The organism is Algorimicrobium algoritergicola (assembly GCF_008086165.1).
GTDB lineage: Bacteria > Bacteroidota > Bacteroidia > Flavobacteriales > Flavobacteriaceae > Algorimicrobium > Algorimicrobium algoritergicola.
Window position 1 is genome coordinate 749,164 of the sequence record NZ_VSKL01000001.1, and the last position, 230,686, is coordinate 979,849.

213 protein-coding genes, 1 tRNA gene and 1 pseudogene (1 of these 215 cut by a window edge) are annotated in these 230,686 nt (G+C 34.1%); 84 read left to right on the top strand and 131 right to left on the bottom strand.

The annotated features are described in order from the left end of the window. The 4 genes from fabF to pyk all read left to right on the top strand — a co-directional run. Positions 1 to 618, top strand: partial view of a beta-ketoacyl-ACP synthase II gene (fabF, locus tag ES675_RS03555; protein ID WP_066247200.1) — the end only. 633 nt of this gene lie to the left of the window's left edge; only the last 618 of its 1,251 coding nucleotides appear in the window; its start codon lies off the left edge, out of view; the stop codon is at positions 616 to 618. Between the two features lie 7 nt (positions 619 to 625). Beyond that, positions 626 to 1,366: a ribonuclease III gene (rnc, locus tag ES675_RS03560; RefSeq protein ID WP_066247644.1), complete on the top strand. Its 741-nt coding sequence runs from the start codon at positions 626 to 628 to the stop codon at positions 1,364 to 1,366. A 114-nt stretch (positions 1,367 to 1,480) separates the two neighbouring features. Further along, positions 1,481 to 1,963, top strand: a complete 483-nt coding sequence (locus ES675_RS03565) for an IPExxxVDY family protein (protein WP_170244067.1) — start codon at positions 1,481 to 1,483, stop codon at positions 1,961 to 1,963. Continuing rightward, positions 1,963 to 3,405: a pyruvate kinase gene (gene pyk / locus ES675_RS03570; RefSeq protein ID WP_148367257.1), complete on the top strand. Its 1,443-nt coding sequence runs from the start codon at positions 1,963 to 1,965 to the stop codon at positions 3,403 to 3,405. The genes ES675_RS03565 and pyk overlap by 1 nt, the downstream gene beginning before the upstream one ends. A gap of 93 nt (positions 3,406 to 3,498) precedes the next feature. Here the strand turns inward: pyk and ES675_RS03575 are convergent, their stop codons facing one another. After that, positions 3,499 to 5,133 carry an isocitrate lyase gene (locus ES675_RS03575; RefSeq protein WP_066247209.1) on the bottom strand — a complete coding sequence of 545 codons (1,635 nt, stop codon included), beginning with the start codon at positions 5,131 to 5,133 and terminating at the stop codon, positions 3,499 to 3,501. A gap of 85 nt (positions 5,134 to 5,218) precedes the next feature. Beyond that, positions 5,219 to 6,817, bottom strand: coding sequence for a malate synthase A (gene aceB, locus ES675_RS03580; protein WP_066247213.1), 1,599 nt, complete (start codon positions 6,815 to 6,817; stop codon positions 5,219 to 5,221). Between the two features lie 125 nt (positions 6,818 to 6,942). On the opposite strand from aceB, the gene ES675_RS03585 reads away from it, so the two are divergent. Further along, on the top strand, positions 6,943 to 8,418 hold the full coding sequence (locus ES675_RS03585) for a helix-turn-helix domain-containing protein (RefSeq protein WP_066247216.1): 1,476 nt from the start codon (positions 6,943 to 6,945) through the stop codon (positions 8,416 to 8,418). Between the two features lie 310 nt (positions 8,419 to 8,728). Here the strand turns inward: ES675_RS03585 and ES675_RS03590 are convergent, their stop codons facing one another. Both ES675_RS03590 and dinB read right to left on the bottom strand, forming a co-directional pair. Next, positions 8,729 to 9,286, bottom strand: a complete 558-nt coding sequence (locus tag ES675_RS03590) for a DUF2971 domain-containing protein (RefSeq protein WP_066247219.1) — start codon at positions 9,284 to 9,286, stop codon at positions 8,729 to 8,731. Positions 9,287 to 9,391: 105 nt separating this feature from the next. Then, the gene (dinB, locus tag ES675_RS03595; protein WP_066247222.1) at positions 9,392 to 10,495 is read right to left on the bottom strand and encodes a DNA polymerase IV; all 1,104 of its coding nucleotides are present in this window, start codon (positions 10,493 to 10,495) and stop codon (positions 9,392 to 9,394) included. 41 nt (positions 10,496 to 10,536) lie between these two features. On the opposite strand from dinB, the gene ES675_RS03600 reads away from it, so the two are divergent. The 3 genes from ES675_RS03600 (at position 10,537) to ES675_RS03610 (ending at position 12,641) form a co-directional block, all read left to right on the top strand. Then, positions 10,537 to 11,196, top strand: coding sequence for an NAD(P)H-binding protein (locus ES675_RS03600; protein ID WP_066247225.1), 660 nt, complete (start codon positions 10,537 to 10,539; stop codon positions 11,194 to 11,196). Positions 11,197 to 11,227: 31 nt separating this feature from the next. Continuing rightward, positions 11,228 to 11,701 (top strand): CYTH domain-containing protein, encoded by a 474-nt coding sequence (locus ES675_RS03605; protein WP_066247227.1) that lies wholly within the window; start codon positions 11,228 to 11,230, stop codon positions 11,699 to 11,701. A gap of 70 nt (positions 11,702 to 11,771) precedes the next feature. After that, complete coding sequence (locus ES675_RS03610; protein WP_066247230.1) at positions 11,772 to 12,641, top strand: endonuclease/exonuclease/phosphatase family protein; 870 nt, start codon at positions 11,772 to 11,774, stop codon at positions 12,639 to 12,641. Here ES675_RS03610 and pbpC read toward each other — a convergent pair. The 5 genes from pbpC to ES675_RS03635 form a co-directional block, all read right to left on the bottom strand. After that, complete coding sequence (pbpC, locus tag ES675_RS03615) at positions 12,628 to 14,979, bottom strand: penicillin-binding protein 1C (RefSeq protein WP_066247233.1); 2,352 nt, start codon at positions 14,977 to 14,979, stop codon at positions 12,628 to 12,630. The two genes, ES675_RS03610 and pbpC, sit on opposite strands and share 14 nt — an antisense overlap. 8 nt (positions 14,980 to 14,987) lie before the next feature. Then, entirely contained in the window at positions 14,988 to 15,302 is a 315-nt protein-coding gene (locus ES675_RS03620; protein ID WP_066247238.1) for an antibiotic biosynthesis monooxygenase family protein, read from the bottom strand. Then, positions 15,299 to 16,021 carry a YqjF family protein gene (locus ES675_RS03625; protein WP_066247241.1) on the bottom strand — a complete coding sequence of 241 codons (723 nt, stop codon included), beginning with the start codon at positions 16,019 to 16,021 and terminating at the stop codon, positions 15,299 to 15,301. The genes ES675_RS03620 and ES675_RS03625 overlap by 4 nt, the downstream gene beginning before the upstream one ends. Beyond that, positions 16,021 to 21,594, bottom strand: coding sequence for an alpha-2-macroglobulin family protein (locus tag ES675_RS03630; protein WP_066247244.1), 5,574 nt, complete (start codon positions 21,592 to 21,594; stop codon positions 16,021 to 16,023). Before ES675_RS03630 ends, ES675_RS03625 begins: the two co-directional genes overlap by 1 nt. 95 nt (positions 21,595 to 21,689) lie before the next feature. Beyond that, entirely contained in the window at positions 21,690 to 22,799 is a 1,110-nt protein-coding gene (locus ES675_RS03635; protein WP_066247249.1) for an isoaspartyl peptidase/L-asparaginase family protein, read from the bottom strand. Positions 22,800 to 22,920: 121 nt separating this feature from the next. On the opposite strand from ES675_RS03635, the gene amaB reads away from it, so the two are divergent. The 3 genes from amaB to ES675_RS03650 all read left to right on the top strand — a co-directional run bounded on the left by amaB (position 22,921) and on the right by ES675_RS03650 (position 27,332). Further along, the gene (amaB, locus tag ES675_RS03640) at positions 22,921 to 24,474 is read left to right on the top strand and encodes an L-piperidine-6-carboxylate dehydrogenase (protein WP_066247251.1); all 1,554 of its coding nucleotides are present in this window, start codon (positions 22,921 to 22,923) and stop codon (positions 24,472 to 24,474) included. A gap of 282 nt (positions 24,475 to 24,756) precedes the next feature. Further along, a complete protein-coding gene (locus tag ES675_RS03645; RefSeq protein ID WP_066247254.1) occupies positions 24,757 to 26,130 on the top strand; it encodes a DUF1800 domain-containing protein in 1,374 nt (457 codons plus the stop codon). Positions 26,131 to 26,141: 11 nt separating this feature from the next. After that, the gene (locus tag ES675_RS03650; RefSeq protein ID WP_066247259.1) at positions 26,142 to 27,332 is read left to right on the top strand and encodes a DUF1501 domain-containing protein; all 1,191 of its coding nucleotides are present in this window, start codon (positions 26,142 to 26,144) and stop codon (positions 27,330 to 27,332) included. Positions 27,333 to 27,386: 54 nt separating this feature from the next. On the opposite strand, the gene ES675_RS03655 is transcribed toward ES675_RS03650, so the two are convergent. The 5 genes from ES675_RS03655 to ES675_RS03675 all read right to left on the bottom strand — a co-directional run bounded on the left by ES675_RS03655 (position 27,387) and on the right by ES675_RS03675 (position 31,559). Next, positions 27,387 to 27,836: a lipocalin-like domain-containing protein gene (locus ES675_RS03655; RefSeq protein ID WP_066247261.1), complete on the bottom strand. Its 450-nt coding sequence runs from the start codon at positions 27,834 to 27,836 to the stop codon at positions 27,387 to 27,389. Between the two features lie 25 nt (positions 27,837 to 27,861). Next, positions 27,862 to 28,806: a cadherin repeat domain-containing protein gene (locus tag ES675_RS03660; protein ID WP_066247263.1), complete on the bottom strand. Its 945-nt coding sequence runs from the start codon at positions 28,804 to 28,806 to the stop codon at positions 27,862 to 27,864. A gap of 402 nt (positions 28,807 to 29,208) precedes the next feature. After that, positions 29,209 to 30,339, bottom strand: a complete 1,131-nt coding sequence (locus ES675_RS03665; RefSeq protein WP_066247267.1) for an ATP-binding protein — start codon at positions 30,337 to 30,339, stop codon at positions 29,209 to 29,211. Between the two features lie 41 nt (positions 30,340 to 30,380). Beyond that, the gene (locus ES675_RS03670) at positions 30,381 to 30,770 is read right to left on the bottom strand and encodes a four helix bundle protein (protein ID WP_066247271.1); all 390 of its coding nucleotides are present in this window, start codon (positions 30,768 to 30,770) and stop codon (positions 30,381 to 30,383) included. 36 nt (positions 30,771 to 30,806) lie between these two features. Next, positions 30,807 to 31,559, bottom strand: a complete 753-nt coding sequence (locus ES675_RS03675; protein WP_066247274.1) for an SDR family NAD(P)-dependent oxidoreductase — start codon at positions 31,557 to 31,559, stop codon at positions 30,807 to 30,809. A 332-nt stretch (positions 31,560 to 31,891) separates the two neighbouring features. Here ES675_RS03675 and ES675_RS03680 point away from each other — a divergent pair, with 332 nt between their 5' ends. The 15 genes from ES675_RS03680 to ES675_RS03750 all read left to right on the top strand — a co-directional run bounded on the left by ES675_RS03680 (position 31,892) and on the right by ES675_RS03750 (position 48,367). After that, on the top strand, positions 31,892 to 32,704 hold the full coding sequence (locus tag ES675_RS03680) for a DUF4382 domain-containing protein (RefSeq protein WP_066247277.1): 813 nt from the start codon (positions 31,892 to 31,894) through the stop codon (positions 32,702 to 32,704). A 154-nt stretch (positions 32,705 to 32,858) separates the two neighbouring features. Further along, positions 32,859 to 33,860 (top strand): AAA family ATPase, encoded by a 1,002-nt coding sequence (locus ES675_RS03685; RefSeq protein WP_066247281.1) that lies wholly within the window; start codon positions 32,859 to 32,861, stop codon positions 33,858 to 33,860. A 103-nt stretch (positions 33,861 to 33,963) separates the two neighbouring features. Then, positions 33,964 to 34,830 carry a DUF58 domain-containing protein gene (locus tag ES675_RS03690; protein ID WP_066247285.1) on the top strand — a complete coding sequence of 289 codons (867 nt, stop codon included), beginning with the start codon at positions 33,964 to 33,966 and terminating at the stop codon, positions 34,828 to 34,830. A gap of 15 nt (positions 34,831 to 34,845) precedes the next feature. Next, on the top strand, positions 34,846 to 36,510 hold the full coding sequence (locus ES675_RS03695; protein WP_066247288.1) for a BatD family protein: 1,665 nt from the start codon (positions 34,846 to 34,848) through the stop codon (positions 36,508 to 36,510). Next, the gene (locus ES675_RS03700; protein WP_394349078.1) at positions 36,507 to 37,517 is read left to right on the top strand and encodes a vWA domain-containing protein; all 1,011 of its coding nucleotides are present in this window, start codon (positions 36,507 to 36,509) and stop codon (positions 37,515 to 37,517) included. The genes ES675_RS03695 and ES675_RS03700 overlap by 4 nt, the downstream gene beginning before the upstream one ends. A gap of 56 nt (positions 37,518 to 37,573) precedes the next feature. Beyond that, the gene (locus ES675_RS03705; protein ID WP_066247290.1) at positions 37,574 to 38,611 is read left to right on the top strand and encodes a vWA domain-containing protein; all 1,038 of its coding nucleotides are present in this window, start codon (positions 37,574 to 37,576) and stop codon (positions 38,609 to 38,611) included. Between the two features lie 71 nt (positions 38,612 to 38,682). Next, positions 38,683 to 39,516, top strand: a complete 834-nt coding sequence (locus ES675_RS03710) for a tetratricopeptide repeat protein (protein ID WP_066247295.1) — start codon at positions 38,683 to 38,685, stop codon at positions 39,514 to 39,516. 48 nt (positions 39,517 to 39,564) lie between these two features. After that, the gene (locus ES675_RS03715; RefSeq protein ID WP_066247298.1) at positions 39,565 to 41,337 is read left to right on the top strand and encodes a BatD family protein; all 1,773 of its coding nucleotides are present in this window, start codon (positions 39,565 to 39,567) and stop codon (positions 41,335 to 41,337) included. A gap of 11 nt (positions 41,338 to 41,348) precedes the next feature. Next, positions 41,349 to 42,122, top strand: a complete 774-nt coding sequence (locus ES675_RS03720; protein ID WP_066247651.1) for an SH3 domain-containing protein — start codon at positions 41,349 to 41,351, stop codon at positions 42,120 to 42,122. A gap of 58 nt (positions 42,123 to 42,180) precedes the next feature. Continuing rightward, positions 42,181 to 42,462 carry a hypothetical protein gene (locus ES675_RS03725; RefSeq protein ID WP_082985826.1) on the top strand — a complete coding sequence of 94 codons (282 nt, stop codon included), beginning with the start codon at positions 42,181 to 42,183 and terminating at the stop codon, positions 42,460 to 42,462. 90 nt (positions 42,463 to 42,552) lie between these two features. Beyond that, positions 42,553 to 44,145: a SulP family inorganic anion transporter gene (locus ES675_RS03730; RefSeq protein WP_066247301.1), complete on the top strand. Its 1,593-nt coding sequence runs from the start codon at positions 42,553 to 42,555 to the stop codon at positions 44,143 to 44,145. A 5-nt stretch (positions 44,146 to 44,150) separates the two neighbouring features. Continuing rightward, complete coding sequence (locus ES675_RS03735; RefSeq protein ID WP_066247306.1) at positions 44,151 to 44,954, top strand: universal stress protein; 804 nt, start codon at positions 44,151 to 44,153, stop codon at positions 44,952 to 44,954. Between the two features lie 34 nt (positions 44,955 to 44,988). Further along, positions 44,989 to 45,618: a carbonic anhydrase family protein gene (locus ES675_RS03740; protein ID WP_066247310.1), complete on the top strand. Its 630-nt coding sequence runs from the start codon at positions 44,989 to 44,991 to the stop codon at positions 45,616 to 45,618. A gap of 239 nt (positions 45,619 to 45,857) precedes the next feature. Continuing rightward, entirely contained in the window at positions 45,858 to 47,729 is a 1,872-nt protein-coding gene (locus ES675_RS03745; RefSeq protein WP_066247313.1) for a SulP family inorganic anion transporter, read from the top strand. An 11-nt stretch (positions 47,730 to 47,740) separates the two neighbouring features. After that, positions 47,741 to 48,367: a carbonic anhydrase gene (locus tag ES675_RS03750; RefSeq protein WP_066247317.1), complete on the top strand. Its 627-nt coding sequence runs from the start codon at positions 47,741 to 47,743 to the stop codon at positions 48,365 to 48,367. Positions 48,368 to 48,434: 67 nt separating this feature from the next. Here the strand turns inward: ES675_RS03750 and ES675_RS03755 are convergent, their stop codons facing one another. Together ES675_RS03755 and ES675_RS03760 are read right to left on the bottom strand one after the other, a co-directional pair. Further along, complete coding sequence (locus ES675_RS03755) at positions 48,435 to 49,526, bottom strand: HmuY family protein (RefSeq protein ID WP_066247322.1); 1,092 nt, start codon at positions 49,524 to 49,526, stop codon at positions 48,435 to 48,437. Between the two features lie 14 nt (positions 49,527 to 49,540). Then, positions 49,541 to 51,679, bottom strand: a complete 2,139-nt coding sequence (locus tag ES675_RS03760) for a TonB-dependent receptor plug domain-containing protein (RefSeq protein ID WP_066247325.1) — start codon at positions 51,677 to 51,679, stop codon at positions 49,541 to 49,543. Positions 51,680 to 51,781: 102 nt separating this feature from the next. Here ES675_RS03760 and ES675_RS03765 point away from each other — a divergent pair, with 102 nt between their 5' ends. Genes ES675_RS03765 through ES675_RS03780 form a run of 4 tightly spaced genes read left to right on the top strand, consistent with a single transcriptional unit; the run spans position 51,782 to position 56,938 of the window. Next, positions 51,782 to 52,687 carry a DUF6607 family protein gene (locus ES675_RS03765; protein ID WP_066247327.1) on the top strand — a complete coding sequence of 302 codons (906 nt, stop codon included), beginning with the start codon at positions 51,782 to 51,784 and terminating at the stop codon, positions 52,685 to 52,687. Between the two features lie 7 nt (positions 52,688 to 52,694). Continuing rightward, a complete protein-coding gene (locus tag ES675_RS03770; RefSeq protein WP_066247330.1) occupies positions 52,695 to 54,170 on the top strand; it encodes an ankyrin repeat domain-containing protein in 1,476 nt (491 codons plus the stop codon). A 59-nt stretch (positions 54,171 to 54,229) separates the two neighbouring features. Then, positions 54,230 to 54,712, top strand: coding sequence for a DUF2271 domain-containing protein (locus ES675_RS03775; protein WP_066247333.1), 483 nt, complete (start codon positions 54,230 to 54,232; stop codon positions 54,710 to 54,712). A 33-nt stretch (positions 54,713 to 54,745) separates the two neighbouring features. Next, positions 54,746 to 56,938 carry a PepSY domain-containing protein gene (locus tag ES675_RS03780; RefSeq protein ID WP_066247336.1) on the top strand — a complete coding sequence of 731 codons (2,193 nt, stop codon included), beginning with the start codon at positions 54,746 to 54,748 and terminating at the stop codon, positions 56,936 to 56,938. On the opposite strand, the gene ES675_RS03785 is transcribed toward ES675_RS03780, so the two are convergent. Then, entirely contained in the window at positions 56,935 to 57,471 is a 537-nt protein-coding gene (locus ES675_RS03785; protein WP_066247339.1) for a CvpA family protein, read from the bottom strand. The two genes, ES675_RS03780 and ES675_RS03785, sit on opposite strands and share 4 nt — an antisense overlap. Positions 57,472 to 57,574: 103 nt before the next feature. Here ES675_RS03785 and ES675_RS03790 point away from each other — a divergent pair, with 103 nt between their 5' ends. The 12 genes from ES675_RS03790 to ES675_RS03845 all read left to right on the top strand — a co-directional run bounded on the left by ES675_RS03790 (position 57,575) and on the right by ES675_RS03845 (position 70,744). Further along, the gene (locus tag ES675_RS03790; protein ID WP_066247341.1) at positions 57,575 to 57,931 is read left to right on the top strand and encodes a hypothetical protein; all 357 of its coding nucleotides are present in this window, start codon (positions 57,575 to 57,577) and stop codon (positions 57,929 to 57,931) included. A 35-nt stretch (positions 57,932 to 57,966) separates the two neighbouring features. Continuing rightward, a complete protein-coding gene (gene pheS, locus ES675_RS03795) occupies positions 57,967 to 58,986 on the top strand; it encodes a phenylalanine--tRNA ligase subunit alpha (RefSeq protein ID WP_066247343.1) in 1,020 nt (339 codons plus the stop codon). A 131-nt stretch (positions 58,987 to 59,117) separates the two neighbouring features. After that, the gene (locus ES675_RS03800; RefSeq protein WP_066247347.1) at positions 59,118 to 59,618 is read left to right on the top strand and encodes a GbsR/MarR family transcriptional regulator; all 501 of its coding nucleotides are present in this window, start codon (positions 59,118 to 59,120) and stop codon (positions 59,616 to 59,618) included. A gap of 10 nt (positions 59,619 to 59,628) precedes the next feature. Further along, positions 59,629 to 60,756: an efflux RND transporter periplasmic adaptor subunit gene (locus ES675_RS03805; RefSeq protein WP_066247351.1), complete on the top strand. Its 1,128-nt coding sequence runs from the start codon at positions 59,629 to 59,631 to the stop codon at positions 60,754 to 60,756. Positions 60,757 to 60,763: 7 nt separating this feature from the next. Further along, on the top strand, positions 60,764 to 63,907 hold the full coding sequence (locus ES675_RS03810) for an efflux RND transporter permease subunit (protein WP_066247355.1): 3,144 nt from the start codon (positions 60,764 to 60,766) through the stop codon (positions 63,905 to 63,907). A gap of 5 nt (positions 63,908 to 63,912) precedes the next feature. Then, on the top strand, positions 63,913 to 65,331 hold the full coding sequence (locus ES675_RS03815) for an efflux transporter outer membrane subunit (protein WP_066247360.1): 1,419 nt from the start codon (positions 63,913 to 63,915) through the stop codon (positions 65,329 to 65,331). Between the two features lie 18 nt (positions 65,332 to 65,349). Continuing rightward, positions 65,350 to 65,943 carry a TetR/AcrR family transcriptional regulator gene (locus ES675_RS03820; RefSeq protein ID WP_066247363.1) on the top strand — a complete coding sequence of 198 codons (594 nt, stop codon included), beginning with the start codon at positions 65,350 to 65,352 and terminating at the stop codon, positions 65,941 to 65,943. Positions 65,944 to 66,022: 79 nt separating this feature from the next. After that, a complete protein-coding gene (locus ES675_RS03825; protein ID WP_066247367.1) occupies positions 66,023 to 66,418 on the top strand; it encodes a hypothetical protein in 396 nt (131 codons plus the stop codon). A 242-nt stretch (positions 66,419 to 66,660) separates the two neighbouring features. After that, positions 66,661 to 68,646, top strand: a complete 1,986-nt coding sequence (locus tag ES675_RS03830; RefSeq protein ID WP_066247370.1) for a monovalent cation:proton antiporter family protein — start codon at positions 66,661 to 66,663, stop codon at positions 68,644 to 68,646. 109 nt (positions 68,647 to 68,755) lie between these two features. After that, on the top strand, positions 68,756 to 69,475 hold the full coding sequence (locus ES675_RS03835) for a 3-ketoacyl-ACP reductase (protein ID WP_066247373.1): 720 nt from the start codon (positions 68,756 to 68,758) through the stop codon (positions 69,473 to 69,475). A 190-nt stretch (positions 69,476 to 69,665) separates the two neighbouring features. Beyond that, positions 69,666 to 70,430 (top strand): CDP-alcohol phosphatidyltransferase family protein, encoded by a 765-nt coding sequence (locus tag ES675_RS03840; RefSeq protein ID WP_066247381.1) that lies wholly within the window; start codon positions 69,666 to 69,668, stop codon positions 70,428 to 70,430. A gap of 29 nt (positions 70,431 to 70,459) precedes the next feature. Further along, on the top strand, positions 70,460 to 70,744 hold the full coding sequence (locus ES675_RS03845; protein WP_066247384.1) for a hypothetical protein: 285 nt from the start codon (positions 70,460 to 70,462) through the stop codon (positions 70,742 to 70,744). Between the two features lie 19 nt (positions 70,745 to 70,763). Here ES675_RS03845 and ES675_RS03850 read toward each other — a convergent pair whose 3' ends face one another. Further along, on the bottom strand, positions 70,764 to 71,765 hold the full coding sequence (locus ES675_RS03850) for an NAD(P)H-dependent glycerol-3-phosphate dehydrogenase (protein ID WP_066247390.1): 1,002 nt from the start codon (positions 71,763 to 71,765) through the stop codon (positions 70,764 to 70,766). Positions 71,766 to 71,988: 223 nt separating this feature from the next. Here ES675_RS03850 and ES675_RS03855 point away from each other — a divergent pair, with 223 nt between their 5' ends. Together ES675_RS03855 and lysM are read left to right on the top strand one after the other, a co-directional pair. Beyond that, positions 71,989 to 72,936 (top strand): nicotinic acid mononucleotide adenyltransferase, encoded by a 948-nt coding sequence (locus tag ES675_RS03855; RefSeq protein ID WP_066247392.1) that lies wholly within the window; start codon positions 71,989 to 71,991, stop codon positions 72,934 to 72,936. 166 nt (positions 72,937 to 73,102) lie between these two features. Then, on the top strand, positions 73,103 to 73,600 hold the full coding sequence (lysM, locus tag ES675_RS03860) for a peptidoglycan-binding protein LysM (RefSeq protein ID WP_066247656.1): 498 nt from the start codon (positions 73,103 to 73,105) through the stop codon (positions 73,598 to 73,600). 72 nt (positions 73,601 to 73,672) lie between these two features. On the opposite strand, the gene ES675_RS03865 is transcribed toward lysM, so the two are convergent. The 40 genes from ES675_RS03865 to ES675_RS04060 all read right to left on the bottom strand — a co-directional run bounded on the left by ES675_RS03865 (position 73,673) and on the right by ES675_RS04060 (position 111,640). After that, entirely contained in the window at positions 73,673 to 74,554 is an 882-nt protein-coding gene (locus tag ES675_RS03865) for a CPBP family intramembrane glutamic endopeptidase (RefSeq protein ID WP_148367260.1), read from the bottom strand. 47 nt (positions 74,555 to 74,601) lie between these two features. Then, the gene (locus ES675_RS03870) at positions 74,602 to 75,282 is read right to left on the bottom strand and encodes a hypothetical protein (protein WP_066247397.1); all 681 of its coding nucleotides are present in this window, start codon (positions 75,280 to 75,282) and stop codon (positions 74,602 to 74,604) included. A gap of 534 nt (positions 75,283 to 75,816) precedes the next feature. Continuing rightward, the gene (locus ES675_RS03875) at positions 75,817 to 76,812 is read right to left on the bottom strand and encodes a hypothetical protein (protein WP_066247399.1); all 996 of its coding nucleotides are present in this window, start codon (positions 76,810 to 76,812) and stop codon (positions 75,817 to 75,819) included. Between the two features lie 3 nt (positions 76,813 to 76,815). Next, positions 76,816 to 78,264: an MBOAT family O-acyltransferase gene (locus ES675_RS03880; protein WP_066247402.1), complete on the bottom strand. Its 1,449-nt coding sequence runs from the start codon at positions 78,262 to 78,264 to the stop codon at positions 76,816 to 76,818. A 153-nt stretch (positions 78,265 to 78,417) separates the two neighbouring features. Then, the gene (locus tag ES675_RS03885) at positions 78,418 to 78,828 is read right to left on the bottom strand and encodes a hypothetical protein (RefSeq protein WP_066247407.1); all 411 of its coding nucleotides are present in this window, start codon (positions 78,826 to 78,828) and stop codon (positions 78,418 to 78,420) included. A gap of 23 nt (positions 78,829 to 78,851) precedes the next feature. Further along, positions 78,852 to 79,271 (bottom strand): hypothetical protein, encoded by a 420-nt coding sequence (locus ES675_RS03890; RefSeq protein WP_066247414.1) that lies wholly within the window; start codon positions 79,269 to 79,271, stop codon positions 78,852 to 78,854. Between the two features lie 15 nt (positions 79,272 to 79,286). Continuing rightward, complete coding sequence (locus ES675_RS03895) at positions 79,287 to 80,582, bottom strand: phenylacetate--CoA ligase family protein (RefSeq protein ID WP_066247417.1); 1,296 nt, start codon at positions 80,580 to 80,582, stop codon at positions 79,287 to 79,289. Between the two features lie 104 nt (positions 80,583 to 80,686). Then, complete coding sequence (locus tag ES675_RS03900; RefSeq protein ID WP_066247419.1) at positions 80,687 to 82,351, bottom strand: C45 family peptidase; 1,665 nt, start codon at positions 82,349 to 82,351, stop codon at positions 80,687 to 80,689. Next, positions 82,351 to 83,883 (bottom strand): phytoene desaturase family protein, encoded by a 1,533-nt coding sequence (locus tag ES675_RS03905; protein WP_066247422.1) that lies wholly within the window; start codon positions 83,881 to 83,883, stop codon positions 82,351 to 82,353. Before ES675_RS03905 ends, ES675_RS03900 begins: the two co-directional genes overlap by 1 nt. A gap of 1 nt (position 83,884) precedes the next feature. After that, on the bottom strand, positions 83,885 to 87,568 hold the full coding sequence (locus ES675_RS03910; RefSeq protein WP_066247427.1) for a 1-acyl-sn-glycerol-3-phosphate acyltransferase: 3,684 nt from the start codon (positions 87,566 to 87,568) through the stop codon (positions 83,885 to 83,887). Continuing rightward, positions 87,561 to 88,757 carry a DUF2062 domain-containing protein gene (locus tag ES675_RS03915; RefSeq protein ID WP_148367262.1) on the bottom strand — a complete coding sequence of 399 codons (1,197 nt, stop codon included), beginning with the start codon at positions 88,755 to 88,757 and terminating at the stop codon, positions 87,561 to 87,563. The genes ES675_RS03910 and ES675_RS03915 overlap by 8 nt, the downstream gene beginning before the upstream one ends. Positions 88,758 to 88,833: 76 nt before the next feature. Then, a complete protein-coding gene (locus tag ES675_RS03920; RefSeq protein ID WP_148367263.1) occupies positions 88,834 to 89,487 on the bottom strand; it encodes a hypothetical protein in 654 nt (217 codons plus the stop codon). An 11-nt stretch (positions 89,488 to 89,498) separates the two neighbouring features. Further along, positions 89,499 to 89,996 carry a hypothetical protein gene (locus ES675_RS03925; protein WP_066247436.1) on the bottom strand — a complete coding sequence of 166 codons (498 nt, stop codon included), beginning with the start codon at positions 89,994 to 89,996 and terminating at the stop codon, positions 89,499 to 89,501. 6 nt (positions 89,997 to 90,002) lie between these two features. Then, a complete protein-coding gene (locus ES675_RS03930; protein ID WP_066247439.1) occupies positions 90,003 to 90,368 on the bottom strand; it encodes a 3-hydroxyacyl-ACP dehydratase in 366 nt (121 codons plus the stop codon). Positions 90,369 to 90,376: 8 nt separating this feature from the next. Beyond that, complete coding sequence (locus ES675_RS03935) at positions 90,377 to 91,021, bottom strand: outer membrane beta-barrel protein (RefSeq protein ID WP_066247443.1); 645 nt, start codon at positions 91,019 to 91,021, stop codon at positions 90,377 to 90,379. Positions 91,022 to 91,032: 11 nt separating this feature from the next. Continuing rightward, entirely contained in the window at positions 91,033 to 91,587 is a 555-nt protein-coding gene (locus ES675_RS03940; RefSeq protein WP_066247444.1) for an outer membrane beta-barrel protein, read from the bottom strand. Continuing rightward, positions 91,584 to 92,192, bottom strand: coding sequence for a hypothetical protein (locus ES675_RS03945; protein WP_066247447.1), 609 nt, complete (start codon positions 92,190 to 92,192; stop codon positions 91,584 to 91,586). The genes ES675_RS03940 and ES675_RS03945 overlap by 4 nt, the downstream gene beginning before the upstream one ends. Beyond that, positions 92,173 to 92,730: a LolA family protein gene (locus ES675_RS03950; RefSeq protein ID WP_082985828.1), complete on the bottom strand. Its 558-nt coding sequence runs from the start codon at positions 92,728 to 92,730 to the stop codon at positions 92,173 to 92,175. The genes ES675_RS03945 and ES675_RS03950 overlap by 20 nt, the downstream gene beginning before the upstream one ends. Positions 92,731 to 92,782: 52 nt before the next feature. Continuing rightward, positions 92,783 to 93,559 (bottom strand): polysaccharide deacetylase family protein, encoded by a 777-nt coding sequence (locus ES675_RS03955; protein ID WP_066247454.1) that lies wholly within the window; start codon positions 93,557 to 93,559, stop codon positions 92,783 to 92,785. Beyond that, the gene (locus tag ES675_RS03960) at positions 93,553 to 94,617 is read right to left on the bottom strand and encodes a beta-ketoacyl synthase chain length factor (RefSeq protein ID WP_066247457.1); all 1,065 of its coding nucleotides are present in this window, start codon (positions 94,615 to 94,617) and stop codon (positions 93,553 to 93,555) included. Before ES675_RS03960 ends, ES675_RS03955 begins: the two co-directional genes overlap by 7 nt. Beyond that, positions 94,617 to 95,819 (bottom strand): beta-ketoacyl-[acyl-carrier-protein] synthase family protein, encoded by a 1,203-nt coding sequence (locus ES675_RS03965; RefSeq protein ID WP_066247459.1) that lies wholly within the window; start codon positions 95,817 to 95,819, stop codon positions 94,617 to 94,619. Before ES675_RS03965 ends, ES675_RS03960 begins: the two co-directional genes overlap by 1 nt. 26 nt (positions 95,820 to 95,845) lie before the next feature. Further along, entirely contained in the window at positions 95,846 to 96,103 is a 258-nt protein-coding gene (locus ES675_RS03970) for a phosphopantetheine-binding protein (protein WP_066247462.1), read from the bottom strand. Position 96,104: 1 nt separating this feature from the next. Then, entirely contained in the window at positions 96,105 to 96,722 is a 618-nt protein-coding gene (locus ES675_RS03975) for a 3-oxoacyl-ACP synthase (RefSeq protein WP_066247465.1), read from the bottom strand. Between the two features lie 3 nt (positions 96,723 to 96,725). Then, positions 96,726 to 97,787, bottom strand: coding sequence for a methyltransferase (locus ES675_RS03980; protein WP_066247468.1), 1,062 nt, complete (start codon positions 97,785 to 97,787; stop codon positions 96,726 to 96,728). A gap of 3 nt (positions 97,788 to 97,790) precedes the next feature. After that, positions 97,791 to 98,942, bottom strand: a complete 1,152-nt coding sequence (locus tag ES675_RS03985; protein WP_066247473.1) for a beta-ketoacyl-[acyl-carrier-protein] synthase family protein — start codon at positions 98,940 to 98,942, stop codon at positions 97,791 to 97,793. Further along, positions 98,935 to 99,387 (bottom strand): acyl-CoA thioesterase, encoded by a 453-nt coding sequence (locus ES675_RS03990; protein ID WP_066247477.1) that lies wholly within the window; start codon positions 99,385 to 99,387, stop codon positions 98,935 to 98,937. Before ES675_RS03990 ends, ES675_RS03985 begins: the two co-directional genes overlap by 8 nt. Beyond that, positions 99,365 to 100,633, bottom strand: a complete 1,269-nt coding sequence (locus tag ES675_RS03995; RefSeq protein WP_066247482.1) for an ABC transporter permease — start codon at positions 100,631 to 100,633, stop codon at positions 99,365 to 99,367. Before ES675_RS03995 ends, ES675_RS03990 begins: the two co-directional genes overlap by 23 nt. After that, the gene (locus ES675_RS04000) at positions 100,626 to 101,369 is read right to left on the bottom strand and encodes an ABC transporter ATP-binding protein (RefSeq protein WP_066247485.1); all 744 of its coding nucleotides are present in this window, start codon (positions 101,367 to 101,369) and stop codon (positions 100,626 to 100,628) included. The genes ES675_RS03995 and ES675_RS04000 overlap by 8 nt, the downstream gene beginning before the upstream one ends. After that, positions 101,370 to 102,368 (bottom strand): BtrH N-terminal domain-containing protein, encoded by a 999-nt coding sequence (locus ES675_RS04005; protein ID WP_066247490.1) that lies wholly within the window; start codon positions 102,366 to 102,368, stop codon positions 101,370 to 101,372. It lies immediately after the preceding gene. Continuing rightward, positions 102,358 to 102,768, bottom strand: coding sequence for a hypothetical protein (locus tag ES675_RS04010; RefSeq protein WP_066247492.1), 411 nt, complete (start codon positions 102,766 to 102,768; stop codon positions 102,358 to 102,360). Before ES675_RS04010 ends, ES675_RS04005 begins: the two co-directional genes overlap by 11 nt. Positions 102,769 to 102,775: 7 nt before the next feature. Beyond that, complete coding sequence (locus tag ES675_RS04015) at positions 102,776 to 103,228, bottom strand: ABC transporter permease (protein ID WP_066247495.1); 453 nt, start codon at positions 103,226 to 103,228, stop codon at positions 102,776 to 102,778. Continuing rightward, positions 103,228 to 103,659, bottom strand: a complete 432-nt coding sequence (locus ES675_RS04020; protein ID WP_066247497.1) for a hypothetical protein — start codon at positions 103,657 to 103,659, stop codon at positions 103,228 to 103,230. Before ES675_RS04020 ends, ES675_RS04015 begins: the two co-directional genes overlap by 1 nt. 3 nt (positions 103,660 to 103,662) lie before the next feature. Next, the gene (locus tag ES675_RS04025; RefSeq protein ID WP_066247499.1) at positions 103,663 to 104,796 is read right to left on the bottom strand and encodes a beta-ketoacyl-ACP synthase III; all 1,134 of its coding nucleotides are present in this window, start codon (positions 104,794 to 104,796) and stop codon (positions 103,663 to 103,665) included. Between the two features lies 1 nt (position 104,797). After that, the gene (locus ES675_RS04030; protein ID WP_148367265.1) at positions 104,798 to 105,730 is read right to left on the bottom strand and encodes a dialkylrecorsinol condensing enzyme DarA; all 933 of its coding nucleotides are present in this window, start codon (positions 105,728 to 105,730) and stop codon (positions 104,798 to 104,800) included. Between the two features lies 1 nt (position 105,731). Continuing rightward, complete coding sequence (locus tag ES675_RS04035; RefSeq protein ID WP_066247501.1) at positions 105,732 to 106,616, bottom strand: LpxL/LpxP family acyltransferase; 885 nt, start codon at positions 106,614 to 106,616, stop codon at positions 105,732 to 105,734. 16 nt (positions 106,617 to 106,632) lie between these two features. Beyond that, complete coding sequence (locus tag ES675_RS04040; protein WP_066247504.1) at positions 106,633 to 106,875, bottom strand: acyl carrier protein; 243 nt, start codon at positions 106,873 to 106,875, stop codon at positions 106,633 to 106,635. 10 nt (positions 106,876 to 106,885) lie between these two features. After that, entirely contained in the window at positions 106,886 to 108,097 is a 1,212-nt protein-coding gene (locus ES675_RS04045) for a beta-ketoacyl-[acyl-carrier-protein] synthase family protein (protein WP_066247509.1), read from the bottom strand. Between the two features lie 12 nt (positions 108,098 to 108,109). Next, positions 108,110 to 108,841 carry a 3-oxoacyl-ACP reductase FabG gene (fabG, locus tag ES675_RS04050; RefSeq protein ID WP_066247511.1) on the bottom strand — a complete coding sequence of 244 codons (732 nt, stop codon included), beginning with the start codon at positions 108,839 to 108,841 and terminating at the stop codon, positions 108,110 to 108,112. 42 nt (positions 108,842 to 108,883) lie between these two features. Beyond that, complete coding sequence (locus ES675_RS04055) at positions 108,884 to 110,011, bottom strand: WG repeat-containing protein (RefSeq protein WP_066247513.1); 1,128 nt, start codon at positions 110,009 to 110,011, stop codon at positions 108,884 to 108,886. 102 nt (positions 110,012 to 110,113) lie between these two features. Continuing rightward, entirely contained in the window at positions 110,114 to 111,640 is a 1,527-nt protein-coding gene (locus ES675_RS04060; protein ID WP_066247516.1) for an HAL/PAL/TAL family ammonia-lyase, read from the bottom strand. 102 nt (positions 111,641 to 111,742) lie between these two features. On the opposite strand from ES675_RS04060, the gene ES675_RS04065 reads away from it, so the two are divergent. Beyond that, positions 111,743 to 112,999, top strand: a complete 1,257-nt coding sequence (locus ES675_RS04065; RefSeq protein WP_066247518.1) for an NAD(P)/FAD-dependent oxidoreductase — start codon at positions 111,743 to 111,745, stop codon at positions 112,997 to 112,999. Between the two features lie 88 nt (positions 113,000 to 113,087). On the opposite strand, the gene ES675_RS04070 is transcribed toward ES675_RS04065, so the two are convergent. The 3 genes from ES675_RS04070 to ES675_RS04080 form a co-directional block, all read right to left on the bottom strand. Further along, entirely contained in the window at positions 113,088 to 114,764 is a 1,677-nt protein-coding gene (locus ES675_RS04070) for a hypothetical protein (protein ID WP_066247520.1), read from the bottom strand. Positions 114,765 to 114,935: 171 nt separating this feature from the next. Then, positions 114,936 to 115,538 (bottom strand): hypothetical protein, encoded by a 603-nt coding sequence (locus ES675_RS04075; protein WP_066247522.1) that lies wholly within the window; start codon positions 115,536 to 115,538, stop codon positions 114,936 to 114,938. A 116-nt stretch (positions 115,539 to 115,654) separates the two neighbouring features. Beyond that, positions 115,655 to 116,608: an NAD-dependent epimerase/dehydratase family protein gene (locus tag ES675_RS04080; RefSeq protein ID WP_066247524.1), complete on the bottom strand. Its 954-nt coding sequence runs from the start codon at positions 116,606 to 116,608 to the stop codon at positions 115,655 to 115,657. A gap of 155 nt (positions 116,609 to 116,763) precedes the next feature. Between ES675_RS04080 and ES675_RS04085 the strand changes: the two genes are divergently transcribed. Beyond that, positions 116,764 to 117,276 (top strand): hypothetical protein, encoded by a 513-nt coding sequence (locus ES675_RS04085; RefSeq protein ID WP_066247526.1) that lies wholly within the window; start codon positions 116,764 to 116,766, stop codon positions 117,274 to 117,276. A 99-nt stretch (positions 117,277 to 117,375) separates the two neighbouring features. Beyond that, positions 117,376 to 119,475: a M13 family metallopeptidase gene (locus tag ES675_RS04090; RefSeq protein WP_066247528.1), complete on the top strand. Its 2,100-nt coding sequence runs from the start codon at positions 117,376 to 117,378 to the stop codon at positions 119,473 to 119,475. 278 nt (positions 119,476 to 119,753) lie between these two features. Here ES675_RS04090 and ES675_RS04095 read toward each other — a convergent pair whose 3' ends face one another. After that, the gene (locus ES675_RS04095; protein ID WP_066247530.1) at positions 119,754 to 120,458 is read right to left on the bottom strand and encodes a tetratricopeptide repeat protein; all 705 of its coding nucleotides are present in this window, start codon (positions 120,456 to 120,458) and stop codon (positions 119,754 to 119,756) included. 69 nt (positions 120,459 to 120,527) lie between these two features. After that, positions 120,528 to 122,828, bottom strand: coding sequence for a M28 family peptidase (locus ES675_RS04100; protein ID WP_066247532.1), 2,301 nt, complete (start codon positions 122,826 to 122,828; stop codon positions 120,528 to 120,530). Between the two features lie 112 nt (positions 122,829 to 122,940). Here ES675_RS04100 and ES675_RS04105 point away from each other — a divergent pair, with 112 nt between their 5' ends. Further along, a complete protein-coding gene (locus ES675_RS04105; protein ID WP_066247534.1) occupies positions 122,941 to 123,408 on the top strand; it encodes a CBS domain-containing protein in 468 nt (155 codons plus the stop codon). Here the strand turns inward: ES675_RS04105 and nadB are convergent, their stop codons facing one another. Then, positions 123,409 to 124,956 carry an L-aspartate oxidase gene (nadB, locus tag ES675_RS04110; protein WP_066247537.1) on the bottom strand — a complete coding sequence of 516 codons (1,548 nt, stop codon included), beginning with the start codon at positions 124,954 to 124,956 and terminating at the stop codon, positions 123,409 to 123,411. A gap of 4 nt (positions 124,957 to 124,960) precedes the next feature. Continuing rightward, positions 124,961 to 125,887: a quinolinate synthase NadA gene (gene nadA / locus ES675_RS04115; protein WP_066247539.1), complete on the bottom strand. Its 927-nt coding sequence runs from the start codon at positions 125,885 to 125,887 to the stop codon at positions 124,961 to 124,963. A gap of 141 nt (positions 125,888 to 126,028) precedes the next feature. On the opposite strand from nadA, the gene ES675_RS04120 reads away from it, so the two are divergent. Then, the gene (locus ES675_RS04120; RefSeq protein ID WP_066247541.1) at positions 126,029 to 126,490 is read left to right on the top strand and encodes an RrF2 family transcriptional regulator; all 462 of its coding nucleotides are present in this window, start codon (positions 126,029 to 126,031) and stop codon (positions 126,488 to 126,490) included. On the opposite strand, the gene ES675_RS04125 is transcribed toward ES675_RS04120, so the two are convergent. The 16 genes from ES675_RS04125 to ES675_RS04200 form a co-directional block, all read right to left on the bottom strand. After that, entirely contained in the window at positions 126,487 to 126,723 is a 237-nt protein-coding gene (locus ES675_RS04125) for a cytochrome C oxidase subunit IV family protein (protein WP_066247543.1), read from the bottom strand. The genes ES675_RS04120 and ES675_RS04125 overlap by 4 nt on opposite strands. A gap of 1 nt (position 126,724) precedes the next feature. Then, positions 126,725 to 127,312 (bottom strand): cytochrome c oxidase subunit 3, encoded by a 588-nt coding sequence (locus ES675_RS04130; protein ID WP_066247545.1) that lies wholly within the window; start codon positions 127,310 to 127,312, stop codon positions 126,725 to 126,727. Further along, entirely contained in the window at positions 127,312 to 129,081 is a 1,770-nt protein-coding gene (locus ES675_RS04135) for a nitric oxide reductase activation protein NorD (RefSeq protein ID WP_066247549.1), read from the bottom strand. Before ES675_RS04135 ends, ES675_RS04130 begins: the two co-directional genes overlap by 1 nt. A gap of 11 nt (positions 129,082 to 129,092) precedes the next feature. After that, a complete protein-coding gene (locus ES675_RS04140) occupies positions 129,093 to 129,893 on the bottom strand; it encodes a CbbQ/NirQ/NorQ/GpvN family protein (protein WP_066247659.1) in 801 nt (266 codons plus the stop codon). Between the two features lie 167 nt (positions 129,894 to 130,060). After that, positions 130,061 to 131,404: a cbb3-type cytochrome c oxidase subunit I gene (locus tag ES675_RS04145; RefSeq protein WP_066247552.1), complete on the bottom strand. Its 1,344-nt coding sequence runs from the start codon at positions 131,402 to 131,404 to the stop codon at positions 130,061 to 130,063. Positions 131,405 to 131,492: 88 nt separating this feature from the next. Next, positions 131,493 to 131,948 carry a c-type cytochrome gene (locus ES675_RS04150; RefSeq protein WP_066247554.1) on the bottom strand — a complete coding sequence of 152 codons (456 nt, stop codon included), beginning with the start codon at positions 131,946 to 131,948 and terminating at the stop codon, positions 131,493 to 131,495. Positions 131,949 to 132,100: 152 nt separating this feature from the next. Beyond that, complete coding sequence (locus tag ES675_RS04155; protein ID WP_066247556.1) at positions 132,101 to 132,451, bottom strand: hypothetical protein; 351 nt, start codon at positions 132,449 to 132,451, stop codon at positions 132,101 to 132,103. 113 nt (positions 132,452 to 132,564) lie between these two features. Then, positions 132,565 to 133,209: a spermidine synthase gene (locus ES675_RS04160; protein WP_066247559.1), complete on the bottom strand. Its 645-nt coding sequence runs from the start codon at positions 133,207 to 133,209 to the stop codon at positions 132,565 to 132,567. Positions 133,210 to 133,299: 90 nt separating this feature from the next. Next, entirely contained in the window at positions 133,300 to 133,872 is a 573-nt protein-coding gene (locus ES675_RS04165; RefSeq protein ID WP_066247562.1) for a 4'-phosphopantetheinyl transferase family protein, read from the bottom strand. Beyond that, complete coding sequence (locus tag ES675_RS04170) at positions 133,872 to 134,129, bottom strand: acyl carrier protein (protein WP_066247565.1); 258 nt, start codon at positions 134,127 to 134,129, stop codon at positions 133,872 to 133,874. Before ES675_RS04170 ends, ES675_RS04165 begins: the two co-directional genes overlap by 1 nt. Next, positions 134,129 to 135,397, bottom strand: coding sequence for a beta-ketoacyl-[acyl-carrier-protein] synthase family protein (locus tag ES675_RS04175; RefSeq protein ID WP_148367269.1), 1,269 nt, complete (start codon positions 135,395 to 135,397; stop codon positions 134,129 to 134,131). The genes ES675_RS04170 and ES675_RS04175 overlap by 1 nt, the downstream gene beginning before the upstream one ends. A 24-nt stretch (positions 135,398 to 135,421) precedes the next feature. Beyond that, positions 135,422 to 135,868 carry a 3-hydroxyacyl-ACP dehydratase FabZ family protein gene (locus tag ES675_RS04180; RefSeq protein WP_066247570.1) on the bottom strand — a complete coding sequence of 149 codons (447 nt, stop codon included), beginning with the start codon at positions 135,866 to 135,868 and terminating at the stop codon, positions 135,422 to 135,424. Between the two features lie 10 nt (positions 135,869 to 135,878). Beyond that, on the bottom strand, positions 135,879 to 136,679 hold the full coding sequence (locus tag ES675_RS04185; protein WP_066247572.1) for an SDR family oxidoreductase: 801 nt from the start codon (positions 136,677 to 136,679) through the stop codon (positions 135,879 to 135,881). Further along, positions 136,673 to 137,725 carry a type III polyketide synthase gene (locus tag ES675_RS04190; RefSeq protein ID WP_066247664.1) on the bottom strand — a complete coding sequence of 351 codons (1,053 nt, stop codon included), beginning with the start codon at positions 137,723 to 137,725 and terminating at the stop codon, positions 136,673 to 136,675. Before ES675_RS04190 ends, ES675_RS04185 begins: the two co-directional genes overlap by 7 nt. Further along, positions 137,722 to 138,429: a methyltransferase domain-containing protein gene (locus ES675_RS04195; RefSeq protein WP_066247577.1), complete on the bottom strand. Its 708-nt coding sequence runs from the start codon at positions 138,427 to 138,429 to the stop codon at positions 137,722 to 137,724. Before ES675_RS04195 ends, ES675_RS04190 begins: the two co-directional genes overlap by 4 nt. After that, positions 138,429 to 139,556 carry an NAD(P)/FAD-dependent oxidoreductase gene (locus tag ES675_RS04200; protein WP_066247579.1) on the bottom strand — a complete coding sequence of 376 codons (1,128 nt, stop codon included), beginning with the start codon at positions 139,554 to 139,556 and terminating at the stop codon, positions 138,429 to 138,431. The genes ES675_RS04195 and ES675_RS04200 overlap by 1 nt, the downstream gene beginning before the upstream one ends. A 341-nt stretch (positions 139,557 to 139,897) precedes the next feature. Here ES675_RS04200 and ES675_RS04205 point away from each other — a divergent pair, with 341 nt between their 5' ends. Further along, on the top strand, positions 139,898 to 140,794 hold the full coding sequence (locus tag ES675_RS04205) for an Abi family protein (protein WP_066247580.1): 897 nt from the start codon (positions 139,898 to 139,900) through the stop codon (positions 140,792 to 140,794). Between the two features lie 63 nt (positions 140,795 to 140,857). Here ES675_RS04205 and ES675_RS04210 read toward each other — a convergent pair whose 3' ends face one another. Then, positions 140,858 to 141,856 (bottom strand): lipoate--protein ligase, encoded by a 999-nt coding sequence (locus ES675_RS04210; protein ID WP_066247581.1) that lies wholly within the window; start codon positions 141,854 to 141,856, stop codon positions 140,858 to 140,860. Positions 141,857 to 141,891: 35 nt separating this feature from the next. Here ES675_RS04210 and ES675_RS16585 point away from each other — a divergent pair. Further along, positions 141,892 to 142,007: pseudogene (locus ES675_RS16585) on the top strand (IS110 family transposase); the annotation flags it as partial. Positions 142,008 to 142,086: 79 nt separating this feature from the next. Here the strand turns inward: ES675_RS16585 and ES675_RS04220 are convergent. Then, positions 142,087 to 143,121: a DUF4365 domain-containing protein gene (locus ES675_RS04220; RefSeq protein WP_170244069.1), complete on the bottom strand. Its 1,035-nt coding sequence runs from the start codon at positions 143,119 to 143,121 to the stop codon at positions 142,087 to 142,089. Between the two features lie 511 nt (positions 143,122 to 143,632). Next, entirely contained in the window at positions 143,633 to 144,208 is a 576-nt protein-coding gene (locus tag ES675_RS04225) for a hypothetical protein (RefSeq protein ID WP_066247585.1), read from the bottom strand. A 191-nt stretch (positions 144,209 to 144,399) separates the two neighbouring features. Here ES675_RS04225 and ES675_RS04230 point away from each other — a divergent pair, with 191 nt between their 5' ends. Further along, the gene (locus ES675_RS04230; protein WP_066247588.1) at positions 144,400 to 144,732 is read left to right on the top strand and encodes a single-stranded DNA-binding protein; all 333 of its coding nucleotides are present in this window, start codon (positions 144,400 to 144,402) and stop codon (positions 144,730 to 144,732) included. A gap of 48 nt (positions 144,733 to 144,780) precedes the next feature. Here the strand turns inward: ES675_RS04230 and ES675_RS16380 are convergent, their stop codons facing one another. The 5 genes from ES675_RS16380 to ES675_RS04250 form a co-directional block, all read right to left on the bottom strand. Then, the gene (locus ES675_RS16380) at positions 144,781 to 144,957 is read right to left on the bottom strand and encodes a hypothetical protein (protein WP_170244070.1); all 177 of its coding nucleotides are present in this window, start codon (positions 144,955 to 144,957) and stop codon (positions 144,781 to 144,783) included. Between the two features lie 73 nt (positions 144,958 to 145,030). Next, on the bottom strand, positions 145,031 to 145,549 hold the full coding sequence (locus ES675_RS04235; protein WP_066247589.1) for a ferritin: 519 nt from the start codon (positions 145,547 to 145,549) through the stop codon (positions 145,031 to 145,033). An 84-nt stretch (positions 145,550 to 145,633) separates the two neighbouring features. Beyond that, positions 145,634 to 145,960, bottom strand: coding sequence for a DMT family transporter (locus ES675_RS04240; protein ID WP_066247592.1), 327 nt, complete (start codon positions 145,958 to 145,960; stop codon positions 145,634 to 145,636). Positions 145,961 to 146,014: 54 nt separating this feature from the next. Continuing rightward, positions 146,015 to 146,911, bottom strand: coding sequence for a DMT family transporter (locus ES675_RS04245; protein WP_066247593.1), 897 nt, complete (start codon positions 146,909 to 146,911; stop codon positions 146,015 to 146,017). 134 nt (positions 146,912 to 147,045) lie between these two features. Next, entirely contained in the window at positions 147,046 to 147,948 is a 903-nt protein-coding gene (locus tag ES675_RS04250) for a histone deacetylase family protein (protein WP_066247595.1), read from the bottom strand. Positions 147,949 to 148,120: 172 nt separating this feature from the next. Here ES675_RS04250 and ES675_RS16385 point away from each other — a divergent pair, with 172 nt between their 5' ends. Further along, positions 148,121 to 148,792, top strand: a complete 672-nt coding sequence (locus ES675_RS16385) for a C40 family peptidase (RefSeq protein WP_066247597.1) — start codon at positions 148,121 to 148,123, stop codon at positions 148,790 to 148,792. Between the two features lies 1 nt (position 148,793). On the opposite strand, the gene ES675_RS04260 is transcribed toward ES675_RS16385, so the two are convergent. From ES675_RS04260 to metG, 7 genes are all read right to left on the bottom strand, one after another. Next, a complete protein-coding gene (locus tag ES675_RS04260; protein WP_066247599.1) occupies positions 148,794 to 150,917 on the bottom strand; it encodes a Tex family protein in 2,124 nt (707 codons plus the stop codon). Then, entirely contained in the window at positions 150,908 to 151,543 is a 636-nt protein-coding gene (locus tag ES675_RS04265) for a class I SAM-dependent methyltransferase (RefSeq protein WP_066247601.1), read from the bottom strand. Before ES675_RS04265 ends, ES675_RS04260 begins: the two co-directional genes overlap by 10 nt. A 125-nt stretch (positions 151,544 to 151,668) precedes the next feature. Next, the gene (locus tag ES675_RS04270) at positions 151,669 to 152,475 is read right to left on the bottom strand and encodes a copper resistance protein NlpE N-terminal domain-containing protein (RefSeq protein ID WP_066247603.1); all 807 of its coding nucleotides are present in this window, start codon (positions 152,473 to 152,475) and stop codon (positions 151,669 to 151,671) included. 11 nt (positions 152,476 to 152,486) lie between these two features. Then, complete coding sequence (locus ES675_RS04275; protein ID WP_066247607.1) at positions 152,487 to 153,191, bottom strand: OmpA family protein; 705 nt, start codon at positions 153,189 to 153,191, stop codon at positions 152,487 to 152,489. 4 nt (positions 153,192 to 153,195) lie between these two features. Beyond that, positions 153,196 to 153,666, bottom strand: a complete 471-nt coding sequence (locus tag ES675_RS04280) for a lipocalin family protein (protein ID WP_066247609.1) — start codon at positions 153,664 to 153,666, stop codon at positions 153,196 to 153,198. 135 nt (positions 153,667 to 153,801) lie between these two features. Continuing rightward, the gene (locus tag ES675_RS04285) at positions 153,802 to 155,286 is read right to left on the bottom strand and encodes a hypothetical protein (protein WP_066247611.1); all 1,485 of its coding nucleotides are present in this window, start codon (positions 155,284 to 155,286) and stop codon (positions 153,802 to 153,804) included. A gap of 24 nt (positions 155,287 to 155,310) precedes the next feature. After that, entirely contained in the window at positions 155,311 to 157,395 is a 2,085-nt protein-coding gene (gene metG / locus ES675_RS04290; RefSeq protein ID WP_066247666.1) for a methionine--tRNA ligase, read from the bottom strand. A 203-nt stretch (positions 157,396 to 157,598) separates the two neighbouring features. Here metG and ES675_RS04295 point away from each other — a divergent pair, with 203 nt between their 5' ends. Then, entirely contained in the window at positions 157,599 to 158,615 is a 1,017-nt protein-coding gene (locus ES675_RS04295) for a S66 peptidase family protein (RefSeq protein WP_170244071.1), read from the top strand. Here ES675_RS04295 and ES675_RS04300 read toward each other — a convergent pair. From ES675_RS04300 to ES675_RS04310, 3 genes are all read right to left on the bottom strand, one after another. Next, a complete protein-coding gene (locus tag ES675_RS04300; protein ID WP_066247614.1) occupies positions 158,607 to 158,960 on the bottom strand; it encodes a hypothetical protein in 354 nt (117 codons plus the stop codon). The genes ES675_RS04295 and ES675_RS04300 overlap by 9 nt on opposite strands. Continuing rightward, positions 158,957 to 159,259, bottom strand: coding sequence for a TFIIB-type zinc ribbon-containing protein (locus ES675_RS04305; RefSeq protein ID WP_066247616.1), 303 nt, complete (start codon positions 159,257 to 159,259; stop codon positions 158,957 to 158,959). The genes ES675_RS04300 and ES675_RS04305 overlap by 4 nt, the downstream gene beginning before the upstream one ends. Positions 159,260 to 159,339: 80 nt before the next feature. Beyond that, entirely contained in the window at positions 159,340 to 159,930 is a 591-nt protein-coding gene (locus ES675_RS04310; protein ID WP_066247617.1) for a hypothetical protein, read from the bottom strand. Positions 159,931 to 160,053: 123 nt separating this feature from the next. On the opposite strand from ES675_RS04310, the gene ES675_RS04315 reads away from it, so the two are divergent. From ES675_RS04315 to ES675_RS04325, 3 genes are read left to right on the top strand one after another with little or no spacing between them, the layout of a single operon-like run. Further along, positions 160,054 to 160,917 (top strand): winged helix-turn-helix domain-containing protein, encoded by an 864-nt coding sequence (locus tag ES675_RS04315; RefSeq protein ID WP_066247619.1) that lies wholly within the window; start codon positions 160,054 to 160,056, stop codon positions 160,915 to 160,917. 59 nt (positions 160,918 to 160,976) lie between these two features. After that, entirely contained in the window at positions 160,977 to 161,336 is a 360-nt protein-coding gene (locus tag ES675_RS04320) for a YraN family protein (protein WP_066247621.1), read from the top strand. A 20-nt stretch (positions 161,337 to 161,356) separates the two neighbouring features. Next, positions 161,357 to 161,896 carry a hypothetical protein gene (locus tag ES675_RS04325; RefSeq protein WP_066247624.1) on the top strand — a complete coding sequence of 180 codons (540 nt, stop codon included), beginning with the start codon at positions 161,357 to 161,359 and terminating at the stop codon, positions 161,894 to 161,896. A gap of 32 nt (positions 161,897 to 161,928) precedes the next feature. On the opposite strand, the gene ES675_RS04330 is transcribed toward ES675_RS04325, so the two are convergent. The 3 genes from ES675_RS04330 to ES675_RS04340 all read right to left on the bottom strand — a co-directional run bounded on the left by ES675_RS04330 (position 161,929) and on the right by ES675_RS04340 (position 167,273). Further along, the gene (locus ES675_RS04330; RefSeq protein WP_066247626.1) at positions 161,929 to 163,236 is read right to left on the bottom strand and encodes a TlpA family protein disulfide reductase; all 1,308 of its coding nucleotides are present in this window, start codon (positions 163,234 to 163,236) and stop codon (positions 161,929 to 161,931) included. A gap of 30 nt (positions 163,237 to 163,266) precedes the next feature. Beyond that, positions 163,267 to 166,608, bottom strand: coding sequence for a transcription-repair coupling factor (gene mfd, locus ES675_RS04335; protein ID WP_066247628.1), 3,342 nt, complete (start codon positions 166,606 to 166,608; stop codon positions 163,267 to 163,269). Between the two features lie 68 nt (positions 166,609 to 166,676). Beyond that, complete coding sequence (locus ES675_RS04340; RefSeq protein ID WP_066247630.1) at positions 166,677 to 167,273, bottom strand: hypothetical protein; 597 nt, start codon at positions 167,271 to 167,273, stop codon at positions 166,677 to 166,679. A gap of 190 nt (positions 167,274 to 167,463) precedes the next feature. On the opposite strand from ES675_RS04340, the gene ES675_RS04345 reads away from it, so the two are divergent. After that, positions 167,464 to 167,895 carry a fructose 1,6-bisphosphatase gene (locus ES675_RS04345; protein ID WP_066247633.1) on the top strand — a complete coding sequence of 144 codons (432 nt, stop codon included), beginning with the start codon at positions 167,464 to 167,466 and terminating at the stop codon, positions 167,893 to 167,895. A 114-nt stretch (positions 167,896 to 168,009) separates the two neighbouring features. Here ES675_RS04345 and fbp read toward each other — a convergent pair whose 3' ends face one another. Then, positions 168,010 to 169,017, bottom strand: a complete 1,008-nt coding sequence (gene fbp / locus ES675_RS04350; protein ID WP_066248623.1) for a class 1 fructose-bisphosphatase — start codon at positions 169,015 to 169,017, stop codon at positions 168,010 to 168,012. A gap of 119 nt (positions 169,018 to 169,136) precedes the next feature. On the opposite strand from fbp, the gene ES675_RS04355 reads away from it, so the two are divergent. From ES675_RS04355 to ES675_RS04365, 3 genes are read left to right on the top strand one after another with little or no spacing between them, the layout of a single operon-like run. Next, on the top strand, positions 169,137 to 169,616 hold the full coding sequence (locus tag ES675_RS04355) for a GNAT family N-acetyltransferase (RefSeq protein WP_066249066.1): 480 nt from the start codon (positions 169,137 to 169,139) through the stop codon (positions 169,614 to 169,616). A gap of 1 nt (position 169,617) precedes the next feature. Beyond that, positions 169,618 to 170,868, top strand: a complete 1,251-nt coding sequence (locus ES675_RS04360; RefSeq protein WP_066248626.1) for an aspartate kinase — start codon at positions 169,618 to 169,620, stop codon at positions 170,866 to 170,868. Between the two features lie 22 nt (positions 170,869 to 170,890). Then, positions 170,891 to 172,720 carry a GNAT family N-acyltransferase gene (locus ES675_RS04365; protein WP_066248631.1) on the top strand — a complete coding sequence of 610 codons (1,830 nt, stop codon included), beginning with the start codon at positions 170,891 to 170,893 and terminating at the stop codon, positions 172,718 to 172,720. Between the two features lie 36 nt (positions 172,721 to 172,756). Here ES675_RS04365 and ES675_RS04370 read toward each other — a convergent pair whose 3' ends face one another. The 14 genes from ES675_RS04370 to ES675_RS04430 all read right to left on the bottom strand — a co-directional run bounded on the left by ES675_RS04370 (position 172,757) and on the right by ES675_RS04430 (position 187,551). Continuing rightward, positions 172,757 to 173,140 carry a VOC family protein gene (locus ES675_RS04370; protein WP_066248634.1) on the bottom strand — a complete coding sequence of 128 codons (384 nt, stop codon included), beginning with the start codon at positions 173,138 to 173,140 and terminating at the stop codon, positions 172,757 to 172,759. 2 nt (positions 173,141 to 173,142) lie between these two features. Then, positions 173,143 to 173,601: a DUF1801 domain-containing protein gene (locus tag ES675_RS04375; RefSeq protein ID WP_066248640.1), complete on the bottom strand. Its 459-nt coding sequence runs from the start codon at positions 173,599 to 173,601 to the stop codon at positions 173,143 to 173,145. A gap of 6 nt (positions 173,602 to 173,607) precedes the next feature. Beyond that, positions 173,608 to 174,117, bottom strand: coding sequence for a DUF4199 domain-containing protein (locus ES675_RS04380; RefSeq protein WP_066248646.1), 510 nt, complete (start codon positions 174,115 to 174,117; stop codon positions 173,608 to 173,610). A 9-nt stretch (positions 174,118 to 174,126) separates the two neighbouring features. Continuing rightward, complete coding sequence (locus tag ES675_RS04385) at positions 174,127 to 175,083, bottom strand: 2-hydroxyacid dehydrogenase (RefSeq protein WP_066248650.1); 957 nt, start codon at positions 175,081 to 175,083, stop codon at positions 174,127 to 174,129. Between the two features lie 236 nt (positions 175,084 to 175,319). Beyond that, positions 175,320 to 176,693, bottom strand: a complete 1,374-nt coding sequence (gene mgtE / locus ES675_RS04390) for a magnesium transporter (RefSeq protein ID WP_066248653.1) — start codon at positions 176,691 to 176,693, stop codon at positions 175,320 to 175,322. A gap of 38 nt (positions 176,694 to 176,731) precedes the next feature. Continuing rightward, positions 176,732 to 177,511 (bottom strand): 16S rRNA (adenine(1518)-N(6)/adenine(1519)-N(6))-dimethyltransferase RsmA, encoded by a 780-nt coding sequence (gene rsmA, locus ES675_RS04395; RefSeq protein WP_066248659.1) that lies wholly within the window; start codon positions 177,509 to 177,511, stop codon positions 176,732 to 176,734. Positions 177,512 to 177,548: 37 nt separating this feature from the next. Beyond that, positions 177,549 to 177,875 carry a DUF4286 family protein gene (locus ES675_RS04400; RefSeq protein WP_066248663.1) on the bottom strand — a complete coding sequence of 109 codons (327 nt, stop codon included), beginning with the start codon at positions 177,873 to 177,875 and terminating at the stop codon, positions 177,549 to 177,551. 104 nt (positions 177,876 to 177,979) lie between these two features. Continuing rightward, complete coding sequence (locus tag ES675_RS04405) at positions 177,980 to 179,749, bottom strand: tetratricopeptide repeat protein (protein WP_066248666.1); 1,770 nt, start codon at positions 179,747 to 179,749, stop codon at positions 177,980 to 177,982. Positions 179,750 to 179,919: 170 nt separating this feature from the next. After that, positions 179,920 to 180,048: a hypothetical protein gene (locus ES675_RS16675; RefSeq protein ID WP_255365485.1), complete on the bottom strand. Its 129-nt coding sequence runs from the start codon at positions 180,046 to 180,048 to the stop codon at positions 179,920 to 179,922. A 159-nt stretch (positions 180,049 to 180,207) separates the two neighbouring features. Beyond that, the gene (gene serS / locus ES675_RS04410; RefSeq protein WP_066248669.1) at positions 180,208 to 181,479 is read right to left on the bottom strand and encodes a serine--tRNA ligase; all 1,272 of its coding nucleotides are present in this window, start codon (positions 181,477 to 181,479) and stop codon (positions 180,208 to 180,210) included. A 33-nt stretch (positions 181,480 to 181,512) separates the two neighbouring features. Beyond that, on the bottom strand, positions 181,513 to 182,844 hold the full coding sequence (locus ES675_RS04415; protein ID WP_066248673.1) for an HTTM domain-containing protein: 1,332 nt from the start codon (positions 182,842 to 182,844) through the stop codon (positions 181,513 to 181,515). Continuing rightward, positions 182,831 to 183,769 (bottom strand): bifunctional riboflavin kinase/FAD synthetase, encoded by a 939-nt coding sequence (locus ES675_RS04420; RefSeq protein ID WP_066248676.1) that lies wholly within the window; start codon positions 183,767 to 183,769, stop codon positions 182,831 to 182,833. The genes ES675_RS04415 and ES675_RS04420 overlap by 14 nt, the downstream gene beginning before the upstream one ends. Positions 183,770 to 183,849: 80 nt before the next feature. Further along, the gene (locus tag ES675_RS04425) at positions 183,850 to 186,651 is read right to left on the bottom strand and encodes a T9SS-dependent choice-of-anchor J family protein (RefSeq protein WP_066248681.1); all 2,802 of its coding nucleotides are present in this window, start codon (positions 186,649 to 186,651) and stop codon (positions 183,850 to 183,852) included. Positions 186,652 to 186,828: 177 nt separating this feature from the next. Then, the gene (locus tag ES675_RS04430) at positions 186,829 to 187,551 is read right to left on the bottom strand and encodes a hypothetical protein (RefSeq protein ID WP_066248683.1); all 723 of its coding nucleotides are present in this window, start codon (positions 187,549 to 187,551) and stop codon (positions 186,829 to 186,831) included. A gap of 253 nt (positions 187,552 to 187,804) precedes the next feature. On the opposite strand from ES675_RS04430, the gene ES675_RS04435 reads away from it, so the two are divergent. Beyond that, positions 187,805 to 190,543 carry a T9SS type A sorting domain-containing protein gene (locus ES675_RS04435; protein ID WP_066248685.1) on the top strand — a complete coding sequence of 913 codons (2,739 nt, stop codon included), beginning with the start codon at positions 187,805 to 187,807 and terminating at the stop codon, positions 190,541 to 190,543. Between the two features lie 49 nt (positions 190,544 to 190,592). Here the strand turns inward: ES675_RS04435 and pth are convergent, their stop codons facing one another. The 3 genes from pth to ES675_RS04450 all read right to left on the bottom strand — a co-directional run bounded on the left by pth (position 190,593) and on the right by ES675_RS04450 (position 192,932). Next, positions 190,593 to 191,159 carry an aminoacyl-tRNA hydrolase gene (pth, locus tag ES675_RS04440; protein ID WP_148367307.1) on the bottom strand — a complete coding sequence of 189 codons (567 nt, stop codon included), beginning with the start codon at positions 191,157 to 191,159 and terminating at the stop codon, positions 190,593 to 190,595. Positions 191,160 to 191,300: 141 nt separating this feature from the next. Beyond that, positions 191,301 to 191,936: a 50S ribosomal protein L25/general stress protein Ctc gene (locus tag ES675_RS04445; protein WP_066248693.1), complete on the bottom strand. Its 636-nt coding sequence runs from the start codon at positions 191,934 to 191,936 to the stop codon at positions 191,301 to 191,303. Between the two features lie 54 nt (positions 191,937 to 191,990). Then, positions 191,991 to 192,932, bottom strand: a complete 942-nt coding sequence (locus tag ES675_RS04450) for a ribose-phosphate pyrophosphokinase (RefSeq protein ID WP_066248696.1) — start codon at positions 192,930 to 192,932, stop codon at positions 191,991 to 191,993. Positions 192,933 to 193,089: 157 nt separating this feature from the next. Between ES675_RS04450 and ES675_RS04455 the strand changes: the two genes are divergently transcribed. After that, positions 193,090 to 193,169 (top strand) — tRNA-Leu (locus ES675_RS04455). Positions 193,170 to 193,306: 137 nt separating this feature from the next. Here ES675_RS04455 and ES675_RS16390 read toward each other — a convergent pair. Genes ES675_RS16390 through ES675_RS04465 form a run of 3 tightly spaced genes read right to left on the bottom strand, consistent with a single transcriptional unit; the run spans position 193,307 to position 194,218 of the window. Then, positions 193,307 to 193,453, bottom strand: coding sequence for a hypothetical protein (locus tag ES675_RS16390; protein WP_157448672.1), 147 nt, complete (start codon positions 193,451 to 193,453; stop codon positions 193,307 to 193,309). Positions 193,454 to 193,479: 26 nt separating this feature from the next. Next, positions 193,480 to 193,782 (bottom strand): ribosome hibernation-promoting factor, HPF/YfiA family, encoded by a 303-nt coding sequence (hpf, locus tag ES675_RS04460; RefSeq protein ID WP_066248700.1) that lies wholly within the window; start codon positions 193,780 to 193,782, stop codon positions 193,480 to 193,482. A 37-nt stretch (positions 193,783 to 193,819) separates the two neighbouring features. Beyond that, positions 193,820 to 194,218 carry a VOC family protein gene (locus tag ES675_RS04465; protein WP_066248705.1) on the bottom strand — a complete coding sequence of 133 codons (399 nt, stop codon included), beginning with the start codon at positions 194,216 to 194,218 and terminating at the stop codon, positions 193,820 to 193,822. Between the two features lie 315 nt (positions 194,219 to 194,533). On the opposite strand from ES675_RS04465, the gene ES675_RS04470 reads away from it, so the two are divergent. The 7 genes from ES675_RS04470 to ES675_RS16395 all read left to right on the top strand — a co-directional run bounded on the left by ES675_RS04470 (position 194,534) and on the right by ES675_RS16395 (position 201,408). Further along, the gene (locus tag ES675_RS04470) at positions 194,534 to 197,866 is read left to right on the top strand and encodes a GEVED domain-containing protein (protein WP_066248709.1); all 3,333 of its coding nucleotides are present in this window, start codon (positions 194,534 to 194,536) and stop codon (positions 197,864 to 197,866) included. 231 nt (positions 197,867 to 198,097) lie between these two features. Further along, positions 198,098 to 199,105 carry an NAD-dependent epimerase/dehydratase family protein gene (locus ES675_RS04475; RefSeq protein ID WP_066248711.1) on the top strand — a complete coding sequence of 336 codons (1,008 nt, stop codon included), beginning with the start codon at positions 198,098 to 198,100 and terminating at the stop codon, positions 199,103 to 199,105. A gap of 11 nt (positions 199,106 to 199,116) precedes the next feature. Beyond that, complete coding sequence (locus ES675_RS04480) at positions 199,117 to 199,533, top strand: DUF2141 domain-containing protein (protein WP_066248714.1); 417 nt, start codon at positions 199,117 to 199,119, stop codon at positions 199,531 to 199,533. 48 nt (positions 199,534 to 199,581) lie between these two features. Continuing rightward, the gene (locus ES675_RS04485; protein ID WP_066248716.1) at positions 199,582 to 200,220 is read left to right on the top strand and encodes an HdeD family acid-resistance protein; all 639 of its coding nucleotides are present in this window, start codon (positions 199,582 to 199,584) and stop codon (positions 200,218 to 200,220) included. A gap of 203 nt (positions 200,221 to 200,423) precedes the next feature. Beyond that, on the top strand, positions 200,424 to 200,870 hold the full coding sequence (locus ES675_RS04490; RefSeq protein ID WP_066248720.1) for a GNAT family N-acetyltransferase: 447 nt from the start codon (positions 200,424 to 200,426) through the stop codon (positions 200,868 to 200,870). A gap of 156 nt (positions 200,871 to 201,026) precedes the next feature. Then, positions 201,027 to 201,251: a hypothetical protein gene (locus tag ES675_RS04495; protein WP_066248724.1), complete on the top strand. Its 225-nt coding sequence runs from the start codon at positions 201,027 to 201,029 to the stop codon at positions 201,249 to 201,251. A 1-nt stretch (position 201,252) separates the two neighbouring features. Next, entirely contained in the window at positions 201,253 to 201,408 is a 156-nt protein-coding gene (locus ES675_RS16395) for a hypothetical protein (RefSeq protein WP_157448673.1), read from the top strand. A gap of 66 nt (positions 201,409 to 201,474) precedes the next feature. On the opposite strand, the gene ES675_RS04500 is transcribed toward ES675_RS16395, so the two are convergent. After that, on the bottom strand, positions 201,475 to 203,562 hold the full coding sequence (locus tag ES675_RS04500) for an amino acid carrier protein (RefSeq protein WP_066248727.1): 2,088 nt from the start codon (positions 203,560 to 203,562) through the stop codon (positions 201,475 to 201,477). A gap of 581 nt (positions 203,563 to 204,143) precedes the next feature. On the opposite strand from ES675_RS04500, the gene ES675_RS04510 reads away from it, so the two are divergent. The 7 genes from ES675_RS04510 to ES675_RS04540 all read left to right on the top strand — a co-directional run bounded on the left by ES675_RS04510 (position 204,144) and on the right by ES675_RS04540 (position 212,198). Then, the gene (locus ES675_RS04510; RefSeq protein ID WP_066248731.1) at positions 204,144 to 205,046 is read left to right on the top strand and encodes a DMT family transporter; all 903 of its coding nucleotides are present in this window, start codon (positions 204,144 to 204,146) and stop codon (positions 205,044 to 205,046) included. 319 nt (positions 205,047 to 205,365) lie between these two features. Beyond that, on the top strand, positions 205,366 to 206,757 hold the full coding sequence (locus ES675_RS04515; protein WP_066248735.1) for a flavin-containing monooxygenase: 1,392 nt from the start codon (positions 205,366 to 205,368) through the stop codon (positions 206,755 to 206,757). A gap of 139 nt (positions 206,758 to 206,896) precedes the next feature. Continuing rightward, a complete protein-coding gene (gene cls / locus ES675_RS04520; RefSeq protein WP_066248739.1) occupies positions 206,897 to 208,351 on the top strand; it encodes a cardiolipin synthase in 1,455 nt (484 codons plus the stop codon). Positions 208,352 to 208,480: 129 nt separating this feature from the next. Further along, positions 208,481 to 209,389, top strand: a complete 909-nt coding sequence (locus ES675_RS04525; protein ID WP_066248742.1) for a mechanosensitive ion channel family protein — start codon at positions 208,481 to 208,483, stop codon at positions 209,387 to 209,389. Positions 209,390 to 209,493: 104 nt separating this feature from the next. Further along, the gene (locus ES675_RS04530; protein ID WP_066248745.1) at positions 209,494 to 210,084 is read left to right on the top strand and encodes a HupE/UreJ family protein; all 591 of its coding nucleotides are present in this window, start codon (positions 209,494 to 209,496) and stop codon (positions 210,082 to 210,084) included. Positions 210,085 to 210,177: 93 nt separating this feature from the next. Further along, positions 210,178 to 210,609: a deoxycytidylate deaminase gene (locus ES675_RS04535; protein ID WP_066249070.1), complete on the top strand. Its 432-nt coding sequence runs from the start codon at positions 210,178 to 210,180 to the stop codon at positions 210,607 to 210,609. Next, positions 210,609 to 212,198, top strand: a complete 1,590-nt coding sequence (locus tag ES675_RS04540; protein WP_066248748.1) for a S41 family peptidase — start codon at positions 210,609 to 210,611, stop codon at positions 212,196 to 212,198. Before ES675_RS04535 ends, ES675_RS04540 begins: the two co-directional genes overlap by 1 nt. A gap of 68 nt (positions 212,199 to 212,266) precedes the next feature. Here the strand turns inward: ES675_RS04540 and ES675_RS04545 are convergent, their stop codons facing one another. Together ES675_RS04545 and ES675_RS04550 are read right to left on the bottom strand one after the other, a co-directional pair. Beyond that, entirely contained in the window at positions 212,267 to 212,869 is a 603-nt protein-coding gene (locus ES675_RS04545; protein ID WP_197503463.1) for an NAD(P)/FAD-dependent oxidoreductase, read from the bottom strand. Beyond that, the gene (locus ES675_RS04550) at positions 212,869 to 213,072 is read right to left on the bottom strand and encodes a hypothetical protein (RefSeq protein ID WP_066248754.1); all 204 of its coding nucleotides are present in this window, start codon (positions 213,070 to 213,072) and stop codon (positions 212,869 to 212,871) included. The genes ES675_RS04545 and ES675_RS04550 overlap by 1 nt, the downstream gene beginning before the upstream one ends. A 158-nt stretch (positions 213,073 to 213,230) precedes the next feature. Between ES675_RS04550 and ES675_RS04555 the strand changes: the two genes are divergently transcribed. Both ES675_RS04555 and ES675_RS04560 read left to right on the top strand, forming a co-directional pair. Next, positions 213,231 to 213,797 carry a DUF3109 family protein gene (locus ES675_RS04555; protein WP_066248757.1) on the top strand — a complete coding sequence of 189 codons (567 nt, stop codon included), beginning with the start codon at positions 213,231 to 213,233 and terminating at the stop codon, positions 213,795 to 213,797. A 105-nt stretch (positions 213,798 to 213,902) separates the two neighbouring features. Beyond that, positions 213,903 to 216,938, top strand: coding sequence for a CHAT domain-containing protein (locus ES675_RS04560; protein ID WP_066248763.1), 3,036 nt, complete (start codon positions 213,903 to 213,905; stop codon positions 216,936 to 216,938). Positions 216,939 to 216,941: 3 nt separating this feature from the next. Here the strand turns inward: ES675_RS04560 and ES675_RS04565 are convergent, their stop codons facing one another. Both ES675_RS04565 and ES675_RS04570 read right to left on the bottom strand, forming a co-directional pair. Continuing rightward, a complete protein-coding gene (locus tag ES675_RS04565) occupies positions 216,942 to 217,670 on the bottom strand; it encodes a tetratricopeptide repeat protein (protein ID WP_066248767.1) in 729 nt (242 codons plus the stop codon). Positions 217,671 to 217,674: 4 nt separating this feature from the next. Next, entirely contained in the window at positions 217,675 to 218,223 is a 549-nt protein-coding gene (locus tag ES675_RS04570; RefSeq protein ID WP_066248772.1) for a sigma-70 family RNA polymerase sigma factor, read from the bottom strand. 194 nt (positions 218,224 to 218,417) lie between these two features. Here ES675_RS04570 and ES675_RS04575 point away from each other — a divergent pair, with 194 nt between their 5' ends. The 3 genes from ES675_RS04575 (at position 218,418) to ES675_RS04585 (ending at position 220,610) form a co-directional block, all read left to right on the top strand. After that, a complete protein-coding gene (locus ES675_RS04575) occupies positions 218,418 to 218,900 on the top strand; it encodes a T9SS type A sorting domain-containing protein (RefSeq protein ID WP_148367275.1) in 483 nt (160 codons plus the stop codon). Positions 218,901 to 218,994: 94 nt separating this feature from the next. Next, positions 218,995 to 220,083, top strand: coding sequence for a DUF1566 domain-containing protein (locus ES675_RS04580; RefSeq protein ID WP_066248780.1), 1,089 nt, complete (start codon positions 218,995 to 218,997; stop codon positions 220,081 to 220,083). A 260-nt stretch (positions 220,084 to 220,343) separates the two neighbouring features. Continuing rightward, positions 220,344 to 220,610 carry a hypothetical protein gene (locus ES675_RS04585; RefSeq protein WP_066248783.1) on the top strand — a complete coding sequence of 89 codons (267 nt, stop codon included), beginning with the start codon at positions 220,344 to 220,346 and terminating at the stop codon, positions 220,608 to 220,610. 222 nt (positions 220,611 to 220,832) lie between these two features. On the opposite strand, the gene ES675_RS04590 is transcribed toward ES675_RS04585, so the two are convergent. Then, the gene (locus tag ES675_RS04590; protein WP_246126205.1) at positions 220,833 to 222,728 is read right to left on the bottom strand and encodes a tetratricopeptide repeat-containing sensor histidine kinase; all 1,896 of its coding nucleotides are present in this window, start codon (positions 222,726 to 222,728) and stop codon (positions 220,833 to 220,835) included. Positions 222,729 to 222,791: 63 nt separating this feature from the next. Continuing rightward, positions 222,792 to 223,526 carry a LytR/AlgR family response regulator transcription factor gene (locus ES675_RS04595; protein WP_066249074.1) on the bottom strand — a complete coding sequence of 245 codons (735 nt, stop codon included), beginning with the start codon at positions 223,524 to 223,526 and terminating at the stop codon, positions 222,792 to 222,794. A gap of 633 nt (positions 223,527 to 224,159) precedes the next feature. Here ES675_RS04595 and ES675_RS04600 point away from each other — a divergent pair. Beyond that, positions 224,160 to 225,140 carry a ribonucleotide-diphosphate reductase subunit beta gene (locus ES675_RS04600; protein WP_066248791.1) on the top strand — a complete coding sequence of 327 codons (981 nt, stop codon included), beginning with the start codon at positions 224,160 to 224,162 and terminating at the stop codon, positions 225,138 to 225,140. A gap of 180 nt (positions 225,141 to 225,320) precedes the next feature. Next, entirely contained in the window at positions 225,321 to 227,807 is a 2,487-nt protein-coding gene (locus ES675_RS04605) for a ribonucleoside-diphosphate reductase subunit alpha (protein WP_066248794.1), read from the top strand. A gap of 290 nt (positions 227,808 to 228,097) precedes the next feature. On the opposite strand, the gene ES675_RS04610 is transcribed toward ES675_RS04605, so the two are convergent. Beyond that, on the bottom strand, positions 228,098 to 230,398 hold the full coding sequence (locus ES675_RS04610) for an inorganic phosphate transporter (RefSeq protein ID WP_066248798.1): 2,301 nt from the start codon (positions 230,396 to 230,398) through the stop codon (positions 228,098 to 228,100). Positions 230,399 to 230,686 lie beyond the last annotated feature (288 nt).

The window sequence follows — 230,686 nt, forward strand, 5'->3', positions numbered from 1 at the left end:
ACTAGAAATGAAAGCCCAGAAACGGCCTCAAGACCTTTTGATGCAACCAGAGATGGTTTTGTATTAGGCGAAGGTGCTGGAGCTATTGTTCTAGAAGATTACGAACATGCCAAAGCGCGTGGTGCTAAAATTTATGCGGAAGTATTAGGAGGCGGAATGTCTTCAGATGCCTACCACATGACAGCACCTCACCCTGAAGGTATTGGTGTGATTGCAGTAATGAGAAATTGTTTAGAAAACGCAGGCTTAAAACCAGAAGAAGTTGATCATATCAACACGCATGGAACGTCAACACCTCTAGGAGATGTTGCCGAACTGAAAGCAATTTCTGAAGTGTTTGGAGCGCATGCGAAAAATATTAATATCAATTCAACAAAATCTATGACAGGTCACCTGTTAGGAGCTGCTGGTGCTATTGAGTCTATTGCGTCTATTTTAGCAATGGAACATGGAATAGTACCACCAACTATAAACCATGAGGTTGCTGATGAAAATATTGATCCTGAATTAAATTTAACATTAAATAAAGCACAAAAACGCGATGTTAAGGTAGCCATGAGTAATACGTTTGGTTTTGGTGGCCATAATGCATGCGTATTATTTAAAAAAATTGATTAAACAACGAATGAAAAACATTCGAAACATATTAAATTCCCGTTCAAAAACTGACGGGAATTTTTTTGTATTTATCCATAATATTCTTGGGTTCAAACCCAAAAATATAGCATATTACAGAAAAGCATTCACCCATCGCTCCATGAATATCAAGGATGCGGAAGGTCAGCCTATTAATTATGAGCGTCTTGAATTTTTAGGTGATGCCATGTTAGGATCCGTTATTGCATCACATTTGTATTCTGAAGTGCCAAGTGGTGATGAAGGCTATTTAACAAAAATGCGTTCTAAAATTGTGAGTCGTGAGCATCTTAACGAGCTTGGTAAAGATTTACATTTAATTGATTTAGTTGAAAGTAAAATACCTAAAGGTCATTTTGGCGATAATATTTATGGTAATTTATTTGAAGCATTAGTTGGAGCCATATTTTTAGATCGTGGGTATAAGTATTGCGAAAAGTTTATCTTCAAAAAAGTCATTATTCCGTATGTGGATATCTCTCAATTGGAAGGTAAAGTTATTAGCTACAAAAGCTTACTGATTGAATGGTGCCAGAAGGAGAAAAAAGTTTTCGATTATAACGTTTATGAAGATACTGGCAATGATGACATTCGCCATTTTGCTGTAAAATTATCTATCGATAATAAAGTAATAGCAAAAGCACGAGCTACCTCCAAGAAAAAGGCGGAAGAAAAAGCGTCTAAACGTGCCTTTTTTGTTTTTCAAAATCAGATGTCTAAAGATAACTAGCGTATAAAGTCACGATAATGTTTTCATAACATATTCCTGTTAAGTTTAATATAAACAGCATCCAATTATAGCTATTATACACTATCTTTACAAATAGTTTTGATGATTATGCTAATGCAAAAACTAGACTTAAACGATTTTTTAGATACCATAGATTATGCACTAATTGGTATTCATAGCCCTTTAGAAAGTTACCGTTTAGCCTATTTTTTAAATAAAGAATTACAACTTCTTTTATCAAGACAAAAAGAGGATTTAGACTTCGGAAACAACACACAATACGAAATTTTTGAATGGGTAGATGCGCATAAATTTGCCACATGGCATTTAGTATCAAATAGCTGCCTAGTTGAAGTAATTACAGCGGAAAATGATAATTCTCTATTTGGTTCGCAAGATCAGCGAACTACAGAAACCTATCATTTAATTCCCGAATACAAAACCGTGAATTATTTTTTAAAAATTTCTGATGATGCTATTACAGATGATCAAGTTCAGGAGTTTACAAAAAAAATTCAATCAATTCCGAATGTTGTTGCCGCTTATAGTGTCAATCCTTCGGAACTAAAATCTAAAAACAACTTAATATTTTATTAATGTTAAAAAGAAAAAAAACAAAAATAGTAGCCACATTAGGACCAGCAACAAGTACGAAAGCCGTTTTAAAGGCCATGCTAGATGAAGGTGTAAATGTGTTTAGAATCAACTTTTCACATGCCGATTATAAAGATGTAGAAGAGCGTATTGGAATGATTCGTGAATTAAACGAAGAGTTTGGATACAACGCAGCCATTTTAGGCGATTTACAAGGCCCGAAATTGCGTGTTGGAACCATGAAAGGTGAGGTGATTGTAAATGAAGGAGACGAAATTATTTTTGCAACAGGAAAACGTTTTGAAGGAACTAAAGAACGGGTTTACATGACCTATGATAAGTTTCCGGAAGACGCCAAACCAGGCGAGCGCATTCTGTTAGATGACGGGAAACTTATTTTTGAAGTCGTATCAACCGATAAAAAATCGGAAGTTAAAGCACGCGTTATTCAAGGTGGACCTTTACGTTCTAAAAAAGGCGTTAATTTACCAAATACGAATATCTCACAACCTGCTTTAACAGAAAAAGATATTGAAGATGCTATTTTCGCCATTAAAATGGAAGTGGATTGGATGGCTTTATCGTTTGTACGTCATGCAGAAGATTTAATGCAATTGGAAGAATTAATCAGCAAGCATAGTGAGCATAAAATTCCAATTATTGCTAAAATTGAAAAACCAGAAGCGGTAGAAAATATTGATAAAATTGTTGCCTATTGCGATGGTTTAATGGTGGCTCGTGGCGATTTAGGCGTAGAAATTCCAGCGGAAGAAGTGCCTCTTATTCAAAAACAATTGGTGTTACGTGCTAAACAAGCACGAATTCCGGTAATTATTGCTACTCAAATGATGGAAACTATGATTTCCAGTTTAACACCAACACGAGCGGAAGTTAATGATGTGGCCAATTCGGTTATGGATGGTGCTGATGCCGTGATGCTTTCGGGTGAAACATCTGTGGGGCAATATCCTGTTCAGGTAATTAGGCAAATGTCTAATATTATCAAAAGTGTGGAAGATTCCAACTTGATAAAAGTACCACAAATGCCACCTCATATTCGTACCAAACGTTTTATAACAAAATCTATCTGTTATCACGCAGCCAATATGGCAAACGAAATTGATGCAAAAGCTATTTCAACATTAACAAATAGTGGTTATACGGCTTTCCAAATTTCAGCATGGCGACCAAAAGCACATATTTTAGTGTTTACGTCTAACCGCAGAATTTTAACCCAACTGAATTTGCTTTGGGGCGTAAAAGCATTTTTCTATGACAAGTTTGTAAGTACAGACGAAACCATTGAAGATGTCAATACCATTGCATGTCAAAAAGGATATTTGGAAGAAGGTGATATGCTGGTGAGTTTGGCTGCTATGCCAATCCAAGAAAAAGGAATGGTAAATACGCTTCGCGTTACGGAAATTTCGAGTTGTAATTTTTAAGATTCTAAAAGTAATATTAGTTAAAACATAATATATAAATGCGTTAGCTTTAAAAAACTAACGCATTTTTTATATTATAAACTCCGTATAATCTTAAGAGGCTAGAGTAATTACTTTTTCTTCTTTGGTGTTATTTGTTAGTTTAGCTTCAAACTGATTAGATGTATTATTTTCTCCTCCCGCTTTTAAAGCTTTATCACCGGCAAAAAAGGTTTTATGATCATCACCAAGATCAGATCCTGCCATTCTTTGATGTTTAACACAAGAAACAGTTTTACGAATTTCTTGTCTCTGAACGCCTTTTACATAAGCTAACATGCCTTCTTCTGCAAAATAACCTTCCGTTAAATCATTCATATGAAGTGCTGTTGTGTGATAGGTTGGTAAGGTAATTAAATGATGAAAAATGCCTGCCTCTCTTGCTGAATCTGCTTGGAATGTTCTTATTTTTTCATCGGCACGTTGACATAATTTTGAATTATCATACTGTGCATCCATTAAATTATTTTTATCATAAGCAGTCAGATCCGCTCCTTCCAATAGCATTTCTTCAAACACTTGATTGCGGAAATTTAAGGTCCAATTAAAAGAAGGTGAGTTATTGTAAACCAATTTAGCATTTGGTACAACATCCTTAATTCTATTTACCATATGTGCAATTTGCTTCACATTGGGCGTTGGTGTTTCTATCCATAAAAGGTCGGCTCCGTTTTGTAGACTGGTAATACAATCTAACACGACCCGATCTATATTTGATCCATCTTTGAATTTATATAAACCATTTGCAAGTCGTATGGGGCGGACTAATTTACCATCTCTTTTAAGAAGGACATCATCTTCTTTTGCGTCGTTGATGTTAATTTCTTCAGCATCTACAAATGCTAAATATTGTGATGCTAAATCTCCTGGCTCTTGACTTACTGGAAGCTTTTGTGTTAATCCAGCACCTTCAGAATCTGTTCTAGCAACAATAATTCCGTCATCTACTCCTAACTCTAAAAAAGCATATCTGATAGCATTTAGTTTGGCAACAAAATCTTCATGCGGAACCGTCACTTTTCCATCTTGATGACCACATTGCTTGGCATCAGATACTTGATTTTCAATTTGAATAGCACAAGCTCCAGCTTCAATCATTTTTTTAGTCAGCAAATAAGTAGCTTCTTCATTCCCAAAACCGGCGTCAATATCTGCAATAATAGGAACAATATGTGTTTCAAAATTATCGATTTCATCTTGTACATCTTCGCCATTTTCTAATCGTTTGAATAAATCATTCAACGCAATGGCATCTGCTTGACGTAAAAAATCATAAATCTCTTTTATTAATGATGGTACAGCCGTTTTTTCGTGCATAGACTGATCTGGTAATGGGCCAAATTCTGAACGTAATGCAGCTACCATCCAACCAGAAAGATATAAGTATTTTTTAGCGGTTGTTTTATGATGTTTTTTAACAGCAATCATTTTTTGTTGAGCCACAAATCCATGCCAGCAACCTAATGATTGCGTGTAATTGGACGAATCTAAATCGTAGTCCGCCATATCTTTTCTCATAATGGCTGCCGTGTATTTGGCAATGTCTATTCCGGTTTTAAAACGATTTTGCGTCACCATTCTGGCGGCACTTTCTGGCTTTATAGCATTCCAAGTAGCGCCATACTTTGTCTTTAAGTTTCTAACAGTTTCTAAAGCTGAACTATAATTACTTTGTGCTAAATTTTTCATAATTTTGTGTTTGATTATTAAGATTTTTTCTAGATTTTGATAATTAAGTCTCGTACACTATTCCCGTAGTTGCGAGACATTTTTTTTAAATGTATTGATAGGCAGATAAGGTTAAAAATTCTTCGAATTCCGTATTAGTAACTAACCTATTAAACAATTCTATAGCCAAATTAAATTTTGTGTTTTTAATGGTTTCCTCGCCGTATTCTTTCAATAATTTTTCAACTTCATCTTCAAAAATAGTATCGTAAAGTTCTCTTGAAAACTTCCGGCCATCTTCCAATTCAATCTCATTTTTCAGCCAGTGCCAAACTTGAGTTCTTGAAATTTCGGCTGTTGCCGCATCTTCCATTAAATTATAAAGTGCTACAGCACCATGACCTCGTAACCAAGCTTCCGTATAAAGAATGCCAACATTAATATTTTTTCTAATGCCGGCTTCGGTTACTGTTCCTTTTGGAAGCGCAACTAAATCAGCTTCCGTTATGGTTATATCGTTTCGCGTAACATGTAGTTGGTTGGGTGTTGGCATATGTTTATTAAACTCATTCATGGCAATTTCCACAAGTGCCGGATGCGCTACCCAAGTGCCATCGTGACCATTTTTTACCTCACGTTCTTTATCTTGACGTACTTTTTCTAATGCAGCCTTATTGGCGTTTTCATCATTTTTAATGGGAATTTGTGCTGCCATTCCGCCAATGGCTAGAATACCGCGTTTATGACAACGTTGGATGACTAGTTTTGAATACGCGTCCATAAAAGGCGTTGTCATAGTAACCTGATCGCGATTTGGAACTACAAAATTAGGATGGTTTCTAAATTTCTTGATGTATGAAAAGATGTAATCCCATCGGCCACAATTTAAACCAACAATGTGATCTTGTAACTCATAAATAATTTCATCCAACTGAAAACTAGCGGTTATAGTTTCTACTAAAACAGTCGCTTTAAAGGTGCCTTTTGGAACTTCTAAATAGTTTTGTGCAAATTCAAAAACGGCATTCCACCAACGTGCTTCTGTATAATGTTCTAATTTTGGAAGGTAGAAATACGGTGCAGTGCCTGATTTCATCATGGTTTTCGTATTGTGAAAAACGTATAATCCAAAATCTACTAGACTTCCAGAAACTTCCTCATCATTAATTTTTAGGTGTCTTTCGTTGAGGTGCAAACCACGAGGTCTTACTAAAAGAACGGCTGTTTCTTCATTTAATGTGTATGACTTATTGCGCTTCGGATTAAAGAGTGAAATGGTCTTTTTATTAGCATCAATTAAATTCTGTTGACCTTCCATAGCGTTTTTCCAGGTTGGAGAATTGCTGTCTTCTAAATCCGCCATAAAGGTTTTAGTCCCTGAATTTAGTGCGTTGATAATCATTTTCCTATCTACTGGTCCCGTAATTTCTACGCGTCTATCTTGCAAGTCTTTCGGGATGCTTCCTGCGGTCCAATTACCTTCTCGAATAGATTTTGTTTCCGGTGGAAATACAGGAAATTGACCACTATCAAAAATCTTTTGTTGTGCGATCCGATTTTCAAGTAGCTCTAAACGTTTCGAATTAAAATTTTTGTGAAGTGCCGTTAGAAATTCTAAAGCAGCATCGGTTAAAATTTCAGGGTAATAGTTTTTAACCGTTTTAGCAAATTGAATTTCAGATTGTTTTAAGAGATTGTGTTCCATGATGTTTTTATTTTCATGACAATATTAAAACAAAGTTTTTTAAAAAACAAGCGAACGTTCGCTAAAAATGTATTTTTCGCTTTTTGGATTAAATTCGCAGAAATGGTTATATTTGTTTTATAACTATGGAAAAAGAATATATAAAACTCATATTTGGCTTAAAACTTAAGCAAATACGTACGGATAGGAATTTATCTTTATTTGGATTATCAAAAATTTCAGGTTTATCAAAATCCTATTTAAACGAAATTGAAAAAGGCAAAAAATATCCAAAACCTGACAAAATCGCTATTCTTTCTGAAAAGTTGGAGGTGCCTTATGATCAGATGGTTTCTTTAAAACTAGATAAAAATTTAGCACCTATTGGGGAGCTCTTGCAATCTAAAATTTTAAAAGAAATTCCGTTGGATCTGTTTGGAATTAAGGAAAGTAACTTAATAGATATTGTTGCAAATGCGCCTGCTAAAGTGAATGCTTTTATTAGTACCATTATTGAAATTGCACAGCATTATAATTTTAGTCGTGAAAGCTTTTTTCTTGCTTCGGTACGGTCGTTTCAAGAAGCTAACAATAATTATTTTGATGATTTAGAAAAGAACGTTATAAAATTTTCAAAAGCCTATCAAATCGATTTATCGAAACCCATTTCATCACAAGATTTGGAAGATATTCTAGTTGAAGAATATGGTTATGTAATTAAAGAAAGTGAATTAAATAACTATGAAGCTTTAGAAAACTTACGCTCGGTTTTTGTACCCAAAACGAAAACTTTATTGCTAGCTGATGGTATTGATGAAGCACAGCGAACCTTTATTTATGCGAAAGAAATTGCGTATAATTTTTTAGAGATTACGAATCGGTTATATACTTTTCCATGGATTAAATTTGAAACTTTTGACCAAGTGCTTCATAATTTTTACGCCTCCTATTTTGCAGGCGCATTAATTATTCCGAAAGCCGAATTAACGTTACAACTACAGAGTGTTTTTGAAAAAGAAACCTTTGACGAAGCCTTGTTTCTTAAAACACTAAAAGCATTCAATGCATCACCCGAATCTTTTTATCAGCGTTTAACCAATATTTTACCGAAAGAATTTAATATTCAAAATTTATTCTTTTTAAGATTCACACATAAGACGGGTAGCGAGAAATTTCACCTAAAAAAGGAGCTTCATTTATCACACCAACATTCGCCGCGTGCTAATGAAGCCAATGAGCATTATTGCAGACGTTGGGTGTCCTTAAATGTTTTAAAAGATATTAGTAAAAGTGAAAAAACGCACGAATTTGATCTGCAGATTTCTAATTATGATCATAATAATACGTCCTATTTAGTATTGTCTTCTGCTACAAAAGATCCGTTTCGAGAACATCAATACAGAAGTATTAGTATTGGGTTATTGATTGATAAACAATTAGAACGCAAATTGAAATTTTTAGGCGATAAAAAAATTAAAAATCAACATGTTGGCGTAACCTGTGAGCGTTGTTCCATACAAAATTGTGACGTTCGGAAAGCGCCAGCTTCAGCTTTGGAAAAGGCTGCTAAAAACAAAACAATAGAGAATATAGTTCAAGATTTAAATGAGAAATTCGCCTAAAAAGCAAATGGTAATTGTACACTCATAGATTTTTTATGATAAGCTTGCTAGTACAGACGAAACTATTAAAAACGTCAATACGTTTTGCCTTACGGAAATTACGAATTGTAATATTTAATTGTTTCGCTTACGATTTTGCTTATGATTGGTTGGGTGATTAAGTAACTAATTTACCAAATATAAACCGAACAGACCCGAGCGTAGCGAACTGGCGAAGCAAAATCCGCAAGGATTTACGTAAGTAGGCTAGAACTAACAATAAAGTGTATCTAGAACTAGCAATAATTTGTATATGGTTTTACTAATAGTATTAATCGTTATAAGTTTCTATAATTATTCTATTATCGACTAATTCAACTAGTTTACTTATAACCTCTTTATCATAATTTTGAGTTTCCGCTCCAAAAATCACTTTTTTAATTTTAATACTTATATAATCTTGTTTTTCAGTAATAATTCGATACTCTTCTTCGTATTTCCATTCACTAAGTTTATTTAAAAATACTGATTTTATTTCATCAGCTTTTAGAGGAAGATTTTTAAAAGAAGCTAATCCATTATATTCAACTTTGTCAATTATATATTCCGATTTATCTATTTCAAATCCTATGGCTATTCCTCTATGACCATTTGCATAATGTGACCACATTAAATGACTTTTATAATCCTCTGAAAATGAACAGACACTTAAATGTTTTTCTTTATTAGGATTTAAACGGACTCTTTTTGATTCCTCAAAATTATCACTAAAGAATTGTCCTTCGAAATTGTCATTCAAATTTCTAAAACTTGATGAATATAAACGTTGATTTAAAAAAATGTCCAGAATATATTTATAATTTTTTAAATCTCTGAATTTATAGTACATACTGGATGTTTTTTGCCAACGCTATAATATGAAATCGTTTTAATGGTTTATAACAGTTATAAACGAAATTCGGGTTTTTATGTGAGCAAATAAGCTCCCAAAAAACTAAAAAGCAAATTTCAATTGCACACTAACCGCCTTTTTTTCTTCTGGTTTTTTCGTTTTTTTATCAGTGTTGAGGTTGGATAATGAAATCCCTAAAAGCCGTACCGAATTTTGCATGCCTTCCTGATATAACAAGTCTTTAGCTGTTTCTAAAATCACGCAGGCATCACTTACAAAATACGGCAAAGTTTTACTGCGCGTTTGCATCGTGAAATCGCTATATTTTATTTTTAAAGTGATGGTTTTTCCAGCCACATCGCTTTTTATTAAACGGCGAGATACTTCGTCTGCAATATGTTCTAACTTTTCCAACATGAAAATTTCGGATGATAAATTTTCATTAAAAGTCCGTTCAGCAGCCAAGGATTTCCGAATGCGATTTGGTTTCACTTCACTGGTATGAATCCCACGAACCACATGGTAATAAAAGCGGCCCGATTTTCCGAAATGTGAATCTAAATACTCTATGGTTTTCGACTTTAAATCGGTTCCCGTAAAAATACCAAGCTGATACATTTTTTCGGCAGTTACTTTCCCAACGCCATAAAATTTCCGAATATCCAACGCTTCTAAAAAGGGTAAAACATCTTCAGGATTTACCGTTTTCTGGCCATTTGGTTTGTTGTAATCACTGGCAATTTTTGCAATAAATTTATTGATGGAAATTCCGGCGGAAGCTGTTAATCCGACTTCATTAAAAATACGCGTTCGGATTTCTTGGGCTATTAAGCTCGCACTGGGATTCCCTTTTTTATTTTCGGTAACGTCCAGATACGCTTCATCTAAAGACAAAGGTTCCACCAAATCTGTATAATCGTAAAATATGTTCCGAACCTGTTTAGAAATTTCATGATACCGATCAAAACGTGTTTTAGCAAAAATGAGTTCAGGGCAAAGGCGCCTAGCTTGAACACCGCTCATAGCACTGCGAACACCAAATTTACGAGCTTCGTAACTGGCTGCACTAACCACACCACGATTACCAGAACCACCAACAGCCAATGGTTTTCCTTTTAATTCAGGATTATCCATTTGCTCAACAGACGCATAAAAGGCGTCCATATCCACATGAATAATTTTTCTAATGGGAAATGTGTCTGGCATGATGTAAATTTATAATATCTTTAGCATATAAACAGGTCATTATGGGTAAAACAGCTATCATTTTAGGTGCAACAGGATTAACTGGCGGTTTGCTATTACAGCAACTTCTGGACGATAACAGATATGATAAAATTAAGTTGTTTTCACGATCGGCTTGTGGTATTGATAATCCCAAAATAGAAGAACATTTGGTGGATTTATTCGAATTAAAATTATATCAAGAACATTTTACTGGCAACGTGGTATTTTGTTGTATAGGAACCACAAAAGCAAAAACGCCTGACCAAGAAACCTATTTGAAAATTGATTATGGCATTCCTGTTTCTGCTGCTGAAATGGCCAAAGAAAACGGGATTAAAACCTACATCGTTATTTCCGCATTAGGTGCTGATAAAAACAGTAAGGTGTTTTACAATCGAACGAAAGGTAGGATGGAAGAAGCCGTTATGGCACAACAAATCTCAAATACCTATGTACTCCAACCATCTTTAATTGGTGGTAGTCGTGATGAAAAACGCTTGGGTGAAAAACTGGCCAAAATTGCCATGACTATAGTCAATCCATTTTTAATGGGTTCTCTAGCTAAATACAAATCTATCCAACCAGAAACCATTGCTAAATGCATGGTGTTTTTAGATAATAACAACTATCCAGATAGTCGGATTTTGTCGGATGATATTAAACAAATTGTAAATCAATAATGCATTTTTCGTTTCAACGGAACACATAAATATGATTGAAATAGAACGCAAGTTTTTAGTCACCTCACAACAATTTAAAACAGAAGCTATTCGAAAAACACGGATTAAGCAAGGGTTTTTAAACACGGATAAAGCGCGAACTGTTCGTGTGCGACTCAAAGGAGAAATTGGTTTTATTACCGTTAAAGGCGCATCTACCGATGATGGATTATCACGTTTTGAATGGGAAAAAGAGATTTCAAAAACCGATGCTGAAGCCTTATTAAAATTATGTGAAATAGGTATTATTGATAAAATACGTTATGATATTGAAGTTGGTAAACATGTATTTGAAGTCGATGAGTTTTTTGGAGATAACACAGGTTTGATTGTTGCCGAAGTAGAACTTTCAAGCACCACCGAAGCATTTGAAAAACCCAATTGGCTTGGCAAAGAAGTGACTGGTGAGGCTAGATATTACAATTCGCAATTGAGTAAGAAACCTTTTAAAAATTGGAATTCATGAGGAATTTTGTAAGTTTCAATGGTAATATATCTGTTTCATTAGCAGGTAAAATTGAAATACTACAGCCTTAATGAAACAATTAAAAATAGGTGTTCAAGTTATAATTATTGTTGCTGTACTAATTCATTTTGCGGTTAAAGATTACTTCTATGCGTCTGCTATAATCTTCTATGCATTTCCGCTTCCAATTATCATGCTGTTATCTTCTTTTTCAATTATAGTTAATAAGAAATGGCGCAAAATTTCCATGTTATTTCTGCTCGTTTTAAGTGTCATTTGGTATTTTAAAAGCTATACTTCAAATCATGAAAATGCCGTTAATGAAGGTTTGGAAGTCGTTGTTTGGAATGCTGGACACAATCAAAGTTTTGAAGAGGCTTTTATTGAAAACAAACAGATTCCAGATGTCTTGGTTTTAATAGAATGCAATTTAAAATCGATTCAAGAAACCCGAAATAAATATCCAAATTATTACTTTCATTTATCTGAAGAGGAGATTGGAATTTTCTCCAAAACCCCTTTAAAAATTATAAGTGAAGTAACGTCTGAAACAAATTCTACCGTTTTAAAATTTACAACGAATAACATTATTTTTTATGCGGTCGATTTAACGGCTGAAGTATTTAATTCCAGAGAAGAGGAATTGCAATTTGTTTATTCCAACATAGCATATCGTAGTAATTCGGTTGTTTTAGGCGATTTTAATACACCTCTAGAATCCATTTATTTCGAAGACTTTAAAAACAATTACAATCATGCGTTTTCTGTTAAAGGAAAAGGCTTTAAAGAAACTTGGTTTTGGAATTTACCACTTTTGTCACTGGATCATATTTGGGTGTCTCATAATTTGAGAATAAATAAAACGGATAAAATACATACATGGAAATCAGATCATAGTTTGATACGAACGTATATCAGTCGACCAACTATTCCGAAATAGTCATCCATCGTTTGGCTTCATTACCAAAGGTATCTACAACCGTTAGCAAATGTTTTCCTTTTTTAGGAAGGATTCCAAATTCATGAATATTTTGCGTGCTTCCTAAAAACTGCTCATTTAGATACCAAAATACGGTTGTTTCAGGTTTGGAATGTGCTATTTTTAAAATGAGTTCATTGGTTTTTCCACCAAAATCCTTCGGAAGAAAAATGGTGTTGTTATCATTCGGATAAATGAATTGCATAGAAATGGCATTTTCTCCCAAACAATCCACTCTAAAAGGTGGTAAGGGTTTGTAAAAGGGATTTTTGGTTTTATAATAATAAGCCATTAATGGTGGTAATACAAACCATGATTTATGCGAAATATCTGCAATCGCTTCACAAGACGAATTCACTTGAAACTGTTCTAATGTATCTAAATGAACCAATACATGATACGGACAAGGCTTGGTTTTTAATCCCGAAACTTGAATAAATTTTTGTTCTACCTCATCACAATTTGGTGATGCACGATGACCACTTTGTTTGCAAATACTTACTTCCTGCATTTCATCAAAGGGTTTTGAAAACCAATCGCTATTCGGTAATAGGTTAAACACATCAAATAAAATGGGTGCAGCTGTTTGGACACCTACCAAACCAGGTCTGCCTTCACCATCTGCATTACCAACCCAAATACCAACCACATAATCTTTAGTTGTTCCAATAGCCCAAGCATCACGGAAACCAAAACTAGTACCTGTTTTCCAGGCTATTTGTTTAGAGCCATCATAAAACTCCCAATTATCATCGCCTTCTGGTCTGTTTACGGTTTTTAAACTTTCGTAGGTTAAATAGATGGAAGCGGCATCAAAAAGCGTTTTTTCAGCTGTTTTTTTTCCGAAATCAACTGTTTCGGAGTTGATGAAAATGGGTTCAGAAAATTCGTTACTAAAATACTCGCTAGATGTTTCCGAAAAATGATTTAGTGTTGAAGACAGCGCAGCATAACTTTTACATAAATCCCATAAATTACTTTCAGCACCTCCAAGAATAAGCGATAATCCATAATAATTGGCAGATTCTGAAAGGTCTTTAAGTTCTAGTTTTTTTAAATATTGATAGAATCTGTCTAATCCAAATTCCTGCAACATTCTAACAGAAGGCACATTTAAGGAACGTGATAAGGCACGACTAGCTGGAACAGCACCATCGTATGTTTTGTTATAATTTTCGGGATTATAACTACCATACTGCGTGGGAATATCAGCTACTAATGTGTTGGGTAATAAATCGCCAGCATCCAACATGGCTGCATATAAAAAAGGTTTTAAAATACTACCCGTACTTCGTGGTTTATCAATGATATCCACATCTTTTTGGTGTAATTTGTCTGCTGGTGTATTTCCAACATAAGCCAAAACCTTTCTGGTTTTAACATCTAAAACTAAAACAGCCGCATTGTGAATCCCGTTTTGCTTTAGTTGATTATAATGTGTTTTTACAAGTTGATTCACGCGCTCTTGTAAATGATTATCAACCGTTGTTTGAACGCGTTTTCCCGAATGTGTTGTCGCTACTTTTTGTAATAAATGTGGAGCCGTTTGTGGCAATGCATACGGTTTTTGCGGTAAACCTTCGGCAATAGATAGTTGATAGGTTAAAGAATCAATAACAGCGTTGTCTCGTAATTTTTTGAGTAAACGATTGCGTTTATTACGTAATTGTTCTTGATTTTTCCCAGGATAAATTAAACTTGGTGCATTGGGTAAAACAGCCAAGGTTGCATGTTCTGCCCACGATAATTGATTGGCATCGCGATTAAAATACCGCCAAGATGCGGCATCCAGTCCAACCACGTTTCCACCAAATGGTGCATTGCTGGCATAATAGGCTAAAATTTGATCTTTGCTTTCGCGAAGTTCTAAACGGGTTGCTAAAATAATTTCAATAACTTTTTCAAAGTAGGTTCTATTTTGTCCTTTTCGGGATAAACGAATGACTTGTTGTGTGAGCGTGCTCCCACCACGTTTGATACCATCAGATTTTAAATTATCTCTAAAGGCTTTAAAAATAGAAATAGGATTAAAACCAGGATGTTTGTAGAAATAGGCATCTTCAAAAGCAATAATACAGGTTTTAAATTTTTCTGGAATAGAATCGTTTTGTGGAAATCGCCATTGACCATCACGTGCAATTTGTGCGCCTAAAAGACGATTGTTTTGGCTGGTAATGACAGTCGCTGTTGGATCTGTAAATAATTGATTGGGTAAACAGAAATAATAGGCAATGAGTAATAGGAATACTATTGCCGATTTTATTCTATTTGCTTTTATGTAAGATATAACCTTCTTCATTTAGACTCCTACTTTCGTAGGAATTCGTATTCCCGCTCCACTTTACAAATCCGAACATGATACCAATTGTACCAGTGTTCACGACCTTTCTGTTGCGCAATTATATGTTCACTTTCCTGTTTCCAATTTTTAATGGCATCTAAACTTTCCCAATAGCTAACGGTTATTCCCAAACCATCTCTGGCGGATTCTATGCCAATAAATCCTGGTTGTTGTTTGGCAAGTGTCTCCATTTTTTCTGCCATTTCAGAATAACCTTCAATACGGTCTGTTTGTGTTGAGGTGAAAATAACAGCGTAATAGGGTTTAAAATCTTTACTCATAATTGTAGTTTCTTTTTATCCCAAGTTAACACTTGAACACCTTTAGAATAGTGAATTTTATCAGGCTTATTATTTATTAATTGATTGAATTTAGGATACTCTATTTCTAATTTTTTGATAGTAATAGCTTGCATTGGCCATTCTTGATGATGTACATCGTATTCAATTATTTTATTTTTATGTTCTTGATGAACAGCATAACGTTCAGTTAACCAGATATCAGTTTCATCTTTAATAATAGGATCACTGCCTATTCTGTATTCCATATAAAATGAATCGCTATTTTTTTTGTTGTTGGATTCATAGCTATAGGCTGTTCGTTTCATTTTAGAATACTGATAAGGGAATTTGGATATGGTTTTTAAAAGTTTGCACGATGACCGTTTGCTCCCTTCCATATTTAAAAAATAAACACTTGGTTTTTCGTTACAAATGGTATAAACCCTAATATTTATCTCGTGAAAATCGGAAATGTGAGGTAGTTTTGGCAAACTTCTAATGCCAATATGATTCATGTTGAAAGCGACTAAACTAATCCATGTTTCTCCATTTATAGTGTCTAATTGAATGCCTTTGGGAAGAAAGGGTTTTATGGATTTCGAAGACACTTTCCAATGTAAAAAAATAGCATCGTTCCATTCTTGATAAAATTTCCAAGAACGTGAAGGAACTTCAAAAGTTCGATGTCTAGTATGTTTTAATATGCTTTTAGCTTTCATTATTTTTCAACAGTAATCCATTGTCCTTTATTTCGCACTAAATAATCATTGTCATACATGGCTTCAGCTTGAATGCCAGGTAAATAATAGGTTCCTAAAAAGGAAGCATTCAGCATAATATGAAAAGTTTTACTGCCTTGCTTTCCTTTTTGTGGCAAATCGAAGTAGTAATTCACTTCATTATCTCGAATATCGGTATAACGTGCTTGACTAGTTGTTGCCGGACCAAAATCGGTAAATCGTGTATTAATGATCTCCCAACCAGATGGAAATAATTGGGTGAGTGCCACATCGTTTATATTTTCATTTTTAAGATTGCTAACCGTAATGGTTGCCACAAAATCCTGACCTTGTTTTAAATTAGAAATAGTAATTTTAGTGCCAGTCAAATCTTTATAGACGACGGAAACACTCAAGCCACGTTGTTCCGTGAGCTCTTGACCAAGTGGAAGTTTTCCAGAATTAAGCACACGTACATACACCAAATTGGCTTTTTTATTTGTGAATGTTAGTTGATTTGCGCCATCATTTATCGGTAAATCACGTTGCGCAATTGCCGATTTCGATTTGATGGTTTCAGATTTTCCGTTGATGGTGTAAGCAAGATCTAAATCTTTGCCACCATTGGCTTCCACCATTTTTGCCATAGCCAATAAGCTATAAGCTGTTGTTTGGGTACTCATCCAACGGTTGCTCGATAAATCATTCGCTAGATATTCTGCTAACTCACGTTGCTGTGGGTTTTTAGTCAGCACCATAGTTTCCAAAGCCATGGCACGATTTCTATCCACCGATCCGTAGGTGTAGTAATTATATTTTGGTGGTTGGAAATTAATATTAGCTGTTTTTGAAATAGCTAGACTCGCCTCATTTTGTCCTGCTAAAGCATAAGCTGCTGCCAAACGCCATTTAGCTTCGTTGGATATTTCAGAAAACTCACGTAAACGGTTCATAGCCGCTAAATCTGCTTTTCCAGCTAAAGCCAATGTGTAAAGTCTGTAGGCTTGTGCTAAATCTGAATTATAGGTTCTGTAACTTGGTCGCCAATCACGAGCAGCTTGTTTTTGATAGGATATCCAATTATTTTTAAATGTTAATGGTAACACATACCCTTTCTTTTCTGCTTCTAGCATAAAGTGACCAGCATAACTGGTAGACCAATCGTTAGCTGTGTTTTCGCCCATCCAATAACTCATACCGCCATTAGGCATTTGAAATTGCGCCAAACGTTTGATTCCACTTTCAATGTTTTTCTGAATGTCTTGTTTTTTATCTAGTGTTAAATCGAAAATATCGTTTAAATATAATTGAGGAAAAACACCTGATGTGGTTTGTTCTAAACAGCCATGTGGATATCTTATTAAGAATTGTAAACGTCTTGTGAAATCCATAGGCGGTAAGGTTGAAAATTCTACCGTAGCCGAATTGGTTCCCATTTCACCAAAGGTTGTAAAGTTGAGCGTTTCTTCGGCATTTGCAGCAACCGATTTATCAATAGATTTTGATGACATAGGATTTGGATTCATCACATCTATCTCTACTTTATAGGTCGATTTTTCACCGTTACCTTTTGCAATAACTTCAATAGTATTAAAGCCTTTTGCTTGACTAACATCCAATTCAAAATAGCGCATTTTTTCGTCTGGCTTATCGAAGGTGATATTTTGCGTTTTTTCACCAACTACAGAAATCCCATTGCTTAATTTCAAGCTAATTTCTACATTTTTCACTTTGTTTTCCATAGCAAAAACGGTCACAGGAAGCGTTACTTTTTCACCTGGACTTAATTTTCTTGGTAAAGAAGCTAAAACCATAAGCGGTTTTTTAACCTGAACCGATTTATCTACACTACCATAGGCTTCGTTGTTAGCATTTCCAGCGACAACCATAGTCCGAACAGCTCCAATATAATTTGGTAATTTTAAGCTATGCGATTTGTTTTCGCCTTCCTTCAAACTAAAAGGTCCTAAATAGGTAACAACTGGTTTAAAACGGTTGGCTTTTTTATTTTTTCCTGCAGCAGCATTTCCGTCACCACCAATTGCGAAAACTTGATCTATACTGCCAGAATAAGCACCAATTACAGCATCAAAAAGATCCCAAGTTTTGACTCCTAGCGCTTCTCGCGCATAAAAATCATCCCAAGCATTTGGTGTTTTAAAACGCGTTAAATCTAGCAAACCTTCCTCTACCATTGCAATGGTGTAGGTCATGGCTTTGTTGTTTTTTTCGGAAACCGTTACCTTAAATTCCTGCTCTGGTTGTAACACGTCAGGCATTTTAAGTTGTGGCTCCAATTTGGTGTTTGGATCTTCAACCATTAGCGGAATAACACCAAATAAACGAATTGGCAAATCGTTTGCTGTCATGGCATGCGGCTGTAAAAGTGAAATATTAATAAACACGTTTGGTGCCATTTCGGGCGTGATTGGAATGGTTACTTTGGTTTCGCCTGGAAGCGTTTTTGCCCATTTGGTTTCTAACACTTCCGTACCATTTTCTACGCTTACTAACGCGCGACCTTCACTGCCAGAATTAAATGTAATGGTAGCCGTTTCGCCAACATTATAGGTTTCTTTATCTGCGGAAAATACTAACATTTTTGCGGCTTCTTTATCGCTAGTCGGTGCTTTTTGCCACCAGTTTTTGTAAAAGTAAGCTGTACGTCCTGTAGCATGACCACTTACGGGATCAATGACACGAATAAGATAACGACCACCTTCTTCGTCTGGAATTTTTATATTGAAACTCCCTTTACCTTGTGCATTGGTGTTTACTTTACTATCTAAATACGGTCTGTGATAATTACTGGATACGTAACTGGACAGATTATCATCAGAAGAATTCCACCACCAACGCCATTCAATTTTATATATTTTTACTTCTAGATTATTGCGTTGCATGGGCTTTCCATCTTTATCTACAACCACCACATCAAAGGTTTGATTTTCATCTGTAAAAAAGGAACCATAAGCTTTTGGCTCTGGCGATTGTAAACCGACAAAGGATTCATAAGGTGCAAACGGCATGGTGAATGCATCCATGGAAAAATCGCCGCCATTTTCAAAAGCACGCACTAAAAACTGGACGTTTAACATGCCAGGCGCATTTTTGCCAACTTCTAATTGATTATTTATTTTTGCGATTCCTTCGGCATTCACATTCCCTTCAAAAACGGTTAATTCTTCGGTTTCAAATTCGCGTGTTGGATCAGAAAATATGTAGTTTTTGTAATTTTTGAATCCGGAGTTGGAACTGCTAATTTTCGCTTTAATTTCAGCTTTTAAATTTTTTCCAACTGCGCCATGAAGCCATTTTACATCTAGAGTTCCTGCTAGTGGTTTGTTGTTGGTTAAGATCTCGTTTTCAAAATCGACTTTAATTTTAAGACGATTTGGTTTAACGGTTTCAATCTTTAATGTTTTATAAAATGTAGCACCACCAACGGAAACTTTAGCACTATAATTTCCGGTTTTATCTTCCGTATTAGTTGCCACTGTGAATTTGTAAAAATTATTAAGGTTTTCGGTTGTGATATTTTTGAATGTCAGTTTTCCATTAGGATCTGTGATTTCTAGTTTCACAGGATGTTCTTTCGGTAATTTATTCGCTTTATCATTCAACATAAAGGTTAAATGAAGCGTGTCTCCAGGACGCCAAACACCACGCTCGCCATACAAATAGCCTTTAAGTCCGCGTTGCATTTTATTACCAGAAACATCAAATTTACTTAAGGAAAGTGAGTTACCATCCGCTAGTTTTAAATACGCAGTATTATCGCCTTTTTTTACAATGGCAAAAGCTGCATGCTTGTCCGAATCAATGGTTAATAAGCCTTCCGAATCTGTAAAAAGCGTTACCATTTCCTGTTGCTGAAAATTGTAAAGCGTTACGGATGCATTGGCTTCAGGATTGGTTGTTAAAATATTGGTTACAGCAAAATAATAGGAATTGTTCTCGCCACGTTTGGCAATCACGCCCAAATTGGAGGCGACTATATTTTGCGAAACAACCCGATCTTGATTAAAATAGGCTTCATGACATGGATTTTCACGTTCGCGCCAATTGTATGAATAGTTTTTGTAGTTGTAAATTAAATTATCCCAATAGGCTTCTTCACGTAGATCGTCATCTTCGGTGTACGATTCTTCGTTATAATCAGTACCATAATAATCATCCTCATAGTAGTAATCGTCATAATCATCATGGCTTACTTCGGCTGTTTCGTTAGCACTACAATCGTATAACGAATAATCTTTATTGAAGCTCAATTCTACCCGGTAAATGGCTCCAGGATCAGCATTAAAGAATTTGGATAAATCAATACTATAAGCGCGCCATTTTCCCGTGTTTTCAGCTGCCGATTGGAGTTCAATAGTTTGTTTCGCAATCCTGCGGCCTACTTGTCGGATGCTATTTTGGTTATTGCCGTCTAAATTATTTTCCTGCAAAAACTGTAATATATTATCTTGATATATTTTAATAATCCGGACTTCGACCGCTTTTAGGTTTACCGCTTCAAAATTAAATTTAAGTTGCTTTGAGTTTGGCAGAATACTTCCGTTGCTAATTAAGCGGACTTGTGGTTTTAAGTTTTCAAAGGTAATTTTTTCTGAAAAGGGGTTCTTCAATTTAAAGCCATCTGAATTGGCTATACCTTGAAAAATATCCACTTGAATATCGCCAACTAATTTGCTTTCTGGATAGACTTTTAAAATATTTCCTTCAACTATAAATTTGGGGTTTTTGCTTTTCTCAATCGTCACTAAACCATCAAAGTTTTGCTGTTTTTTAAGTGGATCCGAGAAGTTAATGGATACGTATTGTTCGGGTAACTGAATCACTTCCACATCCACAATGGTAAAATTATTGATGCCTGGAATTTTCAAGGTATTTTCACCTGTATTGTCTGCATTAATGGCTTTGCCTTGCCATTTGACTAAAATTTCAGAATCCTCTATTTTTCTATGAATACTGTCAATTTTGAATTCAAAAACGCGTGATTTTTCGTTATATTCATTAAAAACTATCTGTAATTTTTTGCCATTTTGTGAGGCTTCCACTAATTGTTTGGCTTGCTTTAATGAGATTACATCTGAAGCACGAATAACCGCTTCAACATACTGCCATTCCTTACTGTAAGATTGTAAATTAGTGGTATTAATCGTGAAATTTGGCGTGATGGTTTTAAACTGAAAGGTGTAATTGCCAAAATCATTTGGCATGTCATTGTAAATTTTCTTCAGTTTTACAGTAACGGTATATTCGGTAGAAGGTTCTAGCGGTTCATCTGGCGTAAATAAAAGAGATTGCTGATTAACAACAACCAATTTACCAGAAACATGTGGTGAAATACTTACAATATCATCAATTATTTCCTGTCCCATTTCCCATCTTTCAAAAGGTTTAGTTAGATTAATTTGAATAGGATCTGCAATAGAGTTTAAACCCGATGTGGTATAACTTATGTATTCGCGAAATTTAAAAAGATTGTCGGTTTCGGTATCTTCCTTTTTACAAGACGCCAAAACTGAAAAGATGACAACGACGGTTAAGATTTTTTTAAATAACATATACGATTAATTTTTATTGAATAAATATAACTGATGTTCTTCCTAACGTTTTTAGGCTAGGAAATTTTGAGTGTTATGGTAAGTTAGGAAAACGATTAATTTTCATTGTCTTTATAAATACCGATGGTTAATTCACCTTTGTCATTCATGGAAGCACGGTACATGCCAGCAGTATTAAATTCCATAACCAAATTTCCAAATTTGTCCACAGCAATAATCCCGCCATCTCCACCAAGTTCTGGAACTTTTTTCTGGATAACCTCGCGCGCAGCCTCTTGAAGCGTGAGGCCTTTGTAGTCCATTAAAGCTGAAATATCATGTGCTACCATAGCACGAATAAAAAATTCGCCCCAACCAGTGCTGGAAACTGCACAGGTATTATTATTGGCATAGGTTCCTGCTCCAATAATTGGTGCATCGCCAATACGTCCCCAACGTTTGTTGGTCATACCACCTGTTGAGGTTCCCGCTGCTAAATTGCCATTTTTATCTAAAGCCACACAGCCCACGGTTCCAAATTTAGAATCTTTAATGGCTGTATCATAAAAAGCGGATTTATTATCTGTTTCTTCTTTACTAGCTCTGTCCGAAGGTGCTTTCTCTTCGCGTTCCTTCACCCGTTTTAAACCATTAAATCTATTCTCCGTAAAAAAGTAACTAGAGTCCACAATAGTTATACCTTGTTCTTGGGCAAATTTCTCGGCACCTAAACCAGATAGCATTACGTGTGGTGAGTTTTCCATAATAGCTCGTGCTAAATTTATCGGGTTTTTAACTGTTTTTGTTCCAGCTGACGCACCAGCATTTAAGGTTTTCCCATCCATAATGGACGCATCCAATTCATTGGTTTCAGCATTGGTGAAAACAGCTCCTTTTCCTGCGTTGAATAACGGCGAATCTTCTAAAATATTAATCGTTTTTTCAACAGCATCCAAACTGCTTCCACCGTCACTTAATATTTTATGTCCTACGCGAATGGCTTCTTCTAGCTTAGCTTCGTAAGCAGCTTCATCTTCGGCAGTCATGTTTTTTTTCAAAATTGTTCCAGCACCTCCATGAATAACAATGGCAAATTCGTTTACCTGTAGTTTGGTGCTATCTATAACTTCTGGATTATTCAGATTGGAGATGGCTTCAAGCTCCTCCTTACTTTTGCAGTTGAAAAATAAAATTAAAAGGATTAAAACATATAAGGGGTTTTTCATAGGTAATGACTTTTAAATGAGAACTGAAAGTTAACAATTTTTAAAACGTTTCACTTTAGTAAGGCGACATTTATTAGTATATTTGCGAATAGTAAGAATAATAATTAAAAAAAATAGATTTATGCAAGAAGTTGCAACAGATTTCGGAATTGAAAAAGCCCTAAAAGCATTAGGTGTTAAAGATATAAACGAAGGAACATCAACAGGTTCCAATAATTTTTCAAGTGGTGATGTTATTGAGAGTATTTCGCCAGTAAATGGAAAATTAATTGCCAAAGTTAAGACAACTACTAAAGCAGATTATGAAAAAGTGATGGATGCTGCAACAGCTGCTTTTCCAGTTTGGAGAGCTATGCCAGCACCTCAACGTGGTGAAATAGTGCGTCAATTTGGAAATAAATTACGTGAGTTAAAAGAACCTCTAGGACGATTAGTATCTTTTGAAATGGGTAAATCCCTTCAAGAAGGTTACGGAGAAGTTCAAGAAATGATTGATATCTGCGATTTTGCAGTTGGATTATCTAGACAATTAAACGGACAAACAATTCCATCGGAACGTCCAGGTCATGTTATGCGTGAGCAATGGCACTCTTTAGGTGTTGTTGGTATTATTTCAGCATTTAACTTTCCAGTGGCAGTTTGGGCTTGGAACACAGCTTTAGCTTGGGTTTGTGGTGATGTTTGTATATGGAAAGCTTCAGAAAAAACACCATTATGTTCTATAGCTTGTCAGAATATTATTACTGAAATTTTAAAAGATAATAATTTACCAGAAGGTATTTCAAGTATTATAAATGGTGATTATAAGGTTGGTGAAATGATGACAACTGATACGCGTATTCCTTTAATTTCTGCTACAGGTTCTACACGAATGGGTAGAATTGTTGGTGTAACCGTTGCAGAACGTTTTGGAAAATCTTTATTAGAATTAGGTGGAAATAACGCGATTATTATTACACCAACAGCTGATTTAAAAGTAGTCGTTCCAGGTGCTGTATTTGGTGCAGTAGGAACAGCTGGACAGCGTTGTACATCTACGCGTCGTTTAATTATTCATGAATCGGTTTATGATAAAGTAAGAGACGCAATTGTTGGCGCTTACGGACAATTAACTATTGGAAATCCATTGGATGAAAAAAATCATATTGGACCATTAATTGATGAAGATGCTGTAAACGCATACTTGTCTGCTATTGAAAGAGCCAAAGCAGAAGGCGGAACCGTTTTAGTTGAAGGTGGTGTCGTAGAAGGTGAAGGTTACGAAAGTGGCTGTTACGTAAAACCAGCTATTATTGAAGCCGAAAATCATTATGAAATTGTACAGCACGAAACATTTGCACCAGTTTTATATATAATGAAATATTCAGGTGAGGTTGAAAATGCAATTGACAAACAAAATGGTGTTGCACAAGGATTATCTTCAGCTATTATGACCAATGAATTGAAAGAAGCCGAAAAATTCTTATCATTCGCAGGTTCAGATTGTGGTATTGCCAATGTAAATATTGGAACTTCAGGTGCTGAAATTGGTGGTGCTTTTGGTGGTGAAAAAGAAACAGGTGGTGGACGTGAATCTGGGTCTGATGCTTGGAAAGTATATATGCGTCGTCAAACAAATACCGTAAACTATTCTGATGAGTTACCATTAGCTCAAGGAATTAAGTTCGATTTATAATCGACTCAAAATATAGTAACTTAAAAAGTCGTTTTTATTCCTGTCTTGGAATTTAAGCGACTTTTTTTAGTGCATACATATTGGATTATCAGTAATTAAATAAATTGTAATTATACCTAGCACATGATTAAATCCGTTGTTATTACACAACGGATTTTTCGTTTTCAGAAAATAACGGGTTTGTTAATAGTTTGATAAAGTAACGTGATTTTGAAAATTTTGGCGTCTTTTTTGTGTTTGAAGTCGTATATTTTAAATAGAAATGATTCCTAATGGGTAATGATGACAGATAAACATATTCAACATTTATATTGGCGTGCAGGTTTTGGAATTGGTCCAAAGCAATTAAAGCGTCTTTCTAGTAAAAATCGCCAGGAAATAGTTGATGGCTTATTTTATGATGTTAAAAACACGTCACCTTTAACCATAGAAACAACTCAATTTGATAATTTAACGAGAGAAAAATACAATAAGGATGAAAAAACGAAACGCTATTATGGAAAGCAATCACGTTTAAAAACTAAAGAATTCAATATCGCTTGGATTGATAGAATGACGTCTGATTCTAATGTGCTTCATGAGAAAATGACACTTTTTTGGGTTAATCATTTTGTATGTCAAGATACGAATATATTGCATGTTCAAAAGTATCATAATACGATACGTGAACATGCATTAGGGAATTTTACAGATTTTGTAAAAGCCATTTCCCGAGAAGCTTCCATGATTAAGTATTTGGATTTAAATCAAAACAGAAAAGAAAAACCAAATGAGAATTTTTCTAGAGAACTCATGGAGTTATTTACATTAGGTGTTGGAAATTATACGGAACAGGATGTTCAGGAAGCAGCTAAAGCATTTACCGGTTACAACCATAAATTTCAGGGTGATTTCCAATTTAATGACAAACATCATAATGAGGATTTCAAATTCATTTTTGATAAATCTGGTCGTTATGATGGCGATGTGGTTATCGATATGATTTTAGAAAAAAAGCAATGTGCGCAGTTTATATGTGAAAAACTATATCGTTATTTTATAAGTGACACACTTAATACAAATCATATAGAAGAAATGATAGCTGTTTTTTATCCAAGCTATGATATAGAAACGGTTGTTCATTTTATGTTTATATCAGATTGGTTTTATGATGATATTCATATTGGGACAAAAATAAAATCACCAACTCAATTAATAATTGGTATAAAAAAAACAATACCATTTACGTTTGAAAATCCACAACACGCCATAACAATTCAACGCATGTTAGGACAGGTTTTATTGTATCCGCCTAATGTTGCTGGTTGGGAAGGCGGACAAGCTTGGATTAATAGTAACACTATTTTAATGCGCTTAAAATTGGCATCTTTATTATTGAATAATGGTGTTATTTCCGTTCAGGAACAAGGTGGTTTTTCAGATGCTTTTGAAGGTTATTATCGTCGGTTATCGAAAAATAAGATAACAAATACAAAAGTTGATTGGAAGGTTTTTAATAACAGCTTTAACAACGTTGCATTTGAAGAAATGAAGTCCATAATACTAGTGCCTTTTTTAGGGAAGGGAACCCTTGCTTATTTCAAAAAATTACAAAAAACATCAACTAAAGATCAATGCATTCAATTAATGTCTTTACCTGAATATCAAATGTGCTAAAATATGCCAATATGGACAGACGTCATTTTTTAAAAAATACAACATTAGCGAGTAGCTTATTCTTTGTGCCCAGTTTTATTAGGGCTTTTGAGGATACGCTGTCTAGTAATTTAGGGTATAAACGTTTGGTAATTATTCAACTTTCTGGTGGCAACGATGGTCTAAATACAGTGGTGCCTTTTAATAATGATGTGTATTATAGGTCTCGTCCAAAATTGGCATTAAAACGTCCCGATTTGATTTCTATAACGGATGATTTAGGGTTTCATGGTGCTTTAAAACCTTTAAAGCGTTTGTATGATCAAGGTCATTTATCCATAATTAATAATGTTGGTTACCCAAACCCAAACAGATCCCATTTTAGAGCTACAGATATTTGGCAAACCGCTAGTCCATCCAATAAGTATTATAAAAATGGTTGGATAGGTCGGTTTTTAGATCAGCATGGAAATGAGCCTTATAATGCTATTGAATTAAATGAAAGTTTGTCCCTGGCCTTACAAGGAAAAAAATTAAGTGGAATGGCTTTTAGAAATCCGCATACATTTTATCAACTATCTCAAGATCCATTTATTAAACAAGTCACGAAACAAAATGAAGATACGCATTTAAGCGAGCATAATTTGGGGTATTTGTATAAAACCATGATAGCAGCAGAGTCATCGGCTAAATATATCCATGAGAAAAATACCATTAAAAATAGTACTATAGATTATCCGAAAAACGGTTTTGCTCACCAATTGAAAACGACGGCATCCTTTATTAATTCACGATTAAAAACAAAAGTTTTTTATGCGTCGCTAGATGGATTTGATACACATGTAAACCAAGCAAATACGCATAGTAAATTATTGGAAACGTATGCCGAAAGTGTGGAAGCTTTTGTCAAAGATTTGAAAAAACACGACACCTTTAATGATACCTTAATTTTAACTTTTTCGGAGTTTGGAAGACGTGTTAAGCAAAATGCTGGTAATGGAACTGATCATGGTACTGCGAATAATGTGTTTATTATAGGGAATAAATTGAAAAAACCTGGCGTTTATAATCCGTTGGCTAGTTTGTCGGATTTAGATGATCAAGGTGATGTGAAATTTGAAATCGACTTCAGAGCTATTTACGCAACAATTTTAAATAAATGGCTGGATGTTGATGCTGTTCCTATTTTAAATCAACAGTTCAATCAATTAGATTTTATATAAAAAGGCCTAATAATAATTAAATTTTAGGCCTTTTTTGCTTTACTAAATTAACGCTTATGATCGTGTAAAGATTAAATGTCTTATACCAAATCCAATTTGTTCTAGGATGAGCTCTGTTGAAGTTAAAGATATAATGGTAGAAGTTTCAGTACCAGAATCAGTGATAATTTTAACACCATTTTTGCCATCAACTTGAAGAAGTTCATAAGTGCCATTAAGTACACCATCTGAAATACAATTGTCATCATCACCTTCATTGAAAAATTCAACTTGAGCTTCGCCATTTAAAGAAAATTGATAGTAGGTTCTTTTGATGCATGTAGTAAGTGGAATTTGCACACCTGTTTCAGGATCCTCTACTGTTACTATATTCCATCTGTGTGATATTTTTTCATGAATTGTAAGTTCTGGTGGAATGGCTACAGCATCATTGTCATCATCTTTACTGCAGTTGAATACAGTTAAAAAACTGATAGTTAAAATTATAATTTTTAAATGTTTCATAATTTATTTATTAGTTGAACACTTTCTAATTTCCCCATTGTTTCTGTGAGGTATATAATCCTTGATAGAGATAAATTATTCCAGTAGTAACATTTCCAGAAGGGAAAGAGGTGGAATCATCATTTGCTCCATAAGATGTTTTATCAGGTGAAGAAGCAATGTATCCAACTTCACCAGGCGTGAACATGGCAATATAAGCCTCATTTGTTACAGCAACTGCATCATTATTTTTAAGTACAAAATAATTATCACCCATATCGTGTTCCGGTAATGGTCTGCCCCAACCTATAAATCCAAAAAGTGGATCTGTACCTGAAATTTTTACACGCGCACCGACTACATTGTTGGAGTTTGAATGGTACTTAAATGCAAAAAAGTAATTGCCTTGAGGGTAATTTGGACTACCTTCAACATTAGTTACAGTAACATTGTCAATAAACGTAACACCTGTTGTTTGGTAATCACTATCTGTAGTTCCTAAAGTAGAAATTTGATTTAAGCGCTCTGCAAAAAGTTCATATTCAGCTTCAGTAATAAGTATCCAATCATTTTCATCTGCTGCCATATAATCAGTTTTAGAAGTACTTAAAAAGTGAACAATATCATCAATATTATTTAGGTTAATGGTGACATTGGTAATAGCATTTGTTGATAAATCTGTTACAACAGCTGTAATGATAGGATTGGTTTCGAAATCAAAAACAAGTGCGTTATTTACAATTAAATTTCCGGTGGCTGAATCAATTCGCAGAGCACCATTGATAGATTGTGATGTAATACTGTAATTACTAGCTGATGAGCTAGCTGTTGGAATTGTTCCAATTAATAAACCATCAATAGGGTTTTCATTAATGGTCCTATCAAAACTACTCGCAGGAGGCGTTGATGGTATGTTAACATCATCATCACTACTGCAATTGAAAAAACTTACTAGGATAAGTACTAATGACAGGTTTTTTAAAATATTCATATTGTCTGTTTTTATTGTTTAGTATTTAATAATGGAAATAGGTAATAGGTTAACAATATAACTTTTTTTTTCAAAAAAACACCTAATAAGTTGATTATGAGTTATGTGTGTAAGAATTATCTTATCCAATAAGTTGATTTAAACTAGAAAACAGGAAATTTTGAAATATAGAAAAGGAAATTAGGGGTAATTATTCAAAACTGAAGAAGATGAGATAGCTTTTAGATTGTCTATTAAAAAACGAAAAGCCTAATCAAAAGTAAAATAACTTCTGGTAAGACTTTTGTATGTTAGTTGATTAATAGCACAACAAATTTAAGCAAATTCTGACTTCAATAATTTATAAATACATAACTGGTGGTAAATAATTTATCCTTGGTATGTATTTATGTATAGTCAACATTAATCATATTGTACTTTTCTTAAAACGCGCATAGTTTGTTTATAGAGTAAATATATTTCAGGATAATTTTTCAATAGTAATTTTGCCTCTATGAGTTTGTTTATAGCGTCTTCAAAGTCATTTAAATAGCAAATTAAATACCTGGCTGGTAAATTTTTTAAATCGATGAGTTCATTTTCCGATAATACTTGATCACTGTTTACTTTTTCTAAAAGCGCATTATTGGCATTATAAATATGGTGCAATACTTTTTTATCGTATTGTGGTGGTTCAAAAACAAGCGTACTATTAATACTGTATTTCCCATGTTCCGAAAAATGAATACTGGTTTCTTCCAATGGATAATACCGAAAGGCTTTTTGCATTCCTAAATTAATGTATTCTATAATTTTAAAGGAATCTTCAGTAAAGGATATGGAAACTTCATCTAAAGCGGAATAAAATAATCGCACTTGTTCATTAATAAGTTCAATATCTACTCGCGAATAAAAGGTTTCATTTTTAACTATTTTTTTCTGCCCAGCCCAACAAACAACAAAATACTCTTTAAAAACTTTGTATTGTGGGCCATAATCTTTTCGAGATTTCATAAAATCGAAAACCCCATCCAAAGTATGCTCCATGTTGTTTTGAGAATGCGCTTCTATAGCTTGAACAAGTTCCGAATTGCTATCGGTAATTTCAATATCATAAACCTTGGGCATGCTTATGCTGCCATCTCTAAAAAAAACCGCGCCACCATAATATTTCCAGATGTTTTTTCGGAGTGAAGTTATCTTGCCAGTTCCCCTAATGGTTACAAGTCCTACAACCTTGTCTTCTGGCAAATGCGGAAATGAAATATTCTCATATTGAACTATTGGCGGATTGGTTAAATACGCATTGATGAGGTTTTGTATTTTGCTGTCATCAAAAAAATCGACACCTATAATCTGACTGTCTTCATCTTCAACACCAATTACAATATAGGAGTTGTTTTTAGGGTTGCTATTGGAAAGTGCGCAAATATGTTTTAGAAATTTAGCTTTTCCTTCTTTGAGACTAATATCTATTTGACGCTTTTTATCATAGAAACTGTTCTCATCATTATGAGCTAGTAAGTTTTTTATGAGTAGGCGTTTGTTAATCATACTGATTATTAACTATTTTTATTGATATTATTTATTAAAACCTACTCGAACTTACTTCCTTTCCTTCCAGAATTTTTTAAATAATTCATAAATTTTGAAAGTTGTTCTATCAAGTTATCGGCTTTCTTATTTAAATTTAGATAGGTTTCCTCGCTGATGTGTTTTCTTTTATAGATTCTTAATAATTGTGATTTACTTTCTGAACAGGAACCTCTAGAATAAGATAAAAACATGATAAATTCTTTATTACCTCCTCTTCCAAACCCTTCCGCTATATTATCCATCACGGAACCAGAAGAGCCGTTAATTTGTTCTCTTAATTTATAATCTTTATTAAGTGAGGTGTTGATGATTATGTTCCAAATTTCATCACAAAACAAAGTAGCTTCCTTAAATACCTCTAAATTTTCAAAAGAATTATAGTGTGCCATAATTATTTTAGATTTTAATCAATAAAAAATATAAAATTAATAATCCTTTTTAACAATCGTACTGCTGGCTTGAGCTGATGGAAACACCAATAAATCGGCAATGTTTACATGAGCTGGTCTGCTAATGGTGAAATAAATAATATCAGCAACATCTTCAGGCTGCAATGCTTTGTATCCTTTATAAACGGAATTTGCTTGTTCTCCGCCTTTAAAACGGACTTGTGAAAATTCAGTTTCTACCAATCCAGGATTAATGGCGCTAACCTTAATGCCATGCGGGTTTAAATCTATTCGCATACCTTCTGTAATTGCCAAAACCGCATGTTTACTTGCACAGTAAATATTTCCTTTTGGGTATACTTCCTTTCCAGCTGATGAACCAATATTAATAATATGACCAGATGTTCGTTCAATCATTTGAGGCATGATTAGCTTGCTTACATAGAGTAAACCTTTTACATTTATATCCATCATAGCATCCCAATCATCTGTATTTCCGTCTTGAATAGTATCCAAACCATGGGCATTTCCTGCGTTGTTAATTAGAATGTCAATCTGTTTGAATTCAGCTGGTAAACTTTCAAAAGCGGTTCGTGCAGCTTCTAGGTTACGCACATCAAAATTTAAAGTATGAACTTCCGTTTGTTTTTGGAGCGCACTTTTTATGGTATCCAAACGATCTTGTCGTCTGCCGCATAAAATAAGATGAATGCCGTGTTTAGCAAATTCGTGAGCTGTGGCACGACCAATTCCGCTTGTTGCTCCTGTTATTAAAGCTGTTTTTTTCATGTTATAAATATGCTAAAGTCTGAATTTATTAGGGTGTTATTATTTATACTTTATGTATAAAAATACTTATTCAAGCTTAAAATATATGGGTATATTAAATAATATTTCAATATTAGAATTGAAACTGTAATTTATATAATTGAAATTACTTTAACAAAACCTTAATATTTAGGTTTGGTTAATTTTAAAATTCTCAAGAACAAGGTTTTATGGAGTTTTTTTTGTTTGATTCAATGAATTCAAATTTATAATGTTAAGCTTTACATATAAGTAAAAATCTACTTGTCGTTATTCAACCGTATATATATTGAACCTAAAAAAATAAATCATTTATGAAAGCAGTAAAACAGTTTAAAATTTTGATGTTAAGCATTCTAGCGATAACCTTATTTAATTGTAGTGATAATGATGACACTACGGCGTTAACAGAAGGAAAATCCCAGATATCAGTTAAATTAATGGATAATCCGGGTGATTATGACCATGTTTTTGTTGAAGTTATTGATGTTAAAGTAAAAGTTAACGATGCTAGTGAAGGTGAGAATGGATGGATAAGCTTGAGTGCAATTAACACTGGCGTCTATGATTTACTGGAGCTTACAGGAGGAATAAATGTATTGCTTGTTGATGATTTTGAGATTCCCTCGGGAACATTAAATCAAATAAGATTAATTTTAGGAGATAATAATTCTGTAGTTATTGATGGTGAGACTTTTCCATTAAATACACCTAGTGCTCAACAATCTGGTTTAAAAATTAAGGTTAATGAAGCTTTAACTCCAAACATTCACTACACATTTTTATTAGATTTTGATGTAAGCCAATCCATAGTTGTAGCAGGAAATTCAGGAAATATAAATTTAAAACCGGTTATTCGAGCAAGTGTTGAAGCTAATTCAGGCGCTTTAAGTGGTAGTATATTACCAGCTGATGTTCAAACAGAAGTAACAGTTAGCAATGGTATTGTAAGCGCTTCTGCTTATACTGACGCAAATGGAAACTTTATGGTAGTCGGCTTGCCTCAAGGTGTTTATAATGTGACTATTACACCAGATCCAGACTCCGTGTATCAAGAAATAATTATCGAAGATGTCGAAATTACTATTGGTCAAACTTTAGATTTAGGACCAATTACTTTGGATTAATTAAATTTTTATTTAATAATTTGTTAAAGTGCAGCACCATTCGTGCTGCACTTTATTTTTTAACCAATTATTAACAGCCTGAGAGCAAAAATTTTAACAATTTAGCACTCTTAAAGAAACCCAGTATTTTCGGGTGTTTTAAATTGAAAAAAGAATGGAAGAAACGCGTACAATTGACATTGCGTCTATTAACGAGAAAATTGAAAAAGAAAGTGCTTTTATCGATTTGCTAATGTTTGAAATGAACAAAGTAATTGTTGGACAAAAACACATGCTCGAACGGTTACTAATTGGTCTTTTAGGACAAGGCCATATTTTATTAGAAGGTGTGCCTGGTTTAGCAAAAACATTAGCTATTAATACCTTATCACAAGCCGTTCATGGCTCTTTTAGTAGAATCCAGTTTACACCAGATTTGTTACCTGCAGATGTTGTTGGTACCCTAATTTACAACATGAAGGAAAACGATTTCAAGATAAAAAAGGGACCAATCTTCGCTAATTTTGTGTTAGCAGATGAGATTAACCGTGCACCTGCAAAAGTACAATCGGCTTTATTAGAAGCCATGCAGGAAAAGCAAGTTACCATTGGTGATGAAACCTTTATTTTAGATAAACCATTTTTAGTAATGGCAACTATGAACCCGGTTGAGCAAGAAGGAACCTATCCGTTACCTGAAGCGCAAGTGGACCGTTTTATGTTGAAAACAGTTATTGATTATCCGAAAATTGAAGATGAACAACTCATCATGAGAGCAAACCTTAAAGGTGCTTTCGATAAAGTAAATCCTGTTGTAACGGTAGATCAAATTTTACAAGCTCAAAAAGCGGTTCGTGAGGTTTACATGGATGAGAAAATTGAAAAATATATTCTCGATATTATTTTCGCAACGCGTTACCCTGAAAAATATAAGTTGGCAGAATTAAAACCACTTATTTCCTTTGGAGCTTCACCACGTGGAAGTATCAACTTGGCAACAGCTGCAAAATGCTATGCGTTTATCAAGCGTCGTGGTTATGTAATTCCGGAAGATGTACGTGCCGTAATTTACGATGTATTGCGCCACAGAATTGGAATTACTTACGAAGCGGAAGCGGAAAATATAACTTCAGAAGATATTATTAGCAAAATTGTAAATGAGATTGAAGTACCGTAAAATGAGTTTTTAGTATTCAGTTGCAGTAAACAGTTAAAAGGTTTGCTGGAATATGAATACAAGAAAAACTGAAAACTGCGACTGAACACTGTTTACTGAAGCGATGGATACAAAAGAATTACTAAAAAAAGTACGAAAAATAGAAATCAAGACACGCAGATTGTCTGATCATATTTTTGGAGGTGAATACCATTCCACCTTCAAAGGTCGTGGTATGACTTTTAGTGAAGTCCGTCAGTATCAATATGGTGATGATGTTCGGAATATAGACTGGAATGTTACCGCAAGAACCAACGAACCACATATTAAGGTTTTTGAAGAAGAACGTGAGCTAACCATGATGCTAATGGTGGATGTATCAGGTTCTGAATTTTTTGGAACAGACTCCCAATTTAAAAATGAAATCGTTACCGAAATTGCTGCAACTCTAGCCTTTTCTGCAACACAAAATAATGACAAAATCGGTCTGATTTTATTTTCAGATGCTATAGAACTTTACATTCCACCTAAAAAAGGACGCTCGCATGTTTTACGAATTATCCGTGAACTCATCGAGTTTAAACCACTAAGTCAGAAAACTGATATAGCAGAAGCATTGAAGTTTTTATCGAATGTAATGAAACGGAAAGCCATTGTTTTTCTGTTGTCAGATTTTATGGCAGACGATTTTCGTCACAATCTAAAAATTGCTGCTGGACGTCATGATATTTCGGGAATTCGTGTGTATGATAGACATGAAGAAAACATGCCAAATTTAGGAATGGTTCAAATGCAAGACCAAGAAACTGGCAAAAGTATGTTGGTTAATACCGCATCAAAACGTGTGCGTTTAGGTTATAGTAACTATTATAATGACCGTGTCACCTATTTTAAAGAAAGTTTTTCCAAATCAGGAGCAGGTGTTATTGATTGTCGTGTGGATGAAAGTTATGTTAAAAAATTATTAGGCTATTTTAAACAAAGAAGCTAATTGATATTACAATTTATGAATCAATATTTACACTATAAGAAACATACAACTTCCGTTTTTGGTTTACCATTAGCAGTTCTGTTTTCTTGTATGTTATGTCTTTTTTCAGCAGTTTCTGTAGCACAAGTGAAATCGGCTGCCGATGTTTCTGAAATCAAAATTGGCGAGCAAATCACCTTTCAAATAGAAGTAGAAACAGATAGTACAGATTTAGTTGTTTTTCCTGAAGGCGCAACATTTTTACCTTTAGAAATTATCGAATCCTACGGAATTGATACCACTAAAAACGCAGACAAATTCAATCTGATTAAAAAATACGGATTAACACAATTCGACTCTGGATCGTATACCATTCCGAGGCAAAAAATTATTATAAACGATAAAACGCTTTTTACCGATTCGCTTAAAGTTACAGTGAATCCTGTCATTGTAGATACGCTCAAGCAGGGCTTGTACAATATTAAGCCTATTATTTCAGTTGAAAAAAGCAGTAGCACTTGGTGGAAAACGCTACTGATTATTTTACTAGCCGTCGCTTTGGTTGCAGCTTTATTATATTGGTTTGTTTGGCGTAAAAAACCATTAACCGAAGAAGAAAAAATAGCCTTATTACCACCTTATGATCGTGCTAAATTAGCATTAAAACAATTAGATGAACATCGTTATTTGGAAGAAGATGCGTATAAAGAATACTATTCCGAATTAACCCTAGCCATCCGTCGTTATTTAGATGAGAAGGTTTATAACCATGCATTAGAAAGTACCACGGACGAACTTATTTCACGTTTACGCTTATTAAAAGATGGCAATCAAATTGATTTAAGTCTAGAAACGATTAAGAACCTAGAAAGTATATTTAAGCGAGCCGATTTAGTAAAATTCGCCAAATCTGCACCAGATAAGGAGTTAGCCAAATTTGATAGAAAAACGATTGATGAAGAAATTGATCACGTAAAAGAAGTTTTACCAGAGCCAAGTGAAGAAGAAAAACTATTAGACGAACAATATAAGGAAACACAAGCACGCAAAAAGAAACGTCGAAAAGTAATTATTTCAGCTTTAGTGGTTGTTGGATTATTAGTAGCCACATTTATTGGTTTTGGCTTAAAGTATGGTTTCAGTTATGTAAAGGATACTTTGCTAGGAAATAGTAGTTTGGAATTATTGGAAGGTAATTGGGTACGCAGTGATTATGGTTTTCCGCCTATTATTATTTCAACACCTGAAGTTTTAAAACGCATTCAATTAGATTCTACTCAAGGTGAAAATTCACAAGTAGATTTTACGACATTTAATTATGGCAATTTAGGGAGTAACTTAAATATCACGTTAAATACGGCTGTATTAAAGAATCAAAAACCTGAAGATTCTATCAATTTAGTTGCCGTTGCAGAAAAAGCCATTCAAGATTTGGAAAGTAAAGGCGTTACCAACATCATTGTTAAAGATGAAAAATTTGTAACACCTAATAATGCAGAAGGTTTAAAAACCTTTGGTTATGCAAAATTTCCAATTGGAAGTTCAGATTCTTTCGTGGAATGTGAATATATATTGTTGCATTTTACAACACAGAATATCATTCAACAAATTATTATTATTTGGCAAAAAGATGATGAATATGCAACTGAAATGGTCAAGCGTATTGAAAATTCCGTTGAACTAAAACCAACAGCAGAATGATGCTATTTGAAGGAGTCGATTTTTTAGATAAACAGTTTTTCTGGCTATTGTTGCTTATACCAATTGCCATAATTTGGTATGTCATAAAACATAACAAACAAACGGCTGAATTAAAAATATCCAGCATTAAAGGATTTCAAGCAACACCATCTATACTGCCAAAATTCAGACACATATTATTTGTACTGCGTATGTTGGCATTAGCAGCATTAATTACGGCATTAGCCAGACCACGTTCGGTAGATGTCAGTACAAAAACGAAAACCACACGAGGTATTGATATTGTTATGGCAATTGATGTGTCCGCAAGTATGTTGGCAAAAGATTTAAAACCGAATCGTTTAGAAGCTTTAAAAGAAGTGGCTTCAGAATTTATTCAGGGCAGACCAAATGACCGAATCGGGTTGGTAGAATATGCAGGTGAAAGTTATACCAAAACACCAATTACTAGTGATAAAGCTATTGTATTACGCTCCTTGAAAAGCATAGAATACAACACCATTATTGAAGGCGGAACAGCCATTGGTATGGGATTAGCAACAGCCGTAAACCGTTTAAAAGATAGTAAAGCTATTAGTAAAGTCATCATTTTATTAACAGATGGTGTCAATAATTCCGGATTTATAGATCCTAAAATTGCGAGCGAATTAGCAGTTGAATTTGGCATAAAAACCTATACTATTGGTTTAGGAACAAATGGTATGGCTTTATCTCCAGTTCGGATGTTATCAAATGGGCAATTCCAATATAGTCGTGTGCAAGTGGAAATTGATGAGGTATTACTTCAGCAAATAGCCGATGATACAGGAGGAAAGTATTTCCGTGCAACCGATAATGAGAAGTTAAGTGCCATTTATGACGAAATTAATAAGCTAGAAAAAACAGAAGTTGAAGAGTTTAAATTCTATAATTATCAAGAACTGTTTAGACCATTAGTGTTTTTAGCAGGAATATTATTGCTTTTAGAAATTCTGTTACGCGTAACTGTTTTTAGAAGTTTTGTCTAAATTAAAATGTAGTAAGAATAAAAATTAAAAGATTCCCATTTTCATGGGAAATGAATATGTATCAATTAGAAGAAAAAATATGGTTTTGGGTATTAGCAGTTATTCCGGTAATTATGCTCCTATATGTGGTGCTTCAATTTTGGAAAAAACGCGCTCAAAATAAGTTTGCCGATAAACGCTTATTAAAACGCTTAAGTCCAAACCAATCTGGATTCAAAACCGTTTTAAAAGTACTCGTTTTAAGTTTGGCATTTGCTTGTTTAGCCATAGCATTGGTAAACCCTAAAATTGGAACCAAATTAGAAACTGTAAAGCGTGAAGGCGTAGATATTGTTTTTGCAGTGGATGTTTCCAAAAGTATGTTAGCCGAAGATATTGCGCCTAACCGTTTAGAAAAATCAAAACAACTAGTCACGCAAATCATCAATAACTTGGCTGGAGATCGTGTGGGAATTATTGCTTATGCTGGAAAAGCCTTTCCGCAATTGCCTATTACAACGGATTATGCGTCTGCAAAAATGTTTTTGCAAGGTATGAATACGGATATGTTGTCATCTCAAGGAACCGCTATTAATGAAGCTATTGAACTTTCTAAAACCTATTATGATGATGAGCAACAAACCAATCGTGTTTTAATTATTATTTCAGATGGTGAAGATCATTCTGAATTATCACAAAATGTGGCAGCAGAAGCCAACGAAGAAGGAATCAGGATTTTTACTATTGGCGTTGGTGATGCAAAAGGTGGACCAATTCCTATTAAAAGAAATGGTGTTGTTCTTAATTATAAGAAGGACAATAAAGGTGAAACGGTTATTACAAAGTTGGATGAAAATAATTTGAAGAAGATTGCCGAAGAAGCCAACGGATCCTATATAAACGGACGAAATACAAACGACGTGATAGAACAGATTACCGATATTTTAAACGGTATGGATAAACAAGAATATGAAGCCAAGCAATTTGCAGATTTTAAAGATCAATTTCAATGGTTTTTAGGCTTTGCCATTTTCTTCTTATTTATAGATGTTTTCTTACTAGAACGTAAAACGGCTTGGTTAAAACGTCTCAATTTATTCAATGAAAACTTTTAAAATATTACAGAAGAATTTATAAAATATTTAACGCATTAACAGTCAGTAGTTTTATACTTTTAAAGGCACCAATGAGAAACCTATTTTTTTACATATTCGCCCTAATTTCGGTCGCTTCTTTTTCGCAAGAAGAAGATAAAGCTGCCCAATTAAAAGCCGCTAAAAATGCGAACGATCTCGTCTTTGAAGGAAATGACCTTTTAGGAAATGACGATTTCGTTTCTGCTGAAATGGCTTACCGTGAGGCTATCTCTGAATCTTCAACGGAAACTGTAGGAGTTTATAATTTAGGAACGTCGCAAATTCTAGAAGGTAATTTAGAAGAAGCCTTATACCAATTGCAAAAATCAGCTAAAGCAGCCACATCTAAATCTGAAAAACATCAAGCCTTTCATAATATTGGAAATATATTAATGACCAATAAAAAATGTAAAGAAGCTGTTGAAGCTTACAAAAATGCATTGCGAAACAATCCAACAGATGATGAATCGCGATACAATTTAGCATTAGCACAAGATTGTGCCAAGCAACAGGAAGACCAAAATCAGGACGATAAAAAGGACGAAGATCAAGATAAACAAGACGAAAATAAGGATCAGGACAAGGACAAAGATAAAGACGACCAGAAAGATAAAGGCGATCAAGATAAAAAGGAAGGCGACGACAAAGAGGATGAAGATGGCAAGCCTAAAGATGATGAACAAGACAAAGGCAAAGAAAATCAAGATCCTGGAAAAGATAAGGAGCAGCAACCACCACCACCACAGCCTCAACCTGGACAAATGTCACCACAGCAAATGAAAAACCTGTTAGAAGCTATGAACAATCAAGAATCTAAAGTGCAGGAAAAAATGAATGCTGAGAAACAGAAAGGCGTTAAAGTTCAAACTGAAAAAGATTGGTAATTCGGTTATAAAATAGTTAGAAGAAATAGAAGCGGATAGAACGATATCATGAAACTTATAAAACACATTACGGTTATTTTACTAGTGCTATCAAGTACGTTAGCTAGTGCTCAAATAACCTTTGAGTCAAAAGTCAGCAAAAAAAGACTTGGAATCAATGAGCGTTTACGCGTTGATTTTGAAATGAATAAAGATGGTGATAATTTTAATCCACCAGACTTTTCTAATTTCACAGTTGTTGGTGGTCCAAACCAAGCAGTAAGTTATGCGTATGCTAATGGAAAACGAACCTATTCCAAGACCTATAGTTATTTTTTAGCGCCAAAAGGCCAAGGAACGTTTACAATTAATCAGGCTGTGATAGAAATTGATGGTGAAATTTACAAAACAACACCAATTTCTGTTGTCGTTACAGGTGCCGTTGAAACGCCTAAAGATGGCAATAATGCCGATTATATTGCTTCAGAAAACATTCATTTGGTTGCTGAAATTTCAGATGACAAACCGTTTCTAAATGAAGCGATAACCGTTGTTTACAAATTATATGTATCACCAGATACAGGTGTAAGTAATTGGCGCGAAATTGACAATCCAAAATACAGTGATTTTTGGAGTCAGAATATAGATATCCGACAACTAAAAGTTCAAAACGGCACCTATAAAGGGGAAGATTATCGCTATGTGGTATTGCGCAAAACGGTTTTATATCCGCAAAAAACGGGTGAATTAGAAATTGAACCTTTAAGTTTAGATATCACGGTTGAGGTTCCAACAAACCGACGCGATATTTTTGGTGGTCGTCTCATGCAACAAGGGCACAAAACAGTGTCAGCAGGTAAGCGAACTATTAATGTAAAACCACTTCCGGAACAAGGAAAACCAGCAGATTTTACAGGTGCTGTAGGCGATTTCAATTTTAAAGTCACCACATCTAAATCGTCATTAAATGCTACGGAATCTTTACAAGCTAAAGTAGAAGTATCAGGTTCTGGGAATTTGAAATTATTTCAATTACCTAAATTAAATTTACCAAGCTCATTGGAAGTTTATGAACCAGAACATGCGGAAGATGTGCGAACCAATTTAAACGGCATGCAAGGTAGTATTTCTGATAGTTATACGGTTGTACCGCAGTTTAAAGGAAAATATCCAATTCCGAATATCTCCTTTTCTTATTTCGATTTAAAAACAGAATCCTATAAAACCATCAATTCCAACGAGATTGTTATTGATGTGTTGCAAGGTCCAACCAGCCAAACTGGTAATCAAGATATCACGGCAGTTGGAGGCGATAAGCAACGTGTGGTTTTAAATAGTAATCAGTTTGCATTTATAAAAACGAGTTCGGATTTTACAAGTACCAAACCAGATCACTTTTTTAAATCTACCGGATTTTGGGCAGCGCTTTTAATGCCGTTTTTAGCAATTCCGATGGTTATTGTGTTCAAGAAAAATAAGGATAAACGAGATGCCGATGTATTTGGAAATAAAATTCGGAAAGCGGATAAGCTTGCCAAGAAATATTTAAGCGAAGCTAAAAAAGCGTTAGGTCAAAAAGAAGCATTTTATGTAGCATTAGAAAAAGCCTTACACAACTATTTAAAAGCGACGGTTCATATTGAAACAAGCGATTTAAGTAAGGATAAGATTCAAGAGTTGTTACATAAAGGTAGCGTAAGCCAGGAAGCTATTACTGGTTTTGTTGCTATTTTGAAAAATTGTGAATTGGCACGATATACGCCTATTACCCAAGTGGAAATGGAACAGGATTATCAGCGTGCAGCTGATACTATTTTACAAATAGATAAAGAAATTAAATAAAGATGTTACAGATGATAAAACTTCAAAAAACATATTTTTTCTTTATAATTTTTGCTTTTTTAAGCCTGCTTTCCTTTGCGCAAAACACACAGTTATTTGAGCAAGGGAATGACTTGTACAATGATGCGAAGTATGAGGAAGCTATTGATAAATATCAACAGGTTTTAGATACTGACATGCATTCTGCAGAATTATATTTCAATTTAGCCAATGCACATTATAAGCTAAATCATATTGCACCTAGTATTTTTTATTATGAAAAAGCACTGCAATTAGCACCAAATGATGCGGATGTAAAACAGAATATGGCTTTTGCTAAAAACATGACCTTGGATGCCATTGATGTAGTTCCTGAAGTAGGTGTTGCCAAAGTAATCAATCAAGTTTCGCATGCAATTAGTTTTGATTTATGGGCTATTTTAGCTATCTGTTTTGTGTTTTTAGCTGTATTTGCGTTTATCAATTATTATTTGGCAAAAGGAACTAAAACAAAGCGTCTATCATTTACCATGGGATTTATTGGATTGTTTTTAATGTTAGGATCCGTAATATCTGCTTTTAATAAATATGATTTAGATAAAAGCAATAATCCTGCGATTGTGTTCGCTCAAGAAAGTCAAATTAAAAGTGAACCTAATTTACGAAGCACAGAAGCATTTGTGTTGCATGAAGGGACTAAAGTTCAAGTATTAGATACGGTTGATAATTGGAAAAAAATTAAACTTTCCGATGGTAAAGAAGGATGGATTCCATCTAGCGATATTAAATTACTGAATTTGTTTTAAAGATAATTTAACATTCCAACTAATGGAAAAGTTTATATTTGCACTTCAAAACTAGTAAATGACTAAAAAAGCTATTGCAATTTTGTTTTCAATTTTATTTTTGGCGTTTATTTCAGCGCCTTCAATAATCATTGCAATAGATGATAACGTTGATGTATCTATGTTTTATAGTATTGCTGAAGAAGAAAATGAAAACATTAAGTTCCCGTTAGCAGAAAATGATTTAAATGAAGTTAGTCATGTTTTCTTATTGGATTCTAAAGAGCATGTAGGATATATGTTTAAATATTATCCTAAACCACATCTTAATTTAATTTCTCCACCACCAGATTTTATTTAATATTTTAATCGTTGGACATTTATTGTCCCAAGAAAAAATATTAAAATAGCTATTGATATCTGTTCAATAGTATAAAATCAATTATTTAAAATGTTTAAAAATTTAAAAAGCGACTTGCCCGCAAGTGTCGTTGTATTTTTTGTTGCCTTACCTTTATGTTTAGGTATTGCTTTAGCCAGTGGAGCACCTCTTTTCTCTGGATTAATTGCCGGAATTATTGGAGGGATTGTAGTAGGAGCCTTAAGTGGATCTAAAATTGGAGTTAGTGGACCTGCAGCAGGTTTAGCTGCAATTGTGTTAACGGCAATTGGCACGTTGGGAGGTTATGAAAACTTTCTAGTTGCTGTTGTTTTAGGAGGTGTTATTCAATTAATTTTTGGTGTTTTAAAAGCCGGAATTATTGGGTATTATTTCCCGTCATCAGTTATTAAAGGCATGCTTACAGGTATTGGAATTATCATTATTTTAAAACAAATTCCTAACTTTTTTGGCTATGATGAAGCCTCTGCTTGGGATTTAGAATTTTTTGAAATAGATGGTGGAAATACTTTTTCTGAGTTGTTTACCATGTTGAGTAATATCCATCCTGGAGCAGCCTTAATTGGAATTATAAGTTTATTGCTTTTAATTCTTTGGGATAAAGTATTGAGTAAGAAATCTAAAGTGTTCGAAGTTATCCAAGGCCCTTTTGTAGTGGTTGTTTTAGGAATATTATTTTTTACTTTTACTCAAGGTAGTGGTGTATTATCTATTGGAGGTGCCCACATGGTAAGCGTTCCAATTCCTGAAGACTTAAATTCGTTTATAGGACAATTCAGTTTCCCTAATTTTTCTGCAATTGCAAATCCAGAAGTTTGGGTTGTTGCTTTTACTATTGCTTTAGTAGCGAGTTTAGAGACTTTACTGTGTGTTGAAGCATCTGATAAAATTGATCCAGACAAAAATGTTACACCTACAAACAGAGAGTTATTAGCCCAGGGAACTGGTAATATTATTTCTGGTTTAATTGGAGGATTACCAATCACGCAAGTTATTGTTAGAAGTTCGGCTAATATTCAATCTGGTGGTAAAACTAAAATGTCGGCAATTTTTCATGGGTTATTACTTTTAATATCAGTGATTTTAATTCCAACTTTACTTAACAAAATCCCTTTATCTGTTTTAGCTGCAATTTTATTGATTGTAGGCTACAAACTTGCAAAACCATCATTATTTAAGAAAATGTACGGTTTAGGATGGAAACAGTCTATCCCATTTTTTGCCACTGTAATAGGAATTGTTTTTACAGATTTACTAGTTGGTATTGGTTTAGGTTTGGCAGTTGGTATCGTTGTTATTTTACTAAAAAGCTACCAAAATTCTCATTTCCTTCATATTGAAGATAATAGTAATGGGAAACATAAAATTAAAATGGCACTTGCCGAAGAGGTTACTTTTTTTAATAAAGGTGCGATTTTAAAGGAATTAGATAGTTTACCAAGAGATACCTATTTGGAATTTGATGTGACTAAAACCAGATATCTCGATTATGATATTATTGAAATTCTTGAAGATTTTGCCTTTAAAGCGAGAGAGAGAAACATTGATATCAAATTAATTTCCAAACGAGGAATCGTTGAAAATCCAGAAAGTTTTATCGAGTTTTTTCAATTAAGACCTAAATCCAATATAAGTTTAAGCTAGAAGTTATGAAAAATTATAAATATAAAATATTGGTACTGTCAGATTTAAATAAAACGGCCAATACAACCTTAAAAAGTAGTGTGAGCTTAGCTCAAATGATTAATGCAGAAATTGATTTATTTCATGTTAAAAAACACATTGATATTGTAGATATAGACAATCAATTAACAGCCATTAGAACGTTAAATGATGAACAACTTACAACTAAAAAGAAAATTGAATCCTTAATTAACCCTATTTCAAAAGACTATAATGTTACCATCAATTATAGTTTTGCATTTGGAAAAATTAAAGAAGAGATCCGAAATTATATTGAGCTTTCTAAGCCAGATATCATTGTTTTAGGGCAGCGCGATTCAAACCCACTTCAAATAATTGGCGATAGTATAACACGTTTTATTTTGAAAAAATTTAAAGGAGTCATTATGATTTCGTCTAATGAAAACGCCTTAGAACCTAATAAGAAAATGTCTTTGGCCGTTTTTAATGATTCTAATAAAATCTTCAAAACCAAATTCTCAAAAGAGTTAATAACACATGCTAATACCCCTTTAAAATCTTTCAGAATTGTTAACAGTCAGAAAGAAACAATAAAAATAGCTAATCAAAATGAAGAAAATATGATAGAGTATGTCTTTGAACAAAATGCGGATGCAATGACTACGCTTTCTTCTTATTTATTGAAAAACAATATTAATTTATTGTGTGTCGATAGACTTGAAAATAAAACGAAAACGCCAGGTGAAGCTTCATTAAGAGAAGTTGTTACCAAGTTGAATGTTACATTATTAGTTTCTCAAACCATATAAATAACAATTTTAATTAAAAGTAAAAATAAACATTATGAAAGCACATACAAGAGAATCTCAAGCAACAATGACACCTCAAAAGTCATTGCAATATTTAAAAGAAGGCAACCAAAGATTTCAAAATAACTTAAAAGCGAATAGAAACCTTTTAGAACAAGTAAACGATACCAGTGATGGACAATTTCCGTTTGCAACTATTTTAAGTTGCATAGACTCTAGGGTCTCGTCTGAACTGGTATTTGACCAGGGATTAGGCGATATTTTTAGTGTGCGTATTGCAGGGAATATTGTAAATGAAGATATTTTAGGTAGTATGGAATTTGCATGTAAGTTAGCAGGAACAGAACTTATAGTTGTTTTAGGACACACAAGCTGTGGTGCCGTAAAAGGCGCATGTGACCATGCAGAAATGGGTAATTTAACCAAGTTAGTTCAAAAAATAACGCCAGCAGTTATTGCAGTTGAGGAACCTAAAGATGACAGCTTAAGAACCTCTAAAAATTTAGAATTTGTAGACAATGTATCACACATGAATGTGCAATTAATGATTGATAGAATCCATGCTGAAAGTCCAATACTTACTGAAATGGAAAAAAACGATGAGATTAAAATTATTGGAGCTATGTATGATATTAACACGGGTGAAGTCGTGTTTTATGAGTAAAAAATGTCTTAAATAAAGTAAAAAGGAGAATAAATAAAGTAACACTAACATTTTTTGTTAGTGTTACTTATCTTTACAAATGAAATTGAAAATTGCTTAATTATGAATTACTCTCATGTGAAAATGATTGTTTCTTGTCATTATTAAAGCAAATAGTAGCAATTATCTGTACTTAAGATTTTTTTTAATTTTCAAGAAAAACGAATATTACAATTATAATGTAATTGAATATATAATTTATGAAGAACTTTTTTTCCCATCTTAAAGGTGATGCTTTTGGAGGTATTACAGCGGGTATTGTAGCATTACCATTAGCGTTAGCATTTGGAGTGTCATCTGGTCTTGGTCCAAGTGCAGGACTTTATGGTGCTATATTTTTAGCTTTTTTTGCCGCTCTTTTCGGAGGTACAAATACGCAAATTTCTGGGCCAACAGCACCAATGACAGCTGTAAGTATGGTACTTATCGCAGGATTATTGGCTATTCATGAAGGTGATGTAAGTAAATCTCTACCCATTATTTTAGCAGTTTTTCTTTTAGCTGGATTAATGCAAGTCGGTTTAGGAATATTTGGCTTCGGAAAATATATAAAGTATATTCCATATCCTGTAGTGTCTGGTTTTATGACGGCTATTGGTCTGATTATTATAATAACACAAATTCTTCCAGCCGTTGGTTATTATCCTGGACAAGATGAAGAATTAATTGAAAAGCATATGCCACATGCAGAAGAAATGCTTTTAAATGATATTTTAAAGGATGAAGCTGGTGAGGGTATTTTAGTGCTTGAAAATTTTAAAGAAACCATAAATCGAGCTGAAAAAATTACACTAGCTGATATGAAAAGTGAGGCTTCTATATTAGCGGCAAACTCGGCTTCTGGTGCATTAGGCTCGTTAAAAGCAATCCCAAGGGCGTTACAAAACATAAAATGGTTAGAATTTTTATTAGCACTTGGAACCATTCTTATTATTTATGGATTTAAACGAATAACAACAGCCATACCAAGTACGTTAGTAGCATTAGTGATAGTCTCCGGAATTGCCATGGGGTTTAATTTGGGATATACCCCAATTCAAAATATACCTGATGGATTTCCAATGCCCAACTTTGGAATATTTACCGAATTTGATTTTGGAAACCTAATGCCTTATTTCTTCACAGCTTTTACATTAGCGCTATTAGGTTCTATTGATTCTTTATTAACTAGTGTTGTGGCGGATAATGTAACCAAAACAAAACACAAACCTAATAAAGAACTAATAGGCCAAGGTATTGGTAATAGTATTGCTGCTATATTTGGAGGCTTACCAGGTGCAGGTGCAACAATTAGAACGGTTGTAAATATTAATGCTGGAGGAAAAACAAGATTGTCCGGGATGATTGCAGGCGTATTTCTTTTAGGTATTCTTTTAATACCAGGATTACCTGGTTTAGCTTCACAAATACCAGCCGCAGTATTAGCAGGAATATTAATTACAGTTGGTTTTGGAGTTATGGATTATAAAGGGTTAAAAGCTATTCCAGCACTTCCTAAAGATATTAAAATTGGCCCTGTTAAATTAAGTTCAGAAGTATTAATTATGCTTGTAGTGTTATTACTGTCTACTTTCTGGAATTTAGTTTATGCTGTAGGAATCGGATTGATAATTGCATCGTTATTATTTATGAAAAAAATAGGTGATTTAACCGCACAAAGATCAGATGTTAAGTCATTAATGAAAGAAAAAGCATGGGATGACGAAATGAGTTTCCCAGAGAAGTTAAAAGAAGAAGTCTTTATCAAGCATTTAAAAGGTCCTTTATTTTTTGGATCTACAAGCGATTTCCAAGGTTTAGCCGATCAAATCCCATCAACGGCAAAAACAGTCATTATTCGCTTAGGCCGCATGCAGTACATGGATCAATCAGGATTGTACGCGATGGAGGATGTACTTCACGATTTAAATAAAAATAAAATTACCGTTTTATTTGTTGGTTTATTAAAACAACCGAGATACATGATGGAACGCATTGATATTATTCCAGATTTAATTCCCAAAGAACACATCTTTAAAACCTTCACAGAGTGTACGCAATGGATTAAAGAAAATGTAAAAGACGATTATTAAATAAGCAAATTATGGATTTAAAAACAGTTTTCGATAATAATAAAGAGTGGATAAAAAATAAACTGGACGTTGACTCCAACTATTTTGAAGAATTAGGTGATGGGCAAAATCCGGAACTTTTATACATAGGATGTTCAGATAGTCGTGTTACAGCTGAAGAATTAATGGGGGCAGCTCCTGGAGAGGTTTTTGTACATAGAAATATTGCAAACATGGTTATTAGTATAGATTTGAATGTGATGTCTGTTATAAACTATGCCGTAGATCATCTTAAAGTTAAGCACGTTATTGTTTGTGGTCATTTTGGTTGTGGTGGTGTAAAAGCAGCCATGCAATCGGCAGATTTAGGTATTTTAAATCCGTGGTTACGTAATATTCGTGATGTGTATAGAATTCACAGGAATGAATTAAATGCCATTGAAAATGAAGAAAAGCGCTACGATAGGCTTGTAGAACTCAACGTTCAAGAACAGTGTGTTAACTTAATTAAAACGGCAGCTGTACAAAAAGCGATTCGCGAACGTGGCTTGGAAGTACACGGTTGGGTATTTGATATTCATACCGGAAAATTGATTGATTTAAAAATTGACTTTGTCAAATATCTCGAGGACATTCGGGAGATTTATCATTTAGATTAAAGAGAAAAAGCCGCTTCAATTGAAGCGACTTTTTTTATGGTTTAACATTCCGAAGAATGATGATATCTTATTGCAATAAACTGTAAACAAATTCAGGATGACCACGTTCACCATCAGCATTAGTTAATGCTAAAAATTTCAATTTGTATAAATTACCTTCTGTATCGTTAACTATGTAAAAAACATTTTCTTTTAAGGAAGGTAAAGTTCCTGGTCCACCACCATTTCTCCAGCTACTTCCAATAGAACGTTTATCGTTACTAAAGTTTGTATCCACGACATTGGCTAACGTAAAGTTTTCATAACTTAATTCGGTTTCTACATCGGTATCAATCATATAAGCGGTAGCATTTACTTTACTATTATTTACTACAAAATCGGTATAACCATAAGCGCCATATCCCGTAATTTCATTAGTAAATACGGTAAAGTTTAAATCCCATTCCGTTTTTGCAGGCTCCACGCTAACTTCAGATTCTGTATCAAAACTAAAAAACGTAAAATTATAGTTTGTGTTTTTAGAAATAGTAACGGTGTTATGCGTTGTAGCATCTAAATTAGCATATTGTAAAACGTAATCGTTTCCACTTTTAGTAACACGAATTTTTTTCCAGCCTCTTGGATTGCCTGAAACTTCTACGCTACCATTGGCTGGTGTTCCTGTACTTACTTCATAACCTAAATTAATTAAATATACATGGTTTGAAATAGCATCATCAGAAATAGCCTTGATAGCAGTTCCGTCAATATTACCAAAAGGCGCATCTATAAAGCCAGCACTAACATCTTCAAATGTACCTACTGCCACTTGCGGTTGTAAGGTTTGAACTTCAATTGATGATGCGTTTACAGCATCAATATCTGAAGCTGAAAGTTCAGCTACTGCCATATAAATAGATCCATTAATGGCAACTCTAAAATCGGAACCTGAATAAAAACCTAAATCCCACGTGTCTCGTTGTACAGATGTTGTCGTGTTTGTGCTCAAATCAATATAAACTTGATTTGGCTCGTTTGGGCCTCCAATTTGAGGTGCAATTGAAGCGCCTTCAATTACGACGTTAATGGGTCCTGATGGTGCATTGTCGTCGTCACTACTGCAACTAAAAGTAGTAAATAATGCGACAGTAAATAGCGCAGATAAAAATTTGTTAATCATAATATATATAGTGTTTAAAGGTTTAATTTATATAATAGTTTTAAATAAAATGAACGTCCGTAACCCAAGGTTAAATTTGAAGTGTTTCCGCTATGAGTACCTCCATTTGAACCAGAATCACGAATATCAACAGACGTAATATCTAGTAAGTTTCTGGCACCAAGAGTTACCTGAAATGTGTTTTTAAAAAATTCTTTTTTTAGGGATGCATCAAGCCAGCTGTAGCCATCAACAGTTTGTTGAGTAAAAATGTTATTCCCTTCATTATCTACATCACCATTAGCGGCAAAATCCTTTTGTTCGCCATTATACTTATATAACATGGTAAAGTAGGTGTCCCATTTTTGGACATAATATGTAGCGCTTGAATTTATTTGATAGGAGAACAAAAAGTCATCATTGGCATTAACTTCATCATCTAAAACTCTAGAAACCCCTTGGAGTGTGGCTCCTAAATTAAAAGTCCAATTATCCGCTTTTATACTGTTATTAAGTGTCGCGCCTATTAACTTATAGCTGTTAATGTTTATATATTGATATTGTAATGGTATTGTATTTACAATAGCCAAATCAATCTTGTCTTGTAATGATATGTAGTTTATTTTGAATTCATTAACCAAAGATAGGTCGTTGAACCAGCTCCGTTTTTTCACATTAAAAAAGGCGGTATAACCGTTTTCAGGTTTTAGGTTTTCATTCCCACGAACATCATGATTAGAATCTACAAAGTAATAATACAATTCTTCAAAACTTGGTGTTCTATACGAGCTTCCCAGTTCAGCACGTAGTTCAAAGCCATGTTCAAACAAGTAACGCGCACTTAAAGACCCTAAAAAGTTGGATTTGAAAAGGGAGTTATGGTCGTATCGCATTCCAGGTCTAACGGAAAACTTTTCGTTAAATCGGTATTCTCCAGAAGCATAACCTGCTAAACTAGATACCGATTGTAGTTTATCCAACTGTGTTTCATTACCCGAAGCCTGCGTATCAAAACCTTCAATATAGCGCAATTCGTAACCTAATTGAAAGTTGAATTTATCCGTCTTTATTAAATTATTAACGGCACCATTGGAGAAAAAGACTTTCGTAGATTGGTAGGTTTCATCTATTTCATTATCTTTTTCTTCGGTAAGAATATAATACGTGAAATCGTTTAAATTCCGTTCTTGCTGTTGGTAAGAAAAGGATGCTTTATAATTCATACCCGATTTTAATCGGCCTGATAAATTTAAATTATTTACAAACCGATTCGTTTTGTAAATCCTATCGTTTGTTGTTGGATTAATGGTTTGTGAAGCAACATCCGGATTGGTTCTAACGGATCGATTGTAAAAGTTTAGTTCTTCATTAAAATAATCAAATCGGTAGTTCAAGTTAAAGGCTTCAGACTGATAATTAACTAAAGCATTGGTGTTTATTTGTGTTTTTGGTAGCCATTCATACCCACGTAAATTATCTGTTCCGTAGTAATCTTTACCTTGCCTTTCACCAAAATAACCAGCAAACTGATTACGGTTAAAACCCACTCTAGCAAACCATTTATCATTAATATTGTGAGACACATTTACCAGCTGTATATGGCGTCCTTCATCAAACCAAGTGTACTCATTACCTACGGTCTCTTCTTGAATTCCCGTTTGAATTTCCCATTTCCCATCAATTGCTTTTTTGGTGATAATATTAATAACACCAGAAACGGCATTGGCGCCATATTCAACACCCATTGCACCTTCTACAATTTCTATACGCTCAATATCATCTAAATTTATTTGGGTTAAATCAATATTATTTCCAACGCCATTATCACTAACTAAAGGAATATTATCAATTAGAATGGTGAAATACTGCTGATCTAATCCAAAAAACGAAATATTAGATTTCCCGGTTTGGGCGCTGGGAAGGATGGTTAAATTTAAATTGAAGTTTAATAAATCAGCTATGTTATTAGCCGCCTGACTTTCAATTTGCTGCCTCGTGATTACGGTAACATTATGAACCGATTTTTTAATGGACTGTGGATTATACTGGCCAGTAATAACCACCTCACTTAATTGTTCTGTATTGGTAGAATCTGTTTCTATTTCTTGAGCAAAAATATACGAACTCAAAAAAAGCAGAAAAAAAAGTGAAAAGTTATTTTTATTTAGACTCATTCTTTATAGATTTGCTGCAAATATAAAATCTTATTTTAATTCAATCTAAATAAGAATAAAAAAATTTTAATTAATTTCAAGTAAAAAAATAAAACTCTAAAAATGAAACAAGTAGCCTTAACCACACTTTTATTAGTAGCATTATCCACACAAATTTATGCGCAATCCAAACTGCAACAGGATCAAAAAGCCATCAAAGACATGTGTGGTTGTTATGAAGTAAACTTTAATTTTGCGGAAACTTTTGAGTATTCTGGTGATTCAACTTACATGCCATCGGCAACAAAACATGATAAAGGAATAGAGTGGGTAGAGCTGGTTCAAGATGATGCCGATAAAATTGTCATGCAGCATTTATTGATTGTTGGATCTAAAGAGCGTCCATATATTGTAAAGCATTGGCGACAAGATTGGGAGTTTGAAAACACCAATTTATATGTTTATGACCATGATAACAAGTGGAACTTTGTAACACTTCCAAAAGAAGACGTGGCTGGTCAATGGACACAGCGCGTTTTTCAAGTTGATGATAGTCCGCGTTATGAAGGATCTGCCACTTGGGTTCATGTCGATGGAAAAAGTTATTGGGAAAATACCACAACAGCACCTTTAGCAAGACGAGAATATACAACACGTAGTGATTATAATGTAATGAATAGAACCAACAGACATGAAATTGTTGCCAACGGTTGGATTCATGATCAGGATAACGATAAGGTTATTCGTGAAACTGGAAAGGAAGACGTGATTTTGGCTCAAGAAAAAGGACATAATACCTACGTGAAAATTGACGATAGCGAATGTAAAGCGGCTCAAGACTATTGGGCAGAGAACAAGGAGAAATGGGTAATTGTTAGGGCTAAATGGGATGCTGTTTTTGCACGAAACACAGATTTAATGTTGGAAGAAAAAGTAGATAACAAAACCATGTTTAAATATTTATTGGATGATGAGAATTATAAAACATCTGAAACTATCAACCCAATTATTGATGCATTTGTAAAATAAGAATACTATGAAAAGTAAAACAATAATATCCGCCTTAATCCTTTTTTTTAGCCTTCAAAGCTTTGGGCAAGATAATGTGTTTTTGAATCGCGATTTTTGGAGCAACAAACCATCTGTAGAAGATGTTGATGCCCAAATAAAAGCTGGAAATGATATAACGCAAGCCAATAGTAATAATTTTGATGCCGTTGTGTTTGCTATTTTGCAAGATGCACCCAACAAAACCATTCATTACATTCAATCCTACAATGGAAATGACGTCAATAAATTAACCCATGACGGACGAACCTATATTTTTTGGGCCGCTTACAAAGGTAATACCGAAATCATGCAATACCTTTTAAAGAAAGGTGCCAAAACGGATATAACCGATGATAAAGGAAATACTATTTTAAATTTTGCAGCTGGTTCAGGACAAACCAATACCAAAGTATATGATATGTGTTTGGCACATGGTGCCAATTTAAAATCGGACCTTACACCGTCAGGAGCCAATGCACTACTACTTGCTGCACCTTTTGATACGGATTTTAAACTCATCAATTATTTTACATCTAAAGGCCTCGATATTCAAAGTGTGGACTCCAATGGGAATGGCGTTTTTAATTATGTTGCTAAAACTGGTAACAAGGAATTATTAAATCAATTAGTAGAGAAAGGTGTTAAAGGAAATAACCAAGCCTTTATTTTTGCTGCCCAAGGAACCCGGAGCCACACCAATGATTTAGACTTTTACACCTATTTAGAAGAAGTAGGATTAAACCCCAATACGTCTTCAAAAGAAGGCGAAACACCTTTGCATATTTTAGCGGCTCGTAGTAAAGATCTAGACTTGATACGCTATTTTATAAAAAAAGGAGTTGATGTAAATCAAGCGGATGCTGATGGAAATACAGCCTTCTTAAACGCAGCTTACCAAAATAATTTGGAAGTCATTACCATTCTTAACAAACAGGTAAAAGATATTAATGCGGTGAACAAGAAAGGTGAATCTGCATTAGCCTTAGCTCTTAAAAACAATACCTTTCAGGTGGTTGATTTCCTAATAGAAAACAAAGCAGAAGTTTCGGTTATTGATGCCAATGGAAACAATATTATAGCGTATGTTATGGAATCCTTTACTGTTAATAATCAAAAGGAGTTTGAACAAAAAATAGCCTTAATTAAAGCTAATGGAATAGATATTACCAAACCTCAAAAAAATGGAAATACGTTATTTCATTTAGCCGTTTTACAAAATAACTTGGATTTAGTAAAATGGGTAAACACCTATCCTGTTAATGTAAATGCAAAAAATAGTGAAGGTAATACAGCTCTGCATTTGGCTGCTATGCGTGCTAAAAATTCAGACATATTAAAATATTTAGTTTCAATAGGCGCTAAAACGGATGCGGTAACAGAATTTGATGAAACCGCTTTCGATTTGGCATCTGAAAATGAGATTCTAAAATCCAGTAAAAGCAATTTAGATTTTTTGAAGTAGTTAATTGAAAACCTGTTAGTCTTTCATCAACCTAGCAGGTTTTAGTAAAATTAGAAACCATGAAAATAAAACATATAATACTTGTTAGTTTTTTAACCTTTGGATTATTATCCTTTACAACCATTGCAGATTCTACCAAATACAAATGCATGATTCAAATGACGAATTATTCAGGTGAAGCCGCGTATGTCGTTGTTTCCCTAATCAATCCAGATGGCGAATACGAAAAAACCCTATACGTACAAGGAGATGATAGCGAATGGTATCATGATATGACGGACTGGTGGAAATTCTATGGAAAAAAACGCAGCAATATAGATGCCATTACTGGAGCAACTATTGCTGGAGGCGCCAGAACTATTAGTGTTATTGATATTGAAGATTCTAAAATTGACGCTGGTTATAGCATCCGATTTGAAACCGCCGTTGAAGATCAGGAATATTACACCAAAGATGTGGAATTTCCATTGACTTCTGAAACTGTAAAAAGCAAGAAAGAAGGCAGCGGATTTATTCGTTATGTTCGGATGATGCCAAATTAATTTTTTTGAACTTATAATTAATACGTTTGGTTTATGACCATTTCAATTTGGAGATACAGTCACCTTGCCTTGGCCGTGTCTTCTTTTGTTTTTATTCTTTTAGCCTCCATAACAGGAATTATTTTGGCGTTTCAGCCTATTTCTGAACAAATTCAACCTTTTAAATCGGCTGATTTTGAAACCATAACGGTAGCCGAAACTATTTCCACATTAAAGCAAACCTATCCGGAAATTATAGATGTTCAAATTGATGCTAATGATTTTGTTTTAGCTTCTGTAATTACCCATGAAGGCGACAGTAAAACTGGTTATATCAATCCGAAAAACGCTGAATTTCTTGGCGATAAAATAGATGTTTCACCATTTTTTCAATGGGTTACTAACTTCCATAGATCCTTATTTTTAAAAAGCACAGGACGCTTTTTTGTTGGTTTTTGTTCGTTCCTTTTATTTTTAATTGCGGTTTCGGGTTCTATTCTAATTGTAAAAAGACAACGTAGTTTTAAAAAGTTCTTTTCAAAAATTATCAATGAGAACTTTAATCAATATTGGCATATTGTTTTAGGACGTTTGTCTTTAATTCCCATAATTATTATCACCATTACAGGTGTGTATTTGTCTTTAGAGAAATTTGATTTACTACCAACTTCCAATACCACACACAATATTGATTTTGATGCTATTTCAGCTACACCAGAATTACCGGTTGAAGATTTCGCTGTGTTTAAAAACACACAGCTCTCTGAAGTTCGCGCCATAGAATTTCCGTTTTCTGATGATGTGGAAGATTATTACACCCTAGCATTAACTAATCAAGAAGTAGTAATTAATCAATTTACAGGTGAAATTTTAAGTAGAATTAAGTATCCGCCTGTTACTTTTTATTCCGAGTTAAGCCTGAATTTACATACGGGAAAAGGCAGTATTTTATGGTCTGTTATTTTAGCGCTTGCTACGGCAAACATCCTGTTTTTCATTTATTCAGGATTTGCTATGACGGTAAAACGCCGAAAATCTAAACTAAAAAATAAGTATAAAAAGGATGCATGTGAGTTTGTTATTCTAGTAGGATCAGAAAACGGAAGTACCTTACCGTTTGCTAATGTTTTACATGAGCAACTTTTAGAAGCTGGTAAAAAATCTTACATTACAGAATTGAATAATTATACAACTTTTAATAAGGCAGAACATCTAATTATTCTAACCGCAACCTATGGTCAAGGAGATCCACCAACCAATGGGACTAAATTTTTAGAGCTTTTAAAAACAACCCAACAGCCACGTACCTTACAATATTCCGTCGTTGGTTTTGGTTCTTATGCCTATGCTGATTTTTGCAAATTTGCCTTGGATGTAGATAAAGCTATGCAAACCGAATTCAAGCAATTTTTACCTGTTTTTACTATTAATGATAAATCGGTTGATGCTTTTAAACAATGGGCAAATTCGTGGACGGAAAAAATACATGTTCCTGTTCAAATTGTTGAAGAAAAATTAGTTGCTAAACCAAAATTAACCAATTCACTGACGGTTGTTCACAAAACAGACGTAGCGGATAATCCAGATCAAACATTTATACTGACACTGAAAGCCAAACAAGCCAAACGGTTTGTTTCTGGTGATTTGCTTGCCGTTTATCCAGCTAATGATTATCGGGAACGTCTATATTCTATTGGAAAAGTAGATGGACATATTCAATTAAGTGTGAAATATTACGACAATGGATTAGGTTCTAATTTTCTAAACGGTTTTAGTTTGGGCAGTACCTTTAAAGCACGCATTATTAATAATGCGGCTTTTCATTTTCCTAAAAAAGCACCACATGTCGTGATGATTGCTAATGGAACTGGTATTGCTCCATTTTTAGGAATGTTAAATGCAAACACCAAACTAAAAACAGTGCATTTGTATTTCGGATTACGGACCAACGAATCTTACAAATTATACAAATCGCAAATAGAAGGCTATTTAAATACTCAAAAATTAGCCCGTTTGGAATTAGCACTATCACGCGAAACCAATAATAATTATGTTCAAAATTTACTTTTAAGAGATTCTGAATTTATGGCAGCTACGCTAAAAAACAAAGGTGTTTTAATGTTATGTGGCTCATTAGCTATGCAAAACGATGTGCTCAAAACCTTGGAGCTTATTTGTGAAAAACACCAATTAGAAGGGCTGCATATCTATCAACAAAACGGACAAATTCAATCGGATTGCTATTAAGATTCTGGTATTAATTCTGCCTCAGTTGTTTCTTCCACTTCTTGATTTTCAGCTGATTTTATTACAAATGGAAAAATCATGGGAGCAATGGATTTTACGGGCTTGTAAAGTATAGCGTTTTCCGTATTTTCGTCATCTACAAAAGTAATCGTGGTATTCATAGCATCAAAAATATTGAGTAACACACTTAAAATTAATGCCATTTTCACCACACCAAAAAGCGCACCTAATAACTTATTTAAAATTCCTAAAGCAGCAAAATCCGCTAGTTTAGTCAAGGCTTTTCCTGCCAAAGCAATAACTAAAACAATCACAATAAAGGTGATGGCAAATGCAGCTACATTAATGGTTTTTTCATCCCAATCCACATAATCCATAAGTAATTCTGCTGCGTAAAAACTAAAGTGAATGGCACCATAAATTCCAGCAATTAAAGCGACTAGTGAGGCAATTTCAACAAAGAAACCTTTTAGAAACCCACGCACAAGTCCTAAACCTAAAAATGCCACTAAAATGATATCAATTACGGTCATATTACATTAGAATTTCGTCAAATATAAGTTAACTTTGTCAAAATAAAACTGAATTTGAAATTGAAGTTCGACTTCAAATTCATTTTCAACTTCAATTTAAAACATGTCTAGAGACGAACAATTAAAAGAACGATGGGAACAAGTAGTGCAAAAATTGTCTGCACAATTTGCTGATGGTGATAAACTGGATTTAGATGCTATAATTTATTTAATTGGTGTGCAAGAGCTAGGTCAGTTGGATAGAAAATTTAAAAAAGATCATAAATTAGATTTGATGCATATTGCTATTTGTCGCCTTTTGGAACCTTATGGTTATTATGAATTTGATTATTATGATGATGACAAATGGCCACATTATAAGGTGAAAGAACAATTGCCAGCCTTAAAAGCAGGTGAACAAAGTGTACTGATGAAAGAAGCTATTGTAAGTTATTTTATTGAAGTGGAGTATATAAAATAAGAATTATTAAATTTGCACTCATTTTCAATGAAATCATGATAGATAAGATAAAAGAATTAATTGCCGAAGCAGAAGCATTTCAAGCAAAATCTAAAGAGGAAGTCGAAGCATTTCGAATTAAATTTTTAGGAAAAAAAGGCGTGCTTAATGATTATTTTAAGGAGTTTAAAAACGTAGCTAACGATCAGAAAAAGGAGTTTGGTCAGGTTATTAATGCGCTTAAAAAAACAGCAGAAGATAAAGTAGCAGCACTTAAGGAGGATCTGGAAAACAATGAGGAATCGGCCGGTTCGTTTGATGACTTATCTCGTCCAGGCGATCCAATTGAAATTGGTGCAAGGCACCCTATTTCATTAGTAAAAAATCAGATTATTGATATTTTTTCACGCATTGGTTTTAATGTTAGTGAGGGTCCAGAAATTGAAGATGATTGGCATAACTTTACCGCGTTAAATTTGCCAGAATACCATCCAGCACGAGATATGCAGGATACCTTTTTTATACAAACAGATCCAGACATTTTATTACGTACACATACCAGTTCGGTACAGGTGCGTTATATGGAAAACAATAAACCACCTATTCGGACAATTTCTCCAGGTCGTGTGTATAGAAATGAAGCAATTTCATCGCGATCGCATTGTTTTTTCCACCAAGTTGAAGGTTTATATATTGATAAAGACGTGAGTTTTTCCGATTTAAAACAAACCCTTCAATATTTTACAACTGAAATGTTTGGAAAAAGTAAAATTCGTTTACGTCCATCCTACTTTCCGTTTACAGAACCGAGTGCTGAAGTAGATGTGTATTGGGGATTGGAAACCGAAACCGATTACCGTATTACTAAAGGAACCGGCTGGTTGGAAATTATGGGTTGCGGTATGGTAGATCCTAATGTATTGGAAAACTGTGGTATAGACTCTAAAGAGTATTCCGGTTTTGCCTTTGGAATGGGGATTGATCGCATTGCGATGCTATTGCACCAAATTAGTGATATTAGATTATTAAGTGAGAACGATGTCCGCTTTTTAGAGCAGTTTAAAAGTGCGTTATAATCCATTAACATTACTTTATTATAGATTTGAAAACCGATAACACTATCGGTTTTTTTATTTAACTTTTTTTTAACTTCGATTAGTTCTGATTGTTCCGAACTAGTATTATTTTTGTGCCAAATTATTAAGCAATGACTAACGAAATTTGTAATCAAAAGCAGAGACTTGTAGAAAAGCTAGGTGTCGCTATTGAGCAAAAGGACCAATTAGCTCCTATAGCAGCTCGTATTTTGTCTTATATCATACTTACTGGAAAGGTGGGAAGCACATTTGAAGACCTAGTGTCTAATTTATGTGCTAGTAAAAGTACAATTTCTACACACCTCAATCATTTGGCAGATATGAAGAAACTGCTTTATTTTACCAAGCCAGGGGACAGGAAAAAATACTACACCATCAATCATGACAATATTATGATAAGTATAGAGGCTATGATTGAATCTTGGAATTCACAAAAAGAACTGCATTTAGAAATTCGAGACTATAAAAAAGAAGCAAACAGGTTAGGAAAGGACGAAACTTCAAAATTTGAACTCGATTTCCATGAGGATTATATCAAGTTTTTGGAAGAAGCCACACAATCCATTTCAAAATTAAAATCAAATATAATAGAAAAAAAACATAAATTTTAACGACATACTAATGAAACATAGATACCTCCCATTTATATTCTCTTTCGGATTTTTAGTCCTTTTTTCCAGTTGTGGAGATAAACAAGAGCAAGCGACACCGCAAACACAAGGCCCCTCGCCTTTTCAAGTGACTACAATTCCTCAAAAAACAGTAACAGGGTATACTACTTATCCAACGAGTATTGAAGGCGTTAATAACAGTGAAGTGCGTCCAAAAATTTCAGGTTATATTACAGATGTGTTAGTGGACGAAGGTCAGAAAGTAAGAAAGGGACAAATCCTTTTCAAACTAGAAACCCAGATGCTTAACCAAGATGCCGCCGCCGGTATGGCCAATGTGAATGCGGCTCAAGTGGAAGTTGATAAATTGATTCCCTTGGTTGAAAAAAACATTATCAGCAATGTGCAATTGGAAACCGCCAAGGCCAAGCTTGCGCAGGCAAAAGCGGGCTATAACAGTATCGCCGCCAGTATTGATTATGCAAACATCAAAAGCCCAGTGGACGGCCATGTGGGCGCCATTGCTTTCCGAACCGGGGCGTTGGTCAGTCCTAATGATCCCACGCCTTTGACAACGGTTTCAGAAACCAGAGAAGTATATGCTTTTTTTGCAATGAACGAACGCGATTATTTGAATTTTATCCAAATCGCAAAAGGGGAAACACTTTCCGAAAAAATCAAAAATTTTCCGCCCGTGGAACTGCAATTAGTCAACGATGAAATTTACGACGAAAAAGGAACCATTGAAACCGTAACGGGCCAGATAGACCCGTCAACGGGAACGGTGAGTTTTAGGGCCGTGTTTAAAAACCCAAATAGGTTTTTAGCCAACGGGAACAGTGGGAAAATAAGGATTCCAAAAACGTATACGGATGTTGTTGTCGTGCCCGAAGTTGCTTCATATGAACAACAGGGCAAGGTGTATGTTTACCGTGTTCAGGGCGATACACTGGCAGTTTCCACTATTGTTGGGGTAAAAGACCGCATAGATAATATGATCGTGGTAAGTTCCGGAATTGAAGCCGGTGATAAAATAGTAGCCGGTGGTGTGGGGAAACTCCGCAATAATACGCCTATAGTTCCCCAGCCCGTTGTTTTTGACAGTATTGTAAAATCCAATAAACCCGTTTTTAATTAAATAACCCATGTTAAAGAAATTTATAGACAGGCCTGTATTGGCTTCAGTTGTTTCCATTGTTATATTAATATTGGGGGTATTGGGAATTACCGCATTGCCCGTTACCCAATATCCGGACATTGCGCCGCCCACCGTTCAGGTTTCGGCTAATTATCCCGGGGCAAATGCCGAAACTGTTCTCGAAAGTGTCATAATCCCCATTGAAGAACAGATAAATGGGGTTGAAGGAATGACGTACATAACTTCAACGGCCAGCAATAATGGAAGCGCAAGTATCCAAGTGTTTTTTGAACAGGGCGTTGATCCAGATATTGCTTCTGTAAACGTGCAAAACCGCGTGGCACGAGCCACCCCATTGCTTCCAAGAGAAGTAACACAATCCGGGGTTACCACACAAAAACAACAAACCAGTGCGTTGATGTTTTTAACCGTGTTGTCGGAAAATGAAGATTATGACGCTACCTATATTCAGAATTATCTGAACATTAATGTTATCCCCGAAATAAAAAGAATCAATGGCGTGGGCGATGCCAGTGTGTTTGGATCAAAAAATTATGCCATGCGAATTTGGTTACAGCCGGAAAAACTGGCGGCATACAACCTTATTCCAACCGACGTAATTGCCTCCATTAATGAACAAAGTTTGGAAGCCGCAGCCGGTGCATTGGGTCAAAACAATGCCGAGTCTTTTGAATATGTCATAAAATATGGCGGACGCTATACCACCGAAGCAGAATATGGAGATATTATTATAACAGCATTGGACAACGGTCAGTTTTTACGCCTAAAAGATGTTGCTGACATTAAACTTGATGCAGAAGGATATACTGTTCAGTCCTATACCAATGGGTTTCCGGGGGTAAGTATGGCAATATATCAAACACCAGGTTCCAATGCCCAGGAAATTATTGAGAATATCCATGTAAAGATGGCTGAGCTTGAAGGTAATTTTCCTACGGGATTAAAAACGATGGTTAATTTTGATACCAATGAATTTTTGGAAGCTTCTATCAACAAAGTTTTGATAACTCTGTTGGAAGCGTTTATTCTGGTTTTTATCGTAGTATTTATTTTTCTTCAGGATTTTAGATCCACGTTGATCCCGGCTATTGCTGTTCCGGTTTCCATTATTGGTACTTTTTTCTTTCTTAATTTATTCGGATATTCTATAAACCTCCTTACGTTGTTTGCTTTGGTGCTAGCCATCGGGATTGTGGTGGACGACGCCATTGTAGTGGTCGAAGCCGTCCACGCCAAGCTGGAAGAGGGCGCCGAAAACGCCAACAAAGCCACGCACAATGCTATGGAAGAAATAACAGGGGCTATTATTTCGATTACTTTGGTAATGGCTGCAGTGTTTATTCCTGTAACTTTTATTGAAGGCCCTACGGGTGTTTTCTATGAACAATTTGGCGTTACCTTAATGGTTGCCATCGCCATTTCTGCTGTAAATGCACTAACGTTAAGTCCTGCACTTTGTGCTTTGCTTCTGAAACCTCATCATGAAAAAGCAGGTAAGAAAAAAGGATTTATAAAAAGGTTCTTCACCACCTTCAATGTCGCTTTTGATGTCACCACCAAAAAATATGTCCGGTCCCTCGGGTTTTTGTACAAACATAAATGGATAACCGGGGTTGTTATCCTGGTTTCCATAGTTGGGATACTTTGGGCTTCGTCCACCACCCCTACCGGGTTTGTGCCAAATGAGGACAGGGGAATTGTATTCGTGAACGTTGAACTTCCGCCCGGGGCTTCTTTAGAACGAACGATAGAAGTTACCAAAGGTCTTGCCAATAAGGTCAAGGATATTCCTGGCGTTAGCGATGTTTCCATGATTAACGGGTTTAGTTTCATTGGTGGCGCAGGAAGCAATTTCGCCCTAGGTTTTGTAAAATTAAGCCCATTCGATGAAAGAGGCGATGATGCCATGTCCGCCGACGCAATTACTGGGCAACTGTTTCAAACTGCCGCACAAATCCCAGATGCCAATATGTTGTTCTTTGCCCCACCCAGCGTTCCCGGATTTGGAATTTCTTCTGGCTTCGAAATGCAGGTATTGGATAGATTTGGCGGCGAGTTTACCGCCCTGGATGATGCCACCCAAAATTATTTAAGGGAACTTTCCGCCCGGCCCGAAATTTTATATGCACAGAGTTCTTTCAACACAAATTACCCGCAATATGAAATTGATTTAAACGTGCCCAAAGCCAAAGAAGCTGGCGTTTCCATCAGCAGTATCTTCTCAACTTTACAAGGTTATATAGGAAGTGTTTATGCTGCGGATTTTGCTCGTTTCGGAAAACAATACAGGGTATATGTTCAAGCGATGCCCGAAGACAGAGCTATTGCGGGAGATCTTAATTCGATGTTTGTAAGGAATGGCCAAGGAAAAATGGCACCCATTACTGAATTCGTTAGCCTAAAAAGGGTGTATGGACCTCAATCAGTGAATCGGTTTAACCTCTTTAATTCTGCAAGTATAAGCGGTGCTGCCGCTCCGGGATATTCTTCGGGAGATGCCATTAAAGCCGTGCAGGAAGTAGGCACCGGTTCGTTGCCAGCAAATTATGATATTGCTTTCTCGGGGCTTACCCGTGAGGAAATTTCGGCGGGAAACCAAACCCTTTTCATCTTTATGTTGTGCATCGTGTTTGTGTATTTCATTCTTGCTGGTCAGTATGAAAGCTTCCTTCTACCGCTTTCCGTACTCTTTTCGCTTCCCGTTGGGGTAATGGGGGCTTATGTTTCCACAAAATTAATGGGTCTTGAAAATAATGTGTATTTTCAAATTGCGCTCATTATGCTGCTGGGACTGCTCGCCAAAAACGCCATTCTTATTGTGGAATTCGCTATCCAGCGTCGAAAGGCCGGAATGAATTTGGTGGAGTCCGCTTTTGAAGCGGCAAAGGTCCGACTACGGCCTATTTTGATGACCTCATTTGCCTTTATTTTTGGGTTGATGCCGTTGGTCTTTGCCGGCGGGATTGGTGCATCGGGCAACAGGTCCATTGGTACCGGGGCTGTGGGTGGTTTGTTAATTGGAACCATTTTTGGAGTTTTTATTATTCCGATTTTATTTATTTTCTTCCAATGGTTGCAAGAAAAAATAACGGGTGCTCCAGTTGTTGTTAATGAAGAAATAAAAGAATAATAAGGATGAAAAGAAGTATAAATAAAAGATGGATTTCTAGAGTGGCGGTTATAGCTGTGGTAGCCGTAACCATGCAAAGCTGTTTGGTTTCTAAAGATTACGAACGTCCTGATTTAGAAGACGAAACGGAAAATTTATTCCGTACAGATGAACTACCAACAGACAGTATGTCCATGGCAGATGTATCTTGGAAAGAGGTATTTACAGACCCGTTTTTAACGCAATATATTGAAGAAGGTTTACAGAATAACATTGATATTCGTATTGCTATTCAACAAATTATTGCTGGTGAAGCTTATATGAAACAAGGAAACGCGGGTTACTTGCCAACCTTAAGTGCTGGCGCATCGGTGGCACATCAGAAATTGTCTGATAATAGTCAGTTTGGGGCATTTACTAATGGTTCTATTGATCAGTATGAAGCCGTAGCTAATTTATCTTGGGAAGCCGATATCTGGGGGAAAATCCGCAGTAATAAACGTGCGTTTCATGCTGGTTATTTAAAAAGTATTGCAGCGCATCAAGCTGTAAAAACAAGACTAATTGAAAGTATTGCTACTACGTATTATACATTAGTTGCTTTGGATGCCCAACTGGAAATTACCAAAGAAACCATTGAAACTCGTAGAAAAACGGTTACGGCAATTGAGTCTTTAAAAGAAGCTGGACAAGTAACCCAAGTGGCCGTAGACCAAAACGTGGCGCAATACAACAATGCGCGCGTACTTCAAATTGAGATTGAGCGTCAAATTTTTAGAACGGAAAATGCGTTAAGTATTTTGTTGGCAAAACAACCGCAAACGTACCAACGAAGCACCTTAAGCGAACAGGAAATTACAACCGAAATGAAACTTGGTGTGCCTTACATTTTATTGCGCAACAGGCCAGATGTAATTGCCGCTGAAAATGATTTCATTCAAGCTTTTGAAATGACTAATGTTGCCAAAGCTAACTTTTATCCGTCCTTAACCTTAAGTGCATCGGGTGGATTTCAAAGTTTGGAGTTTCAGAATTGGTTTGATACCAGTTCACTTTTCGCAAATTTAGTAGGTGGGTTAGCACAGCCTATTTTTAATCAGCGTAAAGTTAGAACGCAATTCGAAGTATCTCAAGCGCAACAAGAGCAAGCCTTATTAAACTTTAAGCAAACTCTGTTGGTGGCAGGACAAGAAGTATCCGATGCCTTGTATAGCTATAAGGCAGAAGAAGATAAGTTCGAATTCCGTGAAAATGAAGTGGAAGCCTTGCGTCGTGCAGAATCTAATTCAGAAACCTTATTAGATAATGGGTATGCTAACTATTTAGATTTATTAACGGCTAGACAAAGTGTGTTGGTAGCAGAATTGAATACCATTGATAATAAGTTAGAACAATTGCTATCGGTTGTTAGATTTTACAAAGCACTAGGTGGTGGTTGGAAATAACGGAAGGACCACCATGTTATGATAAATAAGCAAGACATACTTTTGTGCTCCATTACCAACTTCACCAAGTTTGGTAGCAAACGGTTTACATTAGATGATCTGGCTTTGGAATTAGGCATTTCAAAAAAAACAATTTACCAGTATTTTAATGGTAAAGAAGCCTTGGTAGCTGAAAGTTTAAGCTACTTATTAGATAACTACGTGGAGGAGATTGAGGCTATTCAAGAGCGTGAAGATTTAGATGCCATTGAAAAAATAATTACCATTTATAAACGTGGGTTTGAATATTTAAAACACTTCAAGCCCGCGTTTTTATTTGGTATTAAAAAATACTATCCCAAAGCCGATGGGGTTTTTACAGCATTTTCAGATCGGTTAGTCAATACCATTATATACACCCTATTAGTAAAGGCTCAACAACAGCAAATAATTAAACCACGGGTAGATGTAGCTTTGGTTGCCAAATTATACATGTTGCGCGTAGATAATGTGGCCTTTAAGGACGATAATTTATTTAAAACCTACAGTTTATCTACCGTTTTAAACCACCTGATTATTTATAATCTGCGTGGCATTACAGTTTCTGGTTATTCTAACGCTTTTTTTGAATAGTTTTTTATTTTTGCATACATAAAGGTTTAGTAATACAAACATCATTAATTTAATCGTTCCACAAGGGAATACGTAGCTTATGAAAAAAGATATTATAATTCCAAAAGTAGATGGTGTTTATGTGGCGATTGTAAATGAATATAACGACATCTATAAAACTCAAGATTGGAACGCGTATATTATAAACGATAAGGCGGTGGATTTGGAAATGGTAATTATTGTTACCAGTGGCTATTCTCAAGATAAAGCGACGTCAATATTCAGAAAAAAGCTGGATAAACTTCCAGCCAAAAGCTATGCGAAAATTGAACTCATGCAGGAAGACTTATTTGCATTGAACAATCAGTTTCAAGTCACGTTTTTTGAAGGTAATACCATGTTTGATAAAACCTATCTCTTCCGAAAAAATACCATTAATTTAAAAGCCTTGCAAACCATTCCATTAATGGAAGCTAAAGGTGTTTTGGTAAAATAGTAATTCGGATAAGAATTTTTTTATTAACAATAGCCGTTTAAAAACAGCCCTGTATTTATGTTGTGGGTTCTTCTTAAGAAGGTATAAACTGAAGTACTGTGAATAAATATTTACTTCCGGTAAAAAAAACGTATTGATTCACTACCTTTTTGTATTAGCTTTGACCATAGAAAATTCAGTTTTGTGACCAAGGAGAATAACTAAAACCTTGAAATAACCATCAAAAAAACCAAGTAAAACTCATGCATTTACCATTATTACAGGACATTTTAATTCTTTTAGTTTTTTCGGTAGCTATTGTTTTTGGTCTACAAAAACTCAAACTTCCTTCTATAATTGGTTTTCTGTTAACAGGAGTCGTTATTGGACCCTATGGATTAAGTCTTATTGAGGCCGTTGAACAAGTAGAAACACTTTCTGAAATTGGCGTTATTTTATTACTGTTTGTTATAGGAATGGAACTTTCCATCAAGCAATTAGTCTCCATCAAAAAAACGGTTTTTATAGGCGGATTTTTCCAAGTAGGAATTACCGTAGCCGTATCAGCCCTTATTTATTACCTATTAGGATTTTCTTGGAATGAAGCTGTATTTGTCGGTTTCCTGTTCTCTCTATCCAGTACAGCCATTGTTTTAAAAACCTTGCAAGATAGGCATGAAATATCAGCACCTCATGCCAGAAATGCCTTGGCCATTTTAATTTTTCAGGATATTATTGTCGTGCCTATGATGCTTGTTACACCAATGATAGCAGGAGAATCCTCCAACATAGGTGTAAGTATTTTATCGCTCTTGTTAAAATCGGGTATTGTAGTGGTTATTACCTATGTCAGCGCGCGCTATATTGTTCCTAGGTTAATGCATGCTGTGGCAAAAACCAATAGTAAGGAACTGTTTTTGTTAGTGACCATTACCATTTGCTTTGCGGTGGCATTCCTAACCTCGGAAGCCGGATTATCATTAGCACTAGGAGCCTTTTTAGCAGGTCTTATTGTTTCAGAGTCTGAATATAGCCATCAAGCTACCAGTATTATTTTACCGTTTCGTGAGCTTTTTACAAGTTTCTTTTTCGTGTCCGTGGGGATGCTATTGGATTTAAACTTTTTCTTAAATAATATACCTATTATTCTCCTGTTATTAGTGACGGTTTTGATTCTTAAATCAGCCATTACAGCAGGCGCCGTGGCCATTCTGAAATACCCTGCTAAAACGGTAATATTAACAGGTTTATCGCTTTTTCAAGTGGGTGAATTTGCTTTTATACTTTCCAAAGTAGGCATTGAATACGGGTTGTTAACAACGGAAACGAACCAATATTTTCTATCCGTTTCTATCCTCTCCATGATTTTAACGCCGTTTGTTATTATTTTTTCGGGCACAATTGCGGACAAGCTTATAGGTGTCAGCAAAAAATTAGGATTGAATGGCACGACAGATCCGGAAATTGATTACGAAGAATTGGACAATCAGGATTTAGAAAACCATTTGGTTATTATTGGTTATGGTGTTAATGGTAGCAACTTGGCAAAAGCCGCAGCAGCTAACAATATTCCGTATGTGGTTATTGAAATAGATGCCGAAAAAGTAAAGCGTGAAAAACAAAAGGGTGTTCCTATTATTTTTGCAGATGCCACGGAAGATCATATTCTGGAAACGGTCAGACTTTCTTATGCTAGAGTAGCCGTAATAGCCATTTCAAATCATGTGGCTACCCAAAACATTATTAAAAGTATTCGGTCCCATTCGGATTCATTGTATCTGGTGGTTAGAACGCGATATGTTAAGCAAACGTCTGAATTATTCGCATTAGGTGCCGATGAGGTTATTCCGGAAGAGTTTGAAACATCCGTGCAAATATTTACCCACGTACTTCAAAATTTCCTGGTACCAGAAGATGATATTGAGCATCTGGTTGAAAATATTAGAGCTGATAACTACCAACTATTCAAAGGCGAATTAAAACGCCCAAAAACCTATAGGCCGAACAAGGAATTAGCCGATTTTAATATTACCTGTTTACGGATGAGTTCTGATAGTAATAAATTTATCGGGAAACCATTAAGTGAATTGAATTTAAGAGCCAAATATGGTATTAATGTTTTGGGTATCAAACGCAAAAATAATATGCTAGAAAGCATTCAACCAGATGAAATTATGATCCAAGGCGATGTGTTGTACATTCAAGGAAATCAGAGTAAAATTGAGCAGTTTCATAAAATGATTAAATAAACGGGCTCCTGCGAAGTATTGATTTATAATGTTCTCGTTAATTTGCATGTGACTAACCGTATAACATTTTTGGTAATATTTAAATACATCACCAATTTTAAAAACTAATATGACAAAATTAAAAAATAAAAAAGCCATTATTACGGGTGGCGGAAGAGGGCTTGGAAAAGCAACGGCTCTGGCATTTGCCAATGAAGGAATTGATATTGCCATAACAGGTAGAAATGAAGCTGTTTTAAAAGAAACCGTTTTAGAACTAGAGGCATTGGGCGTAAAGGCTATTTATTCCGTATTTGATGTCAGTGATTATGAATCTGTTAAAAATGGGATTAAAACTATTATCAATGAATTAGGTTCGGTGGATATTTTAGTAAATAATGCTGGTATTGCAGCCTTTGGAACCTTGAATGACATGAAAGTTGATCAGTGGGCGCAAATAATTCAAACGAACGTCATGGGAATGTATTACGTAACGAAAGAAGTTTTACCGTATTTAATAAATCAAAATGAAGGTGATATTATTAATGTTTCATCTACAGCTGGATTGAGTGGAAATGCTAGCACTTCTGCCTATTCAGCATCCAAATTTGCCGTTATTGGCATGTCTGAATCCTTAATGAAAGAAGTGCGTAAAAACAACATTCGCGTTTGTACCGTTACGCCAAGCACCATAGTTTCTGATATGTCTATAGGATTAGGAATTGCAAACAAAGATTCTGAAGAACGTGTTTTACAGCCTGAAGATTTTGCAGAATTACTAGTTGCTGGTTTAAAACTACCCAGAAGAGCCATGCTTAAAAGTGCTGCTTTATGGTCCACAAATCCGTAAGTAATATACAAATCCGTCAGGTATAATCAAACATCAGCATTAAACGCATGAAGCATAATGTCAAGCACGAATAGAAAATAAGTAGAAACAACACGCTTTTTTAAAAGGACTGGTACGCATTTAGGTTTTAGTGGTATCTTTGCAGCATTCAATGGTATATTCCGCAGAAGAGTTTTTTCTATGTTATTAGATGTCCAAATTACCAAAAGCGCATAAATTTCTGGATCTTTCAGATTATGGAAGACCACTAGCACGCGTTATTGCAAACGCTTTACAACACACCGCATTTACGCCTATTCATGTTACAATTGGTTTCATTATATCTGGGCTTATTGGGATTTACTGTATTACCCAAGGGTATTATTGGTTGGCTGCATTCTTTTTAATTTTTAAGTCTATTCTAGATGCTGCTGATGGCGAATTGGCACGTGTAAAACAAAAACCTTCCTATACAGGTCGTTATTTAGATTCGGTTGCCGATATTTTTTTAAATGCCTTAATCTTTGTGGCGATTTGGTCGGTTAGTACCACCAATATTTGGATCTGTCTATTGGCATTTTTAGGCTTGCAATTACAAGGCACGTTGTACAATTACTACTATGTTATTTTAAGAAATAAATTTGATGGTGATACCACGAGTCGCGTGTTTGAAGATGAAACTCCCGTTGCATTGCATGGCGAAAAGCAGAAACATGTGGATATTCTTTTTGGCTTGTATAAACTGTTTTATGGTGTTTTTGATAAGACCATTTATGCATTAGATCGTCAAGCAGATCAAGGTAAAACCATGCCTAATTTTTTAATGACGAGTATTTCTACCTTTGGTTTAGGGTTTCAATTACTTGTTATTTCCATCATGTTGGTATTAGGCTTAAAAGCGTTTATTTTGCCTTTCTTTTTAGGATATACTGTTATGGTTTTTGTTTTTATTGGTATCCGGAAGTTTTTCTATTAATGATTATATTACCAGTTAAAATTTAAAAAATGGCTCACGGTAGTTTATCACATTTCAAAGCAGCGTTAGAACGTAAAAAGTCTCGTGACGCTAAACGGCGAAAAACCTTTGATGATGGTAGTCAGGCTTACAAAAGTTTAGATGCTAAAACGGAATATAGTTTTCCAGAATTATCAGATGCTGAAATGGAAACGGTTAAAGAGGATATTCGTAAAAAACTGGAAGCCGATAAGAGAAAGGAACGGCTTATAGGTGCTGTAATTATTGTAACTGTCGTTATTGCACTCGCGTATTTTATATATAAAAAAGCCTAACTTCTGTTAGGCCTTTCTTTTAATCTAGTTTATCTGTCAATTTTTTGAATACCGCTTTTGGTTCTTTTCCTTCATATAAAACGGCATAAACCGCATCTATAATAGGTGTTTTCGTTTTACTTTTATTTTTTTCGTTGAGTAAATGCGCGCTTTTTGTGGCATAATAGCCTTCAGCCACCATATTCATTTCCATTTGCGCTGATTTTACCGTGTAACCTTTCCCAATCATATTCCCAAACATCCGATTTCTAGAAAACACCGAATAACCGGTTACTAATAAATCGCCTAAATAAGCCGAGTTATTAATGTTTCGTTTCATCTTATGCATTTTCTTAATAAAACGCTTCATTTCCCGAATGGCATTACTCATTAGCACACTCTGAAAATTATCACCATAGCCCAAGCCATGGGCAATTCCGGCTGCAATGGCATAAATATTTTTCAGCATGACGGCATATTCCGTACCAATAATATCGTCACTAATTTTTGTTTTTATATAATCGCTAGCTAATGCATTGGCAATTTCTGTCGCTTTTTCTGGATCAGCACACGAAATGGTGAGGTATGATAAACGCTCTAAAGCCACTTCTTCCGCGTGACAAGGTCCTGCAATAACCGCTATGTTTTCAAAGGGTATTTTATAAATATCATGAAAATGCTCACCAACCAATAAACTGGATTCTGGAATGATACCTTTTACTGCAGAAACAATGGTTTTCTGTGAAACATCAGCCGTTAATTTTTCTAATTCGCTATACATAAAAGCAGAGGGAATGGCAAAGATTAAAACATCGGCATATTCAGCCATTTCATTAATGTCATTGCTTAATTTTAATTGCTCCACTTTAAACTCAACCGAACTTAAATAACTCGGATTGTGTTGTTCTTTTAGTAAATGCTCCTTGGTGTAAACACTACGCATATACCATCCCACTTCATCTAAATTTTCAGAAAGCATTTTTACAATAGCTGTGGCCCAACTTCCAGAACCGAAAACAGCGTATTTTAAAGGTTTACTCATAATTTGTATGGTCTTTAGTATTTCAAAAATACATAAAATATTACGCTTTATCGATATGTAAAGTCCATGCTTTTTTCATTTTGGCACGTGTTTTGAAATCCTAGTAATAATAACTTTAAAATGATGGACTTATAAAACGAGCATGCCAAACGCTTTTATTACTCAAACGAATGATTAATAGCGAACAGCATGTGTCAATAAAACATCAATAAAAAACGAACACATGAAAACGATAAAACTACTTTTCGCATTTGCAATTTCAGCAACGCTTTTTACCTCGTGTTATACCGATGAAATTATTGTGGATAATTACAATCCAGGACCAGAGCCTTCCATGTCTTTAAATCAGTTATTGAATCGTTATGAGCTATGGTATGTGGATATTAATGAAACTATTGGTTATAACGAAACGCCATTTTTACAAATTGCGTTTACCATATCCTTTAGAAATGGTAATTTATTTGCTAATAATAACTTGGTAGGATTTGGCGATCAAGGGAACGGATTTGGTATTCAAACAGGAACCTATGATGCATATACTAATATTTTGGATGTCTACCACGTCATTGATGGTTACCAAACCTTTGATGTGTACCAAATAGATAGTAATACGATTGAATTGTACAACCCGAATAACGATACATCCTACTTTTTAGATGGTTACCAACGTAGCAATTTTGATTATGACTACGTGTTTTATGATAATATTCATTATTTCTTACAGGAATATGAAGCTTGGAAAAAAACATATACCAGTCCTACAGGAGCACCAAACGAATTTGATTATGAAAACTATTTACAGTTTTTAGCTGGTGGAAATGACTCCGAATTTAGAAGCTCGCAAGATGTAAATGTGTACAATCCGAATAATATTTTTTGGGATTACACCGGACTTTATAATGTTGGAAACATATCGGGAAATAGATATTTAAAAACGCTGACATTGGATTATGATTATTTTGCTAATGAGTTTTTTGAACTCCGCGTTTTAAATGATGCGAAAATAGAATTGTATCAGCCAACATCCGGAACAGTTTATGAATTTACAGGTCGTGGGTATATTCAGTTTTTGAAAAATGCTGAAGGCAAACAAACGGATCAGCTTAAAAAGCGAAAGTTTAAAGCTGAAAAACAAGATAATCCACGTGAACCAATTCGTGAAAAAATATAAAATATTTAATTAGTCTATAAATTTGAGGGAACTGCCTGATGAGAAATCAAAAGGCGGTTCTTTTTTGTGTTAAAAAACTCAAAATAAGCAAGTGTAACAAGCATTATTTTTGTAAATTATGACGTCAAGAAATCAACTATTAACATTAAAAAACAAGAAAACAATTATGGGATTATTTTCATTTATTAAAAATGCAGGCGCTAAAGTATTTGGTATCGGAAAAACAGATGCAGAAGAAGCAGCCGAAGTAAAAGCAGATGCAGCAGCAGCTAAACTAGAACGTGAATCGGCAGCAGCAAGCCGAATGGAAGAAACGGTTTCCGATTTAAAACTGGAAGCTAAAAACTTAAAAGTAAAAATTGATGGTGATACAGCAACCATTAGCGGAATGGCTTATGATCAAGCTACACGCGAAAAAATTATATTAGTCGTAGGAAACTCTAACGGTATTGCAGTAGTAGATGACCAAATGACGGTTGAACACAAAGAACCAGAAGCACAATTTCATACGGTTGTAAGTGGAGATACTTTAGGGAAAATAGCGAAGAAATTCTACGGAAATGCTATGAAATACCCAGTTATTTTTGATGCCAATAAGCCCATGTTAACGGATCCTGATAAAATTTATCCAGGACAAGTATTACGTATTCCTGCTTTAGATTAAGTCAAGGAATTTATAAAATTAGAAAAGCCAACTTCATGAGTTGGCTTTTTTATTTTGTGAAATTAACAGTATTTAATTTGGTCTTAATTTAATTAAATCACTTTCTGATAAAAACTGTCTGACTAAAGAATAAAGATTTTGATTTGTGTTACTGGTGTCTTTTATTTTCATATCTATTTTATAATCCATGTAAGGTTCAGTAGGCACAAAATCTATTATACTGTCTTTAGAACTTAAACTCCATTCAGTAGATTTTAGTAAAAATATAATATCACAATCTTGAGCTTCCAAGGCATTTCCATTCGTGGTATTAAAATTTACAATAGAATTTGATGTTTTAGAAGCTCTTTGCCATGTAACTTTAATCATATCATTTTCATACTGATTTATTGTTTCATCTGGAAAAAATAAACCGATAGATAAAAGTGTCATTAATACAAAATTCCATGCGGCATGAAATATAATTGATTTCAATAAATTGAAGTTAATACAAATCCAAATAGAGAAGAAACCAAAAGCAAACCTGTAAAGAAAACCTTGAAGAGATGATATGGTAAAAAGTTGATCTAGGTCTAAATGAAAAAGAGAAAACAATAATGCATTTCCAACATACAAACTAATTACTAGTGTGTTTGGTCTTTTATAAAAACTTACTATTAATAATGCTATATATATCATCATTAATGTTTTGAGTAGTAAACTTTCAGAAATTAGTAGAAAAACAAATAAACCAATAATAGAAATTATTCTGATACTTTTAGATTTATTAAACCCTCCTCTAAAACTTAATTCTTCTGTAATAGGTGCAACAAATATGGCAATACACAAAAACAAAAAGTATGGAACTTTAAAGTATTCACTTCCAGTAAAGTAGTCATGAGATGAAGGGGACACTAATAGATATAAGGAGGTCATTAACCCTAGAGCAAGAATAACAACACCTAGGGTTAACAACCAGTTATATTTATATTTTAATATTAACTTATTCAGAAAATAAAATTTTAATTTTTAACACAGGTTAAGGAACAATCATCTCCGCCCCACCATGAAGAAGATGCCTGCATATTTGTCGGAGTTCCACCCGATGCCAAACATGCTTGCATTTGAGCGAGACAAACTTGGGTCATATCCATTGTTGGTCCAGAAGTAACTATATCAACAACAACTGCTACAACTTCAACTAAAACTGTAACACAAGGCCAACAAAATTTAGCATTTCCTTGCAAATTTGTGAAACCCATATCTGACTCAAAAAACATATCATCTACTGTAACTCCAAGATTCGTTTTGAAACTGAATTTAAGGAGACTATCATTAACAACTTCAATGTTGTAAAACTTTATAGTTTCATTCGAGTTTTGGCTATTTTTAATTGTGTACGATTCATTCGTGTTATTGATTTCCAATTCAGCACTCGTATGATTATTAGCAATATCGTATTGTAAAACTCCTTGACTGAAACGTGAAATTTTGTTATCAATACTATTAATACGATATTCTACTCCGTCATTTGTATATATAGAATTATTACTACCTTTATATAGGTTGTTGATTTCTGTAGGATTACTTATTGAATTATTAGAGGAATTTTCTGTAATTGGATTGTTATCACTTGAACAACTAATCAGGATTAAAGACATAAGAGCAATAGTAAAAGCGAATTTAATTTTTATTAATTTCATTTGTTTTTGATTTTAGGTTAAATATTAGACTTGGGTTTTTTGTTATAACAAAAACAAATAAAACAAATAAAACAAATAAAACAAAATGGGAAGTATGTAGTTAAACGAAATTAACATTTCATAATTATTTGTGTTTTATTTTGAAAGCAAAAAACATATGATACAAGTTTTAACTCAGATTAATAGTCATAATATCAACTGTTCCTGATAAAATTTATCCAGGACAAGTATTACGTATACCAGCAGTAGATAAAGCTTAAAAAATAGTAGGTATAGAATAAAAGAGGCTGTCTGAAAAGTAATTACCCATTGTCAAACTGAGCGCAGTCGAAGTTTAGTGTTTTGAAAATCAGAACATTTCCACTTCGCTCAATATGACATTTAGAGAGGAATTTTACTTTTCAGACCGCCTCTTTTTTGTTTTAAAGCAACCTAAAACCTTCTAAAAACAGGCACCATTAAATTGGCATTCCCAGTGAATGCCGTGAAGCGCGGAATCGCTATCCATTCCTCAAAAGCATTTGTTTAAAAGTCCTAATTATAAATCAATTTCATAATAGCATTCGCAACATGCGGTCTGTAATGCGATGTATCATAATAATTATAAGCCGGTTCCGTAAAATTATTTTTTCCTGAAAAATTATAAAGATGCGCGCTTCCAAAAACAGTTTCTAGTAATTCTACATGTTCCGTTTCCATGGGAATTTGATTGTAAATAGGTGATATAACAATTTTATATTGCGTGTTATGTTTATCGAAAATAGCTTTAATGCGATTTAATTGCGCAATTTCTTCAACGCTTACAATGGATTTTGGCGTATTAAGATCCTTCCGATTATAAAACACGTGCTTCTCGTTGAGATTCTCGTAGAATGCTAATGAATCCTTCTGGATTTCTTCATCCCAGCCATACCAGATATCGCAGGTTTTTGTGTTTACCACATCTTTATATTCCGAATGATTAATATAAGCTCTCATATAATCACGATAGGTATTGGTGAGTGAAAAATCTGTATAAGCCATCAGAAACTGCGGGTTTAAAGATGCTTTTAAAAACTTACCATAATAATCTAATTTTGAAGCTTTTGAAATCTGTGGATCGGGAACCGAAACATGACTAATACGAGGCGTTGTTAAATCTAAAATAGACCTATCAATAATTACAAGAGCATGTTTAATAGAGTCTCCAAGTTCATCAATATATTCAATCTTTTTTGAAATTCCCCAAAGCCCTTCGCCAAAGGCATCAAAGTGAAAAGGTTTTGCATCAGGATCTAAATAGGCTTTCCAGTTTTCACATTTAAAAGCGTGAGATCGGGAACTTCCGAATATAAAGGCGTTGTAATTTTCTACGTCTCTAAAATGTCTGTAGCTTTTAGCCGTAACCATTTCCCGATTAATTACGATTTTCTGTGTGACATAATAATCCTGAAAGCCTAAAACCTTAAAAAAGTCCATAGCAATAACAGCTACTAATACAATAATAGCTGGAATTAAAAAGAGTAAAGACGTTTTTAAAAACGATTTCATAATCTAAAATTGAAAATAAATAAATTCTTGTTCGGCACCACCAAACCAAATAATGGCCATAATAATCAGGTAATAAAAAGCAAATCGGATTGGTCGTTTCCAAGTGGCTCCAAATTTAGCAATAGCATACTGCTGTTCGCGTCCTTTCCATTCCATAATCATAAATATAGCAATCATGATTAATAGGAGTAATGCCGTTCGTCTTTCTTCAAATTCTGGCAGGCTAAAAACGGATGCTGATAGAATTTCCGAAATATATTGAATAGCATGAGTCATATTTTCAGCTCTAAAAAAGATCCATGCAAAAACGGTAAGTGCAAAAGTTCCCAGTATTAATAAAACCTCTTTTAGGGTTGGTAATGGTTTGCCTTGAGCAACAACGGTTATATAATTTCTATTGGAATTTGTTAGTAATAGTGGTAAAAAATAAGCAGCATGCAAGGCTCCCCAAACTATAAATGTCCAGTTTGCGCCATGCCAAAAACCGCTAACAAGAAATATGATAAAGACATTCCTAACTTTTTTAAATGTACCAACGCGACTTCCACCAAGCGGAATATATAAATAGTCTCTAAACCACGTGGATAAAGAAATGTGCCAGCGTCTCCAAAATTCTGCAATGTTTCTGGAAAAATAAGGAAAGGCAAAATTTTGTTTTAAATCGAAACCAAATAGGCGTGAGGTTCCAATAGCAATATCTGAATAGCCTGAAAAATCACCATAAATTTGAAAGGTGAAAAATAGAGCACCTAAAACTAATGTGCTTCCAGAGTAATCATCAGAATTATTGAAAATTAGATTGGCATAGGTTGCGCAATTATCTGCAATGACTATTTTTTTGAATAAACCCCAAAGAATTTGTCGTAAACCATCAACCGATTTGGAATAATTGAACTCCCGTTTATTTAAAAACTGCGGTAATAAATTGGTAGCACGTTCAATAGGTCCAGCTACTAATTGCGGAAAAAAGCTAACAAAAGCAGCAAATGCGACGAAGTTGGTTGTGGGTTGTAATTTTCGTTTGTATACATCAATACTATAACTTAATGTTTGAAAGGTATAGAAGCTGATTCCTACAGGTAAAATGATGTTTAAGGAGTTGGCTTGAATGTTGTTTCCGAAGAATGAGAACGTGGCTACAAAATTGTCTAAAAAGAAATTATAATATTTAAAAAATCCTAAAAAGCCAATATTCACCAGAATACTCGTCCATAAAAGTAGAAGTCGTTTTGTTTGGTGTTTTTCCTTATTCAAAGCTAGTCCAACCCCAAAATCTACCAGTGTGCTGAATAGAATTAATGATAAAAAGCGCCAATCCCATAAGCCATAAAAAAAGTAGCTGGCAACAACAATCAGTGCGTTTTGAAGCTTTAAGTTTTTATGAGTAACAAACCAATACAACCCAAAAATGATGGGTAGAAAAATGGCGAAATCAATGGAATTAAAAAGCATAGTATCTATCCTTTTTTTATGGGAAACTCTAAACTTGAATTTCCTGATTTCCTATTCATAATATGCAGCATGGTTTCCGTGTAAAATGGCAATTAATAGTTTAAAGATAATCGGAATCTTTAAACTAAATAAAATTTGATAGGAATTTCACTTTTAGTTTGAAGTGATTGTTTCTTCTTTCGGTAAATTTATGCTGTTAATAAAAGCATCTAATTCAGCTTTCGAGTCGGCATGAACCAAACTCATGTTAATAGAAAGCTCCTTCTGATCCGTTTTTATGATATAATCTCCAAATACTTTCTTCACATGAATAATATCTTTCAGCAGAATTTTTTTTCCAAAAAGCGAATTATTTTTAATGAAGTTATCAGTTATCGTTAAATATTGGTTTTTAAATTCCCAAAAGTATATACCCAAATAAATGACACCAAAAATAATGTAAAAGTAGTTTGACCAACGAAATTTACCTGCTTCCCAACTAGTAAAAATACCTAGTATAACCCAAATCGATCCGAAAAGCAAGTTGATGTAGAGTCTTTTATTCTTGTATTTAATAATTAACATATTTGGATTTACTGTGTAAATATCTATAATTTTAGTTCGTAGTATTCGTTTCCCAACACTTCAAAATGGTCTAAAAAGAACTCCAATTCAATCAAAGAATTTTTATCAATTAGATGCGATTTTATGGTCAATTCTTTCTGTTTGGTTTTTAGCATATAACCACCGACTAATTTTTCGATTTGAGAGATATCTTTTAGTAGTAACTTTTTAACGAAAAGGTTATTTTTTCTAATATACGTGTCGGTAATGTTTATATATTGATATGAAATATCCCAAATAAACTGTGCTAAATATAATGCTCCAGCAACAATAAAACCTAAATTATACCACCGAAACTCCGTATTCTCCCATATAATAAAAGTACCTAAAGTCAACCAAAAAACACCCAAGATCAAATGGATATAAAGCCTTTTTTTAGTATAATTTATGGTTAAATTTTTCATGAAGTCATACAACAATTAGTCCTTTTTACGATTATCAATAACCATAACCGGTTTTCTGCTCATGGCTGGAAACTGTAATTTTTGAATGACTTTCTTATCGTGAAATTCAATTTTAGGCGCCACACGTAATTTAGCTCTAAAGTGATCTTTAATATTCAAGAGAAGTTTCTCCGTTGGTGTATCTGTTGCTATTTTAATGCAGATTTCATCCGTACCAATGCTGTTGTGCGAAATTTCAATAACATAGCTCTGAACGGCATTAAAATCATTTAAAATATTATCCATAGCTGGTGGATATAAGGTGGTGCCTTTATACTTAATCATTTGCTTTTTACGTCCAACCACAGGACCTAATCGCATGGTTGTTCTGCCACAAGTACAAGCATCATGATGTGCTTGAACCATATCGCCCGTTTTAAAACGTAACAAGGGCATACCTTCAACGCCTAATGTGGAAATGGTTAACTCGCCCACTTGTCCAGCAGACACCGGGTTTTCAGCATCATCTAATATTTCAGCAATAATTAATTCCGGATGATGATGTCCACCTTGTTGCGCTTCACATTCGTTAAACGCCGTATTCATTTCGGTGGAAGCGTATGTGGAATACAGCTGAATATCCCATTCATCTGTTATTTTTTTTGATAATGCATTATGTGAAAAATCTAAATTCCGCAAAGGTTCACCAATACAAATGGCACCTTTTACGCCCGATTTGTTGATGTCAATATCATGCTGTTTGGCATATTCAATCAATTTTAATAAAAAGGAAGGGACTGCAATTAAATAGGTTGGTTTAAATTTGATAATCGAATCCCATTGTAATTCTGGGATTCCTGCACCAACACGAATAATGCCAGCTCCTAATTTTCTGGATCCTAAGAAGTAGGCCAATCCAGCCATAAAGCGTCTGTCCATAGTGGTCATGAGTTGCATAATGTCATTTTCCGTCACACCAGAACAGGCAAAAGATAAGGCTTCATTATAGGCTAAACGTTCTAAATCTTTTTCGGTTAAAGCAAAGGTTACAGGATCGCCTAAAGTTCCGGATGTGGTAACGTAATCAATAATTTGATTTTTAGGAACACACAAAAACTCATCATTATACGCTTGCAACTGGTCTTTGGAAGTGGTTGGTATTTTTGTTAAATCTTCCAAGGTTTTTATAGAAGAAATAGCAATGTTTTGCTTTTTAAAAACCTGCTGATAATAGCTTGAGTTATTTTGTAAATACCTCAAAAGTGTTTGAAGTTTTTCCTCTTGAAATAATTTTATGGCTTCAGCTGATGCTTTTTCTATATCTGGAATCATAAGTCAATTTGCCTCTTTTAGTTCTCAAATGTAATTAAAACGGGTAGTTTAATCTGTGTTTGCTTCAAGAATTTAATTAGAAATTTAAGCCTATTTCTAAAAGTCTAGTTTAATTTTCGGTGTATTTTCTTTATATAATCTGCAATAGCTTCTTGATCTGGAACAGTGGTAATTTCTTTTGTTTGTGCCTTTTCAAAAGCTTGTAAAGCTGCTGTGTAATATTGCTTTTCATAGTAATAGGTTCCAACTAAATAATAGGCTTCCCAAAAGTTTGGGTTCACAGCAATTAGTTCGTCCAGAACGTTTTGTTCTACATGATTGTCTGTTGAAATAGCTTTGGAAATCTCCCGACTCAAAACCCGATATTTTTCATAATCTAAATACGCTTGCGTGAATTGAAATGGATCCGCTTCAATAGATAAATTGCTATTATGAAATGATTTGGCAGCTGTTTCTGACGGCTGGTTCTTGAAAATAGTATTCAAATTATATGCTACAAATTCTCCTAATTGATATGGATTAGCCGATACCCAAACCAAGCCTTGTTCGGGTTTAAAAACCACACCATGATGGGCTAATAATTGGTTTAAGGCTTTTTCGTTTCCGTAGCCTATGGCTTTATTATCCAAACCAGCTGTATTTCTTAAAATAGACACCGCTTTTTCAACCGTTAGTTTAGACGTTTCTGAAAGTAATTCTTCCATACGTTCAAAACGATATTGCGAGTGACTTTCGGCAATTTGTTTCAAGTTGTTCTCATCGGTTGCATAGGCATCACTTTGAAAATGATTGGAACAAATTAATTGATTGGAATTTTCAACGTTATAAACGCCAAAATTGTTTGGCGACACCTCAATGGTAACCGCATGATTATCCTTGGCACTTCCTATAAATATAGATTCCGAAACAAATACTTGGCGTTTTTTAGCAATAGCAATGGCTTCATCTATCGTGCTGGCATATTGTAAAATTTCGCGCGTTAAAATAGAAATTGGTGTTTTGGCAATTAATGGTATATCTGATTTTCCAGCATTAATTGTCACGGTTAATCCTTGTTCGTTCATACCTGAAACCACACCCATCATGCCTGCCCAAGTAACTGACATAAAATTATAACCATTTGTAGGTTTTATGAAGGCAATGATTTTATTTTTTGCGAAATCGTCACCGGCATAAAAGTCGAAATTTCGACCTATAATAAGACTCCCATCTTCGGTTTTATCTCCCCAAGCGGCAAAAGATGAACAGCCAACAAGTGCCAAATCCTGTAAGGCGTGACCAATATCGTGGGCACTATGAAAATAGAGTAATCGCAGATAATCATCAGCCACATAATCATAGGTGTCACCTGCATATTTTGAAACCCCTAATATTTCACTTTTATACTCTTCAGGGACGTGCAAATACATTTTTCGGTTGTACCAAGCCAACACTTTACGTAATAGATATTGTTTGGTTTTGGATGGCACGAGCTCTTCTACTTTTCCTAAAAAGGCCGTTTCTTGTTTCGCCATTAATTCGCGACTTAAACTTCCTGTTTGCAAACCAATTTGATACGGATCTCCAGAAACATATAGTTCCCATTGCCCATATTTATTTTTGGTTAGCAGACCATTTTCTGTGGTAAATGTAGAATCGGAAATCTGGTTGCGTTCAGGAATGGTTTGGTTGTAGTTGGAAACATCTGGAATATCATGAAGCGACTTTTTTACACCACAAGAAGTGATAAGCAAAGTGAATACGAGTATGTTCCAATAGGTTTTCAGCATTAATTTTCTGTTTGATTTGCCGCAATAATTTTATCTAATAAATAGTCCTGACCTAATAATTCGGAGCAAGTAACAACACCGCTAATGGTAACGCCTAAGATGCCATGCATATTTAAACTTTGACCTGTAAATAGCAGATTATCTATTTTCGTTTTTGGTGAAATAAAAGACTGCATGGATTTGTCCACATCTTTGGTATAGCCATACATGGAACCACGATTTGATGCAATATAATCACGATACGAAAGTGGTGATGAGGTATAATATTCCGCAATACATTCGCGAATATTTGGAAATTTTTTCTCTATCTCGTCTATAATAATCTCCGCTTTTTCTTTTTTAAATGCTTCGTAAGTTTGGTCACGTTCATTTTTATGAGCAACCGTGTTAAATGTATCAGCCCAAGGTTCCACTTCCTCATAACGCATATAGGTCATAATGGTTATATTATCGCCATATATGTTGTTGTCTTTTTTGATTCCCATAGATAACATATAGCTTTCTGGCCACGTTTCTTGTGTGTAATGTTGGGCATTCCAAACGGCATCTTGTGTTTTAAAATGATAGTGATTCTTGTTGATATATTTAAAACTATCTGGTTTTAAAACAATATATAAACTGAAGGCTGAAATGGTACTTTCAATGCCTTCAATTCTGTTGGTGTATGATTTTCTAAAGTGTTCTTTGCCTACTAAATTTAGGGTTATTTTCGGTTCAATATTAGAAATAAACGTGCTGCCTTCTATCTTGTTTCCATTGACGCAAACGGCTGCTTTAATAAAACCATCCTCATAGACTAAATTTTCAACTTCATGATGTTTATAAACTTCACCACCATACTTTTTTAATTGTCTAATAAGCAATTTAGTTATTTGACTACCACCATTTATACAACGGTAAGCGCTTTGAATATAAGAATTCACAGATAATGAATGCACATAAAAGGGCGTTTTATAACCATCGCCTGCATACAAGAAATTTGAGCCAGCCAAAACAGCTTGTAAGCGTTTATTATTTGTTATGGATTCTAAAAATGATTTTACTTGAAGGTTGAATACACCATCAGCATACGGTCTTCCGGGTTTTAACCTGTAGAGTGGAAAGGCGTTGCAGGTTTCCTGAATTTGTTTGCAATAGGTATTTATAGCTTCTGATTCTTCTGGGAAGTAGGTAATTAATTGCGTTTTAAAATTGTCAAAACCTTGTGCATATGGATAGGCGTTTTCATCGTCATCAAAACTAATGATATCAAACCCATCTTCATCCATTTTTTTGAGAGATAAGCCATCCATAATTCCCAAATAATTGAAATACTGGTAGAGGTTTTCACCTTTCCCCAAACTACCAATATAATGGACACCTGTATCAAAAATAGATTTGTTTCTGGAGAAGGTTTGTAAGTTTCCACCAAACTGTTGATTTTTTTCCAAAACACATACGCTATAACCTTCTTTTGCCATAATAATAGCAGACACCAGACCGCCTAATCCGCTGCCTATAATAACAATGTCATAATGTGATTTTGGTTTCAAATTAGTGCTTAATTAAAAGAATTAAATTTTGTGTTTGATGGCTAATATGATAATTGTGTTTTTCAAATATAGCTAAATAGCGTTTTGTACTTTCAAAAAGAAGAACAACACATGCTGCATTTTGAGAACTTAATGATTCTAATTCCGTATTTGTTAACACTTCTGAATTAATAATGAGTGTATTGCTAGGCGTTTTAATGGCTTCTGAAATCGTTTCAGCACTATGAATTTTATAATGGTTATTAGGAATAAAACTATTTTTAACCAATTTACGGGATACAGAATTTTCTATAAAGCTGGTAATTTTTCTACTCGGACTATCCACAGCCAATAGAAAGTCTAATTGACCATGAGCATTTGAAATATGTGTAATACGTTCATCATCGTCCAAGGTATCCAATAAAAATTTGTAAATATCTTGATGTACACTCAAATCAGTTTTTATAGTTTGATACTGGTCGTGACCTTTATAGCGAAATTCCTCTAGTACCATATTATGAAAGTACGTTGCGTTTTCATGAGCGTTTCTAAAGGCTTTAAATTCCGATTTAAAATGGGCACTAATTTGTTTGGTACGTTCCCGATCTGTAATTCCGAAGCTGGTATCTTCAAAAGCAATACGCTTTACTATTTTTACGGATAAACGCCCACGTTTAATAACGAAATTCCCTTTTGGTAATATTTCCGAATTCCCATGAATAATAACAGGAACAATATCCAGTTTAAATTCATGGGCTAAATAAAATGCGCCTTTATGAAAACGTTTCATTTTATGCGAATAGGAACGCGTGCCTTCCGGAAAAGCCATAAGCGAATAGCCTTGATCCACTTTTTTCTGTAAATGAGATAGGCCATTTTCTATACCACTAGAAACTGGATAAAACCCAGCTAATTTAACGGCTTTACCAAAAAATGGTGAGTTGTAAACCCAATCATTTACTAAAAATATAATTTTTGGATTCAGCATGCCAATAGCCAAAATATCTAGGAAAGACGTATGGTTGGCAATAATGACGGCCTGCTTTTTAAAGGTTTCGTTGGTTGGGTTTATAACTTGGGTTTTAAAAAATGGATAGGAATCTAAAACCGATTTCATAAACTTGGACATCACGCGGTGAAACCAGCCCATTTTTTTCTTCATACTAACAGGAATCACTCTTAAAATTGTCATCCCGAAGATGGATAAAAATAAACCACCAAGACCATAATAGGTGAATGATATACTAGAAAAAATGAATAAAACAACAGGAGCAGGTCTGCTAGTTTTACTGCCAATAAAGAATTTAAAAAACAACGGTTGCAGCACAAACGAAATACATAAAGCGGAAATAATACCAATAATAGACACCATTGAAATACTAAAAAGTGCTGGATGTTTGGCGAAAACAAGCACGCCAACACCTAGAATAGTGGTAATTACAGACAAGATAATGGACGTTTTGTGGGTTGGTAAAACCCGTACGCCTGTTTTTAGCTCATGCAATAATCCGTTGGTGATAAAAATGCTGTAATCAATACCCAAGCCAAAAATAAATGTGGATATAATGATGTTGAAAATATTAAACTCAATACCTGTTAAACCCATAATACCAATGGTTGACAACCAGGTTAATGCAATTGGTAATGCAGTCACTAGTGTTAGCGACACGCTTCTGTAAAAAAGTAATAACAAGACTAAAACAACCAAAAGCGAATACCCAACTAACCGATTAAAATCATTTTTCAGTCCACCTAAAAAGGTTTCATTCATTTGCTTCCTATCAATCACCAAGGTTTGTGGTTGATCTTCAAAGGTTTTTTTTAAAGCTTCGGTTTGATTGTCTTCTAATTTAACTAATGATGTGACTGTCGAAAAACCATCAGTTTCGCCAATATAATCTTCAATAGAAACCGTTTTTAATGCCTTAAAATCGTCTAGATTTAAGGTGTTGAAATCAGCTTCCATCAAGTTGTAGAATTGCTGGAATGTGCTTGGTTTAAACCCAAGCGTTTCGCCACTAGAAATCAGTTCTTGTTTGGTGAAAGATACTGTTTCTGGCTGCCAGAAATTTCGCCAAGCTTCTACGTGATCCTGTTGCTGTTGTTGGCTTTGTACCAGGGCACCAATAGAACTAAAATTGATGATTTGATTGTCTTTTTTAAGCGCTTGCAGTTTTGAAAATACCGCATCATTGGCTGTAATAGCTTCTTCCGCATTAGAGCCGTAAGCCGCTAAATAAACTGATTTGGATTGAATATTGGTTAAGGCATCCAAGCGTTTTTGTGCTTGCAATAATTCCTCTGGTTCATAGTTTAATTGCGAAATATCATTGTTAAAACCTGCTTTGCTGTAGGTGAAAATACTCAACACAAATAGTGCGACTAATCCGCCAATAAGCCATTTGTTTTTATGAAATGGGTATTTGGCAGCTGTATCTAAAATTGTTTTCTTTTGAAGAGATTTTTCGTTAATTCGATACACTTGTGGAATAAAAATTAATGAAAATACCGAAGCACCTAAAACACTAATGGCGGCAAATATGCCTAAATCTTGAAGGGCTTGCGATTTTAAAAACAACAAACATAAAAACGCCATGGCAGTCGTTAAACTACTCATTAAAATAGGTTTTGTAATGTCTTGATACAATTCCTTAATATTGTTATTACTCCGAATATGGGTTAATATATGAAGGGCATAATCCAAAGTAATTCCTAATAAAACCGAGCCAATACCTAAAGAAATAGCAGATATATTCGTGCGGATTATAAACAGCATGGCTACCGCAAGCAAGGCACCAAAAGCGGTAGGTGTAAATAAAATAAGTGGAATGGATATTTTTTTATAAAACAGAATCAGTATTAAAAGTAAGACACTCATGGCAATACTCACCGTAATTTGAATGTCGCGTTTTATTTGTTGTGCATTAGCAACAGCAATTAAAGCACCTCCAAAATATTCACTGTTTACGGTGTTTTCGAAATCGTTGTTTAAATTATCGCGTAGCGTGTAGAGCTGTTCAGCAAAAAGGGCATTTTCAGATGTTTCACTGGATTTATGTTTGGGTGAAATAAACAATAATAAATGCTGCTTGTCCTTACTTAATAGAAAGCCATTTTCTAAAATAAACGCATCGCCAAAACTTAACTGCTGTAATTTTTTTAACGCAACAAAGGATAAACCTAAAGGATCGCGTAAAATAGTTTCTTTTGCAACAAAACCTGAAGGTGAAATTAATGTTTTGTAGTGTGCTTTGGTAATGGCTTGCAGACTGTCTGTATCCAATTTGCCTTGAATAGTTTGGTAATCTTCAGCTTCTAGAAAAAGTGGTAAATTTTCGTAAACAAAATCCAGTGTGGTTAAAACGGTTTCATCGGGAATTTGTCCTTGAATCTTCGTATAATATGGTTGTGAATGTTTTTCTAGACTGTCAATAAATTGGGAAGCATATTGGGTTAAATCTTGAACGGAAGCACCAGATTCACGCGTGATATTGACTATAATTTTATCAGCAAAATTAACTGTTTTTAAAACTTTTTGAGCATCTTCATTTTCGCTACTTGTAGGAATAAGTTTGGTTATATCTTCTTCAAAAGTAATGTTGCTAGCCAAGACTATGAGTCCAGAAACCACGATAAGTAATCCTAGAAAACTGATTAATTTTCTAGAAGCAATCCAGAGATGTATTTGATAAAAAAAGTTAGTCATGTTGTAAAACGCGTTTCTTCTTTTTAAATATGCTGAAGAAAAAATAGGCAGCAAAACCAAACAAAATGGCTCCAAGTGTTGCTAGAGCAAAACTTCCTACAATATACGTTTTAAGATGCTCTAAAACCTCAAAATTATCTAACAAATCTGTAAGAGAATAGGAAATGGGTTCTTGTAAAATAAATTGCCCTAATTCTAGGCTGGCAAAAATAATAAACGGAATAAATGGTGGCAAGCTGACATTGGAGAAAGCAAAAGCAATGGTTTTATTCAGTTTTAAAAACACAGCCAGTGCTAAAACAATAAGCGTATGAAATCCCCAAAGTGGCGAAAACCCAATAAAAACACCTAATGCAACTGAAAGTGCTTTCTTTTTTGGTGAATCATTACTGCCTAGAAAATCTTCAACAAAAAATCGTTTAAGGCCTTTTTTTTTAATATTTCGGAATAGTTGTCGTGGTTTGTAATAGATAAGTGTTAAAAAAACCAGCCATGTATTTAGGATGCTAATGCGTGTAAAATCTTGGAATGGCCTGAAATGTGAAACACGTTCGGTTTCGTCATAAAGCACTTGAATTGGCATGTTTTTAACCTCTGTATCTTTCCATGCTGATTTGACAATGACTTCAATTTCAAACTCAAATTTATTAGTGTAAAATTTTAGGTTTTTAATAACGTTCAAAGGATATAAACGAAATCCTGATTGGGTATCTTTCAGTTTAATGCCTGTTTCAAACCAAAACCAAAAGTTGGAAAACTTATTTCCAAAACTACTTTTTCCAGGCACACTTGCCTGTTTCATATTTCGAGAACCAATAATCAACACGTTCTTAGTGTCGTGTTGTTCCAGATCTGTTATGAAATGTGGAATATCACTCGGAAAATGCTGACCATCAGAATCAATTGTAATGGCAAACTCATAGCCTAAAGCAATAGCCGCTTTGAATGCGGTTCGTAATGCAATTCCTTTTCCCTTGTTTTTGGGGAAATGAATTTGTTGAATATTGGGATAGTCTTTTAGTATGTCTGCAGTGGAATCAGTTGACCCGTCGTTGACAATAATAATGTTGCTAGAGTAGGTCAAAACTCCGTCTACCACACGCTTTAAAGTATGCTGATTGTTATACGTTGGAATTAAAATACAAACGTTTAAATCGGTAATTTTTTGTGTGATACTTTGGTTTTGCACGTACTAAAAGCCTTTTGGAGTTAGTGACTGAAAAATACTGATTTTTAATGGACTATGATAATCTAGTCAGCAGGAACTAAAATTTTTGTCCAGGTTTTTTGCTTTGTTCTTTCAATAATTCTGTGTAATGTTTAAATGCATTTAAAATAGACTCTGCATGATCATGACCATCAACACTCATTACTAATTTTATTTTATCCCACTTATTTTTCTTTTCATACTTCAAAAATGGCACAAAAATATTTAGATATGCTTGATCCTTTTTTCTTTTATCAATGCTTTTATAAGCATAAACATTTTCAAAATCATAAAGCATGGAATTTATAGTTTTTGTACCCTTCTTATTCATGATAGATAATCTTAAATAGTCGCCTTCAAAAGATGCTTTAAAACTCTTTTTTAAATGACTGTTGTGTTCGTAACCGTATTTTTCAATGTTTTTAATTAAAAAAGCTTTTGTTTCTATCAGTGAAATATCACCAGAATTGCTGGGAGCAACTGAATGGAAGGTTTCTACTTTACCATTTTCAAAAGTAATTTTTGAAACATTAGATTTTTTTATATGGTAGGATGGTCCTGAAAGATTATCTGATTTTTTATAGGAGATTGTTTCAATGTGAATTTCCTCAACTTTAGAGGAAATCTCTTCGTTATTCGTTGTTAATATAATGTCTTGAGCAGACATGGAAATGGTAAAAAGGAAAAGTAGTAGGTAAGTAATTTTTTTCATATTTGGTTAAGTTAATTGGATGTTATGGTTTGTTTTTCTTCATCTGTAAAAACGGTAGATTGTAAAATAAAATCTTTAATATGGTTCTTTAAATTACTTGAAGAAATATAATGATATTGTTTCAATATAAACTGCTTATCGTCTTCTATAGCATCTTTATATTTTAAAATTTTAGGTGTATTTTCTTGAATGCCTAATCTTACAAATCGCGGCTCAATGTTATTGGGTTCGGTTTCAATGGCATATTCTAAATAACCAATTCCTTCTATAAAACCATCTTTTTTTTCTTTTAGCGTTTTTGCGCTTCTAGCTTTTAAAGCTATGGCAGCACCTTTATATGCTACTAAAGCCATGGCATCTGTTTTGGAAACTATTTGCATGGATTTATAAAAAGCATCTACAAGTTCCTGACTTTGAGCTGCTTCTTTATAAGATTGACGCACCTGATTAAGCTCCAACGTTTGTAGGTTAAAAAGGAGTAGGACAAAACTTATAAGTATGAATTTCATAGATGATTATATTACGTTGTATGACGTAGTCAATTTTAATGCCACAGTATCGTTAAACTTGGTAATGTTTTTAACGCGAAACCCTGTTTCGGTTTCATCAATATCCAGAGTAAGTTCTAAATCTGGTGTTTTATATGGATTAATAATCGCCATAAATTTCACATTACTGGCTGATTCCATAAAGAGTTTTTTTGAAAGGACTTCTTCCGAAAGCTCTTTAATAATCTGCATCATACAGACACCAGGCGTTACAGGATTCCCAGGAAAATGACCCTTAAAAACATCATGATCTTTATTGATAGTAATGTAAGCAATAGCCTTACCTTCAGTGGATTCTAGTGAGTTAACTTTATAAAAATCTTTTAGTAACATGGGTTTTATTAAAATTTAAATTTATAATAAACACTTAATTGAAAAACGGAATTCAGCTTATTATTGCCGTTATAATAAGATTCATTTGAATTCGTGTATTCTTGATTATAATAACTATCAGTATAGAAATGGTCTCTTACATCTACAAACCCCTGTTTGTAGCGAGCTTCCACACCTAAGCCCATTGGAAATTCATAACCAATACCTGCAAAAAAAGCAATATCTACTGGAATAATATCACCATTGGTGTTATCAGACACATTAATTTCTAAACTTGGTCCGACTAAAAAATGTAAACCAACATCTGGAATAAAAAAGAATTTATTTGAGATGGCTGCACCTATATAATGAATACTAACATTTTTTCCAGGAACTCGGTATGGTTGTCCAGCATAAATAATGTTTCTAGAAGTAAAATCATCTTGATTAAACCCTTGATTGGAATAGGATGCTTCTACTTGTAATTCGTAAATCTTTGGAAAATGGATGTTTAAAAACATAGCACCCTGAAAACCTACTTTTGTTGTAGAATATTCAATGTTAGTAACGGTTGCGGCATTAAGTCCAGCTTTAAAACCAGGACGAACTTTTACTTGTGAAAAGGCTATAAAACTAATAACTATGAATGTGATAGTAAGTAGATTTTTTTTCATGTTCGTTATTTTTAGTTGTTAAAGAACTTATAAGAAACACCAATTTGTATAACTGAATTTGTTCTTTTTTCAGGATTATTGGTATTCACAACATCAATAACACCTTTTTTGTATCTAGCTTCTACACCTAATCCAAAAGGGAAATCATATCCAATTCCTCCAGAAACACTGATATCTGATTCATAGGCTACGCTAGCGCCATAAGCACCACTGTAACTAGATGAATTACCACCTAATTCTACATCAAAACCAGGGGCTATAACCGCGTAAATTGGTAATCTATCTTTCAAAACATAAAACTTATTGGCAATTCTAATAGAAACATAGTCTAATTCGTAATCCTTCCCACCTTGTTGATTGTAGGTTATTTCAGGTTGCATAGCATAAACACCACCCAATTTTAATTCTCCAAAAATACCAGCATAAAAAGCTGTTCTTGAATCTAAATTAGTATTGGAAACGGAAGCCAAGTTTACACCAGCTCTAATACCAGGTTTGAATGTAACTTGAGAAAATGTAGATAAACTAATTGTAAGGAAGGCAAAAGCAAGTAATAGTTTTTTCATTGGTTAATTGATTTGAGGTTAATTTCTAGTTTAATATTATGGTGTTTAATAGTAATTTGGTTTGCAATATTATTACTTATATCTGTAAACAAAAAGTGAACTTTCTCTTTTCGATAGCCCGTTCGTATTATTTGATCTAAGTTCTCGGAAACGAAATAGAAGTGTTTTTTACCCAAAATAGCTGTTTGATAAATTTGAATCGTATCTTTTATAAAACTTTTAGAAACCAAATTTTGCTCTTGAACCAAAGCTTTAAAGTCGGTTTTTAAAAGATTTATTAGCAGTTTTTTGTTGAGTTCATCCAGAATATAATTGACCTTGAAATCGGTTTCGGTTATGGAGAAGTCGAATAATTTCGCACCCATTTCTGTTGTAAAAACGATTCGATGATTGCTGTCTTCAATCTTTTTAATAATTAATAAACCACCAAAACTATTGTCGTAAACCTGAATACTGGCCTTGTAAACATAGTCTTGATTGGCATCAGAGAAATATGGATTGGTTATAAATTGCTTCTTTACTTCCTGTTCTGTTAATTGGTTCTTCTTGGAATAAGATCCGCAGCTTACAATTAAAAAACAACAACTAATTATTAAATAACGCATCGGAAACCGGATTGTTTAATACTTTATTATTGAAAACAATTTTGGTGTAATCGCCAGATGGTTCAACCATTTTCACAATTTCAACATCGCCTTGTTCATTAAATGTTAACTGAAATACTTCAATAAATGAAGCCGATTTTTTGTCCTTTGGTTTAAAATAAACGAGGCTATTATTTCCAGATTTGAAGTATTCTATATGGAATTCTTCCGCATCAAACATATCACCTTTAATGCTTTTTATAATGAGACTATTCAGCTGTTTAAAAAGCTTGCTCGAACTCATGTCAATATCACTCTTTTTACCTTCATCATTAATATAAAGCTTGTCACCTTTAAAAATTACAGAATAAACAAAAGGTTCGGTATAGGACCATTTTACCAAGTTTGGCGCTTTAAAATGCAGATTGCCATTAGTAACAATATCATTAGATAAAAAATCCATGTGTTTGTACTGTGTAAACGCACTTGTAATAGTTTTCGTGGTTTTGGCTTGCTGTTTAACCAAGCTTTTTAAAGCATCTGCTTCTGCTGAATTCATGGGTTTTTGTGCCTGTAAATTCAGAACAAAAAAGAAACAAAGTATAGAAACATTACGCATAAGCTTGAGTATTGAATAAGGTATCAATCGTTACGGATTGAAAATTATTATCACGTAAAAATAACAATAACTGTTCCAAAACCCTAACAGATTTCTCGCTGGTGTCGTGTAATAGAATTACATCGCCAGATTTAAGGTTTTTTGTTGTACGTTTTAGAATCTGTTCTTCAGTTAAATTAGTCGTATCCAACGAGCGTTTGTTCCAACCAATAGTGGTTAAATTCAAATTTTGAACTGCACGACGAATTCGTGGATTGGTTACCCCAAAAGCCGGACGGTATAAGTTTGAGTTTAAACCGCTGTATTGCTTAATAATACTCTTCGTTTTTTCTAATTCTGCTTGTACCTTCTTCGTTTTAAAAAAGCCAAAAGTATTGGCATGTGAATAGGTATGATTCCCAATGGTATGACCTTCCGCTATAATTTGCTTAAAAAGGTCAGGGTGGTTTTCAATATGCTTTCCAATACAGAAAAATGTGGCTTTAGCTTGGTACGTGTTTAGAAGCGCTAAAACTTGAGGCGTAAATACAGGGTTTGGCCCATCATCAAAGGTGATGGCTATGTGGTTTTTAGGTGCGTTTTTATGCGCATTTAGAATTTTAATATGGTAGTTCCAACCAACCAATCCGGAACCCAAAGCTGTAAGTATAAACCATGTAAAAAAGAGTAAAACAAACCACCAGATACTTATGGGTTTTATTAGAAAAATAACTAATAAACCTATAAAAATAACACTAGTTGTTATAGTTACTGATCTAAAATTTAGCATTGACGAAGTAATGTGAAACTATGATTTTCTCCACGATACTGGTTGTATAAAAGTATGGTTTTATATTGAGAAGGTGTAATAGCATTCACCTGAAAGGCTTCAGGAACTATTTGTGTTTTTAAAATATGAGCTCCTAAAAGTAACCCAAACGCCGAAGCTGTATTAAATTCCCCTATCCAAGGTTTGTATGCTAATTGCGGAGTATTTTGAAAGTCACCTAGCGTTAATGCTTCGTAGTAAGAATCAAAATCAACATCACCATTATTACCCAAAACAAGGGCATCAATTTCTGATGGGTTTAGGTTGTTTGCTTGTAAAAATTCGCGTGCCTTTTCGGCTGCGGAATGCAATGGCAAGGTATTAAAGGTAAGTAAATCTTTAACGATGGCTAAAGAAGAATCTTGCTTTTTATTCGAAACCACAAAAAAGTTAGCACCTTCACTATAAATGGCACCTTTAGTTTTGGAGTCTAATATTTTTGAACTTTCAACAGGTGCTTCTTTTATATGTTTGATGAGTTTGTTAAGTGATACCGTATAATCGCCAATTTCATCAACACCACCAATTAAAATATGTTTAGCTTCATCTAATTCTAGCTGTAGTTTGGCATCCAATAGAGCAGACTCAAAGGAATTGCTACCATGCACATAGGTGAAATTATAGCCTTTACATTGAATTTCCAAAGCAATTTGTCCACCAACCGTATTATGTGTTGATTGAATAAAAGGTGTTGGTGTTAAGTACTGTTCGTTATCATCAATTATGGCACTTAAAAACTTTTCAGAGTCGCGTAAACAGCCCATTCCTGTTCCTGTAATAATGGCATCAACGTTATCTAGACTTGCTTTTTGTAAAGCTAATTTGGATGCTATAATACTCATTTTAATCCCTTTTGCCATGCGTCTAGCAGCGGCAGGCGGAATAAACTCTTTGTAATTCGGATTTATAGCAGGAAAAGTTGTGTCATTATAAGAAATGATTTCTTTTAGAAAATCAGCTTCATCTGTCGTATTTTGAGCAGAAACGGAACCAAAACTATTTATGTACACGTTTTTCATTAGGCTTCTTTTGAAAATATTACAGTTGAACAATTTCCTCCAAATCCAAACGAGTTAGACATAACCGTTTTAAGTGGTTTTTCTTTTAATGATAATTCAGGAGTTATTGAAAATTCCTGCATTTGCGTTTTAAAGTTCAAATTCGGAAAAATAATATTATTCTGAAGTGCCAAAATGGAATACACCGCTTCAATAGCACCAGCAGCAGCTAATGTATGTCCTGTATAGGCTTTTGTAGAACTGAATTCGGGCGTTTTATCACCGAAAACACGAATAATAGCACGGCCTTCAGATAAATCGTTATTACCAGTTGCTGTTCCGTGTGCATTAATATAATCAATATCCTCTGGCTTATAATTGGCAACTTCTAACGCTTTTTCCATAGCTAAAGTAGCACCATCACCATTTTCAGAAGATGCCGTTTGATGATAGGCATCATTGGCATTTCCATATCCTTTTACATAAGCCAAAACCGTTTTGTTTTCGGCCGCTACAACAGCATCTGATTCTAACACCAAATAAGCAGCAGCTTCACCTAAATTTAAGCCTTTACGGTTATCATCAAAAGGTGTGTTGTAGGTATCAGATAAAATCATGAGTGTTTTAAAACCGTTGATTGTAAATTTAGACATACAGTCTGAACCACCAACAACCACACGATCCAGTTTGCCAGCTTTTATTAAGCGTGCACCGAGCATAATGGCATTGGCAGCCGATGAACAAGCTGTACTGATTGTGGTTACCAAGCTTTCTTCAATACCCAATTGCTCGGCTATTTTTTGGGTAGAGTCGCCAGCATTATGACCAGCAATATATTTTTGTTTGCTTTTATCCTCTAAATACTGATAGTAGTATTTTTCAGTCATATCCATACCACCAACACTGGTAGCTGATATTAAACCAGTTTTATAAGCAGTCATGTCTGATATACCAGCATGTTTTACAGCTTCTTTGGCAGCAATAGCTCCTAAAAATGCGGTTCTGGAATAATTGTTTTCGGGTGGTAAATTTAAAAGGGATTCGAACTCTTGGTTGGTATAAGCAACTTCACCAACCATAATATCATTTTTATGAATGGTATCAATTTTAGAAACACGAGAAATGCCTTTCTTTTCAGTAATAAGCGCGTTATAATTTTCTGCAACATTGTTTCCAATGGCAGAAATTATTCCCATGCCTGTAATTGCAATACCTTGACTCATATAATTTTTAGCTTATGACTAAAATGTTATTTTGAACGGTTTTCCGTAATGTAAGCCGCCATGGTGTTTACCGATTCAAAAATATGACGACCTTCTTTTGGGTCTGTTAATTTAATACCATAGTTTTTGTCTAACATGACAATTAATTCTAATGCATCAATAGAATCTAAACCGAGTCCATCTCCGAAAAGCATATCGTCATCTCCAATATCTGCAATAGTCATATCTTCAAGATTTAACTGCTCAATAATGTTTTCTTTTAATTCTAGTTTTAGTGCCTCCATATTATGTATTGTATAAGGTTATTATCTGTTCTTTAGTATGTGCTATTTTTCCATTTTTTGCTACCAAATACAAAAATGCTTCGTAGTGGTTTTCATCAAAATTCACCCAACCGCAAAGCACTTGATCGGCTTTTTTCATATCCAATAAACTATTGGAGTAACTGGCTAGATGTTCAGCGTTTATGCTGTCAAAGATAAAAAAACTATTTTCAGAAAACAGCTTATATTTAATACTTATCTCACCAATACAAATGTTTGGTAATGTGTAAACAAATACGGCTGGACTTGGAAAATAATTACTAGTATTTTGAATGGCTTCCTGATGCATACGATCGGTATCCAAACTGGCTGCTTTATTGGAAAAAACGACAGCTATATTGTGTTCTTTTTCAGAATCTAAATTTTCGTTTTTAAGAAGGATATCAGCCGCTAAAAAAGCCAATTTACTTAAATTATCCATCTTAAAAAACTTGGGATATTTGGTGTCTAAAGCTTTGTAAGCATTTTTTATAAAATCGGGAAACAATTCTGAATTATCATGAAATACCTCATGCCCATTAAGTGAAACCTTTTGGTTCTTAATATGGCAATAGGATGTTATGTGATAATTAGTTGTCATAAATTATTTTTTCTTACAAGCAAAAATAGTGTGATATTCTCCAACGGCGCGATCTTCAATTAATTTTAAGCCAGCTTGGTCTATCAATTTCATTAACACGGTTGACGGGTACATTTTACTGTTTCCATTGGCCATAACGGTAAAGTAGAGTGATGTAGCTTCTAAAATAAATTTAGCATTATCAAAACGCTGTCTGTCTGTAAACGTTTCCATAATAAGAACTTCACCATCGTCATTTACAGCTGCTACGCATGCTTTTAATATTACGAGAATTTCATCTTCTGAAAAGCAATCTAAAAACTGACTCATCCAAATGGCATCAGCGCCAACTGGTAATTGCGGGTTTTCGGATAACCAATCTATTTCATGATGTGTTACACGATCTTTAAATCCTGCTAATTCTACGTTTTTTAATGCAATTTGTAATTGACCTGGTAAATCAATCATTTTAATAGAAACGGAATCCGAATACTTACTTCCACTAATGGCAAATTTTCCTGTATTTGCACCAACATCGTAAATCGTTTTTGGGTTATTTCTGAAAACAAATTCTAATGCTTCCTGAAATACTTCGTCAGAATAATGATGATCAAATTCAAACCAAGCCTTTTGAATATCAGGTCTTAAAACAGAAAGCCCTTGATAAATTGTTTCCCAATCACCTAATTCCTTTAATCCTGCTGGTTTCCCCGTTTCTATGGCTTCGGTTAAATGAAATAACCCTTTATAACACACATCTTGCGTAAAATTGATATTGACATCAACCGTTCTGTCATAAGCTAAAAAGTATCCTGTTGTGGTTAATTCAAAATGATTATGTTCATCCTTATTAACAATATTATAGCTTTCTGCAATTTCAAGAAGAACGCCAATACCATAATTGCTTATTTTTAGTTCTTTAGCAATATTTTCTAAAGAAATACCACCTTTTTTGCGATGTTGGAAAATAAGATCAAAGATTCCAAGTTTTCTTAAAGCTACAACGGCTTGAAATACAAATGGTGCAAATGCAATTTTTTCGGCTTCTTGAACAGCATCAATGGCTCTGATAGACTTTTTGGTCATAGTTTATTTAGTTGTTTTTTTAAAAATAACAGCCGTATTACAACCACCAAAACCAGATGCAGTTTTGAGAAACGTGTGTAATTTGTTGACTGTTTGCGTGCTTTTTATAATATTTAAGGATTGTGATACGCCTAAAGAATCAAACCCTTTAGAGGCATATAAAATATTGTTCTTAAGGCTGTGCATCCCAACAATAGTTTCCAGAAGACCTGAAGCACCAAGGGTATGACCAAAATAGCCTTTTAAACTATTTACTGGAACGTGTTGTAAATTGGATCTATTGAACGCTATAGCCTCCATTTCGTCATTGAATTGTGTGGCAGTTCCGTGAGCCGAAATATAATCGATTTCAGACGGTTTTAATCCAGATTGTAATAAGGCCGATTCTATACTTCGGTGTAAACCTTCACCAGTTCGTGATGGTCCAGAAATATGATTGGCATCGTTACATGAACTTTCCCCTAAAATTTCAACAGCTTCTTCTACTAAATTTGTATCATCTTTTGTTACTAAAACAGCTGCTGAAACCTCTCCGATATTGATTCCTGTTCTATTAGCGTCGTAAGGTTTACAAGGTTCACTACTTAAAGCTTGAAACGAGTTGAAACCTGATAAAATAAATTGACTTACCACATCACCACTTACAATAAAAACGTGATCGTAGGTATTTTGTAATATATAGCGTTTGGCAATAGCAACGGCTAAAATACCTGATACGCAAGCATTGGACACAACAATGGCATCATTTTTAAAGTGGAAAAAATTGCGAATTGTGCTTCCTAATGTATGTAAATATGCGCGTTCGGGAGGAAATGGATTGTTTGAATCCAAGGCATCAATATTACCTTTTGTGGTAGAAATGATGAGACCTACACGATCAGTTAACTCAATTTTAGAATCAGCAATAACCGCATGTAATGATGTAAGCATCATTTTTTCTAATCTGGTAAAGTCTGATTTTGGGCCCAGTTTTTGAAATTCAGTTTCCAAAACTTCAGAATCTATTAATGCGGAATAAAAAGGATTTGGTAAAATTGCCGGATCATGAATACGTTGTAAACCCGATGTTTCGTTGTGAATATTTTCCACAACCGTTTTGCTAGTAAAACCTAAAGCAGAAATAATAGTATTATATGAAACATACACTTTAGCCATCCAATAATCCTACTTGTTGCTTCCATGCTGTAAAAAACGGCGGAATGTTTAATGATAAGTCGCCTTCACCAATTTTATCGACAAAAACTTGTGTGGTTTCACCTGTACAAACCAACTGATTGTGCTGATTGTATATTTCATAACGAAATACCATTTTGGCAGCTGGACTGTCTATGTAAATTGTTTTAACAGTTGCTATATCGCCATAACGTAACGGTAATTTATGATCTGTACTTGATTTGACAATTGGTGTGGCAAAGCCATATTCTTTCTGGTCTAAATATGAAATACCATGGGCGCGCCCAAAAGCTTCCCGACCATCCTCAAAATATTGAATATAATTACCATGCCATACAATCCCTAACGGATCGGTTTCAACAAAACGTACTCGAACCTCACTGGTATGAACAATTTCTTTTTGTTTAGACGGCATTCTTTTTTTCATTATAAATAATTGCAATTATAGTTGTTGCTAAAAAAAACAGGAGCAACAGGCTGATTTCTGGTAAAATATCAAGAAAAGAACCATTGCGTAAAAATACGTCGTAAAATGCATTTAAGCCCCAATTCATTGGTGAAATATGCGATAAAGTTTGCATAACTTTTGGCATAACAAAAACGGGAACCCAAACACCACCAAGAGCAGCTAGTATAACCACGAAGGTTGCACCAAAAGGGGCTGATTGTTCTTGTGTTTTAGCAATTGTTCCTAATAGCAATCCTAATCCAATAGCTGCCAATCCAGCAAATGTAGCTACTACAAACAGTAACGGGATTCTGCCAGAAACATCTAGTGTTGGCAAACCAATAGCTGGGAATAGGAAAACGCCAATTAGGAGCATCAATATAAATTGAATAAGGCAAACCACTAAATAAACAAGTGTTTTTCCTCCTAAAACTGTTGCGTATGAAACTGGATTAGTCCGTAAGCGCACAAACGTACCTTGACTCTTTTCCTTAACAATATTAATGGATAGTGGTACAATGATAAAAAAGATGGCAAAAAGTGTCCAAGCAGGCACATTGTGCTGCACCGAGTTCGGTATCATTTCCTTATCGTTATCTGTGGGTAATACTTCTTTAAACGTTATAAAGGTGTCGGTTTCAAAAATAACGTCGTTTGGATCGTCCGAAATTTGCTCTTGAAAGGCTTTATAAATGGATTGCGTTTCAATTTTTGAAATCATTTTATCAATGCCATTTTTAACGGAACTTTTAAAAGTCAGTTGCGTAGCTGGATCAAAGTATAATGTAACTTGTTTGCTTTCAATTTCAGGAACTTCCATGGTTTCGGAAGTTTCTTCTAAACCAAATTTGGCAATAATACCATCGACATTTTGGGTTACTTTTTGTGATAGACTTGCTGACAAGTCTTTGGGAATAACTATGGCTAATTGGTACTTTCCTTTGAAAACTAAATCACGTGCTGTGTTTTCATCCGTTTCAGTAATGACTTGGAATGATCCGGATTCATTCAGACCTTTTAGTATAATTTCAGAAACGTTCCCTTGATCATTATCTACGACTAGAATGGGGATTTGTGTGTCGGTTACCGATTTAAACGTACTGTCCTGAATAAGTGTTATGGTTATGATTAGTATCAAAGGCATAACAAAAAGTATAGCAATACCACCAAAATCTCTGGTAAGCAATAAAAATTCCTTGTATGTAGAAGCCCAAAGTTTATGCATGATCTCGTAAGGCTTTTCCAGTTATATTTATAAAAACATCTTCTAGGTTATGTGCACCTGGATGTTGTGTAATGAGTTCTTGAGGTTTTCCTTTTACTACCAATTTACCGTGATCAATAATGGCAACACGCGAACAAAATGTTTCTGCTTCATTCAAGTGATGCGACGTATAAATAATGGTAGTTCCATTTTTATTGAGATCCTTTAAGAAGGCGATAATTACGTTTTTTGATTGCACATCAACACCAACGGTTGGTTCATCTAAAAACAAGACTTTTGGGTTGTGAAGCACACTACCAATTAAATTGATACGTCGTTTCATGCCACCCGAAAAGGTGTCTATTTTTTTATGAGCAAATGCTAGTAAACCCAAATGCTCTAAAGCCGAATTAATTTTGGTATCTAGACTTTTTCCTTTTAAACCATACATGCTTCCAAAGTATTTTAGGTTTTCAAAAGCGGTAAGTGAAGGATATAAGGCATATTCTTGAGGCACAATACCGATAATTTGCTTGAGCTGATTTTTATTTTTTTGATAGGTAAGTCCTGCAATTGAAAAACTACCAGATGTTGGTTTTATAAGCGAACACAAAATGGAGATTAAAGTCGTTTTACCGGCGCCATTTGGCCCTAATAAGCCAAAAATTTCTTTTTCAGCAATGGTCAAGTCGAAATTAGACACCGAAAAATTATCGGCACCTTTATACTTTTTGGATATTTGCTGAATATCTATCACTTATTTAATGGCTTTTTTTAATTTCTTAAAGAACGCTTCTTCTTTATCTGCAATGTTTTCTAGTTGAGTAGCGACATTGTTGTAAGCATCCTCTTTAGCACTTCTATTTTTATAAATACGGGATGCATCCAAAGCAAAATCGCGCCATAAATCACCAATAACGGTCATTTCTTTTGATAAATCGGCTAATTTAGGATTATTTAAAATCCCACTGGATTCTTGTAAAAAAGCGGCAAAAATATAACGAAATCCGCCACCACCTGTTCCAATTTCTTCTTGCATGCGGACTACTTGTCCTAAATAATGATTGGCAACCTTAACACCTTTCTTTTTAGGCCATTTGCGGATTAATTTGGCTACATGGCGAATACCTTTCACGCCTAAAACTGGCATAGGAGCCAACATATCACGACAGGTATGTTTAATTCCTTTTATAATGGCTTTTTCAATGTCTAATTTTTCAGGAAATGCAATTGGATAGTACATGTGACCTTTTGGCGCAAAAGGACCTTTAGCAAAACGGACTTTTTCAAGTTCATTTTCTGTTAAAGTTGTTACGGTTTCCATAACGGGATCACTAACCAAATACCTGTCCTGTTCTTTGCCGTAAACAATTAAGTTGTGTGCATTAAAATGAAAGCGGTATTCATCAGGAAAATAAACCAAATTATACACACCAACTTGCAAACCAACTGGGTTATTATTTTCTAAATTCTGATCTAATCGCGCTTTAGCATCTTGCGGATTTTTAAACTTTTCACGTTTAATTTCAATACCCACACGTTTAGCAAAGCGCTTAAATATAAAACCAGGCATGGCTCTGTAGGTTAAAGCTGGTGCATGATTCACTTTTAAAAATGGAATATAGCAATAGAGCAAACCTGAACCAATACCGAATGCTAATGGTTCACTGATTTGGAAGCCATGATGCTTCATTAAATTGGAAATCACACCGTTTTCACAATGAGCTGTTTGATGATGTGTAAAATTAATTTCCATGTTTGGTAATATCTTTTAATTGTTCCATAGAAACATCAAATGTATCGGCATACTTTTGAAGTGTTTTTTCTGAAAGTTTATTGAAAACAGTTGGTTTAAAATGACGTTTTATTCGCCAAGACCACATACCAACATAACTAGCTAAAATAGATAGATCCATTTTATGGAACTCCATATAATATTCAATAGGACTCGTTTCTTTTTTTAACACGCGATTTTTAGCATCGGCAATGCGTGCATTAATTTCTTCGATAGCTTGATTTAATGCAATGGTTTTTGGATCCCAACCGGAACTATTAACGGTTGTATAGTTGCCATCCTCATCAACGGCATAGCATAATTCTTTAAGCTTGGCGGTTTCTAAATTACTGGTGTCTTGTGGAACTTCGTCTTTTTTCATGCAGAAGTTATTTAAGTTCTTGAATAACTAAATTTAGTTCACAAGATAGTAATTCTATATGTTCTAATGTAATAATACAGCTTATGGTGCAAATGCTATATTCATCTGTATCAAAGCGTGATTTTAAGGTTGCACTTGTAACAATTTTACTGCCAACTTTGGGGCAAGACATAACGGTTACTTTCTTAATAGCGCTAATAAAACCTATGAGTTTGGTACCTTTACCTTCAATATCATCTTCATTAAAAAAACTTTTACCAACAATAGAAGAACAGGTTTGTGCGGCATTTTCTACTAAGCCCGCTTCATTAAAAACCCCGTTTTCATTAAAAATGCAATCTGGTTTTATCGTGAAAGAAGTTGATACGTGCTCATCATCAATAGAAAGTACATGGTCCACCATTAAAAACGGTGGTCTATGTGGGAGAAATTTAGCGATATCTAGATGGCTAAGGCTCATTAGCTTGCAATGATGGTTTTCATTTCACTTTGGGCAATCACGTTATGCGCTTCATTAAGCACTTCAATTTCAACCATAGTGACACCCAAAAATTCATGTAGGATGGTAACTTTAGTTGTAATGTTTTCATCTATTTTGGGAAGCTGTTGAATTTTAATAGATTTTATAGAACCGATATAGCCAATTGGTGCAGCTTCACCTTTTAAAAAGTAATCATATCCAGTATGTAATGCTACGGATTGCGCCATGTTTTCTACTAATCCAGGTGCTGATAAATACCCGTTTTCAACAAAAATATTTTCTTCTAATATTCTAAAATTAGATACTAAATTTTCTGAAGAAAAAGTGACTAAAGTATCCACCATTACAAATGGTGTTTTTTGTGGAATTAAATGAGCAATATTAGTAACTGGTAAAACGTGCGTGACCATTATTTAGCAAACTGTTAAAAGTGCATAAGCATAAGAGAAACGAGAACTTTCAGGAACAGAAAGCAATATTTTTTCGCCTTTTTTAAGTTTACCTGATTGTGCTAATTCTTCTAACATTAAGAAAATAGATGCCGAACCTACATTACCTACTTTACTTAAATTCATAAACCAATTTCCCCAAGGGATTTCAATATCATTATCTACCATTTCTTGATAGAGTTTATCCTTAAAATAATGAGATGAAATATGAGGTAAATAGTAATCTATTTCACTTGGTTTTAAATCGTGTTTGGTTATGGCGCGTTTTAAGCTGTCAACACCTTTTTTAAGGATGTTAGCACTTAATAGTTTGACGTCCTGTTTGATTGCAAACAAGGATTTTTCACTCCAATCGGTTGTGTTATATTCACTCCAAGGTTTTAAAAAACCGTTCTCTAGTTTATCACCACCAGCATACATACAAGCTTCTAGTTCGTGTGCGTAGGAATAACCTTCCATCCATTCAATATGTAAAGGCGTATCACCATTTGGTTGGTCTTCTAATAAAAAGGCACCAGCACCATCAGAGAGCATCCAACGTAAAAAATCTTTATTAAAAGCCAGAATAGGATTGTCCTCTAAAGCTTGCAAATGTTTAATTTCATTTTCAAAAATATGACCTTTCATCCATGAGGAAATACGTTCAGATCCAGATGCAATTGCATTTTTTGACTGGCCAGACTTCACGGATAGAAAACCAAATTTTAAAGCATTCATTCCCGAGCAACATGCGCCTGAAGGTGAATTTATTTCAACATTATCACACTTTAAAAATCCATGAACCATGGCAGCGTGAGATGGTAATATTTGATCTGGACTTGATGTACCACAGGATAATAACTCGATATCTGAAAATTTAAAATTTTCATCAAAAAGTTGCACAATGGCTTCTTTGGCAAGTTGCGCATTGTTATGTGTTACATTTCCGTCATCATCTAAGGCATAATAACGTGTTTTAATTTGATTGTTTCGTAAAACAATCCGGCGTCCTTTGGACGCTTTTCCGTTGATAATTCCTAATTTATCTTCCATCTCATCATTACTAATGGGACGATTTGGTAAAAATTTTGATATTTTAGTAATGTATACTTCCTTCATTTTAAACTTCCTTCTCTTTTAATGCAACAGATGCGTAATATACTTTATCTTTTTTTATTTGGCTATAAAAAGGCAAATAAGTCAACAAAAATAAGATAAAAACTAATGGTGAAATTAACCAAATGGCAATTAATAAGTAATAATTAAATAATTTAACAAAAAACCGTCTTTTAGATGTGTTTTTGTCACTTTTAGTAGTGATAATGTGTGCCCATTTTGAGAATATGGCATTGGCTCGTTTATCTACTGTAATTAGAAAGGGTTTAACTTTTACAGCTCCAATATCTAATAAGTTGTTTTGTAGATTGTTATAATCATTTTGGGCAAGATGTTTTGTGATGATACCTCCAAATTTTGATGCCTCATCAATATCTTTTTGAGATACGCCAGGTTTTGGAAAGATACCTAAAAACCGCTTTTTAACGCCTGTAAACATCCATTGAACAATGGTAATAACACTTATATGATTAATATGCCTGTCTACTAAAACAATGTTTCCAACTAAATTGGCTTGAAGCTCCTGAAGCTTATGCTTTATTTTTTCTTGAGCCATAATCCACATATTTCTACAACCAATAACGGTAATTACTGGTGTGTTATTTATAAGTTTTTTAGCTTCTGGAGTAGCCAAAAATGAGGTGGTTGGCAGAGATGGTGTTAGATACCAGACAGAATATCCAAATAAAATTAAATCATAATTTTTATTTAAAATAGCATCTGGAATGGGTTTTATAGGTCTTGGTTCTTGGCGAAATGTTTCGGGAAACACACCAAAAAACTGTTCTTTATTCCAAGGAAATGGAAAGGCTTCTTCCATTTCAATATTTAAATAGGTGAAAGCCGTTTCGTTGTTTTGCATGGATCCAACAATATTGTTCAAAATCTCGGTTAGTTGACCTGATTGCGAATAATATATGACTAAAACCTGTTTCATTTTATGCGTTTTTTGAATCCCAGAAATCAAAATAATTAAACCATTGCAACGGATACTTCTGTAACATCCACGATACACTTTCCGTAAATTCTTTTAAAAGCCCTTGTGCATCACGATGTTTTGCTTGAGAACGTCTAGCATATAAATGGTAATGCTTATTCGTTTCTTTCATTACATACACAAATAACACAGGTACATTTAATCGGGATGCTAACATAAAAGGACCTGCAGGAAATTTAGCAGATTCTCCCAATAAGGTTTCTGTTAAATGCTTGGTTCCCTCTGTGTAACGATCGCCAGTGATACATACTATTTCATTTCTTGCTAATGCGGCATTGACTTCAAAAATATGTGATAAATCGTCTTTTATTATAATTAGATTGATGCTTGATTTCTCCCGAACACTATCTAAATAATTCTTTATGGCTGTATGCTCCACGTCCGTTGTTAATAAACTTATGGATGCATTGTCTTCTAGTTGATTAAAAAAGTATTCTGATATTTCAAAATTACCAACATGAGCACTAATTAAAATGCCACCTTTTTTTTCTTTAAGGGTTTCAGTTATAGTTTCTGCGCCATCAAATTCATAGGTAAACTTATCACTCAAATTAGATGAAATAGCAATCTTGTCTAGAATAGTTTGTCCAAAAACATAGTAGCTTTTAAAGATACTTCTATAACTTTTAAACGATGAATAATTTAACCGATTTTTAAAATAGTAATAAATAGCCCTGGTGCTATCTTTAGAAAAAAAACAAAAATAGGCTGCTACAAAATAAAGCACTAGGTAGGCAGCTCCCATGCCTAAATGCTTCATAATAAAAACGTATATCTTATATCCAAGAACGGTTCCTCTTGATTTTCCTTGCCATTCTGTAGCCATAAAAATGTAATATGGTTTAGCTTAACTTTCGCTCGATTAGATTGTAAAAATCTTGAAGTGTTGTAACGTTTACAAAGTCTTCACCAATTAATTTTACACCAAAATTAGATTCGACAGCCACTACTAAATCTACAAAATCTAGACTGTCAAGTTCTAGGGTGTTCTTAAGGTTTGCTTCTGGAGAAATATCATCACTTTCTACTTCAAACTCATCAATAAGAAAGTCGTTTATTTTTTCAATAATAACTTCTTTAGTCATTTCTACAAAATTATTTTTTTATAATTAAAGCTGAATTTGTTCCGCCAAATCCAAACGAATTAGACAAAAATACATCAAATTTTTTGTTTAACGTTTTGTTAACTAAATTTAATTTGCTTGCAGCTTCATCAGGCTCTTCCAAATTTATATTTGGTGCAATAAAATCGTTTTGCATCATTAAAATGGAATATAAAACTTCACTTGCGCCAGCCATCCAGCATTCATGTCCTGTCATGGATTTAGTAGAACTAACATATGGTCCGTTTTCGCCAAAAACTTCAAGGATAGCCAATGCTTCATTGGCATCTCCAACTGGTGTTGATGTTGCATGAGCATTAACATAATCAATATCTGACGCTTTAATTTTTGCTTGTTTTATAGCCATTTTCATAGCACGTGCTGGACCATCTACGTTTGGTGTTGAAATATGATCACCATTGGATGAAAATCCGTAGCCAATAACTTCGCCATAAATAGTGGCTCCACGTTTTACGGCAGATTCATAGGTTTCTAAAATGAGTGTGGCTGCTCCGCCACTTGGGACTAATCCATCCCGATTTTTATCAAAGGGACAGGATGCCTTTTTTGGATCACTATTAACAGAAAAAACACCTAATCCATCAAAACTTCCCATGGCAATGGCATTTATTTCTTGAGCGCCTCCACAAATAATATAATCCTGAAGTCCGCTTTTTATAAGCTGATATGCCATTCCAATGGAATGAGATCCGCTAGCGCAAGCTGCACTGATGGTGAAATTAATACCACGCAATTTGAAAATGGTGGATAAATTCATAGTAACAGACGAGTTCATGCTTTGAAAAATAGCACCTGAACCTACTAAAGTAGTATCTTTCTTTTCGCGTATTTTATCAACTGACTCTACAGTGGATTTTGCTGTACTATCGTTTCCATATAAAATTCCAACTTCATTCTTGTCTAAAAAATCTTGTGTAATTTTCGCGTTTTCAAGAGCTTCAAGGGTGGCTATGTATGCATATTCGCCTTCTTCGCCTAAACTAATTCGCTGTCTGCGTGATAATAAATTTTTTAAATTTGGTTGTTTTACCATTCCGGTTAATGGCGAACGGTAGCCAAATTCTAGACGTTCATTATCGGCTATAATTCCAGATTCACCATTGTAAAGTGATTTTTTTACAGCTTCTAAATTTTCGCCTATACAGGAATAAATACCCATTCCAGAAATTACAACTCTTCTCATTTTATAAAACGTTTAAGAGTAAATCCCTCCATTAATATTAATAACTTCACCTGTTATATAAGATGCGCGTTTTGAGGCTAAAAAGGATACGGCATAAGCTACTTCTTCCGGTTCGCCAAAACGGTTTACAGGAATCATGCTTTTTAGTTCTTTTTCATCCAAATTGGCTGTCATATCCGATTTTATAAAACCAGGTGCTACTGCATTTACGGTAATATTTCGCTTGGCAACTTCTTGAGCCAATGCTTTGGTAGCGGCTACTAATGCGCCTTTTGCTGCCGAATAGTTGGTTTGCCCAGCTGTACCTTTAACACCAGAAACTGAAGCGACATTGATAATTCGACCATAGCGATTACGCAATAATTTTTGAATCAGATGGTTGGTAACATTATAGAATCCGTTTAAGGACGTATTTATCACATCTTGCCAATCTTCGGGAGGCATCCACATAAATAAACCATCTTTTGTAATTCCGGCATTGTTAACAATAACTTCAATTATGGCGTCTTTATTTTGTTCTTGCCAAGCATCTAAAGTAGACTTTACTTGATTGGCATCTGTAACATTAAATTGGATTATTTCAGCTGTTTTGCCTAGAGACTCAATGTCTGCTTTAGTTTCTAATGCAGCTGTTTTGTTGCTGTTATAATTTATTAAAATATGGTAATCCGAATCTTCTGCAAGCTGTTTGCAAATTGCTTTTCCAATTCCTCGAGAACCACCAGTAATTAAAGCACATTTCATGTATTTGTATTTTTCACGCTATTGTTAGTTTGTGTTTTCAAACTAATAAAATAATTCTAAATTTTCGAACCATAAGTTATTTAATGGTTCGCCTTTTGTTGTTAGGTATGTCCAGGATTTTTTCTTTTTAACGCGAGCAAGCCCATCAATAAAGCCTTTTGGGTTGTTTTTAGCGAAAATTGAAAATCCTCCGGCCGTAATTTCATAGTCTTCAGAAATTACTAATTCGCCTTTTTTATTGATAAAACCCCATTCTTTACCTGTTGTAACAGGCGCTAAACCACTTGCGCTAAAAGTTTCAGCATCTTTATATTGGAACGGAATGATAACGGCACCAGACGTATTAATATAACCCCATTTTTTACCTTCACTTACAGGTGCTAATCCATTTGAGAACGCACGCGCTTTATCAAATTTTGGCTCTATAATCCATTCACCTTTGGTGTTAATGAATCCTATTTTATCACCTTTTTTGGCATAGGTGTTTTCTTTATTATTTGAAAAATCCCAGATTTTTTCGGCGCCAGAAACTTCTTTAAACTCACCATTAATAATAAGTCCGTAGCGTTCGCCAATATTAGCTACAATTTGACCATTGTATTCATTGCTAACACCATCATATTCTGTTTTTACCACATACTTTCCAGTAGCATCAACCAGTCCCCATTTTTCATTTTCTAATACCTTGGCCGAACCATTTTCAAAATTAAAAGCTTTAGTGAATTTTGGTTCTACTACAATTTCTCCTTTGGTGTTTATAAATCCAACACCAGATTCTTTTCTGAAAATAGCATAACCATTTTCGAAATCGTAAACCTTATCAGTAGATACGTCTTTTAAAACTTGTTCGCCTTTTTTGTTGATGTAAATCCAGTTTTTATCCTTTAAAACAACGGCTATTCCAGAGTTGAACGCTTTTGTTTTGTCAAATTGTGGTTGGATAACCCATTCACCTTTTCGGTTAATAAAACCCCAAGTTTTTTTGTCTAAAGAGGCTTCGGCTAAATCATCTGAAAAATTTTTTGCCACTTTAAACTGTGGCTTAATTTGCCAAGTTCCAGTTTTTGTAATATAGCCATAGTCGCCTTTTTCATTAGCTAATGCTAATTCTTGAGCATGACTAGAAATGCCTAAAAATAGTAGGACGATAAAGAATGCTGTTGTTTTCATGTGTTTGTTTTTAATGATTTTTAAATGTCACATGTTGTTCGCTAATAATCTTTTTTTGAGATGATAACGCTTTGAACATGCTCGTTTTATAATAAAATTGTTTTATGTTTTATTATTAGTGATAAAATCTTTAACAAGGTTAACATAAGGATACATAATAACGTCTTCCTTAAATACAGGAACTAACTTGCGAATAGCATCATACATCTTTTTGGTTTTTGAGGAAATGCTATCTTGAACCTCAAGAAATTCAATAGCTTGAACAATGGTTATCAGTTCAATAGCAACTACTTCGTAGGCGTTTTCAATAACCTTTTTAGTAATTAAAGCTGAATTGGTTCCCATACTAACAATATCTTGATTGTCATTATTGTTTGGGATACTATGGACATACATGGGGTTTGATAGCATTTGGTTTTCAGCAGTAGTGGATGTAGCGGTAAACTGAACACCTTGCATTCCAAAATTTAAACCAAGCTTCCCTAAATTTACAAAAGGCGGAAGCATATCATTTAATCTGGCATTTAGAAGGTAATTTAATTGACGCTCCGAAAGCATGCTCATTTTAGCGACTACAATTTTAAGCTTATCCATTTCTAACGATACATAATCGCCATGAAAATTTCCGCCGTGATACACATGTTTCTTTTCAACATCTACAATGGGATTGTCGTTTGCTGAATTTACTTCTTCTATTAAAATATTTTCAACAGAATTTAGTGTATCTAAAACTGGACCTAGAATTTGTGGCACACAACGTAGCGAATAATACTCCTGTACTTTTTCTTTAAATACAGAAACATCTGCATTTTTACTATATAAGTGATGTTCTCTTTTTCGTGTTAGTTTGCTGTCTTGTAAATGCTCACGCATGCTTTCGGCAATTTGACGTTGTCCAACATGCCTTTTAGATTGGTTTAATTCGAATGATAAATGATCGTCATAAGCTTTTACTATTTCGTTAATAGCAGCTGAACTACTGGTCATCCATCCTAGTAGTTGACGTGAATATAGCGTGTTTACAATACCAATACCTGTCATTACAGACGTTCCGTTCATTAAGGCTAAGCCTTCACGCAACTCTACAGAAATAGGTTTTAAGTTTTCAATTTCAAAAACATCTTTTGTGTCTTTACGTTCGCCTTTGTAAAACACTTCACCTTCACCAATTAAAACAAGTGCTAAATGTGCTAATTGCACCAAATCTCCACTGGCACCAACACCACCATGTTCATAAATTAATGGTGTAATGTTGCGGTTTATTAATTCTGCCATAAGTTTAATAACCGAAACATGAACTCCAGAATGGCCTAATGATAAGGTGTTTAATCTGGCAAGCATAGCTGCTTTTACATACATAGGAGCAATAGGTTGCCCTGTTCCAGAAGCATGACTACGAATTAAATTATATTGTAATTGAATACGCTCTGAATCTTCAATTTTATATTGTGCCATAGGGCCAAAACCTGTGTTGACACCATATATGACTTTGTTTTCGGAAAACTCTTTTAAAAAATTGAAGCTATTTTCTACTGTTTCAAGTACCGCTTTGTCTATATGAATAGGCTCATTCTTAAAAATTACTTTATAAAAATCGTCTATTCCTAATTTTCCTTTAAATTCAAGCATCTATGATATAATGTTTTTTTTCAATAAATTTGTATAAATAATTACTACTAAAGTAGTTATTTTGGATTGCAAATTTATAATAATTAATGAATTAATACTACTATGGGAACAAGTGATATGAAAGTAGATGTTTTAGTTATTGGTGCAGGACCGTCAGGTTGTGTGGCTTCAGCTTATTTACATCAGCAAGGATTAAATGTAAAAGTAGTAGAAAAAACAACCTTTCCAAGGTTTGTTATTGGTGAAAGTTTACTGCCAAGATGTATGGAGCATTTTGAAGAAGTAGGCTTGCTAGATGCCTTAAAAGCGGCTAATTTTGAAATAAAGCGTGGCGCTCGATTTTTACGAGATGATATTGTTTGCAATTTTGATTTTAGCGATAAGCATTCTGAAGGATGGGATTGGACTTGGCAAGTTCCACGTGCTGAATTTGATACAATTTTAGCTAATGAAGTTGAAAAAATGGGTGTTAATATTTCGTTTGAACATGAAGTTGTAGCAGTTGAAATTGCAGATAACGGCACATCTACCACAACCATTCATGATGCAGACGGAAATCCATATAAAGTAGAAGCCAAATTTATTATAGATTCTAGTGGATATGGTCGTGTTTTACCGCGATTGCTAGATCTAGATAAACCATCCAGCATTCCAGAACATTCTTCAATTTTTGGTCATGTTAAGGATGTGAATAGACCAGAAGGCGAAGAAGGGACTATGATTACCTTTGATGTACTTGATAAAGACACCTGGTTTTGGGTGATTCCGTTTTCCAATGGGGATACAAGTTTAGGCTTTGTTGGAAAAAATGATTTTATAGATTCATTTGAAGGTGATACATCCGAGCGTTTAAAAACGATGTTTAAACAATCTGATTACTATTATGAGCGCTTTAAAGATGCGCCATTATTGTTTGAACCAAAAAGTATTAGAAACTACTCCAAAGCGGTTACCAAATTTTATGGAAATGGTTTTGTATTAACCGGAAATAGTGCCGAATTTTTAGATCCTGTGTTTTCATCTGGTGTTACGTTTGCAACGGAATCAGCTTTAAAAGCCGCCAAATTAATTAGTAAGCAGTTAAATGGAGAACCAGTTGATTGGGAGGAAGACTATTCTAATTATATTAAATCTGGTGTGGATGTTTTTGCCACCTATGTGAAAGAATGGTATACTGGAAATTTACAAACCTTATTTTTCCACAGACCTGAAAACCCAGAAGTAAAACGCCAAATTTGTGCTGTTCTAGCTGGATATGTTTGGGATAAAACAAATCCGTTTGTTACTAAACACAACCGAATTGTTAAAACATTAGCACACCTTATAGATATGGAAAATGAAGCACGAGCTACTGTATAAAAACGGTTTCAAAGTGTTTATATACTTTGAAACCGCTTGATTTATTGCTTTAGTAAAAGTAAATTGAAATTTACTTTTACTAATAGCTTTAATATTTCACACTTATTTTAACAAGAACATCTTCTTTTTTCTTTTTGTAAACTTCAATAATAAATTCTGAATCTGATATTTTTTTAACGCGATTCGTAGAAAACTGATGTGCATTAAAATCTTCAGTTAAATTTCGTGTATCAAAAACACTTCCTCTAGTAACTTCACCACTAGTGTCGTTTATTTTGTAGGATGTAAAATAACCACCTTTTCCATCACTATGTTTACTAGGAAATTCATTTTTGGCTAATTCCATGTTTTTAACATTATCTAAAAACAGGAGGTAATGATTGCCAGGTGTACTTAAATATGTGTAAGACATTCCACCTTGACCTTTTCTTCCAATTTGCTTTTTAGGAATTTTATTCATCCAAGCTAAAGAACCATCGGCATTTATTTTTGTAATTAAAATATTGTAATAATGATAGGTGTAATAGGTGCTTTTTGTTGTGTGATGCTCCTTAATGAAATATTGCTCTCCTACCATTGTTAAACCACCATCATCATGAATAATTAAATCGCGTAAGCGCATGTTCTGTAGTTCGGCACCATCATCGTCATCCTCTTCTTTCTTTTTGTTTTTTTCCTTGGCTCTATCGCTTATATACATGTTTATAACCTCTAAAGGAATTTCTTGAGTATAGGTTTTTAATATATCTCCTTCTTTAGATAGCTTAATGATAACGATGCCATCAGCGCTACTTTTGTTTTGCTTCTTACTGATGAAATTTCCTTTCAGTAAGCCTTTATTGTAATAACCAGCGCAAAATAATTGATTGGTTGCGGATTCAAATAGTGTAATGCCATTAATAAATATATTGTTTAATTCTATTTTTGTTTTGGCTATATCACTTTGACCTTGTTGTAATCTAAATAATTCAATGTGGTAATTTGCTGTCTCATCCCTTTTCTTCTTCTTATCCTCATTACTATCGTCTTTAAATACTTTAGCAAGCATATAGCCATCACCTTCATTATCTATGGCAAAGTCTAATAAATCCATTCTACGTTCGGTATATGGCATTTTAAATTCCTTATCCCAAATGGGAGTCATATCTGAATTAAAAACACTAACGCCTATAATATCATGACTTTTAGTATCTCTTTTTACTTCAGGTTTCTTTCTATATTGAACAAGTATTTTAGATGAATCTTGTGAGGTTAAGATGTCAAATTTATCAACAGTTCTGTTGGAAATAGGTATTCCCATAACCGAAACCATGGTTAAGAAAGAGCCTGCTAGTTTACCTTCGATATCTACAATTTGAACAGGATCTCCAGTAATCTTGGCAGTATTTACATCAATAGTTAAATAGTATAAACGTTCATGTTGTGTTTTTCGGCCAGACCAAGACGAATAAAAGAAGTAAATTTTATCTTTAAGCTGTTTGGTTCCCTCTGGATGATAATTGTCGGGAAGAATTTCTCTGGAATCGTACTCGGTTCTTATTAATTCATTCAATGAATTGATATCAAACTGTTGAATATTGAATGATTTCTTTTCTAGTTTTATAGAAATCATTTTATCTTGATGAACGAAATATTGTTTATTTCCATCAATCACTTCATAAGGCTTACTAACTTCATAGGAATAATCTTCCGAAGTCGTCATTTGACAATAAGAATTAAAGGAAAATGTGATTAAGATTAAAAATACAAGGTATTTTTTTTTCATGTTATAATTTTAGGTTGGTTTCTACAAATATATATTTTTTGCTCACTTTACATGCCTTACTTAAAATGAAACCATCCAATTACACGCCAACACATTGATAGTTAATTACATAAAAAAATGGTGAACTCTTAAAGAATTCACCATTTTGATTTAATAAATACAATCTATTAATTATTTTGTGTTTTTGTACATGTGTTTTGTTAATGCTCTAGCAAATATGATATAGGCATCTGCAATTCGTTGACCCGAATTAAAATCAAAACCACCATTGCCTTGACCTTGGATTTTTGTATAATCTACAGAGAAAATAATGTTTTCTGGATTCTCATTTTTATAAACACTTAATGTCACTTCAATTTTAGAGTTGTGTCTAATAACACCCACGTTGTAGCCAGGATAGATCATGGTAGTGTGGATTTTCATTGTGTATTCAGCACTTTCTAGATCTTTATTAACTTTCACTAAATTATTTTTGTAGCGATCATTAAATGTTTCAATAAACCGAGGTTCATAAAAATCTTCTCGATCTGACAACCACGATGCTTTGAATTTTTCTCCTGAACCAGGTTCTTTTTCATCACGTTTATCCATTTTGTCCTTTAAAAATTCTTCTTCGGAATCGAATTTTGGAATTTCTAAATTGGAATAATCAAATACTAGATTGTATTCCGTGATGCCTTTTAAATCTGACCAATCGCCTTCAGTGACTTTCGCTTTTTGTGAAAAAACAACAGAAGTGGAAATTAGTATTGCAAAAAACAGTAATTTATTCATAATGATTAATTTATGTATTAGTTATGAGACTAAAGTAGCAAAACTTCAACATAAAAAGGATACGATGAAATGCGTATTTTTAATATTTGGAATAAATAGGAAGTTACAATGTCAATTTAGGACTTTGCTTTTTCTGCTAAATTAGCGAGCATGTCTTTGGTAATATCATCTAAAGAAAACTGATGTTTCCAATTCCAGTCCTTTCGTGCATGACTATCATCAATATTATTTGGCCATGAATCAGCAATGTCTTGACGAAAATCTGGATTATATTCTATAGTAAAACCACTCAATTCTTTTTTAATAGAATGCACCATGTCTTTAGGTGTGAAACTAATAGCAGCCAAGTTATATGATGAACGAATATGAATATCACTAGCAGGTGCTTCCATAATTTGAATGGTTGCCTTAATGGCATCCTCCATATACATCATAGGAAGTTCTGTATTTTCAGAGAGGAAGCAATTGAAATGATTGTCCGCAAGGGCTTTGTGATAAATATCTACGGCATAATCTGTTGTTCCGCCTCCAGGTAGTGTTTTCCAGCTAATAATTCCCGGATAGCGAATACTTCTAACATCTACGCCATATTTATTAAAGTAATATTCGCACCAACGTTCTCCCACCTGTTTGGTAATGCCATACACCGTTGAAGGCTCCATAATGGTATACTGTGGTGTTTCTTTTTTAGGCGTAGTAGGTCCAAATACAGCAATACTAGAGGGCCAGAATATTTTTTTTATTTGTCCGTTTTTAGCTAAATCTAACACGTTAAATAGTGTGCTCATGTTTAAATCCCATGCTTTCATCGGGAATTTTTCGCCAGTAGCACTTAACATGGCAGCCATAAGGTACACCGTGTTTATTTCATATTTTTCAATACAAACTTTGAGGCTCGTTGAATCTTGCGCATCTAAAATTTCAAAAATACCAGAGTTAACAATATCTAAATTTCCATAGCTTATATCGCTAGCAATTACGTTATCATGTCCATGAATTTCTCGTAATTTGTAAGTTAGTTCTGAACCAATTTGTCCACAAGCTCCAATAATTAAAATTTTAGATTTCATTAACTAGTTTTTTAAAAAATCACTCAAAAATAACAAGAATTTACTGATGAAATGATAAATTTAACTTAAAATAATGTCTAGAAAATAAAGTATTATTATAATTGGTAGCTAAAACCCACGAATACAATATATTTGTAATTCGAGTTATAAAAATTATGAGAAACATTGGTTTAATACTTGTTTTGTGCTTCTTTTCTTGTCAGAATACAGATTCTGAAACAAGTCAGGTGTCTAATGAAAAAGCTATCAGTGAGTTAGTGACAAAAGCAGATATAGAAGCTTTAAAATACACAGATTTTATTGTGGATCAGAAAGTAGAAAAAGCCATCAGCGCTTGGGTAAAATACGGTGAGATAAATAGTGTTATTTTAGATGTAAAATCTGGAAATTTGTCGTTTTTTAAATCGAATAAACAAATTGTAGCAACTTTAAACAATGAGCTTAAATCTACGATTCCAGATGCTATAGCGTCACCACTAATTCTATCTCGTGTGATAGCTGTAGAAACTAAAATGTTCAAATTGGAAGGTGTTGTTAATTTATCTGCTCCAACAAAAGAAGCTATTTTAGAAACCGTAAAAGAGCTGTTAGTTGCTTTTTCAAATTTAAATCTTCAAATGAATAAGCAGATAGAAAAAGAATCTCAACGAATTCAGAAACCCTATTAACTCTTGTTTTATTTATTAATATTTTGTTAATATATGGTTGTTTTCAATTAACAAAATCAAATAGTAGTAAATTGTACCGTTAAAATAAACACAAAACTTATGAATTCTAACTTAAAAAAAGCATCATTATTTAGTGCAGCCGCCTTTATGGGTTTAATGGCTTGTAAAAATGATGCTAAAGAAGAAACCGCGCTTGTAGAAGAGGAATCCATTCCAGGAATTAATTTGGAATATATGGATACCGATGTCAAGCCAAATGATGACTTTTTTAATTATGTAAATGGCACATGGTTAAAGACAACCGAAATTCCAGATGATCAATCTACTTGGGGAAGTTTTAATGAGCTTCGTAAAAAAACAGATGCTGATGCTTTAAGTATTTTGGAAGCAGCCATGTCTGATGATAAGGATATAGAGAAAATACAGGTCTTGCCTGGTTCAGATCAGGAGAAGGCTGTGTTTTTATATCAAACCATTATGGATACTTTGGGTAGAAACAAGCAAGGTTTAGAACCAATCAAACCTTATTTAGCCAAAATTGATGCTATTGAAAACATCAATGATTTACAAGACTATATGATTGATATGGAACCACTTGGAGGTGGTGGATTATATGGTTTTGGTGTAAGTTCAGATCCAAAAGACAGCAATAGAAATGTTGCTTATTTAGGAGGAGGAAGTACAGGCTTACCAGACCGTGATTATTATGTGAAAGATGATGCGGACTCTAAAGAAAAGCGGGAGAAATATGTGGCACATATTACAAGAATGTTACAATATTTAGGAGAAACAGAAGCGGATGCAAATGCAGAAGCCAAGCAAATATTAGCGTTTGAAACGCGTTTAGCAGAAGCTAAAATGGATAAGGTAGACAGACGTGATGCTAGAAAGCGTTACAATCCAAGATCTATTGACCAAGTACAAAAAATGGTGCCAGCCGTTAATTGGAAAAACTTTTTAAGCGGAATTGGTGTTAAGGAATTAGATACCGTTATTATTGGCGATATAAATTACTTTAACCGCTTGCAGGAAGTTTTAGCTGAAAATAATGTAGACGATTGGAAAGCATACCTACGTTGGGATGCCTTTAATGGTTCTGCCGGACAATTAAGTACGGAACTAGAAACTGCTAGTTGGGAGTTTTATGGTCGTGAATTAAATGGTGCTAAAAAGCAACGTCCACGTGATGAGCGTGCTTTAGGATCTTTAAACGGAACAGTAGGTGAAGCTTTAGGAAAATTATATGTTGATAAAATGTTTCCACCGGAAGCAAAAGCAAAAGCTGAAAAAATGATTGCTAATGTAATTTTAGCTTTTGAAAACCGTATTAATAATTTGGAATGGATGAGTCCAGAAACCAAGAAAAAAGCGATTGAAAAACTACAAGCAACATCCATTAAAATTGCGTATCCAGATAAGTGGAAAGACTATTCAGCATTAGAAATTAAAGGTGTTGATGAAGGTGGATCATATTTACAGAATTCCTTAAATGCACGTGCTTGGAATTTTAAAAAGGATATTGATAAATTAGGGAAACCAGTTGATAAGAGTGAATGGTATATGGCGCCACAGGTTGTGAATGCCTATTTTAATCCAGCTTACAATGAAATTGTTTTTCCAGCAGCTATTTTACAACCACCTTTCTATAATTATAAAGCGGATGACGCTGTAAATTACGGTGGAATTGGTGCTGTTATAGGACATGAAATATCGCATAGTTTTGACGATTCTGGATCGCGTTACGATAAAGATGGTAACTTAAATAACTGGTGGACAGATGCTGATTTAGAGCAGTTTGAAACTTTAGGGAACCAATTAGCAGATCAGTACAGTGCTATTGAAGTATTACCAGATGTAACTATTAATGGAAAATTCACTTTGGGTGAAAACATTGGTGATTTAGGTGGTGTTTTAGCAGCTTATGATGCCTTACAATTAAGTTTTAAAGATAATGGCAGGCCAGAAGATATTGATGGCTTTACAGCAGAACAACGTTTCTTTATGAGTTGGGCAACTGTATGGAGAACTAAAATGCGTGACGATGCTTTAAAAACGCGTATTAAAACAGATCCACATTCGCCAGGAATGAATCGTGCTGTGCAACCCTTATTAAATATAGATGCGTTTTATGAAGCATTTAATATTAAAGCAGGTGATAGTATGTATATTGCTCCAGAACAACGTGTAAGAATCTGGTAATTATTCTTAATTTTAGTATTTAAAATATAAAAGCAGCTAAATTTTTAGCTGCTTTTTCTTTGTCAAAAAAATACATTTTTATTATTAAAACCAAAGGGTCCTAATGAGTTTTGACCGCGTGCATTGTTCGCAACAGATTATTCAAGATGTAATTTGATTATGAGCAACTGGACATCATTATTTCGTTGATAATTAGTTGTTTTAAGACATAAAAAAACATCCATTTTTATTATAAAATTGGATGTTCTAAATGCTACTAGTTGTTTAAAAAAAAGAATCTATTCTTTTGGTTTAGCCTCTTTTTTCTGATTCATTAAAGCATTCTTACTTATTTGAACCAAATTGAAATTAGGTGCTATTTTTAAAGCTTCATCTAAAATAGCTACAGCAGCATCTATATTAGTTGCCTTGTTTTCGTTATATTTAGATAAGCCTTTTAAATATAAAAAGGCAGCTTTTAAAGGTACTTGATAGGGTTGTTGACTCTCATAAAATGTTTTACCCATATTTTCTTTTGAATTGGTTAAACCATATTCAATATAGGTGTTAGATTTTGTCAAATTATTAGTCTGTAAATAGAGTTCAGCAAGCTCATAAGCTATAGAAGGGTCTGGTGTGCGCTTAAACAATTCTTCAAAATGAATAAGCGCTCGATTAGGTTCATTAAGCGCTTTTAAAGAAACCGCTTTTACTTCAATTGCAATATCAGAATCTGTTGGGCTGGTATCAATACCTATGGTATTTAAAGCTTGTACATGGTTGCCTTCACTCATGTAAACCATAGCTAACGTATCCTTATGTGCCTGTGCTTCTGAAGGTGATAACAAAATTAAATGTGTTAACCCATTGATAATCCCTTGGGAGTCTCCTTGAATTTTCATTTGCTTGTAATATTCACGGTAGTGATTTAGCAATTCTTGACTGGTTTGTGCTTGCGCTTGAAATCCTAAAACACATAACACAACAATAAGTAATTTCTTCATAATAAATAGTCGTTTAATAGGCTTCAAAGCTAAAAAAAATACTTAATGAATATCTTAAAACAATACTAATTATTTAATTGTCACTGTACTTTTAATAATAACCGCATCATTTAGCACAAATGGCTTCGGTATCATGGCTTTTGTTCTGCCTGGAATTGTAAAATGACTATTAGTTAGTAAATTATAAGTAGCTTCATAAACCTGTAAAGTTGTTTTTTGGTTCTTCGGAACTATTAATTGCATGTCTAACGGTTCATTCTCCGAAACATAATAACTAAATAATCTGTTATTGTAGCGATCTGCAAAAACATGACCGGATGCATCATCCTTTATTGCAGGAATACCATTAATCATTGCATCCTTAAAAATATTTGTACTATCAGCAAATACTTCCACACGTTCAGCATGTCTATTGGATTTAAATTGAAGTGTGATATTTCGATTCTCACCAATAATGGTGTCAGATAAAATGGTGATTTCTGGATTTTCAAGTGCTTTAACAGGCGCTGTTTTAGTAAACGTAAAACCCGATTTATATTTACTTCCCATGGTGTTTTGATTTAATAGTGACGCATCATCAGGTGAATCCGTTAAATAAGGTTGCGTATAACTATCTAGAGCGTCGTCATAAGTTGCCCAAACGGCTGTATTGGTATTACTGTCCAAAACATAATTTAAACTATTAGGTCTAGGTCTATCTTCTGAAAAATCAGATTTAAAATGGGCAATCACCAGACATAGTATGGAAGTTCCTAAAAACACATAAGACCATAGTTTTTTATGTTTGAAAAACCCGAAAACAGAAACCAACATACCAAAAATTAAAACCACCAAAATACAGGAAACAAATAGAATTTTTAGCCCGAGTCCCACAGGAAACATTTTTATAAATGGCACCATAATAGTCAAGACTGGAAAACCTAAAAGTGCCAATAAAATCAAGTTTGGTTTTTTCTGTCTTATCAGAACAAACAAGGTTGTTAACCCGAAGAAAACAGGAATAATAAAAAAGCTTGCACCCGGCAGTAAAAAGGCTACAAGCGTACAAATTACCAACCAGAAAAATAAAGGAGCCACAAATAAACTAGCCGTATTTTCTGGTTTATGAAATTTATGATAGACCCAAAAACAAATAGCTAAAGCCAAAAATGTAAACGCAAAAATATACACATGACCATTATACGTAAAGCCATGAAGCATCTCGCCATATTGTGGGTATATTAGTTTTATGAGGAACCATAAACCAAAGCCAATTCCACCAGCTGAAAGGAGCGCCAAAAAGAAAGCTGCAAAACCACGACCGATTTCAGAACCTATAAATGCTTCGCGTTTAAAGCCATAAATTAAAAGCGCAATAAATCCTAAAAATCCTAAAATGAGCATTGGAAAAATCCATGAAAACGGGTAAATAACCGTCTTAAAAAGGGGTGCATTAAAATAGATATAATCTTCCGTACTTTTTACTGAAGATAAATTGGCGTCTGAAAAATAATGGAGTAGCGGCATTAAATAACTGCCTTGATGTTCCAAAGTATTTCTATCTAAACGTTCGTAAGTATCTAGAGCAGTATGGTAATCAAAATGATCGTCTATAAACGCAAAATTGAAACCATCAATATTTCCATCTTCACGAAAACGGGTTAAATCTGTGTCATTTGGTAACATTTTATAAATACTGTAGGCCAAAGAATTGGCTACCGGATACTCTGGGTTAGCAGCTACAAAATGCTTCATTAATTCTGCATTTCCTTGGTTGGTTTCAATAAGCATATAACTCGGTCCACCAGAACCACGTGCTTCAAAATTTAGAACCAAACCAACATCTTTTGCCCATGGATGTTTATTTACAAAAATATCAGCACCATTCAACCCTAATTCTTCAGCATCAGAAATAACGATAATAATATCGTTTTTAGGTTGTTTGTTTTCACTTAAAAAAGCCCGAAGACTTTCTAAAATTGTAACAACGCCAGATCCAGCATCACTGGCACCAAAAGAGGAATGCGGTTGACTGTCATAATGGGTGAGTAATAATAAAGCTTTGCCGTTTTCTTCACCTTTGTATCGTGCAATAATATTTTTTGGCTTCGATAAATTGCCCCATTTCGTTATTGAAAAAGCTTCCTGCACTTCTGTTTCTAATCCTAAAGCTTCTAATTGTTGAATGATGTAATTTCTAACGCGTGTATGTTCAGCATGTCCTAGGTAATGTGGTGCTTTACTGATTTCTTTTAAGTGTGCCAGAGCACGTTCCGTAGAAAATTCATTTTCGGGAGCATCTAATGTTGAAATGTTTTGCGGTAATAACACAGAAAAACTCCAGTATACGGCAAAAGCAATAAGAATTAAAGCGAGTAATTTTTTAAACATGAGGATGTGCGGTTAGTTTGAAAACATAAAAGTACATAAAATATGAGCAATCTTAAGCTTTAGGAAAATAGTATTAAATTTCCTATATTCAAGGTTCTAAAAATCTAAAAATATGGGCATTAAAAGTTTTCAAGGCGCGCGAAAGCAGCAAAATAACGCAACAGACAATCAGCAACTAAAAGTTAGCGATTATATGACACGCGATTTAATTACGTTTAAACCCGAACAAACGGTTGATGAGGTAATCCACTCGTTGATTTCAAATAAAATTTCAGGTGGTCCTGTGGTAAATTCCCAAAATGAGTTAGTTGGCATTATATCGGAAGGTGATTGCTTAAAACAGATAAGCGAAAGCCATTATTATAATATGCCTATTGAACAAGATACCGTTGGAAATCGTATGATAAAAAATGTGGAAACTATAGATGGAAATATGGATGTGTTTGAAGCAGCCAAAAAATTTCTGGATTCTAAAATTAGGCGTTTTCCAATTGTTGAAGAAGGTAAATTAGTGGGTCAAATTAGTCAGAAAGATATTTTAAAAGCAGCCATGAAACTCAAAGGTCATAATTGGAAATAATTACACATTGTCCTTATTATAAAAGCCACCACGATTCTCTTTTCGTTCCAAAGATTGCCCGATAATTAAATGTGCCACATTTACCATGTTGCGCAATTCGCACAAAGTTGTGCTGATTTTTGATGTTCTATAAAGTGCGTCCATATCGGTATAAATTGCATCTAATAAGGCAATGGCTTCTAGTAGCCGTTGATTACTCCTTACAATTCCTACATAGTCACGCATTACAGCCTGTAATTTTTTTAAATTGTCTTCTAATAAAACGGGGTCTTTTAGACTATTTGTACCGCCATCTTGCCAATCTGGAATTTCTTGTTTTTTGCCTGAAACCGGAAAATCAACATGATATTTATAAATATTGTGGGCATATACCAATGCCTCTAAAAGTGAGTTTGATGCTAGTCTGTTAGCGCCATGAAGTCCGGTTCGGCTGCATTCACCACAAGCGAATAAATTAGTAATAGACGTTTTTCCATTTCGGTCTACTTCTATACCACCGCAAACATAATGGGAAGCAGGAACTACTGGAATCCAATCCTTACTGATATCAATATTATTTTCTAAACAAGTATTATAAATATTGGGAAAATGATTCTTAAAACCATCTAAATCCAAATGTGTACAATCTAGATACACGCAAGAATCGTCCGTTTTTTTTAATTCAGTATCTATGCTTTGTGAAACGATATCTCTGGAAGCTAGTTCGGCACGATCATCATAATTTAACATAAACCTAACGCCATTTTTAGTGCGTAAATAGGCGCCAAAACCTCTAACGGCTTCTGAAATTAAAAAAGCAGAACCTTCCTGTTTTGTATATAATGCCGTTGGGTGAAACTGCACAAACTCCATATCCTTTATCCGTGCTTTTGCTCGGTATGCCATGGCAATACCATCACCTGTGGCAATATTAGGATTGGTTGTGTGGCCATAAACGCGACCAATGCCACCTGCAGCCAAAACGGTGCTATCTGCTTGAATTGTTATAATTTCCCTGTTATTCTCATTCAATACATAGGCACCAAAACAGGTTGTATATGGCGCGTTTTGATTTAGTTGATGTTCGGTTATTAAATCAATAGCAAAATGATGTGGTAAAATTTGAATATTTTTAAGTTGATGCGCACGTGCCAATAACGCACGTTCAATTTCATAACCTGTAATATCTTTATAGTGAACCACCCGAAATTCACTATGACCACCTTCCTTGCCTAAATCTAGGTTTCCAGTTGGGTCTAAATCAAATTGTGCACCCCAAACCATCAATTCTTTTAAGCGTTTAGGACCTTCTGTAATAACCATATTTACAATGTCCTTATTGCATAACCCATCGCCAGAAATTAGCGTGTCTTCAATGTGTTTTTGAAACGAATCCGTTTTGTCATCCAATACAACGGCAACACCACCTTGCGCGTATTTGGTGTTGGATTCGTCTTCGGTTCCTTTGGTAACAATTGTGATGTTTTTCTTCGGAAACGTCTCGGCATATTTTACAGCTAAAGTTAAGCCAGCAACACCCGAACCAATAATTAATAATTCGGTTTTCATGGTTTTATTTTGAAAGTTGCAGCATACGTTCAATTGGAATTAATGCTTGTTTTCTTATGGCTTCCGGAACGTCAATTTGTGGTGATTCATTCAATAAACAATCATATAATTTTTGAAGTGTATTTACTTTCATAAACGCACATTCGCTACAAGCGCAGGTATTATCTTCTACGGCAGGAGCTGGAATTAATAAGGCATCTGGCACTTCTTGTTGCATTTTATGCAGAATACCAGCTTCGGTTGCCACAATAAATTTTCCTTGTGGATGCGCCTTCACATAATTAATCATTCCGGCTGTAGAACCAATATAATTGGCCGCATCTAAAATATGGGCTTCTGATTCTGGATGGGCAATAATTTTAGATCCTGGATTTTCTTGATATAACTTTAAAAGTTTATCTATTGAAAAGGCTTCATGAACAATACAAGCGCCATCCCAAAGCACTAAATCACGACCAGAAACTTTACTAATATAATGGCCTAAATTTTTATCTGGCGCAAAAATGATGGGTGTTTCTTTTGGAATAGATTCTACTATTTTTAGCGCATTGGATGAGGTACAAACAATATCGCTCATGGCTTTAATTTCTGCCGAACAATTAATGTAGGTAATAACTTTATGATTGGAATGTTGTTCTTTAAAAACTTTAAAAGCATCTGGCGGACAGGAATCTGCCAAAGAGCAACCAGCATTTAAATCTGGTAAAACAACCGTTTTATTTGGGTTTAAAATTTTTGCTGTTTCTGCCATAAAGTGCACACCAGCAAAAACAATAATATCGGCATCCGTTTCAGCAGCTTTTTGGGATAACCCTAGACTATCACCAACATAATCAGCTATATCCTGAATTTCTGGTATCTGATAATAATGTGCTAAAATAACCGCATTTTTCTCCTTTTTTAAACGTAGAATGTTTTCTTTTAAGCTCAAGGTTTTTAATTGTTTACAGGTTATACAAGACACAAATTTATGGGTAATGAGGTTTATAAATCATGACATAAATCATAAATCCATACCCATTTGTAAAAATTAGGACTAAAATATCTTTTTTATATCTTTGAAAAAAAATCTGTGTTATCAAATGCTTGTCAATACGCTATTAGATCCATTCTTTATTTAGGAATGTGTTCTGATAAAGACCATAAAATTGGTGTCAAAACTATTTCGGAGGAACTAGAAGTACCACAGCCATTTTTGGCCAAACTGCTTCAACGATTAAATAAGAATAAATTGGTTACCTCTGTAAAAGGTCCTCATGGTGGTTTTTATTTAAGTGAAACCAATAAGAAGCAGACGGTTTGGGATATTGTTCAGGTTATTGATGGGTATGATAAATTTAATCAATGTTTTTTAGGACTTTCTAAATGTGGGGATGATAATCCATGTCCTGTGCATTTTACAGTGGCTGCCTTCAAACAAAAAATACTTAAAGATTTTGAAGAAAAAACATTGGCAGAATTTGTTGATGAGATAAAGCTGAAAGGACGTTATATTTCTTTAAAAGCCTTTGATATTTTAGAGGAACCAACTTAAATAATGATAACCAAGCCTGTAAATATGGTTAAACAGCCTATTAATAAAACTTTCCATAATGCATGAGCTTCGCGAAGCTCCATAAAATAAAAGGCAACAACTAAAAACTTAATAGCAGCTAAAATCATGATGATTTCAGTCGTATTTCCTATTTCCAGGTTTGATATAACAGCTGATAGAATGGTTAAAATAATTAATACCATTAGGACGTAAAAAAACGGTTTCTGTTTCATATTAAAATACTAAATATATTAATGGAAATAATAATAGCCAGATTAAGTCACACATGTGCCAAAACGTAGCACTAGCCTCTACATCTTCTAGAATAAGTGTTTCAGGTTTTTTTATCATGGTGCGTAATACCGAAGCTAAAATTACCAATCCCACGAGAACGTGAATGACATGAAATAAGGTAAGCATCCAATAAAATGAGAAAAAGGTGTTATAACCCATGGTTAAGCCTAAATCAATTTTCCCCATATATTCTATTGTTTTCAATCCTAAAAACAGCAAACCACCAAGCATGGTTAATTTTAAATATAATTTAGATTTTTGGATGTTTTGAGCTTTCAGCGCACTAACTGTAAGCGCCATAAAAAACCCACTAATCAGTAAAAACAAGGTGTTAATTGTACCAAAGCTGGTGTTTAAAAGTAATCTGGATTGATGGAATAGGTCTGGTTCGTCTTTGCTAAATAAAACCATAGCAATTAGTACGCCACCAAAGGTAATGAGCTCTAGGTAAATAATGATCCACATTAAAATTCCTCCTGGCGGATATAGAATAATTTTAGTATGATGTTCTGGATTGATTGTTGACATTAACTTTGGTGTTTTATTTTTTCGTAGAGTTTGACTAACGATTCTAATAACTCGACAGGTGTTGTTAGTATCTGATAATGGTTTTGTCCAAACATTTGCGGTAAATAATATTTGGCTTCCGCTTCAATTGCTAATGCGTAGGAATTAATGTTACGCTGATTTAACTCGCGTAGGGCTTGTTTGACATCGTTAATACCATATTTGCCTTCGTATTTATCGTAGTCGTTTGGTTTGCCATCGGAAATTAAAATAACCCATTTATTTTTGGTGTCTCGAGAGTCCAGCAATGCTCCAGAATGTCTTAATGCTGCACCAATTCTGGTGTAACCACTAGGTTCCACTGCACCAATTTTATGTTTGGCGGTGTCCCAATTATCGTCAAATCCTTTTAGGGTAAGGTAGGTTGCGTAATTTCTGGTTTTTGAAAAGAAACAATCTATTGAGAAATCCACATTAAATTCGTTTAAAATTTCACCGAAAATTATGGAGACTTGTTTTTCAACATCAATGACTTTATTTCCTCCAGCATATCCATCACTAGATAAGCTGACATCTAATAAGATTGAAATAGATAAATCTTTGTCCTTTTTTCGTTTTGATACATATATTTTTTCCGAAGGTGTTCGTCCCGAATGCATATCTACATATAAATCTGTTATAGCATCTAAATCAAAATCGTCACCTTGCGTTTGTCTGCGTTGTTGCTGATATTTATTATTTACGGATGTGAGCATTTTACGTAAACCTGTTAAGGTAGATGCGTTTTTTTGAAGTGTTTTCTTATAGTATGCTGAATCCGTTTCAATTTGCTTTTTAGGATATACTTTACAGAAATTAGGTTTATAGGCACGTTTGGAATAATCCCATTCGTCGTAGGCAATATGTGGCGCTTCGGTGTCTAATTCGGCACTTTCAGAAATGGTGGTGTTTTCAATAAATTCTGCTTGATAAATAGAATGTACCGGGTCGTCCACACGAACGGTATGTTTCATGTTGAGGTCTTCCAAGGCGTTTGCATGATCGTCTAAATCATCATCGCCATCAAAATCTCTCCAGCCGCCTTCCCATTCTTCGGCTGTTTCGGCTTTTTCAAAATTATGTAATAGGACATAATCTTCCTGTTGTTTTTTATCAATTTCCAAAGTGCTTATTTCTTCAACAGCATTGGCTTTCAAAATGGTATTTATTTCGTTGTCTATGGCTTTTTTTATGTGTTCTGAAATGTTTTTTAAAACCGATTTTTTCAAGGTTTCCGGATCATCTTTCATCCATTTTCCATAAATAAAACTTAAATCTTCTGGTGTTTTTTCGGTTGATTTGTTGAAGTATAAGGTGATTAATTCCTGATGAATTTTCTTGGTTATTGGAAATTGTTGAAACATGTCGATTAAGACCAAATTAGAAGTTTCAAGGGCTTTATTACGAGCTTCTTCCAAAGTAAATTCATTTTCAGAGGTGAAATTTAAATGCTGATTTTTTTGAATGGATAGATACACGATTCGGAAAATATAGAATTGGGTATTTTGTTCAAAAGTGGCAAATTCAGAAAATTGCGTCGGTAAAAAGAAGCTGTTGTTTTTATAACCACCTTCGCGTTCCGCTTCAAAAATCTCAATGGCTTGACCTGTGATAGCTCTGGAAAAAATAGTGAGTCGTTGCTTTATGTCTTTTAGTTTAACCGCATGTTCCAGCGTTTCTTGAGCGTTTTTTTTACGACGCTTTAAAAACTTGGCAACTTTGGAAAAGAGATATTCATCTGGTTCAAACATGATTCATTTTTTTAAATCATTAAATCACATAAATCCGATAAAGCTTCTGTAATTTCAAGATCGTCTGTTAAGGGTTCAACCACAGCCACACGAACTGCTAAACGTTTTCCTAAACCTGTGTGAATTAATTTGGCTGCATCAACCAATAAACGTGTTGAAACGGTTTCAGTTAATCCAAGTTCTGTTAGGTTTCTAATTTTAGTAGCAATAGATACTAGTTTTTTTGCTGTTGCCGCATCAATTTGGGTTTCATTGGTTAGGATTTCAGCTTCATCTTTTTCATTTGGATAATTAAAAGCCAAGGCAATAAAACGTTGCCTGGTAGACGGTTTTAATTCCTTAAAGCCTTTTTGATAACCAGGATTAAAGGAAGCGACCAACATGAAATCTGGATGTGCTTTTATGGTTTTACCTAATTTATCAATATAGAGTTCTTTTCTATGATCTGTTAAGGAGTGAATGGCTACAATTACATCGGGTCTGGCTTCGGCAATTTCATCTAAATAAATAATGGCACCCGTTTTTACTGCTTTTGTAAGTGGACCATCAATCCAAACCGTTTCGGAACCTTGAATAATATAGCGACCAATTAAATCGGTGGAGGACGTTTCCTCATGACAGGAAATAGTAATTAGTTTCTTGTTTAACTGATGCGTCATGAAATCTACAAAACGTGTTTTTCCTGTTCCTGTAGGTCCTTTTAATAATACCGGAATTTTGTTTTTGTAAGCGTGATCAAATACTTCTACCTCCTTTGCTATAGGCTTGTAAAAGGGAATTGTAGTTGCTGTATGTTGATTTTCTGTTTTCAAAATAGAAGGTTTTATCTCGGGTGTTATTAGCGCGTTGTTCATGGTTTGTGAAAATTTAAAAAAGGCCCCTTAGTTAAAGTGTTTTGAAGCTATGGAATGTCAGGTATGAGCAAATGAAACTTCATTGTCTTTATATAGCTAAAAGGACCTTTTCTTGCAATTAAGCGTTATAAGTCTGATTCTAAATCTAATGCATCATCTGTTGGTAATCCGTGTTTATAGAATTCCCAGATGTACATGCCAATTCCGGTGGCAAATAAAGTTGCACATAAAATTAGTACTACAAAGTGAATGCTCACTTCGGCTTGTACCTCCATAAAGTCCATTTTAAATTTGCGTTCCAAATATACTTGAGCTACACCTGCAACACCAAAGGCAACCGTCATACCTACCATACCAACATTGGACATCCAGAAAGCGGCACGACCAACAGGGCTGTCGTAAAACTTTCTACCTGTCATATTTGGTAAGGCGTAACTTATAATAGCTAAAACAATCATGGCGTAAGCTCCCCAAAATGCGAGGTGTGCATGCATGGCAGTTACTAAAGTTCCATGTGTATATAAATTAGTTTGTGGTAGCGTATGTGCAAATCCTAATAGCCCAGCTCCAACAAAAGAGACAATGGCAGAACCTAAGGTCCAGAAGAGTGCTATTTTATTTGGGTGTTTCTTTTCACCTTTTCTGTACATATTTACAGCAAATAGGGCCATGGCCAAGAACGCTAATGGTTCAAGTGCAGAGAAAATACCTCCTACAATTAACCAGATTTTATTTACACCAATATAATAGTAGTGATGACCTGTACCTAGAATCCCTGATAAGAAGGTTAAACCAACAATAACATATAGCCATTTTTCAATAACCTCTCTATCAACACCTGTTAGTTTTATTAATAAGAAAGATAAAATGCCGCCCATTATTAACTCCCAAACACCTTCAACCCATAAATGAACAACCCACCATCTGAAAAATGAATCGGTTACTTGACTATCAAAAGGTAACATACCTGGAATATATAGTAAAGCAGCAAATACCAAGCCCATAGTTAAAACGAGAGCTGTTGTGGTTTTACGTTTTCCTTTATAAAGTGTGGCTAAAATGATTCCTAAAAATAGCAATACGTTTGCTACAACTAGATAATCTAATTGTCTTGGTATTTCTAAAAATTTACGACCTTCCCACCAGTTAAAATGATAGCCGATAATTGCAGCAACACCAACAACTGCAAGTGAAATTAATTGAACATAGGCCCATTTAACACTAACTAATTCGCGTTGTGCTTCTTCAGGTATAATATAATAGGCAGCTCCCATAAAACCAGAAAGCAACCAAACGACTAAAAGGTTGGTATGTACAGCTCTTGCTGTGTTAAAAGGGATAAATTCGTGGAGACCATCAAATCCAATACGAGCAAAACCCATAATGAACCCGTAGGTGATTTGTAAAACGAGGAGCAGCATGGAAAAGGCAAAAAACCAGTAGGCTACTTTTTGAGATTTATATTTCATCTGTTTAGTTTTATTGTGTTAGAATTCAGAAGTAATACCTAGAAAACACGTCATGTATTTTGAACTTGTTTAATAGCGTAATTCCGGGTTAGTTATTTTTTTTCTTTCTTTCAATTCTGTCTTTAGCTAAAGGGGATACAACGGTATCAAATCCATTAAGGTCAATACCACCAATCCAATCAAAAAAGGCTATTAAATCTTCGGCTTCTTCGGTAGTAAAACCATAGGCAACCATTTGTCTTCCGTTGGGATTCCATGGGTTTGGCGACATTAAAACAGCTTTAACATATCCTTCGCCTCTACGGTCTAGTACTTTTGTTAATTCGGGTGCGTAGTAGGCACCTTCACCTAAAATAGTATGGCAACCCATACAATTGTTTTCTTCCCATAAAACTTTGCCGCGAACCACTTGTTCGGTAATGCCTTCATGATTGGTTTGATCTTGCCCTTTGCTTAAGGAGAAAATGGTTAATCCTATAAATATTAAGAATGTTACCACAGTTCCTCCCAAGAAAAACGCGCGTGCTTGTTTTTTTGATAGCATATGATTATTAGTTAGTTGGTTAAAAAGACCTTTTAGTCTTCTATGCAAAAATAAAAGAGTCGAATAACCTAAAACATGACATTCGTCATATAATGAGATAAAAGTTAAAAACTTCTTAAAATATTGAGAATTTGCTTGCTAGCGTTGGAAAGTTATCCTTCTCGTTTTACCAAAGCATAATAATCGCCTTCCAAAGGAAGATAGCCTTGATCATAAACAAAATAGTAAACGGTACCAGCTTTCGTCGTGTAGATGCTGGTGAAATAATTAAAATCGAAACCCTTCTCAATGAGTTTAGCTCTGGATGATTTGGTTTTTTGTTCTGGATTCAGTTCTTCTAGAATACGGTAGTTTTTACGTAAGCGGTTATTGGTATTTCTAATCAGGTTTTTAGAGTCTTTATTAACGCGATTATTAAACGAATTTCTACAGGCATCGCTACAGAATTTTTTATCAATTCGGCCAACAATTTTATCACCACATTCTGGACATTGTTTTTGCATACTGCTGATTTTTGAAATTACTTTTAGGCTAAACTTTCAACTTATTATCTTTCTTTTGTGGAATGAATAGCCAAGTTATTGTTTAAATATATAAATTATTCCTTAAGAAGCCATTACAAAGCTTTTGCAATAACAACCGTATTTGTTTGATTTACTTTTTTGTGAACATCCACTTGATAGATATGCGATTTTAAATAACTGATAATATGCTCCAGTTTTTGAGAAAGCTCTTTTTCTAGCGAGGCATTAAATAAAATAGATCCACTGGCAGATTTGCGTTTCAGAATTGTCTCCCAAAATGATAAATCTAGAAATTGTGCTGGAACCATGAGGTCTATAAACAAATCGATGATGATGAGGTCGAAAGTATCTGATGTGTTTTCAATATAATGCAGTGCATCATCACATATGATGTTTAAATTTTTAGAAGTTTCAATCTGAAATTCATTCTTCGCAATGGCTATTATTTGTGGATCAATATCTACGGCTGTAATTTGATTTTGGTATTTAAAATCTTTTCTAAGTGTTTCAATAACACTGCCACCACCAAGACCTAAAACAAGAATGGAATTTACATTTTTAAGGTCTAGTTTCTCCAAACCAAACTTTAAAATGCGCTGTAATGAACCATAAGAATAATTTGCGTTTTTGGAATTCAAATGTTTTTTTCCGTTGTACCAAGTAATTTCTAACGTGCCGTTGATTTCCGATTTTATTTTTTTGGTAATAGGATATAAATAGCTTAAAAGTTTTGCCATGGTTGTAAAGGTAGTGCTTTTACGTTGTTGATTACTGCTTTAATTTTTTGGGTGAAATAGTCTTTAAGTGTACAATCCGTTTCTAAAATTTCAATTTAAAATGGAATAACTGGCATATTTTCCATGATGCGATAATGAAAATGAAATGTCTAAATCGATATCCTTGTCAAACAATCTTGGTACACCTGCACCTGATTTTCTAATGGAAAGAACTTCAACATTTAAACCGTTTTCAACTGAAAAGTCTTTTATAAACTCTTGTTTTAGTAAAGCACTCTGTTTTTCAGTAGTCATTCCAGCCAGATTAAAAACACCATTTTTTACTTCATCATCTTGCTTTTTAGCGACACTAAAAATATAATCGGTATTACTAATCGTTTCTGTTTTTAAAATAATTGATTCTATTGAAACTTCACCATAACCTGACTTTAAACTACATTCTAATCTTCTCGGATTGTAAAATGGTTTGCCACCAGCTTGAATAAAAACTTTATAAGCACTTTCTTTCATACTCCATAATTGCCAAACGATTAAAAATGAATTATCAGAAACTGCAATGATGTGTTGTTCTTTTTCAGTAAAAATCTTCTTCAAAAAACCGGATCTTTTCCAGTTTGTTGTGCGCATTGTTTCTTGAAGGTCTATGATATCATTTCCAATCATTATTTTTCGGAAACTTTTTGGTTTATAATTTCTAAAGCAGCTTTTACATTCAGCATTTTATCCATGGATTCATTATCGAATACAATGTCATATTTGTCTTCGATATCTAAAATTACATCAATAAGATTGGCCGAATTTATTTTTAAATCATTGATAAAATCCGTTCCTTCATGCATGTTTTCAAAACCTTTTTCGTCTTGAATGTAGGGTTTCACTATCAATTTTAGTTCTGCAATCATTTTATCTTTATCACGCATTATTTTCTATATTTTTTAAATATTAAACAGCCATTAACATCTCCAAAACCAAAACTTGCTTTGGCAACGATATTAATGTCTGTTTCAATTAATTTTTGAGGTATTTTTTCTGCTGAAATTAAACTGGTTATTTCTTCATTTAAATCTTCACAATTAATATTTGGAAAGATGAAATTATGGTGAATTTGTAAAACACTTGCCACACTTTCAATGGCTCCAGAAGCAGATAAACAATGACCAACCATAGATTTTAGCGAATTAATGTATGGAAAATCATGGCCTTTTAAGTTCAACGCTTCCGACCAGTTTTCTATCTCCGTAAAATCTTTAATCGTAGCGGTTAAATGACCATTAATGGCGTCAATTTCTTCTGCGCGGATTTTAGAATTTTCAAGGGCTTTTTTAATACAACGTTGAACGGCTTCAGAATTAGGAGCCGTCATGGAACCGCCAGCTCTTTGTCCTCCAGAATTAACGTCTCCACCTAGAATTTCCGCATAAATGGTGGCATTCCGTTCCAAGGCACTTTCTAAAGATTCTAAAACCATAGCGCCAGCACCACTTCCAGGCACAAAACCCGAAGCCGAAGCACTCATGGGTCTTGAGCCGGATTCTGGCGATTCATTATGTTTGTACGTTAAGACACGCATGGCATCAAATCCGCCCCAAACATAAGGGCCTTCGTCGCTTGTTCCACCAACAATCATACGTTTGGCGCGACCTGCTTTTATACGATCAAATCCCATTAAAATGGCTTCTGTTCCTGTAGTACATGCGGAAGAATTTGTGGTGACTTGATTTCCCAAACCTAAAATTCCGCCTAGATATGCGCTGACTCCACTCACCATGGTTTGTGGAACAACAGTACTTCCTAAACGTCTAACTTGCTTATCGTCTAATTTATAAATGGCTTCTCTAAATTTTTCAACTCCCGAAGTTCCGGCTCCAAAAATGGTTCCGCTGTCAAAATCTGTTTGGTCCAAAATTGAAAGTCCAGCGTCTTTCCAAGCATCCATTCCAGCCATGCAGCCATATAAAATTCCTGAACTATTAAAATCTCGGAGTTGTAATTCGGTTAAATATTCGCGTTTTAAGGCTTCTGAAACGTTTGGCTTTCCGCCAATACAACAGGAAAAACCAAGCGCTTTTAATTCGGGATAAAATGCAATTCCTGACGTTCCATTTTTTATGGCTTTTGTAAAGTCGGCCAGTCCAACTCCGTTGGGAGAAACAACACCAAGTCCAGTTATTACGACTCTATTTTCCATATTAATTATTATTTCAGATTTCAATTAAGTCATTTTTCCTGCTATCATTCCGGCAATTTTACCTCTACAAACCAATTCATTTTTTATATTAAACATGTCGACTTTACATTTCAATTTATTGAATCGAAAGTATTCTTTTTCACTTTTTACAAAAACCTTTTCACCTGGAAAAACAGGTTTAAAAAAATCTATTTCTGATGATGTTAAGGCAATTTGAATATCATTCATTGTTTCTCCCGATTTATTCATCAGGTAAATGCCGAATGAAACCAATCCAATTTGTGCCATAGTTTCCGTTAAAATGACGCCTGGTGTTACTGGGTTATTTATAAAATGGCCTTTATAAAAGTCACTTGAAGCATGAAACGTATAGGTTCCAGAAATTCCATTTTCGTCAATCTCCAAAAGTTCATCCACAAAAAGAAAAGGTTTTTGGTATGGGAGTTTTGCTATAATGTCTTCACCTGTCATAATATTATAATTAGCTTAAATGTTCGCCACCATTCACTTGGATTGTAATGCCATTAATCCATTTGGATTCTTCTTTGATTAATAAATAAACCACATTGGCAACATCTTCGGGTTTGGTAAGTCTGTGGAATGGATTTCGTTTTATAGTGTATTCTGCTAGTTTTTCACTGCCAGGAATCATTCGGAAAGATGCCGTGTCTGTCACGCCAGCTTCAATGCAATTGGATTTAATTCCATATTCTGCAAATTCCAATGCTATATTTCTTGAAATGGCCTCCAAGGCAACTTTAGCTGCGGAAACAGCGGCATAATTCTTCCAAGCTTTTTTGTTTCCTTCGCTTGTAAAACTGATAATTCTGGCGTCTTCTGCGAATAAGTTTTTACTAAAAACGTGCTTTGTCCAATCGTATAAACTAAACGCCATATTTTCGAGCGTAATATGAAAATCATCATTTTGAAGTTCTTTATTTCCGTCAGAAACCATGGGTTTTAAATTTCCTTTTGCAATACTGTGAACCAAGCATTTTACTTTTCCAGATTCTTGAAAATTTTCTTCTAATTTCGTAAGAATAATTTCTCTGTTTTCTGGTTTAACAACGTCTTTATTAAAATGAATTAATTTGATGTTATGTAATGAGACGATGGCTTTAAATTCGGATTCAATGCTTTCCATATCGCTTCGTAAGGCGCGATAAACCAAACATAGATTCATGCCTTCTTTGGCGAGTTTTTTAGCGGTTGCTAATCCCATTCCACTGGAAGCACCCAAAATGATTGCCCATTCGTTTTTATTTTCAAATTCTCTTACCATTTTATTAATAATCTTTGTGCTGTAAAACCAGGCCCAAAACTTAACATCAATCCTATATCTCCTTTTTGGGGGTTTTGTTCCATAAACCGCTCAAGAACATAAAGAACTATAGCACTGGACATGTTTCCGTAGTCTTTTAAAACGCCTTTTGTGTTGTCTATATTTTTTCCTAAAGCACCAAATAATTCTTCAATAGTTTGCACAATTTTCTTGCCGCCTGGATGAAAAATTAGATGATCCACATTTTTAATATCTAACCCATTTCGCTCTAAAAAAGGATGAACAATCATAGGGAAATGCGCAGCGATTTTTTCAGGAACTTCTTTATCTAAAACCATTTGAAGTCCGGTGTTTTTCAATTCAAAACCCATCATATGTTCCGCATTGTAAAAGTGATACATGGCATCATCTATGATTTTTGGACCTTGTTCATTTTCGTATGACGATAGAATGGTACAAGCGCATCCATCTCCAAAAATAGCAGCGCTTACAATGTTGACCATTGAATAATCATCAATTTGAAATGTGGAAGTGGGCGATTCTACAGCAATTACCACAGCGCGTTTATTTGGATTGGCTTTAAGGAAATTATAGGCATAAATCATCCCGGAAATTCCAGCTACGCAACCCATTTCAGTTACTGGAAGTCTAACGATGTCCTGTTTCATATTCAATTTATTAATTAAATACGCATCTACAGATGGAATCATGATACCTGTGCAACTTACCGTAATAATATAATCAATATCTGTCGCTTTTAATTTCGCTTTATCTAACGCTTTGGTCAATGCACTTTCTGCGAGTTTTATAGTTTCACGCTTATAAATAGCATTTTTTTCTTCAAAGGATGTTTTCAGAAACACCTCTTCAGGCTCCATGATTGAGTAGCGTCTATCCACGCCTGCATTTTCGAAAAGCTTAATAACTTTCCGTTGATAGCGTTCCTCTTGACCGTTTAACCAAACTTTTAGAAAAGGTATTATTTCTTCAGTAGTTCTGGTATATTTCGGGAGTTGTGTGGCTACAGATGTTATTTTTACGCTCATGATTTTTGTATTATCCATTGGTATCTAAATGCCCAATGCCAACTTATGGTACTTTTGTGTTTAATTTCTTTTGAAAATCGTTCTAAATCCTTCCTTTTAAATGCTCTTAAAATGGATAACAAACCGTCATTTTTGGTCATATCATTTTTGATACCTAATGTGACTAATTTAAAGAGATAATAGGCTAATCTGTGACGGTGTAAGTCGTTAACTAAAATACCCATTTTAGCATTTTTTAGAAGCGTTTGAAGTAAATTTAGTGCAACTTTATCATCAAAGTGATGTAAAAACAAGGTGCACATGGCAATATCATAGGTATGTGTTTTAAATTCTTCGGTTAGAATATCTTCTTTTATAAATGCTATTTCTGGATAATTGGTAGCTAATTGGTTGGCATAATCAATGGTCGCTTGATTGGCATCAACGCCTATTAATTTGAAGGTATAACCATTTTCTCTGCCATAGTCAGCCACTTTTCGCAGCATATCACCACTACCGCAGCCTAAATCAATAATGCTTATGGTTTTATCTTTTGGCTGATCTTCTAAAATTTTCTTGAGCCCATTGAGGGTTACCTGATTTCCACCTAATAATTTATTAATGGTCGCCAATTGGTCTAGTGCATCAATCAAAACCTCGCCCGATAAATCGAGATCATCCATAATTTCAATGGTATGGCTTCTATATTTGGTGTCTACAAGCATTATAATTCGGGTTTCATTGGTTTTCCGTGTGTGCTTTTTATGATGCTTGGCAACATAAAGCGGAAGGCTCTTAAAAATACCATAATTATTTCAGAAAAAACACCCTGTTTGAATAAGCTTGCTATTAAATGTCCAGATCGTAATCTGGCATTAAATTCTTTGTTCCAAATTTGTGTGTATTGTTTTTCTAATTCGGTTCGCGATTTTATATTACCAGATTGATAGTTTAGAATTTTTAATGATACCATTTGAGCGGCTCGAATGGCCATACTCATGCCATTTCCTGCCAAAGGGTGAATCATGCCTGCGCTATCTCCACACATTAAAATATGATTTTCTACAGGTTGCTTGGATGAAAAGGATATTTGACTAATGGATAACGGATTATCAAAAGTCATTTCAAAACTTTCAAAAACGTTTTTCAAATACGTGTTTTTGCTTAATACGCTCTGCTGAAAATCGTTGATGTTTTTGTGTTTCTTAAACGATTTATAATCGGCTATATAACACACATTTACTAAATCGGTTTCCACTTTTGAAATCCCACAATAACCGCCTTTAAAATTATGCAACGCGACCATGTTTTCTGGAAAGTCACCCTTATAATGCGCTTTAACACCTAAAAATGGCGTTGGTTTTTGAATAAAGGCACGATTCATATTAATATCTAAATTGGATCGTTTTCCAAAGGCACCAATAACAAATTCTGCCTTTAATTGTTTTTCTTCATTGGTATAAACCGTAAACTGATTATCCTCAAACTGAATATCCACGACTTTTTCATGTAGAATTTCAGTGCCATATTTTTTGGCGAGTTTGGATAATTCCCAATCCATGCTGTAACGACTCATGCCAAATCCGCCAAAAGGTAATTTGGTACTGATGGATTGATTTTTAGGTGTACTTAATGTAAACTGATTGATTTTTTTAGCGCCAAAAGCGAAAGGATTAAAACCTAAAGCTTGCAAATAGGGAAGGACTTCATTTGAAATATATTCACCACACACTTTGTGCTTTGGGTATTTATTCTTCTCTATTAGAAGCACCGAAAGTCCCTTTTTTGATAAATGCGCAGCACTCGTTAATCCGGCTAATCCACCACCAACTATAATTACATTGTAGGTCATTATTGGCTGTTTGTTTTTTGTATGCTTTTCTAAAATAGGACATAAATCCAAAAAGCCCTATTATTCTTACGGTAAGATAAAATAATTTAAGATAGTGTTGCTTGGTTTTTGATTATTAAATAATCATTCCCATAAATCAGTTTTTTTATTATCTTCATAAATAAAGTTTGTATTTTATGTAAAGGTTGATGGCTGTTTTTCGTTAAGGTCCTAAAGTAGTTAAATTTGGGTGAAAGTAAAGATTCAGTAGTAAATCTAATTTTTTTCGTATATTTGCATTAACATGCTTACCCCGCTTCCCGTTAAGATCAGCGCGCTCAGGGTAAGCTTTTTACTTTTCTATGGCTAAAATTCCTTATAATAAGCCAGCTTTAACCTATGCTGAACAAGTTATTCAATTACAAGACAGAGGTCTTGAAATTCTTAATTTAGATAGGGCTTATCATTTATTAGAAAGTATTAGTTATTATAGACTTAGTGGTTATTGGTATCCCATGCTTATAGATAAATCAAATCATAAGTTTAAACCGAATTCTACTTTTCAAAGTGCATTCGATATTTATTGTTTTGATAGAAAATTTAGGATTTTAATTCTTCAAGAATTAGAGAAGATTGAAGTTTCTATAAGAGCCAAAATGATATATGTTCTGTCACATGAATATGGGGCTTTTTGGTATCAGGACTCTTCATACTTCAAAAATCATATAAAACATAGTAAAAGTTTAGGAAGCTTACAAAGTGAGTTTAAAAGAAGTGATGAGGAATTCATAGAGGCTTATGCAGATAAATATTCCGATCCTTTGCCACCAAGTTGGATGATGCTAGAGATTACGTCGTTTGGAACGATGTCGTTTTTATATAGTAATTTAAAAGGAGGGAGAACAAAAAGAGTTGTTGCAAATTATTTTGGACTTAATGATAAAACTTTCGTGTCTTGGATGCATAGTATTGTTTACTTAAGAAATGTTTGTGCACATCATTCTAGATTATGGAATAGAACCATGAGTATTCAGCCAATTAAGCCGCAATCAACATCAAAAAGATGGTTGGAGGATGACAGTGTCAGTAACAAAAAAGTTTATTATATATTATCCATGATTTTGTTTTTAATGCAAACAATAAATCCAAAAAACACTATTGTTTCAAGGTTTAAAGCCTTACTTGATGAATATAAATGCATAGACGTTCGTGCTATGGGATTTCCAGAATCATGGGAGGATGAGCATTTATGGAAGTAATTAATTTGCTGCCAGAAAGAATTAATCTGATGTAAAAGTATTAATTCGATTTATCATTAAAATTTAATCATTCCCATAAATGAGATTTAAGAAATCAGTCGTTTCTAAATCGCCAAAATATTCTTTAACAGACAGATTTTTTAATGCCTTTGTGATTTCAACTTTATCATAAGGCACACCAATAAGTAAGCTTTCAATGTCTGAAACGGGTTTTCTACCAAAGAAATCGCCAAAGACTTTAAATTCCGAAATATGGCCCTTTTCAACAAAAATGCGCAAATCAATTTCACCAACAGGAAAACGTTTGTTTTTTTGAATATTAGATTTAGGCGATCGTCCAAAATTCCAATCCCATAAATCATATTTCTCGGCTTTCAGTCTATGAACCGCTTGCCATTCCGCTTCCGTTAATTTGTAGGTTTCAAAAGGTTCACTGGCTTCATATAATCCAACGAGTAGCTGATTTTTAAAAGCTTCCATAGATAGGGGTGTTTTTAAAAATTCGCTAATATTAGCCACGCGACTTCTTACCGATTTATGACCTTTAGATTCTATTTTGCTCATTTTTACTTGAAGCGCTTTTGTCACTTCGCTCATATCTGTATCAAATAAAAGCGTACCATGACTAATCATCCGTTTTCCTGTAGAAAACTGCGCAGTTCCAGAAATTTTCTTCTCGTTTACCAAAATATCATTTCGGCCTTTTAGTTCAGCAGAAACGCCCATATCATTTAAAACCCGAATAACTGGTGCTGTAAATTTTTTAAAGTTGCTAATACTTTTCCCATCATGATTGGTAATAAAACTAAAGTTTAAATTTCCTAAATCATGATAAACGGCTCCACCTCCTGAAATACGACGAACCACATGAATGTTTTGTGCATCAATATATTCATGGTTAATTTCTTCCAAGGTATTTTGGTTTCTTCCAATAATAATGGATGGCTCGTTGATGTAAAACAGCAAATAATCTGTGGAAGTATCAAAATGCCTTAAGGCATATTCTTCTAAAGCTAGGTTTAGTTTTGGATTGGTGTGGCCTTCATTGTCTATGAAAATCATAAGGGATGTCTTGTTTGGTAGATAACAAAGATAGCGAAATTTATAAACGCATAGTTGTTCTAGGAAAGAGCAAAATTTAGCAATTATTGCAGTATGTAATAAGCTGTTAAAACAGGCTTTTGCTATTGCAAAATCAGGGTTGATATATTAGGATACGTATAGAAGTACTTTGGTGAAAAGTTAATGCGTTTTTACTTTTTTTTTACCACAGTACTTTGTTATATGCTGTTCTAGGTTAACATTTCTTCCAAATTCTTCGAGAAGTTTTCAGATAAACTATTGGCTAATTTAAATTCCTCCATAATTTGATTTATTGAGTTTATCATTTTCAGTCTTGCTTTCTTTAAATGAAAATATTCTGTTGGTAATGAGGATACTTCATTTCTAAAATGTATCATAGCATCAATTGAGTCTTGTAATTCTGGAATCAAAGAATTTATAGTATCCAAAGTTTCTTGTAATGATTTATAGTTTTGATTTAGCTCGAAATCTATAAGAGTAAGTTTTTCATAAGCTCTAAATCCTTCTGAAAAATAATCAGCGAAGTCATCAATTCTAACGTTTAGTTTAATTGCTACATTGTTTAAGTATTCTGCATATGTTTTTATCGTACGAACAAGTCTTTTATCTTTTTTAGTGACTTTCATTCTAGCAAATTCGTTTATTTTTTCAGTTAGCTGATTAGTTTCTGTTCCAAGATTTTCTATTATTTCAGTCATGTCATTTAGAATAAATCCTGCTTCATCAATAGATTTAGATTCTTCAATTATTTCGTCAATTTGTGTTGTTGATATGTCTTGTTTTATAAAAGATTTTATGAAATCGTCTTGAACTTCATTTTTGAGGATTTTTGTGAGTTCTAATTTTGAATCTTTATTTAACTCTTTGTCTTTTGGAATGTTTAATTTCCACTGTGTTCCAGTTTTAATTAAAGTATTTTCACTAATTAATTCCCATAATGTTTCTTCGCTTTCTGGCAAATGTGCTATTAGTATAATTGGCAGATTTAAATTAGTCCAATAATGATAATGGATTTTAGAAACATAAAGAGTTAAATGAGTTTTGGCATCATGAAAATTCCCAAGACCAGTTTTAATTTGTGTAGCAAGGAACTGTCCTGTTGGATTACTTTCAATAACTTCTTCCGTAAGTGCATCAATTCCAACATCAACAATAGGTTGTTCTCGGAATATCCAATTTAATTCTTTTGTGAAAATTAAAGCGGAAACGTAAACTCCTGTTCTATCTGTATTGGTTACTCTCAATTTTTGAATTGCATATAACGGTCTTGTATATGAAACGTAGTGCAGAAAATAAGCAGTTTCGTTTCGGTTAAACACAAGCCAAATTTTTAAATTTTTCTAATTATCTTTCTTTTACCGATTAGCCAAATTTAAAAATTTGGCGAACTAGCAAAAATGCCCGAACCTTCGTGTTAGCAAAGTCTCGCACTATGTTTTATATACGTTGTTGCCAGTAGTTTTTTTCGCGATATGCCAAAAAATGTTCTTTGAAAAGTGAGGTTGAGAACTATTTCTCTCAAATAGGGCAAACTAAAATCTATTCTCATTCAAAGTTAGAATATGCCCTAATGAGTCATTAAATATTAGTTAAGAACTAACATAGCGAACTGTGTGGCGTAAATTAAAACTTTTACAAGTTGATACACCTTTTGCGATACAGTCACTCGCAAGCTTATTTTTATTTCCATTTTTATATGAATTTAAAAAGTTAACTCACAATTTCAAAGAACACACAAATTTAACTTTTTAAATCTTATTGTCCACTTTTCTTTCCGAAATTGGGTTTTAGTTTTTCCCAAAGTTGCTGTTCTATTAGCTCAACCAACACTTGGTCTATTCGTATTTTAGATTGATGCTCAACTTTATAAATATTCACAATCAAATCGTAGTTCATATTTTTGTCCCATTTAGATAAGTGCATACTATAAACTCTTGTTCCTCTTGTCCCGAAATGATTTTTTAGTCGAGAGTAAAAATCGGTTGTTGAACTACCAACATATAGAAATCTTGAATTGGTTTTATTATACCTTGAAACATTTACTCGGTCTTTATTCTTGACCTTTAATTTATTGAGTTCACAAAAATCTTCGAATTTGCGAAGTAGTTCTGATAGCTTTTTTCTTTGTTTTAACTCAATAGTATAAATCAATGCTAATTTACTTTTATCAACCTTTTTAATTTTGGAATTTAGTATTTCTCGATTTCTAAATTCTGATGAATTGAATTCAACCGTTTGTTTTTTTGATATTGTAATTTCCCCTAAAGCAGATTTTAAACTATCTAAATAATTGTCTGTTTCAAAAAGTATGTTAGGTAGATTGATGTTCATTTTAAAATTACTGGCAACGTGTTATATAAGTATAAATATACACTTAAATTCAAAATTACCCATTTCCAAACGACTACAAACATTTACAAACGAATTTAAATAGGTAACTACCGACTAATACTTGCAAGGGGTTGCATCTTTGCCGTGTTGATTTGACCTAATGATTTTCAACATAATTAAAACCTTATCTTATGAATACGTTAAGAAACAAAGTACAGTTAATTGGAAGACTTGGACAAGATCCAGAAATCATCAGTTTTGAAGATGGTAATAAAATGGCTAAATTTTCATTAGCTACAGACGATAGCTATAAAGACAAAAATGGCGAAAAAGTAGAACGCACCTACTGGCATAATGTGATAGTAAAAAATGGCTTGGTAAAAGTGGTTGAGGAGTATGTTACCAAAGGACAAGAAATTGCTATAGAAGGCAAATTAACCAACAGATCTTGGGATGATAAAGACGGAAAGAAGCATTACATTACCGAAGTGTTATGCAACGAATTGCTGATGTTTGGCAAGTAATAATTGCAATAAAAAAAGAAAAGCCGCGAATGAACTTCGCGGCTTTTTTTATGCAACTTTTTGAAGCAAATCAAAACACGGGCATTTGCCACATCGTTTTTTTTCACTTTTTAAATATTTTTCACAGCATTTGCTTTTTACTTTCTTCTCCGCAGAAATGATACCTGCTTCGCGTAATGCTTTTAAAGCCTTTTTCTGTTTTTTCTTGTCTTTCTTTTTGCCCACAATGGTTTAGTTTGTAGATGATAAGACAAAAATAATTATTTTTATTGATTCTAAATAAAATTAATTGTTAAAATTAAACAGTTCCCCTTGAGGCTGCTGAACTAATAGTTAATTGTTCAATATCACGATCAAATAAATACAATCCGCCTTTATCGTTTCCTATTAAATTTATTTTATCTAAAATGGTGCGTGCCATAGCTTCTTCTTCAATTTGCTCGGCTACATACCACTGTAAGAAATTATGAGTGGCGTAATCTTTTTCTTGTAAACTAATATGTACCAATTCATTAATGCTTTCTGAAACATATACCTCATGCTCATATAGTTTTTCAAACATTTCTTGGAAGGATTTAAAGGTCACATTTGGTGCTTTTAATTCCGAAACATGCGCATGTCCACCTCGTTCATTGACAAATTTTATAAGTTTCAACATGTGGTCGCGCTCTTCTTGAGATTGGCTGTACATAAAATTTGCCACACCTTCAAGGCCTTTTACTTCTGCCCAACAGGCCATTGCTAAATATATTTGAGACGATTCAGCTTCTACACGAATTTGTTCGTTTAATGCGTTTTCAATTTTTTTTGATACCATAATTTATGCTTTTAGTAAAGTTACATAATTTCTCTAGGCTTTGTAGTTATAATAATCCTAAATAAGGAGCTATTGTTGTCCTTTTTAGTTGGAAACAAACTTTAATCCAACAATGGAAACTATTAAAGTGGTTATAAAGAATAAACGCCAGAAATCAGCGGGTTCTTTAAAAATAAAGATGCCGACTAAAACGGTTCCTACGGCTCCAATTCCTGTCCAAACGGCATAAGCTGTGCCAATAGGTAAACTTTGCGTGGCTTTTACCAAAAGCACCATGCTGATAGTTAAACACACCAGAAAACCCATAAACCAATAGGTGGCAATGCTTCCAGAGGTTTCCTTAAATTTTCCTAAACAGGCAGCGAAAGCCACTTCAAATAAACCCGCGATAAGTAATAAAATCCAATTCATACGTTTTTCCAAAATAGTTAAAAACTGGCCCTAAAGTACTTATTTTCTATGACCTTATAAAGACTGTTTTGCGAAACGTTTTGGAAGTAAATTTTTATGAATTTGTTTTTCGTAAAATGTCAATCGAATACCAAAAAGCAATACGAATCCACCTAATACCATTTGCAAGGTGATGGTTTCATCTAAAAACAACCAAGCCAAAATAGACGCCAAAATTCCTTGTCCTAATAAACTGACGGAAACACGCGTAGCACGCATCTTTTTAGTGGCAAAACTAATTAATAACCAAGCAGCAAGCTGACAGACCACAGCTTGTATGAGGAGTACATACCAACCCATATTTGAGAATCCAGAAAACGGTTCGTTTAATCCATAGCTTAAAAAACCTAAAAACACGGATGAAGCGCCAAGGCTAATAGTCATAAAGGTTAATACGTTTAATTGTTTTAATACTTCTTTACTAATTAACATATAGAACGCATACAAAACGCCCGAAAGAATACCGAAACTAAAGGCTAAATCGAAATCCAAGTTTCTAAACGTAGAGAAACCGACTAATAACATCATTCCAAAAACAGCAACCAATGTGCCAATCCAAAAATTGCCTCGTGGTTTATCTTTCAGAAAAAACAAGGCTAAAACACCAACCCAAACTGGCGATAAGTTCGTTAACAACGATGCTTGTGTTGCTGTAGATTCTTGAATAGCAATATTCCAAACAGCTACATCGCTCCCAAAAACAATACCGCAGAGTACTGCTAAAAGTCCCACTTTTAAATTGGGAAGTTTAAACTGCTTTTTCCATAAAACAAATGGTACTAATAACACAAACGAAAATGCCATGCGGTAAAATGCCGAAATAACACCTGGTGTTAAATTTAATTTAACCAGAACAGGGAAAACAGAAATACAAATTATGCCTATAACAAGGGCGATTCTAGCTTTTTTCATAATCTTAAAATGATACGATTTAACAAGCTGCAAAAGTAGCACCTCATGTGCGATTATTATGATATTAAATAGGCTATTTCTTATACTATATTATCCCTTATTTGTATATCAAAGAAAAACAGGCGAATTTTGTATTAAAAATAAATATGTTGTGCCAAACGAAAAGTGTTGGCATGTGCTTCAATAATGGTTTTTATATCTGGCGAATAACCACCTCCCATACTACACATAACAGGAATGTTCAGGTCATGGCAAGTCTGCAATACAAACCGATCACGTTCTTTACAACCTGCAATAGTAAGGGCTAATTTTCCTAATTTATCAGAAGCTATTACATCAACACCACATAAATAATAGATGAAATCTGGTTTTTCTGAAGCTATTAACTTGGGGAGTGTTTCTTTTAGAATAGTCAGATAGGTGTCATCTGTCGTATTCGTTTCTAAAGCAATATCCAAATCACTTGCTTCCTTTTTAAAGGGGTAATTACTTTTTCCGTGCATAGAAAATGTAAAAACGGAGGGATCATTCTGAAAAATTTCGGCAGTTCCATTGCCTTGATGCACATCCAGATCTACGATTAGAATTTTAGTTGCTAACGTCCTTTCTTGAAGATAACGTGCGCCAATGGCTTGGTCATTTAACATGCAAAATCCTTCGCCTCGATTGGAATATGCATGATGCGTTCCGCCAGCAATATTCATGGCAATTCCATGTTTTAGAGCAAATTCACTTGCTTTTATGGTGCCATCGGCAATCATAACTTCGCGCTGTACTAATGCATCACTTAATGGAAATCCAATTTTTCGGATGGCTTTTGCATCTAATGTCAGGTTCAATAAATCATGATAATATGCTTCGGTATGAACACGTAAAATATGAGAATCATCGGGAATTTCAGGTTCGAAGAAATTGGCATCCGTACAAGTTCCTTCGTAAAGTAATTGCTTGGGAAGCAACTCATACTTCAACATGGGAAACCGATGACCTTCTGGTAATGGATGTTTGTAAATAGGGTGGAAGGCAATTTGAAGCATGCAATTATTTGATTAATTTGAAAGAAGCAATTTAATAGTTTTATGCGGCTTTTTGTAAGAATACCTGACCAAAAAAGCATTTCAGAAACGTGTTGTTTTTTTGTGTATATTTAATAATTCCTGTTATAACATACTGATTGATAGCATATTTATTCATTATAAACAATACATTATGTTAGGAGAAACATTAAAAATTGCCTTTGGTGAACTGGGTCAGAAAGAAATTAAAGGCGAAAAGGCCCACAACGAACGCATTTTAGAATATCAAGAAACAACGGGTTTAAAGTTTGGAAATGACGAAGTAGCTTGGTGTAGTATTTTTGCAAATTGGGTGGCGCTTCAAGCCAATTTACCAACGTCCAAAAGTGCTATGGCTAGAAGCTGGTTAAAAATTGGTAATAAAACCGATTGGCCACAACCTGGTGATATTGTCGTGTTTTGGCGAACGGATATTAATGGTATATTCGGTCATGTTGGCTTCTTTTTGGGCTATACCAAAAGTGGAAAATCTATTTACTGCTTGGGTGGAAATCAAAATGATGAAGTGAATATTCAAACGTTTCCATTGGATCGTATTTTGGAATTCAGAAGTCTCACGGATGCGGTTGATGAATCACTAACTATTCCAACAGGTTATTTACGAAAAGGTGATAGTAACGAAAACGTGAAACGCCTTCAGAAAATCCTAATTAAATTGGATTTTTTAAGTGGTACTGCTGATGGTGTTTTCGGACCAAAAACCGAACAAGCACTTATTAAATTCCAAACCGATTCCCATATTTTTGTCGATGGTATTTATGGTAGTGAATCCAGAAATGCCTTGCAAGATCAATTAAACGGCTAATCTATTTATGTAGTTTTAATTGAATGCGTTTGCGTGGTACATCCACTTCCAATACTTTAACAATAACTTGTTGATGCAAGCTAACATGTGCATTAACATCACTTACAAAACTATCCGATAAATTAGAAACATGGATTAATCCGCTTTCCTTGATGCCAACATCTACAAAAGCGCCGAAATTGGTAATGTTATTGACAATGCCTGGAAGAAGTTGCCCTTCCTGTAAGTCTGTAATGGATTTGATGTTTTGGTTGAATGTAAATACTTTGGCTTGCTCACGAATATCCAAACCTGGTTTTTCTAATTCCTTAATAATATCTTGAAGTGTTGGTAAACCAACAGAATCTGAACAATAATCTGGTAAATTCAGTTTTTGAAGTACTGTAGAATTCCCAATTAATTCGGAAATAGGTTTGCCTAAATCTTTAGCCATTTTTTCCACAATGGTATAACTTTCAGGATGCACTGCGGAATCGTCTAACGGGTTTTTAGATTCCTTTATTCTTAAGAAAGCAGCACCTTGTTCAAAAGCTTTATCACCTAAACGTGGCACTTTTTTGATGGCATTTCGCGATTTAAAAACACCATGTTCTGTTCTGTAATTAAAAATATTTTCGGCTAATTTTGGGCCAATGCCAGACACGTAACTCAATAACGACGTACTAGCCGTATTGATATTTACACCAACCGAATTCACACAACTTTCCACAACCGTATCCAATTCACTTTGGAGTTTTGTTTGGTCTACATCATGCTGATATTGCCCAACGCCAATAGATTTGGCATCAATTTTCACGAGTTCGGCAAGTGGATCTTGCAAACGTCTTCCAATAGAAACAGAACCACGAACGGTAACATCGTAATTTGGAAATTCCTCACGAGCAATTTTTGAAGCGGAATAAATACTCGCTCCAGCTTCACTCACCACAAATACTTGAATATCGTTTTTAAAATGGACTTTTCTAATGAGTGCTTCGGTTTCCCGAGATGCTGTTCCATTACCAATGGCAATGGCTTCAATTTTATAAGCTTCAGCAAGCGAGCTTATTTTTTTCATGGCACCAATCGCATCGCTTTTTGGCGGATGCGGATAAATAGTTTCGTTATGTTTTAAATTACCTTGTGCATCTAAACACACAATTTTACAACCACTTCTAAAACCTGGATCGATGGCCAAAACTCGTTTTTCTCCTAAAGGCGAACCAAGTAATAATTGTTTTAAGTTTTTGGCAAATACAGTAATAGCGGAAGCATCGGCTTTTTCTTTGGCGTTTTGAAGGGCTTCATTACTTAATGACGGAAACAATAAACGTTTGTAGGCATCTTGGATGGCTAATTGAATTTGAGATGCACATGCGTTTCTGGATTTAATCATGCGATCTTCAATTTTAAATAACGCTTTTTCGTCATCAATGGAGATTTTTGCTTTTATAAATCCTTCCTTTTCGGCACGAAGAATGGCGAGTAATCTATGTGAAGGAATACGGCTTAAAGATTCTTCCCATTCAAAATAATCCCGAAATTTCTGTGCTGTTTCATCATCTTTTTTAGATTTTACCACCTTGGTAGAAATCATAGCAAAACGTTCTAATTGCTGTCGGATACTATTTCGAATATCGGTTCGTTCGTTAATCCATTCAGAAATAATATGTCTGGCACCTTCTAAAGCGTCTTCACCAGAAGAAATATCGCCTTTTATATATTTATGAGCAATGGATTCAATATCAGAAGCATTCTGACTCATGATTATTTTTGCCAAAGGTTCCAGTCCGTTTTTTCTGGCTGTTTCTGCTTTGGTTTTTCTACTTTTTTTAAATGGTAAATAGATGTCTTCTAATGTGGTAATATCTTGAGTCGCTTCTATTTTTTGCTTCAATTCAGCGCTTAAAACATCTTGATCTTCTAACGCTTTTAAAATGGTAACTTTTCGTTTTTCTAGCGTTTCAAACTGCTCCTTGTATTTAACGATGTCACCAATTTGAACTTCATCTAAATTTCCTGTACGTTCTTTTCGGTAGCGCGAAATAAACGGAATGGTACAGGCTTCATTTAATAATTCAACCGTGTTTTTTACTGATGTTTCTGGTAATTGGGTATGGGAAATAATATAGGATACTAATTGCATGTAAGTCGTTTAAATAAAGTGTAAATATAAGGACGTTCGCCACCAAACGGATTTATAAAGGTGTGATTGAAGCTGGAAATGAGTTTGAAATCAGTGCCTAATTTATCTTGAAGCATGCTTGTGTTATAGCGTTTCAAATCCAGTCCGCAGCATTTTTCAGCACCATCCGTTGCAAAAACGGCAATGAGTACAAACCCATTTTTAGCAACTATTTTTTTTATGAGATTGAAATATGCTTGTTGGTCATTTTCGGTAAGAAAGAAATGTAACACAGCACGATCTATCCATAAATCTATGGGTTCTAATTGGTTTAATTTTTTAGGATTTGTTAAATCATCCACCACACAATTCAAATCATAATTATGTGAGTTTTTAATACGTGTTTGAAGTTTCTCAAGTGCTTGATTACTCAAGTCATTTGCAATAAGGTTTGTATAGTCGGCATCCAAAAGCGCATCTATTAAGGTGGTTGTTCCTGCGCCGACATTTAGAATTTTAGCATCTTTGGGTAATTGTGTTTGAGCAACCAGCGTCATCGTTTTTTCTGGATTTTCTTCAAACCAACCCAATTGGGCATCTTCTTTATTATAAGCGTTATTCCAATGCAATTTTAATTCAGATGACATAATGTATGGTATTAAAACGTTACAGATTCGTGATACGTAATGCTATTTTTTCAGTGCTGTAAATTACTAAAAAAACCTCGCAGTACATAGTCTGCGAGGTTTTTCATTTATAATAATGTAATGGACTATTCTACAGCTTCAAATACTGCTAAAGGCGCCATTTTTGCCTTGTTTAATGTCATGGTATTTCCACTTAAGGAGAAATTATCGGTTGTATTTAAAACCTCTAAAAATTTCTGCTCAATAGTCATATCTTCTTCTGGACACGATTTCATGGTGGTTGCCATTTTTGAAAGTTTCAGCTGTAATTTATTGGCTACTTCAAAAGTACCATTGAAATTATTACAACCTGAATGTCCAAAAACCCTGTTTTCATCTGTTCCAAAGGATATAAATGCTTCCGAATCGGTAATATCTTGACCCATCAATTTTACTAATTTCCATTTGGTATCTGTAAATGCTATTTCACCAGCATTATTCATATCCTGTTTTTTCAGAACGTAAAATTCTGCTAATTCACCAGTCACAACTTCGCCAGATTTATCTAATTGAATCAGTCTGTTTTCACCAACTTTAAATTTGGTTTCGTTATCGTCAGACAGTAAAATGTTTTGCCCATTATCTTCCCATTTGTAGTAACCACGGGTTTCAAAGACACCATCTTTTTTACCTAAATAATCCATGACTGCTTCGTAAGACATGTCTTCATTTAATCGAATCGTCGTTTTTATACCTTCGCAATCGGCACAAGGTAGTGTTCCATCATACGTACCTATCCAATCCAAAGAATTTTGACTGGTATGCATATCTGGTTTTGTTTCAGATTCGGTCATTTCAACTTCCGTTGATTCTGTATTTTCTTGTTTGTCTGATTTACAACTCACTGAAAAGATGAGCGCTAAAACAGCAAATGCTAAAATGTGTTTTTTCATAATAGGTGTTTTTAATTTCCTGACTGTTGTTGTGCTTGATTCACCATTTCGTCATTAGGAACAATGGCAATGTTTACACGTCTGTTTTTGGCACGACCTTCTGGTGTTGAATTATCAACTATAGGTTGCTCTTCTCCAAACCAATGGGTTGTTAAACGTGAACTACTAATACCTTTTACATTTTTTAAATAATCGGTAACGGCGTTTGCTCTATTTTTTGATAGCGTCATATTATACGCATCGTTTCCATTGCTATCTGTATGACCAACAATTAAAAGATTAGTATCTGGATACTCCTTAAAGACACCAGCTAATTTATCTAAATTTTGTTGAGATTGCGCATTGATATTGTATTTTTCTGTTGCAAAATGAACGCCACTATTTTCATCAAACGTTACTACAATACCTTGATCTACACGTTCCACAGTTGCGCCAGGAACTTCTTCTTCAATACGTTGTGCTTGCTTATCCATTTGGTTTCCAATAATGACACCTGCGCCACCACCAACAACACCACCAATTACAGCACCTAATTCAGAACTGCCACCTTTAACATTGTTTCCAATGATGGCTCCTAAAATAGCACCTCCAGCGACACCAATGGCAGCACCTTTTTGTCTATTATTCGAATTTTCTACAGCCTTACAGTTGGTAAAACTAATTACCAAAATACCTGCAAGTGCTACTAATGTTAATTTATTGATTACTTTTCTCATTATTTTATTGTTTTGTAAAATTCATAAATATAGTGAATGGGCTTCCGTTTAAAGTTACGGTCTGGCGCCACTGCATCGTTGTTGCTGTAATACCAGCTAGTTTTAAGCGATAGCCTTGATTGGTTTCTGATTTACCTTTAGCATCTACTGGTTTTAACATAAAGTCGTATAAACCTGTAGCAGGATCAATTTCTTGAATGCTAAATTTAAATTTTCGTGGACCTGTAGCACAATCACCACTGTTAATTTCATAGGTTCCAGAATTATTATTTGGAACAAAATTCCAAGTACTGCCTTCAAAACAATCCGTTGATGTGTCGTTAAATAAATCGACCGCAAAAGATCCTGTTTTGCTATAATTAAAGGAGTTTAGGGTCCAGCTACCTTTCAAATCTTTCTCCGAGTCGCGCACAACTTTTGTTGTACCGCAGGATAATAAACTTAAGGTTAATACCAATACTATAATATGTCTCATAAATGTTAAATTTTAGTAATTCAAAAATACGCTTTAAAACGAATGCATCTTAATTCAAACGAATAAAAACAGCGTGTTATTGATAGAAATGTGCTTTAATTTTTATGGAATTAAGGTTCAATTGGATTTTGATCTTCAATTTTCATCAGCGGAAAAGGTATAGAGTCTGTAATGGCCAATTGTCCAGTTAAAAGAACCCCAAACATAGCTGTCCTTGAATTTAAAAACGGTCTGCTTTTCTAGGGTTTTAAAATTGTTGGAATCCACAAATGCTTTAATTTGGTCAAATCCGTTTTTAGGAATAGAGCCTTGCAAATGATTAAATTCTGAATCGAAAAGACATTGAATTCTAGTCGATTTTGTTTCAGAATAGGATTCAAATGCTGCAAATATAGCTGCGCCAACTACGCCACCAACCACGTACCCAATAATAATCATACTACTTGTATTAGAAGGTTCGCTGGCTCCCAATGTTATAATATATTGGTTGTCCATTTCAAAAGCTGAAACCCCAATATTGGAATAGGAAATTTTTCTAATAAATTTGGAGGATTTTTCTACCTCACGAAGTTTGCTAAAATCACCATTTTCAATCATGATAGGTGAATTTTTAAATGAAATATCTTCGTCTTTAGAGATTGTAAATGTTTTGACTAGTTCCGAAGTATCCGCCTTATAAATATCTAGAAAAACCTGATCACCATTAGCATACGTCGTTAAAATATGGTTTTTAATTATAAAGGAATTGGCAGTTACTAATTTATCATCTTTCTTAAAATGAATATTTTCAATTTTGTCAAACGTATAGTTTTCTTCGTGAATGTTTATAGCAATTTTATAGGTGAATTTGGTATATAAATTATTGGTTATAATTAACTGATCATCTAGAAAATAGATTTTTGTAATGGCAGATGCGGCTTCCAAAGAATTTGGCACGCTAACATCTACAAATTCAATGGCCTTATTGGTAACATTGTTTTGGTAAATTAATGTACTTAAGTCGTATGTTAAACCATTGTCATTTTCAATTTTTTCGTTAGACAAATCGTAGCGCCTTGTCGTGACATGTCCTGCCATATTAAATGTGTACAGTTTTAATATAGAGGAAAATCGTTTTAAAGTTAGCAGGTAGAGTTTGTCATCTTGACTAATATATTTTAAAATTTTTTCTCCTGAAATTTTAAGATTTAAATCTTCTGTAATCTGGTATGAGCCGTCATCAAAATTTAACTGAACCATGCTAAATTGAGATTCCGATTTATTACTATAGAATAACCGATAATCATTTCCCTGAATAGCATTTCCCACTAAAACATCAGACTTTGAAGGTAATTTTTTAATGCTAATATGATTAATGCGCTCTTTGTTGGCATTGTATAAATAGCTTTCTAATCCTTTTTTTGTCTGAAGTATTAAGGCTAATGTTTCACTCTTGTTATCCATTATAGGAAAAACCTCCTGTAATTTTTCGTCTGGAAAATCTCTTTCTGTTTCAATTAATGCGAAGTGTTTTTGAGCAGAAACGGAAGATAATCCAATGAAAAAGACTAAAACTAGTCCTGAAAACCTAATTTTCTGCCGCATAGCATTTTTAAGAAATCGTGTTTTTAGGACTAGCATCGTGTTACTATATATACAATGAATTTAAGAAATCTGTAAACCATTTGTTACCGAAGCATCATCTGGATTTACAAATACTAATTTTCCATCTGGATTTTCCGTCATTAAAATCATGCCTTGACTTTCCACGCCTCGTAATTTTCTTGGAGCCAAGTTGACTAAAACGGTTACTTTTTTACCAATTATATCTTCCGGTTTAAAACTTTCAGCAATACCAGAAACAATAGTTCTTACATCAATTCCGGTGTCTACTTTTAACACTAAAAGCTTATTGGCTTTTGGCATTTTTTCAGCTTCTAAAATAGTGCCAACACGTAAATCTAATTTTGAGAAATCCTCAAAACTAATGGTTTCCTTTTCAGGCTCTACTACTTTGTTGGCAGCTTCATTGGCTTTTTTACTGGCTTCTAATTTTTCTAATTGTAGTTGAATAGCTTCATCTTCAATTTTCGAAAATAATAATTTGGCTTGACCAATTTGGTGTCCTGCTGGAATTAGAATGTCTTTAGTTGAAATATCGTCCCATGAGTTCTCGATGCTATTCTCCTGCGTCGAATCACTCGAACTAATGTTTAGAATCGACTTCAGTTTCGCAGATGTAAACGGTAAAAATGGTTCGCCTAAAGTGGCTAAAGCGGAAGCAATTTGTAAAGCGACAAACATAATTGTTTTGGTTCGCGCTTCATCTGTTTTAACCAGTTTCCAAGGTTCTTCATCTGCTAGATATTTATTACCTAATCGCGCTAAATTCATGAATTCTTGACTTGCTTCACGAAATCTATAGCGTTCTATAGAACTAGATATAACTGCTGGATAGGCTTTTATTGCTGCAAGCGTTTCTTCATCTACTGTTGAAAATTCAGATGCTTCTGGAATAAAACCATCATAATACTTGTTGGTTAAAACCACCACACGATTAATAAAGTTCCCGAAAATAGCAACGAGTTCATTGTTGTTTCTGGCTTGAAAATCTGCCCATGTAAAATCGTTATCCTTACTTTCTGGTGCGTTGGCTGTTAAGGCGTAACGCAACACATCTTGCTGATTTGGAAAATCTATCAAATAATCTGGTAACCAAACGGCCCAGTTTTTTGAGGTTGATAATTTCTGACCTTCTAAATTTAAAAATTCGTTAGCTGGCACATTATCTGGTAAAATATACGAACCTTCAGCTTTTAGCATGCTTGGAAAAATAATACAGTGAAACACAATATTGTCTTTACCAATAAAGTGTACCAATTTGGTGTCTTCACTTTTCCAGTATGGTTCCCAATCTTTTCCTACACGTTCTGCCCATTCTTTAGTAGCAGAAATGTAACCGATAGGTGCGTCAAACCAAACGTAAAGCACTTTGCCTTCGCCGCCTTTAACAGGAACAGGAATTCCCCAATCCAAATCTCTGGTTACAGCTCTTGGACGTAAACCATCATCAATCCACGATTTTACTTGACCGTAAACATTAGGTTTCCAATCTTTTTTATGGCCTTCTAAAATCCATTCTTTTAAAAAAGCTTCGTGTTTATCTAAGGGTAAAAACCAGTGTTTGGTTTCTTTCATTGTTGGAACATTTCCGGTAATGGCAGATTTCGGATTAATTAAATCTGTAGCATTTAAACTACTTCCGCATTTTTCACATTGATCGCCATAAGCTTCTTCATTACCACATTTTGGACAGGTTCCCGTTACAAAACGATCGGCTAAAAACTGATTGGCTTCTTCGTCGTATAATTGTTCGGTTACTTCTTCTATAAATTCTCCTTTATCATACAAGGTTTTAAAAAATTCTTGAGCCGTATCATGATGAATTTTTGCAGACGTTCTGGAATAATTATCAAAGGTAATTCCGAAATCTTCAAACGATTTTTTAATAATCGCATGGTATTTATCAACAATGTCTTGAGGTGAAACGCCTTCTTTTTTAGCTTTAATAGTAATAGGAACACCGTGTTCATCACTACCGCAAATAAAGGCAACATCGTTGTTTGTTAAACGTAAATAACGTGCGTAAATATCAGCAGGCACATACACGCCAGCCAAATGGCCAATATGGATAGGACCGTTTGTGTACGGTAAAGCGGCTGTAATAGTATATCGTTTTGGTTGATTCATGGTATTGATACTTATTTCAAATTCAGTAAGCAACTGCATGCCTTCCCGTTTTTATTTATTATTTTGAAGTCACAAAAGTACGCATTTTAAGGTCTATTTAGAAGTGTGGAATTATAAATTTTAGATCGCTTTTTTCAGATACCTGTTTCCTATTTATGCTGGTTAAAATTTATAACATGTGAAAAAAAATGTACATTTACGCTATGTCGAAAATCTCATTATTAATTGTGCTGTGTTGTTCGGTTTTGTTCTTTGGAACAGATACCGCAAAACAGGTAGAATCATCAACTCAAAAGCCACAAAAATTGATACAACCACCATATTTAAAAGCAGGTGATACGGTTGCTATTGTAGCACCTTCGGGAATTCTAAAAAACCGTCAAGCCGAAGTTCAACGTGCTGTAAAATTATTAGAAAGTTGGGGATTGCATGCTTTGGTTGGTAAGCATGTTTTTAGTCAAGACAATCATTTTGCTGGAACAGATTTGGAGCGTTGTGAAGATTTCCAAAAAGCGATGGATAATCCTACGGTTAGTGCTATTTGGGCTGCAAGAGGTGGTTATGGAACCGTACGAATTTTAGATAAATTAGATTACACACAACTTAAAAAAGATCCAAAATGGTTAATTGGTTATAGTGATATTACAGCCTTACATAACGATTTTCATAATGAAGGATTTGAAACCATTCACGCCATGATGTGCACCAGTTTAACAGCTGATGAAGCCGGTTTAGACCAGACGATTGCTACCTTTAAAAAAGCACTTTTTGGAGAGTCGCTTTCCTATACACTGGAGGGTTCTAATTACAATAAAATTGGTAAAGTAAACGCACCTATAGTTGGTGGTAATTTAACCATGCTTCATACCATGTTAGGTTCTAAAAGTAGCATAGATACATCAGGTAAAATTTTGTTTATTGAAGAAATTGGCGAATACAAATACCATGTGGATCGCATGTTGCAGAGCCTAAAACGCGCTGGTTATTTTGATAATTGTGCAGGCGTTTTAGTTGGTGATATGACTAAAATGCGAAAAAACACAACGGTTTGGGGAAGTTCTATTGAACAATTAATTTTAGATGCTTTATCAGACTATGATTTTCCAATTGCCTTTAATATGCCTGCTGGTCATGAAGATGATAATCGCGCCATGATTTTAGGGCAAGACGTGGAATTGGTGGTTGGTAAAGATCAATCTACCTTACAATTTTCAAAATAAGCGTTTCTGAACATTGAAAAACAACATGGCTCCTAAATAATATAAACCAACATCTATAATATCAGCTGTGTATCGTGTGCTGATTTGTGGCATAAACCATTCGAAATATACAACGAAATAGGTTGTTAATCCTAATACAACAAGCAGCGGAACGTAAAGGTTATTGGCTTTCTTTAGGCGTCTTATTATGGCTAAGCACAAGCTTAAAACAATAGGCATGCATAAAAAATCATTCAGATAAAAGTATATCCAATTGGGAAGTGGCACTTGAAGTCTTTGTGAAATATACACGAAACTTGCTACTAAAATACTACTGAAGAAAATGGGGTGTTTTAAAATTTTCATGCCGCAATCGCCGTAATTAACCAAGCAATAAACATACCTATAGCCATAAATGCCATCCAGATAGAGTGGATGACTTTTGCAAAAACACGAACGACTAAAAAACGATGGTCTTTATTTTTTTCGTAGAAGGAAGGCGATTCTTCTTTTTGAATTCGCGCACGTTCTTTTCGGTCTTTTTCGTCTTGAGCAAACGCTAATTCTCTTCTCTTCTGGTAGGATAATAACGTGCCGCAGTTTGTACAATAATCTTGATTTGTATTGTAAACTCCACAATTCGGACATTTTATTTGACTTGCCATACCGCGTTTTAAAGTAAACACAAAGGTACGACTTAATCTAGCAATATTAAATTTCTGAAAATCTTATGTTTTAAGAAACATTACAGCTCAATAATCTGACAGCCTTGTAAAATTTGCACAGACATGTTTCCAGATTTATAGCTTATTGTATAGCCTATTTTTTCTAGTGAGCAACGTGGTTCAATGGTGAATTTTATTAAACCAGAAACCTCAAAATCTGAATTTGTATTAAGTTTTAAAGGTTGCTTATAGGTTGTGTTTTCCCGTACCCAATTTACAGGGCCGTTTACAAATGGATGTGGATCTATTTCTTCAACAGAACGCGGTGTTTCTATAATGCTATTTATCATTTCTAGGTTTTCGTTTTTCTGTAAACCAGAACTAAACCTGCCTTTGTAGGCAATTTTTGAATGTGGAGACACAAAATAAGAATCATTTTTTAATATGATTTCGGTTACTAACTGATAACCGTTATTTTCGATTTTTTCAATTGATAATTCTATATCATAAGGATCGGAAATAAACAGGGGATTCCCGTTAAACTCCATATAATTTGAAGTTTCAGTTTCTGTTTTTAGTGCTAGATTTTGAACGGTTTCCGTTTCTGTAATTTTTGTTTGACCACAAGATGTGCCTAAAAAAATAAGACTGTAAATAATTGATTTATACATAATTGATTCGTTTTGATTGTTTAGTAAAACTACCTGAAACACATTTAAAAAGTGTCAAAAAAATGTAAAAGAAGTGTGAACAGTTGTAAAAAGTCATCAAAATGTTAGTTATTTACATCTGTTATGGCAAAAAGATCTATTTTTAAAATTAGTGGCTTACTAATTGTCTTATTATCAGTTGTATTACTACTCACTACCAAAGATGATTCGACCTTATTTTCTGAACGCGTTAAAGTGTCATTACGTGAAGTTGGCAACCAATTATTGCTTATAAACCAAGATTCTACATCCTTGGTTTTACCTGTAAAAGCGCTTAAAAATAATAATTTCCAATTAACTTTTGAAAAGCCCTTATCTTTCGAGCCTAGTCAGTTAGTGTCCATAATTGATGCCACATTTCATAAATCAGCACTTCCAAATAATTATATAGTTGAAACTATTGCTTGCGAAGCTCAAGAAGTGGCTTATAGTTTTCAAATTTTAAATAATGTAGAAAATAGCATTGTACCTTGTAGTGGTCGATATTTACCAGAAAGTTGCTACGCCATCGAGGTGGTATTTACGGATTTAAAACCTCATGCATCCATAAAAAAAGTCGGGTTTTATAGCTTGTTATTAAGTGGTTTTGGCTTATTGTTTTTTGGTTTTTATAAACGAAAAGAAGTTGTTTTAAGCACTAAAGAAGTTGGGAATTATTCAGAAATTGGCAGCTTTCACTTTTATCCGGAACAGAACAAACTGGTCAAACATGCTGAAGAAATCAGTCTTTCTAAAAAGGAATGTGAGCTATTAGAAATATTTGCAGCCAACCCAAATCAAATAATAAAACGCGATGAACTCACTAAAAAAGTGTGGGAAGATCATGGTGTTTTTGTTGGCAGAAGTTTGGATACGTATATCTCCAAGTTACGTAAGAAACTCCAAGATGACACATCCATTAAAATCACCAATGTCCATGGAGTCGGTTATAAGCTTGAACTAACATAAATTTAAATTCTGCTAATTCACTATCTTGTAATTATTATGGGTTTATATGGGAAGTAGTCATGGCAGATCATAACGAATTAGGTGAATTAGGAGAACAACTAGCAGCAGAATATTTGCAGGCTAAAGGCTACGTTATTCTAGAGCGAAACTACCGATTTCAAAAAGCCGAAATAGATATTATTGCCAACCACAATAATCAGATGATTTGCGTGGAAGTGAAAACCCGTAATTCTGATTTTTTTGGCGATCCACAAGAATTTGTTACACCAGGAAAAGTCAAATTACTCGTAAAAGCTATGGATGCTTATGTAACCGAAAATGATATTGATTTAGATAGTCGGTTTGATATTATAGCCGTTCTAAAAAATAAAACCACCGAAACCATTACGCATTATGAAAATGCGTTTTATCATTTTTAAATATTTTTAGCAAGCATTTAATGAAAAGTGATATTGAAATTAAAAATTGGAAGGACTATTTAGAAATGAAATTTTCTGACCAAACAATTTATACAATTAATGATGCAACAGATGTATTGTCAAATGGGACATATTCGATTATTGCAAAAGGAAGTGAAACGGAGATTTGTTTTATTTGGCCAGATAAGGATTGGTTAACAATTGATGATATTCAATTTTATAATACTAAAGTCAGAGGCTGGTCAGGAGAATTATTAGGTGGAAACGGACCAAAAAATGGTGAGTTTAATCAAAAAAATATTGAACATGTAAATCTTGTTCTTGAAACACCTCTAAAAAAAGGATGGACAAGTACTGATTATTTCTTATTTGGTAAAATCTTTAAGTCAGTTACCAAAGAAGGCATCAATCCAGATGCTGGTTTAGTAATATTGACAGATTATAATTTTGGTTGTATTGGAATGATACTGTTTCCTATTTCATTACTCATAGATTTTGGCGTGACCAAAGGTTTAATAGGAAAGAAAAAAATTAGTATTATAAAGCCGATGATTCAATAAAAAAATATAAACAAGCGCTATTATAAACTGTTTTACTCATTAAAATAAGTTTCCAAATCTTCAACATGTTCTGGCTTTGCTAAAATAACCTTATCGCTATCTAAAACGAAATAGGATGGCGTGGCAGAAACGCCGTAGGCCTTAATTAATGGACTATCCCATTTTTTTAAATCGTAAGTATGAATAAAACTTGGGAAATGCTCAATAGTTTGATTCCAGTTTCTAACACCATCTTCCAAAGCATACGCTAAAACGGTAATTTCGGGATGTTGCGCCATAAGGGTTTTTACTTTTGGCAATTCCTCTAAGCAATGACCACAGCCGCTACTCCAGAAAATAAGAAGTGTGCTTTTTTTTGTATTAAAACTGTGTAAATTGGTTTTTATAACCTTGCTATTTTCTAAATATGTAAAATTGAAATCCATGGCCTTTTTACCGATGGCAGATTTATTATAATCTTCCAAAGTTTCTAGTAAATAGGTTCTGTTAAACGTTTTAGCAAGGGGTAATAAGTAGGTGTCGCTAATGTAATTTGCCACGTCAGGTTGCTGTTTATCTATCATGATTTTCCACAGATTTTCTAGCACCATAATTTTGGCTTCATCGGTATCGTTTGTAGCTTTTACCACATCATCCACAGCCATTTTGTAATAGTTAGCATCTTCAGGCATAGCAAACACATAGGCAGTAACACGTTCATTTAAAAAATCAGAACTTTGCAATAAAGGATTGCTAAAATCCATATAATCAAAATAATGCTTTTTTAAGTTTAAAGAATAGCTGCTTACATCTTCATAAGTGCTTGGAATATAGGTCTTATTCGATTTTACAAAAGGCGAAATCATCATATCCGTTGATTCTTTTTCGTAAAAGTCTTGTGTGCTCTTTAGGTTTTTGAAAATGGCTGTTATTTCAGATGAATCCGTTTTTTGTGACATATAATATCTGCCAATCGAACTGTTTATTTTTAAAATACTATCTGTATAAGTTTGCCATAATTTATTTTCTTCGGAAGCTGTAAAATGCAATCCTGTTTCTACATCGAATAGCAATGAAATAGATTCTTTTCCGTTGTAAAACACATCAAAATTATTGTCTTCAACAGGTGTTGCATACACAATTTTATAAATTCCGATTTCAGAATCTGCATCTAAATCAATAGACCAATTTCCATCAGTATCTGTTTTTGCTTGCTCTACATAGTTTGTTCCAGTAGGTGTTACATGATAAAGTAAGGCGAAATTGAAGGATTCTGCTGGTGAAAATTGACCTTGAATATGATGTTGCGCAAACGTTGCAAAAGATACAAACAGACACAGAAGAAAAAGAGGGTTTTTCATGATAATGAGTTTCATTTAAACTAACAAAGCTTATGCCACAATAGGTTTTAAAACCTGTAAAGCTTTGTCAACACTTTTAATGTTTTCGAAGGTTAATAATAGTCGCAAGCCATTTCTAGTTTGCTTTTCTTTCATTTTACAAGCCTGCGGATGTGATTGCACAAATTGTAAAACACGTGTAAAATTTGGGCTTTGATAAAAACCACTTTTCTGATCGGTAATAAAATACCCAATCAGTTTATTTTGTTTCATCACTACTTTTTCAAGCCCTAGTTTGGTTGCTACCCATTTTATCCGAACACTATTCATCAAATCCACTACTTGGGTTGGTAGTTCTCCAAAACGATCACGAATTTCGCTTTCTAATTTAAGAAGTTCGGCTTCTGTTTTAACCTCATTCAATTTGGTGTATAGAATTAATCGTTCGGCAATATTGTTCACATAGTCATCTGGAAATAGCAATTCAAAATCACTGTCAATGGTGATGTCTTTAACATATTCTTTTTCTTTGCCATCATCTTCATATAAATCTGCAAATTCGGTTTCTTTCAGTTCGTCAATGGCTTCATTTAAAATTTTCTGATAGGTATCAAAACCAATATCATTTATAAACCCACTTTGCTCACCACCTAATAAATCGCCTGCACCACGGATTTCTAAATCTTTCATGGCAATATTAAAACCGCTGCCTAATTCGCTAAATTGCTCCAAGGCTGTAATCCGCTTTCTAGCATCTTCGGTCATGGCCGAATATTCAGGTGTAATAAAATAGCAAAAGGCTTTTTTATTACTTCGCCCAACGCGTCCACGCATTTGGTGCAAATCACTTAAGCCAAAATTATTCGCGCTATTAATAAAAATAGTATTGGCATTCGGAACATCTAAACCACTTTCTACAATGGTGGTACTAACTAATACATCAAATTCACCATTAATAAAAGCTAACATCAATTGCTCTAGTTTTTTTCCTTCCATTTGGCCGTGACCAATGCCAATTTTAGCATCAGGAACTAGTCGTTGAATCATACCAGCTACTTCCTTGATGTTTTCAATTCGGTTGTGGATAAAAAATATCTGTCCACCACGTTGAATTTCATAGGTAACGGCATCGCGAATGCTTTCTTCAGAAAAACGAATCACATGACTTTCTATAGGATATCTATTGGGAGGAGGTGTTGTAATAACTGATAAATCACGAGCAGCCATCAAACTAAACTGCAAAGTTCGTGGTATGGGTGTAGCGGTTAATGTCAAGACATCTACATTATCCTTCAAGGTTTTTAATTTCTCTTTTACGGCAACGCCAAATTTTTGTTCTTCATCTACAATTAGCAATCCTAAATCTTTAAACTTGACATTTTTATTCACCAATTGGTGTGTGCCAATAATAATATCCACGGCTCCAGATTCCAAATTAGCCAGTGTTTCGCGTTTTTCTTTTGCGGTTCTAAAACGATTTAAATAATCTACCGTAACAGGGAAATCTTTTAATCGTTCTCTAAATGTGCGAGAATGTTGGTAAGCCAAAATAGTTGTTGGCACTAAAATAGCAACCTGTTTGCCATTATCTACAGCTTTAAAGGCAGCACGAATAGCGACTTCCGTTTTACCAAAACCCACATCACCACAAACCAGTCTGTCCATAGGACGTTCACTTTCCATATCCGCTTTTACATCAGCCGTTGCGGTGCTTTGGTCTGGTGTGTCTTCATAAATAAAAGACGCTTCCAACTCATGTTGCATATGGCTGTCTGGCTGATATTGATAGCCTTTTTCTAATTTCCGCTTCGCATAAACCTGAATTAAATTAAACGCAATTTCCTTAACGCGCGACTTCGTTTTTGCTTTAAGCGTTTTCCATGCTTTACTTCCTAATTTATAAACTTTTGGCGGCTTACCATCTTTACCATTAAATTTGGTTATTTTATGAAGCGAATGAATACTTAAATATAGAATATCACGTTCGCCATAAATCAATTTTATAGCTTCTTGTTTATTGCCTTCAACATCTATTTTTTGAAGACCTCCAAAGCGACCAATTCCATGATCAATATGCGTTACATAATCGCCAATATCTAAATTGGTTAATTCTTTTAAAGTTATAGCCTGCTTTTTAGCATAGCCATTCTTTAAATGAAATTTATGATAGCGCTCAAATATTTGGTGATCCGTATAACAGGTAATTTTATTATCATGATCTACAAACCCTTGGTATAAGGACAGGACGATGGTTTTATAATGAACGGTTTGTTCAGTATCATCAAAAATATCATGGAACCGTTTGGCTTGCTGTTCACTGACACAGGCAATATAATTGGTGTAACCTCTATCATGATGCAAGTTTAAATCGTCAATCAATAAATTGAATTGCTTATTGAAAGCCGGTTGTGGTGTGGTGTTGAACGTAATTATATTGTCCTGTGAAGCAAAAACGGCTTTGCTACCAAATTCTACTAAATTGAAATCGAGTAATTGCTTTTTTAATTCGGTTGCATTGCAGAATAATGCTTCGGGTTCAGCATGTTTCAGTTCAGAGGTTAGATTTTTAAAAGCCTCTTCGGCTTTGCTATAAAAATCGTCAATTCTATCGAAAACCAGATCGGCATTTTTTGTAAAAACAACTGTTTTCTGGGCAATGTATTTTAAGAAACTTTGTCTGCTTTCGTCAAGAAATTTATTAGCAACATTTGGAATGATGCTAATTTTTTTAATCTGATCCGTGGATAATTGTGTTTCCACATCAAACGTTCGGATGCTATCAACATCATCACCAAAAAATTCAATTCGATACGGTTCATCATGTGAAAATGAAAATACATCCACAATACCTCCACGCACGGAAAATTCGCCAGGTTCGGTAACAAAATCAACACGTTTAAATTTATATTCGAAAAGGACTTCGTTAACAAAATTGATTGATAAATTATCATTCACCGAAATTTTCAGCGTGTTTTTTTCCAACTCTCTACGCGTCACTACTTTTTCAAAAAGCGCATCTGGGTAGGTGATAATAATGGCTGGTTTTTTGCGGGAGTTGATTCGGTTTAAAACTTCAGAGCGTAGTAAAACATTGGCATTATCAGTTTCTTCAATTTGATATGGTCGTCTGTAGCTACCTGGATAAAAAAGCACATCTTTATCATTCAACATGGCTTCCAAATCGTTGAGGTGAAAAGCCGCTTCTTCTTTATCGTTAAAAACAAGTAAAAATGGTTTATCTGCTTGTTTAAAAGTTTCACTAATAACGAGAGAAAATGCCGAGCCAACAAGACCTTTTACATGTGTGCGATTCTCAATTTGGGCAATAGCAGTTTGCAGATTTTGCGTTTGCAAAGCCCGTGCGTATGTTTGCGAGAGGATAGATTTACTCAAAAGCAATTTTATTTTGTGCAAATATAAGTCTTTGATGCATTAAAATATACAAGCTGTTATTTTATCTTTTAGTCAGCAGTTTGGGTCATACTTAAATCTAAAATAGTTAATTGATTTAAATCCTTAATTTGAGTAATTGATAAACTTTTCTTTCGTAGTTTTTTACCTAGAAAAGTGCCTGAAACTAAATAAACATTCCACTTTTTTTGCGTGATTTCATTTTTCGTAAACACGATTTCTGTGCCATTTTCAATAAATCGAGAAATGTCTTGAAGGTCTTTTTCATCAAGTTCCAATAAATCAGTATATATATTATTGTTAATATCTTCAATATATAAGTCTAAATCATCGTAACAATTAAGCTTGTATATCTTTTTTGTGGAGTTATTTTTAATTATAATGTTCGGGTAGTTTTTGAATGTATTAAACCCATTTTGTAAGGTTTTAACATCTAAAAAGGAGTAAATAGCAACTTTAGCCTTTGTGGATTCAGTATAAGGTTGGTAGTAGTCTAACCTTTCTTGACTGCTAATTTCAATTTCAGGATTCTTTATTCCAGTGTAAGATTTTAATAAAGACTGACAGGATTGAAAGCCAAAAGATGTTACAATAAAAATGAGAGAAATAATAGACCTATGAAATCTATTTTTGTAGGTTGAAATCATTACTGTTTAAATTCAAGATATAAACAAAAGTATAAAATAAAGTTATTGATTTAATGAAAAATAACAGGAAGTTATTACACTGGTTTTAAGTTGAAAATCGCATTTCAAAAAAGCGAAATTAATATTTTAAAGAGTGCTAACTTTATTTATATTTGCAGTCCCTAAATGTTGGGATTAAAAACAGAAAGATATGTCATTTTCAGATTTATTCGATAGCGGATTTAAAAAACGTAACGAAGATCATTTTGCATCCATTGTAAGAGTTGCCATGGATGATGGTATTATTACCGATGAAGAGAAAGCTTTTTTAGAACGTTTAGCAAGAAACTTGGATATAAGTGAAAGCGATTACGATACGATTTTGAAAAATTATCAATCGCATCCTATTAATCCACCAACATCTTACGATAGACGATTAGAGCGTTTATTTGATTTGGCACGTATGGTTTTTGTAGATCATATTAAAGGGGATCACGAAGAGATTGTTATGCGTAAAATAGCAATAGGTCTTGGGTTTTCATCTGAAAACGTAAAATACGTTGTAGACAAAGCGTTAACGCTTGTTGAGAATGGCGTAGATTTAGATACATTTACCGAGGAAATGAAAAACATGAATCGTTAAGATTTGAATTAAAATATAATAAAAAAAGCCACTTTTTAAGTGGCTTTTTTTATTTCTTGTCTGACCTGTAATGTGTCAATTCAACAAATCTATTCACATGTCAAATAGCTTATTTTATTCGGCTAAACGCATAAATTCTTCTGCTTTTTCTACCATATTTTTACTGCCACAAATAAAAGGAACACGTTGGTGAAGTTCCGTTGGTTCAATATCTAAAATTCGGTTAAAGCCATCGCTTGCTTTACCTTTGGCTTGTTCTGCCAATAATGCCATTGGGTTACATTCATACAATAAACGTAATTTCCCGTTTGACGTTTTAGAACTTTTTGGATATAAATAAATACCGCCTTTTATCATGTTTCTATGAAAGTCAGAAACTAATGAGCCAATGTAACGAGACGTGTATGGTCTGTCTCCTTCTTCCATTTGGCAATATTTAATGTAATTTTTAATGCCTTGTGGAAAGTGAATGTAATTCCCTTCGTTTACGGAATAAATTTTACCGTCTTCAGAAAATGTCATATTAGGATGCGATAAGTAAAAGGTTCCAATAGCAGGATTTAGTGTAAACCCATTTACGCCAGCACCTGTAGTATAAACCAACATGGTCGATGTGCCGTAAACGACGTAACCTGCAGCTACTTGCTGGTTTCCTTTTTGTAAGAAATCTTCTAATTGAACAGGTGTTCCAACGGGTGTTACACGTCTGTAAATAGAGAAAATAGTACCTACAGAAACATTCACGTCAATATTGGACGAGCCATCCAACGGATCAATTAAAACAACATACTTATTATTGTTGTTTTCATCTTGACTGTTAATGGATATAAAATCGTCTTCTTCTTCACTTGCAATACCACAAACAATATTTCTATTTGTAAGCGTTTGAATGAATTTTTCATTGGCATAAACATCTAGCTTTTGTTGGTCTTCACCTTGAATATTGGTTTCTCCAACTGCGCCAATTATATCAACCAAACCGGCTTTATTCACTTCGTGATTTACCACTTTTGCGGCTAAACGAATGGAATTTATAAGTCTTGATAACTCGCCAGATGTGTATTTGAAGGACGATTGATTCTCAATAATAAATTCACCGAGTGTTTGATTTTTTCTAGACATGAAACTGTATGTATGGTTTATGCAAATATCGTATTTTTTAGGAAACTACAACGTTTTCAATACGTTTAAATGTGGCTAAATACCCAAGTTTAAACTATATTTACGCCAAAATTAGGGTTATGGATATTGTGGTTAGAGATGCCAAAAAAGCAGATATGGAATCGGTTTTAAAATTGATAAACGAATTAGCCGTTTATGAAAAAGAACCAGATGCCGTTGAGGTTACAGTTGCCGATTTAGAGCTTGGAGGTTTTGGTGAAAACCCCGTTTTTCATTGTTTTGTAGCCGAAACCCAAAATAATATTGTGGGCATTGCGTTAGTTTATATGCGTTTCTCTACTTGGAAAGGTTCCGTTTTACATTTAGAAGATTTAGTCGTCAGTCAAGAAATGCGTGGCCATGGCATTGGTACTATTTTATTGGACGAGGTTGTTAAATATGGCAGCAATTTAGGTGTTAAACGTATTTGCTGGGAAGTTCTTGACTGGAACGAACCAGCTATTGCATTTTATGAACAAAAAGGAGCTAATGTTATGCGTGATTGGGATGTGGTACAACTAAACGAAGCAGCAATAAAAAAATATATTTCAAACATTTAACATGCAAGTATTTAAATTTGGTGGAGCATCTGTAAAAGATGCACAAGGCGTTAAAAATTTAGTAACCGTTTTGCGTGAAACTGAACATGATAACACGTTGATTGTTGTTTCAGCCATGGGTAAAATGACCAATGCCATGGAAGGTGTTATTGGTAATTATTTTGATAACAAAGCGGAATTGCAGAGCTCACTGCAAGAGGTTCGTAAATTCCATAATGCTATTTTACTGGATTTATTTGAAAATGAAAACCATGCTATTTTTAAAAAAACATCTAAACTTTTTGATGAATTAGCCGCGTTTTTCGACCGTAATAAATCGCCAGATTATAATTTTGTTTACGATCAAGCTATTGGTTATGGTGAGTTAGCTTCGTCTGCCATTATTAGTGCTTATCTAAATGATGTAGGATTTGAGAACACCTGTTTAGATGTTCGTGAGTTTTTAAAAACCGATAGCTATTACAGACGTGCCAATGTGAATTGGTTGGATACACAAACCCAAATCAACAAACATTTTAATAAAAACAAACTGAACATCACCCAAGGCTTTTTAGGTAGTGATGCTAATAATTTTACCACCACTTTGGGTCGTGAAGGAAGTGATTATACAGCTGCTATTTTCGCTTATTGTTTAAATGCTCAAAGTGTGACTATCTGGAAAGATGTTCCAGGTGTTTTAAATGCGGACCCACGTTATTTTGAAAACGCCCAATTACTGAATTCTATATCGTATCGTGAAGCTATTGAGTTGGCTTTTTATGGTGCGTCAGTAATTCACCCAAAGACCCTTCAGCCATTGCAACGTAAGGAAATTCCGTTGTATGTTAAATCATTTTTGCATCCTAAAAATGCAGGAACGTGTGTTGGAAAAGGTAAAGGAATTGAACCTAAAATTCCTTGCTTTATTTTAAAGCGCAATCAGATTTTAATTTCGATATCATCTTTAGATTTCTCGTATATTGTTGAAGAAAACATCAGTGATATTTTCAATTTATTGCACCTATATAAAATGAAAGTGGACGTCATTCAAAACTCTGCTATTAGTTTTTCGGTTTGTGTAGATGATATTTATCAGAATCTTGATAAATTACTGCAACATTTAAAAGCAAAATTTAAGGTAACTTGCCATGAAAATGTATCTTTATACACTATTAGGCATTATAATTTAGAGGTGGTTGCGCAATTAGAGCAAGGTAAAACTGTTTTAATGAAGCAGTTAGCGCAAGAAACTATGCAAATGATAACCAAATAAATTTTTAATTACATTTGTTTTAATGAGTAATCAATCAGATAAAGGATTAGTAACAGCAAAGGAAGTCGCTAAAGCCATACAGCTGGATAAGTATGGTGTTATTGGTACTTTTGCAGGCTGGGGTCTAATGAAATTATTGAAAATTTCCACGCTTAACGCGATCTATAATCGCAACAAGCATTTGTCTGATCTAGAGTTTTTAGATGCTATTTTAGATGAGTTTCAAATAAAGTTTGATATACCTGAAGAAGACTTCAAGCGCTTACCAAAAGAAGGACCTTTTATTACTGTTTCCAACCATCCTTTAGGAGGTATTGATGGTATTTTGCTTCTAAAATTAATGTTAGAACAGCGTAAGGATTTTAAAATAATCGCTAATTTTTTGCTGAATAGAATTGAGCCTTTAAAGCCATACATCATGCCTGTAAATCCTTTCGAGGATAAAAAAGATGCGCAATCTAGCATTGCAGGATTTAAAAATGCCATTCTGCATTTACGCGAAGGTCATCCATTAGGTGTTTTTCCTGCAGGTGAAGTATCTACCTATCGCGATGGTAAATTGATGGTGGATAAACCTTGGGAGCCAGCAGCTATTAAACTGATTCAAAAGGCCAATGTACCGGTTGTTCCTATTTATTTTCATGCAAAAAATAGCTCGCTATTTTATAAATTATCTAAAATTAGCGATACATTTAGAACGGCCAAATTACCTTCAGAATTATTAACACAAAAGCGTCGAACCATTAAAGTTAGAATTGGTAGACCTATTTCGGTTGCCGATCAAAATGAACATCCAACATTAGAAGGTTTTTCAGAGTTTTTAAGACGAAAAACCTATATGTTATCCAATTCCTTTGATGAGAAGGATAATTTATTAAGCAACTTTCCAAACAAGCTGAAATTACCAAAACCACCAAAGCGTATTGTTGGTCAGGTTGATAAAAAATTAATGACCGAAGAAGTGGATGCGCTTCGCGAGGACGATTTCCGATTACTTCAAAGTAAAAATTACGAGGTGTTTTTAGCTCCAGCCAATAAAGTTCCAAATATTTTACAGGAAATTGGTCGTCTGCGCGAAATAACCTTTCGTGAAGTAGGGGAAGGAACCAATGAAGCTATTGATTTAGATGCTTTTGATACCTATTACCACCATATGTTTCTTTGGGATTCTGAAGCGAATATTCTTGTAGGTGCGTATAGAATGGGTCTAGGCTCCGAGATATTTAAAAAATTTGGTATTAATGGTTTTTACTTGCAGGATCTGTTCCGTTTTGAGCCAGAATTACATAAAATGATGAGCCAATCCATTGAGATGGGTCGTGCCTTTATTATAAAAAGCTATCAGCAAAAACCAATGCCGTTATTCCTACTTTGGAAAGGTATTGTGCATACCACGTTGCGTTATCCAGAGCATAAATATTTAATTGGAGGCGTTAGTATCAGTAATCAGTTTACTAATTTTTCTAAATCGTTGATGATTGAGTTTATGAAATCTCATTATTACGATCCGTATGTGGCGCAATATGTACACCCTAAAAAAGAGTTTAAAGTTAAACTTAAAGATGCTGATAAGGATTTTGTGTTTGATGAAACGGAAGCCGATTTGAATAAGTTTGATAAAATTATTGATGAGGTAGAGCCAGGAGCTTTACGTTTGCCTGTATTACTAAAAAAATACATCAAGCAAAATGCCAGATTAGTGGCCTTTAATGTGGATCCGTTATTTAATAATTCGGTTGATGGTTTAATGTATATTAAAATTGCCGATTTACCTGAAAGCACTGTAAAGCCGGTAATGGAAGAGTTTCAGGCGGAATTGGAACGTAAGCTTTCTGAACAAACTGACGATTAATATTGGTTTAATAATCTAAAACCTTGGCAAGGTTATTTATAATGCGCTGTCTATAGGTTCCCAGAGTTCAATTTTGTTTCCATCATTGTCTAAAATCCAGCCAAATTTACCGTATTCATATTCTTCCATTTCGCCTACAATGGTTACCCCTTCTTCTTTTAAGGTCTTTAAAAGATCAACTAAATTTTCAACACGATAATTAAACATGAAGTCTTTTTTGGAGGGCTCATAATATGCTGTGTCTTCCGGAAATGGACTCCATTGTGTGGTGCAATCGTTACCTTCATTGTCTTTCCATTTAAAGGTGCTACCATAATCATCTGTATTAAAACCTAAATGGGTTTTATACCAATCTTTTGAAGCTTTTGGGTCTTTTACTTTAAAGAAAATTCCACCAATTCCTGTGACGCGTTTTTTCATTATTATGTTTTTTTTATGTTCGTTTCATAAATTGAAATCCACTCTTTTACGGATAGTTTTTTACAAAGTTCCGCAATTAGGTTAAATGGAATTTCATTTATATTCTTAAATCGAATACAGCTTTTCCCCATATCTAGTTTTCGTTTGCAATGTTTAGGATACTCAGAAACAAACCAATCATGAATTTCGGGAACTGCGTATATGCCACTATGGTATAGATTTATTGAGTTTTTTTGTGAAGCGAAACTCATGAAAGGTAAGGGCTCCTTCGGGTTGCAATGGTAACCATCAGTATATACACTATGTGGTATGTAATAACCAATCATGCCATATTGAATACCCTCTTCAAAGTCTTTAGGCAAATTCGTAGTAATGGTTTTGCGTAACTGTTTTAAGACCTCATGTCGTTCTTCTGGGGTTTGATTAATATAATCTTCAGGAGTTGATGCTTGATATTGCATGATTTTTTAGGCTTTACGTTTAAGGATTCCACTTGAAATTACTGATATTACAAATCCGATAATAAAAACAGTAAATGCCATAAGAAAAAAGTTAAAAAAAGGATTCCCGAAAATTTCGCGTTGCGATTCTAATTCAATTAATTTAGCTTGAAAATCAGCGTCAGATAATGTTCCTCGGAAGGTTTCAATCGAGTGATTATAATACTCTGTTGTGAAATCTGGATTTATAAATGTGGTATAAACTACATTAATGAGTCCGAAAGTTAACGATGTAAAAACGGAGATGAGTAGACCAATTTTTAATCCTTTTGAAAATTTAAGAATTCCATTATTTATGGTGTCACGATAATACTTAATTCCAAAATAAATAAATAAAAGCGATAATATAATACTGATATATCCGACTACTTCACTCATGGAATAATCCAAGGAACCTTCAAAAATAAATGATGTACTAAAAAGTAATATTAATAAGCCACTACTATATAATCCGTATTTATAAACTGTTTGTTTCATGATTGTAAGTTAGCAAAATTTTATTTTAATTTTATCGACAATAGTTTGAGCCAATTTCTCCTTGCTCTCAACCGTCCAACCAGCAACATGTGGTGTTAAAAGCACGTTTTTAGCTTGAATTAAATATTGAAAAGCCTGTGGCATCTCGACTGCGCTCGATGTGACATCTTTCTTGAATAAATTTTCAAACGATGCTTTTTCGTATTCTAAAACATCTAATCCAGCACCTAAAATTTTACCAGATTTTAAGGCGGTTACTAAATTATCAGTTACAACACTTTTGCCTCGAGCCGTATTAATCAGCCAAAATGGTTTTTGGAAAGTGTTTATAAACTCGGTATTCACCATGTTGAGGGTTAGTAGTGTTTGTGGAGTGTGTAAACTTAAAACATCTGCTTGGGTTTGCAGTGTTTTTAAATCCACTTGCTTGGCATTTTCATCACCAACATGGGATTTAATGTCGTAACATAAAACAGTGACATCAAAACCACGTAATTTTTTAGCGAAGGCTTTTCCCATATTCCCATAGCCAATAAGTCCAACGGTTTTTCCATCCAGTTCAACACCTCGATTTTCTTCACGTAACCAGTTTCCGTTTCTAACTTCTTGGTCTGCTTTGTTGAGTTTGTTGAATAGGGATAACAACATACCTAAAGTATGTTCGCCAACTGCATTTCTGTTTCCTTCTGGTGCGGAAATAAGCTGAACACCTTTTTGTTTTGCATAGTCACCATCAATATTTTCCACACCTGCACCTACGCGACCAATAAATTTTAGGTTAGTAGCCGCATCCAAGAATTCTTTGTCTATGGAAAAACGACTACGAATTATAACGCCATCATACTCATGAATTTTAGCCTCAATGTCCGATTTGGAAGCCGTGTAATCTTCATCGTTTTGAAAGCCTAAAGCATGCAATTGCTCAAGCAATAATGGGTGATTGGTATCTAAGTGGAGTATTTTCATGTATAAAAAAACAACGGATTAGTTTACATCAAATATATGAAACCTAAACATGAACTCCAGGTTTTCAATTCAAGCAATTATGTGTGCCAGCGATTACGCGCCCATTCTTAATTTGATAAATAAGAACTCATGATTGCTTTGCAGTTGAAACGGCATCCTTTTCTTTTTTTAGAAAAAAAGAAAAGATAAAGTGGATAGCGCGACCTTTATGGTAGCGCAAAAAAATCATTTAAAAATTAAAAACCTAAAATGAGTTTGGCAATGAGAAAGTACGTTAATATGCCAAATAAATCATTACTGGTTGTAATAAATGGTCCTGTTGCTACGGCTGGATCAATGCCGCGTTTGTCAAGAAAAATAGGAATAAACGTGCCAATAATTGCTGCCATAATAATCACGGCTACTAGCGCAATACTAATGGTTATAGAAACGATATAAGGTGTGCTAAAAACGAAATGTGTAATGACCAGACCAATGCAGGCAATAGCGATTCCGTTTACCAAACCGAGTAAGGCTTCCTTTAATAAGCGTTTAACAATGTTGCCATCTATGGTGTCATTTGCCAATCCTTGAACAACAATAGCTGACGATTGTACACCGACATTTCCAGCGGTTGCTTGGATTAAAGGAACAAAACTTAATAGCACGACGAAGGCTCCCATGTGATCGTTAAATTGCTCGATAATTCCAGCGGCTCCAAGGCCACCAAACATTCCAATTAATAACCATGGTAAACGCGCTTTGGTGAGTTTCCAGATACTATCATCGGCTTCTACATCTTGCGAAATACCTGCTGCTAATTGGTAATCTTTATCCGCTTCTTCACGAATAACATCTACAATATCATCAATGGTAATTCTGCCCAACAATGTATAATTTTTATCGACTACAGGAATGGCTTCTAAATCGTATTTCTGCATGATTTTGGCTACCTCCTCAACATCTTCGTCTACAAAAACATAATCCACACTGGTAATATAGATGTCGGCAATTTTTTGATCGCTTTTAGCAACAATTAAATCTTTTAAAGATAAGCGCCCTTTTAGTTTATTCTGTCTGTCTACTACGTAAATGGAATGTACGCGTCTCACATCTTTTGCTTGGCCACGAATTCTGCGTAAACAACCTGCAACGGTCCAAGTTTCGTAAACCTTGACGAGTTCTTTTGCCATGAGTCCACCAGCCGTGTCTTCATCATAGGCTAAAAGTTCGGTAATTTCATCACGATGTTCTGTGTCCTCAATATGAGAGATGACTTCGGCTTGACGTTCTTCAGAAAGTTCCGCTATAATATCGGCTGCATCATCGGTGTCTAATTCTTCAATTTCTTCGGCAATTTCTTTAGCCGATAAGTTTTTAAGAATTTTTTCACGCGTGTCCTCATCTAACTCAATTAGAATATCCGAAGTGGTTTCTGAATCTAATAATTTAATAACGTAAACGGCTTCTTCCAGATTGATTTCATCAAGAATCTCGGCTATATCGGCATGGTGAAAATCCATCAATAAGGTTTTAAGATCCTTATCGTTTTTAAATTCGATAAGATTCTCAACCTGTTCAATAAGTTCGTCTGTAAGCTGAAATTGGATATTCTCTTGTTCTTCGGACATGCGTTTTTGTTAAGTTACTTTGTTAAGACAACAAAGATTTAGTCATTTTCATCGGTTTCTATCAATTGTGTAAGTTCTAGAAAAGCGGCTACAGATAATTGTTCTGGTCGCTTGTCAAAGATAACATTTGCTTTCAAATTATCAGACAGATTGAAGGTTTTTAAGCTGTTTCGCAATGTTTTTCTCCGTTGTTGAAATGCTTGTTTTACAACCTTGAAAAATAATTTCTCATCACATGGAAGCTCAAAATTTTCTTTTCGTTTTAGAACTAGTACGCCAGATTCAACCTTTGGTGGTGGATTAAAAACCGTAGGTGGAACGGTAAATAAATAGTCGGCTTCATAAAACGCTTGTGTTAAAACCGATAAAATACCATACACTTTGCTGCCTTCCTTGGAACAAATACGTTGGGCAACTTCTTTTTGAAACATGCCTGAAAACTCCGGAATCTGGTCGCGCATTTCTAAAGTTTTAAATACAATTTGCGTGGAAATATTATAAGGGAAATTTCCAATTATAGCGAAGGGCTCGTCATTGAAAACTTCTTTTAAATCGTATTTTAAAAAATCTTTCTCTATAACCCGATCGGCTAAATTGAGATAGTTGTTTTTAAGATATTCAACTGATTCGGGATCTATTTCTATAACGTGCGTTGTGATATCTTTTTTAAGAAGATACTTGGTTAAAACGCCCATACCAGGACCAATTTCCAAAACGTGCTTGTAGCCTTTAAAAGACAAGGAATCGGCAATTTTTTCTGCAATGGTTTCATCCGTTAAAAAATGCTGGCCTAAATATTTTTTTGCTTTTACAGACATGTTTGATTTTTTTGTTTTTTTGAAAATGGGTTATTTTCTATTTTGTACTCATGGTAAATTCTTCTATAACTTCTAATTCGGTACAAAATGAGAGCATTTTGTCGCCAAACTTTTTAAGTCCATCTAATCGAAATCCTTCATCATCGTCATCATAATAGCTATCTAATGTTTGTCGCGAATGAGCGCAAAACTGAACAGAATAGGTAACACCACCCATTTCTTCTTCAATTAACACACGCGTTAGTTTGGCATCTTTAAATTTTCCAGTAGCTAATACTTTTGGAATGTGGTCTGTTTTCATCCAATTTAACCAATCTTGTTGGAGGCTGTTTTCAATGTTTATGGTCACATTATATATAATCATGCGTGTAAGATTTGCTGTTTAAATACCTAGTTGTGCAAATTACAGGAGTTCGCGCTCATCATCAAAAGGTTTTAGCCTTTTTTCGTGAATTAAGGTGATATTTTCTAATTTAAATCGTCTCCTCGTAAAACACGGTATCTTTTTCGTGCATCCACAAAGTAAATACTGTCTTGGTAATTAAAAATAATTTGCTCGTAGTTTTCTTTGGCTTTTTGTGGATCTTGAAGCTGATATTCATGCAATTCGGCTATGGCAAAATAGGCATCATCCGCTAAAATATCATCTTTAAAATTAGCAATGATGATTTGATAGTTTACGACTGCTTTTTCAAATTGATTTTTAGACTCATAAAGTTTGCCTTGCTTATAAAGTGCTTGATCTTCTATGGATTGCCCTTTGTAATTTTCTAAAATGGTATTTAAAAGCGCAATGGCTTCATTGGGTTTGTTTTGAAAGGCCATTAAATCGGCTTTGGCGTAAAGTTTTAAAGCGGCTTGTGTGGAATCTTCAAATTTATTATCCGTTATCAGCAACATTAAATCCAAAGCATCATTAGCGATGAGTTGTGATGTGGATGATTTTAAGATTTTAAGTTGGGATTCTGCCCATTTAAAATCGCCTTTATAATAACTGGTTTGAGCTACTTTAAAGCGTGCTTCTTGAGCCAATGTGCTATTTTTTAAATTCCGTTGAATTTGAGTGAAATAAATTAAAGCTTCGTTGAATTTTTCCTGCAATACGAGAATATCACCTAATTCTAATTTTACTGTTCCTTCATCTAAATCTGATAAGGGTAGTTTTAAACTTTCTTTTAACAAAACCGTTGCTGCTTGCGGATCATGCTTGTGAAATGCCAAAAAGTGTGCATAGGCAATTTGCAGATTTATGGTTTGATTAAATTTTCCGAAGGTTTCAAAAAGCTCTAAATAGGTGTTGTCAATAGTTTCTAAATCGGTTTCTGTTTTTAGATCAATTTGCAGTAAATTATAATGTGCGCCAATTTGAACATCTGGATTTTGAGCTGTTTCTGCCAAATAGGTGAAAATGTTTTTAGATACATCAAAATCATTGTCGTTCATAGCTACAAAGGCCAATTCTTCAATGCGCTCTAGACTTTCTGGTTGCCTATTAAAGATAGCTTTTTCTTGCGCAAATGCTTTATTGTAATCCTTTTGTTGAATAAAAAGCCAACTCAATAATTCATTCCAAAGCAAGTTAGGTTCTTGTTGTATTTTTTTGAGCAATAAGCGTTTTAAAATGAGATTGTTTTCGTTTTCTGGATCATCTGTTATGAAGTCGCTCATGGCACGTTTAATTGTATTTAAATAGGAACTATTAACGTCCACGAAATTTAAATAACTACTAAACATTTTTTCTACATTGCCTTGTTCGCCATAAATTCGTGATAATTGAATGTTGAAATTCATGGCTGGTTTCAGAATCATGGCTTTCTCATAAGTGGTGATAGCTTGATCTAAAAGCGAGCGATTTTCGAAGAATTTACCCACAGAATACGCGAAATTTGGATTTTCGTCTAAAAAGGAAATGGCTTTTGTATAATTGGTATTGGCAGATTCTAAATCGTTTTTTAATTGATAATTATAACCCAATTCCACATATAGCGCGGGATATTTTACCCGTTCAATTTGCTGGATTAAAAGGGCTTCAGCTTCATCCAATTGCTCTAGCTGCTGATGCGTTTTGATAAGTTCCAAAAAATAGGCGTTATTATTAGCCGAATTTCTATGTAATTCTTGATAAGCCAAGAGTGCTTTTTCAAACTCTCCGTTTTTAGAATACTCTTTAGCGAGCAAGTCTTCTTGAGAAAACATACTGACTGATAATAGAAAAAAGAATAAAAGAAAAAGACGCATAATATTACTTTGTGTAAATATAGCAAAAGTGCGCTGTAGATGATGTGAATGTTTTTATAAAAAAAATGCCTGAAGTGTTTTCAGGCATTTACCAACCAAAATAAGTGTGCTATTAATCATTGTAAATTACAAAATGATTCAATTACCTGATTGGGGCAATTTTACTTATATTATTCTGAAACAACGGAAACCGTTGTATTTGCATGTTCTTTTTGTGATAAATCGAAATCTGAAACAAGGACTTTACCAGCTATTACTGCTAAAACGATTAGGAGAAAAAGTCGTGTAAGATTTTTCATGATAAGTAGGTTTAAAACTTTAGGGTACACGAACTTCAACAATATTTATTAATTAACAAAATAAAACAGCAAAAAATCGTTAAACAGCAGGTGATTTTTGCTTTTTAACGATTTTTTGAGAAATTATATTGAAAATGAAGTAGGATACAACCTACATGTTTAATCAATTATAGAGAACCCTGTATAAGATATTAATACTTCTGGAATAACAATACCTTCTGGTGTTTGGTAGTTTTCTAAAATGCCTGCCAATACGCGCGGTAATGCTAATGAACTTCCATTAAGTGTGTGTGCTAATTCATTTTTACCTTCGCTATTTCTGAAACGTAATTTTAAACGATTAGCCTGAAAGGTTTCAAAATTAGAAACAGATGAAATTTCTAGCCATCTGTCTTGAGCTGTTGAAAACACTTCAAAATCATAAGTCATAGCAGCCGTAAACCCTAAATCGCCTCCACAAAGGCGTAAAATACGGTATGGTAATTTAAGTTCCTGTAAAATTCCTTTTACATGTTCTACCATAGTATCTAAAGCTTTATACGAGTTTTCAGGATGCTCAACACGTAAAATTTCCACTTTATCAAATTGGTGTAAACGGTTTAAACCACGTACATGAGCACCATAACTCCCGGCTTCACGACGGAAACAAGGTGTGTAACCTGTAATGCCAATTGGTAATTCACTCTCGTTTAAAATAACATCGCGAAAAATATTGGTTCCAGGAACTTCGGCAGTTGGTATCAGGTATAAATTGTCTTCCGTTACATGATACATTTGTCCTTCTTTATCTGGTAACTGACCAGTTCCAAAACCAGACGCTTCATTTACTAAAAGCGGTAATTGGTATTCGGTATAACCAGCTTCGGTATTTTTATCCAAAAAATAAGCAATTAATGCACGTTGTAATCTGGCGCCTTTTCCTTTGTAGACTGGAAAACCAGCACCTGTAATTTTGTTGCCTAATTCAAAATCGATTATATCATACTTTTTAGCTAATTCCCAATGAGGTATCGCATTTTCGTGAAGGGTTGGAATCGTTCCTTCTTTAAATATCTCTTCATTTTCGTCTTCAGAATTTCCAGTTGGAACGAGTTCATTTGGAACATTCGGAATTTTATATAATAACTGATTTAAAGCTTCAGCAGTTTCATTTAACTTATCTGTTAACTCTTTCGATTGGTTTTTTAAATCTGAAGTTCGGGCTTTAAGCGCATTTGCTTTTTCAGTTTGACCAGATTTGTATAGTGTACCAATTTCTTTAGAAAGCGTATTGGATTCTGACAACGTATTATCAAGTAATGTTTGTTCCTGACGTCTTTGTTCGTCAAGTGCAATGACTTCATTAATCATTTTGGTGGCATCAATTTGGCGTTTTGCCAAACGTTCAATAACCAAATCTTTATGCTCTCTAATAAAAGGTACTTGTAACATGGAATAAAAATTTTAAGCGGCAAATTTACGTAATTACCGTGTGAAATAATCTTGTTTTGGTGGTAAAATCCATTCGCTATGCTTAAATGCAGACCACTTGGTAGCGGCTATATCTACTTCTGGATTAATAAATTGAATATAACGGCGACCATTCACGCTTATTTTACAATCGACAAACACGGAAACGTCTTGTCCTTTTTTAGCAAAATCTTCTTTTAGTATTTGCGAAAACTGCCAAATAACATCTGCTTTAGCACTAGCTAAACGCTTTTGTTTAGGTGTTAAATAATGGTCTAAATTAATGGTGGTTTTAACTTGCGTTTTTTTATCGACAACATAATAAACCGTATGTCCGCTTTTTGAGCGCAACATCATGCGCCAGGACATTCTATGACCTTCTTCTGTCCATAAAACTGATTGTGGAAACACATACTGACGCAGTGGCAATAAGATTTGAACTGAAAAATAGATGGCAAAAATGGCAAGCATTGGTTTCTTATAGGATGGAATAATTACGTCAGAGCCTTCATAAAAAGGTTTTCTTTTTAAAAATATGCGATGGATTGTTTTTGGTTCAAAAAAGAATAAAGCGAAAGCAAGTGATAAGTATGGGAAAATTCCAACTTGAAAAACAAAGGAGTTAAAAAGATGAAAAAATATAGAGGCAAAAAACGCATATTTACGCGTTGGTTTGTATAGTAGTAATGGAATAATTAATCCATCGAATAAAATACCGCCATAAGCTAGAAAATAGTGCATGGATTCATTTTGCAGGAACTCACCTATGAAATAATAATGTTCTTTACTTTTCATTAGAATAGCCATAACAGATGCGTCTAGCCAATCTGGATACAGTTTGGCAATGGAGCCGTAAGTGTAAACGATAAACATCTGTAAAATAAAAATATACCTGCACCAATTTGGCATAGCAATCTCCTTGATTTTTGGATTTAATTTGGCATCTATAGATACATTTTTATGTGCTGGCAAAATAATCATGATAGCACTTAAAAGCACCAATAAATAATAGTGGTTGTTATAAGATGATTTTTGCATTAAATACGTGCCTGTCCATAAAAGGGTAAACATAAAAGCGCTTACATGATACTTATATCCAAGCATAATAAATAGGCCAAAAAGCCCCATGATTATGTAGTAAATATACATGCCGTTACCCGGTAAAGGTTGCAGCCATTCAAAGCTAATAAAGGAAAATGTGAACTGTGGTTCTATTAAAGTGCGATTAATCCAACCCGTGAAAATAGCACCAATAGATTCTAAAAAACAAAGCAGGCCGAAAATAATCCGAAAGATTATTAAGGCCGAATTATCAACTTGCTTAAAAAGAAAATTAGTGAGTCGCATGATTTTTTATATACTGTAAAGCTGTTTGTTTATCTTTTTCTAATTGTGACTGTAATTCGGTTACGGAATTAAACTTTTGTTCGTTTCGGATGCGTTCAAGCATGTCTATTTTTAGTTTAGAACCATATAATGATTCTTCTAAATTAAAGAAATTAATTTCAATAGACTGATTATCATTTTGGCTAACCGTAGGATTCGTGCCAATATTCATCATACCAAAATACGTGTCGTTGTTTATTTCAGATTTCACCACGTAAACACCATCAGCTGGTATTAGCTTATAGCTTTCTGCAATATGCAAATTAGCCGTTGGAAAGCCTATTTCTTTACCTAATCCTTTTCCGCGAATTACGGTTCCCGTTAACATGTAGTTATAACCTAAATAACTATTGGCTGTTTTAATATCACCTTCTAAAAGGGCTGTTCTAATTTTTGTGGAACTAACAGAGACATCATTGATATCTTGTGCTGAAATTTCTTCAACTTCAAATTGGTAGTCCGTACCAAATTGGCGTAAATCATCAATATTGGCCGTTCTATTTCTTCCAAAATGATGGTCGTACCCAATAATAACTTTTTTAGCTTGTAATTGTTTCACTAAAATTTCTGAAACAAAATCTTTGGCCTTTAGTCGGGAAAATGCTTTAGTAAACTTTTTAATAACCAGATAATCCAACCCGTGAGCTTCCATGATGGCTGCTTTTTCATCTATGGTGTTGAGTAGTTTGATGGTGGTGTCTTTCTGCAGTACCATTCGTGGATGTGGAAAAAAGGTCAGAATAGCTGATTTCAAAGCATTTTTTTTGGCAGACGTAACAAGTTTTTCTATTATTTTTTGATGTCCAATATGAACACCATCAAATGTGCCAATGGTAACAACGGTTTCATTCTCAAAGTCGCTATGATGCGTTTGTATTATTTTCAATGGAAAAAAGTATTTGTACAAAAATAGAAAAGCGGATTGATATAAATACCAATCCGCTTTTAAGTTTTAAAAGAAACGTTTTATTTCTTAATAAATGGGAATGTTAAAGATGAATTGTCTTTACTAATTTTTATAAAGTACATACCATTGCTTATATCAGATGTATTGATTTGTAGATCTGAAATACCATTTATAGAAGCATTTTTAACAACTTGACCAAGCATGTTGTAAACAACATAGCTATTAGGCAAGTTGGAATCTGTTGTTTTAATATTTAAAACAGACGTAGTTGGATTTGGATAAATTGATATAATCGAATTGATATTGAACGTATCAACAGATAATAACGCTAATTGCGTACCAAATACATATGTTCCTTCTAAACCTGTTGTAAAGGATGCTGATAATTTAGAATCAGCTCCAAAAGCAGAAATACTTACAGATGCAATTTCATTAGTGCCTTCTTTTTTTACAAAAAGGTTATTTCTAGAATTTCCAGTAAGGGCTTCCCAATCGGCAAGTTCATCTTCACTGAAGTAGAAATTGATAGTTGACGCATCAGATGTGCTAGCATTGGTTGTACTAATATCGAATGTTTTTGCCGTAACAAAAGTATCAAGATCTGTATTAGCACTGTACATAACAGCCGCTGCTCCTGCATTTGCCACATCTCTAGATACGGAAACATCTACACAGCCATAATTAAAACCGCCAGTATTGTCAATATCTACCATCACGTTTCCAGAATTAGCATCTACGTAAAATGCCGTTCCAGCTTCATTAATACCAGCAGTTACTGCTGGGTTAACTTCCGTTTGAGCACCATTGGTTGTGTCTGCGGTAACAGAAATATCATCAAACATAAATACAAACTCATCTGCAGATACCACATGAATCGTAATATAAATATCTTGACCATCATATGCTGATAAATCATAGGTGTATTCTGTCCATTCTAATGGTGGAATCACGTAAGGAGCAGGTGTAATAAATGTAAAACTAGCTGGATTGGTATTTGTTGTAGAAATACCTACTTGAAAACGCTCGCCTCCATTATAATTATCAGTTAAACTTTGTGCCCAAAATTTAAGTTCACTATTGGTGCCATTTAGTGAGATCTGAGGCGTAAAGATGTAATCATCATTTTCAGCTGTTCCGCTAGAACTACCAGTTGAGTTAAAACAGTAATATCCTTTGTTTCCAGAATGAGCATCCCATCCTGCAGCAAATGCTGGTGTACCTTGGCTAGGATTAAAAACTATAAAAGTTCCTACGTAAGATTCATTGGTAAAAGTATTATTATCAGCTCCAAAAGTTGTGTCGCCATCATTATCTAGCATAGTCCAACCACCAACAGGCGTTATTTGCCAGTCTGTATATGTTTCAAAGCCATCACTAAATAAAACAGAATTTCCAGAACTTACTGCTGCGTTATCATCATTGGTTATAGTAGTTGTATAAGTAGTTCCAGTTGCTACCAAGTCTCCAGTAGTAGTCGTGTTAACATTTAATGAAATCGTTTCATCTGCTTCAATCATACCATCTTGATAGATGCGAAGAGTAACCGTGTTACTAGCGGCTGTGGAACCTTGAGCAAACGATACCGAATTGTTTATAAGCTCAAAATCAATATTTTCAGTTGCTGTTCCCGAATTAACCAATGTAGCTGTTGCAGAAGCCGTTCCACCTGAACTTGCTGCTATAGAAATTTCAATATCTTGAAATCCACAGGCATTATCTTCCATAATTCCTGATGGAAGTGTAGAACTTATATAAATTGTAGGTTCAGCATAACCCGTTGTAGAATTTGGTAAATCCGAAATTCCATCGGCATTTTCAATAACGGTTAATATTCTATTTACTTGATCGAATGTAAAAATATCCATACAAGCATCATTTGTGTAATCCATATAGTTTTCCACCATATCTCTGTTTCCATCACAAGTAGTTTGATTTGCAGGGCAACCGCCATTTGATGATGCACTTTGAGGTGTGTCTGCACAGAAATCGTTTCCACAATTTGAATCTCCCCAAATATGTCTTAATCCAATCCAGTGACCCATTTCGTGAGTTAATGTACGTCCTAAATTATAAGGAGCAGCTGTTCCAGGATTAGCAACCGAACCAACACTTCCAGAAAGTATAACCACACCATCAGTTAAAGGAGAACCTCCATTTGGATCCATTCCTGGCAAGGTTGAGTTTGAAGGGAATTGTGCATAACCTAATAATCCACCTCCTAAATTGGCAGTCCAAATGTTTGCATACATAGAACGATCCCAAATAGTTGCTGGCTTAATAGTAGTATTTAATTGTCCAGTTGAAATTGTACCTGAATAACCATAAACTCTATCAATACCTGGTTCAGGTAAAATATTTCCGTCTGGATCAACAGCTGCAGGAATAAAATTGATTTCAGCCGATGTAGCTATAGCATTTGTGCTTCCTGCAAGATTATTGAAATCTATATTTAATTGATCAATCTGTGCTTGAATTTTTGCAGCCGATAGATCGTGAACATTACCTTGAGCGCTAGAAAGCACGTGAAAAATTATTGGAATATTAACCACGGCTCTTCTGTAAGTTCCGTTTGCTTTTTCAATAGCAATTCGCTGTAAACGAGCTTCCATTAAAGGTGCTAACCAATTTTCAAATTCTTCTGTAGATTGAATGTTAGGATTGTTTTGTCTACGTAAGGCTTCAACTTCTACAGTAGCACATCTTACAAATCCAGTTTCATTAAAGTGTCTTTGATTTTCCTGTGTTAATTGTAAAGGCGTATCTGAAATCGATCTAAAGCTTGATTTTTCCTGTGCATACAAGCTGGAAATACTTATTAATAATAGAAGTAACCAGAATAGTTTAAAGTTGTTTTGTTTCATGTTCGAGGTTTGAAAATGAATTTAATTATAATTAGTAGTTTTAAGTAATAAAAAACAGCACATTATTCCTTGTGAATAATGTGCTAAAAATATGAAAAAATCTATTAATTAAAAATGCTTTACTATTTTTAAAATGGTATTAGATGTGTTTTTAGGATATTAACTGACTTTAATATTTTAAACTTTAGGTTTTGGTCCATGAAGATTTAATGTAAACGAGGCTTTTAAATGTCTTACAGTATATCCAGAACATAGTAACGCATCTCCATACAAATTTACATCAGTAATTACAGCATCTGGAAGATTAGCATCCCTATATTCTTCCATTTTACAGGCTAAAAAATCGGCTAATTCATTAGCGTTTATGGCAGGTATTCCTGTATCACTTAAATAATAGTATACAAGAACAAGATCTTCTAATTCAGGGTCGTAAATCCAAGTTGGAGATTCATGGAATTCTATTTCTCCTGACATAGTTTGAATAACTGGGTAAGTTGGGTGAATACAAGTATAGGAATAATCGCAATGCATGTTAAAAAAATTTTCTAATTCATAATCAATGTAACCAATACCGTTGTTATTGGTATTCCATAAAGTATCAAAATTTAACGGGTTAAGATTATAAACTGTGCTACATGTATTCAAATTATTTGAACCAAAATTTATTTGATTACATCTTTGACTGTAGTCCATTTTTATTTTAGAACTTATATTATTTACAGTAATGAATTCCGAGAAAAGTTGTCCAGTCTCTCCCTCATTTATAAAGTTATCGTAGTTACTATTTTCAAGTTTATTTAATGTTTTTATTGGCTCGATTGCCTCACTTGTGGTTAGTGATTCTTCTTGACACGAGAATAACGATATTGTAAATAAAACAAGTAGAATTTTAAGTTTCATAATTTCTAGGATTTAATAATTAATACATGCATATAATCAAAATCATTCAATATTCTTTTGTTAAATGAAATTGTTTTTATGTAATAAGCTTATTATTAAAGATATAAATAATTATTTGTGATAATTCATAACTTTTTTTATTATTTCGAATAAACATTCTGATAAAGCATATTAATGTAAATAACATCAGAAAAAATATTTTAATGTATTTACTTTTAGTATTTTAACCCTCTCAATAAAAACTACAAATCTTATGAAAACAATTACTCGGCATCGTATTATGCCTAAAACATTATTATTTTCTCTGGTATTACTTATTGCAGGTCAATTTGCTTTTGCGCAAAAACCTATGGCGAAACAATCTTTCGAGATTAGTTTAGAAGCAGATGAAAAAATCCCATCCGAAATTAAAAATAACGGACGTTTTAATGTGGAAACTGGTTTTCCAATAGCACTTTATGGTCTTAATTATGAGGTTCCTCAAGGATCGCCAGAATCTATGGCACATTATTATTTAGATAAAGAATCCAAGACTTTAGGGATTTCTAAAGACGAACTTCAAAATTTACAGCACCATGCAACACGTACCACTAATGCTGGTTCGGTTGTCAGATTCAGACAGTATTCTGGTGCCTATCCTATAAATAAAAATGAAGTGACTATTAGTATTTCACCAGACAATAAAGTGGTGTTTGTTATGAATAGTTATCAGACTATAAACAATATGTCAAGTGCTCAGCCTAGCGTTTCTAAAGATTTGGCTTATGAATTGGCTTATCGTTATTTAAATGTATCAGGAAATTTAATGCATTACGATAATAAATTAGTTGTTTATAGTAATACAAAAATAACACGTTTAGCACATGAGGTTACTATTTTAACGAACGAACCTGCCGGTGAATGGCACGTATTTGTGGATGCTCAAAATCAAGAAATATTTAAAGTGGTAGATTTAACAAACTACTATAAAGACAGCGAACACGTACATAGTAAAACATGCGAACATCAAGTTTCTACTGTACCTGATTTTAGAAAACGTAGAGTTAATGGAACAGGTATGATTTTTAACCCAGACCCACTATCTTCAAACATGGTTGCTTATGGTGGTGGATATGTAGATGGTAACGATGCAGATACGCCAGAATTAACAGCAGCTCGTATGAGTGTAACATTAAATGATATTACTCAAGTTGGAGCTACCTATTCATTGGTTGGGCCACGTGCTGAAATAGTTGATTTTGATGCGCCAACTACAGGTTTGTTTGCGCAGAACTCCTCTGCATTTAATTTTACTCGTGAACAGCAAGGTTTTGAAGCCGTAAACGTGTATTATCATATTGATTATATGATGGATTATTTAAATAATACATTAGGCTTATCCATTATGCCTTATCAATATTCTGGAGGTGTTCAATTTGATCCCCATGGATGGAATGGTGCTGATCAATCATCTTATAATGGTGGTACAGGACAATTACGTTTTGGGGAAGGCTGTGTGGATGATGGCGAGGATTCCGATGTTATTCATCATGAATTAGGTCATGGACTTCATGATTGGGTTACTGCAGGTGCAAATAGTGGAGCAGAAGGTTTAGGTGAAGGTACAGGAGATTATGTGGCACAATCGTACAATAGAGGTGTCAATAATGCAAATGGTTATTGGACAGCAGCTGACCCACAATATAACTGGGTTTTTAACTGGGATGGTCATAATGCGTGTTGGAATGGTCGTGTTACTAATTATACGGCTAGCTATCCAGGAGGATTATCAGGTTCAATACATACAGATGGTCAAATTTGGGCATCTTGTTTAATGGGTATTTGGGATCAAATTGGTCAACAAGAAATGGATACCATTTTTTGGGAAGGACTAGGTATGACAGGTGGAACTACAGGACAGAACGATGCTGCTGTTGCAGTTTATCAAGCGGCTGTAAATTTAAACTATAGCACAGCTGATATCAATACCATTCATTCATCATTAACAGCTTGTGGCTATACACTTCCAGCGTTACCTGGACCACCAGTTGCTGCATTCAGTGCAGATAAAGAGACAATTTGTTTAGATACCAATAATACCGTGAATTTTATGGATGATACGGTTCCTAATGCTACATCTTGGTCTTGGACTTTTGAAGGTGGATTGCCTGCAACCTCTACAGATCAGAACCCTACAGTAACATATTCTGCTGATGGGATGTATGATGTAACGTTAGTTGCAACCAATTCATTCGGAACCGATACTGTGGTATTAGCTGATTATATTTCGGTAGTTTCTGGAGCTACCTGTCCAGCGTGTACGGATACTACAAACAGTACAGTTGTAGATATTCCAGCACCTGGAAGTTATACATCTACCATAAACATACCCAATAGTGGTGTTTTATCGGATGTTAATGTGACTATTGATATTACCCATACGTGGAATGCCGATTTGGATGTAACCATTACAAGTCCAGCAGGTACAGTTGTAGAGTTAACCTCGGATAATGGCGGTGTAAGTGGTGATAATTATACAAATACGGTTTTCGATCAAGAAGCTACTGTATTAATAACTGCTGGTACGTCGCCATTTACTGGAACGTTTATTCCAGAAGGGGATTTATCAACCATGTATGGTGAAGACGGAACTGGTACTTGGACATTAACTGTTGTTGATGATGCAGGAGGTGATGTTGGTCAGTTAAATTTCTGGTCTATAGAATTATGTCTTGACCCAACAGCTTCTGTAGATGAATTTGGTATTGATAGTTTTGCTATTTTCCCGAATCCAAATAATGGTTCATTTAATATAAAGCTACAATCTAATTCAGACAAGGATATTAATGTGCAAGTTTATGATATTCGTGGACGTTCAATTTTTAATAATTCATACGCTAGTTCAACAGATTTCAATCAAGAGATTAATTTGAATAATGCGCAATCTGGTGTTTACCTTGTGAAGGTTAGTAATGGATTGAAAGAAACCATTAAAAAGATTATTATTAAGTAGGTGTTAAACTATTTAAATAAAAAAGGGAAGCTAATTTAGCTTCCCTTTTTTATTTCCCATTAAAACTATTCATCGTATTATTGATGCCTGCCGTTCCAAAGGATTTTATGAGTTCTCTGGCTTTTTCTAGACGTTCGGGTAAGATTTTGTTTTCTTCATCACTCCAGTCACCAAGAACATAATCAACCTGACGACCTTGGCTAAATTCATCGCTTATGCCAAATCTAAACCGGTTGTATTTTGTAGTGTTTAACTTGTCTTGAATATCTTTAAGACCGTTATGACCGCCATCACTTCCTTTAGTTTTTAGGCGAATACTTCCAAAAGGCAAATTCAAATCGTCTGTAATAATAAGCAGGTTTTCTAAAGGGATTTTTTCTTTAGTTAACCAGTACAAAACAGATTTACCGCTTAAGTTCATATAGGTACTCGGTTTAAGTAATATGAAAGTGCGCCCTTTAAATTTATAGGTGGTTAAATCTCCTAATTTATCGGTAGTGAAGGTGAGGTCTTCTTTATGTGCCAGAAAGTCTAGTACTTTAAAGCCGATATTATGTCTGGTATTATGGTATTTATCACCAATATTCCCTAAACCTACTATTAGAAATTTTTTCATGCTATCTGTTTCGGCTGTTTTAAAAGCTTGGCGTTTATTTAAAAATGTAAATACGTTCCACATGCTTCAAATTTATATAAAAATAAAAAAGCATCCTGATAAATCAGAATGCTTTTAAATATATTGATACTAAAAATAGATTTATTCTTGACCTTCTTCTGCTGGAGCATCAGTTCCTTCCGCACCTTCTTCAAGTTCTTCTTCGTCTTCATCAGTAGCAATAACCATAGCGGCTCTTGCACGTTTAATTTGACAAACAACTGTGTTATCAGTGTGTAAAATTTTGTATGCTTCGTTTTCTAAAGCAGTAACATATAATTTAGCACCAATTTTTAAGTCTGTAATATCTATTTCAATAAAATCAGGTAAGTTGCTTGGTAACGCTTTTACACGTAATTTACGGGCATTTTTACGTAATACACCACCAGCTTTAACACCTTTAGAACTCCCTACAAAGTGTACAGGAATTTCCATGGAAATCTGCTTATCTTCAAATAATTGATAGAAATCGACATGTAAAATTCTATCTGTTACAGGGTGAAACTGAATATCTTGCAAAACTGCATTGAATTTGTCACCGTTTTCTAAAGAAATCACAACTGTATGCGCGTTAGGCGTATAAACCAGTTTTGAAAATGCGAGTTCTTCAGCATTAAAATGTACTGGTTTGTCACCTCCGTATAATACGCAAGGTACCTGTCCAGCATTACGTAAGGCTTTTGATGCTTTTTTGCCTACGCCTTCTCTTTGAGATCCGTTAATTGTAATTGACTTCATTGTTTATATATAATTGTTATTAATATTCTAATTTTGGTAGTATTACGAAAAATACTACATAATAAATTTTGAGCTAATAGATTTGTTATAATGTACATTCAACATCACTTCGGCAAATAAATTAGCACAACTTAACACGCGTATTTTAGAGCTTTGTTGTTTTAAAGGAATTGAATCGGTTACAATTAATTCTTCCAACTTCGAACTCTCAATACGCTCGTAAGCATTGCCTGATAAAATAGGGTGTGTACAAATAGCACGAACACTTAAAGCGCCACGCTCCATCATTAAGTCGGCTGCTTTTGTTAAAGTTCCTGCTGTATCCACCATGTCATCTACTAGTACAACGTTTTTGCCAGTTACATCACCAATTAATTCCATGTGTGATATAATATTAGCTTTTGCGCGTTGCTTATAACAAATAACGACATCGCTTTCTAATGCTTTGGAATATGCATAGGCTCTTTTGGAACCTCCCATATCTGGTGATGCAATGGTTAAATTGTCTACGTTTAAACTTTTTAAATACGGTAGAAAAATAGTAGATGCAAATAAATGATCTACTGGTTTTTCAAAAAATCCTTGAATTTGATCCGCATGCAAATCCATGGTTATAATACGTGTTGCTCCTGCGGCTTCTAGCATTTTCGCCACTAGTTTGGCAGCAATTGGTACACGAGGTTTATCTTTTCTGTCTTGTCTTGCCCAACCAAAATATGGTAAAACTGCGGTAATGTGTCTGGCTGAAGCGCGTTTGGCTGCATCAATCATTAATAACATTTCCATTAAGTTTTCCGGTCCTGGATTGGTAGAGCCAATAATAAAAATACGCGTTCCACGTATAGACTCTTCGTAAGACGGCTGAAACTCACCATCACTGTAGGTGGATGTAATAACGTTACCCATCCGAATACCATAGGCATCAGCGATTTTTTCCGCTAGCGCTCTACTTTGTGTACAGGTAAAAATTTTTGCTTCTGTTTGTACGTTTGGCATGTTTAATTGGTTGTATTATAACTAATTATATTCAGTTCGTCTTAACGAGGTGCAAATTTAGGAATTTATTTCAACTCCAAAAGCATAAAAGGATGTATTTTTAATGGTTGGAAGCATTTTATTTTATAATTTTGCCATCTACTATAATATTAAGCATGCTCAAGTGGTGGAATTGGTAGACACGTCGGATTCAAAATCCGATTCTTCGGAGTGCGGGTTCGATTCCCGCCTTGAGTACTTAAAAAACCGTAACTATTTAAAATATAAATAGTTACGGTTTTTAATTTTGTTTTAAGGAGTGTGTTTTGTTAAGTATAAGCGCTTTGGATCGTTATTTCTAAATAAAACCTGATTTTTAATTTTTCCAACAAATTCTATCTGCTAATAATTCTGTCTGCTTCGTTGTCTTCTTTCTTTAATAATTGATAGGCTAATACAGCAAACTGCAAGCCTACAATAACAACTTTAGCTTTTTTACCAGGCATCAATACAGATGCCGCGCCTAATAATAATGTTTTCATAGTGTTTTGTTTTGAATTTGTTGTTTCTAATGATTTTTCATTTTCTCTTTCACTTTACGCAGTTGGCGCTCTAAATCATTGATGGATTCCAGAATAGAGTCTTTAAAATTATCATGGCTTGCTTCCGCAAAAATTCTAGGACCTGGAAGGCTTAATCTAATATTGCATATTTTTCCAGTATTGTTTGATGTTGTATTTTCGGTTTTAAAAAAAACATCAGCCCGAATTACCATATCAAATTTAGTACCTAATTCCTCTAACTTATTTTTAGCGGTTTCTTCAAGTGTGGAACTTGCTTTAACATCGTGATATTCAAAAATTATTTGCATCGTATTTGTTTTAAAAGTTAATAGATAAGCTTGATAATTACTTTTTGCAATTTATCATCCAATTTATACCAAATTGATCCGAACATCTTCCGAAATAGCCCCATTCACGTTCTCTAAAATTATGGTGCACCATACCTAACTGGGATAATTTTTTGAAAAACTCCTCAGCTTCTTCTTTATTATTAGCATCTATACTCATGTGAATTTGATTACCATGATTAATTGGAGTGTCTGGTGAGGCATCATAAGCCATAAAGTGTACACCGTTTCCTTTTAATTCAGCATGTTGCAGTTTGTCACGATATGACGATGGTACATCTATTTTCTGATCTTGATAGGTTTGGCGATTTTTTATTTCAGCATTAAACATTTCGCTGTAAAAATTAAGGGCTTCTTGACAATTACCGTTAAAGGCTAAATATGCTTGGATTTTCATGTTTATTTTTTTTTGTGGTTATTTTCAAATTTATATATAAGTGTTATAATTGATTAATTCAATTAAAATAAATATTGCTGCAAATACATCTAATCCTATTCGATTTGTTTTTAATATGCTGATTCTAATTTTGGTAACCTCAAAATTTTTTACTAATTTCATCTGTTAAATTCAAATCCTCATTTTTGAAGCCATTTTATTTAAATGATTTTCTTTTTATGCATACTAGAAAGTTTAGTTAATAAAAGCAATTTGGGAATTTAGGATTTGGGAAAATCAAGCTATTAGTTTAATTAATTTTAAAATGAATTTATTATGAAAAAAATTACATTGTTATTTTTAGCAACTTTGGTGTCCACATTACTGTGTGTTCCGAGTTATGCTCAAAACAATTTGCAGCTTCGGGCGCAACAAGCAACGGATGGAAGTGCTTCGAGCACTAGTATTAATCTGGGAAGTGAGTATCTCCGAGCTGGTGAAAATAATTCCGTTATTTTCCAACAAGCTGAAGGAGCAGGTGGAAATGGAATTGTTTCGGATTATTATTTAACCGATAATGGTGGTGCTTATTCAGCTGATGATTTCACTTTACAAAATTCTGAAGATATATACTTGTTTCAATTTCAAGGATTTGGTGGGCTTGAAGGAACTGGTTTAGAGCCGGTTTTGACAGGTTTCCAACTTTTTGTTTATGCAGATGCAGGAGGAGCGCCTGATGGGTATCCAAGTGGTCCTGATGCGGCTATACTTGAACTAGATCTAGACTGGGATTCTGTTAACGGTCCTGACGCTGGTTTATCCTTTGAAAAACTGGAAACACCAGGATTTGCACCTACTTATATCGTTACCATAGATGTGGAAGATGCAACAGGCAACGCGCTTAATTTAGGTGCAGGGTCTTACTGGGTGGTTATTGCTGGTAAAATTAATGACGCTTTAGCTAATAATCCACCACGATTTAATTGGACAGCATCCGATGATATAAACGGTGAGTTACCAAAATTATCTGACCCTCAAGCTTTGTTTGGTGCTGATGAAAACTGGACCGATTTAAATGTTCTTACCGCTAGTACCGATTATAATGCCCTTACCTTTACTGTTTATGGCCCACTATTACCAGATTGTAATGGCATGCCTGAAGCGGGAATTGCAATGGTAAATCCAACATCTGGGAATGCTGGTTCTACTTATAGTGTAGAAGCTCAAGGAACTGTTGGAACACCAGGAATATCATATCAATGGCAGTCTAATACTAACAACGCAGGCTGGGTAGATGAAGGAACCGCTACAACAGAATATGCTGCTTACACGGCAACAGCTCCTGCACAACTTGGTGATGTAGTTGAATGGAGATTGTCTTCAACTTGTTTAGCTACATCTGATGTAGCTATATCTGATGTAGCCACTTTTACTGTTGTAATTGCTTATTGCGATTCAGCTGGAGGAAATACAACTTTTGAAAATATAACTAATGTTACATATGCAGGTATTAACAATACCACAGCTACTCATGCTGGATATAATGATTTTACTGCACAAATAGGGAGCGTAATTCAAGGAACACCTAATCAAATTTCGGTAACAATTACAGCTGATAGCGGTGATTACATTTATGCCTTTATCGACTGGAACCAAAATGGTACTTTAGACGATGCAGGAGAGGTTTATACAATTGCCTCTAGCGTTGCTAGTGTTGGACCATACACCATGGACATTACTGTTCCAACAGATGCAGTACTAGGAAATACACGTATGCGAGTTAAGGTTGGCTGGAATGAAAGCACGCCTGATCCTTGTGTGGCTTTTGGTTATGGAGAAATTGAAGATTATACCGTTTTAGTAGCAGGCTCAGAAGATTGTTCCGGAACTCCTGATGCAGGTGTAGCGTCTGTGAATCCTTCAGTAGGGAATATTAATAGTAATTATACAGTTTCTGCCTCGGGATTAACTTTAGGAGATGGATTGACATATCAATGGCAATCAAATACTGATGGTGCTGGTTGGGTAGATGAAGGAGCGCTTTTGACACAATATGTCGTATTTGCTGCAACAGCGCCTGCTATACTTGAAATTGATGTAGAATGGAGGTTGATAACTACATGTACAATTTCAACAGAGTCGGCAACTTCTAGTGTGGCAACTTTTACTACAGCAGTTACTTATTGTACGGTTACTTTTCCTTCTAATGTTGAACCAATTACTTACGTAAATTTTGGTGGCATAGACAATACGACTAGCGCAGCAGTTGGCGGAAGCCCAGCTTTAGAGGACTTTACCTCGCTAATCGCTACTGTAGATCAAGGGGAAAGTTATCCAATTGAAATTAAAGGAAATACGGATGGTGCTTTTACAGCAAAAATCATGGTTTATATTGACTGGAATCAGGATGGCATTTTTGATAATGCTGTAGGTTCTGATGAAATGTATACACTTCCTGATATCGTTGGATCTACTGGCGAAGATGCAATTTCATCTTCAGGTTCCATTGCTGTTCCAGCATCCGCAATGCTAGGAAATACCACTATGCGTGTTATGAAGAAATTTAATACTGCAGCTGCTCCATGTAATGCAGCAGGTTATGGTCAGGCTGAGGATTATACAATTCTAGTAGAAGTAGCATCAGATTGTTCAGGTACTCCAGATGGAGGTGTAGCAACCGTAAACCCTCAAACAGGGAATGCTGGTTCTAGCTATACCGTTACGGCTACAGGCTATTCCACTGGAAATGGATTGACCTATCAGTGGCAATCAAATACAGATGGCGCAGGTTGGATAAATGAAGGAGGTCTTGAGAGTAGTTACACTGCTTTTGCGGCAACAGCTTCTTCTGTACGTGGAATAGATATTGAATGGAGGTTAGAGGTAACTTGTACTATTTCAGTTGAGACTTCCTATTCTGCGGTTGCGACCTTTACAACTTCGGCTGTGACGCTTTATTGCACACCAGTGTTAGATTGTACTGATGGAGACAATATATTAAATGTTACATTTCAAGAAATTGACAATACCACTACGTGTAGCCCTAATGGATATGGAGACTTTACAAGTATGGTTGCTACCGTTCTTTCTGGCGACACAAATACAATTTCAGTAACCGTTGGAGGCGGATTCGCGAATGAATCAGCTTCTGTTTGGATTGATTTTAACGATAATGGATCTTTTGAAGAAGATGAATTCTTCTATATAGGAACAGGAAGTGCTGAAGTTTTAACAGAGGATATTGCTATACCTGTAGGTTTAGCTATTGGAGAATACAGAATGAGAGTTCGTGTAGCAGCAGTATCAGCCGCTACCGCCACGTGGGATATGGCTTGTGATGAGAGTCAAGGCTTTGGTGAAACTGAAGATTATACCCTGGAAGTTACAGGCTCAATGAGTGTTGATGAATACTCTAGATTTACTGAAGTACGTCTATACCCAAATCCATTGAATACCGGTACTTTTTACATTCATGCACCATCATTAAATGGAGGGCAAGTTGAAGTAAATATTACTGATATGACTGGAAGACAAGTTTTTAGCAATGCATTATCTGTTAATGATAATAAAGTAACGGTTTCAGTTAATGATGCTTTAACATCTGGAATGTATTTAGTAACATTAAAACATTTAGGTGAACTACATACATTTAGAGTAATTAAAAAATAATTATAATAATTTGAAGAAATTATTGTTCTTCATAAAAATTAAAACCGCCTCAATTTGAGGCGGTTTTTTATTTAAAAGTAGTATAATGATAGATTTTTTTTAGATTTTAATAGGTGTTGGTAAGAATAATTAGATGTCTCATTAACTATTATTAAAAGGAATAGAAAATTTTAACCAGATCTTTCAGTTTTTGGTCTAACGTTTGCATAGTAATATATTTAAACTAATTTTATGAAAAAAACAAACATTTTACTAACTGGAGCTTCAGGAACCGTTGGTTTTGAAGCTCTGAAACAACTCCTTAAAAAAGGTGTTTATCAGGTAACGGTTTTTGATAAAAAATCTAAAACAACCGTTGAAAAGTTTGCACCTTTTAAAGACCGAATTTCATTAATTTATGGTGATATCACAAACCCATCAGATCTAGAAAAGATTAAGAATATGGATGTGGTTATTCATTTGGCTGCCATCATTCCGCCTTTGGCAGACCAAAATCCGGAATTAGCAAAAAACGTAAATACTAAAGGCACACAGAATTTAATTAAGCAACTGGAGCAGCATTCGCCAAATGCCTTCTTTATGTATAGTTCTAGTATTTCTGTATATGGAGATCGTATTGAGAATCCGTATATAAATGTGGGCGATCCCCTTATTCTAAGTGAAGGTGATGCGTATGCAGAAACAAAAATTGCCGCAGAAAAGGCCTTGCAAAACAGTCAGTTAAATTGGGCTATTTTTAGATTGGCTGCTATTATGGGAAATCATAAAATGTCTAAACTTATGTTTCATCAGCCATTAAATACAGCATTGGAAATTGCTACGCCACGTGATACCGCTCGTGCTTTTGTAAATGGTATTGAAAAGGAAAACGCCTTGTCCAAACAGATTTTTAATTTAGGAGGTGGTGAAACCTGCCGCATAAGCTATGAACACTTTTTAGAACGTTCCTTTGCTGTCTTTGGATTAGGAGAGCTTGATTTTCCAAAACGTGCCTTTGCCGATAAAAATTTTCATTGTGGTTATTATGCAGATGGTGATGCTCTTGAAAAAATTGTTAACTTTAGAGAAGATACATTAGAAGATTATTTTAGGATGGAAGCTGAAAAAGTATCGTCCTTAAAAAAAACAGCAGCTTGCATTTTTAAAAAACCTGTAAAATGGTATTTGTTAAAACAATCTGAACCCTATGATGCTTATAAAGCTCAAGATAAAAAACAGATGCAACATTATTTTAATTAAACCCCAAACCTATGAACATATTTTTTGCTTATTTCTCAATTATATTTGGGTTTTTATCCACGGACGCCCCGAAATTAACTATCAATATTCAAAATATTGAAAAAATTCAAGGTCATATTATTATCGGTATTTACAATGCAGAAGAAGGGTTTTTGGAAAAGGATTCAGAAATTAAGCATTATAAATTAACAGTAAAAGAAAATGTAGAAAGCCTTGTAATAGATGATTTACCAAAAGGTGATTATGCTATATCTATGTATCATGATGAAAACTCTGATGGTATTTGTAATCTAAATTTCATAGGAATTCCAAAAGAACCGTATGGCTTTTCAAACAATTTCAAACCCAAATTTTCGGCACCCAAATTTGTGGATTGTAAGTTTTCATTAATCGAGGATCAAGTCATGAATATCAAGCTAGTCGATTAACTATTAAATATATATTCGAAATAGAATTAACTAACTAAAACTATTATTATGGAAGCAACATTTTTAAAATCGATCAAAGAAGCTGTCAAACATTGGTACATTCCGGTATTTGTGGGACTGTTTTTTGTTATCGTTAGTATTATTGTTTTTATGTCGCCAACAGGCTCATTATTAACTTTATCCATTCTATTTGCCTTATCATTTTTATTTGGAGGTTTATCAGAAATTATATTTTCGGTAGTCAATAGGCATCAATTAGAAAATTGGGGTTGGTCTTTAACATTTGGAATTATTACCTTTATTGTAGGTGCGTCATTACTAATCCATCCTTTATTAACCCTTGATGTATTGGCTTTTTATATTGGTTTTGTTGTGTTATTTCGTTCCGTTGCAGCCATTAGTTTTGCGCTCGATATTAAACAATATGGGAGTAAAAATTGGGGTGTTTTATTAGGACTTGGAATTTTAGGAATTATTTTTTCATTCATATTAATTTGGAATCCCATATTCGCAGGAATGAGCGTGATTATTTTAATAGCATTGAGTTTCTTGTTTACGGGATTATTTAGTATTTACTTGGGTTTACAACTACGCCAAATTCATAAATCGTCTAAATCTATTTCAGCAGAACTAAAAGAACGTTATGATAATCTTATGGAAGAAATTCATGACGAATGGGATGATTAATATTCTCTAAATTTTATAAAAATGTTTTTATAATGCACGTTTGGTTTGTGAAATATCATACCAAACGTGTTTTTACTTTTCTATACATACTAGCTTCTATTTTTTGAATAACATATAAAAACCATTCGATTTGGAATACAAAGTGGTTCTTATTTTGTGGGTGGAAGCGGGTATTTAATTAAATTACAAATAAAAAATAGGTTATGATTACAATACAAAAAGCCCTATTACAAGATCTTGAATCTATTATTGCTATTGAACAACATGTTTTTAATACGGATAGTTATCCAGCTTTTGTAATACGCCAATTATTTGATATTTCTGGCCATTATTTTCTAGTCGCCAAAGAAAACAACAGCATTTTGGGCTATGCTTTAGGTGGATTAAATACGGAGAATATGCAAGGTTGGGTTTTGTCTTTAGGTGTTCATCAAGATGGCAGAGGTAAAGGTTTGGGGAAACAACTAACAGCGCAATTAATTGAAGTTTTAAAAGCTTATAATGCAAGAGAAATTGCATTAACGGTCTATCCAGATAATGACGCAGCCATAAAAATTTATAGGAATTTAGGGTTTGAAGGTGATGTTATTTTAGATAACTATTTTCTAGATAATGAAGACCGAATTATTATGACATTAAAAACGAACTAATGACGCGAAAAATTGGACTCATCGTATTTGTTTTAAGCGCTTTTTTTAGTTGCAAAAAGCATGAAAAAACAATGGGTAATTTGGATGCCAGAATTGAAGCATCATAATTATTCTTTAATGGTGATATTTTAAAAAAATTAAAACAATACAGAGAAGATGAGAACATTCCTGATGGCGAGAGGATTTATGGTTGAGGTTATGATGGATGATGGTCAGTTGGCAGAGAAAGGACATCCTACTAAAAACGACATCGATAAAGTCTTACCAAATAACCCAGTGTATTTACAATATACTAGCAGTCACATGGGAGTAACAAACACTTTTGGGCTTGAAAATCTAGCGTCTAAACAAGAGGCGTTTTTCTATACCACTCAAGTATAATATGGAACCATCATTTTTTACCAATCACACGTATTTTTGGGGAGATGTTCACGCAGAAAATTTAAGAAAAGAAAGAGCAGAATTTTTAAGCTCAATGGAAATTAAAGGTATTCGCGTGTTAAAAACCATTAAACAGGGAAAAACGATATATAACTAAAGTTTTTAAAAAACTGAATTTCTTTTTGATCGTTTATAAATGGTTAAGTGTTTAGGAGTTCTGCTTTTAAGCCTTAACAAACTTTTCAGCTATGTATAGTTTGCCTTTTTTGAGTTTATCTAAATAAACATTCATATCTGCATATATTTCGGGTGCTAGAATGTATAATCCAGCAATATTTGGAAACGACATGGCCAAAATCATCATATCGGCAAAGCTCAATACAGCACCAAGGCTTACAGAAGCACCTAAAACTACAAAGCCTAAATACATAAGTTTATACACTAATTCTCCTTTTTTGCTTCGTCCGAATAGGTAGGTCCAAGAGCGCATTCCGTAATAAGACCACGACACCATGGTTGAGAATGCGAATAAAAACACAGCAATAGCTAAAACCATTGGGAACCAAGAAACCACGCTTCCGAAAGCAGCAGAGGTGAGTTCTACGCCTCCCATTCCTCCGCCATCTTTATGGATACCCGTAAATATTAGTACTAAAGCAGTCATGGTACAAACTAACATCGTATCAATTAAAGGCTCAACTAGAGAAGCAAAGCCATCCGCAACAGGATTATTAGTTTTGGATGCACTGTGCGCTATTGCAGCAGATCCAACTCCTGCTTCATTAGAAAATGCAGCACGCTGTAATCCAACAATAAGTACGCCTATAAAACCGCCTTTTAGCGCATCGGCAGAAAAAGCACCATCATAAATTGCCATAAAAGCACCGCCAATATTATCGATGTTATTTCCTATTACAACCAAGCAACCAATAATATATAGCATGGCCATAAATGGAACAACTTTTCCTGTGAATTTAGCGATACTCTTTATTCCACCAATAATTACAATACCTACAAGCACTGCAAAACCAAGTCCGAATAAAAAACCTTGACCTTGAAGAATTGGAATCTGCTCTGACATTATTTTGAATGCTTGATTAGATTGCAGCATATTTCCACCTCCAAAAGAAGCTCCTACCCCCAAGAAAGCAAAAAGGCCTGCTAGAAATTTACCTAATTTTTTTAGCTTGCGTTTTTCAAGACCATAGCGTAAATAGTTCATCGGACCACCAAAAATTCTACCTTCCGCATCAATAAAACGATATTTTACACCCATACTACATTCTGCAAATTTTAAGGACATTCCAAAAAATCCAGCCATAAACATCCAAAATGTTGCACCTGCTCCTCCCAAGGAAATAGCAACTGCTACTCCAGCTATATTTCCTAAACCAACCGTGGCAGATACGGCAGTTGCCATAGCCTGAAAATGTGTAATACTTCCCGGAGCGTTTGGATCGTCATATTTGCCGCTAGCCAAACCTAATGAATGGCGAAAACCACGAATATTGATAAACTTCAAACGTATCGTAAAGAAAATACTTCCCAATATAAGCCAGATAACAATAAATGGAATCGTGTTTTCAACTACATCACCATTGGGATGTAATAAAGGCTGTGGGTTTTTAAATTGAACTGTTCCTATTAAAGGCTCGTTGGTAGAAGTGGGTTTGCTTCTAATGGTTATACGTGCATTTTTATTGACGATATGTTTAAGGTTTCCACCAAAATTCGCACGCACAATTGTTTCTTTACCGTCAATTTCAAGGATTGCAATTTCTTGATTCTTTTGAACCACAGCACCATCAGGAACTAACCATTCTTTTAAAAAATAATCTTGATCGGTATTTTTTATATGTGGAAGTCCAATATCGTCTTTAGAAATATAAACCACTGGATCGTATATTCCGAAGGAAGCAAAGGGGTCCCAAAATAAGATGGCACCAAGAAAATCTACTGCTGGTTGTACATTACTATTAAAAATTTCAGTTATTGATTCAGCAGGTATTTTAAAAGATTTTGAAGCCGTAATCCCGTTAGCATCAGTGACCGTTACCGAATGCGTCATGCCTTCAATTAAACTAGTTGCGCTATTGGAGCTTAAAGACGTATTTTGATTGCTCCACTTGTATTGGTAAGGAGGTACGCCACCTTTAACTAATAGCTGAACCGTTGCGTTATTTATTTCTGAAGAAGGGTTGTTTAATTCAACACTGATTAATATTTCATTTGTTTCATCAAGGTCATTTTGAGCATGAACACTCGAAATAAGCAAAAATGAAGTAAAAAGAAGGAGTAGTGGTTTAAACATTTATTTTTATGGATTTATTCGGGAAAAACACAATTTAGGGATAAGACGAAGCTCCCCCAAACTATTTCCTTAATTTTTGTGCCTCTTGAGTTTAAATAAAATAAATTTTCATCATAAAACACTTGCTTCTTTCACTTTATTTTAGCGATTTAAATTGGTGTATTTAGCTGTAAAAATATGCTTAAGATTAGGGAGTTAAATTAATTTTGGCAGTTGTAATGATTATCTTTGGAATTACCAGTAGGTATCATGAATTATAATAAAATAAAAAATTTAAAAGGAACATTAAACTTCATGAAAGCAGCTTACACAGAACTTTAAACAACTGGAGGATATATTGTTAACTTTGGTTCTGGAGCTGGATTACTGGAAAAAAACCAAGGAAGTTATGCGGCGTTGTATTTTGCATCTCCAATTTCGGAATGGGTCAGTGGACAAACCATTTTTGTAAATGGTGGTGGCGAACAAACATTAGAGTAGAATTAAAATAATACCAATTAAAATGTGACAAAAAATGTTTAATTTGGTATGATATAGTTTTAAAAAGCAGCTATTTTTAATAGCTGCTTTAATTTTTTAATATGGGAAAGTTTTTCAATAACCGTTGGATTTTATTATTAGTCATCACATTAACTTGGGGAAGTTCATTTATACTCATAAAGAAATCACTTGTGGCTTTTACACCTTATGAGATTGGTGCTATTCGAATTGTAGGTTCTGGTATATTATTAGCAATTATTGGGATTCCTGCAATTAAAAAGATGACTAAAAAAACGTTGCTTTGGGTTACTATAGTTGGTTTTTTTGGTAATTTCTTGCCCATGTTCTTGTTTCCAATAGCACAAACCCAAGTAAGTAGCTCTTTGGCGGGAATATTAGATTCTTTGGTACCCGTTTTTGTTCTAATATTTGGGTTTTTACTCTTCGGAATTAAAAGTAAAATGTCACAAGTGGTTGGTGCCGTTATCGGCTTTTTAGGAGCAGCAAGTTTAATTTATTTTTCAGATGCAAATACAGAAGGATCACAGTTTGGATATGCGATGCTCATTGTGTTAGCAGGCGCATCTTATGGTATAAATGCCGTTGTAATTGCAGAGCGAACTTCAGAAGTAAAAGCGGTAGAGTTAACAGCTGCTGTTTATACTATTTGGGCTATTCCTGCTATGGTAATATTGTATTTCACAGGATTTATTCAAAATTTTGAAATGAAACCAGAATATGTAGAACCTTTAGGTTATTTAGGATTTTTAACCATATTTGGAACCGCAATTGCCATGTTACTGTATTATAAATTAATTCAAAATACGTCAGCGGTTTTCGCAAGTACAGCAAGTTATTTGTTGCCAATTGTTGCTGTGATTTGGGGAATTATTGATGGCGAAAAATTCACCATTTGGTACGTTTTAGGCGGCATTTTGATTTTAATTGGCATTTATCTCATTCGTGAGAAGAAAGTAGATCCTAACTTGGTGCCAAGAACTTAATTTTATAATCCTTCATCGTGCGTAATTGAAACTACGGATTCAGACTTTGTGATATGTAGTTATTAATTTGGTTTGATATCAATAAAATCCAATGATATAGCAGGTAATAATTAGATTTCTTCACTTAAATTCCTTATATTATTTGCTTCGGAAAATGACACCAATAGCAGTCCTAATTAAGAAATTACGTTTCTAATTATTGCGTGTTTATTGCTTCCCACGCTGCAAAAACGCAGCTTTTTAATAAAATTTAAATAATAACTATTTGTGCTCAATCTAATTTTTAGATGGATGCGCAATTAAACATTAATGCTATATTATGAATAAAAAACGCGTAGGAATTATTGGTGCTGGTCCCAGTGGATTAGCACAATTAAGGGCTTTTGAAGCTGCTAAAAAACAAGGTTTAGAAGTTCCAGAAGTTGTGTGCTTCGAAAAGCAAAGTAACTGGGGAGGCATGTGGAATTATTCGTGGAGAACAGGCGTTGGAAAGTATGGTGAACCTGCCCATGGTAGTATGTATAAATATTTATGGTCCAATGGGCCGAAGGAATGTTTGGAGTTTTCAGATTATTCTTTCGATGAACATTTTAAGAAACCTATTTCTTCATATCCACCAAGACCTGTGTTATTCGATTATATTCAAGGCAGAATAAAAAAGAATAATGTTCGCGATTATATTCGTTTTGATACTACGGTTCGTTGGGTAAGCTATGATGAAGACACTAAAAAATTCAAAGTCGTTTTAGATAATTTAAAAATTGATAAAACCTATTCAGAAGAATTTGATTATCTCGTTGTAGCATCTGGTCATTTTTCAACACCAAATATGCCGTATTTTGAAGGGATAGAACAGTTCCCAGGTCAAGTATTACACGCCCACGATTTTAGAGGTGCTGATCCTTATAAAGACCAAGATTTATTAATAATTGGGAGTAGTTATTCTGCCGAAGACATTGGTGTGCAATGCCATAAGCATGGTGCAAAATCAGTAACTTTAAGTTATAGAAGTAATCCTATTGGCGTAAATTGGCCAGAAGGTATTGAAGAAGTGCCTTTGTTGAAATATTTTGAAGGTAATACGGCTTATTTTAAAGATGGAACGTCTAAAAGTTTTGATGCGGTAATCATGTGTACAGGCTATCAGCATAAATTCCCGTTTCTTCCAGATGAATTACGTTTGAAAACGAAAAATAATCTATACCCAGATCATTTGTACAAAGGTGTTTTCTTTAATGATGTGCCTAACATGATTTATTTGGGAATGCAAGATCAATATTACACCTTCAATATGTTTGATACCCAAGCTTGGGTAGCACGAGATTATATGATGGATCGTTATAAAACACCTTCAAAAGCTGAACGCCGCTTAGATATTAATAAATGGTTGATAGAGAATGAAAAATTAAAATCGAGTTTTGATCATGTTGATTTTCAAACAGCGTATATAAAAGACTTATTAAGTCTATCGGATTATCCAGATTTTAATGTGGAAAAAGTGGCTGATATGTTTAAAGAATGGCTTCAAGATAAAGATGAAAACATTTTAACCTACAGAGATAAAACCTTCCAAAGTGTTGTAACTGGTACTATGGCAGAAACGCATCATACGGAATGGATGGATGAATTAGATGATAGTAAGGAACGGTATTTGTTTCAAGAACAAAGTGAAGAAGCCATGGAAGAAACAATAGAAAAAGAACTTGTTTAAGCTGAAATAATCTATAGTTGAACATGTTTTTTAGAATTAGACCTTGCAACTTCATACTAGTGTAAGGTCTTTTTCTTTCTCCAAATGGGCATAAGGCTTATTTTTTTGTTAATTTAACAGCACCATAAATACCTGTTATATGAATTGGATTTTACTCGGAGAAATTGCTTATATCATTTTAATTATTTTAGTTATTTCTAGAGTATTGTACGATACACGAAGTAGTACCAAGGCTTTATCCTATATATTATTCATTGTATTTGTGCCATTTTTGGGTATGATTTTTTATTTTTCTGTTGGAACAAACTACAGAAAAAGAAAACTCTATTCTAAAAAAATAGTGGAAGACGAACCCCTTCGAGAACGCATTAGAAATAGAATGAACACCTATTCTGAAACTATAAGTAATTCTGGACTAATTGCAAGAAAAAGTGAAAGATTAATTGAGTTTATTCGTCGCGCAGGAAGTAGTCCATTAACAGCAAATAACGAAGTGAAACTGTTAATAAATGGCGATGAAAAATTTCCGGAATTATTAAAAGAACTGGATAAAGCAACGGCTCACATTCATATAGAATATTATATTTATGAAGATGATATTACAGGCAATAAGATTGCCGATATGCTTATAAAAAAAGTAAACCAAGGCGTTGAGGTTCGTTTTATGTATGATGATTTTGGGAGTCATGGTTTAGGGAAAACATTCATAAAAAAACTACAAGATGGCGGCGTGCAAACGGCACCTTTCTATAAAATAAAATGGTATGCATTTGCAAACCGAATCAATTACAGAAATCATAGAAAAATTGTTGTTATTGATGGAATAGTTGGTTTTGTTGGTGGCATTAATATGAGCGATAAATACCGAAATGATTTAAATACAAACAATCATTTATTTTGGAGAGATACGCATGTAATGATCAAAGGTCAAGCCACAGCCTATTTACAGTATTTATTTATGGGCGATTGGAATTTTTGTAGCACAACACCGTTTGAGTATTCCGAGTCCTATTTTATAGACAGTACCAAACAAGAAACGATTTCAAATGAAGTGGTGCAGATTGCTGCTTCAGGACCAGATAGTCTGCAGCCTGTTATTTTTTATTCCCTTTTAGAAGCCATTAGTTCTGCCAAAAAATGCATTTATATTACAAGTCCGTATTTTATTCCAGACCAAAGCTTAATGGATGCGTTACTTATTGCCGTTCAAGGCGGATTAGATGTTAAAATCATCATTCCAGGTGTTTCAGATTCCAAAATGGTAAACGCGGCAGCAAGTGCTTATTATACAGAATTGCTTCAAGTTGGCGCAAAAATATATAAGTATAATAAAGGATTTGTGCATGCAAAAACAATGGTTGTTGACGATGATTTGGCCATCGTAGGATCGGCCAATATGGATTATAGAAGTTTTGATCTTAATTTTGAAGTCAATGCCATGATTTATAGCAAAAATATAGCCGCACAACTTACAGAAGCTTTTAAAAATGATTTAAAGGATTCTGAATTAATGGATGCACAAGCTTGGTTAGATAGGCCAAAATATATTCATTTGTGGGAGAAGATGGTGCGCTTATTATCACCGTTTTTATAATTTTAGAGATAGTTCAGAATCCGCGTTTCACAGGTTGTCTCGTAACCGTTCGTATTATTTTCAAATGGTTCAATATATTACAGGTAAAGCCGTATTTTTAATCCTTATTAATTCTCAAATAGAAATCTTATGAATGAATCAATGCAGCTTATGAAAGAATCTTTGAAAGCCTATTGGGAATCTTTCATTATGGGTGTTCCTAAAATTATTCTGGCCATTGTAATGATTATCATTGGGTTTCTACTGGCTAATATTATTTCACGCTTTTTTAAAAAAACGTATCTATTAAAAACACAAGATCCGTTAATGGTTAATTTCCTGTCTAAAACGGTCAAATTAGCGGTTTTAACTTTGGTGATTATGATGGCGTTAAAAGTAGCTGGGTTACAAGGTGTAGCAACAGGATTGTTAACAGCTGCCGGGGCATCAGCCGTTATTATAGGGTTTGCTTTTAAAGATGTTGGTGAGAATTTTATATCCGGAATTATTTTATCCTTCAACCGCCCTTTTGATGTGGATGATACCATTATGGTCGATAATATTTTCGGAAAAATTAAATCCTTAGAATTCAGATATACCAAGGTGAAAACATTTGATGGTCGGGATGTGTATATTCCGAATAGCGATATTATAAAAAAAGCCGTTTATAACTATACCGAAGATGGTTTTTTTAGACTAGATTTTATGGTAGGTATTGATTATGAAGATGATATTGACACGGCTAAAAAAGTTATCTTAGAAACGGTTAGAAGTTCTCAAGGTGTTTTTGAAGACGAAGAACACGAGTGTTTTGTGGTGGTAGATTCGTTAGGTGTGAGTACCGTGAATTTAAAAATTCTCTTTTGGGCGCAAACAAAAGAATATAGAAAACGAGCCTTGGAGGTAAAAAGTACCGTTGTAAGAAATGTGAAACAAGTTATTATGGAAAATGGTTTTAATATGCCTGCTGATATTACTGAAATTAAATTATATGGTTCGCAAACTAGTATTCCAGTAACGGTTGATTATAAAATAAGGACAAAGAATAAACGCGGTTAAAACCGGTGTGTTTTCGTTTTAAAATTTGCGTAATTTTAGGTGTTGTTTTTTATCAATTCATTTTAAATTGTATCTTTGAAAACACCCTAAAAACTACATAACTAATGCTTGAAAATTTCTGGTTTAATGTTGAATATGGCATCAATCACGTTTTAGATATTAATGCCTATGACCATGTACTATTTCTAATTGTACTTACAGTTCCTTATTTATTTAAAGATTGGAAACGTGTTCTAATTCTAGTAACCATTTTTACTTTAGGACATACCTTATCTTTGGTGCTTGCTGCCTATGGTGTTGTGAGTGTTAATGGATCATTAGTCGAGTTTTTAATTCCCATAACCATTTTAATCATTGCGCTTTTCAATGTGTTTACAGCAGGAAAAGGCGCCCAAAAAGAGAAAATAGGTGTTCTGTTTTTTTCAACCCTCTTTTTCGGACTCGTTCACGGATTAGGTTTTGCTCGAGAATTTCAAATGATGGTTGGAAAATCTGATAACAAACTTCTAACCTTATTAGAATTTGCGCTTGGTATAGAGTTAGCCCAAATAATCATTGTATTTGTTGTGTTGTTCTTAGGTTATATTATGCAAACTATTTTCCGTTTTTCAAAGCGCGACTGGGTTATGGTTATTTCAGCAGTCGTAGTTGGATTGGTAATTCCTATGATTTTAAATAGCGATTTAATAGCCTAAAAGCGCCTGATGCCTAAAGTTTTCATAAATCTTTAATAGTCAGGTTGTAATTAAAATACGAAGCCACTATCTTCGTTATAAGTAAGTATGTTTATGAAAGAGAAAAAACAACTTAAATATGATAAAGCGTATTTAAGAATGGCTTCAGAATGGGGAAAGTTATCCTACTGCAAACGTAAGCAAGTTGGTGCCATAATTGTAAAAGATAGAATGATTATTTCCGATGGTTACAATGGTACACCAACCGGATTTGAAAATTTTTGCGAAGATGACGAAGGTTATACCAAATGGTATGTGCTACATGCCGAAGCCAACGCCATTTTAAAAGTAGCTGCATCCACACAATCCTGTATTGGCGCAACCCTTTATATTACCCTTTCTCCATGCAAAGAATGTAGTAAATTAATCCATCAAGCTGGCATAACACGCGTGGTTTATAAGGATGCTTATAAAGATGATTCTGGTTTACAATTTTTACAAAAAGCAGGAATAGAATTAAAATTAATAACAGATTTAATAGCTTAATGACATTTAAGAAGAAATATTTACCACTGATACTAGGCGTAGGAATTGCGGCTGGAATTTTCATTGGTGGAAAATTAAATTTTTCTGATAAACCAGATCGGTTATTTAGCTCCAATAGTAAAAAGGAAAAGCTTAACCGGCTAATTGATTATATTGATTACGAATATGTAGATGATGTCAATACAGACAGCATTGTAGATATTACTGTTAACGGTATTCTAGAAAATCTCGATCCACATTCTGTTTATATTCCAAAAGCCGATATGCAGCGTGTTACTGAAAATATGAAAGGTGATTTTGTGGGTATTGGTATTAGTTTTTACACCTATAATGATACCATAACTGTAATCCGAACTATTGAAGGAAGCCCAAGTGATAAAGTAGGTATTCAAGGAGGCGATCGGATTATTACCGCTGATGGCGATTCCATTTTTGGTAAAGATTTAAGCAATTCAGATATTATCAAGAAGCTAAAAGGACCAATTGACACCAAAGTCAAATTAGAAGTTTACCGTAAAGGCGAACCGAAATTACTGAAGTTTACCGTAAAACGTGATCATATTCCTATTCGTAGTGTGGATGCCGCATACATGCTTACCGAAACGTTAGGTTATATAAAAATTAACCGCTTTGCGGAATCTACTTATAAAGAATTTAAGGACGAACTTCGGAATTTAAAAAAATTAGATGTTCAGGATTTGGTCTTGGATTTACGTGGCAATCCAGGAGGGTTTTTAACCATTGCTGAACAAATAGTGGATGAGTTTCTAGAAGATGATAAGCTCATTTTATTCACAAAAAATAAACGTGGTAGTATTCAAAAAAGTTACGCTACTAAAAAAGGCGATTTTGAAAACAGTAAGGTTTATGTTCTTATTGATGAAAATTCCGCATCTGCAAGTGAAATTGTAGCAGGCGCACTTCAAGATAACGATAAGGGAACCATTGTAGGCAGAAGATCTTATGGGAAAGGTTTGGTGCAGCGTGAAATGAATTTAGGAGATGGTAGTGCTGTGCGTTTAACCGTGTCGCGCTATTATACACCAACAGGTCGCTCCATTCAGCGTTCTTATGATACCGGTAATAAAGATTATTATGATGATTATTTTGAACGTTTAAGCAGTGGCGAATTTCTAGATCCTGAAAAAATGGAAGTAGCCGATTCCTTGAAATTTACCACACCAAAAGGAAAAGTGGTTTATGGTGGCGGTGGCATTATTCCGGACGTTTTTGTGCCGCTAGATTTAAGTATGCAGAACGAAACCTTGACCTTTTTACAACGTCGTGGTTTTGTGAGTAATTTTGTGTTTGAAGAATTGGAGAAAAACCGTCATGCTTATGATGATTTTTCGCGTAAGGATTTTATTGATAATTTCATCGTATCAGATGATTTTGTATTAGCTTTTCAAGATTATCTCAACTCCAAAACAAGTGCCAATATAACTTTTGTCGCTTATAATGATGAGGTTAAGCAGTACATTAAAGCAACATTAGCTGCACAACTTTATACCAAAGGAGCCTTTGAAGAAGTGATAAATAAAAGCGATGTGATGATTGAAGAAGTTCTAAAATTGGATGCCAAGTTATAGCCGTTTAACTTTTAGTTAAGTTCTGCGTTTTGGTTGTAATAATTCATAGTCTCAATAACCAATAACCACTAAACCTTATCATGAACTTTAACATGTTCTCCGTTATTCCAAAGCGTTAAAATATCCGTTGCCACATGTGCACCACTTCCTGAAGCTATGGCAAATTGACTGCGCCAACCAGCAAGCGTTCCGGCAACATATAAACCGTCTTCAATTACGTGATTATCGTTTTGTAACCAAATACGTTCTTTCTCCGTTTTTGCTCGTGGATGCGGTTTAATATAAGATTCTAAACCCGTAATAGTGAGTAAATTGGTGTATCCAACAGCCACAACTACTAGTTTAGAAATGTAGGTTGCTTTGTTAGTTATAACAGAAAAACCATCGACTGATTTGGTTATAGCTTGTACTTTTTCATGTTCAATACAATCCACATGTGGATATAAAGTGGTTAACTGTTCTTTTCCAGAAATTAAAATATCTGCTCCAGTAGTTCCAGGTATTACACCTAAAACATTATTAAATAAGGCGTTTTGTAAATGCGATGTTTTCTGATGAAGAATAATACCAATATGTTTATCTGCAGCAAATACTTGTTTTTTTGCAGAACCTAAAACTAAAGCGCAGGACATACCAGCTGCACTACCACCAATAATTAAAACATCAAACATTATTTTTTGTATTTAGCTTTTTGATCAATCTTTTTTGAAATAGACAAAATCTGTAAAAGTACAATTGCGCAAAGCGAAGCAAAAATAGTAATCAACGCCACCATGCTTTCACCTTCAAAAGGTGCGCTAAAATTAATTTTAGTCACATTAAACCCAATTAAAACAATGGCTAAAATGGATAGAACAAGCGTGAGTATTTTCATAATAAAAATAGTTTTACGTTTAAGTATCAGGGTTTTTCCGAAAGAACATTCCAAAATAATCCATCAAAGATGACGTAATTAATAGTTTTTACAAAATTAGACCATTATTCCTAAAGTTCCATCATTATAGTAACCGAAAGTTTCTCTATTTTTGCAATATGTTTCAATTAGGAAAAACCATAGTTTCGGAGGATATTATCCAGAAAGATTTTGTCTGTAACCTGTCAGCATGTAAAGGTGCTTGTTGTATAGATGGAGATGCAGGCGCACCACTTGAAAAAGCGGAAGCCCAAATTCTGGAAGATATTTACCCAAAAGTAAAACCTTTTTTACGTCAAATTGGGATAGATGCTATTGAAGCTCAAGGTGCTTTTATTACTACGGCTAATGGCGAATTAGAAACACCGCTTATTGGTGGTGCAGATTGTGCTTATGTAACTTTTGATAAAAAAGGGACGGCTTTATGTGGTATTGAAGAGGCTTATAATCAAGGCGCTATTGATTGGAAGAAGCCAGTTTCTTGTCATTTATATCCTATTAGAATTAAAGAATATTCAGAGTTTTCTGCGGTAAATTATGATAAATGGGAAATTTGTGATGATGCTTGCGTCCTCGGGAAAGAATTGCAAGTGCCAGTCTATAAGTTTGTTAAACAAGCGCTGATAAGAAAATTTGGTGAAGATTGGTATGCCGATTTAGAAAAGGTAGCAGAAAAATTGCAATAATTAACTCAAAAACAGTATATTAAAATTCTATTCTCTAATATATGTAAGTTTATATTAGAGGGTAATTGTATTTAATATTCTAACCCCAATTGAGACTTATACCTTATGAAAAAATTAATTTTTTTCTTAATTTGTTCTTTAACCTTTCACGCGTTATTTAGCCAAACTACTTGGCAAGACTACACCAAAAATGCAGATTCATTACAGCTTAAATTTCAATTTAAAGATGTTATAGAGCCTAGGCAGAAAGCCATTGAATTTGCGAAAACGCAGCAAAAAGATACCGTTCCATTTCTAAATTTATTGTTAGAAATGAGTAAAAATGAACTCGCTACTTCCAACGCGGAACTGAAATCTGAAGCCTATAAAAATCTGCAATCACAAATTATAGAACTGGAAGAGTCTGGTGCTAAACCAGAACGAGTTTACCAAGCGTATCGACGCATGTATATTTTTGCTCATAATTACATGAGAAACATGCAGGATACGGATAAATACGTGGCCAAATCTATAGATTATCATTACAAGTGTCAGGAAATAGATTCTGTAGTTTTAATGAAAACGTTGCATACATCCGGTGTCGTGTCTCGTGTTGTTGGAAGGCTTAACGCATCTGTAGCGGTTTTAAAGAAAGCGGAAGATCTGTATCAACATATAGATCCCGAGGTCAGAAACACGAATAATATGGCTAGTATTTATTTAGACTTGTCCATGGTTTATAGTTATGAGTTTTTAAACATTCCATCTAAACGTTTAAAATATCTTAAAAAGTCTGAAGCCACATTTAAAAGCGTAGACAAACCGAATATGGACTACTTTATAGGCGTTTATACCAATCTATCAGATTACGAAGAGCTTGAAGGAAATTATAAAAAAGCAGAAAATTATTTAAAAAAAGCCATTCAACTATACAAAGATAATGCTGCTTTAGCACAGGAATCTAGAAGGGGGAAAATAGGCTTTAAAAGAGACTTACAGTTTAATGCATCTTTAATAGAAATTTATCGTGAAACAGGTCAGGAAGATAATATGTTATCGCTTTTTGATGACATGAAAGCAATTAATACTGAAAACACACTAGACGATATTGAAACAGACTTTATAGCGACTGCTTATTTAATTGTTGCAAAATATTACAGCTTTAAAAATAATGATAAAGCCTTAGCGTATCTGAATGAAGGTTTAGAGCTTCATAAAAATATAAGTTTTAAGAAGCTTGAGAATCAATTTATAATAGAAAAAATAAGAGTATATATTGATGACAAACAATATGCAGAGGCAGAAAAACTTTTAAAGAAAATAGAAGCAGAAGAAAAATTACGTCCATCTATTGAAAAAGAAATTGTAGTGCAATATGCAGCATTAAACTTTAAAAAGAAGAATAATGAAGCCTATACTTATATCAATAAATTAATTCACATGTTTTCGGAAGAGAATAAAGATTTAGATATTAAAACAATGTCTTATCAAAACTTCACGCCAAGTCTCGTTTTAAATGATATCCAATTTCTTTTGGAGCTTACAGAAAATCTTGATAAATCATCATTTAAAGATGATGCCATAAAACATACCTTATACCTAATAGCATTAAAACAATTTGAGTCTAATTTTAATCATGAGTTTCTAAATGAAAAACTAAAAAAGACATACGATAAAATAAGTTTTTACTTTCTTGAAAAAGCGTCAAACAACCAGCTGTCTGAAAGTGATAGAGACTTATTTTTAAACTTTACAGAAACCATTGAGGCTAAATATTTGCTAAATACATTTATTGCCAATAGATCTGAATCTGGTAAAAGTGAAACAGATTTGCTCATTCACGATGAGCAGCGATTACGGTCCAATATCACCTATTTAAAAAAGAAAAATATTGAAAAAAAATCAGATAGTTTACGTGAACTTATTTTTGAGGAAAACCGAAAATTGGATGCTATAACAGATCAAATAAAAAACCAAGATTTTTATATTTCTCAAATTATAAATTCAGAGGACTCGCAAAACCAACTAGAGGTTTTTAATGACCGATATATTATAAAGTTTAAAATTGTAGACAATCAAGTGTTCAGAATTATTTATAATAATAATGACATAAAATTCACTAATCTGGGCAGTTATTTGGACATAAAACCAGAAGTCATTAAAATGCTATCTAACATAAAAGATATTAATGTTCCTGTAATGGAAATTAAAAAATACGGAGCAAATTTGCACGGTATTTTACTTACCGACGTTGATTTGGCCAGTGATAACAACATCTATATTATTCCAGATGGCATTTTGCATTATTTACCATTCGAGCTTTTAATATCAGACGATGACTACTTGCTAAACCAAACTAAAATTAGTTATGTTTCGGCATTGAGTTTTATTGATTCGCCTGTAGAAATTAATAAAGAGAATGACAAAATTGCATTATTTGCACCATCATACAATCTGTTTGCGCCTACAGATACGCAGTTGGCTGTAAGAGGTGAGCCTTATTATTTGGATGGTGCTATTAAAGAAGTGAATTCCATTTCAGAATTATTTGAAAACAGTGATGTTTACACCAATAATAATGCCTCTAAAGAAGCTTTCAAATCACTTTCTAACGACTATTCTATTCTACATCTGTCTATGCATTCCTTTTTAAATGATGCGGACTCCGAATTGAGTAGTTTAGTTTTTTCAGATACGGAGGCCGATTACGAATTGTATATTTCTGAACTATATGGCTTAAACCTAAATGCCAATATGGTGGTTTTAAGTGCGTGCAATACAGGTGTTGGAGAATTTAAAACAGGAAAAGGCATTGTATCTATGAACACCGCCTTTACGGCAGCAGGAGTACCTTCGGTTTTGTCCAGTTTATGGAGCGCACCGGATGATGCTACTAAAGAAATTATGGTTTCATTTTATAAGCATTTAAAAGATGGAAATGATAAAGCTGAAGCTTTACAAAAGGCGAAACAAGATTTTTTAAGCGCAAATGAAAACATGTCTTTGGATCATCCTTATTATTGGGCAGGATTTGTAATGTCTGGAGATATTTCGCCTATCGTAGACAAGAAAAATAATACAATCTGGTATCTAATAGGAGGTGGCGCTCTAATTTTATTAGTTGTGCTCTTCTATAGAAAACAGAAAAAGCAAGCGGCTTAATATTCAATTAATTTGTTTTAAAAGTTTTTCGGCCTCCTGCTTCTTAAACGTACCATTGCTAATTAAGGCTTTTAAGGTGGTTGCTGCTTTTAAATTAGATTCTGTTTTAATATATGCAAGTGCTAAATACCAAAGCTGTTGCGCTTTAAAATTTTCAGAAATATTTTTGGTGTCGGATAATATGGTAATAGCTTCCTTATTCTTATCCAAATATAAAAGGGCATTTGCTTTATAAAAATATAATACTGTATCTGGATTATCTTTTAAAATTGTATTGAAATGCTTTAACGCCAACTCATAATTTTTAGCTTCATAAGCAATAAAAGCTTGGGACATTAAATCATGAGTATCTTGACCTCTTACAATAGGGTGTACCACATTTTTATAAGGTTCAAAATGGGAAGCATAGAGCGCCTGATTACTCACATTGTTTTGTTGGTAAATCCAGAAACTAGGAATTGCTAATAAAATAATAATTACAGCTGCAATTGCCCATTTTAAATATGGATTGCCCGTGTTTTTTAAAGCGCTTTTAGCAGTGTTGTCTAATGCTTGAAACCTTTCTTTCAGTTGTGTTTGCTCTTCTTTGGCAATAACCGTTTTAAGGTTTTTTTCAAATGCAACCGCTTTTGCAAAATCAGGATCTGTTTCCATTAAATGGTTAAACGCTTTCTGAGTTTCTTCAGTAAGTGTTTTAGAAATATAGTGTTCTATTAAGTTCTCTTTATTCATGCTATTAATTAAAGATCATTGCTTTTAAAGCTTTTAAACAACGTGATTTTTGACTTTTAGTAACATCTTTGTTGTTATAATTTAATTCGGCCGTAATATCGTCTATGGTAAAACCTCTGTAATAAAATAAAGTCAATATTTCTTTACACTTCCCTTCCAAATTAATAAAAGCTGCTTGTAACTGCTTTTGTTCGTCGGTTAGCTCGCCTATTAATTCTGTAGAGAGATCATATTCATTCTTTAAGCTATCAAATAATGCAGGCTCACTTACTAAATGTACTTTTTGTTGCTGCTTTAAGGCTTTAAAAATCTTATATTTTCCAATACTGAAAAGGTAGGTTTTAACTTCGCTTTTTAAATTATCCAACTCTCCATTAATAGCATTTTCCCGCAACGCTATAATGGCATCTTGATACATGTCGGTTATCAAGTCTTCGTCCGAGGTATATTTTTTAGCAAATCCAATAAAGGCAGATTTATGCTCCAAATAAACGGCTTCTAAAGTTTCTATATGGCCTTTTTTTAAAGCTTTGACAATGTCTTCATCTATCATATTAATGTCATTGGGATTTCAAAAGTAAACAAGATATTCTAAAAAAAATTAAAATTGTGTTTTATGTGTTAACCTTTTTAAAAATATGACACTAAAGGATATAAAGTATACATTATTTAATGCACCTATTTTGAAATTTCCTTTTTAATTGATAAAAAAATGACAACAAAAAACAATCTTTAAACTATAAATATATGAAAACACACGTAATTTTTTTTCTATTATTTGGCTTTGTAATAGGCACATTTGCCCAAAACATAGACAAACAGGTAGTAGCCAGTGCTGGTAATACTAGCAGTAATGCGAACTATCAATTAACAAGTACTATTGGTGAACCTATAATAGGTTTAAAAGGTTCATCAGTAAGTATTAACCAAGGCTTTTTAGCTGGCGCTACTAATGATGCCACCTTGTCTGTAGAAGAATTAGTGGAAAGTGAAAGCGTTAAAATCTATCCCAATCCGGTTACCGATTTTGTTAACATTAGCATCCCAGATAATAACGAAAACATTCGGGTTACTATTTATAGTGCTACTGGAAAACAGGTTGGAAACTATACGATGAACAATGCCTTGCGAAATCTGGATTTAAGCCATCTATCTAGTGGTATGTACTTGGTTCAACTAGACTTTAAAGACGCCGCAAATTCAAAAACATTTAAAATCATAAAAAAATAACGCTATGAAACATTCATAACTAAATCTTGATACCCAAGTAAAAGGATTTAAAGGATGTTACATGTAACCATAAATAATCAATAAATATAAACTCATGAAAACAATTTTACAAACACTCGTATTCGTTTTATGTATCAGTCTAACAGGCTATGCACAAAATGCACAACAAGATTTTATTAATTACCAAGGTGTTGCTAGCGATTCGTCAGGCGATCCCATGACAAATGCAACCATAGCCATACAAATAGCTTTAAAATTTGGAAGCTCCACAGCTACGGCAAGTTATATTGAAACTCATAGTGTAACAACAGATGCTAGCGGTGTCTTTAGTTTACAAATTGGTGATGGTAGTGCCATTTCAGGTACTTACAATACCTTAAATTGGGGCGTAGATGCTAGTTATTTAACCATATCTCTAAACGGCACCGAAGTAGGTACTACAGAAATGGTAGCTGCTCCTTATGCCTTATATGCGAAAAAAGCAGATGAAAGCCAAACCTTAACAAACGTTATAACCTTTGGAAACTCTGCCAATGGACAAATAAAAGATGTTGTAGATCCAACAAATAACCAAGACGCAGCCACTAAAATTTATGTAGACAATCAAATTGATCTTAAAATTGCTGCTTTTGATGCAAGATTAACAGACATTGAAACAAATTTGGCAGATTTGGACACAAGACTAAGCGCTCTCGAACCTGTTACCATAGGGCAATATAGAGAAGGTGGTATTGTAATTTGGATAGATGGAACAGGTGAACATGGCCTAGTTTGTGCTGTTGAAGATCAAAGTGCTGGCATACAATGGTACAACGGATCAAATATTACAACTGGAGCAACTGATTATACTGATGGAAGTTCTAATACAGACGCTATAATAGCAGCCCAAGGTCCAGTAGAAACGGATTATGCAGCAGGATTAGCCAGAGCCTATTCAGGTGGTGGTTATAACGATTGGTTTTTACCTAGTCCGGCTCAATTAGAATTCATGGATAATAACAAGGCCATTATCAATTCTAAATCTTTACTCCATAATGGCACAGAGTTGAGTGCAATCTATTACTATTGGAGTTCTAGAGAGACTGCAAGTGATACCGGGATAATTTGGTCTTTTAGTGATGGAAATGGATATAACAGTTTTAAGAGTAGTACGTATGGCGTACGTGCAATTAGAGCATTTTAATTTATTATTAAACCTCTAAACCATTTAAATGGAACTATGTAATCCTTAAACAGTGGTTATCCAATTAATAGTTTTTGCAAAGCGTTCAGATTTTTTAAGAGTGCTTTAGCCTATTAACCCCTCAAGTTAAAAATGTTTATGTATTCTGTTAATCAAAATTAATGTGATAATAATGTTGGTTAAAACCTAATTAAAAACTTGAGTTAGATTTTTAATTGGTAAAACAAAACAGAATACAAGACCATAAATCTTGAGGGTTTTTGGCTCAAGATGTACAACCGGTTATTGTTGGTATTGTAACCGTTCAAGATAACGACCAGCAAACCTTGGGTGTTAGTTATACGGAGTTAATTCCAGTACTTATTAATGCTATTAAGGAGCAGCAAGCGCAAATAGAAATGCTACAAGCAAAAAATAAAAATCAAAGTACAGCAGCCATGGCAGATGTTTTAAAACGTTTAATGGCTTTAGAAGATACAGTAGAAGGTGCTAAACAAGATATGAATAGCGTATCGCTTGCAGATTAATAAGTCTACTTTTAGTTCTGAACGATTAATGAACCACCAGCAATTTCTTTTCACAAACATGAAAAAATAATTTGCTGGTGGTTTTATATTTAAGGCTTATTGTAAACCAAATAATAATATTTGCATAACATTTTTATGGAAGTTTTTGTAAACAAGGCCAAATTAGAAAGTTAGGCGAAAACGGCATAATAATATAATAAGAGGAAAAAACAAGTCTAAAATCTACTTTATCGGAATATTTAAAACCACTTGTGTACCACAGGCCTCATTATCATCATTATATAAATCGATAATTTCAATACTGTAATCTTCTTTAAAAGTTTTTGAAAAATTTTCAAGACGCGCTTTTGTAATATTTAAACCAACAGAATGTCGTTTTATTTTCTTTTCATTTTTAATTTTCTCCGAAGCTACGCGTCCAATACCATTATCTGTTATTGTTATGGATACATGATTGTCTTGGGTTTTTTTAGCCACCAATTCTAGTTTTTTATTTTGACTTTTAGCCGATAAACCATGCCAAATAGCATTTTCCAGAAATGGTTGCAAAATAAGTGAAGGCACTTTTATAGAAGACGTATTTAAATGGTCATCAATGTATTCTTGGTAGTCAATTTCATTGGAAAACCGGATATTTTCAATATTCATATAAAGTGACATGTTTTCAATTTCATCTTGAAGTGATATCTCTTTTTCAGTAGAAGCAATGAGTATTTTTCGGATTAGTTTTGAAAATTTATTGAGGTAATAAACAGCATTTTCTTTTTCATTATTTATAATGTAAAGTTTGATGGAGTTCAAGGAATTGAAAATAAAATGCGGATTCATCTGATTGCGCAACATATCCTGTTCCAATGTTAAAATTTTCTTCTCATTCTTAAGTTGGCGTTGTCGGTATAAAACATATAAGGTAATAAAAACCAAACTGGCGCCTAACAGACTTAATAATAGGGTTCGTTTGTTTTTTTCAAGTCGGAGTTTTACTATTTCATTCTCACTGGCTAATTCTTTAATCTGATTGGTTTTTTTCTCCGTGTCATATTTTATAATCAAATCATTAACATACTGAATATTGCGTTCGTTTGTTAGGCTTTCGTCTAAAATTACGTGTTTCCTAAAAGTATCTAGAGCAGCATCATGTTGTCCTGACAATTCATAAATTTCGGATAGATATTTATAAGCTTCAATTTCCGAAGATTTTAAATTGAATTCTTTGGCAATTTCTAGCCCTTTAAATAATTGCGTTTTGGCAAATTCTAAGTTGTTGAGTTTTAATTCTGATAAACCATAATTAACATATGAAATAGCAATATAAAATTGATCGTTTTCTTTAATAGCACGTTGTAATGCATCTTTAATAATGGCATTCGCTTCTGTAAATTTATCTTGATAAATGTAAACTTTACCAATGCTATTAAAACAGATAACGATACCTATTTCAGATTCAATTTGATAATTATAATCTAAAGATTTGTTGTAGTATTCTAGCGCTTCGGCATAATGACCTGTTTTTTCTTTGGCATACCCAATATTATGATTATTAATAGCTAGACCGAGCTTGTTATCTAGTTCTTCTTCGATAGCTAAAGATTTGTAGAATTGAATAAGTGCTAAATCATATTGTTTTAAAGCCAAATAAATGTTCCCCATACTGTTTTGAGAAACGGCAATACTGCGTTTTAATCCTAGTGTAATTTCTGGTGCATTTTCGGCTAAATCGAGTGCTTGTTTATGGTAATCCAAAGCAGAGCGAATAGCATCCATACGTCTGTAAACAACACCAAGCATGTTCAGACTTACAACTTCCATTTCCAGATTCTCACTTTGTCTGGCTGTTGATAATGCTTTTCTATATAAACCAATAGATTGGTCGTAATCTGAAATGTTTCTAAAACAATTACCCAATGAATTCAAGGCAAACCATTCGCCTTCCAGATAGTCTTTTTGGTGGCTTTTATGAATTAAGTACGAAAGTTTAATGGTGTCTAATTTCACCTTGTGGAAAACAGAATCCAGAATAGCTGGTTTATTAGGTCTTTCAATTAAAATGCTATCTACCTTTTTGTAAAAATCCTTTAAATCTAGTTCTTGCGCCAAACTACTATATGTAGTTATCAAGCAAAAGGTCATGAAAATTGATATTCTAAAAAGCCTGAAGTGATTTTCGGTTTTCATTGTGGCTTAAACTTTGTCTAAAAAATCGGATTTACGTTGTCTAGCAACTGGAATTTTCTCGTTGGTTTGCATAACAACATAACCATCATTTTTAATAAATTCCTTTATTTTATTCAGGTTTATAATGTAAGAATTATGGATTCTAAAAAAATAATTTTCGGGTAAAAGTGCATTCACCTCTTTTAGTTTTTTGGTAATTAAAATTTTTTGGTTATCTGCCATGACAAATGTGCTGTAATTACCGTCTGATTCAATATAAATAATATTATCAGTTTCTAGAAATATTAATTTCCCATCTGTATTTAACGTAATTTTTTTCTGATTAAAATTCTTATTGAAATTAATAAGAATTTCTTCAATTTTAGCCACAGGAAAGGCTGAGGAGTTGTGCTTTTTTATACGAGCTAAAGTTTCTTTTAAATCATCAGAATCAATAGGTTTTAAAAGGTAATCTATGGCTTCGTGTTTTAATGCTTTTAAAGCATATTCATTATAAGCTGTAGTAATAACAACAGAAAAATCCCTTTCAGTTAATTTATCTAAAAACTGAAACCCATCCATGGTTGGCATATTGATGTCTAAAAAAACGCAATCAGGTTTGTTGGTGCTTAAATAATTAATAGCTTCTTCTGGTTTGTTAAAAGTCGCTATTATTTCAACTTCATCACTGAAATTTGTAAGTTCCCAAGACAAACTTTCTATTGCTTTTTGCTCATCGTCTACAATTACTGCTCGTATCATGGTTTCAAATATAATAATATTATAACATTTTGAACTTGAAATGGTTATAAATGATTGGTAATTCAATCTTAAAAAGTAGGAGATTCGTAAAATATGAGGGCGAAAATTGGTTTTTCGCCAAATACACATAATTTAATACCAACTATACAAAAGTGCTCTTTATGTGGTAAGAAATTTCAGATATTAGCTTTGCTATTAAATTATTATACGATTAAGCATTTATTAAAGGGTATATGCTATTAATCAACAAAAGGCTAGATTTTTCTAGCCTTTTGACTTTAATGTCATTAATTATTTAGCTAATTAGTTATAAAAAGAGCGAATTTATTCGCTCTTTTTTTATTTAAAATAATGAGCTATTTTTGAGTGGTTACTACATAGGTTTTGCCTATTGTTAGGATGATTTTAATAGGTTAATTCTTACATTATTTCTGTGTAGCTTATTTCTTTAAGCTACTGAAAAACAATGTCTTAATTGGATTTTATTAAAAATGTATGTCATACTGCGTCAACAGTGGTTTGTTAAAAACTTGTTGACAATGTTTCTGATTATACCTTTCAATTTCAGATACAATTTTCAATATTTGTTAGTCACATTACCATTCAGATTATTAATTCTAAAAAACGCTAACAATGTCTCAACAAATTGAACCTATTCTACAAGAAAACAAAGATCGCTTTGTTATTTTTCCTATTCAACATAACGATATTTGGGAATGGTATAAAAAATCGGAAGCCAGTTTCTGGACTGCTGAAGAAATTGATTTACACCAAGATCTAACCGATTGGAAAAGTAAATTGAATGATGATGAGCGTTATTTTATTAAACACATTTTAGCTTTTTTTGCTGCTAGTGATGGTATTGTAAATGAAAATTTAGCAGAAAATTTCATTAATGAAGTGCAATATAGTGAAGCCAAGTTTTTTTACGGATTTCAAATTATGATGGAAAATATTCATAGTGAAACCTATTCGCTATTAATAGATACCTACGTAAAAGATGACGTTGAAAAGGATCAGCTTTTTAATGCTTTAGATAATTTTCCAGCCATTAAGAAAAAGGCAGATTGGGCTTTAAAATGGATTGATTCTCCTAGTTTCGGCGAGCGCTTAATTGCTTTTGCAGCCGTTGAAGGTATTTTCTTTTCTGGTGCCTTTTGCTCCATATTCTGGTTAAAAAAACGTGGTTTAATGCCAGGTTTAACGTTTTCAAACGAGCTTATTTCTCGCGATGAAGGCGTGCATTGTGATTTTGCTGTGCATTTACACAACCACCACTTAATTAATAAAGTTCCAAAAGCACGTATTCGTGAAATCCTAATTAATGCCTTAGGTATTGAACGTGAGTTTATTACGGAATCGTTGCCTGCTAGTTTAATTGGTATGAATGCCAAATTAATGTCCCAGTACCTTGAATTTGTAACCGATAGACTTTTAAGTGAATTGGATTGTGAAAAAGAATACAATACAGCCAATCCTTTTGATTTTATGGATATGATTTCCTTACAAGGGAAAACTAATTTCTTTGAAAAACGGGTATCCGAATATCAAAAAGCAGGCGTTCTTAATAAAGAAGAAGATAAAGATAAGTTCAGTTTTGATGCTGATTTTTAAATAACAACCCGTAATAATAGTTAATAGCAACAATCGTGTGGATGTTCATCTACCAATTTTCTTGTTATACTTTTATATAAATTCAAAGTTCTAATTTCTCTTGAAATTAAAACAACCCTTTTAGCTAATTAATCCATTTTTCTGCAAGGTGTAACAGGAAAACAAAAAACGTGTAAAATTATGTATGTATTAAAAAGAGATGGCCGGAAAGAACTCATGATGTTCGATAAAATTACAGCAAGAGTTAGAAAGTTGTGCTATGGTTTAAACGAATTGGTAGATCCGTTAAAAGTTGCTATGCGCGTTATAGAAGGACTTTATGATGGTGTGACAACCAGTGAACTTGATAATTTAGCGGCTGAAATTGCAGCAACCATGACAACCGCTCATCCTGATTATGCACGTTTGGCAGCACGTATTTCAGTGTCCAACTTACATAAAAAAACCAAGAAAACATTTAGTGAGGTGATGCATGATTTGTATACCTACGTAAATCCAAGAACAGGAAAAGATGCACCATTATTATCTGATGAGGTGTATCAAGTTATCATGGATAATAAGGATAAATTAGATTCTACAATTATCTATAATCGCGATTTTGGGTATGATTATTTCGGATTTAAAACGCTTGAACGTTCCTATTTATTAAAGCTAAATGGTGAAATTGCGGAAAGACCACAACACATGTTGATGCGTGTTTCTATTGGAATTCATTTAAATGATTTGGATGCCGCTTTGGAAACCTATGAGCTGATGTCTAAAAAATATTTTACACACGCCACACCAACACTTTTTAATTCAGGTACACCAAAACCACAAATGTCATCCTGTTTTTTATTAACTATGAAAGATGATAGTATTGATGGTATTTATGACACGTTAAAACAAACGGCTAAAATCTCACAATCTGCAGGTGGAATTGGATTGGCTATTCATAATGTACGCGCTACAGGAAGTTATATTTCTGGAACAAATGGAACATCAAATGGTATTGTTCCCATGTTAAAGGTTTTTAATGATACAGCACGTTATGTAGATCAAGGTGGTGGAAAACGTAAAGGAAGTTTTGCTATGTATCTTGAAACCTGGCATGCTGATATTTTCGACTTTTTAGATTTGAAGAAAAATCACGGTAAAGAAGAAATGCGTGCGCGCGATTTGTTTTATGCCATGTGGATTTCTGATCTATTCATGGAACGTGTTCAAGAAGACGGAAAATGGACTTTAATGTGCCCGAATGAATGTCCAGGAATGGATGAAGTTCACAGTGAGGAATTTGAGGCCTTATATTTAAAATATGAAGCTGCTGGAAAAGGTAGAAAAACCATTAAAGCGCGTGAGCTTTGGGAGAAAATACTCGAGTCGCAAATTGAAACGGGAACGCCTTATATGTTGTATAAAGATGCTGCGAACCGTAAATCTAATCAGAAAAATTTAGGAACCATTCGATCGTCCAATTTATGTACGGAAATTATGGAGTACACATCTCCAGATGAGGTGGCTGTTTGTAATTTAGCGTCTATTGCGTTGCCAATGTTTATTAAAAATGGCGAATTTGATCATAAAGAACTTTATAAAATTACGAAACGCGTTACCAAAAACTTAAACCGCGTTATTGATAGAAATTACTACCCTGTAAAAGAGGCTGAAAATTCTAATTTCCGTCACAGACCAGTTGGGTTAGGTGTTCAAGGTTTGGCTGATACGTTTATAAAACTGCGCATGCCATTTACAAGTGATGCTGCTAAAAAATTAAATCAAGAAATTTTTGAAACCCTATACTTTGCAGCAGTAACAGCTAGTATGGAAGAAGCAACCGCTGATGGTCCTTACCAAACTTATGAAGGATCGCCAATAAGTCAAGGCGAATTTCAACACAACCTTTGGGGGATTAATGATGACGAATTAAGTGGTCGTTGGGATTGGGCTAAACTGCGTGGAGAGGTTAAAAAACATGGTGTTAGAAACTCCTTGTTGGTTGCGCCAATGCCAACAGCAAGTACCTCACAAATTTTAGGTAATAATGAATGTTTTGAACCGTACACATCTAATATATATACACGTCGTGTGCTATCGGGTGAGTTTATCATTGTCAACAAACATTTATTAGAAGATTTAGTAGAACTAGGCCTTTGGAATGATAGCTTAAAACAAGATATCATGCGTGCTAACGGTTCCGTTCAGGATATTGAAAGTATTCCTCAAGATATTAAGGAGCTTTATAAAACGGTTTGGGAATTAAGCATGAAAGACATTATTGATATGTCGCGTCATAGAGGTTATTTTATTGACCAATCGCAATCCTTAAACTTGTTTATGGAAGGTGCAACCATGGCGAAATTAACATCTATGCATTTCTATGCTTGGAAGAGTGGCTTAAAAACAGGTATGTATTATTTACGAACGAAAAGTGCGGTAGATGCTATTAAGTTTACGTTAGATACCAAGAAAAAAGAGCAACCAGTTGCAGAAGCCATTATAGAACCTGCACCAATGGTTGATACGGTTATGGAGCAACAAAAACAGCAGGCAGTAAAAACAGCTGCTAAATTTTCTGAAAAGCAAACTTCTGAAGAGGTGGAGCCTATGTCTGCAGATGAAATGAAAGCACTTATTGCCCAAGCAAAAGAAGCAGAAGGTGATGATTGCTTGATGTGTGGATCTTAATGATTTAAAAGATGTAATTACTATATTGAAAAGCACCTTGAAAGAGGTGCTTTTTTTATGCGAGGATTCGGTGGGATTTTGGATTCTGAATTTTGAATTCGCTTTCGTCAAACTGAACTTGTTTCAGTTTCTCATTATCTTAATGTTGCTGAAACCTTTGTGTATGAAACCTTTATTTGGTAAATTAATATGGTTTCACAGTTGTATAAGTTTGTGATTTCCAAAACCCATAAAAAGCAAAAAGCATCTCCAATGGAGATGCTCTTTTATAGGACTAATTTAAACATGCATTAATCTTCAGACTCCGGAACCGTTGCAGGTTCTACAGAGCTGTCGTGCGCATTATGATATTCTTCTAACAGATTCATAGTGGCATTTAGTAAATCTTTCGTTTCTAAAAGCACACTAAAATACAAGGTGGTATTTTTAGGACTAGATTCTTCTGTTCTAGTACGCTCTACTTGTTTCTGGATTTTGTTTGTAACCATATCCATAATTTCTTTCTTTTTACCTAAAATAACGCCTATTTCTTCAAAAGAACGGGTGTCAAAAGCCGCTTTCGTATTAACGAATAAACGCTCAAAACGTTCGTCCACTTCTTTCAACTCTTTAATTTGGCTAAATTTCAGTTTCTTATGGTTGTTATTAACGTGTTTGTGGCTAATTTTAGAAATGTACTCTAAAGACTGCGTAATATCCTGTAAATAACCTAAAACATTAATATAGAAGTTACTGGCTGCAACGCTAGATTCGTCTAAATTCTTAATAAAATAGAAGATACTATCGCGTAACTCATCAATTTCATCAGAGAGTTTTACAACTTGTTTTTTATTCTTCTTCAGTAATGATAAATCTTGTTTAGCCAAGCCATTAATTGCATTCGTATAAATACGGTTTCCACGTTTAATAACGTTTGCAATATTGTTTGTGCTTTCATGAATAACACCTTGAATAGAGCTGCTTTCAGCACGTGTTAAACTATCTTCGGCTTTCAACTCTTTCGATTTCTTATTATGAGAAATATAATTTCTTACTAATAAAACCGTTGCGAAAAGTAATAAAACAGGAACCATAACATTCACGTTCCAATTTAATAAGTAAGCAATAAGAGCTGCGGCAACAAAAGCAATAAACGCCGTGAAGAACCAGCCTCCAATAACATTTAAAACACCAGCTACTCGGTATACGGCACTTTCTGCTCCCCAAGCACGATCCGCTAATGATGTACCCATGGCAACCATAAACGTTACATAAGTAGTAGATAGCGGTAATTTCATAGAGGTTGCAATAGAAATCAATACAGCAGCAACCATAAGGTTTACGGCTGCACGAACTAAATCGAATGCAGGTAGCTCATACGTCTTATCCTTTTTTAAATTTAAAACGGGTATTTCAAATTGTTTATCAATTTTTTTCTGCCAAGATTCTGGTAAAACATAAGCCGACATTTGCGAAGCTAAAACCGCAAAACGTACAAACCCTCGCGATAAAAAGTTAGGTTGAAAACGTTCTTTTGTTTCACCTTGACTTGATAAATCTAATGAGGTTTTTACAACATCTTTCGCTTTACTAGAAAACCATAATGTGGCAACCATAATTAAACCAGCACCAACTAATAAATAAGTAGGTGTTGCTACCTTATCGGCTAGGAAGCCCATACTAAATGTTTCTGCAGGAAGACCTGATGCTGCCCATGTAGTGTAAGAAAGCCAGCCAGCAATTGGAACACCAATAAAGTTAACTAAATCGTTACCAGCAAAAGCCAATGCTAAAGCAAAAGTTCCGACTAAAATGATGAGTTTATAAATATTTGCTTTGAAAACAGTGATAAATAGATATGAAATTAATGACCAAAGTGCTAAACTAGCAAGTAAAATATAGGTAAGTTGGTGTTCAATAAATTCGTTTATCGTGTCGCCATTTAGAATTGCGAAAGCATCATCTGCAAATGATGTACCTTTTAAACCTTTGATAAAAATAAAATAGGTAATAGATGATAGAGCTACACCTCCAAAAAAGGCACCTACCCAATTGGCTTTTTTCTCAAAATTATAGGATAATAATAATCTGGCAACCCATTGTACTGCGGCACCAATGGAAAATGCGACGACGACGGATAGGAGTATTCCGAAGATAATTTCTGCCGCCTTTGAGGTGTTGATGTAGTTTACTAAATCAGTGAAACTTCCTCCATCATGACCAATTTTAATTAAGGACATAGCAACGGAAGCTCCTAGTAATTCAAATACAATAGATACCGTTGTAGATGTTGGCATCCCTACTGAATTAAAAAAGTCTAACAGTAGGATGTCCGTAATCATGACTGCCATAAAGATGATCATGATTTCATCAAACATAAATTCGTGTGGATTGAAAATACCTTTTCGGGCAACTTCCATCATACCACTAGAAAAAACCGCTCCAATGGCTACACCAAGACTGGCAACAATCATGATTGTTTTAAATGAAATGGCTTTTGAGCCTATGGCTGAATTCAAGAAATTTACAGCATCATTACTCACGCCTACCACCAAATCAGCAACTGCTAATACGGCTAAGGCAATAATCATTAATAAGTATATATTATCCATACGTTACTTTAAAATAGTTTGCAAATATCTATAGTGTTTAGAATTGTAATGTTACCTAAATGTTATTTTTTTAAGATTTTCTTTTCTTTAAAAATTACAGAATTGACCAGTTAATTGAAATGTACGGGATGTTATTTTTTTTAAAAAAAAAGCTGCCTCGGCCAAAGGCAGCCACAAGAATTCATGATAATATAGTCGACAAAAACTAATAGATTATATGAAATTACATTTGTATGTCTTAAGACACCGCAAATATCGGAATCAGGTTTAAAGCCATTGTAAGCAGTA

Excerpts from the sequence above, each read along its gene's own strand:
- ES675_RS03990 (WP_066247477.1), bottom strand. The coding sequence starts at position 99,387 with ATGAAAAAAAGAATGCCGTCTAAACAAAAAGAAATTGTTCATACCAGT.
- hpf (WP_066248700.1), bottom strand. The coding sequence starts at position 193,782 with ATGCAAATAATTTTTGAATATCACGATGTTAAAGCAAGTTCCACACTT.
- pth (WP_148367307.1), bottom strand. The coding sequence starts at position 191,159 with ATGAAAAAATTTCTAATAGTAGGTTTAGGGAATATTGGTGATAAATAC.
- ES675_RS03895 (WP_066247417.1), bottom strand. The coding sequence starts at position 80,582 with ATGATTCCAGATATAGAAAAAGCATCAGCTGAAGCCATAAAATTATTT.
- lysM (WP_066247656.1), top strand. The coding sequence starts at position 73,103 with ATGGGATTATTTTCATTTATTAAAAATGCAGGCGCTAAAGTATTTGGT.
- ES675_RS04245 (WP_066247593.1), bottom strand. The coding sequence starts at position 146,911 with ATGAAAAAAGCTAGAATCGCCCTTGTTATAGGCATAATTTGTATTTCT.
- ES675_RS03625 (WP_066247241.1), bottom strand. The coding sequence starts at position 16,021 with ATGAAAGCTAAAAGCATATTAAAACATACTAGACATCGAACTTTTGAA.
- ES675_RS04595 (WP_066249074.1), bottom strand. The coding sequence starts at position 223,526 with ATGATACGAGCAGTAATTGTAGACGATGAGCAAAAAGCAATAGAAAGT.
- ES675_RS03585 (WP_066247216.1), top strand. The coding sequence starts at position 6,943 with ATGGAAAAAGAATATATAAAACTCATATTTGGCTTAAAACTTAAGCAA.
- ES675_RS04565 (WP_066248767.1), bottom strand. The coding sequence starts at position 217,670 with ATGAATAAAGAGAACTTAATAGAACACTATATTTCTAAAACACTTACT.
- ES675_RS03655 (WP_066247261.1), bottom strand. The coding sequence starts at position 27,836 with ATGAAACATTTAAAAATTATAATTTTAACTATCAGTTTTTTAACTGTA.
- ES675_RS03750 (WP_066247317.1), top strand. The coding sequence starts at position 47,741 with ATGGATTTAAAAACAGTTTTCGATAATAATAAAGAGTGGATAAAAAAT.
- ES675_RS04020 (WP_066247497.1), bottom strand. The coding sequence starts at position 103,659 with ATGGTCACGCACGTTTTACCAGTTACTAATATTGCTCATTTAATTCCA.
- ES675_RS04365 (WP_066248631.1), top strand. The coding sequence starts at position 170,891 with ATGAGTAATCAATCAGATAAAGGATTAGTAACAGCAAAGGAAGTCGCT.
- ES675_RS16385 (WP_066247597.1), top strand. The coding sequence starts at position 148,121 with ATGTTAGGAGAAACATTAAAAATTGCCTTTGGTGAACTGGGTCAGAAA.
- ES675_RS04475 (WP_066248711.1), top strand. The coding sequence starts at position 198,098 with ATGAAAAAAACAAACATTTTACTAACTGGAGCTTCAGGAACCGTTGGT.
- ES675_RS04015 (WP_066247495.1), bottom strand. The coding sequence starts at position 103,228 with ATGAGCCTTAGCCATCTAGATATCGCTAAATTTCTCCCACATAGACCA.
- ES675_RS04195 (WP_066247577.1), bottom strand. The coding sequence starts at position 138,429 with ATGCTTGTAGACACCAAATATAGAAGCCATACCATTGAAATTATGGAT.
- ES675_RS03960 (WP_066247457.1), bottom strand. The coding sequence starts at position 94,617 with ATGAAAAACGTGTACATAAATAGTTTTGGTTCCGTTTCTGCTCAAAAT.
- ES675_RS04380 (WP_066248646.1), bottom strand. The coding sequence starts at position 174,117 with ATGAAACAAACAGTTTATAAATACGGATTATATAGTAGTGGCTTATTA.
- ES675_RS04065 (WP_066247518.1), top strand. The coding sequence starts at position 111,743 with ATGGGAACAAGTGATATGAAAGTAGATGTTTTAGTTATTGGTGCAGGA.
- ES675_RS03785 (WP_066247339.1), bottom strand. The coding sequence starts at position 57,471 with ATGACCGTAATTGATATCATTTTAGTGGCATTTTTAGGTTTAGGACTT.
- ES675_RS04185 (WP_066247572.1), bottom strand. The coding sequence starts at position 136,679 with ATGGTAAGAGAATTTGAAAATAAAAACGAATGGGCAATCATTTTGGGT.
- ES675_RS03590 (WP_066247219.1), bottom strand. The coding sequence starts at position 9,286 with ATGTACTATAAATTCAGAGATTTAAAAAATTATAAATATATTCTGGAC.
- ES675_RS04325 (WP_066247624.1), top strand. The coding sequence starts at position 161,357 with ATGAAAAGTGATATTGAAATTAAAAATTGGAAGGACTATTTAGAAATG.
- ES675_RS04270 (WP_066247603.1), bottom strand. The coding sequence starts at position 152,475 with ATGAAAAAACACATTTTAGCATTTGCTGTTTTAGCGCTCATCTTTTCA.
- ES675_RS03825 (WP_066247367.1), top strand. The coding sequence starts at position 66,023 with ATGAAAAAAGATATTATAATTCCAAAAGTAGATGGTGTTTATGTGGCG.
- mgtE (WP_066248653.1), bottom strand. The coding sequence starts at position 176,693 with ATGTCCGAAGAACAAGAGAATATCCAATTTCAGCTTACAGACGAACTT.
- pheS (WP_066247343.1), top strand. The coding sequence starts at position 57,967 with ATGATAGATAAGATAAAAGAATTAATTGCCGAAGCAGAAGCATTTCAA.
- ES675_RS03755 (WP_066247322.1), bottom strand. The coding sequence starts at position 49,526 with ATGATTAACAAATTTTTATCTGCGCTATTTACTGTCGCATTATTTACT.
- ES675_RS04575 (WP_148367275.1), top strand. The coding sequence starts at position 218,418 with ATGAAAACACACGTAATTTTTTTTCTATTATTTGGCTTTGTAATAGGC.
- ES675_RS03670 (WP_066247271.1), bottom strand. The coding sequence starts at position 30,770 with ATGGCACACTATAATTCTTTTGAAAATTTAGAGGTATTTAAGGAAGCT.
- metG (WP_066247666.1), bottom strand. The coding sequence starts at position 157,395 with ATGAATCAACCAAAACGATATACTATTACAGCCGCTTTACCGTACACA.
- ES675_RS04295 (WP_170244071.1), top strand. The coding sequence starts at position 157,599 with ATGTCGAAAATCTCATTATTAATTGTGCTGTGTTGTTCGGTTTTGTTC.
- ES675_RS03845 (WP_066247384.1), top strand. The coding sequence starts at position 70,460 with ATGGCTCACGGTAGTTTATCACATTTCAAAGCAGCGTTAGAACGTAAA.
- ES675_RS03630 (WP_066247244.1), bottom strand. The coding sequence starts at position 21,594 with ATGTTATTTAAAAAAATCTTAACCGTCGTTGTCATCTTTTCAGTTTTG.
- ES675_RS03695 (WP_066247288.1), top strand. The coding sequence starts at position 34,846 with ATGAATCAATATTTACACTATAAGAAACATACAACTTCCGTTTTTGGT.
- ES675_RS04180 (WP_066247570.1), bottom strand. The coding sequence starts at position 135,868 with ATGACAGGTGAAGACATTATAGCAAAACTCCCATACCAAAAACCTTTT.
- ES675_RS04055 (WP_066247513.1), bottom strand. The coding sequence starts at position 110,011 with ATGAAAACAACAGCATTCTTTATCGTCCTACTATTTTTAGGCATTTCT.
- ES675_RS04265 (WP_066247601.1), bottom strand. The coding sequence starts at position 151,543 with ATGTCATCTGAATTAAAATTGCATTGGAATAACGCTTATAATAAAGAA.
- ES675_RS04360 (WP_066248626.1), top strand. The coding sequence starts at position 169,618 with ATGCAAGTATTTAAATTTGGTGGAGCATCTGTAAAAGATGCACAAGGC.
- ES675_RS03565 (WP_170244067.1), top strand. The coding sequence starts at position 1,481 with ATGCAAAAACTAGACTTAAACGATTTTTTAGATACCATAGATTATGCA.
- ES675_RS03955 (WP_066247454.1), bottom strand. The coding sequence starts at position 93,559 with ATGCTAAATTTTAGATCAGTAACTATAACAACTAGTGTTATTTTTATA.
- ES675_RS03810 (WP_066247355.1), top strand. The coding sequence starts at position 60,764 with ATGTTAAAGAAATTTATAGACAGGCCTGTATTGGCTTCAGTTGTTTCC.
- ES675_RS04605 (WP_066248794.1), top strand. The coding sequence starts at position 225,321 with ATGTATGTATTAAAAAGAGATGGCCGGAAAGAACTCATGATGTTCGAT.
- ES675_RS04165 (WP_066247562.1), bottom strand. The coding sequence starts at position 133,872 with ATGATTGGAAATGATATCATAGACCTTCAAGAAACAATGCGCACAACA.
- ES675_RS04135 (WP_066247549.1), bottom strand. The coding sequence starts at position 129,081 with ATGTTTGAACCAGATGAATATCTCTTTTCCAAAGTTGCCAAGTTTTTA.
- ES675_RS04330 (WP_066247626.1), bottom strand. The coding sequence starts at position 163,236 with ATGAAAAACCCTCTTTTTCTTCTGTGTCTGTTTGTATCTTTTGCAACG.
- ES675_RS16390 (WP_157448672.1), bottom strand. The coding sequence starts at position 193,453 with ATGAAAACATTATTATTAGGCGCGGCATCTGTATTGATGCCTGGTAAA.
- ES675_RS04375 (WP_066248640.1), bottom strand. The coding sequence starts at position 173,601 with ATGCAATATCAAGCATCAACTCCTGAAGATTATATTAATCAAACCCCA.
- ES675_RS04550 (WP_066248754.1), bottom strand. The coding sequence starts at position 213,072 with ATGAAAATACTCACGCTTGTTCTATCCATTTTAGCCATTGTTTTAATT.
- ES675_RS03815 (WP_066247360.1), top strand. The coding sequence starts at position 63,913 with ATGAAAAGAAGTATAAATAAAAGATGGATTTCTAGAGTGGCGGTTATA.
- ES675_RS04555 (WP_066248757.1), top strand. The coding sequence starts at position 213,231 with ATGTTTCAATTAGGAAAAACCATAGTTTCGGAGGATATTATCCAGAAA.
- ES675_RS04010 (WP_066247492.1), bottom strand. The coding sequence starts at position 102,768 with ATGAAAAAAGACGAAGTTCCACAAGACACCAGTAATTTAGAAACCGCC.
- ES675_RS04040 (WP_066247504.1), bottom strand. The coding sequence starts at position 106,875 with ATGACTAAAGAAGTTATTATTGAAAAAATAAACGACTTTCTTATTGAT.
- ES675_RS04095 (WP_066247530.1), bottom strand. The coding sequence starts at position 120,458 with ATGAAGAAATTACTTATTGTTGTGTTATGTGTTTTAGGATTTCAAGCG.
- ES675_RS04205 (WP_066247580.1), top strand. The coding sequence starts at position 139,898 with ATGGCTAAAATTCCTTATAATAAGCCAGCTTTAACCTATGCTGAACAA.
- ES675_RS04470 (WP_066248709.1), top strand. The coding sequence starts at position 194,534 with ATGAAAAAAATTACATTGTTATTTTTAGCAACTTTGGTGTCCACATTA.
- ES675_RS04100 (WP_066247532.1), bottom strand. The coding sequence starts at position 122,828 with ATGTTTAAAAAATTACTCGCTTTAATTCTTATTGCTTTTGCCGTATAC.
- ES675_RS04150 (WP_066247554.1), bottom strand. The coding sequence starts at position 131,948 with ATGCTATCAAAAAAACAAGCACGCGCGTTTTTCTTGGGAGGAACTGTG.
- ES675_RS03745 (WP_066247313.1), top strand. The coding sequence starts at position 45,858 with ATGAAGAACTTTTTTTCCCATCTTAAAGGTGATGCTTTTGGAGGTATT.
- ES675_RS04510 (WP_066248731.1), top strand. The coding sequence starts at position 204,144 with ATGGGAAAGTTTTTCAATAACCGTTGGATTTTATTATTAGTCATCACA.
- ES675_RS03735 (WP_066247306.1), top strand. The coding sequence starts at position 44,151 with ATGAAAAATTATAAATATAAAATATTGGTACTGTCAGATTTAAATAAA.
- ES675_RS04085 (WP_066247526.1), top strand. The coding sequence starts at position 116,764 with ATGAGAAACATTGGTTTAATACTTGTTTTGTGCTTCTTTTCTTGTCAG.
- ES675_RS04080 (WP_066247524.1), bottom strand. The coding sequence starts at position 116,608 with ATGAAATCTAAAATTTTAATTATTGGAGCTTGTGGACAAATTGGTTCA.
- ES675_RS03900 (WP_066247419.1), bottom strand. The coding sequence starts at position 82,351 with ATGCTGAAAACCTATTGGAACATACTCGTATTCACTTTGCTTATCACT.
- ES675_RS03985 (WP_066247473.1), bottom strand. The coding sequence starts at position 98,942 with ATGGCTAAAGTGTATGTTTCATATAATACTATTATTTCTGCTTTAGGT.
- ES675_RS03830 (WP_066247370.1), top strand. The coding sequence starts at position 66,661 with ATGCATTTACCATTATTACAGGACATTTTAATTCTTTTAGTTTTTTCG.
- ES675_RS04485 (WP_066248716.1), top strand. The coding sequence starts at position 199,582 with ATGGAAGCAACATTTTTAAAATCGATCAAAGAAGCTGTCAAACATTGG.
- ES675_RS04445 (WP_066248693.1), bottom strand. The coding sequence starts at position 191,936 with ATGAAGTCAATTACAATTAACGGATCTCAAAGAGAAGGCGTAGGCAAA.
- ES675_RS03930 (WP_066247439.1), bottom strand. The coding sequence starts at position 90,368 with ATGTTACTAAAAGATTTTTATAAAGTTAACTCACTAGAATCCACTGAA.
- ES675_RS04405 (WP_066248666.1), bottom strand. The coding sequence starts at position 179,749 with ATGCGTCTTTTTCTTTTATTCTTTTTTCTATTATCAGTCAGTATGTTT.
- ES675_RS03600 (WP_066247225.1), top strand. The coding sequence starts at position 10,537 with ATGGGTAAAACAGCTATCATTTTAGGTGCAACAGGATTAACTGGCGGT.
- ES675_RS03820 (WP_066247363.1), top strand. The coding sequence starts at position 65,350 with ATGATAAATAAGCAAGACATACTTTTGTGCTCCATTACCAACTTCACC.
- ES675_RS04315 (WP_066247619.1), top strand. The coding sequence starts at position 160,054 with ATGGCAAAAAGATCTATTTTTAAAATTAGTGGCTTACTAATTGTCTTA.
- ES675_RS04155 (WP_066247556.1), bottom strand. The coding sequence starts at position 132,451 with ATGCAAAAACAATGTCCAGAATGTGGTGATAAAATTGTTGGCCGAATT.
- ES675_RS04075 (WP_066247522.1), bottom strand. The coding sequence starts at position 115,538 with ATGAATAAATTACTGTTTTTTGCAATACTAATTTCCACTTCTGTTGTT.
- ES675_RS03635 (WP_066247249.1), bottom strand. The coding sequence starts at position 22,799 with ATGAAAAACCCCTTATATGTTTTAATCCTTTTAATTTTATTTTTCAAC.
- ES675_RS03775 (WP_066247333.1), top strand. The coding sequence starts at position 54,230 with ATGAAAATAAAACATATAATACTTGTTAGTTTTTTAACCTTTGGATTA.
- nadB (WP_066247537.1), bottom strand. The coding sequence starts at position 124,956 with ATGAAAACCGAATTATTAATTATTGGTTCGGGTGTTGCTGGCTTAACT.
- ES675_RS03725 (WP_082985826.1), top strand. The coding sequence starts at position 42,181 with ATGACTAAAAAAGCTATTGCAATTTTGTTTTCAATTTTATTTTTGGCG.
- ES675_RS03910 (WP_066247427.1), bottom strand. The coding sequence starts at position 87,568 with ATGACTAACTTTTTTTATCAAATACATCTCTGGATTGCTTCTAGAAAA.
- ES675_RS04035 (WP_066247501.1), bottom strand. The coding sequence starts at position 106,616 with ATGGCTACAGAATGGCAAGGAAAATCAAGAGGAACCGTTCTTGGATAT.
- ES675_RS03685 (WP_066247281.1), top strand. The coding sequence starts at position 32,859 with ATGGAAGAAACGCGTACAATTGACATTGCGTCTATTAACGAGAAAATT.
- ES675_RS03660 (WP_066247263.1), bottom strand. The coding sequence starts at position 28,806 with ATGAATATTTTAAAAAACCTGTCATTAGTACTTATCCTAGTAAGTTTT.
- ES675_RS04545 (WP_197503463.1), bottom strand. The coding sequence starts at position 212,869 with ATGTTTGATGTTTTAATTATTGGTGGTAGTGCAGCTGGTATGTCCTGC.
- ES675_RS03575 (WP_066247209.1), bottom strand. The coding sequence starts at position 5,133 with ATGAAAAATTTAGCACAAAGTAATTATAGTTCAGCTTTAGAAACTGTT.
- ES675_RS04560 (WP_066248763.1), top strand. The coding sequence starts at position 213,903 with ATGAAAAAATTAATTTTTTTCTTAATTTGTTCTTTAACCTTTCACGCG.
- ES675_RS03875 (WP_066247399.1), bottom strand. The coding sequence starts at position 76,812 with ATGAAATCGTTTTTAAAAACGTCTTTACTCTTTTTAATTCCAGCTATT.
- ES675_RS03890 (WP_066247414.1), bottom strand. The coding sequence starts at position 79,271 with ATGAAAAATTTAACCATAAATTATACTAAAAAAAGGCTTTATATCCAT.
- ES675_RS04345 (WP_066247633.1), top strand. The coding sequence starts at position 167,464 with ATGTCATTTTCAGATTTATTCGATAGCGGATTTAAAAAACGTAACGAA.
- ES675_RS04435 (WP_066248685.1), top strand. The coding sequence starts at position 187,805 with ATGAAAACAATTACTCGGCATCGTATTATGCCTAAAACATTATTATTT.
- ES675_RS03710 (WP_066247295.1), top strand. The coding sequence starts at position 38,683 with ATGAGAAACCTATTTTTTTACATATTCGCCCTAATTTCGGTCGCTTCT.
- ES675_RS04145 (WP_066247552.1), bottom strand. The coding sequence starts at position 131,404 with ATGAAATATAAATCTCAAAAAGTAGCCTACTGGTTTTTTGCCTTTTCC.
- serS (WP_066248669.1), bottom strand. The coding sequence starts at position 181,479 with ATGTTACAAGTACCTTTTATTAGAGAGCATAAAGATTTGGTTATTGAA.
- ES675_RS04170 (WP_066247565.1), bottom strand. The coding sequence starts at position 134,129 with ATGCGTGATAAAGATAAAATGATTGCAGAACTAAAATTGATAGTGAAA.
- ES675_RS03690 (WP_066247285.1), top strand. The coding sequence starts at position 33,964 with ATGGATACAAAAGAATTACTAAAAAAAGTACGAAAAATAGAAATCAAG.
- pbpC (WP_066247233.1), bottom strand. The coding sequence starts at position 14,979 with ATGAAGAAGGTTATATCTTACATAAAAGCAAATAGAATAAAATCGGCA.
- ES675_RS04280 (WP_066247609.1), bottom strand. The coding sequence starts at position 153,666 with ATGAGACATATTATAGTATTGGTATTAACCTTAAGTTTATTATCCTGC.
- ES675_RS04535 (WP_066249070.1), top strand. The coding sequence starts at position 210,178 with ATGAAAGAGAAAAAACAACTTAAATATGATAAAGCGTATTTAAGAATG.
- ES675_RS04275 (WP_066247607.1), bottom strand. The coding sequence starts at position 153,191 with ATGAGAAAAGTAATCAATAAATTAACATTAGTAGCACTTGCAGGTATT.
- ES675_RS04430 (WP_066248683.1), bottom strand. The coding sequence starts at position 187,551 with ATGAAACTTAAAATTCTACTTGTTTTATTTACAATATCGTTATTCTCG.
- ES675_RS04570 (WP_066248772.1), bottom strand. The coding sequence starts at position 218,223 with ATGATAGATGAAGACATTGTCAAAGCTTTAAAAAAAGGCCATATAGAA.
- ES675_RS03855 (WP_066247392.1), top strand. The coding sequence starts at position 71,989 with ATGAAAACGATAAAACTACTTTTCGCATTTGCAATTTCAGCAACGCTT.
- ES675_RS04480 (WP_066248714.1), top strand. The coding sequence starts at position 199,117 with ATGAACATATTTTTTGCTTATTTCTCAATTATATTTGGGTTTTTATCC.
- ES675_RS04540 (WP_066248748.1), top strand. The coding sequence starts at position 210,609 with ATGACATTTAAGAAGAAATATTTACCACTGATACTAGGCGTAGGAATT.
- ES675_RS04305 (WP_066247616.1), bottom strand. The coding sequence starts at position 159,259 with ATGGCAAGTCAAATAAAATGTCCGAATTGTGGAGTTTACAATACAAAT.
- ES675_RS04240 (WP_066247592.1), bottom strand. The coding sequence starts at position 145,960 with ATGAATTGGATTTTATTACTTATCGCGGGTTTATTTGAAGTGGCTTTC.
- ES675_RS03730 (WP_066247301.1), top strand. The coding sequence starts at position 42,553 with ATGTTTAAAAATTTAAAAAGCGACTTGCCCGCAAGTGTCGTTGTATTT.
- ES675_RS03605 (WP_066247227.1), top strand. The coding sequence starts at position 11,228 with ATGATTGAAATAGAACGCAAGTTTTTAGTCACCTCACAACAATTTAAA.
- ES675_RS03975 (WP_066247465.1), bottom strand. The coding sequence starts at position 96,722 with ATGACAACTAATTATCACATAACATCCTATTGCCATATTAAGAACCAA.
- ES675_RS03980 (WP_066247468.1), bottom strand. The coding sequence starts at position 97,787 with ATGACCAAAAAGTCTATCAGAGCCATTGATGCTGTTCAAGAAGCCGAA.
- ES675_RS03700 (WP_394349078.1), top strand. The coding sequence starts at position 36,507 with ATGATGCTATTTGAAGGAGTCGATTTTTTAGATAAACAGTTTTTCTGG.
- ES675_RS04530 (WP_066248745.1), top strand. The coding sequence starts at position 209,494 with ATGCTTGAAAATTTCTGGTTTAATGTTGAATATGGCATCAATCACGTT.
- ES675_RS04450 (WP_066248696.1), bottom strand. The coding sequence starts at position 192,932 with ATGCCAAACGTACAAACAGAAGCAAAAATTTTTACCTGTACACAAAGT.
- ES675_RS03800 (WP_066247347.1), top strand. The coding sequence starts at position 59,118 with ATGACTAACGAAATTTGTAATCAAAAGCAGAGACTTGTAGAAAAGCTA.
- ES675_RS04340 (WP_066247630.1), bottom strand. The coding sequence starts at position 167,273 with ATGATTTCAACCTACAAAAATAGATTTCATAGGTCTATTATTTCTCTC.
- ES675_RS04225 (WP_066247585.1), bottom strand. The coding sequence starts at position 144,208 with ATGAACATCAATCTACCTAACATACTTTTTGAAACAGACAATTATTTA.
- ES675_RS04490 (WP_066248720.1), top strand. The coding sequence starts at position 200,424 with ATGATTACAATACAAAAAGCCCTATTACAAGATCTTGAATCTATTATT.
- ES675_RS04285 (WP_066247611.1), bottom strand. The coding sequence starts at position 155,286 with ATGCTAGTCCTAAAAACACGATTTCTTAAAAATGCTATGCGGCAGAAA.
- ES675_RS04495 (WP_066248724.1), top strand. The coding sequence starts at position 201,027 with ATGAGAACATTCCTGATGGCGAGAGGATTTATGGTTGAGGTTATGATG.
- ES675_RS04025 (WP_066247499.1), bottom strand. The coding sequence starts at position 104,796 with ATGAAGGAAGTATACATTACTAAAATATCAAAATTTTTACCAAATCGT.
- pyk (WP_148367257.1), top strand. The coding sequence starts at position 1,963 with ATGTTAAAAAGAAAAAAAACAAAAATAGTAGCCACATTAGGACCAGCA.
- ES675_RS04190 (WP_066247664.1), bottom strand. The coding sequence starts at position 137,725 with ATGAGCGTAAAAATAACATCTGTAGCCACACAACTCCCGAAATATACC.
- ES675_RS03805 (WP_066247351.1), top strand. The coding sequence starts at position 59,629 with ATGAAACATAGATACCTCCCATTTATATTCTCTTTCGGATTTTTAGTC.
- rnc (WP_066247644.1), top strand. The coding sequence starts at position 626 with ATGAAAAACATTCGAAACATATTAAATTCCCGTTCAAAAACTGACGGG.
- ES675_RS04125 (WP_066247543.1), bottom strand. The coding sequence starts at position 126,723 with ATGAAACAGAAACCGTTTTTTTACGTCCTAATGGTATTAATTATTTTA.
- ES675_RS04610 (WP_066248798.1), bottom strand. The coding sequence starts at position 230,398 with ATGGATAATATATACTTATTAATGATTATTGCCTTAGCCGTATTAGCA.
- ES675_RS03715 (WP_066247298.1), top strand. The coding sequence starts at position 39,565 with ATGAAACTTATAAAACACATTACGGTTATTTTACTAGTGCTATCAAGT.
- ES675_RS03935 (WP_066247443.1), bottom strand. The coding sequence starts at position 91,021 with ATGAAAAAAAATCTACTTACTATCACATTCATAGTTATTAGTTTTATA.
- ES675_RS04235 (WP_066247589.1), bottom strand. The coding sequence starts at position 145,549 with ATGGTATCAAAAAAAATTGAAAACGCATTAAACGAACAAATTCGTGTA.
- fbp (WP_066248623.1), bottom strand. The coding sequence starts at position 169,017 with ATGTCTAGAAAAAATCAAACACTCGGTGAATTTATTATTGAGAATCAA.
- ES675_RS03740 (WP_066247310.1), top strand. The coding sequence starts at position 44,989 with ATGAAAGCACATACAAGAGAATCTCAAGCAACAATGACACCTCAAAAG.
- ES675_RS03705 (WP_066247290.1), top strand. The coding sequence starts at position 37,574 with ATGTATCAATTAGAAGAAAAAATATGGTTTTGGGTATTAGCAGTTATT.
- ES675_RS03620 (WP_066247238.1), bottom strand. The coding sequence starts at position 15,302 with ATGAGTAAAGATTTTAAACCCTATTACGCTGTTATTTTCACCTCAACA.
- ES675_RS04415 (WP_066248673.1), bottom strand. The coding sequence starts at position 182,844 with ATGCGACTCACTAATTTTCTTTTTAAGCAAGTTGATAATTCGGCCTTA.
- ES675_RS04200 (WP_066247579.1), bottom strand. The coding sequence starts at position 139,556 with ATGACCTACAATGTAATTATAGTTGGTGGTGGATTAGCCGGATTAACG.
- ES675_RS03920 (WP_148367263.1), bottom strand. The coding sequence starts at position 89,487 with ATGAAAAAAATTACTTACCTACTACTTTTCCTTTTTACCATTTCCATG.
- ES675_RS03870 (WP_066247397.1), bottom strand. The coding sequence starts at position 75,282 with ATGAAATTAATAAAAATTAAATTCGCTTTTACTATTGCTCTTATGTCT.
- ES675_RS04370 (WP_066248634.1), bottom strand. The coding sequence starts at position 173,140 with ATGAAAAAACGCGTCACAGGAATTGGTGGAATTTTCTTTAAAGTAAAA.
- ES675_RS04515 (WP_066248735.1), top strand. The coding sequence starts at position 205,366 with ATGAATAAAAAACGCGTAGGAATTATTGGTGCTGGTCCCAGTGGATTA.
- ES675_RS04160 (WP_066247559.1), bottom strand. The coding sequence starts at position 133,209 with ATGGCAAAACTTTTAAGCTATTTATATCCTATTACCAAAAAAATAAAA.
- ES675_RS04210 (WP_066247581.1), bottom strand. The coding sequence starts at position 141,856 with ATGATTTTCATAGACAATGAAGGCCACACCAATCCAAAACTAAACCTA.
- ES675_RS04425 (WP_066248681.1), bottom strand. The coding sequence starts at position 186,651 with ATGAAACAAAACAACTTTAAACTATTCTGGTTACTTCTATTATTAATA.
- ES675_RS03665 (WP_066247267.1), bottom strand. The coding sequence starts at position 30,339 with ATGATTAACAAACGCCTACTCATAAAAAACTTACTAGCTCATAATGAT.
- cls (WP_066248739.1), top strand. The coding sequence starts at position 206,897 with ATGAATTGGATTTTACTCGGAGAAATTGCTTATATCATTTTAATTATT.
- ES675_RS03765 (WP_066247327.1), top strand. The coding sequence starts at position 51,782 with ATGAAACAAGTAGCCTTAACCACACTTTTATTAGTAGCATTATCCACA.
- ES675_RS03885 (WP_066247407.1), bottom strand. The coding sequence starts at position 78,828 with ATGTTAATTATTAAATACAAGAATAAAAGACTCTACATCAACTTGCTT.
- ES675_RS04105 (WP_066247534.1), top strand. The coding sequence starts at position 122,941 with ATGGGCATTAAAAGTTTTCAAGGCGCGCGAAAGCAGCAAAATAACGCA.
- dinB (WP_066247222.1), bottom strand. The coding sequence starts at position 10,495 with ATGCCAGACACATTTCCCATTAGAAAAATTATTCATGTGGATATGGAC.
- ES675_RS03970 (WP_066247462.1), bottom strand. The coding sequence starts at position 96,103 with ATGGAGGCACTAAAACTAGAATTAAAAGAAAACATTATTGAGCAGTTA.
- fabG (WP_066247511.1), bottom strand. The coding sequence starts at position 108,841 with ATGAAATGTGCTTTAATTACTGGTGGTTCTCGAGGAATTGGAAAAGCA.
- ES675_RS03680 (WP_066247277.1), top strand. The coding sequence starts at position 31,892 with ATGAAAGCAGTAAAACAGTTTAAAATTTTGATGTTAAGCATTCTAGCG.
- ES675_RS03835 (WP_066247373.1), top strand. The coding sequence starts at position 68,756 with ATGACAAAATTAAAAAATAAAAAAGCCATTATTACGGGTGGCGGAAGA.
- ES675_RS04005 (WP_066247490.1), bottom strand. The coding sequence starts at position 102,368 with ATGGAAATTAATTTTACACATCATCAAACAGCTCATTGTGAAAACGGT.
- ES675_RS04580 (WP_066248780.1), top strand. The coding sequence starts at position 218,995 with ATGAAAACAATTTTACAAACACTCGTATTCGTTTTATGTATCAGTCTA.
- ES675_RS03610 (WP_066247230.1), top strand. The coding sequence starts at position 11,772 with ATGAAACAATTAAAAATAGGTGTTCAAGTTATAATTATTGTTGCTGTA.
- aceB (WP_066247213.1), bottom strand. The coding sequence starts at position 6,817 with ATGGAACACAATCTCTTAAAACAATCTGAAATTCAATTTGCTAAAACG.
- ES675_RS04060 (WP_066247516.1), bottom strand. The coding sequence starts at position 111,640 with ATGCTTGAATTTAAAGGAAAATTAGGAATAGACGATTTTTATAAAGTA.
- ES675_RS03995 (WP_066247482.1), bottom strand. The coding sequence starts at position 100,633 with ATGCATAAACTTTGGGCTTCTACATACAAGGAATTTTTATTGCTTACC.
- ES675_RS16395 (WP_157448673.1), top strand. The coding sequence starts at position 201,253 with ATGGAACCATCATTTTTTACCAATCACACGTATTTTTGGGGAGATGTT.
- ES675_RS03780 (WP_066247336.1), top strand. The coding sequence starts at position 54,746 with ATGACCATTTCAATTTGGAGATACAGTCACCTTGCCTTGGCCGTGTCT.
- ES675_RS03965 (WP_066247459.1), bottom strand. The coding sequence starts at position 95,819 with ATGAGTCAAGGTATTGCAATTACAGGCATGGGAATAATTTCTGCCATT.
- ES675_RS03925 (WP_066247436.1), bottom strand. The coding sequence starts at position 89,996 with ATGAAATTCATACTTATAAGTTTTGTCCTACTCCTTTTTAACCTACAA.
- ES675_RS04300 (WP_066247614.1), bottom strand. The coding sequence starts at position 158,960 with ATGAAAATTTTAAAACACCCCATTTTCTTCAGTAGTATTTTAGTAGCA.
- ES675_RS04465 (WP_066248705.1), bottom strand. The coding sequence starts at position 194,218 with ATGAAAATCCAAGCATATTTAGCCTTTAACGGTAATTGTCAAGAAGCC.
- ES675_RS04070 (WP_066247520.1), bottom strand. The coding sequence starts at position 114,764 with ATGAAAAAAAAATACCTTGTATTTTTAATCTTAATCACATTTTCCTTT.
- ES675_RS04600 (WP_066248791.1), top strand. The coding sequence starts at position 224,160 with ATGTCTCAACAAATTGAACCTATTCTACAAGAAAACAAAGATCGCTTT.
- ES675_RS03840 (WP_066247381.1), top strand. The coding sequence starts at position 69,666 with ATGTCCAAATTACCAAAAGCGCATAAATTTCTGGATCTTTCAGATTAT.
- ES675_RS04525 (WP_066248742.1), top strand. The coding sequence starts at position 208,481 with ATGAATGAATCAATGCAGCTTATGAAAGAATCTTTGAAAGCCTATTGG.
- ES675_RS04310 (WP_066247617.1), bottom strand. The coding sequence starts at position 159,930 with ATGTATAAATCAATTATTTACAGTCTTATTTTTTTAGGCACATCTTGT.
- amaB (WP_066247251.1), top strand. The coding sequence starts at position 22,921 with ATGCAAGAAGTTGCAACAGATTTCGGAATTGAAAAAGCCCTAAAAGCA.
- ES675_RS16675 (WP_255365485.1), bottom strand. The coding sequence starts at position 180,048 with ATGAAAAATCTTACACGACTTTTTCTCCTAATCGTTTTAGCAGTAATA.
- rsmA (WP_066248659.1), bottom strand. The coding sequence starts at position 177,511 with ATGTCTGTAAAAGCAAAAAAATATTTAGGCCAGCATTTTTTAACGGAT.
- ES675_RS03675 (WP_066247274.1), bottom strand. The coding sequence starts at position 31,559 with ATGAAAAAAACAGCTTTAATAACAGGAGCAACAAGCGGAATTGGTCGT.
- ES675_RS04250 (WP_066247595.1), bottom strand. The coding sequence starts at position 147,948 with ATGCTTCAAATTGCCTTCCACCCTATTTACAAACATCCATTACCAGAA.
- ES675_RS03720 (WP_066247651.1), top strand. The coding sequence starts at position 41,349 with ATGATAAAACTTCAAAAAACATATTTTTTCTTTATAATTTTTGCTTTT.
- ES675_RS03950 (WP_082985828.1), bottom strand. The coding sequence starts at position 92,730 with ATGAATTCAGCAGAAGCAGATGCTTTAAAAAGCTTGGTTAAACAGCAA.
- ES675_RS04230 (WP_066247588.1), top strand. The coding sequence starts at position 144,400 with ATGAATACGTTAAGAAACAAAGTACAGTTAATTGGAAGACTTGGACAA.
- ES675_RS04130 (WP_066247545.1), bottom strand. The coding sequence starts at position 127,312 with ATGTCAACAATCAATCCAGAACATCATACTAAAATTATTCTATATCCG.
- ES675_RS04385 (WP_066248650.1), bottom strand. The coding sequence starts at position 175,083 with ATGAAAATACTCCACTTAGATACCAATCACCCATTATTGCTTGAGCAA.
- ES675_RS03645 (WP_066247254.1), top strand. The coding sequence starts at position 24,757 with ATGACAGATAAACATATTCAACATTTATATTGGCGTGCAGGTTTTGGA.
- ES675_RS04400 (WP_066248663.1), bottom strand. The coding sequence starts at position 177,875 with ATGATTATATATAATGTGACCATAAACATTGAAAACAGCCTCCAACAA.
- ES675_RS03940 (WP_066247444.1), bottom strand. The coding sequence starts at position 91,587 with ATGAAAAAACTATTACTTGCTTTTGCCTTCCTTACAATTAGTTTATCT.
- ES675_RS04260 (WP_066247599.1), bottom strand. The coding sequence starts at position 150,917 with ATGCAATTAGTATCCTATATTATTTCCCATACCCAATTACCAGAAACA.
- ES675_RS03790 (WP_066247341.1), top strand. The coding sequence starts at position 57,575 with ATGTCTAGAGACGAACAATTAAAAGAACGATGGGAACAAGTAGTGCAA.
- ES675_RS04500 (WP_066248727.1), bottom strand. The coding sequence starts at position 203,562 with ATGTTTAAACCACTACTCCTTCTTTTTACTTCATTTTTGCTTATTTCG.
- ES675_RS03760 (WP_066247325.1), bottom strand. The coding sequence starts at position 51,679 with ATGAGTCTAAATAAAAATAACTTTTCACTTTTTTTTCTGCTTTTTTTG.
- ES675_RS04090 (WP_066247528.1), top strand. The coding sequence starts at position 117,376 with ATGAATTCTAACTTAAAAAAAGCATCATTATTTAGTGCAGCCGCCTTT.
- ES675_RS03850 (WP_066247390.1), bottom strand. The coding sequence starts at position 71,765 with ATGAGTAAACCTTTAAAATACGCTGTTTTCGGTTCTGGAAGTTGGGCC.
- ES675_RS04045 (WP_066247509.1), bottom strand. The coding sequence starts at position 108,097 with ATGAGAAGAGTTGTAATTTCTGGAATGGGTATTTATTCCTGTATAGGC.
- ES675_RS04175 (WP_148367269.1), bottom strand. The coding sequence starts at position 135,397 with ATGGAAAATAGAGTCGTAATAACTGGACTTGGTGTTGTTTCTCCCAAC.
- ES675_RS03650 (WP_066247259.1), top strand. The coding sequence starts at position 26,142 with ATGGACAGACGTCATTTTTTAAAAAATACAACATTAGCGAGTAGCTTA.
- ES675_RS04030 (WP_148367265.1), bottom strand. The coding sequence starts at position 105,730 with ATGAAACAGGTTTTAGTCATATATTATTCGCAATCAGGTCAACTAACC.
- ES675_RS03770 (WP_066247330.1), top strand. The coding sequence starts at position 52,695 with ATGAAAAGTAAAACAATAATATCCGCCTTAATCCTTTTTTTTAGCCTT.
- ES675_RS04355 (WP_066249066.1), top strand. The coding sequence starts at position 169,137 with ATGGATATTGTGGTTAGAGATGCCAAAAAAGCAGATATGGAATCGGTT.
- ES675_RS03880 (WP_066247402.1), bottom strand. The coding sequence starts at position 78,264 with ATGCTTTTTAATTCCATTGATTTCGCCATTTTTCTACCCATCATTTTT.
- ES675_RS04320 (WP_066247621.1), top strand. The coding sequence starts at position 160,977 with ATGGCAGATCATAACGAATTAGGTGAATTAGGAGAACAACTAGCAGCA.
- ES675_RS03945 (WP_066247447.1), bottom strand. The coding sequence starts at position 92,192 with ATGCGTTATTTAATAATTAGTTGTTGTTTTTTAATTGTAAGCTGCGGA.